Below are 230686 nucleotides of genomic sequence, written 5' to 3'. Positions count from 1 at the left end.
GGCGGATATACCATCAGGGCAATCAGGGATGGATTACCAGAGTCTGAAAGACTGGAATTCGATAGAATGGCGGGTCTTTATATCGATGAAGGGGTAGACTATTTCATACATGACTTTTCTACTCCTGAAGGCGCTATTTTGTGTCTTGAAGATGCATATGATGACCAGGATATTGACAAAGCTATTTCCTGTAAGAACTTTGAGGAAGAAGCACGTTTATTATTAAAGGGAATGCATCGCACTCTGGATAATGAAGATATTCTCCAGGCAACTGCAGAAGTGTTAAGACAGTCATTCATTAAAAATCTCACAGAAGAGGGCTTTCCCTTATTTAAAGATATTGATCGTGTATACCCGCTAAGGGAAAAGATTTCAAACAACCTCTATCTCATCACAGAGGTGTGCGTTTTCCCAGATGGTGGAAGAAGTGTACAAAAGATCTATACATTTAAAAATGAGGATGGTTGGAAAGTATTAGGTATTGAAGGATAACATATGAAGCAACTATTTTATTACAGCATATTATTACTATCTACTCTTACAGTAGTAGCACAGCAACCGTTAAGAGTAGGTGTAGCAGGGCTTAGCCACGATCATGTACACTTGTTGATGCATCAGTATAAAAAAGGACAGGTGATCATTACCGGCATTGCTGAAGCAGATGCGCAACTGGTAGCACGTTATAAGAAAAGTTATCAGCTACCGGATTCACTCTTTTACAAAGATCTTACTTCCATGCTGGCGAAAACACATCCGGATGCTGTACTTGGATATAATCCGGTGGCAGAACATATTGATGTGGTAGAAGCCTGTGCTCCTAAAGGAATTGCTGTAATGGTAGAAAAACCATTGGCTACAACAGTAGCGCAGGCAGAAAGGATGGCTGCATTAGCAAATAAATATCATATCCAGTTACTGACGAATTATGAAACTACCTGGTACGATAGTAACCAGCAACTATATACGCTTGTAAAGTCGCAAAATGCTGTAGGATCTGTGAGAAAAATGGTGGTGCATGATGGACATGAGGGACCAAAAGAAATAGGATGCAGTAAAGATTTCCTGAACTGGTTAACAGACCCTGTAAAAAACGGTGGAGGTGCCATTATGGATTTTGGTTGTTATGGTGCTAATCTGATGACCTGGCTCATGGATGGAAAAGCGCCGGTTGCAGTGACTGCAATAGCCCGCCATATTAAGCCCGATGTATATCCTAAAGTAGATGATGATGCTACTATTCTGCTTGAATATCCCGAAGCTACTGGTATTATTGAAGCATCATGGAACTGGCCTTTTAGTATTAAAGACTGGGAGGTATTTGGTAAATCAGGATACCTGCATGCGTTGAACAGTAATACCATGCAGCAACGCCAGAAAGATACTTATCAGCCGGTGAATGTACCTGCGGCTGTTTATCAGGATAATATCACTTATCTCACAGCAGTGTTAAATGGTACTATCCATCCGGAGAATGATCTCTCTTCGCTCAGCAATAATCTCATTGTTGTAAAGATCCTGGAAGCTGCCCGTAAATCAGCTAAGGAAGGGAAACGTATTGTGTTATAAATGATATTTTGGGGCTGACTAAAAAGGATCTCCTCTTTCGGACTCTAACGTCTTCATTTTACTTTTAGTCAGCCCAGAAAATATTGTTATTGCACTGACCTTTCAGATCAGCGCAATAATAGTATTATAAACAAAAACTATCTTCCTGCAATCACTAATCGCTTTGTTGTTTTTTTTGTACGGTTACTGATGCGTACAAAATATACACCAGCTGGCAATTGATCTACCTGCAATAATATCTGGTTCCCATCTACACTTACTGTTTGTCTGTTTACCCTGTATCCTCCTGCATTTAAGATCGTAATATCAGTGAGCCCTTTCCAATCGTTGCTGAATTTTATGGTTGCCATGTTATCAGCAGGTTGTGGAAAAATAGTCACTCCTTTTTCTTCATCAGTTCCGACATCAATCACACTGGCAATTGTTGGCGCCGACACCAGTGTTGTGTCATTGATGATGATATCATCAATGTATGTTTTGAAGTTGCCCGTTTCCTGTGTATGATCATATGCAATCACAATCCTGTCGATCGTTTTACCACTCACCCAGTTACCAATATAACTGGATGTTTGCTGCCATGTATTTACTGTACCCCGACCTGCGCCCGGATGCATAGATACACCATTGAGGTCGGTCGCAGCAGTGTTGCGTAAAGCCGTACCATCTGTAAATATTAAATCAACAGACACATATCTCGACAACGTATTGGTAGGATAGGTCCAGAAACTGAGTCTTGTATTTGTCGTAACAGGAATGTTTACATCAAAAGATCTGAAGTAGTAAAAAGAAGCGGTTGCAGCAGCATTATCCTGTCCGGCTACACGGATGGAGTAATTGCCGCTATGACTGGTTTCGCCGGATACTGTTCCACAAATGGGGGTGGCTGTACCGTTATATCCCAGTATGTTTTTAGGAACAGAAGTTGGTTCTGCACTGTCTGTCCAGGTGAGCGCCGCATCATATCCTGATTCGAGGCTTGTCTTCAGCCAGTTTGGTGCAGCAACATAAGGGATGGTCACATTGGCTGTTAATGGAGCTGTTCCTTTTAGTACTTTAGTGGCTTGTCCTGCCAGTCTTAAGTAGAAGTCAGGAGAGATGTAAGTACCATCAGCACTGGTGGTTAAGAAATACTGATTGCCGGGAATGGTAAGGTAACTGTCTGCCATTTTTGCAATAGCGGTGCCTTCGTCATATTCATCAAACATTGCTATATAAGCGGTGCTTATGCCCAGATTCTTAACGTTGTATAACTGGTGCCAGAAGAACTCTCCTTTGTTGCGTGGAATCTGGTTTTTTGTCCCGCCATTCCAGTTACTCCATGCAAAGCCGGGGAAAAGTACCGGCTGATAATCAATGCCATTGGCATTACAATAGGTAAGGTCAGGAACGAGGTGGCGTACCCTGAAAGTATCTGCACCGGCGGTATCTATGAAACGTCCTACAGACCAAGGTGAGATCATATTAAAGGCTTTGTACACATCGCTGTATCCACTGAAAGAATCATCAGTACCGTTGCGCCAGTTGGTTGGCACTCCACCTATCACATAATATCCTTTCCTTTTTAACCAGTTGATGATAGCCAGGCTTTGCACAGGAGCATTTGGCCGTCCGGTGAATCCGAAGCCCCACAAGCAGATCACTGGTTTACCATTCTGATGTGCATAATACGGAGAAGACAATACATTGAGGTCATTCTCAATGTGTGACCAGTCAGTCTTAAAGTAAGTAGTGTCATCTGCACTCAGGTCATACATAATGTAAAAGATGCGTTGGTATTTTTCTGCTGCACGTCGCATTCTTACTGCTACACTGTCTCTATGAGCTTTGAATACACCATCTTTTGTTTCCCCTAAAAAGCGTTGCAGACCTACGCCATCAATGCCATTCTGTTGCATCCATTTAAAATGCAGATCTAATGTTGCCAGTGGGTAAGAAGAGAACAATTTGGATGGACCTCCATCGCTTAAATTACCAAAGCCTGTCTGAAATAATTGTGCATATTCACTTACATCAGGGTAAGCTTCAAAACTGAGATGGCCGGGAGCAGGGTAACCGTTGTTGGATTGATATACACCGCCGGACCAGTGGCTCCATCTGGCAACCGGAGAGCCGTCTCCATAACAGGTAAACCATCCTTGATAACCGGCTATTACTTTTCCGGTAACTGACTGAGCTTCAAGGGCTACCTGCGCCCTAAGGGTTGCTGTTAATAACATGAACATAAGCAACAATGAAATGGGTCGTTTTGACATAGGAAAGTGGGTTTCTTTCAATTGTAAACGGTGATTTGCCAGGAATCTGATGCAGACAGGCAAATATATCAGAATCGGATTATTATTGATCATAAATACACTGCATCTGCCAGATAGTTTTTCAATTAAGCTCACCTGTTATTTACGTCAGACGAGGTGTATTTATCAATAACATTTGGCGCAGAGATTATCTGGTACGTTTGGTTGACGAGGCGGCGTAATCTCATTGTTGTAAAGATCCTGGAAGCTGCACGTAAATCAGCTAAAGAAGGGAAACGTATTGTAAATCTTTCTGACAGCATTTCAGATTTTCTTGTACTTTGTTTGTGAATGAATTAACCACGAATGAAGACATTGCCCTTATTCTTCCTGCTATTGATATTTCAACCCTGCGTAGCGCAGACTACTTCCGGATTTGCACATCCTGCTACAACATACGGTATCCGTTGCTGGTGGTGGTGGCTGAATGGGAATGTTACTAAACAATCCATCACGCGCGATCTGGAAGCTATGAAGGATAAAGGCTTTAGTGGTGCCTGCATCTTTGATGCCGGTGGTGCAGATCAGTGGGGGAATGCACAGGTTCCGGAAGGTCCTTTATTTGGTTCTCCTGCGTGGCGGGAATTATATCTGCATGCAGTGCATGAAGCGAAACGCTTAGGACTGGTATTAAGTCTGAATATCCAGAGTGGCTGGAACCTGGGTGCGCCCGATACTAAACCACAGGAAGCCTCCAAGCGGATCACCTGGTCAGAAACTATTGTGAATGGCACTGTAAAACAACAATTATCACTACCATCATCCCGGTTAAATTTTTACAGGGACATCGCTGTGCTGGCTTTTCCGCTGCACGATACAACTGGTATTACCCGCTTAAATAATTTGCAACAAAAAGCTGCTTTCAGTGAAGTGGGAGGATCAGCTACGGATACACGTTTTTTATTGTCTAATGCTCAGCATAGTAATACAGAAGGGTTATACAGCAATGCACCTGCTTATGTGATGGATGATGATGTTAATGGTAAAGCAGATGCACATATTGCAGAAGTAAAAGACATTTCCCGTTATATGGATAGCACCGGATTATTGCAATGGAAAGCTCCTGCGGGTAAATGGGTGATCATGCGTTTTGGTTATACCAATAATGGTGCACGTATTTCAACATCAAGTGGTAAGTGGCAGGGACTGGTGATAGATTATCTTAATCCGCAGCATTTTACCGGTTACTGGGATACACATGTAAAACCTTTACTGGAGAGTATTGGAACGGATGCTGGTACTACTTTACGTTACCTGCAAACAGACAGTTGGGAACTGGGAGGAGTTAACTGGACGGAGAACTTCCGGAAAGAATTTCTTACCCGCAGAGGATATGACTTGCTACCTTATTTGCCGGTAGTGGCAGGCAAGATCATTGATAATCCTGCAGTCAGCGACCGCTTCCTGAATGATTTTCGTAAAACAATCAGTGATTGTGTGGCTGATAATCATTATAAAATATTTCAGCAGAAAGCAGCTGCTTTTGGAATGGGTATACAGCCGGAATCTGCAGGCCCGCATGCTGGTCCGTTCGATGGATTGAAAAACTTTGGTCATAGTGAGATCATGATGGGAGAGTTCTGGTCACCCTCCGGCCACAGGCCGGTTCCCGGCAGCAGGTTCTTTGTGAAACAGGCTGCCAGTGCTGCACATATCTACAATAAAACACTGGTAGGTGCAGAGGCATTTACTTCTATCGGGCATCACTGGGATGATGTGATATGGGAACAGATGAAACCTGCTTTTGATCATGAAGTATGCGCAGGATTGAACCTCACATTGCTGCATACTTTCACTGCTTCTCCCAAAGAAATGGGATTACCCGGACAGGAGTATTTTGCGGGCACACACTTTAATCCCAATACCACCTGGTGGAAATATTCAGATGCTTTTTTTTCTTACATGGGCCGTGTGCAATACATGATGCAACAAGGGAATTTCGTAGCAGATGTACTATATTATTACGGAGATCATGTGCCTAATATTGCACGCCTTAAAGAAGATGATCCTGCAGGCGCATTGCCAGGATTTGATTATGATGTGATCAATGAAGACCGCCTGCTGGTACTGAGTGTAAAGGATGGTAGAATTACTTTGCCACATGGAATGCAATACCGTGTATTAGTATTGCCAAATCATAAAGTACTCTCGCTGGCTGCTCTAAAAAAAGTATCTCAGTTGGTGAATGATGGCGCAACTGTTATCGGGCTACGTACACATAGTACTGCAAGCCTGGTAGGAGGTGTGGCAGCAGAACAGCAGCTTACAAAATTAGCGCATACATTATGGGGAGATAAAGAAAGTGAGCAGGGGAGTCTTCGCATTGGTAAAGGCACAATTGCCTGGGGATATACTGCTGCTGAATGGCTTTTGAATCACAATATTCTGGCAGATTGCAGTGTGAAAACAGATAGTACTACATTTTCATTTCCATACATTCATCACAGGAAAGATACCCTGGATTATTATTTCATCAGCAATCAACAACCGTTATCTACCACAGCCGAATTTACCTTCCGTGTAAGTGGCCGTCTGCCGGAATTCTGGGATCCTGTTACCGGAAATACCAAACCAGCAACTGCATATACACAGCAAAACGGGACAACGACTGTCCCCGTACAATTCTCTCCTTATGGCTCCTGGTTCATTGTATTCAGAGAGCCAATTCCTGTTAACCAACAGGCTAATGTAACTGCTCCCCGCTTTATAACTCTGGACACTTTAAAAGGTGCATGGCAGGTACATTTTGATACTACCTGGGGAGGACCGGCTACTACTATTTTTCCTCAGCTTACAAGTTGGGCCGATAACCCGGATCCTGGTATCCGTTATTATTCCGGTAGTGCGGTGTATCAGAAATCATTTACCTGGAAAGGAGATAGCAGTCAATCCCTGCACATTGACCTGGGCATTTTAAAAGATCTTGGAATAGCTCATGTGAAATTGAATGGTAAAGACCTGGGGGTGGTTTGGGCTCCACCGTTTCAGGTAGCAGTGAATGGTGTTTTACATTCCGGAGAAAACATCCTGGAAGTGGAAGTGATAAACAGCTGGCATAACAGGTTGGTAGGAGACAGGGATCTGCCGGCAGAAAAGCGTTTTACCCGTACTAATGTGACTATCAGACCGGAATGGAAGGTGTTGCCTGCCGGGTTATTGGGACCGGTAACACTCGGCGTGTTGAAATAAGATAGTACTTAACTATTCCATAGAAAGGAAGTAAACAGGAATAAGCCGGTTTTGAGATTCGATCATCCTTCGTTCATCCTTCGTCTTTTAACGAAGGATGAACGAAGGATGATCGAATCTCAAAACCGTTTCTATACTTTTTGTACCCCGTCAGTGTAATATTCAGGGTATCTTTAAATACGCTTTTCCTTATTCACAAATTTACGATGAATAACACTTTGAACCGGAATCCCTTCAATTTTACTTTCCAGCCAGGAAATAATATCCAGGTACAGGAAAGACCTTCTTTCATAAGGATTTTGTGATAGTTGTACCAGTCTCTCTTTCAGATCGGCAAAAGCGGTGCGTAATGCTTTAGGATTTGCGTAAATATTTTTACGTAAGAATTTCAGGATCTCTTCCATCATCTGCCCTAAATCCTTATTCTTGGCAATGAAATGATAAACAGACTTGATCAGGTATTCTACCAGGCTGTAATTTTCCAGTTCGTAATGTGCTATCAGGTGAAGGATACGCGTAAAACATTGTATATCAGCACGTAAATTACCTATTCGTAGATGAATGATTTTGTTCAGGTAAACGATCGCCTTATTGTTATCGCCACTTCCAAAGTAGAGGCAGGCAATTTTGTAATAGAAAAGCAGTACACGGTGCTGGTCTATTTTCAGCTGGTGTTCTGCTATTTCCGCTTCCAGCTGGGGAACCAGGGATAATCCCTCACTGAAAGTGCCTTCCAGGAAATACTTGTTGATCCGCGCTGTGTACAGGTACACAAAAGCGGATATTTTGGTGTTTTCGTTAAAGGATTCCTGGTTTTCGGCATTGAAAGTCTCCAGCTGTTCCAGTACCCGCATGAACTTATCGTGGTTCATGGTGTAAAAATGGGCCGTCAGCAGGTTATGCATGGCTTTGATGTAGAGCTCTACATCGGTCCGTTGCAGGGAAGGGTATTCCTTGAAGAGGTCCACCCATTTTTGGGTGTACCGGTAGAACATTACAAAGTCCTGCAGAATATAGTAATACCAGCTATAGGCTTGGTACAGATGGATCTTTTCGTAAAAGCTCATGTCTGAATTGCAGTTGGGAGGCAATTCTTTTTCAAAGAATAGCTTTACCATTTCTGCGTCCCTTGCATCGCGGGCATGCCCCAGTTTCAGGTACAGACCATACATGCGCAAGGAGAGGGTGGACAACTGGCTTACATTGCTGAGCCGCAGTTCTATCTGTTTGGATTCTGCACTCAGTTCATCTGCCCGGTTCTCGAGACTGCGGGTGATGTGTCTGCTCTCTATCAGTTTTTCGAATTCTATTATTTCATAGCTTAGCATTACTTCTTCCTGTTCCATAGCCATTGATTTGGCACGGGAAAGGATCTTCAGGCTTTGGCTATATAACCCCTTACTGTACAATACACGCGCATAATCTAATTGCTCCCGCAGGTCTATTAGCGGGTCTTTCTGCTTGTAGAGCAGTCGCAATGTAGTGAGTAGTTGTTTGTATAGATGAGCTTTTACGTTGCTAAGCTGTTGCTTTTTAATTGCGGGAATCTTTTTGAGAATCAGTTCTTCGTCATATTCCTTCGATTTGTCCAGGGTGTTAAACAACTGAATGAATAAAACGTCCTCTTTAGTGTTGTTTTTATTGAAAGCGAGTTGGAAATTCCGTTTTTCGGCCTTTGTAAGCGTTTTTATTAGTATGAAGAGGGCATCCTGATGATTGTTGGACATCGTTAATAATGTGTTATAATTGACTGATAATCAAATAAGTGATGATCATCAGGTGTAGTTACATATCGTAATTAGGCCAAATTTAGCTATATAGTAATAACCATTGCCTATTAGCTTTGAAGATACAAACAAAGGAAGGAAGCATAAAACGCAATTTGCGTCATTTTCTAAAAAGTAATTACGGATGGGAAAAACATTATTTGATAAACTCTGGGATAGCCACGTGGTACTTAGCAAACCCGGTTTTCCGGATGCAGTATATATCAACACGCATTTTATTCACGAGGTAACCAGTCCGCAGGCATTCGATGGCTTGCGTAAAAGAGGTATCCCCGTGTTCCGTACCGCTAAAACAAGAGCAACGGCCGATCATAACGTACCTACAATTGATCAGCATCTGCCAATTAAAGAAGCATTGAGCCGTAAGCAGGTAGAAATGCTGACCACCAATACAAAAGAATTTGGAGTAGAACTATATGGTTTGGGCCATCCTTACCAGGGTATCGTTCACGTGATAGGGCCCGAGTTGGGAATAACCCTGCCGGGAATGACCATCGTTTGTGGCGACAGTCATACCAGCACACACGGTGCCTTTGGTGCCATCGCTTTTGGTATTGGTACTTCGGAGGTAGAACAGGTGCTGGCTACCCAGTGCATTCTGCAATACCGTCCAAAACGCATGAAGATTGAAGTGAACGGGCAGCTGAAAAAAGGAGTGTTATCCAAAGATATCATTCTGTATATCATCTCGAAGATCTCCGCATCCGGTGCTACAGGGTACTTTGTGGAATATGCCGGTGAGGCAATCCGCAGCCTGAGCATGGAAGCCCGTATGACCATCTGTAACATGAGTATAGAAATGGGGGCCCGCGGTGGACTGATAGCGCCCGACGAGATTACTTTCGAATATATTAAAGGCCGTGAATTTGCACCAAAGGGAGCAGATTGGGATAAAGCGCTGGCTTACTGGAAGACTTTATCTACCGATAAAGATGCAGAATTTGACGTAACGCTCACCTTTGACGCAGCAGATATCGAACCGATGATCACCTACGGTACCAATCCTGGTATGGGAATAGGAGTTACTCAGCATATTCCTTCTGTAGAGCAGATGGAGGAGAAAGAAAAAGCGTCTTTCAGAAAATCACTGGAATATATGGGCCTGGAACCTGGTAGCGGACTGCTGGGTAAAAAGGTGGATTATGTGTTTATAGGAAGTTGTACCAACTCCCGCATAGAAGATCTGCGACTGGTAGCAGAGTTTGTGAAAGGAAAACATAAAGCAGAAGGAGTTGTAGCATGGATAGTACCTGGTTCCAAACAGGTAGAGGCACAGGCTAAAAAGGAAGGAATAGATAAAATATTTGAAGCTGCAGGTTTTCAGCTGCGTCAACCCGGCTGCTCTGCCTGCCTGGGTATGAATGAAGACAAGATTCCGGCTGGTATGTATTGTATTTCTACTTCCAATCGTAACTTTGAAGGTCGTCAGGGTCCAAACGCCCGTACCTTCCTGGCCAGCCCACTGTCTGCCGCTGCTGCCGCAATTACCGGAAAAGTAACTGACGTAAGAGAATTAGTATAACTATGGCCTGGAACGCTGAATTGTATAAAGAAAAGCATGCTTTTGTATTCCAATATGGCAATAGCCTGGTGGAATGGCTAGAACCAAAGGAAGGGGAAAAGATCCTGGACCTGGGCTGTGGCACAGGAGAGCTCACCGCACAACTGGCTGCTGCCGGCGCACAGGTAATAGGTTTAGACAGTTCTGCTGCCATGATAGCCAGCGCAAAGAACCACTTCCCGGACGTTAAATTTGTAGTGGCAGATGCTACCTCTTTTACATTACCGGAAAAGTTTGATGCTGTTTTTTCCAGTGCCGTCCTCCACTGGATCCGTCAGAAAGAGAAAGTCCTGGACCGTATCTATCAGCACCTGGTGCCCGGCGGACGCCTGGTACTGGAAATGGGAGGAAAGGGAAATGTGGATGATATAATTGGGGCGCTGGACAAGGCAATGCAAAAGCATGGATACACTTATAAGCCGATCTGGTATTTCCCTTCAGTAGGAGAGTATACTTCCCTGCTGGAAGAATACGATTTCCGTGTAAACCAGGTACAGTACTTTGACCGCGAAACCGAACTGGCCGACCCTGAGAACGGAATCATTGAATGGATCCGTATGTTTGGCGACCACATCTTTGAAGAAGTGCCGGCAGCAGATCAGGAGATCATCCTTCAGGAAGCACAGGAATCACTTCGTGCTACCAATTTCCGCAACGGTAAATGGTATACAAAGTATGTAAGGCTGCGCATTAAAGCAGAGAGAATAGAACCAGCAGAAGAAAAAGATCTCTAAACATCAAAAAGTAAAGCCCTCTTCACCGAAGAGGCCAGATATAATGAGTAAGAACTTTCAACATTTAGTTTCCACTGCAGTACCTATTGCAATAGAAAATATTGATACTGACCAGATTATCCCGGCCCGTTTCCTGAAAGCTACTACCAGGGATGGATTTGGAGAAAATCTTTTCCGCGACTGGCGTTATGATTCCAACAATCAGCCCAAAGCAGATTTTGCGCTGAACAATCCTACCTACAAAGGGGAAGTGCTGGTAGCAGGTAAAAACTTTGGCTGTGGTTCTTCCCGTGAACATGCTGCCTGGGCTATCGGCGACGCTGGTTTTAAAGTTGTGGTGAGCAGTTTCTTTGCAGATATCTTTAAAAACAATGCGCTGAACAACTTCATCTTACCCGTACAGGTAACAGATGAATTCCTGGAAAAGATTTTCAGCGAAATAAATAAAGATGTCAATACTCAGCTGGAAATAGATATAGAAAAGCAATCCATCCGTATCTTGTCTACCGGCGATGAAGCAAAGTTTGATATCAATCCTTATAAGAAAGCATGTCTGATCAATGGTTATGATGATATTGACTACCTGTTGAGTCTGCGTAAGGAAATTGAAACTTACGAAGCAGGCAGGGAGTTTAATTTTTAACTTTTCACATTACTGGTTTCGCTGTACATTTCATATTAAAACATCATTTAAATTAACAGTCAACTAAATGGGCGTAGACAAAAAGATACTAGTTATTCCAGGTGACGGCATTGGTCAGGAAGTAACAGCCTGGGGCCAGAAAGTATTAGTAACAATTGCTGAAAACTTTAAGCACAATTTTGTTTTTGATGAAGGCATCATGGGGCATGTTGCAATAGAAGCTACCGGTACTCCGCTTCCTGATGAAACATTGGAGAAAGCCCGTAAAAGTGATGCCATCCTGTTTGGTGCTATCGGCCATGCTAAATACGATAATGATCCTACGCTGAAAGTAAGACCTGAGCAGGGCCTGCTGAAGATCCGTAAAGAGCTGGGTTTATATGCCAATCTGCGGCCTATCAAACTGTTTGATGAATTGCTGGAAGCATCCAGCATAAAATCGGAAATCCTGAGAGGGTCAGATATCCTGTTCTTCCGTGAGTTGACCGGTGATGTATACTTTGGTGAAAAGAAACGTACAGAAGACCGTAATACGGCATCTGATCTGATGATCTATCACCGTTATGAAGTAGAACGTATTGCCCGTAAAGCATATGAAGCAGCCCGCACACGCCGTCACAAACTATGTTCTGTGGATAAGGCAAATGTGCTGGAAGCAAGCCGTTTGTGGCGTGAAGTAGTGCAGGAAATTGCGAAAGAATATCCTGATGTGGAAACAGAACATATGTTCATAGACAACGCAGCGATGCAGCTGATCAAAGATCCTAAACGTTTCGATGTGGTAGTAACAGGTAATCTGTTTGGAGATATCTTAACAGATGAGGCTTCACAGATTGCGGGTTCTATGGGTATGCTGGCATCTGCTTCAATAGGCGACAGTACCGGGTTCTACGAGCCTATACATGGTTCTGCTCACGATATTGCAGGTAAAGGTATTGCTAATCCACTGGCATCCATATTGTCTGCTGCACTGATGCTGGATATTTCCTTCGGTTTGAAGAATGAATCACAGCGCGTGATCAAAGCCGTAGATGCTACCCTTAAGCAAGGTTACCGTACAATGGATATTGCCAACAAGCATACTGACAATCACCTGATAATGGGTACCGATGCAATGGGTGCAAAGGTTTTAGAAAATCTGAGTTAACTTAAATAAACCAACTAAAGATGAGCGATAAAAATCGTGTATACGTCTTCGATACTACTCTCCGCGATGGTGAACAGGTGCCTGGATGCCAATTAACTACTGTTGAGAAAATTACAGTAGCAAAAGAGCTGGAGGCCCTTGGTGTGGATGTTATTGAAGCCGGTTTCCCTATCTCAAGTCCAGGTGATTTCCAGAGCGTGGTTGAAATATCCAAAGCGGTAAGTTTACCGGTAATATGTGCATTAACACGTGCCAATACAAAAGATATTGATGCTGCTGCCGAAGCCCTGCGTTTTGCTAAACGCAAACGAATCCATACAGGTATTGGTGCTTCCGATATGCACATCAAATATAAATTCAACAGTACCCGTGAAGATATTCTTCAACGTGCAGTTGATGCTGTAAAATACGCCCGCAAATATGTAGATGATATCGAATTCTACGCAGAAGATGCTGGTCGTGCAGACAACGAGTATCTCGCAAAGATGATACAGGCGGTGATTGCAGCAGGTGCTACTGTGGTGAACATTCCTGATACCAATGGTTACTGTCTGCCGGAACAATATGGTGCCAAGATCAAATACCTGATGGATAATGTATCCAACATTGATAAGGCTATCATCTCTGTACATTGTCACAATGACCTCGGACTGGCAACTGCCAATACGATTGCAGGTGTGATGAACGGTGCACGTCAGGTAGAATGTACCATCAACGGTATCGGAGAACGCGCAGGTAATACTTCCCTGGAAGAAGTAGCTATGATCCTGCAAACGCATCATACTCTCGGATATCATACCGGTATCAATTCCAAAAAGATTTATGGTATCAGCAACCTGGTGGAAACCATGATGCGTATGCCGGTACAGGCTAATAAAGCGATCATCGGACGGAATGCCTTTGCACATAGTTCCGGTATTCACCAGGATGGTGTACTGAAACATCGTGAAAACTACGAGATTCTGAATCCGGAAGATGTTGGTATTCCTTCCAACTCTATCATCCTCACAGCTCGTAGTGGTCGTCATGCACTGAAGCATCATCTGGAGCGCCTGGGTTACAACATTGATAAAGTAAATCTGGATGAAGTATATCACCGCTTCCTGGTGGTTGCCGACCAGAAGAAAGAGATCAGTGATGCTGACCTGATGGAACTGATGGGTGATGGTGATGCTACCAACTATGATGATAAAGCTATTAAAGTTACCTTGTTACAGGTAGTATGCGGAGACCCGCTGCGCCCTATGGCAACGGTGAAACTGAAAATAAACGGAGAGGAAAAAGAAGCCAGCGCTGCAGGTAATGGTCCTGTAGATGCAGCTATCAATGCTATCCATGAGATCATTAAAGATGATATCCATATAGATGAGTTTAACATTCAGTCTATGCGCGGTGGTAGTAAAGATGTGAGTAAGGTAAACATGCGGGTGATATACAAAGGTCAGTCTTATTATGGCTACGGTTATTCTACTGATATTGTAAATGCATCTATCCATGCTTATGTAGATACACTCAATAAGATCTACTAGCATATATCATAATATTGAAATAAGAAGGCTGTCTCATACTTTTGAGGCAGCCTTTTAATTTTAGTTCAATTGCTTTCGAAACCTTATTATTTGTATCCAATAATTGCTTTTTAAGCTTATTCCAGTAAAAAAAAGTAAAATATGGTAAGAAACTACAAGCTACGGTTAAAAAAAGATAGATTTACCCTTGTTAAAAGGGCTATTTTAGAACCCTTAAATTTCGCATATTATGAACCTGTTCAGATTAGATGGTAAAGTGGCTGTAATTACGGGTGGTGGTAGTGGTATTGGGCAAGCCATTGCAAAGGTATTTGCCGCACAGGGTGCAGCTGTACACGTTATAGAATTGAATGAAGAAGGTGGCCGTCAGACGATAGCTGATATCACCGCAGCGGGCGGGAAAGCCACCGTACATGGTTGTAATGTGGCACAGCAGGCCACTGTTATCCAGACCATGGAAAACATTATTAAAGCTGCAGGGAGTATTGATATCCTGGTGAACTGTGCAGGAATTGCACATGTTGGTAAGCTGGAAACCACTACTGAAGAAGATCTGGACAGAGTATACAGTGTGAATGTAAAAGGAACCTATAACTGCATGTATGCCGCCATCAAACAAATGAAGGAGCAGAAAAGCGGAGTGATCCTTAATGTGGCATCTATTGCTTCCAGCGTAGGGATTCCGGACAGGTTTGCTTATTCCATGAGTAAAGGAGCTGTACTGACAATGACATTGTCTGTAGCTAAAGATTATATCAACGATGGTATCCGTTGCAACTGTATTTCACCTGCACGCGTGCATACACCATTTGTAGATGGGTTTATTAGCAAAAACTATCCCGGCAAAGAACAGGAGATGTTTGAAAAGTTGTCTAAAACGCAGCCGATAGGCCGCATGGCTAAACCGGATGAAGTAGGTACGCTTGCTTTATACCTTTGTTCTGCTGAAGCTGGTTTCATTACAGGAACTGATTACCCGTTAGATGGTGGATTTATAAGATTGAACAATTAAATTGCATCCATAAACCACTGTATTCTATGAAAAATTGGTCATTCTTACTGCTTATCACAATTTTCTTTGCCTGCAATGAATCTGGTAAAAAACCTGATGGATCCGCTGATGGAGCGGCAGGAGATAATTTTACACCGGCTACTCCCGGAGGGAAAGTAGCTGTATCATTTCCTACAGGTGATACTGGTCGGGTGACGATTGCTTTTGAGATGAATGGCCAGTCTAAGGAAAAGACTTTTGATCTGCCGCTGGCAGATGATGCAAAGGCCGCTGACCTGTATCGTACGGTATGGGATAAGCCTAACAGCTGTTACATTGGCGTACTGATGAAGAAACGTAACACCCGTTATTATCATGCCAGCGTAGATGGTTCTGACCTGAAAATTAACCAGGTAGGTACACCTCCGGCAGCAGTATGGCAATATGCGGAACAAAAAGAGGGGCTCGGAAAGTTGGATCTGACAACCACTGTTACAAAAAATTACAGGAGGAACATTACATCAGGTAATATCATTGCAGATTTCATTGTTAAAATTCAGCCTGCTATTACTACTACAGATTCTGTTTATGTGTATGCAGAATTTGGTGGTGCAAATAAAACACTGCGCCTGCCGGTTCCGGATGGATACAGCGGAGGAATTATCTCTGCAAAAGAACATCCCGAAAACTGCACCGTAATATTTGCGAAGGGATCTATAATTAAAAACATAGCGGATGTGAGCGTGAAAGACGGGCATCTGCAGATTACAAACATGTAAATAACAAAGAAATATATGAAACTGATACGATTTGGAGCACCGGGAGCAGAAAAGCCGGGCATTGCAACAGCTACCGGAAACTTTGACGTAAGTGCATTCGGAGAAGATTTTGGAGAAAAGTTTTTTGAAACAGATGGATTAAGCCGCCTGTCAAAATGGTGGGGAGAGCATGCGAAAAATTGTCCCGCAATAGCTGAAGGTACCCGTCTTGGATCACCTGTACAACGTCCTTCCAAGATCATCTGCATCGGGTTGAACTATGCGGATCATGCTAAGGAAACGAATGCACAGATCCCGAAAGAACCAATCGTATTCTTTAAAAGTACGTCTTCACTTGTAGGTCCTAATGATAATCTGATCATTCCACGTAACAGTCAGAAGACTGACTGGGAAGTGGAACTGGCAGTCGTGATCGGCAAAAAGGCAAGTTATGTTGAAGAGAAAGATGCACTGGATTATATAGCTGGTTATAGCCTGCATAACGATTACAGTGAACGTGAATTTCAGCTGGAACGTGGCGGACAATGGGTGAAAGGAAAAAGCTGTGATAGCTTTGCCCCACTTGGCCCATGGCTGGTTACTAAGGAAGAAATTAAGGATGTGGATAATCTGCGCTTATGGCTGACCCTTAATGGTAAAACAATGCAGGATGGTACTACCGCTAATCTCATCTTCAAAATACCTTTCCTCGTTTCTTACCTTAGTCAGTTTATGACATTACTTCCGGGTGATGTGATCTCTACAGGTACACCTGCAGGTGTTGGACTGGGTATGAATCCACCGTTATATATCAAAGCAGGAGATGTGATTGAACTGGGTATTGACGGAATGGGAACATCCAAACAGACAGCAGTTGCATATAAGTAGGCCGGTAGCCATTTGTCATATATAACATAGTGTGTCAATCGTAATTTATAACTTATGGAAAGATATTGCCTGGCTTTAGATTTGAAGAATGATCCTGTCCTGATTGCGGAATATGAGGCATATCACCGCGAAATATGGCCTGAGATAAGAAAGAGTATCGTTGATTATGGCATAGAGAATATGGAAATATACCGGATCATGAACAGATTGTTCATGATCATGGAAGTGAATGATACTTTTGACAGTGCAAAGAAGGATGCAGCGGATGCCGCTAATCCTAAAGTGCAGGAATGGGAAGCACTGATGTGGAAATATCAGCAGGCGTTGCCGGTTGCTAAGCCCGGAGAGAAATGGGTGAAGATGGATAAGATCTTTGCGCTATAGTACGATTTAACGTTATGAAATAATGATAATAGACGCGCACCAGCATTTTTGGAATTATAACCCGGTAAAGGATGCCTGGATCACAGATGATATGAAAGTGATTCAGGATGATTTTTTACCACATCATCTGCTGCCTGTATTAATGGAAAACAATGTAGATGGTTGTGTGGCAGTACAGGCAGATCAGTCTGAAGATGAAACAGCATTCCTGCTGGATCTGGCGGCAAAAAATGATTTTATAAAAGGAGTAGTAGGATGGATAGACCTGTGTGCAGATAATATCCACGAACGACTTACCTGGTACAATCAATTCAGTAAGTTAAAAGGATTCAGACACATTGTACAGGGAGAGCCTGATCCTGAATTTTTGTTACGGGAAGATTTTTGCCGCGGTATACATGCGTTGGCAAAGTATTATTTTACATACGATATACTGGTGTATCCTTTACAGTTACCTGCCGTTACTGCTTTCGTGAAGAAATTCCCGCAACTGCGTCTCGTAATAGACCATATGGCTAAACCGGATTTCAAATCCGGCGATATAAAGGAATGGGAAAAACATATGCGGGCCATTGCAAAAGAACCGCATGTATATTGCAAACTGAGCGGACTGGTTACAGAGGCCGACTGGCAACACTGGGAGCCTGCACATTTTGCTCCTTTCCTGGATGTGGCACTGGACGCTTTTGGACCCAACAGGTTGTTATTTGGTTCAGACTGGCCGGTGTGCAAGCTAGCTGGCTCTTATACGGAAGTAAAGCAATTGGTAACTGATTATATCAGTCGCCTTACTGCTACAGAACAGGCAAATATCATGGGCGGAAACGCAGTAAGGTTTTACAATCTTTAAAACAAATTAAACCATTCACATGGATCTGGGATTAAAAGACAAAGTATTTATAGTTACAGGTGGAGCTAAAGGAATCGGAGAAGCTATATCTAAACTGGTAGGGGCAGAAGGTGGTATCGCGGTTATTGCCGGAAGAAGTGCAGAAGATAACGATAAAACAGTAGCAGCAATTACAGCTGCAGGCGGGAAAGCTATTGGCGTTACCGCTGAATTGGGAGAAGTGGCAGATTGTAAAAAAGTAATCGACTTTACAATAAAACAATATGGCCGTATAGATGGTCTGGTGAATAATGCAGGTGTGAATGATGGGGTAGGTTTGGAAAGTGGCAGTCCTGAAAAATTCATGGCTTCCCTGCAAAAGAACCTGTCACACTATTACAACCTGGCGCATTATGCCCTGCCATACCTGAAAACTACCAAAGGGAATATTGTGAATATTGGTTCTAAAGTAGCAGATACCGGTCAGGGTAATACTTCCGGTTATGCAGCTTCCAAAGGAGGTATTAATGCACTGACCCGTGAGTGGGCTGTAGAACTGTTGCCTTATAGCATACGGGTAAATACAGTGATTCCGGCAGAAGTGTGGACACCACTGTATGAAACCTGGATCAGCTCCCTGCCTAATCCTAAGGAGAAGCTGGCATCTATTGTATCAAAGATTCCGCTGGAACAACGCATGACTACTTCCGCTGAAATAGCGAATATGACCGTGTTTTTATTGTCCGGTTTATCGGCGCATACAACCGGCCAGATCGTTTATGTTGATGGAGGATATACGCACCTGGACAGATCAATCAGTTAAATTATAAGAGCCGGCTAAAGAGTAAAATGAAGGCGCTAAGAATCGCGTAAAAGCGGTTTAGCTTCCTGGGCTTTAGCCGGCCCACTTAATATATTTCATCACAACAAACTACCTATCATGGCAGGAGCTGCAGTTCCAAATTCCACCGTTAAGGCAAACATTGATACAAATAAAAGTTATCTCATTCCGCTCATCCTCGTTACCAGCCTGTTCTTTTTATGGGGACTGGCATACGGATTACTGGACGTATTAAATAAGCATTTTCAGGAAGTATTAAATGTTACAAAATCACGCTCCACATTATTGCAGCTGTCTTATTTCGGTGCCTACTTCCTGATGGCATTACCGGCAGGACTATTCATGAATAAGTATGGTTACAAACGAGGAATTATTCTTGGATTACTGCTATATGCTATAGGCGCTTTCTTATTCTATCCTGCTGCAGGCAGTCTTAGCTTTAATGGTTTTCTGATAGCCCTGTTTATATTGGCCTGTGGTCTGGCTTGTCTGGAAACAGCGGCCAATCCATATGTGACAGTATTAGGCAGCCGCGAAACATCCGAACAGCGTTTGAACCTTTCACAATGCTTTAATGGACTGGGTTCTTTTCTCGGTCCAATAATAGGTGCCATGTTGTTTTTTGAAGATAAAGAAAGTGGTGGTGGTGTGAAAGATCTTTCTACTGTTCAGCTTACATATATTATCATTGGTGTAGTGGTATTGCTGATTGCTGTGTTCTTTTACCGTACTGCTTTGCCGGAGATAAAAGAGGAAGAACAAGCCGGGAATGAAAGCATTGCAAATACAAAACCATTATTTGAACATTCACATTTTGTATTGGGAGTGATCACACAATTCTTTTATGTGGCAGCACAGGTTGGGGTAGGTGCGTTGTTTATTAATTACGCCACGGAATATTGGAAAGGAACCAGTAGTAAAGAAGCATCCTATCTCTTATCCATAGGTATGATCTTATTCCTGGCTGGCCGTTTTATTGGTACCGCTATTATGAAAAAGGTGCAGGCCAATAAATTACTGATGCTGTACGCGTTGATCAATGTCGCACTTTGTGCTGTTGTGATGGCTGGACATGGTGCATTATCAGTATATGCCCTGATTGCTATTTTCTTCTTTATGTCTATAATGTTCCCTACCATATTTGCATTAGGGGTGAAGGATCTGGGAATCCATACCAAACAGGGTGCCTCTTTCCAGATCATGTCTATTGTAGGAGGTGCGATTGTACCTTTTGTAATGGGAACAGTAGCAGATAAACAATCTACTGCTTTAGCTTATGGTGTACCACTCATTTGTTTCCTGGTAGTATTCTTCTATGGCGGATGGGGGTATAAAAGGACGTTGAGATAAGTCAGGAGTTATCTGTTTTAGCAGGATGAATTGAATTAATGTTATTTGGGGCTGATTTCTATCTTGAAGAATAAGTCCCGGGATAAAAAAGTCAAAAAACGTTTAAGCTGGTCTTTTTAGACCAGCTTTTATTTTTCCTATAAAACAATAGATTCTAAGTAGATAAATGTCCTATCAAACACTTACCAATCTCCTATGAAAAGTGTTACTCACTAGCAACTCTCCTGGGAGATGCTCCGAAGACTTTCCGAACTTAATAGCACAACGTTTCCCCATTCCCCTTTTTGCCTTACTTTCACTCCATGAAATGGCGCCTGTTACTTTTTTGCCTGTTTGTCCTGAAAGGAGTAGAAGCACAAACCCTGCAGCTAAGGCTGAGCCATGCTGTAAAGGGTGTGCCTATGGTATTGGGTAATACAACTTATCTGAATGCTGCTGGAGATACTTTTAACATCACCCTATTCAAATATTATCTTAGTAATTTCTCTTTAACAGATACCACTGGTCGGATAGTAAGAACCGCATCAGGATGTTTTTTGGTGAGTGAGGATAGTGTAGCATCAAAGATGATTAGCTTAAAGCTTCCAGAAGGGCATTATAACAGCATTTCTTTCCAGATAGGTGTAGACAGCTTACTGAACTGCAGTGGGGCACAGAGCGGCGCATTAGACCCTTTATATGGCATGTTCTGGACCTGGAACAGTGGTTATATCATGGCGAAGCTGGAAGGGGCTTCTCCTTCTTCCCAACTACCCGGACACAGGATTGAGTTTCATATTGGTGGTTACAGGGCTCCGCATATCACTCAGCGTATGGTAACATTACCTCTTCCGCAAACATTGGTTATTTCTGGAAGTGGTGCATCGAATCTCAGCCTTGTGGGAGATGCTTACAGTTGGTTTCAGGGGATCAGCTTCCGGCAACTGGCAGGTTTTATGACACCCGGAACGCCGGCAGACCGTATAGCAGATAATTATCAGCATATGTTTTCAATACATCAAAAATGACTCGTAAAGCGGTATATCTACTCTCTGTTTTTTGCCTGTGGTTGCTGATCATAGACATGAACAGTCATGCCGGTGATCCCGGTCCGGAGTACTATACCCTGGTGTTACCCCCTGGGTTGCCCAAACCAGTGTACGACTTCTCACAGAATCCGCTTTCCAGACAAGGAGTTGCATTGGGCCGCTACCTGTTTTATGATGGAAAACTATCCCGCGATAGTTCAGTTTCCTGTGGGTTTTGTCACCAGCAGTTTGCTGCCTTCGGACACTTTGATCATTCATTGAGTCACGGGATCATGGGCCGGATGACAACGCGTACAGTACCCACGCTTTTTAACCTGATCTGGCAAAAAGACTTTATGTGGGATGGCGGAGTGAATCACCTGGAAGTGCAGCCTTTATCACCTATCATGAATGAGAATGAGATGGGTATGGATCTGAAAGAACTGATCACCCGTTTACAGGGGAATAAGACTTACCGCAGGATGTTTAAAGCAGCATTTGGTACAGAAGAAGTAACCAGTCAGCGGATGTTGAAAGCACTTGCTCAATTCATGGCAACTATGATCTCCTTCGAATCGAAATATGATAGTGTGATGAGAAAATCGCCGGGCGTATCTTTTACAGCAGAAGAGCAGGGCGGGTATAAAACCTTTCAGCAGAAATGTGCAGCCTGCCATAAAGAACCCTTTTTTACAGATTTCAGTGTGCGCAATAACGGGTTACCTTATCTGCCATCCATGAATGATATTGGCCGGATGCAGATCACTAATAATACGGCCGATTATCTGAAGTTTAAAGTCCCTTCCCTGCGTAATGTATTAGTGAGTGCCCCCTACATGCACGACGGACGATTCTTTGATATTTTCAAGGTATTTGCGATGTATGATCATGGACAGGAGAAGGGAAATACAATAGATCCACTGGTGAAAAACGGGATTCCTTTATCAGCAAAAGAACAAAGGCAGTTATATATGTTCCTCAATACGTTGACAGATAAGAATTTTCTCAATAATAAAGAGTTGAAAGAAGTAATGATAGTTGATTGATAGTTCATATGTTTCAAAATGGGTAACTCACCTTTAATATGGTTTTATTCTAAATGATGTTTATCTGGCCACAAAAGGGGTAGTAGAAAAACAAACTGCGATCTCCAAGCCGTTTGGTGCGCTGGTTCTCAGGGTATAGCAAGGCATTTGTCATGAATTTTAATTTATCTTTGTTAGCATGAGAAAGTACCCAATAGGTATACAGGATTTCGGGGAAATAAGAAATGGGGGTTTTTTATATATCGATAAAACCCAACTAATCTATAATCTGATAGAATCAGGGAAGTATTATTTTCTTAGTCGTCCCAGACGCTTTGGTAAATCCCTGTTGTTGTCCACTATTAAGGAGATTTTTAGTGGCAACAAAAAACTATTTGAGGGACTTTGGATCCATGATCAATGGAATTGGGAGCAGATACATCCCGTAATACACTTAAGGCTGAGCAAGCTTGATTATCAGAAATTAGGATTGTATGAGGCGCTCAGTCTGGAAATGGGTGTTGTGGCAAAAGAGTTGGGCATAGAACTGGAATCCAGTCATTTAAAAGGAAGGTTTGAAGAATTAATACGTAAAGCTTCAGCTAATGGCCGGGTGGTAATCCTGATTGATGAATATGATAAACCAATTACGGATTACCTGGAAGATTTAGAGAAAGTAGAAGAGAATCGTTCTGTTTTTAAGAGTTTCTATTCTGTACTAAAGGATGCTGATGAATATATTCGCTTGTTGCTTATTACCGGTGTAAGCAGGTTTACCAAAGTGAGTATTTTTTCTGATTTGAATAATCTGAATGATATTACTATATATCGTAAATATGCAACTATTACCGGTATTACCCAACAGGAACTGGAAAGTAATTTTGCAGAAGAGATTGCAGAGATACAGCCCCATCAACCGGATTTGTTAAGTAAACTGAAATTGTGGTATAACGGATATGCCTGGCATGAAGATGCTGAACGTGTATATAATCCATTTTCTGTATTGAAATATATGGATGGTCGTGATTTCCGGAATTACTGGTTTCAAACAGGTACGCCAACCTGGTTAGTGAACCTGATGAGAAACAATAGGGAGTTTAATCTGGAGAATGTGCATATTGGGGAAAATGCCCTGAGCAATTTTAGTGTGGAGCATATTTCAACTGTGCAGGTTTTGTTTCAAACCGGTTATCTGACAATTAAAGGATATAATTCTAATAAAAGATTGTATAATCTTGGATATCCGAATGCGGAAGTGGAGGAAAGCTTGACAGATGCGTTACTGAGTGCTTACAGGAATGTATTTCCAGGCAATGACTCAATGGTGGTTACAGATGATTTGAGTGAGGCATTGAAGAATAATGATATTCCTCAAATGATAAAAGCACTGGACGCACTTTTGTCTACCATTCCTTATGATCATTGGAAAGCGGAAAGCGAATCTATCTTTCATATTATTGTGCACCTTTCTTTTAAGCGTTTAGGACTTGATGTACGCAGCGAAGTACATAGTTCTACCGGCAGATGTGATATCCTGGTATTTACTGACCAATATATTTTTGCATTAGAGCTGAAGCTGAATGACACAGCACGGGCAGCTCTCGATCAGATCTTTGAGAAGGGCTATTTGCGTTCTTATCAATCAGATTCCAGAAAGAAAATAGCGATTGGTATTAATTTTTCTTCTGAAAAACGGTCTGTAGAAGAATTTCTGGTGAAGGAAGTAGAATAGAAATTCTGGGTAACCATATTCTTCATTCATAGAAGTACATGGAATTAAATCAGTCTGAATAATAATTTCACCTTTAGTATTTTCAGATACTTTTCCAACAAGCCGCAATATGATCATTCACCATTCCGGTAGCCTGCATATACGCATAACAAATCGTAGAGCCTACAAACTTAAACCCGCGTTTTAACAGATCCTTGCTCATAGCATCAGAGATCGCTGTTTTGGCAGGAACTTCTGTTATCTTTTTAAAATGATTTACGATAGGTTGGTGATTTACAAACTGCCAGATATACTGATCAAAACTGCCAAACTCTTTTTGTACTTCGAGGTATGCTTTGGCATTAGTAATTGTAGCCATTATCTTGAGACGGTTGCGGATAATACCGGGGTTATCCAGCAGGGCAGTTATTTTCTTATCGGTATAACGTGCTATTTTTTTCGCATCCCAGTTATCAAATGCTTTGCGGTAATTCTCTCTTTTAATAAGCACGGTATGCCAGCTTAAACCGGCCTGCGCACCTTCCAGGTTTAGCATCTCAAACAGGCGTACATCATCGTGGAGAGGTGTGCCCCATTCGTGATCATGATAATCTTTGTAAAGTTGGTCTTTGGTGGCCCAGCCACATCTGATAGGTTCCTCCATAACCGCAATTTACAACTCCCATTTCACTATAAGCTCATCCACTTTTTTCTTGTAGGCTGCAAGGTCTGAAATGGTTTGCTGGATGAAGCTGTTGTCTTCAAGTTTGCCGGTAACAGCAGCCATTTCTGCATCATTCTTATAAGTCATCTTACGGAAAGGATTTTTATAATCTTTTTCACGCGAACGGTAAATATTATCAGTGATCAGCTCCTGTGTATGAACGGATTGTTGCAGACATTCTTTCAGATAAGCCGGTGTAAAGTGTGCGGCAGATTTATCCTGTATAAACAGGAGGGAAGCGATAGCGTGTTGCAGTTTATCCGTTGCATATTGCTCGCCGATATGTTTGTAATTTTTGTGCAGTTCATCCCAACTGCTGATCTTTCCACTGCGGATCTGGTTCTTCAGATCATGTACGGTATCTGCCTTCATTAGTTGTCCGCCTACATTTTGCCAGGGGCCACGTGTTGCAGTTTTTACCAGTTCCTGTAAGGTTGCAAAGGATGACTGTGATTGCTGCTCTGTATAGTAGAAAATATTACGCACAGCATATAGTGTGATCAATGCACGGAACATTGGATAACTTCTATGTACTTTCAGTAGTTCAACCTTACGACTGCTGTTTTCTACATTTTCCGCCAGTATTTTGAGCTGGCTTACATTTTCAGGGTCATCTATCAGTAATCTGTATCCTTTCTCCTTAAAGTCTGAAGTACTTAGCGGAACTTCATCCAAACCATCGATTACTAATGCATACTTTTTCTGTTTATAATCACTGGTGATAGTTCCTTGTTGGGCATACCATGCTTTCCCTGTTGCAATTTCCATCAGTTCCATGGCATTAATCATTTCTTCCACGCTATCAGGTGCCAGGTAATCGTATTCTATCAGTTGTGTTTTGTCAATGCGTTTATCGCGGTCAAGATGTTTCCATGAGTTACGGGCCAGTGCATACATGTTATGCAGGAACCAGTAGCCTGTCATAATTTTCAGGCTATTATGCTGCTCATCATTTAACACCAGGCTGAAAGGAAAAGGAATATCCATTTCAGACATATAGTTGCCTTTGGCGATGAGAGTGAAGCTGGCAAACCTGGAATTATGTTTCAGGCTTACACACAGTCCGGGCCAGAAGCCACGTCCTGCAATGATCTCACCGTCTGCACCCCTTGAATTATGATTGGAGCCGATAGTAGCACCGGCTGCCATATTGCTTTGCCCCATAACCAGGGCGGCGCATAAGAATGAATTATTGTGATGTTGCTCGTGTGCCGGGAAGATCAGTGAATTCAATACTTCACAGCAGGAGATGGTAGAGTTATTTCCCAAATAAGAGTTGATCAGACGGGCACCATATTTCAGTTGGGAATGTGATGCCATTACAAAACGAACCGCCTTCACACCGTAGAATACGCGGCATCCGTAGCCCACTACGCCATTTACCAGTTCACAGCCTTCACCTATCTGCGTTGTCGCATCGGCGGAGCTGTTAATGGTTAAATTCTTGATTTTGTTGGCACCTTTGAGATAAGCATCGGTACCGATAGTTACATCTTTGATGATCTTAACATTCTTGATCACACAGCGGTCGCCCACCATCCCATAATAACCACGTTTTTTATCAAATTGTTTTTCTGTAAATGCTTTAAACTGTTGCTGAAGATTGTCATCATCACGGTTGCGGGTCCATAGCCAGGCATCGCCGGGCAGCATGCCTTCAAAAGGCATCACACTACGTCCGCCGTTTTCATTGCACAGTTCCAGCCAGATGCGCACGTTTTCAGGTTCTCCTTCTTTCACGATACCGTTCCCGAATTTCGCATGATCTGTGGTGGCCATCTCATTCACGTTACAGATCATGACTTCATTGCCTATGATATAATGAGAGAGGAAATGCACGTTGTGTACAACCACGTTATCGCCAAAGTCGCAGGAAGCGATCGTACTGTTATACAGTCCTACAGGCTGCCGGAGATTATGGAATTCCAGGTAATAAGGCTCCAGTTTACCTATACGTACCAGTCCGAAAAAGTGGCAATGTTTTACCTGCCACGGGCTGAAAGCATCTGCAACAAGGATATTATTCCAATTGTCTGAGGTATTATCATTCCGTACAAGAATTTCAATTTCGTGTGCAGACAACTGGCGATAAGTATTATACTTGCCCGATTGTTTATTACGTAGATAATATTCGTCTTGTCCTTCAGGCAGATAAGATGCCGCTACAAAATTATAGCCTAACTCTTTGAGTGGCTTTTTCTGTATCAGGTTCATGTAGAGTTAATTAAAAGATGCTAATCAAGAACTATTCTACTGTTACGGACTTCGCCAGGTTTCTTGGTTTATCCACATCAAAGCCTTTCAGTACGCCGATATGATAAGCCAGCAATTGCATCGGAATAACGGAGATGATGGGTGCTACCAATTCATCTGCCTCCGGTACTACTATGATATCATCCGCCATACCAGGAATCACCTGGTCGCCTTCTGTAATCACGGCAATCACTTTGCCTTTACGTGCCTTAATTTCCTGGATGTTCGATACTACCTTTTCATAATAGCTATCGCGGGTAGCCACAAATACTACCGGCAGATTTTCATCTACCAGTGCAATAGGGCCATGTTTCATTTCAGCAGCAGGGTAACCTTCTGCATGTATGTAGGAGATTTCTTTCAGTTTCAGAGCGCCTTCCAGTGCTACCGGGAAGTTATAGCCACGGCCCAGGTAAAGGAAGTCACGGGCGTCTTTATATTTTGCTGCTATCTCTTTGATTCTGTCGTTCAGTTTCAAAGTAGCCGCTACTTTTTCAGGAATGTTTTCCAGTTCATCCAGCAGATGCTGGAAACGTTGTTCTGTGATACTACCCTTCAGCATTGCCACTTTCAGGCCAACGAGGCAGAGTACTGCCAGTTGCGCGGTAAATGCTTTGGTGCTGGCCACGCCTATTTCCGGACCGGCATGTGTATAAACACCCGCATCAGAAAGACGAGCAATTGAAGAACCTACCACATTACAAACGCCCAGGATGATGGCGCCTTTTTGTTTAGCACTTTCTATAGCCACCAATGTATCGGCAGTTTCGCCGGATTGTGAAACAGCGATAATCACATCGCCCGGACCAACCACCGGATTGCGGTAGCGGAATTCAGAAGCGTATTCCACTTCTACGGGAATGCGGCAAAGTTCTTCTATCATATACTCTGCTACCAGACCGGCGTGCCAGGATGTGCCACATGCCACGATAATGATTCGTTTGGCTTTGCTAAGCATTTCCGCATGTTCACGGATGCCACCTATGGTGAGGATACCTTTTTTTGCATCCAGTCTTCCACGTAAGCTATCGAAGATGGTTTGCGGTTGTTCAAAGATCTCTTTGAGCATAAAATGGTCGTAACCACCTTTCTCTATTGCTGCCAGTTCAATATCCAGCTTCTGGATATAAGGAGTTTGTATTTCGTTCGAAATATTTTTCAGAATCAGTTCGTCGGCCTTAATGATCGCTATTTCGTAATCATTGACGTATACTACTTCCTTTGTGTATTCCACGATAGGAGAGGCATCTGATGCCAGGAAGTGCTCTCCCTTGCCAACGCCTATTACCAGCGGACTGCCTTTACGGGCAGCTATCAGTGTATCCGGATGATCTTCATCTACAATAACTATTACATAAGCACCCACTACTCTTTTTAATGCGATACGCAAAGCCTCTTCCAGGGAACAGTTGTTGTTCTGCTGAATTTCTTCTATAAAGTGGATCAATACTTCTGTATCAGTATCACTTTTAAAGGTGTGGCCTTTTGACAGCAGTTCCTGTTTCAGTTGTGCATAGTTTTCTATGATCCCGTTATGGATCATGGCCAGTTTACCGTTTCCGGAAACGTGTGGATGGGAGTTTCTGTCACTGGGTTCTCCGTGGGTAGCCCAGCGGGTATGACCAATGGCTATATGACTACGCATATCTTTACTGCTCACGTGGTCTTCCAGTTCGGCCACCTTGCCTTTTTTCTTGTATACCTGTAATCCGTTATTGATCAGGGCCACTCCGGCGCTGTCATAACCCCGGTATTCTAATCGTTTCAGTCCTTTAAGAACGATGGGGTAGGCTTCTTTCTGGCCAATATAAGCGACTATTCCGCACATATATGTTTTTCAGTTTTTACATGGATTCGCGTGCAATATGCCTAAATTATGTGAATTATGTACAATTAAAGGAGAAAATAGTGTCGGGATAACAAAATGATCTCCATAGAATTAACCGGGTAAACTGTCAAATTGTTTGCCTGATTAGAAAAATCGTAATTTGTCGCTGTAATTGAACAAGCGATCCTATGAGGTGCATTATAATCTTATTGTTATTATGTTGTCTGGCCTGTGAACAGCCGGTAGCAGTAAAAGAACCCATACCCCTGACAGAAGACAGTACCTTCCTGACAGGCACCTTTTTCCTGGTACGACACGCAGAACAAGTACCGGATTATGATTCCTGTTTAGCAGAAGAAGGATTCCAGCGTGCGGGAGACCTATACCATTATCTGAAAGATTCCGGCATCCAGAAAATATATATCACCTCTATTTTGAAAAGCACTGAAACGCTCGATTCCATGCGGGAGTATCTTCATTTAGATACCGCATCTTATAAGGCAGATTCTACGGGCGAAGGACTGATCTATGAAATTACCCGCCGTGATGACTGGGGCAAACGCCTGCTGATTATAGGACAGGGTAATAGCCTGATTCCTGTAATGAAATCGCTGAAAGCAAAGCCCCCGGCAGACTCTATTAGTTATTCAGATCTGTTTATGATAAGGAAATACAGAGACAGTGCAAAAGTTAAGAAATTCAATTACAGCAGTATCCCTTCCATCAAAGCAAAAGCAACTGAGAAATAAATAAGTAATCCTGTTACATCCACCAGTGTGGCTACAAAAGGTGCTGAAGATGTAGCCGGGTCGGCCCCTAAACGCTTCAGAATCAATGGTAACATAGAACCTGAAAGGGTACCCCATAATACAACTCCCACGAGTGAAAGTCCAACGGTAATGCCTATCAGTACGGAATGGATACCATATGTATGAAACAAAGAGTTCCAGAGGAGGATTCTTATAAAGCCGATTAATCCCAGCACACTACCAAGCATCAATCCTGAAAGTATCTCCCTGCGCATCACACGCCACCAGTCGGCAATCGTGATTTCACCCAGGGCCATTGCCTGTATGATAAGGGTAGATGCCTGTGAACCGCTGTTACCACCACTGGAAATGATCAACGGAACAAAAAGAGCCAGTACAACAGCTTTGGCAATTTCATCCTCAAAGAAGCCCATCGCAGTGGCAGTCAGCATTTCTCCTATAAAGAGAATTACCAGCCATCCAATACGTTTCTTTACCAGCTTCATAAGAGGAATATCAAGATAAGGTTCGTCCAGTGCTTCGGTACCACCTATCTTCTGGATATCTTCTGTATGTTCTTCATTGGCGATCCATAACATATCATCGATGGTAACGATACCCAGCAGGATCCCTTCATCATCTACTACCGGCAGGGCCACACGATTTTCCATACGGAATACCTGGATGGCTTCTTCCTGTTCATCGTTCACATGGAGGGCCACGAAACGGTCATCCATCAGGGTATGCACTACGGTATTGGTAGCTACCAGCAGAAATTCCCTGATCCGGAAGTCATCTATCAGTTTCCCTTTTTCGTCCACTACATAGATCACGTCGATGGTCTCACTATCCTTTCCGTATTCGCGGATATAATCCAGAACATGTTTTACAGTCCACTCTTCCCGAACAGCTATATAGTCCGGGTTCATGATACGGCCTACGCTGGTTTCATGGTATCCCAGCAGGCTAAGGGTGATCTTCCTTTCTTCCGGGTTCAGTAGCTTGATCAGCTCTTTTACCACATCACTGTGCAGCTCTCCGAGAAAAGCAGTACGGTCATCTGCAGGAAGTTCATTCAGCAGCTCGGCTACTTTTGCAGCCGGCAGTTCATGGATTACATCTTCCTGTGCATGGAATTCCAGGATTCTGAAAGCCGCCGCCGCACGACTTATAGAAAGGTGGTTGAAAATAATAGCAGCCTGCTCCGGTAGCTCATGAATGAGCTCGGCCACATCTGTAATGAGCTGATCGTCCAGATATACTTTTAATTCCTGGTAGTTCTGTTCATTGACAAGCGTCTCGAATTTTTCCAGTAAAGCTTCATTTTCCATATTCCAAAAGGCTGTCAGTGAGCGAAATTAAACAAAGTTGGCGTGCTACATTACAATATCTCTGCCACATGTTTGCGGATGTTGGCAGAAATAGTGTCTGTAGGCAGGTCATTGGCATCAAAACCGAAAGGATCCTCGATTTCTTCTGCAATCAGCTCAAGACTGGCCAATACATAAAAAACGAATACTACTACAGGAATGATCAGGTAACCGACCGTGAACACATACCCAATTGGCAGGGTCATCACATAAAAGAAAATAAATTTCTTAATGAAAACGCTGTACGAAAAGGGGATAGGGGTGTTCCTGATACGTTCACAGGCGCCGCAGATATTAGTAAAGGATTCTAATTCATGGTTGATGGAGAGCAACTGTTCTCCGGAAATTTGCTGTTGCCGGTACAGTTCGTGGGTATGTGCCAGTAGGTCTGCTGCAATCTGGTTAGGCACATGTTTGCTGTTATCGATCTTAAAGCCATCAACTGTTTCCAGTTCTCCACCTATAAAGTTCATCCTCAGATGATTCTTTAAACTGAAAGCATAATTGGGGATCATCAGTCTGAAATATTCCCTGGAAGCTTTATTAGACACCGGAAGCATAGCATGCAGTTTAATGGCAAGGTTCCGGCTGTTGTTCACCAGAGAGCCCCATTGCTTGCGACCTTCCCACCACCTGTCATATGCCGTATTGGTACGGAATACCAGCAGCATGGATATAACGAAACCCAATAGAGTATGAATTACTATGAGATTTTTCAGCTCACTGTCTTTTGAAAGATGCAGGAGTCCCAGTTCCAGATAGGCTATGGCAGCGGAATAGATCGAAAGACCCACGAACATGGGAGATAACTTACGCACGGTATCGCCCTTATGAAGGCGGAAGATGAAAGTAAACCAGACTTTTGGGTTATAATCGATCATATTTCGAAATACATTTCCGCAAACCTAAAATTTTTATGCATGATTTTGATAACTTCCTGCTTTACCTTTATTTTACGTTTTGTTTTATATAGTATTATGATCAAACCATACTTATACGTAGACAAGACGAAAGGCAAAGGCCGGGGGGTATTTACAAAAGAAAGTATTCCTGCTGGTACCAGGATAGAAACCTCTCCTGTACTTGTTTTGTCTTATGACGACACACAAACAGTGGATACAACCAAGCTGCACAACTACATCTTCCTCTGGGGTGCGCGTGAAACCCGCTCCTGTATTGCACTTGGATTTTGTTCCATTTACAACCATGCTTATGACCCCAATTGCGAGTATGAAATGGATTTTGATGAAGAAACCATGAGTATCATTACCCGTAAGGAGATTAAGAAGGGTGAAGAGCTTAGTATCAACTATAATGGTGAAGTCACTGATGCATCCCCGGTTTGGTTCGACGTCCGTAAAAAATAACCTTCAAAATTAAAGGAATTGGGAAATTCCTTATTATTGTATTAAATTGTATAAGCGCTTATATAATTTAATACTTTCTGTTATGAGCTTTTATTCCTCCCTGGGCTACCTGGTATTTGGCAGCCGTTTGCGGCGATTAAGTGAATACTTCCTGATGGAAGTTAATAAGGTGTATGAGCAGTCAGGGATTGCCTTTGATGCCAGTTGGTTCCCGGTATTTTATATTCTGTCAAAACAACAGAACATCCCGCTCACAGATATTGCTGAACAACTGGAAGTATCTCACTCGGCAGTAAGTCAGCTGGTGACCAGCCTCAAAAAGAAAGGACTGGTAATAACAGCCCCCTGTCCGGATGATGGTCGCCGTCAATTGGTAATGCTCAGCAAAAAAGGAGAAGACTTGCTACATGAGGTACAACCCATATGGAAAGCTATCACACTGGCTATGACAGATCTTACTGAAAAACAGCAACAACTGTTGGAAGCCATCACACAGATGGAAAAGGCTGTTCAACAGGAACCCCTGTCCACGCGCATTATTTCTTCCATGAAAAACTAGTTTAATAATGATACACCAATTCAATTACGGTATCGATCAGCTTACAGTAGTTAAGGCCCTCGACATTGCTGCCGGTCGTTTACAAGGCGTGATCATACCTGAAGTAGCGGCAAAGATTGCCGCCAGTCGTGCCTACGTGGATCAGATAGTGGCACAACACAGCACGGTATATGGCATCAACACCGGCTTTGGCCCATTGTGCGATACCAAAATCTCCGAAGAAGATACACGTACCCTACAATATAACATCCTGCAAAGTCATAGTGTAGGCGTGGGAAATCCTATCCCGGTAACGGTTGCCCGCGTAATGCTGATCACCAAAGTACATGCGCTGGCACAGGGATATTCCGGTGTGGCACCGGCTACACTGGATCGGATCATCTGGTTTATAGAACATGACATTACACCGGTAGTTCCGGAAAAAGGCTCTGTGGGCGCCTCCGGCGATCTGGCGCCGCTTTCCCATCTCTTCCTGCCATTAATCGGATTGGGGGAAGTGTGGTATAAGGGACAACGGGTATCTTCTGCTGCAATGATGAAAGCAGAAGGAATGCAGCCAATTGTGCTGGGACCTAAAGAAGGACTGGCACTCATCAATGGTACACAGTTCATTCTTTCATTTGCTGTTACTGCTTTGCAACGCTTTCATAACCTGCTGGAAGCAGCAGATATCATAGGGGCATTATCACTTGAAGGACTAATGGGTACTTCACGTCCTTTTGATCCGCGCCTGCACGATATCAGACCTTTTCGGGGCAATCAGCTGGTGGCACACCGGCTCAAAGCCATGCTGGATAATTCCGGGATCATGGCTGCACATGCTGACTGCGACCGGGTGCAGGATCCTTATTCGTTACGCTGTATGCCTCAGGTGCATGGTGCTTCGCGTACCGCCTGGCTGCACCTGCACGAACTGACTACCATAGAGCTGAACTCCGTTACAGATAATCCCATCATCTTTAGTGCAGATGATACAATCAGTGGTGGTAACTTCCACGGGCAACCATTGGCCATACCGCTGGATTATGCTACAGTGGCGGCGGCAGAACTGGGTAATATTTCAGATCGCCGCTGTTATATGATGATAGAAGGACGTTATGGATTGCCTAAACTATTGATAGAAAACGCAGGACTAAACTCCGGATTCATGATTCCGCAATACACTACCGCGGCACTGGTGACGGAGAATAAAACATTGTGCTGGCCTGCAAGTGCAGACAGTGTGCCTACTTCTCTCGGACAGGAAGATCATGTTTCCATGGGCTCTATCAGTGGCCGTAAACTACACCAGGTGATCGACAACCTGGAATATATCCTGGCAATAGAATTGCTCTATGCCGCACAGGCAGTGGATTTCCGCCGCCCTCTTAAATCAGGACCTGTACTGGAAGCCGTCCATCATTTTGTGCGTGAAACAGTTTCATTCGCATCAAAAGACAGGATCTTTGCTTACGATATACAACACTTACATACCCTCATCACCAATCAGTCTTTAGTCAATGTGGCCAATACTGCGGCTGCGGACAATTATTTATCACTAAACGGTATTTATAATGACCAGTTCGGACTTTATTAAAACATATGCGGCACACCCGCACTATAAAGCTCCACGTGGCCCGCAATTACATGCACGCTCGTGGCAAACAGAAGCTCCTTTACGCATGCTGCTGAATAACCTGGATGATGAGGTGGCCGAGAATCCGGACGAACTGGTAGTATACGGTGGGATCGGTCAGGCAGCCCGTAATAAGGAAGCATTGCAAAAGATCATTGAAATACTGCTGGAACTTGATGAAGATCATTCGTTGCTGGTACAGTCGGGCAAACCGGTTGGCGTGGTACGTACACATCCCCAGGCACCTCGTGTGATGCTGGCAAACAGTAACCTGGTACCTAAATGGGCTACCTGGGAACACTTCAATGAACTGAGAGCAAAAGGCCTCATGATGTATGGACAGATGACGGCGGGCAGCTGGATCTATATTGGTACACAGGGCATACTGCAAGGCACCTACGAAACTTTTGTGGAGTGCGGCAACCAGCACTTTGGAGGCAGCCTGAAAGGACGTTTATTGGTGACTGCCGGCATTGGTGGTATGGGTGGTGCTCAGCCACTGGCCGCTACTATGGCGGGTGCAGTATTCCTTGGTGCAGATGTGGATGAAACCCGCATTCAGAAAAGATTAGCTACCCGCTATATAGATCGCATGACGCATTCTTATGAAGAAGCGATTGCCTGGGCAATGGATGCCAAAGCAAAAGGGGAACCCCTCTCCATAGGACTGGTAAGTGATGCGGGCGATTTATTAGAGAGGCTTTTGAAAGACAACATCATCCCGGATATTCTCACAGACCAGACTTCTGCACATGATCCATTGAATGGATATATACCTAACGGACTATCCTTAAAAGATGCTGCTACATTACGTAAAACAGATGCTGCGGAGTATAAAAAGTTGTCATTAAAAAGCATGGCGCGCCATGTTGGTTTCATGCTACAATTGCAACGTAAAGGAGCTGTGACTTTTGACTATGGTAATAACCTGCGCGAGTTTGCGAAAGAAGGTGGAGAGGCCAATGCATTTGACTTTCCCGGCTTTACACCCGTTTATATCCGTCCACTATTCTGTGAAGGGAAAGGTCCATTCCGTTGGGTAGCTCTCTCCGGCGATCCGCAGGATATCTATACAACCGATCAGGCATTAATGGATGCCTTCCCGGACAACAAGCCACTGATCAACTGGTTACAGAAAGCGCAGCAACAGGTGGCCTTCCAGGGATTGCCGGCACGCATCTGCTGGTTAGGAATGGGAGAGCGGGAAAAAGCAGGACTGATCTTTAATGAACTGGTACGTACCGGTAAAGTAAAAGCGCCTATAGTGATTGGGCGTGATCATCTCGACTGTGGCTCCGTGGCTTCTCCCAACAGGGAAACAGAAGCTATGAAAGATGGTTCCGATGCAGTATCTGACTGGACCTTATTGAACCTGATGGCGAATACCGGTGGGGGTGCTACCTGGGTATCCTTTCACCACGGCGGTGGAGTAGGGATGGGGTATTCCCAGCATGCCGGTATGGTCGTACTGGCAGATGGTACGGATCGTGCCGCTGCCTGTCTGCGAAGAGTATTATATAATGACCCAGCACTGGGTATTTTCCGTCATGCGGATGCTGGATATGAAAAAGCACAGGAAGTCGCTAAGCAATTTAACTTATGAAACTAATAGGCCCATTTTCACAAATTTTACCGCTCTCCGGATTACCTTTAAAAGGTGCGCTGTGCGATGAACAATTGCAGGTGATAGAGAACGGTGGAATTATTGTTGATGAAGAGAGAATTGTTGCAGTAGATGATTTTGTGCGCTTGCGGCAGCAATATCCCCAATGTTCTCTGCTGAGGATAGAAACCCCTGCTGTATTACTTCCCGGCTTCATAGATTGCCATACACATATTTGTTTTGATGGTACCCGCAGTCGTGATTACGCTATGCGTATTGCTGGTAAAAGCTACCTTGAAATAGCACGTGCCGGTGGTGGTATATGGGACTCTGTTACAAAAACACGTATAGCCGGTATAGATACCCTCACCGCAAATACAGTATTAAGAGCTAACCGTCATTTACAGGAAGGTGTTACTACTATAGAAGTAAAAAGCGGCTATGGGCTGAACCTCATGGATGAGTTGAAAATGTTGCACGCTATCAGGCTGGCAGGCTTGCAAACAAAGGCTACGCTCATTCCTACCTGTTTGGCTGCACATATGCGTCCGAAAGATTTTGAAGGTTCGGATGAGACATATCTGCATTGGGTACTTAACATGTTATTGCCTGAGATCAGCGCCTCACAACTCGCCAAACGGGTAGATATTTTTATAGAAGAAACAGCATTCTCACCTTCAGTGGCACTCACTTTTTTGCAAGAGGCAAGAGCGCTGGGTTTTATCACTACTGTACATGCAGATCAGTTTACCTGTGGAGGTTCTGCAGTAGCAGTGGCAGCAGGTGCTGTATCTGCAGATCATCTCGAAGCGAGTGATGATGCAGCTATCGCACAATTGGCAGCGGCAGACATTGTCGCAGTAGTATTACCTGGTGCTTCGTTAGGATTGGGGATGCAATATGCACCTGCAAGGAAACTGCTGGATGCAGGAGCTTGTGTAGCGATTGCGAGCGACTGGAATCCGGGGTCTGCACCTATGGGAGATTTATTATTACAGGCAGCAGTGATGAGTGCTGCGCAGAAATTATCTGCTGCAGAAGTATTTTCGGGTCTCACTTTCCGTGCAGCGAAGGCATTGCAACTTCCTTCTGTGGGGCAGCTGGCAGCGGGCTTTGCGGCAGACATGCAGGCTTATCCATGCAGTGATTACAGGGATATATTATATTATCAGGGAAAGATGAAACCAGTAACCGTCTGGAAGAATGGAGTGAAGATTTGAGTTAACTTTGCAGCCTTGATAATTAAGTAAAAGCAGGAGTTGATTAAAAAGGTTTCCCCTTCCGGGGGATGGCGTTTGAAGATTATGTAAGCTATCTTCAGTGTATTCATTTTAATCGCCAGTATAATAAATAGATTATGAGCACGACGAATTTTTACCAGTCACCAGAAGCGTGGACTGGCAGGATAGATGGAACGGAAGCAGAAGCAATGCGCTGGCATCAGCATATTATACCAGTGAATGTTCTTGGTGGAGAAAAGTTCCCGGTTTTAAAACCCGGTCAGAAAGGTGTTGTGTTTCTTGGTTTTGCTTCTGATGAAGGTGTAAGACGCAACAAAGGACGTGTAGGTGCGGTGAATGGTCCTGTTGTATTGCGTGCGGCCTGTGCTAACTTTCCGGTGCACTTCGATCCTGAATTATTAGTACTTGTGGATGCTGGTGATGTAGTATGTTATGAGAATGCTCTCGAACCGGCACACGAATTATTGTGTGGTGTGGTGTTGTCAATAAAGAAGGCAGGATATCTCCCTATTCTGTTAGGCGGTGGGCATGAAATTACGTACGGGCATGCGCAGGCATTGTATGCGCATCTATATATGAACACTCCATCTGCAAAACTTGGTTTACTCAACTTTGATGCGCATTTCGACCTTCGTATTCCAGGTGAAGAGGGAAGTACTTCCGGCACAGGTTTCTATCAACTAGCAGAATATTGTAAAGAACTGGAACAGCCTTTTCATTATTTAGCGCTGGGTATTCAAACTAATAGTAATACACAGCAACTCTTCCGTATTGCAGGAGAACTGGATGCGCAATATGTAGATGCAGATGCATTTCATTTGCAGGACCGTACCTTATTACAGGCTGCTATTTCACAGTTCATAAAGGAAGTGGATCAGATATATCTCACCATTGATATGGATGTATTTGCTGCTGCTTTTGCACCTGGAGTAAGTGCAACTGCTTATAATGGTATTCGTCCTGATGGACTGTTCCTTGAATGCTATCGCACAATATTACAAAGTGGCAAACTGGCAGGGATAGATATTGCAGAAGTGAATCCGGAATTTGATGTAGATAGTCGTACAGCGAAGCTGGGTGCAGCGATGGTGTTTGAGGCAGTTTTATTATCAACTACCTGAGAAAACGTATTTATCTCTTTGATAACTAATGGCTAATGCTGCATTTGTTTATCTCTTATGCTAACTTTTCAGCTGATATTATACTTGATACCAAATGATGTACCATGGTGCATGGGTTACGTTCATGGCTTTTTTGGGTGTGGATAAAGGCAGCTTCAAGAATCTGAGCTCTTACAATAGCATCAGCCCGTCCTGCGGCTAATCTTGGCAGTACATGAAAATTGAAGTTCTTTTCTGTTTTAAAGAAAGTTTTATAATTGAATGTTGAGAGTTCAGTAAGTGCTGTTAACTCTGGGGATTTATCAGGAAGAGCTTTAAATATTGCTGTAAGGCGGTCGTATATATAGGTTCTGTGCTTCCATTCATTAGGAGTGACATCTTCAAAGTGAAGAAGTATCCATAACTCAAATACATCGTTACTCCAGGCCACATTTAGACCTGCACTTTCAGCAGATTGAATAGATAGATTAAATTCTATATTTTTTGCATGATTAATGTTATCGGGATTATTAGTTTCAACATCTCGATCGAAAACACACCATATGGGCGTTTTAACATCAGATCGTATTTTATACGCCTTATTATCAGTCTCTAAAAGCCCTTCTTTTTCACAATATTCTAATGTGTTCGCTATGTTTTTAAAAGAGCTTTTCTGATCAACAGCTTCACTGATTCTTACCTTATACTCTTTTGCAAATTCTTTGAAATAAGAAGGCTCACTTATTTTGTCCTCACAAAATAAGATGAAAGTTTTTAAGTTATCGGCAGTTCGTTTGGTTTCTTTTTCAGTAATCTGTTCCCAGCCATCAGTCATAAACTAATTTTATTACTATAAGTTATCGGTTGATAAACCTTTATATCTATTCAACATTGGTAAAGCACCATAGAATCCAGCCAGATACTGCCGGGCAAAATCAGCATTATTCCGGATTCCTTTTAGATCTGAAAGAGAATAAAGCCTGGTTTCTTCGTTTTCCGCTTTTTCGGTGAAGTAAATCTGATCTCGTCTTAAAACATTAGGTTGTAATAGATTGGTATCATGACTAGTAAAGAGCAGTTGTGCCCCTGCCTTGTTAATGGTTTTATCATTAAAAGACCGGATAAATTTTTGCAATAAGGAAGGGTGAAAATTATTATCTATTTCATCTGAAATTAATATCCCTCCTTCTGTAAACATCTGGTATAATAACCCGATATAATGGTAAAACTTTTTTGTGCCTGCGGATTCATTTAAGTCAAGATCCATTTTGTGTTTTCCGATAATTTTACCATTTGCATCATACATGCTTTTTTCAAGAAGTACTACGTTAAAATCTCCACTATGTTCCCGCAGAGCAATGTCTGAATAAAATAACCCTGCACTTTCCAGCCAATCCAGTACCAGTTGTGTTTTACCTTCTTTTATAAGTTGATTGGTAGAAGCATTCTGGTCATAGGCAAGTCGATTACCTTTTCTATTTGCAGATGTCCTGTTTTCTCTGTTTTCAAAGGAGATATTTTTAACAATGAAGTTTCTGATTGAATGAGAAGTGGGCCCATTATAGGCTGATACAAATGTCAGGAACAGTGTATTTTCCCGAAGACTTTCTATCGGTCCATTAGTACCTTCTTCAAACCATTGATTATTTAATTCGATCTTACCGAAACTTCTTTTAAAATACCAGGTTTCATTTTTATCCGCTGGTCCAAATAACCATTCCTGTTGAACAGTTCCAACGTGACCGAGCGTAAAGCCATACCGGTATTTTTTATCTTTAATAAGCAGTTGTATCTGGAAAAAACCAGCGTTATCCATTTCCTTGTTCGTTAAGGCGAATGGTTCTGCTGCAAAGTCCATAATAGCTTCTGATTCCAGTGAACTTTCTACTAACTGACGAAATAATTTGATTCCCTGCAAAAGGTTGGATTTACCACTGCCATTGGGGCCATAAATCCCTATGGTTTTTAATATTTTCTGCCCATCTCGCTCAACAATATTGTTCTGATCAATCTCTTTAACATCGGAGACGATTCCTGTAGACCTTAGATTCAAGGTTTGAATAGTAGAGAAAGATCGATAGTTACCTATAGAGAAGTCAAGAATCATTTGTTTGAAATTTGCAGTTTTTATGCAAATTATGAAAAAATGTTCAGAATAGGTTATTTGGTATTTAACAGTTGTTTAGTGAGGTTGTGGAATTGCACTTCAATCACACTTTACCCTCCTTCTCCAAACAATACGTAGTTCCCGCAAATTTTTGAACTTTCCCCAATATTTATTGTTTTCATAATGCATTGTATAGGTCTGGCACTTATATTTGTCAAATAAAACATATATTATGAGATTAATCCTAAGGTCAGCTGCCGCATTTGCAATCGCAGCGCTTACAACTGTCACTGTATCAGCACAAAAAGTAAAGTTAATCGAGGGCGACCTGTCAGCTCTCAAGGGACAAACAGAGATCAACGCAACATTTGATTATGAGCATTTAGGCGTAGGTAAATTTGCCGATGAAAAGGATTACCTCGAAAAAAAGAAAGCAGACTACGATAAGAAAGAACCAGGAAGAGGTGATAAATGGATAGCAGACTGGAAAGCAGATCGTAAAGAAAAGTTTGAGCCTCAGTTCAATGAGTTGTTCTCTGAGCATAGTGATATCAAGTCTGGCGATTTCCCTAATGCAAAATATACACTTGTGTTTAAAACTAAGTTCGTTGAGCCTGGTTATAACATTTATGTTTCCCGTAAATATGCTTCTATTGATGGTGAAGCGTGGATCATTGATTCAGCTACCAAAGCTGTAGTAGCTAAGTTGACTGTGGATGATTGTCCTGGTAGAACTTTCGGTGGTAATGATTATGATACCGGAACCCGTCTGAGAGAGTCTTACGCAGTTGCAGGTAAAGGTCTGGGTAAATTCATTAAGAAGGCTAACAAGTAGTAATCAGATATTTTTCAATAAGAAGAGCCTGTATCCTTAAGAGGGTACAGGCTCTTCTCATTTGAGTCTCTGATAAGCAATTCTCAGGCCCATCATTTATTTTTACATCCTACTTCTTATTTGAATCTTCAGATAGAGAGTGTAGGCTTTCTTTTAGAACACGATGGTCTTGTTACCATGAATAATCACTCTGTCTTCAATATGGGCAACTACAGCCCTTGTAAGTACCTGTCGTTCAATATCACGTCCTAACATCATGAGGTCGGATACCGCGTGTTTATGGCTTACCCTGGCCACATCCTGATCAATAATTGGTCCCTCATCCAGATCGTTGGTAACATAGTGTGCCGTAGCGCCTATCAGTTTTACACCACGTGTATACGCATTCTTATAAGGATTGGCTCCAGCAAAGGCCGGTAAGAAAGAGTGATGTATATTGATGATCCTGCCGGGGAAAACACTCACAAAAGCAGGAGATAGGATCTGCATATAACGGGCCAGTACAATGAAGTCTGCATTGGCTGCTTTTATCAGCCGGATAGCTTCCTGTTCCTGAGCCCCCTTATTATCCGGATTTACCGGTAAATAGTGAAAAGGTATCCCAAAATCCCTGGTTAGCTGTTCTAATTCTGTGTGGTTGGAGATGACCAGCGGAATATCCACCGGTAATTCTCCGCTGCGCCAGCGCAATAACAATTCCATGAGGCAGTGGTCATACCTGGATACCATGATGGCCATCTGTTTCCGTCGATCGGTATAATCGATATGCCAGTCCATTTTCAGTGGGCCGGCTACTTTCTCCTGGAAATCCTTTTCCAGTTGCTCTCTTGTTATGGCTGCCTTCTCCAGCTGGAATGCCATCCGCATAAAAAATAGTCCTTCCCGTGGGTCGGTACTATGCTGACTGGCATCCAGAATATTAGCTCCACAGGTATAAAGGAACTGGGATACACCAGCAACAATACCTGGCCGGTCGGGACAGCAAATCAATAATCTGCCGGTAATATCAGTTTGCATAAAATGGAAATATATTCGTTTGTAAAATACTAAATGTAAAATTCGATAACCAGCTATTGCTACTACTTTTTCTATTTATTATTTACATTTGACTACATTTCGCAATATGAAGAAGATAGGGTTGATGTCAGACACGCACAGTTATTTGCATCCGCAGGTGTTTAAGTATTTTGAAGGGGTAGATGAGATCTGGCATGCAGGGGACATTGGGAATACGGAGCTGGCAGATCAACTGGAAGCATTTAAACCTTTCAGGGCAGTATACGGTAATATTGACGGAGCAGATCTGAGAGTTCGTTATCCATTAAATCAGGAGTTTGAGTTAGAGGGAGTAAAGGTGTTGATTACACATATTGGGGGATATCCCGGTAAATATGCCGCCGGGATAAAAGAGCTTCTGTTGAAAAATACCCCCAAACTGTTTATTTGCGGGCATTCCCACATTCTGAAAGTGATGCCGGATCCCGCACTACAATTATTACACATGAATCCGGGGGCATGTGGCCAGCAAGGCTGGCATAAGGTGAAAACCCTGCTGCGTTTTGAACTGGCAGCAGGTAATATCAGCAATCTTGAGGTGGTAGAATTACCTAAATAGTTGCAGAACAGGAGCGCGCACATTTTTTGCTTATATACCATTTTACAACTGTCACAAATGAGAGAATGGCTCACTTTATTGTCGGGATGCCTGTGTATGTTCATTACCGTCTTGGGGCAGACCCAGAACACACCACTACCTGAGAATGCAACACCTGCTGTTAAAAAAGCAATGAATTGGTTGACGACAGACAATGATTCCAATTATATAGAGGATCATACAAAGGATATTACCTTTCGTTTTTTCGGTACCCGTAAATATAATTCTTATGATATAGTGGACCGGAAAAGGAATCTGGACGTATTATACCGTCCTAATACGCCTTTAAATATTGGCTTTGGTATGAACTATAAGTTTATAGGTATTAACCTTGCTTTTAACCTGCCCTTCATTAATAAGGAATATAAGTATGGAAGAACAAGAGGACTGGATTTGCAGACACACGTATATGCGCGTAAGATTGTAGTAGATTTTTATGGTCAGTTTTACAAGGGATATTACATCTCCAATTCAAAAGGATTATTAGATATTTTTACGCCGGAAGGTAAGTTGCCTATCAGGCCGGATATTCATAATCTTACCCTGGGCCTGGGAGTACAGTATGTTTTCAATGACGGGAGGTTCTCTTACCGGGCAGCTTATCTGCAAAATGATTATCAGAAAAAGAGTGCTGGTTCACTGATTATCGGGGCAGAAATATTTGGTGTGAGGATGAAAGGAGATTCGTCTATTATCCCCAGTAATCTCTCAAAAAATGACTTCTTTAATAATCAGCATTTTGATCGTACCGGTATCATGAGCGCAGCTGTGAATGCAGGATATGCCTATACGTTTGTCTATAATAAACATTTCTTTCTTACTTTTTCCCTTACCGGAAGTATAGGTTCTAATTATACCAGTTTAAGCTTAACGCCGTCGGATACCAAACTGAGTAAGGTAGGTCTTCAGTTGAATAATACAGAGCGCATTTCAATAGGATATAATTCCAGCCGTTACTTTGCGGGAATCCACTATGTTAATATCACTATGCGCAGCACGTCGCCGGTACCGGATACTTATCAGCGGATAGGTGCAGGGGATTTCCGGCTTAGTATAGCCCGGAGGTTCAAATTGAAAAAGAAACTATTCTAACAGGAGTAAATACCGGGCCGATTAAAAGAAAACGTAGAGAATAAATCTGAGAATTGTTTAATGACTACATATATTATCAGAGGAGGTCGTTATAGATTGGTAATGATCAATAATACCTTATCTGCCGTGATGATCAGGTGAAGTATAATAAAGATCTAATCTACAATCTTATCCCAAGTTAAATTAAGACACTAAACAGGCAGATGCAGGGTATTTATTGATCATTACCAATCGCACTTTATCAACACATCATCTTATAGGAAAAATAAAAGCTGGTCTAAAAAGACCAGCTTAAAAGTTTATGACTTTTTATTTCGGGCTTGCACTTCAATAAGAAGTCAGTCCCCTCAATATGAATTATGCTTTTTTCTTAGCTGCTTCAGCACGGATTACATTCAGTGCACCACCTGCCTGGAACCACTGGATCTGTTGTTCATTGTAAGTGTGATTTACCGGAATTTCGTCTTTGCTGCCATCTTTGTGATTTGCAACTACAGTTAATTGTTTACCTGGAGCGAAAGTGGTCAGACCTACGATATCCAATGTATCATCTTCCTGTATCTTATCGTAATCTTCCTTATTAGCGAAGGTAAGACCAAGCATACCTTGTTTTTTCAGGTTGGTTTCGTGGATACGTGCAAAAGACTTAACAAGGATAGCACGTACACCTAAGTGACGTGGTTCCATAGCTGCGTGTTCGCGGCTGGAGCCTTCACCATAGTTCTCATCACCGATTACAACAGAACCTACACCGGCAGCTTTGTAAGCACGGGCGGTAGCTGGTACAGCACCATATGCACCTGTGATTTCGTTCTTAACGGTATCAGTTTTATCATTGAACGCGTTGATAGCGCCAATCAGCATGTTGTTGGAGATGTTATCCAGGTGACCACGGTATTTTAACCAAGGACCGGCCATAGAGATATGGTCAGTAGTACATTTACCTTTTGCTTTGATCAGCAGTTTCAGACCTTTCAGATCTGTACCTTCCCATGGAGAGAATGGAGCAAGCAACTGTAAACGGTCACTGGTAGGAGATACAAGTACCTGAACACCTTTACCATCTGCTGCAGGAGCCTGATAGCCAGCATCTTCTACTGCAAAACCTTTAATAGGCAGTTCATAACCGGATGGTTCATCCAGCATAACTTCTACACCATCTTTGTTCTTCAGTTTGTCTGTCAGCGGATTGAAGGTCAGGTCACCAGCAATAGCCAGTGCCGTTACTATTTCCGGAGAAGCTACGAATGCGTGGGTAGCCGCCAGACCATCATTTCTCTTTGCAAAGTTACGGTTGAAAGAAGTGATGATAGAGTTCTTACGGTTAGGATCGTCTATATGACGAGCCCACTGACCGATACAGGGACCGCAGGCATTTGCCAGCACTACACCGCCGATCTTTTCAAATGTATTCAGGAATCCGTCTCTTTCAATAGTAAAACGAACCAGCTCGGAACCAGGAGTAATAGTATATTCTGCTTTTACAGGCAGGTTCTTGTCTACAGCTTGTTTTGCCAGTGAAGCAGCACGGGAAATATCTTCGTAGGAAGAGTTGGTGCATGAACCAATCAGGGCCACATCCAGCTTTTCTGGCCAGTTGTTTTCCTTTACAGCCTGTGCAAATTTAGAGATTGGCCATGCCAGATCCGGTGTGAATGGACCATTTACATGTGGTTCCAATTCATTCAGGTCAATTTCAATTACCTGGTCGTAGTATTTAGTAGGATCAGCATACACTTCAGCGTCTGGACGCAGGTGTTCTTTCACGCCATCTGCCAGAGAAGCGATTTCAGTACGCTCTGTAGCTTTCAGGTAATCAGCTATTTTACTATCGTAAGCGAATACAGAACAGGTAGCGCCTATTTCCGCACCCATGTTACAGATGGTTCCTTTACCGGTAGCGCTCAGGCTATCAGCACCTTCACCAAAATATTCAACAATAGCACCGGTACCACCTTTAACGGTCAGTACACCTGCTACTTTCAGGATTACATCTTTAGGAGATACCCAGCCACTCAGTTTACCAGTCAGCTTTACACCTATCAGTTTGGGCATTTTCAGTTCCCATGCTAATCCTGCCATTACATCTACCGCATCAGCACCACCTACACCTATTGCCAGCATACCTAAACCACCGGCATTTGGAGTGTGTGAGTCTGTACCAATCATCATACCGCCAGGGAAAGCATAGTTTTCCAATACTACCTGGTGAATGATACCAGCGCCGGGTTTCCAGAAACCGATGCCATATTTATTGGAAATGGATGCCAGGAAGTCATATACTTCTCTGTTGGTATCCACAGCAGTTGCCAGATCTGCATCAGCACCTGTCTTGGCTTGTATGAGGTGATCACAGTGTACGGTAGAAGGAACCGCTACCTTGTCGCGCCCACATGTCATGAACTGTAACAACGCCATCTGTGCCGTTGCATCCTGCATCGCTACGCGATCCGGTGCAAACTCTACATATGACTTTCCGCGCTCGTAGGCTGTAGTAGTTGCCGAAAATAAGTGAGCATATAAGATCTTTTCAGACAGTGTGAGCGGGCGACCCAGCATTTTACGGGTAGCTTCCACCTTACCCGGCAGTGCCGCATACACTTTTTTAATCATTTCAATATCAAACACCATGAAAAATAATTTAAGACCGGTTAGAAAATGCACCGCAAAATTAATTAAAAACAACAAGTTTTTAAAAGATATGTAGTCGATTGTCAATAAACACTAAGCCGGGAACTTCCCGCAAGCCCAATACCTTAAACAATTTAAACTTGTTTTTACCGTGGTATTGTGATAAATTTGATATATGAACAGACTTAAAGATTTCGTGGAATGGCAGGCCTTTGGTGTTTGTACCGCTATCGGTAACAAGCTGGGAGTAGCTACTTCCCGTATCCGCCTGTTCTTTATTTATACTTCTTTTCTTACAATGGGCTCGCCTATAATTGTTTATATGATTATGGCTTTTTGGGTAAACATGAAGAACTATATCCTGAACGCCCGCAGGAATCCACTCAGATACTTATAATCCATCAATAATAAGATAAAAAGCCATCAGCAATACTTCATCGCTGATGGCTTTTCTCATTAAAATGACTACTTCTCCTACTCCAGGTGAAAATTCGTCATCTCCTGATAATGATTTTGTAACTGGTTCACTGTGATGGACTCCTTGATTTCCCGGTGTTCATCTCGATAATCCAGCCGGGTAGCCGGTTGACCATCTCCCAATTCATACAGTTTCACTGTGAAAGGACCACGCACATACACATTTCCGTTACCAAGGGCGGAAATCGGGTCGTCTTTTTTGAATTTGAGTTTAAGGAGTTGTGCTTCATTCAGTGGAATGGGGTAAAGGTCACTCAGGTTATACCAGAATACCTGTTCTCCGGTTCGTACACAAACCTGCTTGTCTTCACGGTTCACTTCCAGTACCTGGCCTTCAAATGTATTGCCTTCATATTCCACCAGAACGGCGTCGCCTGCTTTTACATCATGTAAGTTGATCATAGAAAGTAATTTTGGGTGTTAGTATGAATTTACGAAAAATACTAACACCCAAAAATTAGTTCATTCCTCCGGAAAATGTTATTTACGTATAGCCTCACGTATCCTTACCAGGTCTTCCAGCAAACCTTCCAGCAGATCGAGATGTAACATATTGGCTCCGTCCGATTTAGCACAGGAAGGATCAGGATGTGTTTCAATGAACAGTCCGTCTGCACCGGTAGCAATTGCAGCTCTGGCTATGGTACCAATCATTTTTGGATTACCACCGGTAACACCGCTGGACTGGTTTGGCTGTTGCAGGGAATGTGTACAATCCATGATTACCGGAACCTTATGCTCCTGCATGATAGGAATATTGCGGTAATCTACTACCAGGTCCTGGTAACCGAATGTAGTACCACGCTCGGTCAGTAATATTTTGTCGTTGCCAGTTTGTTTTACTTTTTCAACTGCAAATTTCATTGCTTCACCACTCAGGAACTGTCCTTTCTTTACATTCACGAATTTGCCAGTTTCACCTGCTGCCAGTAACAAGTCTGTTTGCCTGCAAAGGAATGCGGGGATCTGTAATACATCCACATACGCAGCAGCCATTGCAGCTTCTGCAGCAGAGTGAATGTCCGACGTAACAGGAAGGTTGAAAGCCTGTCCTGTTTTCTGTAACAGATCAAGTCCTTCCACATCACCTACACCACTAAAAGAGTTTATACTTGTACGGTTGGCCTTACGGTAAGATGCTTTGAATATATAGGGGATATTTAAACGCTTGCAGATGGCGGATACTTTTTCTGCCACATGAAAAAGCAATGCTTCATCTTCTACTACGCACGGACCAGCTATCAGGAAAAAGTTCTCAGGATTGTATTGCTCTTTGAACAATGACTTCAAATGTGTTACTGCTGACATGATTTTTGTATTTGAGAATGCAAAGTTATACTATTCAAATTGTATTAGTGTGCTCAAGTATGCCTGCACCTTTTCTGTGCTTTTGTCATAATATTGTAATGTAAAAAGGCGCGGTGCTTGCTGGGCCACTGTTGGTAATATCGCATTACGCCGGATTGTTAGTGTATTGTCATCCGCTGGAAACGTTTGTTCGTATTGTGTAAGAAGCAGTTAATATTACGTTCTGAATTGAATCCATTAATTCTGAAAAAGCATGAAGAAAGATAAGATACTGGTTATTGGTGCCTGTGGGCAGATTGGTGTTGAGCTGACGCTGGCATTGAGAAAAATGTATGGAGATGCCAACGTACTTGCTTCCGACCTTAGAGAGGAGCATGATCTGCTAAAAGGTACCGGACCTTATGTTACTCTAGACGTAATGAATAAGGAACAACTGCACGTGCTGGTGATCCGTCATAACATTACCCAGATTTATCTGCTGGCTGCCATCCTCTCAGCTACTGGTGAAAAGAACCCGCTCCTGGCATGGCATATCAACATGCAAAGCTTGCTGAACGTACTGGATATTGCAAAGGAAGAAAGCATAGACAAGATCTACTGGCCCAGCTCCATTGCCGTATTCGGCCCCAATTCTCCTAAAGAAACTACTCCCCAGCACACTATCATCGAGCCTACCACTATTTATGGTATCAGCAAATATGCAGGTGAACGCTGGTGTGAATACTATAATCACCGCTATGGTCTGGACGTACGCAGCCTGCGCTACCCGGGCCTCATCAGTTATAAATCTGCTCCCGGCGGCGGTACTACAGATTATGCTATTGAAATCTTCCACGAAGCACTGGAAGAGCAGAAATACACCTGCTTCCTGAAAGAAAGTACGTATCTGCCTATGATGTACATGCCGGATGCCATCCGTGCTACCATAGAGCTGATGGAAGCAGATAAATCACGCATTTCTGTACGTTCGTCCTATAACCTGGGCGGTATGAGTTTTTCTCCTAAAGAGATCGCAGCTGAAATCAAGAAACACATTCCTGAATTTACTATCAGCTATAAACCAGATTACCGTCAGCAGATTGCCGACAGCTGGCCGCAGAGCATAGACGATCAGTTGGCACGTGATGACTGGGGTTGGAAACCAGAATACTATCTGGAAAAAATGACTGTGGATATGCTGAAAAACTTACCAGAAACATTGCAGAAATAACTGTCCTGAAAATTAACGTTCTGATCTAAACAAAAAACCCCGGTCATGCATGACCGGGGTTTATATATTTTATAAGGTTTACTATTCTACAAATCCTACTGCTACAGTTGCATTGCTGAATTCATCTACCAGGATGAACGCCCCGTTGGCAGGGTTCAGGTGGTAAGAATCTGCAAATATAGGTTGTGCTGTTTTCAGTGTAATCTTTCCAATGTCATTCAGTCCCATTTCCTTTTTATCTTCCAGTATTTTGTTAGATGTAACATCAATCACATGCTGGATCTGCTGCACTTTAGCCTTTACACGGTTAATACCATGCTGTAACAGATAAGCTTTTCCGGGAACCAGCTTTTGCTGATCCATCCAGCATACCTGTGCGGTAATTTCTTTCAGCAGGTTAGGAACGTTATCTGTTTTAGACAGCATGCTGCCACGACTTGTATCGATTTCATCTTCGAGTGTAATCACTACACTTTCACGTGCACTTGCAATGGACAGCTGTGTTTCAAACTGCTCAATGGTTTTAATCTTACTCTTTTGTTGCGATGGCAGTGAAATCACTTCATCTCCTATGTTAAAATGACCACTGGCCACTTTACCTGCAAACCCACGAAAATCATGGAATGCTTTCGTCATTGGGCGTATCACGGATTGTACCGGGAAACGGGCCGGGTGACTGCTATCAGCATGATCAAAAGTAATCTGCTCCAGGTATTCCAGTAAGGATTGATCCTTATACCAGTTGATCTTGCCAGATCTGCCGGCTACATTTTCGCCGTACAGGGAGGAGATAGGAATGAACTTGATAGAAGGAGCCTGGAAAGAAGCACTTTTTACCAGCTGCTGAAAATCTTCCACTATCTGATTAAAACGGGCTTCATCATATTCTACCAGGTCCATTTTGTTTACACACACCACCAGGTAGGGGATGCGCAACAGCGCAGCAATAAAGAAGTGTCTGTAAGTCTGTTCCACAATGCCTTTACGGGCATCTATCAGGATCAGGGATACCTGTGCAGTAGATGCACCGGTTACCATGTTACGCGTATATTCTATATGTCCGGGTGTATCTGCAATAATGTATTTACGGTTGGGGGTAGAGAAGTAGATATGTGCCACATCAATAGTGATACCCTGCTCGCGTTCTGCCACCAGTCCGTCTGTTAACAGGGACAAATCTGTAAAGTCAAGCCCTTTCCTTTTGCTGGCCGCATGTAATGCTTCCATTTTATCCTGTGGAATAGAATTAGTATCATAAAGCAGCCTGCCAATCAGGGTACTTTTACCATCATCTACACTGCCGGAAGTGGTTATATGTAAAACCTCCATATTCTATTTTTTGAGTTACAGTAATGTAACGTGTTGTTGAAAGTGAAATTAAAAATAACCAGCCTGTTTCCTTTTTTCCATTGCAGCCTCTGAACGTTTATCGTCAATACGGGCACCTCTTTCAGAGATTTTGGCTTCCATTATTTCAGAAATAATATCTTCCAGTTTATCTGCTTCGGAAATAACTGCCGCGGTACAGGTCATATCACCTACGGTGCGGAAGCGTACTTTCTGCATGAAAGGCTTTTCGTCTTCAGAAGTATTCAGGAAAGGAGAGGTAGGCCAGTACATACCATCTCTTTCAATGATTTCCCTTTCATGAGAGAAATAGATGGAGGGGATGCGAAGATTTTCTCTGCGGATGTAATTCCATACGTCCAGTTCTGTCCAGTTGGAAATAGGGAATACCCGCACATTCTCACCCAGATGGATTTTACCATTCAGCATATCGAACAGTTCCGGGCGTTGCATTTTAGCATTCCACTGACCAAATTCATCTCTTACAGAGAAGATCCTTTCTTTGGCACGAGCTTTTTCTTCGTCTCTGCGTGCACCACCAATACATGCATCATACTTCATTTCTTCAATACCATCCAGCAGGGTAACTGTTTGCAGTGCATTCCGGCTGGCATACTTGCCGGTTTCTTCCTGCACTTTTCCCTGGTTGATGCTATCCTGCACATTTCTTACAATAAGGTCCAGTCCCAGTTTGTTTACCAGCCAGTCGCGGTACTCAATTGTTTCCGGGAAGTTATGCCCGGTATCTATATGTAAAAGTGGAAAAGGTACTTTGCCTGGATAAAAAGCTTTTTGTGCAAGGCGTACAATGGTGATAGAGTCCTTACCACCTGAAAACAGGATAGCAGGTTTCTCAAATTGTGCCGCCGTTTCACGTAAAATATAGATGGCCTCGTCTTCCAATGCCTGCGGAAACTCCCACTGTATTTTATTGGTCATATATCTTAATTTAAATGGCCCTTGTTCACTGCCATCTTGAAAAATAATTAAATAATTTTAGCCGTGCAACCCACATTCTTTCTTGGATAACTCCCACCACCATCTGCCGGCGCGGGGATGTTCTCCCGGTTCAACTGCACGGGTACAGGGGGCACATCCTATGCTGATGAATCCTTTATCATGCAGTTTGTTGTAAGGCACATTCTGCGTTTTAAGGTAATCCATCATTTGTTCATATGACCAGTGTATCAGCGGATTATATTTATATAACTGCCTTGTTTCGTCCCATTCCAGTGCATCCAGTGCCTGGCGGTTTTCTGATTGTTCTGCACGGAGGCCTGTTATCCACACCTTTACGCCCTGCAGGGCACGGTTCAGCGGTACTACTTTCCGTATAAAACAGCATTCTTTCCTGTTTTCTACAGATTCGTAGAAGCTATTGGGTCCTTTTTCAAGCAGCAGTTTCTCAACTGAAGCTGTTTCGGGAAAATATACTTCAAAGGATTGTTTGTAACGGGCGCGGGTAAGATCCATCAGATCGTAGGTTTCCTGAAACAGACGTCCGGTATCCAGCGTAAATACCCTGATGGGCAGTTTTGCCCTCCATATCATGTCTGCTATCACCTGATCTTCCTGCCCAAAAGAGGTAGAGAATGCCACGGCACCCGGGAATTGCTCTGCCAGGTATCGCATGGCGGCCGGTGCGTCAAGGCCCTCCAATGCTTTTCTAATGTTTTCCATGTAAACTTCCTTAGCTATACAGTCATGACGCATTACCACTTATGCGTCTGCTGTGTGAGCAAAATTACATAAAACCTATAAAAAAGATAGACTGTTTTTTTAAATAATTATATAAGCATGGAAAAAGTTGCTAATTTCTGGTAGGTGACTGGCAGTTTTAACAGGTGGTAAACAGGTGGTAAACGGGAGGTAAACAGGTGTTTGTTCAGGAAATACCTGTTTATCTCCCGTTTACCACCTGTTTACCTCCCGTTTAAAGTGCAACTCATCCGGAACGCGTGAGCCATTAATAGCAAAAGGCCCATTTATAAATGGACCTTTTGCTATTTCTTAACTAAATAAAATAATGGTAGGAGAAAATACCTTAATCTCTTGTCAGAATATCCTTAAGTGTCTTGGTTTCCAGTATTTTAAGTGAGGCATCACGTACTTTGCCCATTACATCATTCAATCCGCAAACGGCCTCATCCCGGCAATTTTCGCAACGTTCGTAATAATTTAAACTGACGCAGGGTAATAGAGCTATAGCTCCGTCCAGTAAACGGATGATCTTAGCCAGTGGGATTTCCTTTGGCGGTTTCAGCAGGTAGTAACCACCTCCTTTACCCTTTTTACTACCTAATATGCCTGCATTTTTTAATTCCAGGAGAATATTTTCCAGAAATTTAATGGAGATACTTTTTTCCTGAGCAATTTCTGAAATCAGAATAGGTCCTTTATCCGCATTTTCGGCCAGGTGTATGAGCGCATGAAAAGCGTATTGTGTTTTTTTAGACAACATATCGAATGATTTGCATCCCTCCCAGAAGTTTTATAACAAGGTGAAGATTACGCAAAGATAACGGCTTTTTACATCATGCACTTACTTACTGTTTTCACAGGCTTAGTACATCCTTCATGCCGAAGATGCCTTTTTTATCTTTGAGCCACTCTGCAGCTATTACTGCACCGGAGGCAAAGCCTTCCCGGGAGTGTGCGGTATGGGTGATCGTAATATCGTCAATATCAGAAGTATACGTAATGATATGGGTGCCAGGAGCCGGATCTATCCTTTTAGAGAGGATTGGCAGTTCTGCCGATTTTATAGTTTCGGCGTTCACCCACTGTGTTTTACGATGCACTTTATCCATGATTTGTTCCGCCAGTGTGATAGCGGTACCGCTGGGGGCATCTTTTTTCTGTGTATGATGAATTTCTTCCATCATCACATCATATTGATTTTGTCCGGCCATCAGTTCTGCCAGGCGTTTATTGATCTCAAAGAAGATATTTACACCTACGCTAAAGTTGCTGGCATATAAAAATGCCTGGTGTTTTTCCAGGCATACTGCTTTTAAAGCCGGTAATTTCTCCAGCCAGCCTGTGCTACCGCATACTACGGGTACATTTGCTTCAAAACACTTTAATATATTAGTGTACGCAGTTTCCGGTCCGGTAAATTCAATAGCTACATCTGCCTCAGCTTCCTGCAGGTGTTTTTTTTCCAGCAGATTCTGACTGTTGACACGGAGTACAATTTCATGACCTTTGGCAATAGCTATTGTTTCTATAGCCTTCCCCATTTTCCCATAACCGATAAGCGCTATTTTCATAATATATTGAGTGTGTGAGTTATTTGTTACTATCAATTGCCAATGGCCAGGCTGTTGGAGAATTTCTTCTTTCCGCCAATACTTATACGTAAACTCAGCCCCAGGGCTCTGTTATCTATAACGGTAGGTACGATTTTCATACTCAGATCGTCCGACATGTCGAAGGTACGGAGGTGAGCGAATACGGTAGCATCTAAGATATTGAGTCCGTAGGCCAGTGTAAATACGAGTACGGAATAATCCACCCACTCCCGGTATTGGTCCCGTATTAATTTCAATGTGCTGGCGTTTTGGTACAGACCTGCGAATTCATCAACAGTATCAGCGTTGCCATCCATTCTTATACGGTAGGCATTGCGATACCTCCGGTATTCACTCATATTGTCGATGAAAGTATATGTAGTGATACCAAGCGCAGCATAAACAAGTGGGATTTTCCAGTATTGATGGTTGTATGCCTGTCCCAGACCAGGTAACACGGCAGAGAAAAGTGCAGCTTTACGTGGGCTGTGCACTGATTCCGGTACAGGGGCTACGGAATCTTTTTTAATGAAGAGCGTAGCACTGTCTTTCCGGTTGTCGGGCTGTTGTGTTCTCAGATATGCAGCTTTGGTGCTGTCCTGCGCCAGGAGGGTACCCGGAATCAGGCATGGCAAGAGCATAGCAAGGAAACAAATGCGTAGTAAGTTTAAAAGTATATTCCCGGACTTTTTAGCCACCGTATAAATCTATTTTTTCTAATATGCTATCAAGTTCTTCATCAGAATAGAACTCGATTGTAACACTGCCCTTACCAGTTTTGCCTCTGTCCAGTTTTACTTTGGTAGAGAAGTGGGTAGCCAGGTGATCTTCTATTTTCTGATATGCCGGTGGCAATGTCGGTTTTACAGGCTTTTTAACATTGCCTTTCTCTATGTAACTTGTTTTGCGCACCAGTTCTTCCGTTTGGCGAACGGAAAGACCATTTTGAACAATTTCATTAAAAATGTACAGCTGTTTCTCTATATTTTCCACTGCAATCAGTGCTCTGGCATGTCCCATGCTGATTTGCCCGTTCCTTACAGCCACCTGTACATCTGGTGGTAATTTTAAAAGACGTATATAGTTTGTAACGGTACTTCTTTCTTTTCCCATCCTGTCTGCCACTTGTTCCTGCGTAAATACGCATTCGTCCATCAGTCTTTTATAACTCAGACCAATTTCTATGGCATTCAGATTTTCACGTTGCAGGTTTTCCAGCAGGGCCAGTTCCAGGAGTTCCTGGTCATTTGCCTGGCGGATGTAAGCTGGAATGTCTTTCAAACCAGCCATCCTGCTCGCACGTAAGCGTCTTTCACCCGCTATGAGCTGATATTTTTTGGGTCCCACTCTGGACACGGTAATAGGTTGTATTACATCGTGCAGAGAGATGGAATTACTCAATTCCTGTAAAGCCTTCTCATCAAAGTCCCGGCGTGGCTGCTTTGGATTTACATCCACCTGATCCAGTGGAATACGTTCAATACCAGTAGCCTGAGCAACTACCTGTTCGCCAAGCGCACTGGTAGTTTGTTTCAGATCAGTATCAATATTTTGCAGCAGCGAGCGGATACCTTTCCCCAGCGCCTCTTTTTTATTAGGATTGCCCTTACTCGGATTGCTCATCGTTAATTGCTAATATTTTATCGTCCTGGTTAATACGGGTGAAGTTATTGTTTTGCAGTATTTCCTTTGCCAGGTTCAGGTAGTTAATAGCTCCTGTACTGGCAGCATCATACATTATCACAGACTTACCAAAGCTGGGAGCTTCACCCAGTTTGGTGTTACGGTGAATGATGGTGTTGAATACGCTTTCTTCAAAATGCTGTTTTACCTCGTCTACTACCTGGTTGCTCAGGCGTAAGCGGCCATCATACATAGTCATTAATATACCTTCTATTTCCAGGGAGGTATTTAAACGGCTTTGTACTATCTTAATGGTATTCAGTAACTTACCTAAACCTTCCAATGCGAAGAATTCACATTGTACGGGTATGATCACCGAATCAGATGCCACCAGGGCATTTACTGTGATCAGGCCCAGGGAAGGAGAGCAGTCAACTATAACAAAATCATAGTCATTTTTAATAGCGTCGATCACCTGCTTCATTACCTGTTCCCTGTTTGGGTGGTTAATGAGCTCCAGTTCTGCACCTACCAGGTCAATATGAGAAGGTAATACTTTCAAATTAGGGGTATCTGATTCAAGTACCACATCTTTTGCAAGCACATCATTCACCATACAATCATATAAGCTCTGCTGTATATGACGCAGATCAAAACCCAGACCGGTAGTGCTGTTTGCCTGTGGGTCGGCATCTACCAGTAACGTTTTATATTCCAGCACAGCCAGACTGCTTGCCAGGTTAATAGCACTGGTGGTTTTTCCTACCCCCCCTTTCTGATTAGCGATTGCGATTACTCTTGCCATTTGTGATTAGGTATTTCTTAGGTTTACTATAGGATAATAAAAAGATTATGGTACACCGACAACAGTCTGTTAACCATGTAATATATACTATTCTTACAAATCAATACTGCTTCCTATTGCCGGTAACAACAACTCTAAGCCTGCATTGGCAAATTGCCGTGTCACATCCTCTTTATCTATCTTAATATAACCAAATGTATCGTAATGAACTCCTATAATGCGTTTACATTTAATAAACTCTGCTGCCACGATGGCATCATCTGCTCCCATTGTAAAATTATCTCCTATTGGCAAAACCGCAAAGTCCAGTTTTGCAAAACGTGGAATTAACTGCATATCCAGGGTCAGCGCGGTATCTCCTGCAAAGTAGAAATTACCTTCGTCCGTAGTGAATACGAAACCTAAAGGATTTCCGCCATATGAACCATCAGCCAGACCGCCTGAGTGATGAGCAGTTACACATTTTACCGTACCAAAATCAAATGCCCACTTTCCACCTGTATTCATGGGATGCACTTTTTCAAGCCCCTGTTTACCCGCCCATACTGTAATTTCGTAAGCCCCTACAATAGTGGCATTTGTACGTCTGGCCAGGGTAACAAGATCCGCTATATGATCATCATGTCCATGTGAAATAAAGATATAATCAGCTTCTATCTTATTGATATCTATTGATTTAGCTAGTTCGTTATGGGTAATGAAAGGATCAAAAACAATCTTTTTCCCCTTAATCTCTACTGCAAAGCTGGAATGACCGTAAAAAGTGAATTTCATATATTCAGTATCTTTGCCAATATATTAATTATCAATAAACTAAGCTTCACCGCCTGCAAATCAGATACCACTTTTTTGACAACAGATTATATTAATTGCAATAACCCAAGTCCGACAAAAGTACAACGATTAGGTAAAAATAAGGTGTGGGGGTATATTTATTTATTCACAACAGAAGAAGTACGCAATTGTTAATTTGTTAATAATTAAATAGTTAGTGGTATTTCTCTATGTAAACGAAAAAATGTCGCACAAAGGTACAATATTGGTATCCATAAATCGTCATCACAATCATGCTGACTTTAGTAATAAAACATACAGCTCAAATATAAAACCATGCGCACGGGATTTAATACGATTATTCTGGTAATAATATTGCTTTTACTGGATATTTATGTTTTCATGGCCGTAAGGGCAATTGTCGGTACCTCCTCAGATCGTACACGTGCAATAGTGTTTGGAATCTACTGGAGCATCTCTGCCATGGTGCTGTCTACCATTCTGTTACTGCCTTATCTGCACTGGCAGGAGTGGCCCATTAATCTCCGTTCATTTGTACTTACTGTTATATTCGCACTGGTATTTGCCAAATTGCTGGTAGCTGTATTCATGCTTCTGGATGACATAAGGAGAGGAGTACAATGGATCATCAGTAAGTTCTCTTCCAATAGTCCTGCACAGGATATCAGTAACATTACCCGTTCTAAATTCCTTACCCAGGTAGCCCTTTTGATGGGAGGAGGTGTATTTGCTACCATATTATACGGCATTAGCAATCGTTACAAATATCAGGTACATAAGATTAAGCTGTCGTTCAGTAACCTGCCCCCGGCTTTCAAAGGATTAAGAATCGTTCAAATCTCTGATATCCATTCCGGAAGTTTAAGCAACATGAAAGGGGTTGCTAAAGGAATCGCCATGATTAAAGCCCAGAAGGCGGATCTGATATTGTTCACCGGCGATCTTGTAAATGACAGGGCCAAAGAAATGGAACCCCACATGGAACTTTTCAGCCAGATAAAAGCACCAATGGGGGTGTATTCCACCCTGGGTAATCACGACTATGGCGATTATTTTGCCTGGCCGGACAAAGATGCGAATGGTTATAGTGTGCAACGTGCAGAGAATCTTGAAAAAGTAAAGGCCGTACATGGAGAACTGGGCTGGCGTTTACTAATGAATGAACATATTACCCTGGAACGCGGCGGACAGCAAATAGGATTGCTGGGTATTGAAAACTGGAGTGCTATGAGCCGTTTTCCTAAATATGGCGATATGAAAAAAGCACATGAGGGAACCTCCCACCTGCCCTTTAAAATATTATTGTCGCATGACCCTACCCATTGGGATGCGCAGGTAAGAACAGAATATCCTGATATTGACCTTACCCTGGCGGGGCATACCCACGGTATGCAGTTTGGTGTGGAAATACCTGGTTTCAAATGGAGCCCTGCCCAGTATATCTATAAGGAATGGGCTGGTCTATATAAAGAAGGAAACCAGCGCCTATATGTAAACAGAGGGTTTGGCTTTCTCGGATATCCGGGCCGGGTGGGTATTTTGCCAGAAATTACTGTAATAGACCTGGTATAAGTAAACATCAAACTTTTCTCTTATCTTGCGGGCATAAAATTAAATGCTCCGTGCATGCGCCGCTGCTTTTGTTTTGTCTTATTTCTGTTGTGTAGTCAGGCTGTTATGAGCCAGTCCCTTGCCGAACTTGAAAAGCAACTGGATTCCCTGTTGAGAAAACAGGAGAAAAGTGAATTCATGGTTGGGCTGGGATATGGTAATAATCCTGCCTATAGCAGCAAAAAGGTTGCCGATTATGATAGAACTATTGAGATGAAAACATTCATTTCTCCAACAATAGGGTATTATCATAAAAGTGGGCTATATGCGAGTGCAAGTACCTATTACCTATTTGATGCCATTGGCACACCCTGGTTTGAATGGGACTTCAGCGCAGGATATGACTATACGAAAGACAGGCGTTTTCTTACCGGGATCTCTTACACGAAATATATCTTTCCGGATTCTTCAGATGTTCCTGCCACACCAATCAACAACGAATTATTTGCGTATTTCTATTACCGCGACTGGTGGGTTCAACCCGGTATCAGCATTGACCTTGGCTGGGGAAAAGTAGATGAAAAAATAGGTCCCGCTACCCATAGTATTTCCGGGAACGATTTTAATATCGTAGCTGCCGTTCGCCATCCATTTGTTTTTGCAGATGTATTAAAACGCGACGATGCAATACTCTTAACTCCCTCTTTCGGACTCACCATGGGTACCGCCAATTATTACAGTAACCTCAAGGCTTTTCAATATGTATCCCGTTCACCCAAACTAAAATGGGAAGACCGTGAGCGTCCACGGGAAAGGGGCGATTTGCTGGGCACCACCAGTAGTACTAATACCGGCTTTGAAGTCCGTGCACTGGACTTTACACTGAACCTTTCTTATGTAATGGGCAAATTTACCATCTCTCCTTCTTATACCGTTTTCAGACCTTTTCAGGGTGAAGACAAAAGTTTGATGGGATACTTTACCGCACGTGTAGGCTTCTCCCTAAAATAATTATCTCACAATTACGTTGGCATATATGTAAATAAACTTAGCATAGAATTTGATATAATACGTATCGTACAAAAAACGCTATATGAAAAAACTGTTTTTCGCAATCACAGTGCTCAGTGTAACTGCATTTTCTACTGTTAGTGCCCAAAGCAAATTTTTAAGGTTCGGTTTAAAAGGAGGTGCAAACCTGGGTAAATTAGATGGTAAAGGTTATAAAGATGGCTTTAACCTTGGATACCATCTGGGTGCTTTTGCACAGATTAATCTTACAAAAGGTTTTGGGGTACAGGGAGAATTGATCTTTTCATCTACCCAAACCAAAACAACAAGCGACTTTGGACAGATCTATAATCCGGATAATCTAAACAATCCTGAAAACGAAGACAAAAAGATCAAACTGAATTATCTCAGTATTCCCATCCTTGCCAATATATCCCTGGGTTCTCCACGTGTTAAATTACAGCTCGGACCTCAGTTCAGTGCATTGGTAAGTAATAGAAATGTATTCAAAGGAGCAGATGATGCATTCAATGGCGGAGATATTTCAGGTGTTGCTGGTTTATGGTTGCAATTGCCTATCGTGAACATCAGCGCCCGTTACATAGTTGGTTTTACTGACGTAAGAAGTGTACAAGACGTATCTAACACGGGGAACTGGAAAAACCAGGCGATCCAGTTGGGTGTAGGTGTAACATTATAGTATTTCTTTTATAATAACAGGAAGCGTCCCGGCATTTTGACCGGGACGCTTTTTTTTATAGACAGATAATTATTACGTATATACAAATGGCATTAAACTTGACAATATACCTATGCTTATAAATAAAAGGAAAATAAAGACCATAGGCTGACAAATTGGCCACTTTCCGAATTAAACTATGCAGATGAACAGATTTTATTTGAACAATTCTGAAGAAGAGATGGAATTCATGCCAATCATCCCTTTAAATGAAGACGGTGATGGGCAGGAAGATGATAAAATACCTGATGAACTGGCCCTTTTACCTCTGAGAAATACTGTACTTTTTCCCGGCGTGGTATTGCCAATAACCGTTGGTAGAGATAAATCAATAAAAGCGGTAAATGATGCCTACAGAAGTGATAAACTGATAGGTGTTGTGGCACAGAAAGACAGTACAATAGAGGATCCCAATATAGTAGACCTGGCAGATGTAGGTACGGTAGCCCGTATTGTGAAGCTGATCAAAATGCCGGACGGCGGCACTACTATTATTATACAGGGACGTAAAAGGTTTAAGATCAGTGAGATTGCTTCCGAAGATCCTTATTTCAAAGCCCGCATTGAAGTACTGAACGATGAAATAGTAACAGATGATCCGGAATTTGATGCGTATATCTCGTCTATCAAAGACCTGGCAGGGCAGATTATTCAGTTGTCGCCAAACCTCCCTTCTGAAGCCAGTATCATCCTCAAGAATATTGAAAACGCTTCTTTCCTGGTACATTTCGTTTCTTCCAACCTTAACTGCGATCTGAAGGAAAAACAACAATTGCTGGAAATCAATAATCTGCGCACACGTGCAGAACTGTTGTTGAAATTATTGCAGGTAGAATTACAGCTGGCAGAACTGAAGAACAAGATCACCAACAAAACGAAGGCAGACCTTGATAAACAACAGCGGGAATATTTTTTACAGCAACAGCTGAAATCCATTAAGGAAGAACTGGGTGGCGATTCTAACGACCGTGAGGTAAAAGAATTACAGCGTAAAGCTGAAAAGAAAGTGTGGACGGAAGCCGCTGCAGAACTGTTCAGAAAAGGAATTGAGAAGCTGGAACGGATGCATCCCAGCACTCCCGACTATTCTGTGGTATATAACCACCTGGATCTGATGCTGGACCTGCCCTGGCAGGATTACACGCAGGACAGCTATGATTTGAAAAAGGCCAAAAAGATCCTTGATAATGATCATTATGGCATGGATAAGATCAAGGAAAGGATCCTGGAATATCTGGCTGTACTAAAACTGAAAGGTGATATGAAATCGCCGATTCTTTGTTTTGTAGGCCCTCCGGGTATTGGTAAAACATCTCTCGGACGTTCCATTGCCAGTGCTATTGGTCGTAAATATGTACGTCTGAGCCTGGGTGGTTTACATGATGAAAGTGAAATCAGGGGACACCGCAAAACATATATCGGGGCAATGCCCGGCCGTGTGCTGCAATCCATCCGTAAGGTAAAAACGTCCAATCCGGTAATGATCCTGGATGAGATAGACAAAATAGGAAGTGATCAGCGGGGAGATCCTAGTTCTGCCATGCTGGAAGTTCTTGATCCTGAACAGAATGGTACCTTCTATGATAATTACCTTGAACTGGAATATGACCTGAGCAAGGTATTATTCATTGCTACCGCCAATAATATCAATGCCATCAACCCGGCTCTGCGCGACAGGCTGGAAATCATTGATCTGAGTGGCTACTCTATAGAAGAGAAAGCAGAAATCGCCAAGCGTCATCTTGTACCAAAGCAAAAGGATGCACATGGGCTGAAATCGCTGAAAATGAAGATCAGCAATAGTGTGATGGAAAGCATCATTCAGGACTATACCCGTGAAAGCGGTGTACGTGAGCTGGATCGTCAGCTGGCTTCTATTATGCGTTCTCTTGCAAAAGACGTGGCACTGGAAGAAGATGTACCGGATACCCTGACGGAAGAACATGTAGAGAAAATATTAGGCAAACCCCGTTATTCCAACGAAATATATAAAGTGGGTAATCCCGCAGGTGTAGCCGTAGGTTTGGCCTGGACATATGTAGGAGGGGATATCCTTTTTATAGAAAGTAGTCTCAGTGAAGGTAAGGGTGATCTGAAGCTGACTGGTAACCTGGGTAATGTAATGAAGGAATCTGCAACCACAGCTCTGAGTTACCTGCAGGCAAACGCAGCGGAATTCAATATTGACCCTAAATTGATGTACCAGCGTAATGTACATGTACACGTACCGGAAGGGGCAGTACCGAAAGATGGTCCGAGTGCAGGGATTACCATGCTCACAGCACTTACTTCCGTATTTACCGGCAGAAAGGTGAGATCCTATCTGGCAATGACAGGAGAAATAACCTTGCGCGGACAGGTGTTGCCGGTTGGCGGGATCAAGGAGAAGATTCTGGCTGCCAAAAGGGCGGGGATCAGAGAAATTATCCTTTGCTGGCAGAATGAAAAAGATATTAAGGAAATTAATCCGGAACATATTAAAGGATTAAAGTTCCATTTTGTAAAAGAAATGAACCAAGTGATCGATATAGCGTTATTAAAGAAGTAACTCTTCATGCAGGTTATTACAGTTGGCCTGCATTGAATGTTTATGTTGATTGTTTTAAGGGTTTTATAAAGCCATTCTGCTTTCAGGCAGAGTGGCTTTATTATTTACGACATTATTAATTAGTTTTATGTCTTCATGCGGAAGATAAAAAGCTTATTCCTGTGCCTGTTTTTATATTTCCAGCCTGCTACCGCCCAGGTACTGGGAGGAAAAAGTGTATTCTCTTTTCTTGATCTTCCTGTAGCCCCGCAACTGGCTGCACTGGGGAATATAAATGTTAGTCAGCAGAATAATGATATTGCGCTATCTGCTTTAAATCCTGCTTTGCTGAGAGAAAGTATGCATCAGCATCTGGAAATGAATTATACCAATTATTTTGCCGATGTACAATATGTACATTGCCTGTATGGTTATTATTCCAGCCGTTTACAAACAGTTTTTGCCGGCAGTGTGCAGTATGTTAATTATGGCACCGTAACACAAACGGATGCTGCCGGTAATATCCAGGGCACATTCAAACCCAGGGATATGTCTCTTCAACTGACCCTTTCCCGGCAATACCTGGAGAGGTGGCACTATGGAATCACGTTACAGTTTATACAATCAAATTATCAGCAATATCATTCCACGGGGTTGGGCGTAAATGTTGGCCTTACTTACCAGGATACCGCACATAAATGGCAGGCGGGATTTGTGGCCCGGAACATGGGAGCACAGTTAACAGCTTATGCAGGTACTAAGGAGCCGTTACCATTTGATTTGCAAATAGGGATTTCCAAAAAACTGGAACATATTCCGTTACAGTTATCCGCTACCCTGCATCATATTTACCAGTTTGATGTACGTTATTCAGATCCCGGTTTTGAAGAGGGGAGTATTATTACAAATGGGGACACAACTAATACAGGTAATAAAACTGCCGACAAGATTTTCCGGCATTTTGTGCTGGCAGCACAGTGGGAAATAGGTCGTTATGTAGAGATCACGGCAGGGTATAATCATTTACGGCGTCAGGAATTATCGACGCCACAGCAAAGAGGACTTAGCGGATTCTCTGCCGGTATTGGCATTGTTACACGCAAGTTGCAGCTGCGCTATACCCGTTCATGGTATCAGCGCAGCGCAGCTCTGAATCAGCTGGGAATAAATATACCACTGAAGGAGTGGGGAGTATTCTGATTAATGTACCAGTTCCCGTTTATATAACTGGATTGTATTTTCCAGCCCCAGGTAAATAGCATCACATACAAGCGCATGTCCAATGGATACTTCTTTCAACTGAGGAATAGCCAGTTTGAAAAAGCGCAGGTTTTCCAGGTTCAGATCATGTCCTGCATTCAGGTCAAGTCCTATAGCGGTGGCCGCTTCTGCAGTGTTTTTATAGTTATTGAACAGTGCCAGGTTTTGCAGCTGGGTGCGGGCTTTGGCATATTCTTCTGCATAAGGTCCGGTATATAATTCTATACGGTCTGCCCCGGCAGTTTTAGCACCTTCCACTTTATTAACTTCGGCATTCAGGAAAATGGATACTCTGATTCCTGCGGCTTTCAGTGTACTGATTACTTCTTTCAGAAAAGACTGATTTTTTATAGTATCCCAGCCGGTATTGGAAGTAATGGCATCTGGCGGGTCTGGCACGAGTGTGCACTGGTGTGGTTTTACATCCAGCACCAGGTCCATAAAATCGCGGGAAGGATATCCTTCTATATTAAATTCTGTAGTTACCAGCGGTTTAAGATCTCTTACGTCCTGGTAGCGGATATGACGTTCATCCGGGCGGGGATGTACGGTAATCCCGTCTGCACCAAAACGTTCACAATCCTGTGCTACTTTGAGTATATCTGGCATATTACCACCCCTTGCATTGCGAAGGGTAGCAAACTTGTTAATATTTACGCTAAGCTTGGTCATGCTGCAAAATTAAAGAAAAAAAGGGTGTTCTGTTTTTAGCAGAACACCCTTTTCCTTTCTATTTTTTTGTACGACTAGTACCTGTAGTAATCAGGTTTGTAAGGACCTACCACTGGGATATTCAGGTAAGCTGATTGAGCTGGAGTCAGCTCATCCAGTTCTACGCCTACTTTTTTCAGGTGCAGACGGGCTACTTTTTCATCCAGGTGTTTAGGCAGTACATATACTTTGTTTTCGTATTTGCTGGTATTGATCCACAGTTCCAGCTGAGCCATTACCTGGTTTGTAAATGAGTTACTCATTACAAATGAAGGATGACCATTGGCACAACCAAGGTTTACCAGGCGGCCTTCAGCCAGCAGGATGATATCTTTACCATCAATGGTATATTTATCTACCTGTGGTTTGATTTCCACTTTGGTATTACCGTAGTTTTTGTTCAACCAGGCAACATCTATTTCAATGTCAAAGTGACCGATGTTAGATACGATACATTTATCCTTCATTGATTTGAAATGATCACCGATGATGATATCGCGACAACCTGTGGTGGTAACGATAATATCGGCTTCTTTCACTGCATCAGCCATTTTCTTCACTTCATAGCCTTCCATAGCAGCCTGCAGCGCACAGATAGGATCTATTTCAGTAACGATTACACGGGCACCAGCACCTCTCAGAGATTCTGCAGAACCTTTACCAACATCACCAAAACCAGCAACAACTGCTACTTTACCGGCAATCATTACATCGGTAGCACGACGGATCGCATCTACACATGATTCACGGCAACCGTATTTGTTATCAAATTTAGATTTAGTAACAGAGTCGTTGATATTGATAGCAGGGATTGGTAAAGTACCATGCTGCATGCGCTCGTAAAGACGGTGTACACCGGTAGTGGTTTCTTCACTCAAGCCTTTAACGTGCTGGATCAGTTCAGGATATTTATCAAATACCATGTTGGTCAGGTCACCACCATCATCCAGGATCATGTTCAGCGGACGGTCAGCACCACCGAAGAACAGGGTTTGTTCAATACACCAGTCAAATTCCTTCTCGTTCAAACCTTTCCAGGCAAACACGGGAACACCTGCAGCAGCGATAGCAGCAGCAGCATGATCCTGGGTAGAGAAGATATTACAAGAGCTCCAGCGTACTTCTGCACCCAGATGTACCAGAGTTTCTATTAATACGGCAGTCTGGATGGTCATATGTAAGCAACCGGCAATGCGGGCACCCTGTAATGGCTTGGTAGCACCATATTCCTCTCTGAGGGACATCAAACCTGGCATTTCTGCTTCTGCCAGTTCTATTTCTTTACGTCCCCATTCTGCCAGAGACATGTCCTTTACCTTATATGCAAGGTTAAAGTCAATGTTAGAGTTAGCTATTGTCGACATTATTACTTGTTTTGTGCAAATCTACCTTTATTTTATGGCTTCTGACAATGCATTTGTTCTTTTTTTGGATGTTCAAACAGAACATTTAATTAATCCGACCTTTTTTTCTTCCTTCACCCTGGTTATATCTCAGTTTGCTAATTCTATGTTGCAACACTGTTTTAGCTAATAATTAACATTGTATGTGTAAAAAAAGGCAGCTCACAACCCATTGATAAATACCGGATAATAAAAGTTATCCCCATTCCGTGGATAGACATATTAACAAAATATATAAAATATTTTGACTAGGTGTGAAATATTCGATATGTTTGTATTTCAATATATAGGTGTTGTCTTTGGTGTTGGTGGCAATACAAAATTTGATGGATTGAGCAACTGCTTACGGTGATTGGTACATTTTGGACTAACCATCAAGGATCTGATTCTATGCCTTTTTTAGTATTGAATCAAATTGTTTTCGTAAAAGATTTCATAACCATATTCTCATTATTGGTTAATCAGAGTGAACTGAATCAGATGGATAATAGAAATTTACACGCTTTACTATGCTCAAGCTTCCCCAACCTATGACACGCAATCTCCGTATTGCATCCTATAAAGTATCCAGGGTACTTTACAGGATCGTGATTCCGGTGTTATTGCTACTTATGTGCGGCCAGGTAAACGCGCAGACTGTTAAAGCTGTTATTAATTCAGCCGGAGGTACAAATACTTCTGATGGTATTAAAATTGAAATCTACAGCGACGGAGGTATTAAAGTAACCCGTAACGGGCTGACTGAAAGTTATTCACATACCGACAGTACAATCGGCCTGAGGGCGATGTTCGACTTTAAAAACAACACACATTTTGATGGTGCTAATCTGAAAAGTCCTTCCATCTGTTATATCTCACCTGTATCTGGAACTGGTTCCAGTGCAGATCCTTACCGCGTACAAATCGTAGGCACTATACTGGATAAATACTATGGAGGTGCAGGGCAAACAGGTACAGTTACCTGTATTGTGTCTTATATCCAGAATAGCAATTACTTCTTCATGGATTTTGTTATGCATATGCCCAATATCAGCGGTGGGACATCTGCAATTTTCTATTTATCGGAACAGTCGTTAATGGGTGCTGCTTCAGCAGCAGATCCGGATGAAGTTAGTAAGTGCGGGTATGGTTTTGTGAGTGCAGATGGTAAAACTGTAGGTATATTAAGAGATGTGCCTTGTGCTGGTGCAACTGAAGCTCCCCGGTCTCATGTATACAGAACATATAATCAATTTGATTCCTGGGAAGCGTCTATCCCGGAAAACCGTTTTTATGTAGATGATGATGGTTACTTCCCTGGTAATGTAGTGGCGACTGGAGTGGATGGAAGGGGAAGGTCTCTTGCAGTAATGCACCAGCTTGGGGCACTGTACAGAGATGCATTTAGCCCTGATCCTGTAAATGTCAAAACTTTCCGCGTTTTATCAGGGTATGGTACTACGGCTACAGAGTTTGATGGTATTACTGCTGTTAAAGATTCATTCCCTGTATCCGGATTTTCATATAACAATGGAACAGGACTTTATTCACCGGTAAAAGTACAGTTCACCAGTGCTGCTTTATCTGGAAATGAAGGGAATACAGCAGATGGAGAACAGGTGGCACAGGGACTCACATTAAATGTATCCGGTGGTAAATTAGGAGCACCTACATATGTGCTGGTACAGTATGATGCCAGTGCTTCCTTTGCACATCCTGCAGTATTGAATACCGACTTTAAACTTGTACAGGAAGAAGTACTGATTCCTGCAGGCGATTATACAACTGCTAAAAATATTGCTATTTCCAACCTGCATGTGATCGGAAATGATCAGTTACAGTATAGCCGCTCGCTGCACCTTAAGCTGGCAGGTACCTGTGCTTCATTACTGACTATCAACGGTACATCGGAATGCGATTATACCATTATAGATGATGAACCCCGTTCAATGGTATTGAATATGGATAGCACCCAGATCCTTGAGGGTAATTCAACAAAAGCAAGGATCAAACTGCCTTCAGGGGTAACTTTCCCGGAAGATATTACTGTCACTTTTTCAACATTGGCTAGTTCAACAGTTGGTGATTCTGATTATGTAGTACCTACTTCTATTATTATTCCTGCCAATGCTCCCAGCAGTCCTGATTTTATCATTCAGGGTAAATCAGATAAATGCCTGGAGAATACAGAAAAACTGACACTTAAGTTTCAGGGTACTATATTGGGTATTACCGTAACCGGGCAGTCAGACCTCCTGATCCTGGACAGTACTTACTATAATCCAAACTATTCAAAAATACTGGCCGACTGCGTATCTCCTGATACTGCCCGGCCAGTGCCGGAAGGGTACAGCGGAAAATTAAGTTTCCATCTGCCTCCCGGTGTTACAACTGAGGTGCCTATCAACATCAAAAGTATTGTTGTAGACAACGCGTCTACAGCAGAGGAAGGACTGGACTGGAATCTGGACCTTTATTCCGGCAAAGTATACACCATTCTCGCAGGAACTACTTCTACTGAAGTGACTTTTGATGTAGTTGCAGATAAACTACTGGAAGGGCCTACTCCTGAAGTAATAAAACTGGTGGTAGTTGCACTTGATAACGTAGGGGCTAAACGTTCTTATACTTATGCCGGACCTGATATTCCGATCAGGGATGTGGACTATAATCCTAACATGAAACTGGTGGTAGCACCTGCTACGTTGAAAGAAGGAAAGAGTGGATCACTTACATTAACATTACCCGGCGGTATCTCTGCCGGATATGCTATTCCTGTGAATGTTTCCAGGGGATTGAGTTCAAAAGCTACCACTGCTGATGTAAGCGGATTAACATCTGCTGCTAATGTAACCTTTACAACTACCGGTACTGCTAAAAAAACTGTAACAGTTACAACGCTGACAGCAATACTGGACAATGTTCTGGAGAATGATGAAAATCTGTGGATTGTATTCAAACCAACAGGGTTTGCTACAGATTCGGGTACTGTTATCATCCAGGATTCTACAGGTCTGGTTCCGGGTAACAAGGATATGAATGTTTCACTTGTAACGCCAACACTGAGTGAAGGTAATAATACAGGAATCAAAATCAACTTTGTAAACTCAGCTATCAGTGCAGAAGATCCTATTGCGATTACATTAACACACAATGCTGCATCAATAGCTGCCACCACAGATTATAATCTTGCTTCTTCTACAATAACTTTACCTTCCTTAACAAACAGTTATACCGTTAACAGTGCATTATCTGCTGTTACAGATGGTATCCTGGAAGCGGATGAGGCATTCACATTACAGGCTAGCTCTACAAGTATTCCAGGTCTTAACATTCCATCGTTTGGTGGTACCATCCAGGATGCTACAGGTACGAATCCGGCTAATAAGATTATCACAGTTACTCCGAGTACCACAATAATGAATGAAGGTGGTACCAGCTACAGCTTTACTTACAGTCTGCCTGCAGGTATTACCACAGAAGTGCCGATTGTTATAACGCCATCGCTGATAGCTGCTTCTACAGCATCTGCCGGAGATTATACACTGGATTCTACAACGCTGACATTAGATAAAACAAATAACCACAGTAATACTACCGCTGTAACAATTATAGATGATGGTGTAACAGAAGGTGATGAATCCCTTATCCTGGGTGGTACTGCTGCGTCACCTGCAATTACGGGTGTAGTGGTAAATCAGGGAGCAACTGTTACAATAAAAGATAAGGTAGTATCTACCAGTTTAATTATTACCAGCGATCTTTCAACTATAGTAGAAGGAGGGGCTGGAGCATCCGTTACTATTAAATTGTCCGGAGGCGCCACTACTTCAGTGCCTTTATCAATCACTGCTTCCAGAGGACTTAGTTCAGGTGCTACCAGTGGTTATTCCGGATTACCACAAACAGTTTCGCTGGTAGGTAATTCAATCACTCTTGCGCAAATTTCTGCCAGTGTTGATAATATAGTTGGAGATGATGAAACACTTGTAGTATATATAGATGCTGCAGGATATCCTAAAGATTCCATTACACTGCAAATCAAAGATGCTACTGCTATCTCTAACCGTAAGATCACCTTTACACCGCAGCCCACAACACAGGGCAGCCATGTGCTGGAAGGTAATACATATACTGTAAGAGCTAGTTTCCCTGCAGGTATCTTACCGGCAACTCCGGTGCAGTTATCCGTTACAAGCAGCGTACTTTCTGCTGCAGCCAGCAGCGATTATACGGGTATTCCTGTAGTGGTTACAATCGATCCTTCAATAGGTTACCAGGACTTTACCTTTACTGCGAACACAGATAATTTCCTGGAAAGCGCAGAATTGTTAAGGATTACAGGTACGGTAACAAATATGACGAGTGTCACTACAGATAGTCTGAATGTATTTATTGATGATGCTACAATTCTGGATCCTGCAAAAGCAAAACTTAAGATCACTATTGACTCTACGTCTATTCATAAGGGTAGTTTCTCCAAAGTGACAATAGGTTATGCAGATGCGACAGTTATTTCTACACAGGATTTATCGATCAATGTAGCTCCGGATCCATCTTCTACAGCAGATATCACTAATTATAACGGGATACCAACTGTAGTAACATTACCGAAAGACAGCAACTTTGTTACGTTCTTCCTTAATATACCGGACAACTTCAAAATAGAAGGAACCACCATCTTACAATTTGCAGCAAGTGCTACCGGATATACTGTAGCTCCTATTGCGCCAATCAATATACTAGACAAACCAGGTGCTGCAATAAAGTTGTCTAAACTTACTGATCCGGCAGAACCTGCAACAGATGGTGCATTTGTAGTGAAGTTGCCAATTACTTCTGCAACAGATGTAACGGTTACATTACAGGTAACTTATGCAGGCACCAACATTCAGGCGGTTGCGACAACAGTAGTAATACCAGCCGGACAAGACAGCGTTATTGTTCCAGTTCTTATCCAGGACGATCAGATCATCCAGGGTAACCTCCCATTAACGGTTAAGCTGGTGAAAGCAATTTCGGGCGGAACAAATATGATTGTTGATGCTGCTACAATTACGCTGACAGTAACAGATGATGAATCAGCATCCACAGGACCTAAAGCAATTGCCCGTCAGATCCTGGTAGAGAAAGTAGTTGATGCTACACAGCCTACTATAGAAGGTGCCTTTATGGTACGTTTCAATGATACTACTGTGATAGCAGCACAACCAATATCTGTGAATTATAATATAGGTGGTACTGCCACTGCAGGAACAGATTATGTAGGTCTATCGGGTAATGTGGTTATCCCTGCGGGATCATATGGAACACTTGTTAAAATCATTCCATCCGGAATTACCTATGCAGGTCCAAGTCAGACAGTACAGTTACAACTGAGTTCTGCCAGTTCCACTACACCTGGTGTAGTATGGAGTTTTGTAGCAGTTCCCCAGGCAACACTTACCATCTATAATAACAATATTGATACACCGGCTATAAACCTCTTTACTTCGACCAGTGTTGTTACGGAAGGAGATGAAGTATCGTTTATCGTTAGAGCTACCAAAGCTGCTAAAGCAGATATGCCTATAACCATCGTTGCTACATGCGATGCTTTCAGAACACTTACGCTTGGCGGAGGTGTTGTAAAAGGAGACACGCTCATTGTTACAATGTTGGCAGGACAGAAAGAAAGAACCATCACAGTTAAAATAAATGATAATGATGTAAGTGATGATGATGGATTTATTCAGGTAAGTACTAAAGCTTATGTGAATGGTAGCGGCACACCGGCATATACATTAGGACTGGCCGCTGAAGTGAAGAATGCGGTAATAGATAATGATTCAATGAAGATCTCTTTTGCATCCAGCCGCTATATTGCAAAAGTAGACTTTGACACCGTTGGGCAACCATTACCATTCTTACTCAGGTTGAATCGTCCAAGTTCCCGGATCGTTACATTGTATTATGAATTCTTTACACCGGCAGCAGGAGAATTACCAGCAGGTACATTAGCCGCAGTAGGAGGGAAGGATTATGATAATGCAGTTACACCACTATTAATATTGCCAGGTCAGTCTACTTCAGAAGTACCTGTATTTGTGAACGGGGTTGAGAGGAATAAGATGTTTGGTATGAGACTACTCAGAGCAACAGTCCCTTCAGACCAGCATGTACCTGTAATTGACTCTGTTATTTCAGCCAGTGGTATCATTGAAATATGTATGGATTGTGATGCGGATGGAGATGGTGTACCAGACTATATAGAACGGTTTATTACAGATGGCAGATGGGAGGATAATAATAAGGGTGAGATAAGAGTACATCCGGCTATTTCTCCAAACAATGATGGCCTGGGTAATGATGCATTATACATTGAAAACATTGATAAATTTCCAGATAACGATATCATAATATTTAACCGTTGGGGTGGTACGATATTCACAACGAAAGGATACAATAACGTGACCAACAACTTCAAGGGCAGAGCCAATGCAGGAGGAGGAAAGAATAAGGATGTATTGGATGGTTCTTATTTCTATATCATCCATTATACTGATGGCAGTGGTAATAAAAAACGTTACACCGGATACCTGGTAATAAAAAGATGATGATGACTGGTAAGAAGATATTTTTCATAAAACTGCTTATCGCAATTGCATTTTGTTTGCCTGCACGGGCACAGCAAGAGCCAATTTATTCCCAGTATATGTTTAACGGACTGGTAATAAATCCTGCCTATGCAAGTGTGGATGAATCTGCCAGTCTGACTGTGGTAGGACGTAATCAGTGGGTGGGAATAGATGGTGCGCCAAAAACGGCATCACTATCTTTTTATACACCTATCAAAGAGTCTAAAACCAGTGTTGGGTTTTCGGCCATGAAAGAAACGATCACTATAGATTCAAGAACAGATTTTAATCTTCTTGTTGCACAGAAGGTATCGTTGAATGAAGAATGGACAATGTCTCTGGGATTACAGGCTGGTATGTCCCAATACAAAGAAAACAACAGTCAGCTTTCTACAACAGATCCTGCTTTTGCTGCCAATCAGAGTTACTGGAAAACGAATGTGGGATTTGGCTTTACTTTTTTTACTGAAAGCTTTTACCTGGGATTGTCAGCCCCGGTTTTTAAAAGCTTTGATCTCGGAGGAAAAGTGAATAAAATAGTAACCAAGCCACATTATTATGTGGAGGCCGGTTATGCATTCAGAATAAATGATGATGTACTTTTTAAACCTGTAGTGTTATTAAGAGATGTGAAGGGAAATGGTTTTCAGTATGATGTAAATGCCAGTGTACTGCTGAGAGATATTTTATGGCTGGGAGCTTCCTGGCGTTCAGAAAAAACAGTAACCGGACTGGTGCAGGTAAGGATTACCGGACAGTTTGAACTAGGTTATTCTTATGATACACCTACCTCTTCCAATCTGAAAGGTGCTCAGTCTGTTTCACATGAATTGATGCTGAACTATCGTTTTGGTTGGAGTAGCGATCATGAAGTGAATCCCAGAATTTTCTAATTATAATACCGGATACACATGCTTAAAAAAATCCCGCATTACTTTATGCGGGATTTTTAATTTCTATAAAACCGCGTTTAAACATTTATCGTAAGTTATATTATAGAAGGTGAAAAATGATACGATTTGATCGAAAGATTATCCGATTACACCTTTGAATATAATTTAGAAAAGTTGTGTCTTTTAATGGTTAACTTGGGAAACAGCCTGGTATTTCTACCAGGCTGGACTTTTTTATAGTTCTTTCCTCATGACATAATCATTCATCCAGAAACCATTTCCAATATCAAAATCTTTCTCCAGGTACACCACAAAACCCTGTTTTTCATAAAACAGTAATGCCTTATTATTATACTTATTCACGTTCAGTTCCAGGATCATTCCCTTAGCAGCCTTTACAGCGTCTATTACGGAATTTAAAAATAATTTACCAACTCCTTTGCCCTGGTAAGCCTGGTGTACGTATATTTTTTGCAGTTTGTAAATGCCTGCTGTATCTGTGTTACTATAAGATGCATAACCAATAGGAGTAGCATCGTCATAGAGAAGCAGAAAACGATGGCCCTGATCAGCTAACTGTTTAGTGAGCTCCTCTTTACTGTACATGAGTTTGACCATATAATCAATCTGTACTGGTGTAAGAATAGGCTCATAAGTTGGTCGCCATATTTGTTCCACCAATAACTCTATTACAGGTATATCTTCTGTAGTGGCTGCTTTTATATTAAACATTCTTTTCTTTAATTTCAGTTATTGCTTCCAGTATGCGTTCTAATGGAGTGTATCCGCGGGCTATCAGGTAAAGCTGTTCTCCATTATCAAGTATAGCTGCCGGAAAACCTGTAATGCCCCATTGTTGTATCATATTAAATTCTTCATGTGTGGCATAACGGTTCTCCTCTTCTTTCATTTTGTTCAGGAACTCTTGTTCAGGCAACTGGTATTTTTGGACCAGTTCAATATAGGTTTGATCGTCGTTCAGGCTTTTTCCATCGTAATTAAGTGCTACCTGCATATCATGGGCAAAACTGATAGCATTTTCCGGCTGGTATTGTTTAAATACGGTTAATGCTATACTGGGTTTTTCCGAATCCATGATGTCATCCGTATGCAGGTATTCATTCAGGAAAGCAGGGCCGAAAGCGATACCGGTTGTTTCTTCCACCCGTTTATGAGCATCCTGAATATAAGTATACATAGCAGATGCCGGTCTGCGGTTCGCGTTGAGCATCATTCCTCCGGAAAGTATTTCAAATGTTATTTCCTTACTGAATTGCTGCTGTAACTGTTGGATGACAGGTGTGAAACCATAACACCAGCCGCAGATGGGATCATATATGTAGATCAGTTTCATTTCCTTTTATTTTTGAGATAAATCTCCAGTTCTGCAGCTCCAAAGCTACTCAGGTTTTGTGCCGCGGTGAGTCCTCCTTTACGTGCAGCCAAAGTACCATAATAGATATCCTTATAGCCTGCTGTGCTGTGTGAATCCGGGTCTACGGATATCAGCACATTTTTCTCTGTAGCATAGGGAATCCATTGCCAGTCGATATCAAGCCTGCGGGGATGGGCATTCAGTTCGATCACTACGTTATTGGCAGCACAGGCATCAATAATCTGCTGGTGATTAACGGGATAACCATTTCGGCTAAGCAACAATCTGCCGGTCATATGACCAAGTATTGTGGTATAAGGATTTTCAATGGCTTTCAACAAGCGGGCCATTGCTTTTTCCTCACTCATTTTAAGGTTGGAGTGTACAGATGCAATGACCATGTCAAAAGTCGCCAGGACCTCATCCGGATAATCCAGGCTGCCATCATTCAGTATATCAGATTCTACACTTTTAAAGATGCGGAAAGGTGCGAGTTGTTTATTCAGTTCTTCTATTTGTGCATGTTGTGCCTGGATCCTTTCAATAGAGAGGCCGTTAGCATAGAATGCAGAACGGGAGTGATCACTGATCACCAGGTATTCAAATCCCTGTTCTTTTGCTGCCAGCGCCATTTCTTCCAGTGTATGTAATCCATCACTCCAGGTGCTGTGGGCATGTATGATCCCTTTAATATCTGAAGGTTTGATCAGATCAGGAAGTTGTTGATTACGTGCCAGGTCAATTACCTTGCTGTTATTTCGGAGGCATGGATCTATATAGTCTAATCCTGCATGCTGGAAGATACCGGTCTCAGAAATGCCAGCAGGCAGTGTTGTAAGAACGTCGTTTTCACTGAAATATCCCAGGAAGTTACTATCGGCAGTTGTCGCAAAAAGTGTCTTTCCAAAGTCATCTGCAGTAGCAGGATAAATTTTTATTTTAACCTTTTTTTCGTGCTGCCATAGTAGGGAAGTTGGTGTTTCTTCCACAAATGTGAGGAAGGGCAGAGTAGCCAGTTTTTGTTGGATCTCAGTAGCAGTAGCGGCAGCTACCAGTTCTATTTCATCTATGATTACTTCATTCCTTCTTAGATGTCCTGTAAGGGATAATTCTGCTGGTGCAAATAACTGCTGGAGTTCTTTTTCAAGGTTTGTCGCTAATGTTTCTACTTCGGCATACAGGAAGCGATCTCTGTTACTGAAATAGAATTCTATGCTTTGCTTAACGGAATCCTGTGTTTTCTGGCCAAAGCCTTTCAACAGCATCAGGCGATTTTCATTACAGGCATAGAGGAGTTCCCCCAGGGATTCTACTTCCAGCTCTTTCCAGATGGTAGCTATTTTTTTAGGCCCCAGTCCTTTGATCTGTAACATTTCCAGGATACCCGGAGGTGTTTTTTGTATATAGGTTTCCAGTAGGATAAATTGGCCGGTCTGCAGCATTTCCTGGATACCTTTACCTGTAGAGTCTCCGATACCTTTGATGCGGGAGATTTCTTCAGCAGGTGTATCCTGTAGCTGAGCAGGTAGTTTTTCTACTGTAAAAGCTGCGGTAGCAAAAGATTTAGCTTTGAAGCTGTTTTCTCCATGTATGTCCATTAGTTTAGACAGCAGGGAGAAATTATCGGCTATAGTATAGTTATCAAGCATGTGCGTAGCGATCAATTGAATTGCGAATTTCGTTCATTTGCTACAAACGGGGAAGTTCAGATTGAGTTTTGTTGATGCATTTTCATTTAACCGGATCTGGGGATTTAAAAAAGAGCTGATTGAAAGGTCCTTTGCTCGGGTGAAGATGATGTGATAGAGAAACAACTGTTTTAAGCAATTCTCAACATCTTTATTTTATTCTTTTATTGGTCTCGTTACGAGTTAGCAAATGGGTTATACAAAATAAAAGGTCCCGGCGATAGCCGGGACCCTTATGTTACAGTGTGTAAATTCTGGACTACATTTCTGTTGGCTGAGAATCACTAGGAGTTACCGGAGCAACAACTGGTTTCTTCTTAGCAGCTTTCTTTTTAGGAGCAGCTTTCTTAGTAGCAGCCTTTTTAGGAGCAGCTTTCTTAGCAGCGGCCTTTTTAGGAGCAGCTTTCTTAGCAGCAGCCTTTTTAGGAGCAGCTTTCTTAGCAGCTACTTTCTTTTTAGGAGCAGCTTTCTTAGCAGCAGCTTTTTTAGGAGCAGCTTTCTTAGCAGCGGCTTTTTTAGGAGCAGCTTTCTTAGCAGCAGCCTTTTTAGGTGCTACTTTCTTAGCAGCAGCTTTCTTCTTAGGAGCAGCTTTCTTAGCAGCGGCTTTTTTAGGAGCAGCCTTCTTTGCAGCAGCTTTCTTTGGTGCAGCTTTCTTAGCAGCGGCCTTTTTAGGCGCAGCTTTTTTTGCAGCTTTTTTAATTGTTGCCATTGTTTTTTGAATTTTTGGGTTAGTAATTAAAATTGGGTATTAAAAAAAAAACTTTATGGCAAACACCACTCAAGCTTACGCCTGAGCAGTGGTGTCAAATGATTTTACGGAAACGATGGTTCTGTTTTCACGTCCTTTTCTGAACTCAACCACACCGTCAGCAACTGCAAAAATTGTAAAATCTTTACCGATGCCTACATTCTGTCCCGGATGATAAACTGTACCACGTTGGCGAATGATGATATTGCCGGAAGCAGCAGCCTGACCACCAAATATTTTTACTCCAAGCCTTTTGCTCTGAGAGTCACGGCCGTTCTTTACGCTACCTTCACCTTTTTTATGTGCCATTTCTTAATGTAAGGTTTAAACTTTATCTAATAATAATTAAGCAATCTCATTGATTCTGATCAATGTAAAGTGTGTACGGTGACCGATTTTCTTTCTGAAACCCTTACGGCGTTTCATTTTGAAAGCTATCACTTTATCACCTTGAACGTGACGCAGAATCTCTGCTTTAACCACTGATTTTACATCAGTACCGACGGTCAGCTGGCCGCCATTATCTGTTAACAATACGTCAGAGAACTGCACTTTATCTCCAATATTTCCCTGTAATTGTTGTACAAAGATTTCCTGGTCTTTTTGTACTTTGAATTGCTGACCCGTGATTTTTACAACTGCAAACATAGTTATCCAAAAATAATTTCCTGCAAAAGTAGGATTTGTTTTCAAATTGACAAAGTTTTCTCTTTTTTAAATAACTGTACTTATACAGGTATTTTATGAGAGAAAACACTTAACCTTTTCAAAGATACGTACTTTATTTGAATATAGTTTGTTACAATATATTGAATTCCTTATCTGGCACAAGCTGCCAGCAAGCAGGCATTATCGTTGTAAGCCTTGTAATCTGGGCTTTTATAACAATTTTTATTTTATACATTTGTCCCTTCACATATTCTAAAATAATGGGCATGAAGCTTAAATCACTGCTTGCCAAGCCATTTGCTTCCATAGTAGCTAACAAAATAAGGAAGGAAATGCAACGGGCGGTAGAAGACCAGGAAGCTATCCTGGAGGAGTTGATAAAAACGGGCCGGAAGACGGAATTCGGGAAAGACCATCATTTTGATAATATCCATTCTTATAATGACTTTAAACAGGCTGTTCCTATCCGCGATTACGAACAGTTCAAGCCGTATATAAATAAGATCAAGGAGGGTAAGCAGAATGTGCTCTGGAAGGGACTACCAATTTATCTGGCCAAAACATCGGGAACTACAAGTGGTGTAAAGTATATTCCTATCACTAAAGATTCTATTTCCAATCATATGGATACAGCCCGTAATGCGCTGCTGAACTATATGTCGGAAACAGGGCACACGGACTTTGCAAATGGTAAACTGATATTTTTGTCGGGTTCTCCTGTGCTGGAACGTGTGGGAGGAATCCCCTACGGCCGTCTCAGTGGAATTGTAAATCACCATATCCCCCGTTATCTGCGTACCAACCAGCTTCCTAGTTACGAAACCAATTGTATTGAGGACTGGGAAACCAAGCTGGATAAGATAGTGGATGAAACAATCGATCAGGATATGACTCTCATCAGTGGTATACCACCATGGATGCAGATGTATTTTGACAGGTTGATAGAAAGAAGTGATAAACCGGTGGGCGAACTGTTTAAAAACCTGAATGTACTGGTATATGGAGGTGTGAATTTTGAACCTTACAGGGCTAAATTACTGGCTTCCATAGGCCGGCCTATCAATACAGTAGAGACTTTCCCTGCATCTGAAGGCTTTTTTGCATTCCAGGATACACAAGAGCACAAAGGATTATTACTGAATACCAATTCGGGCATATTTTATGAATTCATTCCGGCTCAGGAAATCTTTGACGAGAATCCTACACGTTTATCACTCCGGGATGTAGAGGTAGGGGTGAACTATGCCCTGGTAGTGAGCACAAATGCAGGATTATGGAGTTATAATATAGGGGATACAGTAAAATTTGTATCCGTTAATCCATACCGTCTGGTGGTAACAGGGCGTATCAAACATTTTATTTCCGCATTTGGGGAGCATGTGATAGGAGAGGAAGTAGAATACAGCCTGATGAAAACCGCCAGGGAAGAAGGTTTGCAGATCACTGAATTTACTGTGGCACCAATGGTGAATGCACCAGGTGAACTTCCTTTCCACGAATGGTTCGTGGAATTTGAGAATCCTCCGGCCGATCTGGACGCCTTCGCGAAGAAGGTAGACGAGAATCTGCAGCAAAAGAATATTTATTACAACGACTTATTAAGTGGAAATATACTGCAACCCCTTAAGATCAGACAAGTTCGCAAACATGGATTTATTGATTACATGAAATCAGTAGGTAAATTGGGCGGACAGAATAAAGTTCCCCGTTTAAGTAATGATAGGGCACTGGCTGATGAGCTGGCGAATTATCTGTTATAGAAAGGGTTCTCACGATCAAATAATGAGTTAAGCATGTGTGCATATTCAATAAAGCACTCATACTTAACACTTATTTCGCATTTGTAATTCTCACTTTTCCCTTATTATTGCAACAATGAGTAAGAAGAATATAGCCATATTTGGCTCAACAGGATCTATTGGAATACAGGCGCTGGAGGTTATCGCAGCGCATGCTGACAAGTTCAGCGTGGAAGTTCTTACTGCCGGACAGAATGCCGATCTGCTCATTGAGCAGGCGTTGCTTTTCCGTCCCAATGCGGTAGTAATAGCAGATGAAGCACAATACGAAAAGGTAAAAGAGGTATTATTTGATAAGGGTATCAAAGTTTTTGCAGGTGCAAAGGCGATGGTTGAAGTAGCTGCGTGGGATACGATCGATATGGTGTTGGCTGCTGTAATGGGTTTTGCCGGTCTGGCACCTACACTTTCTGCCATCGAGGCGGGTACTCCAATAGCACTGGCTAATAAGGAGACGCTGGTGGTAGCCGGAGATATCGTAATGGCTGCTGCATATAGAAAGAATGTACCTGTAATACCAGTGGATTCGGAGCATTCTGCTATTTTCCAGTGTTTGATGGGAGAGTCTTTCAGCAAGGTGGAAAAGGTGATCCTTACTGCTTCTGGTGGACCATTCCTTGGCAAAAAGCCTAATTTTCTGATTAATGTAAAGAAAGATCATGCTCTTCAGCATCCTAACTGGCGGATGGGAGCTAAAATAACGATCGATTGTGCTACCCTGATGAACAAGGGACTGGAAATGATTGAGGCCCGCTGGTTATTTAACCTGGCGCCCGAAAAGATTGAGGTAGTAGTCCATCCTCAGTCCATCATTCATTCTATGGTGCAGTTTGTAGATGGCTCAATGAAAGCGCAGATGGGCGTACCTGATATGAAACTGCCTATCCAGTTTGCATTAGGATACCCCGAACGCCTGTCAAACGACTTTACCCGGTTTTCTTTCAGGAATAACCCCAGTCTTACCTTTGAACAGCCGGATACAAAAACCTTCCGTAACCTGGCAATTGCCATTGAGGCGATGCACAAAGGGGGGAATGCCGCTTGTATAATGAATGCTGCCAATGAGGAGGTTGTTAATGCTTTCCTGAAAAACAGGATCGGGTTCCTTCAGATGACGGAAGTAATAGAAGAAATTATGGTGAAGGTTCCCTTCATTGAAAAACCTACCTTGCACAACTATTATGAAAGTGATCAGGCAGCGAGAGAATATGCCAACGCTATGATCAATGCAATTGTAATTTAGGGTTCATAGATGCCGTGTCGCAGTTGTAGCAGCTATATTTGCGAAGTCATTTTTAGACAAATAACAATATATATTTACTGTCAGATCAATCGTACATGACAACACAAGAAATATTGGTAAAGGCCGGGCAGTTGGTACTGTCACTATCTATACTGGTAGTATTACATGAGCTTGGGCACTTTATCCCTGCCAAGCTGTTTGGGGCCAGGGTTGAAAAGTTTTATCTTTTCTTTGATCCATGGTTCTCCCTGTTTAAGAAGAAAAAGGGAGATACTGAATATGGCATTGGTTGGCTTCCATTGGGCGGATATGTAAAAATTTCCGGCATGGTAGACGAAAGTATGGACCGCGAACAACTGTCCAAACCTCCAGAACCCCATGAATTCCGGTCTAAACCAGCCTGGCAGCGTTTGATCATTATGATAGGAGGTGTGACTGTAAACATCATATTAGGTTTCCTGATCTATGCAATGATGTTGTGGCACTGGGGTGAAAGTTACCTGCCTACTCAGAATGTAAAATATGGTGTAGCCGTAGATTCACTGGCCGGAAGTATTGGTCTGAAAGACGGGGACATGGTCCTTTCTGTTAATAACAAACCTGTTGAGAATTTCAGGGCCATTCCTGCTGAGATACTGCTTCGTGAAGCTACCAGCATTCAGGTGAGCCGTAATGGTCAGCATCTGGATATTCCTATCCCTGATGGTTTCAAACGTCAAATGATCAAGGAAAAGGGAACCCTGCTGGGTATAAGAATCCCATTTGCAATTGACTCTGTAGTAAAAGGTTCTGAGGCTGAGAAAGCGGGATTCAGAAAGGGAGACCAGGTGTTAACTCTGAATAGCCAGCCAGCCTATTTCCTGCATGAATTCAGAAAAGCAATTGTTCTTAGCAAGAATAAGCAGGCAGCTATAGAAGTATTAAGGGATGGAGATACATTAAGACTGATAGCTAATGTGCCGGAATCGGCTACATTAGGTATTTATGGATCAACTCCGGATAAAGTCTTCACATTCGTTACCAAGGAGTATGGCTTCTTTGAAGCATTACCTGCCGGGTTCTCAAAATGTATCAATACGCTCGTGAAATATGTGCAGCAGTTGCGCCTCATCTTCGTATCCAAAGAAGTAAAGGCCAGTGAATCGCTGGGAGGCTTCCTGAGTATAGGTAATCTGTTCCCGGGTCAGTGGGATTGGATGTCTTTCTGGGAGATGACCGCACTGTTATCTATTATCCTTGCATTCATGAATATTCTGCCTATTCCGGCACTTGATGGTGGTCACGTACTGTTCTTATTGTATGAGATCATTACCGGCCGTAAACCAAGCGAGAAGTTCCTTGAATACGCACAGATTGGAGGTATGGTACTCTTATTCGGATTATTGCTGTATGCAAACGGTCTGGATATCTGGAGAAATATCTTCCATAAGTAGCACTTATCATTCTAAGTTATAGCAGGAAGGAGTCTTACAAAGGCTTCTTCCTTTTTTTATGTTAAATAATACGCTATCTTTGCAGACTGCTGTGAAGCAATTGGGGCCGCCCGGTTTTGACAGCATAGATCTTTGAGAGTGTAAGCATGTCGTGCGTTGTATAATTAGCACGTAAATCTGAATATACAAACTTCAAAAGGCGAGTCTAACTACGCTATGGCTGCTTAATCATAGATTAAGCCCCATTATGGCCGCTGGAGCTGCTGTCTGCTGTGTCTCCTTCCGCTGAATCAAACCAATAGCAGAATAGGTACTCATGGTTTCTGTGAGTGGGTACTGAAATAACTACAGATAAGGACCAGGTTGGTTAGTTACGCCCCTTGCCAGGTCTCGAAAACACAATGAGTAAATAAACATGTAGAAAGCTTTCGGCGGATATGTTTGGACGAGGGTTCGACTCCCTCCGGCTCCACCTTAACTAGAAAGGCTTTGAAGGTAAAACTTCAAAGCCTTTTTCTTTTGAGTACATATCATCACTCACCCATTGAGCGAAATATTTTCATAATTTCCATTTATAAATAACCAACCCTCTAATGCACATTATCTGTCTTGAAGAAGCATCAATTGATACAGTCATATCTAAATTTATAAGAGGCTTCAATAATGGCTATCTCCTGGTCCAGCATGAATCCGATTTATTCCCTATTTTTTGCTACCAGAAAAAACATTAAAGCCGTTCCTTTCCCGAATAATATTAATCATTGCATCCGCTGATTTGACAGCAGTGAATATAATCAAGTCTTCGATTTCAATTTTAAATATATACGTCACGCTATGCTCTTTTTCTATTCATTACCAGTCCCTTATGACTGTCTACTAAAAAATGCCTATACTTGCTGTTAGTTACCATTTGAACTTCTTTATTAAAATAAGGTATCCTATTATAATGAATCAATCTGTTCATAACAAACTTGTTTCTTTTATCTGGAGTGTAGCGGACGATTGCCTCCGTGATGTCTATAACCGCGGCAAATACCGGGATGTGATCTTGCCGATGGTAGTATTACGACGTTTAGATGCCCTGTTAGAGCCTACTAAACAGGAAGTGTGGGATGAAATGTCTTTTCAACGCGATGAAGCCGGCTTTACAGAATGGGATGAAGCAGGGTTGAGAGAGGCCTCTGGGTATGTATTCTACAATACAAGTGAATGGACGTTACAGCGATTAAAAGATACGGCCACCAATAGCCAGCAATTATTAATTGGCAATTTTGAAGACTACCTCAATGGCTTTAGCCAGAATGTAAAGGAGATTATTGATAACTTTAAGTTGCGTGCGCAGATCCGTCATATGGCCACTAAGGATGTGTTGCTGGATGTACTGGAAAAATTCACCTCTCCCTACATTAATCTTACACCATTTGAGAAACAGGACCCTGATGGCCGGAAGTTACCGGCTCTTTCCAACCTGGGTATGGGATACGTCTTTGAAGAGTTGATTCGTAAATTCAATGAAGAAAATAATGAAGAAGCCGGAGAACACTTTACGCCAAGGGAAGTAATCGACCTGATGACACACCTTGTTTTTGAACCCATCAAAGATAAATTGCCTCCAGTAATGACCATCTACGACCCTGCCTGCGGTAGTGGTGGTATGCTTACTGAATCACAGAACTTTATTAAAGATGAGGAAGGAATAATCAGGGCCAGTGGTGATGTACACTTATATGGCAAGGAAATCAACGATGAAACCTACGCCATCTGCAAAAGTGACATGATGATTAAAGGTAACGACCCGCAGAACATACGCCTGGGTAGTACCTTAAGCACCGATGAATTTGCAGGTATTCATTTCAATTTCATGCTCAGTAACCCACCTTACGGTAAAAGCTGGGCCAGCGAACAGAAATATATTAAGGACGGAAAAGAGGTGATAGATGGACGGTTCAAGATAAAGCTTACCGACTACTGGGGTGAAGTAGAAGAAGCAGATGCCACTCCCCGCTCGTCTGATGGGCAGCTACTATTTCTTATGGAAATGGTCAGCAAAATGAAGTCGCTGAAACAGAGTCCCATTGGAAGCCGTATAGCCAGTGTCCACAATGGGAGTAGCCTGTTTACTGGTGATGCAGGTGGTGGGGAGAGCAACATTCGCAGATATATTATTGAAAATGACTGGCTCGAAGCCATTATTCAACTACCTAATAACCTCTTCTATAACACAGGCATCACCACTTATATATGGTTGTTAAGTAATAACAAGCCTGCTCCGCATAAAGGGAAAGTACAGTTGATAGATGCCAGCCAACGTTTTCGCAAACTGCGCAAAAACCTGGGTAATAAAAACTGCGAGTTTGCTCCTGAGCATATACGGGAGATAGTAGATGTGTACGAGCAAATGCTTAGTGTGGAGCGCAAGGAGGAAGATGATATTGCCAGCCAGGTATTTGACAATGCGGATCTTGGTTATTATAAGGTAACTATTGAAAGGCCTAAAAGACTGAAAGCACAATTTACTACCGATAACATTGCTACATTGCGTTTCGATAAGAGCTTAAGGGAACCAATGGAGTGGGCTTATGAGCAGTTTGGTGAGGAAGTATATACCAACCTGACCAAGCATGAAAAAGCAATTATTGACTGGTGCGAAAAACAGGAACTGAACCTGAGCGCTAAATTACAAAAAGCCTTAGTCAGCCCTCCACTTTGGCAAAAAGGCCTGGACCTGATAGCAACAGCTACCCGGTTAATGACCTTAATTGGCAATGATGAATACAATGATTTTAATGCCTTTACTGCTTGTGTAGAACAGGTGTTAAAAGCGGAACAGCTTAAACTATCAGCAACTGAAAAGAACGCCATTTTAAATGCAGTAAGCTGGTACCATGCTGAAGCGGAGAAGGTGGTAAAAAGCACTCAAAAGCTAAATGCAGAAAACCTAAAGCAACTGCTCAACCGGTTGGGTTGCCGGAAAGAAGATCTGCCGCATTATGGCTGGTATCCGTCCGGTAAATCAGGGGAATATATACAATATGAAACAGAAGGCGATTTGAGAGATACAGAGAACGTGCCTTTAAAGGATAACATTTACAGTTATTTTCAAAAGGAGGTCCTGCCACATGTGCCTGAAGCCTGGATAAATCTGGAGGCTATCAAAATAGGCTACGAGATCAGCTTTAATAAATATTTTTATCGTCACAAGCCTTTGCGTAGTCTGGAAGAGATCACTGCGGATATATTGGCGTTGGAAAAAGAAAGCGATGGCCTGATACAGGAAATTCTTAATTTCTCTCATTTACACGATGGAAATACAAAACAGTCTATTTAAAAATATCGCCCAAATCATCAGCGATGCCAGGCAAACCGCTTATCGTAGCGGTAATAGTATTATGCTACGCATGTACTGGGAAATTGGCAGGCTGATAGTGGAAGATGAGCAGCAGGGCAGTTATAAGGCGCAATACGGAAAGGCCTCTCTTAAAAATCTTGCCGGGCAATTAGGTCTTGAATTTGGAAAAGGGTTTGATGAAAGAAACCTAAACAATATGCGGGCCTATTACCGTTCTTTTCCAATTTGGAACGCAGTGCGTACCGAATTGAGTTGGACCCATTACCGGCTGATCAGCCGGGTAGAAGAAGAACAACAGCGCCTGCAATATATGCTTCTGAGTATTGACAATCAGTGGGATACACGTACCCTACAGAGAAATATCCAAACTCAATACCTGAACCGTACCCTGGTGCCAACGACAGCGCATCCTACGCCTCCCCAGTTTATAAAAGACCCATATATTTTTGAGTTCCTGAATTTACCATCTGATACCCGTCAGACAGAAAATTCAATAGAATCGGCGCTCATTAATCACCTCCGGGAGTTTTTAATGGAAATGGGCAAAGGGTTTGCTTTTGTTGCCCGGCAGCAACATATTATAACAGATACAGCAGACTTTTATATAGACCTCGTTTTTTATAACTTCTACCTGAAATGCTTTGTGCTTGTGGATTTAAAAACAGGAAAACTAGGCCATGCAGATATCGGGCAGATGGATATGTACGTACGGATGTACAATGATCTGAAAAAACAAGCAGATGATAACCCAACTATCGGCATCATCCTTTGCACTGAGAAAGATGAAACGATTGTAAAGTATTCGGTATTATCAGAAAATGAATATCTCTTTGCCAGTAAGTACAGATTATACCTGCCCAAAGAGGAAGAATTGGTACAATTAATAGAACAGGACCGTATAAAGTTTGAATTGGATCATGAAAAAGAATGAATTGAAAAAGTATGATGCTTATAAGCCGAGTGGGGTGGAATGGTTAGGGGATATTCCGGCGCATTGGGAGGTTTTTCGATTTAAAACTATTGTTCATTTTTGTAACAGAGGAACTACTCCTGACTATGTTGAGAATTCTAACTATAAGATAATAAACCAAGCTACGTTTAGTAAGGGATATTTTGATTTTGAAACCACAAAATATACTAGTGAACGTTCTATAAACAAAAATTTTACTAAAGCCAAAGTCAAAAAAAATGATGTCTTATTAGCGTCAACAGGAGGAGGAGTGCTAGGAAAGGTTTACCACTTTCATCTAAATGCAGATAATTATTATGCTGACAGCCATGTAACCATTATAAGATTTACGGACTACGGGCTTTCTAGATTTATTTATTATTTCCTTTCTATCAATTATGCGCTTATTAACGGAATTTTGGCGCAAGGGTCAACCAATCAAACGGAATTACAGAAAAGTTGGTTAGATAATCTTCTGATCTCACTACCGCCTCTTTCCGAACAAACTGTTATTGTTAAGTTTTTAGACAAACAAATAGTATTAATAAATAAAGCCATTACGCTAAAAGAAGAACAGATAGCTTTGTTGAAGGAACGCCGTCAGGCAATCATCCAACAGACAGTTACTAAAGGGTTGAATCCTGATGTGCCAGTGAAAGATAGTGGTATAGATTGGATTGGGTACATTCCGGAACATTGGGAAATTATTAAGAATAAAACTTTATTTCAGGAACGAAAAGAAAGGGGCAATGAAACGCTTCCTCTGTTATCGGTTTCAATTCACAACGCCGTATCTGATGAAGAACTTAATGAGGATGAAAATATTAGAGGAAAGATCAGAATTGAAGATAAATCACAGTATAAGCTAGTCAAACCCGGCGATATTGTATTTAATATGATGAGGGCCTGGCAAGGAGGAATTGGTGCTGTTAGTCGAATGGGTATGGTAAGTCCAGCTTATATAGTAGCTAAACCACTAAAGGCATTTAATTCAATTTTTTGGGAATGCCAGCATAGAACTGACAAGTTTATTCAACAAATGGACCGCTCTTCAAAAGGGATCACTGATTTCAGAAAACGCCTGTATTGGGATGAATTTAAACAACTATTTACAGCCTTACCCCCTGAATCAGAACAGATTGAAATAGTACGATACCTATCATCGTTAAACGAAAAGATCAATATATTGGTAGAGAAAAAATTAGATGAAATCCAAAAACTAAAAGAATACAAAGCAAGCCTGATTAATAATGCAGTAACCGGCAAAATTAAAGTAGCTTGAGCAAATTGAAATAAACACACAACCCACCCCTAATCTATATCACATGCCCAGCCCAACTAATGAACAAGCCCTGGAAGAAGCCATTGAGAAACGCTTAACTGGCAGCATTTCAAGAAAAAGTAACGCAAATGAAGTGGCTGAGGATGCCGTTCCTTACCGCAGTGGTCATGGTTTTTACATCGGCTATCCTCATGAATTTGATGCCCGGTACGCGGTAGACAAGGCCAGGCTGTGGCATTTCCTGGAAAACACCCAGCATGAAGAACTGGCCAAACTGCAAAAACAGAGTAACTGGCAATTAAAGATATTAGAGCGGATAGACCGGTTGATTAAGAAATACGGCGTTCTGCGTTTGTTACGTAAAGGATTAGATGTAGATGATGCGCATTTCACCCTTTTTTATGTGGCTCCCTTAGCCAGTAGCAGCCAAAGCCTGAAAGATAATTTTGAACATAATGAGTTCAGTGTTACGCGGCAATTACGTTACTCTATCAACAACCCGGCAGAGGAAATAGATATGGTGCTGTTTGTAAACGGCCTGCCCTTGATGACGATGGAGCTGAAAAACCAGTGGACAGGCCAAACAGCGAAATCGCATGGGCAATATCAATACCGTTATAAGCGGGATAATACACAATCCTTATTACAATTCGGGCGTTGCATTGTGCATTTTACAGCAGATACTGATGAAGTATACATGGCAACCCGGCTGGCCGGGGCGGATACATTTTTTCTGCCTTTTAACAAAGGCCATAATTATGGTAAGGGCAATCCAACAAATCCTTTCGGACACCGTACAGCTTATTTATGGGAAGAAGTGCTTTCCCGCTACAGCCTGGCAAATATAATACAGCATTTTGTACGCATAGATGGTAAAGACAGCGATCCGCTTGCTAAAAAGAACCTGTACTTCCCACGTTATCACCAACTGGATGTAGTGCGTAAGCTCGTAAACGACGCTTCGGTAAAGGGTGTAGGACAAACATACCTGATACAACATTCAGCCGGTTCCGGTAAGAGTAATTCTATCACCTGGGCTGCTTACCAGTTAATAGAAACCTATCCTGCCGATCAGCATACTCCAGGTGGCAAAGGCATCAGCCTGCCATTGTTCGACTCTGTGATTGTAGTAACCGATCGCCGTCTGCTCGACAAGCAATTAAGAGAAAATATCCGTGAGTTTTCGGAAGTAAAGAATATTGTAGCCCCGGCGTATTCATCCAAAGAACTGAAGGAAAACCTGGAAAGTGGTAAACGTATTATTATTACCACTATTCAAAAATTTCCTTTCATTATTGATGGTATAGCCGATTTAAGTAACCGGAACTTTGCTGTTATTATTGACGAAGCACATAGTTCACAAAGTGGCCTGGCTGCCGATAACATGAACAGGGTGATGGGCAATGCAGATAATGAAGAGGAAGACCAGGAGGATTCACAGGACAAAGTATTAAAAGCAATGAATAGCCGCAAAATGAGAGGTAATGCCTCTTACTTTGCCTTTACAGCTACACCTAAAAATGCTACCCTGGAAAAATTTGGCAGCTTACAGGAAGACGGTAAGTTCAAGCCCTTTCACCTTTATTCTATGAAACAGGCTATTGAAGAAGGTTTTATTCTGGATGTGCTGGCCAATTATACCACTTACAGAAGTTATTACGAGATAGAAAAATCTATAGAAGAGAATCCACTTTTTGAAACAGCCAAAGCGCAAAAAAAGCTAAAAGCGTTTGTGGAGCGTAACCCTCAAACAATAGCCACTAAGGCCGAAATTATGCTGGATCACTTTATTAACCAAGTGGTTACGCCCAAAAAATTAAAAGGAAAGGCAAAAGCAATGGTGGCAACACAAAGCATTGAAAGCGCCATCCGGTATTATTTCGCGCTACAAAAATTATTAGAACAGAAAGGCAACCCTTTTCGTATCGCCATTGCTTTTTCAGGTAAGAAAACGCTGGCTGGCATTGAGTATACCGAATACAGTATCAACCATTTCCCTGCGCACCTGGACACCGCAAAGCCTACAGATCCTGGTTATATTAGTGACACCATAGCCCGTTATTTAAATATGGATGAATATCGCATATTGGTAGTGGCTAACAAATATCTCACAGGTTTTGATCAGCCTAAGTTAAGCACCATGTATGTGGACAAAAAATTGCAGGATGTGCTGACCGTGCAGGCGCTATCCAGGTTAAACCGCTCAGCAGATAAATTGGGGAAAAAAACTGAAGATTTGTTTGTCCTGGATTTTTTCAATTCTACAGAAGAGATTAAGGCATCCTTTGACCCTTTTTATACCGCCACCTCATTAAGCAAGGCTACAGACGTCAATGTATTACACGAGCTGAAAGCGCACCTGGATGAGGTAGGTGTGTATGAATGGAGTGAGGTAGAAGATTTTACTACCCGGTATTTTGATAAAGAAGATGCTGATACGGTATTAAGTCCTATTATTCAATTGGGAGAAGAACGGTTTAATCATCAACTGGGTCTAGAAGAAAGCGCCAAAGCAGATTTTAAAATCAAGGCTAAACAATTTGTAAAAATCTATAGCCAGATGGCTGCCATTATTCCATTTGAAATACGCAAATGGGAATTGTTATTCTGGTACCTGAAATTTTTGATACCCAAATTGATCATCGTGGATAGAGACGCTGATGCATTAGATGAATTATTAAATGCAGTGGATTTGTCCACCTACGGGCTGGAACGGGTAAAATTAAATGTATCAATCGGTCTGGATCAAAGTGAAACCGAACTGGACCCGCAAAATTCAAATCCCAGAGGTGCACACAATGCAGGTGGAGAAGAAGATCCTTTAGATGTAATTATTCGCAGCTTTAACGAGCGGCATTTTCAGGGATGGGAAGCTACTCCCGAAGAGCAACGGGTAAAATTTGTAACCCTTGCTCAAAAGCTGCAGGCCCATCCAGATTTTCAGACCAAGGTGGTGAATAACCCGGATATGCAAACGCAGGAACTGGCTTTCAGAAAGCTTTTAGAGGAGGTAATTGCAGGGCAGCGAAAGAAAGAATTGGATTTATACCGCTTGTATTCAAAAGATGAAGCTTTTAAGCAGGCATTCATAGATACTATGCGGCGTTTATCTATGAATAACGGTGGCAACTGGCTTCGGCAGTAATTCAACTCTCCTAAGTCCGACCGTTGAAGATCGCTTTTGTTATGGTAATGAAGAACTAATAAGGTTTATTTTAAAAGAGATACTATGAGCAGAGGTATTACTATCACTAATTACCTGGTAAACGGGAATCCGGAAGGTATTAGCATGTCGTATGTTTCTAATTGGACGGGGCAAGCAATTAAAATTCCCCGTAATGCCTTCCTGGATACAAAAAACTTTCCGGAGCTTAACAGGCCCGGAATATATTATCTTATCGGCTCTAAGGATGAGAATCCTGATGAAAAACTGATTTATGTAGGAGAAGCAAACCATCTGTTTGAAAGGATTACAACACATATGCGTGATGAGGCAAAATCATTCTTTGAGCTCATTATTGTGTTTAGCTCCAAGGATGATAATATGACGGTATCGCATACTAAATACCTGGAAGCAAAGATCCTTTCTGAGATATTCGAAAAATCTGGTTTTACCCTTATTAACCGGAAAGATGGCAATAGGGTGAGCCTGCCTCCAATGGTGAGGGACGAGATGGATACCTATCTGGATAATATGAAAATATTATTACCAACTATGGGGTTTGATTTTTTTAAGCCGGTATTGAAAGAAGAGAAACTGTCATTCATGCCTAAGGATGAGAACCTGATATTAGAAGTAGGGGATATAAAGGCACAAGCTAAACTTATACCCAATGGTATGCTGGTGCTTCAGGGGAGCACAATGAAACCTATTGCTACTCCTGCATTAGCGCCTACTTATTTGAAAATAAGAAATGACCTGATTGAAAAAGGATACGTTAAACAAACAGATAAGGGAATGTTGTTTTTGCAGGACTATGAATTTACTAGTCCTTCGCAAGCAGGGGCTGTTGTTCTGGGATATTCAGTAAATGGCAGGGTATTCTGGAAAAATAGTATTGGAAAAACCTTAAAAGACCTGGAAGAGGAGAAAATAAGCTTAAGCATAGGGAAAGGACTAAATTAGTTTAAATCATAATCAGTTGCTATACTCTATAGTGCTGATAAAAATCTATTAAAATATCGGTGTAATACGCTGCTAATGTATCCTGAGTAGAAATACAGGGCCGGCAAGGAAAAAAGGACTCCCCGGTACCTGCACTTAGCTGACACAATGAGGTCATTTTAATCTGTTTAACCAAATGCCTGAAATCCTCCAAAAAGTTCGACATTTCCCCGCCCCTTTCCACTTTTTTAAAACTGGTAGTACCAGGAAGTACCAAAAAAATTAAAGGCAGTTCGTTATGAGCTGCCTTTTTTAGTTTTCACATTTCGCAATGAGAACCAATCAACTGCCTGCATTTAGTCTCATGCTCTGAATTTCGTAAACACCAACAGCCTCTAAAGAACCTGCAATAGGAAATGTTTCCCCTTTTGTTTTTTCGATATAAACCAGGAAATACTGCGAAAAAATAGCTTTGGAAATGGTCATATTACGCACCTATAACTTTACTAATCAGTTCCATACTTCTTTAAGTTTTTTAACCCCCATATAGCAAGAGACGACTCTACTATAAATCCAATTAAAAAATAAATGCCAGGAACTCCGTCTATAGCCAGGCTTACTATCCTGCCGAGCGCCAACCCTCCCATAAAAGCAATATTAGTAATAGTTGCGGTGATCCAGAATTTGGATTTAATAATGCCCATAATCCAAATCAGAGACATGCCCAGATATAAACCCATCATGGCCCTGAAAATATTTACCAGGTTGATAGCGTCCACATTAAAATCAAACAGCAAAGGCAGGATCATTTGCGGGTATAAACCATAGGCCAGTGCAATGGGGATGATAATAAGTATGGATACCGTCAAATGCAGATTCCTGGAAGATGGGCGTATCAATGATTGTTCCTTTTGATGGTTAAAATAACTTATGATAAACGAATTTAAAGATAATATACTGGCGATTAACAGACTAGTTTTCAGGTTATTGATAGGTTTTGGATAAATCTGAGCAAGGCGATATCAATGAGAACGGGCCATTTGGGCGAACTGGAGGGTGTCAAAAAAGTGCATAAGAGGCAGGAGATGTTCGATTAGGCTCCCCTCGACTCCACGAAGAAAAAGCCTCATTCCTTTACTAGTAAAAGGTTTGAGGCTTTTTATTTTTGATTGTTTTCGGTTTCGTTGTCATCCTTTCGTAACTTTCTCAAATTATCTCCAAATATTTTTAATGTTTCACTCTCGTCTATTGTAATCATTTGCACGGCATATTGGTTTCATGCAAAACATCTAATTTCATAATCACTAGTTTCCTGACCGGTTTCGGAAGACCGTGCAGAATATAAATCAAGAGAGTAGATTAAATGTAAAAATGTCGTATTTTTTCTTTATTAGATTGCTGATTATCAATGAATAAGTTTAAATCCTTGGAGAGTAAGATTAGTGGGCGGATTTCCCGCAAGAAGTCTAACGTATTATTACGTGAGGACTTCATTGATCTTGGTGGTTATGACCAGGTAGGTAGGGTTTTACAATCATTGATAAAAAAAGGAAAACTTATTAAAATAGGGTATGGCCTTTATGCCAAAGCGAGAGTATCTTCCTTAACAGGAACTACTGTACCAGCAGAGCCCTTACCTTCTTTAGCGAAACAAGCTTTAAGCCGGCTTGGAATTCGTACAAACCCTACGAGGGCAGAAGTTGAATATCAGGAAGGGCGTTCCACTCAAATACCTACCGGCAGGTTGATTGGTGTTGGAAGGCGCGTGAGCCGTAAAATAGGCTTTAAAGGAGCCAATATTAATTATGAATACACCAAACAAAAACCTATTAGAAGAAGTAGCCCTCATTAAAGATTAAAGGGATCAGTGAAGCATTTGTCTCATAGTAGTTTTAAGGCCTTGGCTATAGAAATTATTAACCGGGATGATCTACGATCTTCTAAAATTGCAGGTCTCCCTATTGATAAAAAATTTGAGACTGTTCTGGGTATATTAAGCAATGAACAGGAGTACTTAGGTGAATACGACCGTTTTGTAAAGGGCATGTCTTATGCACCGGATAGTGTAGTTCCTACTTTCAAGCAGGCACTTGAAAAACTTCGTTTAGTTATAAATCATATTCTTTAGTAATGATAGTTAGTGCTGATACAGACATAGTCAAACATTTATGCTCTGTAATCCTCATTGGTATTTCCCGGTAGAACTTTCTTTGCAGTTCATCTCTCAGATACATAAACGCCTGGATATTTTTTTGCTCAATTGTCTACGCACTGGGTGAAAAGATTGAGTTTGTAAGGATTTAATGGTTCATGTATGGATCCTGGTCTCCTGATTTTGTCAGAACCGCAGATTTTCAGTAATTTAAGATTACTCAAAATTTTATTTTATGGCCAGACAGGAAAGCCTGCTCAAATTCACCGGTAAATTAGGAAATGTGATCGGTTACCGGAACAAAAAAGTCTATTTACTACGAAGTGCTTCCACTGTGGTGAGACAGACTTCTGCTACCAAAAGAGCAGCCAGGGATTTTGGAACCGCCAGTAAAGCCGGTAAGCTTATCCGTCATGCACTAAGCGAATACCTGCAGCATTGTTATGATAGCTCATTGACTAACCGTCTTAATAAAATACTGGGTGAAGTAGTTCGCGCCGATGACAGTCACAAAGCAGGCCTACGCGTGCCGGTAGCCGTTAATATGCATTTTTTACGTGGGTTTCGGTTTAATAGTCATGCAGGTATTGAGCATCTTTTGGCGAGCAATCCTGTTATTAATAATAGTAATGATGAAGATATCAGCATCTCATTCCCAGAAACGGCCATCAACAATAATAAAGCAACCCATATTATAATAAAAGCAATAGCACTATCTGTCAATTTTACACAGCAAACAACCCGGCAGCTGACAAGTGAAACGGTAGTGATCAAATGCGGTGAAAAACAGGTTGTACCTACCCTTACACTAAATCCTGATAGAAAATATCTTACCCTCATTATGCTGGAAATACAATCCTGTTATGAGGTGAACGGTCAGTTGCATTTATGCCAGAACAAAAAAGGATCTGCACTGGATATTATTGGCGTACTCCCACCAATGGAATTGCCCGTAGCAATAAAAAGCAAATACCTGAACAAAGCTCCCAAACTCAGGATCATTCCATCATATGTCCAACCTGCCAGACGTGCCGGAATTGTTCTGCCAGTTGCCTTCAATTCCCTGCCGGAAGGGTAGTATAAGGCCGGTTTCCCACAATTAAAAAATAGGATTCCCATACTGCGGAAACAGCTTCCGTTAGCATTGCTATGCCATATAACAGCATTTGCCTGTATTTTATAGCGGGTTGCTGTATGCAATCAGTATTTACTTCCCGAAAAAATGAGTTTAGGAAGCTTAATTATTGCAAATAACGTTTTTCCTGCCTCAATCCGGTAAAAGTCCACCTTATCTCCACCCATACAAGTACCATCATAGCATTCTGACTGCTGAATTATTAAGATGTAACCCTTATCTATGGTTCCAGGATTTCTACGCACATAACTCAGATCTTCTGTACAGGTAGATACTAAATGATTATTCTGGAAGGTTACTGAAGTGTTCAAGTCTTTATTTCTAATTGGTAGTGACTGGTGAGGTTACTGTTGCCAGACAATTAGCCCGAACGGATATGTATATACCGTTTAACGCATTGCCGCAACAGAAAGTAAGAGGAATTGATATACCTCTGCCTAATCCGGCGGCAGGTGAATATCAACATACGACATTGGGAAGCAGGACTGGATCAAAGGATGGTTTGACATATCGTCAATCGGCAACATTTACCGGTGGTTCATGGCCTTTAGCTAATGAACAAGCAGTACCTTGGAGTAGGGTGGACTGGCATGATCATGGTCGCCCCGATAAGCACTTTGCGGTTCATCAGCATCTGTTTCAATTTAATTTTAACAGAGATAGCAACAGATGGTTTTTTGAAAAAAATGGTGGAAGTTCGTTTCCATATTGACAATAACAATACTTTTTATGGATCTGATATTTGAAATACTCATTCCTTCAGGCACAGACGTTCCCGGCATCGCATTCAGCGAGCCTTTCTTTGAATGGCAGGGGGAAAAACATCTTCAGGGACCACCGGAAGCGAGGTTTGGTTCAAATTTTAAACTCGTTTACGGGCAAATACCTGACTTTGTAAAAAATAAAATTCCTGTTGCATATGCCTCTATTGACTGGAAGAGCATTGGTGTGAATGGCTCAGGACTGGATTTGTACGAAAATAAGCTATGGATGAAGGTTCCTGAAGATGAAGAACCCAAGGATCCTGAAGAGGAACATTTTACCTTAAAGGATCTGCTGCATACAATGTGTGCACATCACAAATGGATTATTGTCATTGATAATGATGAAGCATTTGAAGCAGTGCCATCAGGAAGCCTTTCAGATGTAATAACCACTCTGAATGGTGTTATAAAAGGAAATATAGAAGGAAAAGGATTCCTGATCTGTGGAGAAGGCAGTGACCTTCTCTGAAAGGGGCTGATCAAAAAGGTCAGGTTCGAAGAAATTAGGGCTGATCTCAAAAAGGTCTGCCCTTTTCAAAGGAGGCACCTCATTATCTAAAGCATATCAATGCATCCAAAGGCACAGCTCTTACTTCCCGAAATTGCGAGAATAATAAGGAAAGCAAAAGAAATTCACGAAAGTCAATTATATAAGCGCGGGTATACGTTCAGCTCAATTTTTCCGATTTGTTATAACCTACCAATTTGGTTAATGAAATTAGCCCGGCACTTGCGATAATAGCTCCTCCTACAAAAGGAAAACCAGCTCCAATTAAATCTTCTATTTTGGCTGAAAAAAGATAAGGCAAACAAAACATCATACCGAATATTCCTAATGCTATTGCTGCATATGCGCCGAATGTTGCGATGGATTTCATATTAATACTTGTTGTTGGTACAGTGTTTCATAAAGCATAAATATAACATTTTTCGGTTGCTTTAATTAGTGATTTAGAACTTCTCCTGGTTTACAAACCACCTTCATAGTAAATATGCATTACACAAACATTATGTAGAGTAGACTGGACTCGAACCAGCATGCCCTTCCTTCCAAAGGAAGACGGAATCACCATTTCCCGACACTACTCTAAGTAAGGGTGATAAGCGGGAATCGAACCCTGATCTCCTGATCCACATTCAGGTGTTTTACCATTAAACTACTATCACCATTTATAACAAGTGGTACAGAGTGGTTACGATCCACTTCCTGCAGTTTTTCAGACTGCCGCTTCTACCAAGTTAGCTTCTGCACCATGCTATGTTTGCATTACACAAACATTATGTAGAGTAGACTGGACTCGAACCAGCATGCCCTTCCTTCCAAAGGAAGACGGAGTCACCATTTCCCGACACTACTCTAAGTAAGGGTGATAAGCGGGAATCGAACCCTGATCTCCTGATCCACATTCAGGTGTTTTGCCATTAAACTACTATCACCATAAAAAATATAAAGTGGTACAGAGTGGTTACGATCCACTTCCTGCAGTTTTTCAGACTGCCGCTTCTACCAAGTTAGCTTCTGCACCATGCTTTGTTTGCATTACACAAACATTATGTAGAGTAGACTGGACTCGAACCAGCATACCCTTCCCTCCAAAGGAAGACGGAATCACCATTTCCCGACACTACTCTAAATAAAAAGCCCCAGACGGATGGTCCAGGGCTTTTTAATTGCGTTATCTATTATAGATTATGTACACAACAAACCCTTACCAGTGGTAAACGGTAAAAACGGTATATGTCGAAATTGTTTCATGAAAATCTGATTAAAAAAAGTAAAAAAAAAAGCCCCGGATAACCGGGGCTCAATATTGTGTTATTTGTATTTTAATTACATACACAACGATCCCCTGCCAATGGCAAACGGAAAAATATGCGGTATATGTATATATGCTTTCATGAAGCAAATGTGATATTAATATTTGAAATAAAAAAATCTTTCAGATAATCATTTTTCTGATTATTAAAACCATTATTAACTAATTCATACACTGGTAGCCTATCTAATGGCATGAAATTATGTGTGCATAAACTATTTTGGAAAAGGTAATCCTCTTACGAAATATTATATTTCGTAAGAGGATTATAAAAATTATATTTGTTTAGCTATATTTTTTGATAATACCTCAATCAGCGAGCCTATCTGAAGTGTAGTATACTCTATCGTTAATCTCCTCTAAAAAATCCCATATGATTCTCATAATACTAGGCTTATTTTTATTGATTGCTGCCGGAGCTATTACCAGAAGTGATGAAAGATTAAGACGCTTCAAGGTTCCGATTCGTGGAATAGGAATGTTGATCCTGCTGATAGGCATAATGGTATCCGGTATCCAGCAGATTGATGCCGGAGAAGTCGGCGTTAAAAAATTATTCGGAAAGGTACAGAAAGACGTGCTGGGAAGTGGACTGCACTTTATCAATCCTTTACTTCAGATAGAAAAACTCGATGTCAAAACCCAGAATTATACAATGAGTGGTGTGCATGATGAAGGAACAAAATCCGGAGATGATGCTATCAGGGTATTGACGGCTGATGGGTTGGAGGTAACGATCGACCTTTCTGTTTTATATCGCCTGATTATCAAGGATGCGCCCATGTTATTGCAGGAAACAGGCGCTGATTATGAAGATAAGATTGTTCGCCCGATCACCAGAACAAGAATACGCGACAATGCCGTATACTATGATGCGGTGGCATTGTATTCCACCAAGCGCGATGAATTCCAGCAACGAATATTTAAAAGTATAGAAGCAGATTTTAAGAAACGCGGACTTTTGCTGGAGAATCTCCTGGTGCGTAATATTACACTACCACAATCCGTACGTACCACCATTGAGCAAAAGATTAATGCAGAACAGGACGCACAGAAAATGCAGTTTGTTTTACAGAAAGAAAGACAGGAAGCGGAACGAAAACGGGTGGAAGCACAGGGTATCGCAGACTATCAGCGCATCATCAGCGAAAGCTTAACAGACAGGCAACTGCAATATGAAAGTATCAAGGCTCAGTTGGAAATAGCGAAATCCACCAATGCGAAAGTAATCATCATGGGCAAAGGTAACACACCAGTGATACTGGACAGTAAGACGCAATAGGGTCTTTTGGATGAGGAAAATATGCTTGCCTTATTCCAATCTTTCGGAAACATTTTCTCTTCATCAACCACTTCGACATTCCCCCGCTCTTTTCCATAACTTAAAAGCCCTGCAATTCAATGATTTGTAGGGCTTTTAAATGCCATTAATTGGTTTTTGCATAATCCTGATATCTGTTCAATAAAAAGGTTTTTAACTCTACCAGTTTATTAGTATTAATTAAGTCAACACCACAACTTAATAATTCTTTCCAAACTACTGTATTTTCAGGGGATGCCCACAGCCGTACTATTTTGCCATTTTGATGTGCCATTTGTACATATCTGCAAAGATTTCGTTTTTCTTCTTTTGATAATGTCTCTTCACTATTCTGGCTCACTAAGCGACCATATCGGCAACTGGCTATCGGGAACAGATTTGCCGGATTCTTTTCTTTAGCCATCTGTATTAAGTCTTCATCAATAAAAACATATCGGCAATCCAGGCTTTTTATAGTTCGAACAGGTTTGTTCCCGGTTATTACAACAGTAACAGCGCGTTTATACAACGTTCCATTTTCATAATAGGATAATAGTGATTCGTAGCGGTGTAACAGGCACGCTAATGCCCGGTAGGTTTTTTCAGGTTCACTTTTTATGTCTATCATTAAAGTAATCGGCGGATTAGTTATCCCCATACTATCATTTTTAAAATGATGAAACAAAGGATTAAGATATAATTTATCAAGTGTCCTGGAAGGCTGTAACACAGGCAACATGTGTGCTACTACAAGATTTCCTTTCCTCAGATATACATCTGCCTCTACATAAGTAAAACCATTGTCGAGCGCATCAAACAACGGTCGCTTATGCCAGTAGTCATTATGAGCATAAGCGTTTGGGAGAAATGTGATGTTTTGTGATAGTGAGGTATGTGCAAATAACACCAGTATCCAAATCGACAATAAGACGAATGGACTCCTGTTCACTTTGAAGGTGGTCATTGTAGGTTGTAGGTTTAATTACAGCAAACATAACCTTCAAATCGATATAGATAATTTATAACGCATGAAATAATAGTTATCAAAATCTTATCTTAATGTTAGCACCTTCGTGAGTAATCTGAGTTTAGTTAAATGGAGTGCCGTAATAAAATTAATTATCGACATCTCCCTGCTCTTTTTCACGAACTTTAATTAGCCTTGCAAATAAATGATTTGCAAGGCTAATTTTATGCAGCTGTGTGAGAAATAGTGTGTGTTTCAGAAATTCATATTCCATACTTAAAATGTATGGTGTGTACCTTTTTTTGTTGATAATACGAAGGCCTTTGTTATATCGTAATGGGAATATTATATTGTGTTTGGGGTATATACTTTCAAAACACCATCATCCTCACTGCTTACAATCAACAGACTCTTTCCTGTAGGGCTGTCTTTAGCTGCTACAAACAATACTCCTTCCGGGGCATCGCCTGATTTCAGTATCTGAAGGAAGACTGGTGCATCCGGTTTGGAAACATCATATACAGCTATGGCATCTGCTCTTTCCATGCCAATGAAAGCAATGTTCTTATTGCCTATTTGTCCCAGCGTGATACCTTCCGGTTCTACACCTTTGTCATCGCTGCGGGCATCATCATAATAACCGGCTGCATTGGCCTTTACTTCCAGTTCATTTTTGCTGTCATATACCAGGGATCCATTAACACCATTCCAAACGCTGAAGGAACGTGCGCCAAAAGAGTAAAGCGTTTCGTAGAGACCATCACCATTGGCATCGCCCAAAGTGGTGGTGATGTTCAAACGACCCAGTTGTGCATCTTTTTGCAAATCTGCAGCGTTCGGGAAAGCGGTGAGGTCTAGAGAAATATTCTTGATACGTTTAGCTTCCACAAAGCCAGTATATTCACGTACATCGCCTTCGTTTGCTGTAAACAAATATGGGATTCCGCCAGTCTGTAATACGGCAATTGCGTCGGGTTGATACATGCCTTTTACTGGCCATTCGCTAAAGCTGATGGCATTATCCTTGTCGGAAGGATCGATGGCATTTGCATCCTGGTTATAATCTTTAAAGCCAAGGGGGAAAATATCGGTGGCAGTTTTTGTGGTCAGGTCAATTTTTGCAATAGCATTGTTTTCCTGTAGGGTTACCCAGGCTGTTTTAGAGTCTGGTGAAACGGTTACATATTCCGGTTCCATGTCCTGTGCAAAGCTGGCATTAGGCCCAAACACGCGTAGCCCTTTTTGTTGCAGTGCTGACTGCTGGGAAGCGAAACTGCTGAAATCAATATTTACAACACTATAGTTGTCGCTTACACTGATTAAAGATACTGAACCGGCAGGATCGTTGGTATAATCCGCATTTGGCTCGCCCTCATTGGCAGTAAGAATATATTTGCCATCCGGGCTGAAAGTTACCATGTCTGGTAATGCACCGGTGGCAATAGATTTGATTTCCGTATAGCTGCTGGTATTATACACTGTTACTTTACCCGGCTGCTGTTTGTCCACCGCCTCTATGGCTGCAGCCAGTTTGCCATCTTTCACAGATACGCTGTTTACTGTGCCGCTGTTGGTGGGGATGGAGTGGATCACCGTCATTTTGGTAGGGTCGGCCATATCTATAACATCAATCTTATTCACAGTTCCGTTGTTTACTACAAACAGCCTTTTAGTGGAGGGATCATAAGCGCTGATCTCTGCTGCGCCTGTCTCGCCAATGTCCAGTGTGCCGATTTCTGCGAAGGTTGCAGGGTCTTCATTAACAATTGGATCATTGGGATTGTTGTCCTTGGAACAGGCGGTCAACATAGCCAGGATGGCAAGAGGGAACAAGTGTTTTAATTTCATATCTATACTATGTGGGTTTAAAGTCAGCAAGAGTACAGAAGCAACATGAATATATTATTAAGGAATTGTTTCGAAATTGTTAACATCTCTGTTCTATCGACAATTATTCTCATGGAGGGGATTTTTCCTGTTTTCAGATAAGGCATTGTCCATCTGGTGGATAGCTGGATGTGCATTGCACAAACCGGAATTTTTTTATAGTTTTATCTCACGCTTATAAAATCGAAATGTAATACCCCTCCATTTTACAACCGTATGGACCAGGACACCTTTGAACAACTTTACCGGAAATACTACCAGTCGCTTTGCTTCTTCGCGAGGAGGTTGCTGAACGATACGGATGTAGCCAAAGAACTGGTACAGGATGTCTTTCTGAAAAGCTGGCAGAAAAAGGAGGGGTTGGAGAACGATCCTGACAGAGTACGGGCTTTCCTTTACCAGTCCGTAAAAAATGCATCTCTCAACTACCTGCGCGATACTACCCGCCGTAACTCCCTGGAAACTCAATGGGCCAGCACACAGGAAGAAATAGACCCGGATATAAGCAATGCAATAATAGAAGCAGAAGTTTATCGCGATGTTCTGCACGCCGTGAGCCGGCTACCGGATGAATGCCGGAAAGTAATAGAGCTGAGTATGAACGGGAGTAAGACCTCCGAAGAAATTGCAGAGCTACTGGGTATAAGCGCCAGTACTGTACGAAATCAGAAGAGGAGGGGGCTGCAACTCATGCGTCAACTCCTTAATTTTCAATCCTTCCTCGTTTTTCTTTCTATGTTTAAACAACATCCTTAAAAAAATAATTTGCCTTTGTTTAGACAAAAGCAAAACGACGGTGTATTATTTATAAGAGCGAGGCCGAAAAAGCTGTTAATGATGAACGACGAACACTTTCCTTTTCATATTGGAAACCTTATCAGCAAGGAGCTGGCCGGTGAAATCACCGAAGCTGAACAAGCAGAACTGCAGTCCTGGATCGCTGAGCGTACAGCCAATGCGGAATTGTTTGACAGGGTTAAAACCATACTTGAAGAACCGGAAAATCATCCTTTCGGGGAGTTTGATCCGGAAGAAGGATGGCAAGACCTTATGAAAAGGAGCAGGCAACGTTCAAAACTCAGAACCATCATAGTACGGGTGGCTGTGGCGGCATCGCTGCTGGGTGCCGTAGTATGGCTGGCAACACTTCAGAACGGGAACAAACTACCGCAACAGGTCATTGCAAACAAGAAAAGAGGGATCGTTCTTACCGGCCCGCAGGGAGAAGAAGTCGTAATCAATAACAACGCAGATACCACATTCAGAATCGGCAATGGTCATGTGAATGTTCAACCAGGTTTACTCAGCTTTGGAGATAACACTAAAGATGCCGCTATTGAACAATTTACCCTGCGTGTTCCTGTGGAAAACCGCTATCAGCTACGCCTTCCGGATGGTTCGCAGCTCTGGCTCAATGCCGGCTCTACGGTCCGTTTCCCTAACCGATTTGCAGCAAATGAACGAAGGATATCCATTCAGGGAGAGGCCTACCTTGAAGTAGCTCAGGAATCCGCTCATCCTTTTGTAGTTGAAACGGCAGGTATGAATGTAACTGTTTTGGGTACTGCATTTAATATCCGTGTCTATGAGGATGTTAATACTAAAAAGGTATCCCTGCTATCCGGAAGTGTAAAAGTTTCTACAGATGCAAAACAGGTAATGCTTAAACCGGGGCAGGAAGTTGTATCCGCTGGTAATACACTTCAGGTTGCTGTCGCGGATATGGAGGCAACCCTTGCCTGGAAAGATGGCCTGTTCATTTTCAGGAGTGAAAGTCTGCCATCTATTATGGAAGACATCGCTCACTGGTATGGTGTGAATGTTCTTTATCAAGGCCAGTTGCCTGCCGATAACAGGCTCAGTGTAAAAACAGAAAGGAATATCCCTTTAAATCAACTGTTATCTATGCTATCAGCCACAGGCAGCGCAAGTTTTAAAGTAGAGGGGGATAAGGTAATTGTTCTGCCCTATAATGGGAAGATCAGCCAATAGTTTAATTAATCAACCAATTATCGCTTAATGATGAAAAATGTTTTAGACTCCTGCCTAAGGAGCAGGGGGAGGTTATGTCTATTATTTGTATTGTTTGCGTTAATTTTAATGGGACAGAATCTTCCGGCCAGTGCAAGGCAGGGAGGAATAACACTTGATTTGCGTAACACCGCAATTACAAAAGTCTTTTCAGCAATCGAAAAGCAATCCGGCTACGGATTTATTTACAATGAAGGAGCGGTACGTGCTATTACTGTTGATATACGGGTAAAAAACGCACCACTCACTACGGTGATGGAAACCATATTAAACAATCAACCATTCAGCTATTACATTTCGGGTAAAAATATTGTAATAACACCTCGCAATAACAACAGTAACGCACCGCAAACAGATAGTCTCATAGATATCAGCGGTATAGTAATGTCTGCAGATGGGGGAACTCTGGCTGGCGCTTCCATCAAAGTGAAAAACAGTACGCTGGCTACAAATACTAACTCAAAAGGTAGTTTCAAATTATCCGGAGTGCCATACAACGCTGTGCTGGTAGTAACTTTCCTCGGTTTTGCAGAACAACAGCGTAAAGTGGCTGATAAAATGATCATCATGTTACAGCCGGTAACCTCAGAGTTAAAAGGCGTAACTATCAATAAAGGATATTATACTGAGCAGCGCCAGTTATCTACCGGTGCAGTATCATCTATCTCAGCCAAAGAAATCGAGAAACAACCGGTAGGGAATATAATGCAGGCTCTCGAAGGCCGTATTCCGGGAATGGTGGTAAGCCAGACTTCCGGTGTTCCCGGTGCGCGTCTGAATATCCAGGTTCGTGGCCGTACTAACTTCGATCGTGATATTACTTCAGATCAGGCACTTGTTATTGTTGACGGTGTGCCTATGGTGGGTGCTAATGATCGTATGAATAATATCACCGGCCCATTTGGTACAACAACCGGAGAAGGGCTTACCGCATTGGCAGGAATAAATACTGCCGACATCGAAAGTATAGACGTATTAAAAGATGCGGATGCTACTGCTATCTATGGTTCCCGTGGTGCAAACGGTGTGGTGCTGATTACAACAAAAAAAGGAAAGGCAGGGCCGATGAAGATAGATGCTAACGTGTACTCAGGTGTAAGCCGTGTTACCCGTATGGCAACCATGCTGAATACTGAACAGTATCTGGCCATGAGAAATGAGGCATTTGCGAACGATAACGTCACTAAAACAAACGCGAACGCTGCTGACTTACTGCTATTTGATCAGACCCGGTATACCGATTTTGGTAAGTTGTTCGCGGGTAATTCTGCTTCTGCATTAGATGCACAGGTAAATGTTTCCGGTAGTAATATGAACACGCAATATCGCATGGGTGCTGGATATCATAAAGAAGGTACTGTATGGCCGGGTGATTTTTCCAGCGACCGCCTGTCTCTCAACTTCAATACCTATACAACATCTGCCAACAAGAAATTTTCAGCTGGATTGTCAGGTATGTATTCCATAAGCAAGAGCGATCTTTTAGCAGGAGATTTAGCCAGCGCTATTCTTCTTCCTCCAAATTTCCAAATTTACGATACGACAGGAAATCTTGCCTGGAACGAAGGCGGCTACAATACCGGACGAGACAATCCAATGTCACAGCTGAAACAAAAATACCTTGCCAACATGAACAATCTCAACGTGAACCTCATGTTGAATTATAATATTCTGAATGGTTTGGTTCTACGTAGCAGCATTGGATATAACTATACGGCAACAGACGATAAACGTATGACACCGATGGCTGCGCAAAACCCTGCAAAGACTAACCTGGCAGGTTTTGCTACTTTTGGCTCCGGCAATTTCAAAACCTGGATCATAGAACCACAGGCAGAATATACCAGACCGATATGGAAAGGTAAGTTGACAGCTTTGGTTGGAGCTACTTTCAACAAGACAGATAAAAACAGGCTAACGGTTACGGGTAATGGTTATTCAAATGATGATCTTATTAATTCTCTGACCGGAGCTGCGACCTTTAGCGGTACCAATGCTTTTGAGCAATATAACTATCAGGCCTTTTTCGGACGTCTTAACTATAACGTAGCTAATAAATATATCGTCAACTTTACCGGACGTCGTGATGGCTCCAGTCGTTTTGGACCTGAATACCGGTTCTCAAACTTTGGTGCAATAGGTGCCGCATGGTTATTCAGTAATGAAAAATGGGCCGGGAATATATCTTTCCTCAGTTATGGTAAATTACGTGGTAGCTATGGTGTAACAGGTAATGACCAGATTGGCGAATATATGTATCTCGACACCTGGGGAGCAGGTACATCGTACGGAGATTCTACCACCCTGCTGCCTACTAAACTTTTTAATCCGGACCTGCACTGGGAAAAAAGTAAGAAAACCGAAATCGCACTGGAACTGGGTTTCTTCAAAGACAGGCTGATGCTTACTACTTCATTTTATCATAACCTGTCTTCCGAGCCACTCGTAAAGTATCCTTTAACTGGTTCTACCGGTTTTTCCAGCATTTTATCCAACCTCGCAGGAGTGGAAGTTGTGAACAGAGGATGGGAAATAACCCTCACATCGCGCAACATAGACGGGAAACTCAAATGGACAACAGATTTTAATATCACTATTCCAACTAATTATTTAAAGAAATACCCAAACCTGGCAACCTCCAGTTACGCTACCAAATATTCTATTGGCCATTCTCTGAACCAGGTAATGGCAATGCAATTCCTTGGTGTGGATCCAACTACTGGCCTGTATGCTGCTAAAGACCAGAATAATGACGGAGTTGGGGGTACACTTGACTTTGTTCCGGGAAGGAACACCGATCCCCGTTATTATGGAGGGATCAACAATACCTTCAGCTACAAAGGATTTGATCTTAGTTTTTTCTTCCAGTTTACCAAACAACTGGGAACCAGTTGGAAGGGAAATAACCTCTATAATCCACCAGGTATGGCTTACAACGTACCGGTAATGGCATTGGACAGATGGAAGGAGCCGGGACAGAGAACTGATGTACAGAAATTTACAACTTCAGCTGGTCAGGCTAACGGTTTACAGGGTTTCTATGCTTTTCGCTTTTCGGATGGTGTACTTACAGACGCATCATTCCTGCGTTTGAAAAATGTGAATCTTTCCTACAGTCTGCCAGCTTCATGGCTTAGCGCAGTTCATGTACGTTCCTGTCGCCTGTATATGTCGGCGCAGAACCTGTTCGTAATTACTCCGTATAAAGGGGGAGATCCTGAGATCCAGAACTATACAAGAATGGCGCCGCTGCGCACAATCACAGGTGGTTTACAAATTTCACTCTAATTGCTCAACTATGTTTAATAATCGATATAAAAAAATATTGCTGATCACATGCCTTCTGGCAAGTGGTTGTACCAAATTTGTAGAGGTAGATAAACCGATTGATACCATTACTGCGGAAGCAGCTTTTGCTACCGAAACTAAAGCAGCTTCTGTAGTACGTGGATTATATAACAATATGGTGAAGACCTCCAACTTCGCTTTTGGTGCTGCGGTGTCGGCTGGTCTGGGTGCCAGTGCAGATGAACTGATAGTATCATCTACTACCTCTGCTTATGCCGAACTTTACAACAATAATATCAATACATCCAATACTGCGATTACGAATTATTACTGGGGAGCTTTTTATAACCTGATTTATGTAGCTAACCAGGTGATTGAAAACGTGCCAAAATCAACCGGTATTTCAGAAGGAGCTAAAATACAATTTCTGGCAGAAGCACGTTTTGTAAGGGCAGTGAATTACTTCTACCTTATAAATCTGTATGGAGATGTGCCTTTGATTTTAGGGACTGATTATGTGACCAATACTAAAATGCTCCGTACTCCTATGGTACAGGTGTATAAGCAGATGGAGGAAGACCTTCAATATGCACGTACTAACCTGGGAGAAAGTTATATGGGTACACAACGTATCCGTGCAAACAGGTTTGCCGCTTCTGCTTTTCTTGCAAGAGTATATCTCTATCAAAAAAACTGGAAAGATGCTGAGTTGATGGCTACAGAAGTTATTGAAGCCAAAGAGGGTGGTACACCGTTATATCGCCTGGAAACCACTCTGAACAATGTTTTCCTGCTCACCAGTAAAGAGGTTATACTACAGCTGATGAACCCCGGAACAACTATATCTACATGGGATGGAGCTGCTTTTGTTCCCGGATCAGCTACTTCAGTTCCCAATTATCAGATCACTCCCGGGTTGTACAACGCTTTCCCGGCTGGAGATCTGCGGCTTAGTAACTGGATCAGAAGTGTGAATATCACTACCGCAGGTGTAATTACAACGTACAGGCATCCTTATAAATATAAAGTGATCAGCGGTACTGCTACTGTTAAAACAGAAGCGCTGGTTTTCCTGCGCCTTGCTGAAATGTATCTCATTCGTGCGGAAGCAAGGACTGAAAATAGTGATTTAAGCAACGCTATCAGCGATCTTGATGTTATCAGAAGTCGTGCAGGATTGTTAACACCTACAGATCCGGCGATTACACAATCAGATCTGCTGGACGCTATTGCCCGGGAAAGAAGGCTGGAAATGTTTGCAGAACTCGGCCATCGTTGGCTGGACCTGAAACGTACAGACAAGGCCAACATCATACTAAAAGACAAACCAAACTGGACTACCGAGGACCAGTTATACCCAATTCCATTTGCTGACATACAGGCGAATCCATTGATTAAACAGAATCTTGGATACGGCCTCTAAAACTTGATAATTATGAAACGCTACTTATTATTAGCTGGAAATATGCTTGCTATGGCGCTGTACACTAACGCCCAGGACAGTACGGCCTTTACCATTCATGGAAAAATGAATCCTTCCTGTAACAACTCAGGCGTTATAATGGTAGCAGGGAGTTATAAACCAGTAAGAACAACGGTGAAAGATGGAGAGTTCTCTGTTTCCGGATCATTAAAAGGCCCCGGGTTTGCTATGATCCGGGTGGGTGATGGAATACCTGCAGATTATATCCAGGTATATATTGCCGGTGGAAAAACAGTGGAGCTTATTGCTGGCGATTCCATCAAATACTCAAAAGTTAAAGGCAATGAAAAAGCTGTAGAATACCATGACCTATATTCTAAACTGATACCTTTGCAGAACGAAGAAGTTAGTCTGAGAAACCGCTGGACGGCCATTCCAGAGGCTTCCCGCAGGGATGAGGAAGCTCGTAAAATTTCTGTAAGACGCAGGGAACTGACTCAGAAACAGAAGGACCTGACCTATACCTTCATCGATAAACATCCTAAGTCCACACTCTCCTTTTATCTGTTGAAAATGACTGCGGGTATGTTCATCAATTACGGCGAAGTGATGCCGCATTTCCAGAAACTTGATGTAACACTGAGAACATCTGCCGATGGAATAGATTTCGAAAAGAAGATTAATGGGTCAAGAAATATGCAGGCTGGTACTCCGGCGAAAAATTTTGAATCCACCACTCCGGAAGGAACGAAACTGTCTCTCCAGGAAGTAATGGATAAAGGTAATTATACTCTGATTGACTTCTGGGCCAGCTGGTGTACACCTTGCCGCGCAGAAAACCCTACTGTTGTAAAAGCATACGAGCAATTTCACCCAAAAGGGCTGAACATTATAAGTGTATCACTGGATGATAAAGCTGAGAAATGGAAAGCAGCGATTCAAAAAGACGGTATGCCATGGTATCATGTGTCATCACTAATTGCAGGATTTAAAGATCCAATAGCGCAGATGTATGGTATCAATGCAATTCCTCAGAATGCACTGGTGAACTCCAAAGGAGTGATTGTAGCTGTGAACTTACGTGGAGATGCACTGCTGGATAAACTGGAACAACTATTTGCCCAATAACCATAACCTATATAACAGACACCAACCATCGCAGATAGGCTGGAATAGATGCCTATTTAAACAAAAGTCTCCTGGTTTAAACCAGGGGGCTTTTTTATTTATATTGATGTTATTTTCTTCTGCAAGAAATTCTGCCCCTGAAAGAACTATTATGAGTAATTGATAATCAGTGTAATGTATGATTTTGTAGACGTATTGTAGACCCTCTTTTTTAGACCGGTAGATGTTTTGTCGTATACTGAAACTTGCAGGTCATTGCACTGAGTCACAAATTTGTGATAGCAATAATGCTTAATTAAAAAATTACGAAAATGAACAACAAGACATTATCTATGGTATCCTACATTACATTGATTGGATGGCTGATTGCTTATTTTATGGGAAAAGAAAAAGCGGATGATCTGCTCAAATATCATTTGAGACAGTCTCTGGGTTTGGCAGTTGTGAGCATCCTTTTAAACGTTTTAACAAGTATTATCGCACATATTATACCGAGCCTGGCCTTTCTGGGTATGGTGGGATGGGTAATTGTTATTTTATGGGTAATGGGAATCATTAATGCGGCTAACAGTGCTAAAAAGCCGGTTCCTTTAATTGGTAAAATGTTCGAGGATAAATTTGCATTCATTTCTTAAAAGAAGAAATATGGAACAATTCAAATACTTTACCAGGGAAGGAAATGTATATATCAAAACCCCTCAACGTGCATTGTATTGCATTGTTGCCCTGTTTTTGCTGGCTGTTGGGGTGCTTACTTTTGTCTATAGCGAAAAGACCAATGGCAATAAAGTTCTGAGTGCCTTAGCAGGCATATTCGGACTGATTCTGCTGCTTCGTGCTAGTGCCAGCACACGGTTTGATGTAGACAGCCGTACTATCATTGCACAATCATTCTTCTTTTTACCACCAAGGGTATTTCAATTTGATGATTTTCATAATTTTCTAATCTCCAAACAAACATTCCTTATCACCATTAATGCAACGGCTAGCTTGATTGTTGCACCAAACGGGAAGCAACGCAATCTGTTGCTGCACCAAACCATGTTTGTGACTAAGCCTTTGCAAAACGTTATAGACGAAGCCGCCCGGATTATGGGCATAACAAATGCTCACAACGCATAATTTAAAACGGTTGATAATGGCATTCTGGACCTTCAGCATTACCAGTGAAAGGTTAAGCCTGCAGCCTAACAAACGGTACAAATACAAAATCATTATTTGTCTGTTGCTGGCCGCAATAGCATTTTCGCTTCCATATTTCGTGGTTATAGGTCGCGATCTTTATATGTTGATATTGAGCATTGGCATTTTTTGTGCGACTTATGCTATATACGATTTCTTGTTTAAGCTTAATGTTACCTATGTTTTTGATTTGACAAAAAGACAGCTGTTCCACAAAGTGCCCGGTTTGTATACCAGAAAGCTGATGGATTTTGACGAAGTGTATATCCTTTTAGAAACCGACAATTGTGAACCGCATTATGTACTATCAAATAAGAAAGACAGGTATGGGAAAAGCTACGCTATCAGTGATTATTTCTCAGGTACACGTAAAGGAGCATTAGAACAGGAACGTTACGAAACAGAAGTGCTGGAAGTAGTTACACAGTATTTATCAAAAGAATAAAACATGATTATGAGGATGAAAAAATTACTTAGCCTGTTGTTTTTATTAATGACGTTAACCACTGTACTTAAAGCCCAGTCCACACCTGTTTTGCTGCTGGCTTACGATGATTTCACTGGTAACGGAACAGGGCTCACTTACTGGAAAAACGGGGAAAAAATACCGCTGACGGATGGGAAAACAACAGCTGCGGCGTGTGCTATCACCGTGTCGGGCAATGATGAATATGTGGCCGGTTATGAATACAACCTCGCAGGAGAACCTGTTGCCACTTATTGGAAAAACGGGAAAGCGATCAGACTTGCAGATGGAAAAACATATTCAAAAGCCATCGGCATTAGTGTGTCTGGATCCGACGTACATGTAATTGGGAATAACGGTTCGCAGGCTATTTACTGGAAAAATGGAGTAGCCACCTCTATGGAAGAAGATACTAAACTATACGCTATTACATTGGCCGGCAATGATGTTTATATGGCTGGCTCCCAGGTAAATGAGGCAGGGGAGTATGTTGCTACCTACTGGAAAAATGGGAAAGCAGTATCTCTCACAGAAGGGAAAAAGAGTGCAGAAGCAAAGGCTATTGCTGTATCAGGTAACGATGTGTATGTATCCGGTTTTGCAATAAATGATGCCGGAAAAGAAGTAGCCATATACTGGAAAAATAACATGCCGGTAATAATCCCTGACGGCTGCGGAGCAAACGCTATTGCTATATCCGGTAACGATGTATATGTAGCCGGTTTTGACAGAAATGCAGAAGGTACAAATATCGCCGTTTGCTGGAAGAACGGGAAAGCTAACCTGCTGACCGACGGGAAAGAGGCTGCCGGTGTAAATGTCATAACTGTGGTTGGAGCTGACGTTTATGTAGGTGGCTATCTGAATGGTATAGCCACCTACTGGAAAAATGGAAACGCTTTGGGGTTAGATAATATGCCGGGTAAGATAACAGGTCTGGTGGTAAAGTAATTAATCATCGACATCTCCCTGCTCTTTTTCACTAACTTTAATTAGCGTTGCGAATCAATGATTTGCAGGGCTAATTAAAGTTCATGAAATTTATTCAACCTTACTATACTGTTTGAATAACTTATGATCAAACGGGATATTAAGTGAAATGTCTTTTGCATCCCACATATCATTTTCTGATGACTGGTAGAAGTCATAAGCTGGTTTAATCAGTATTCTTGCCTCGCTAACAGATTCGTCTTTTAATTTTCGATCGTAAATAAATACCATACAACTCACGCAATTAAATTTTCCATCGGTATTGGGATTCTCATAGCATTTGCCAACCTTTATGTTCACATTTGCATCCATTATTAACTCCGTGAGTCTACCTCGGGTTAGATGTATAAGGGCTCTCTGAGCTTCCTCATCATTAGGCGCTTTTTTTGCTTTTTTTAAATTTTCATAATGGTAAGATTTTATTTTTTCTATTTCCTCTGTACTTAAAGCCATTCCGGTTGTATCAAAAGGATAATCGATCGAAGCTGGTGTACTTACTTCAGATATGGCATCTGTTGCCACGTCTTGCGCTAATTCAGGAGCTTTCTCTTCAGAACTTCCTGAAGAAAACAATCGTTCTTTTGCATGCCTGAAGTGATCAGGTATATGATTAAAACCAACAATATATTTTAAGAATAGAAAGGTTAATAGTAAAAGTGTGGCTAAAATTGTCAGCAGTTTTTTATTCCTCATTTTTGTATTTTATTTGATCGGTATTATAATTACGGTTACCACAATGCAAATATTTTCCTCAATAAGAGCATGCTATGTTATTAGAAAATTGCGTTTTCCCAAACAAGGATGAGTCTTTGAGGATAATAGTAATTACCTGTTTTTATTAATGTTTTTAATGTTGTCGTATCAATTGTAATTTCAGGGAATTGCAGTTTTGCTTTTGCAATGAATCTATTCTTATTTTCGGTATCTCCGAGAAAATATGCTGCAAGTATACGCCCTATATGCGTGTCTATATTTTTGTTATCAATATAGATGGATTTTTCGAACATCATCTGCGCATCATTGTACTCTTCTTTACCTAGTAAAAGGTATCCATAGTTACCTATTTCTATGGCATCATCAGGGTTTTTGCTGAGGTATTCTTTATAAGCGGATTCAGCTTTTTTATAGTCATGAAGTTGCTGATATATCTGCGCAAGGTTTGTCAGTAAAATACTTTGTGCAGTATCCAGTTTCAGTGCTGTTTCAAAGTCGCTGATGGCTTCTGAAAAATCCCCTTTTTGTTGATAAAGCCTTCCTCGTTGAGCATAATAGCCATAAACATCAGGAGAGATAACGATCAATCTATCGTAAATGTCAAAGGCAGTTTTCCAGTCTTTTATTTGTTCATAGGCTTGTCCGGCATAAAAAACCAGGTCGCCGGAAAATCTTTCAGTATCGCCTGAATAACCAGTCTCGTGATCTGTACGGTATTGATAAAGTTTGTAAACTTCTATTGCTCTTTGTGGACTGGGTATTTCAATTAAGCATCTTATATAATTATGATAAACTCTGGGAAGATTTTCCCTTTCATATTCAATTGCTTGTTCGTAGCACTTAATTGCATTTTCGTTGTCTTTCAAAAAATAGAAATTGTTTGCCATGATCTCGTATAATTCGGAATTGGCCCCGTCCATTTCAAGTGCGAACTTTATTTCATCTGTGGATTGTTTGTATTGTTTTAAATAGGACAAACAATATGCTTTAAATTTATGGTAATCAGGGTTTTGTGTATTTATTACTATTACCTTGTTAATGGTAACAATTGCATCTTCATATTGCTTTTTGTGAAAAAGCTCAAGTGCCTCATCATAAAGACTGTCCATCTCTTTATCTGACACAACCGCTGATACAACAACGCCATAGTGTGGTTGGAGATATTCATGTTTTTCTTCCTCAGGTTTACTCAAAACCCTGAAGAATTTTATATTATTGGTTTCTTCTTCAACTCCTATCTCCAATAATTTTCCACTCTGAAAATAGCCCTTATGTTTATACTGTTTTAGTAATGCTAAATACTTAGGGAAATTTGGATTGTTCTTCCTCCGGAGAAAACATAATTGTGGGTTATTGCCCAACTCCACTATGAGTGAGTCTGACTCTTCCCGGAAACTGCGTACATAATTAATTTTCTTTTTAATTTTATCTTGCCCTAAACTGGTTAAGGATATAAGTGTAAACAGGGCAAGAAGTAAATGTTTCATAATTAACTATTTGTAGTTTTTGATATAATTGGTAGTTGCACCTACCACCTGATATTGCAATTAAGGGTTCAGTTTTTCTCAACCTTTCCATCTTTGTAAACGGTATATTCTTCTCCATCGGCTTTTTGCAAGACTACCTTTCCGTTTTCAAATTTACGATGATGGGTAAATTCAGGTTTTATAACCATTTCGTTCTTGTGATTGATGTATCCCCATCTATGAGGCTCAATCATTACTGCCACCAATCCTTCATTTGCTGCTTCCAGCCCCTTATATACTATAGGAATCACAATTTCACCTTTCGCGTTAATCATACCGTAAAGATCATTCTTGCCCACACGAAAGAGACCATCTTCAGCTCCCTCATTTATGTATTTATAGGTAGGTGCTACAATTTCTTTTCCTTCAAGATTTACCAGCCCTTTTTTGTCACCTTTGTACACCTGGCAAACACTATCAGTAAATCCTACTGTCAATCCATCGTAAATGATGGGAACGATTATTGTACCTTGTCGGTCAATGAGCCCCATACCAAGAGGATTTCCTTCCGCATCCAGTTTCATTGCGGAGGCATACTCCGTGAGGCTGTCGCCGAACGATTCGGCTGTATACGTCGAGTCTTCACATATCCAGGTGTTGCTATTTTTATCCATGTATCCCTTTAACTTTTCGCGTACAACAGGAGCTTTTTGTGAGCTATCCTTAATTTTTTGAGTGCAGGAAATGACAGAAATGCACAACAGCAGAAAGATGTATTTCATGTTTGTATTCATCATCAGTAATTGAAGTTTTCAAAATTCACCAGTGATTTTATCTTTATAGGATATGATTTTGTTACTGAAGGCATATCATCTTTGGTTATAAAGTTTAATCGCTGGATACAAATCTTAAAAAAAATCCCTGGTGAATTTATGTAGATATAAATTCGCCAGGGATTACCTGATATTCGTGTTGATCTCTTTTAAATCCGCATTAATGCCCCAGGTTTTTCACTGGAAGTGTAAGCAAAACGCTCGTACCCCGGTCACTAGAGGTAATTTCTATGTTAGCCTTCATTTTATTCTCTTTCGCTAATATCTCCAAACGCTCTTTGGCTATTGTTCCCGACAAGGACTGATGGTTAACTTTCGCATTAGATGTATTACCATAACCCTTTCCATTGTCGGTGATTTTTACTAACAATTGATTCTCCTGCGGGAAAATTTCTAATGATATCAACCCTTTATCAGAATGATTACCTATGCCATGGATAATGGCATTTTCAACGAAAGGTTGAATCAGCATAGGCGGAATTAATAATGCTGATGTATCCGTATCCGGTGCTGCTATTTCGTATCCGAACGTATATTCGAAACGCATTTGTTGCAGGCTCAGATAGTTTTCTATGGCATCTAATTCTTCGTCGAGCGGAACATAGTTTTTCCGGCTTAGTTCTAAGCTGCTTCGGAGCAATTTGCTGAATTGGTTTAGATATTTTATCGACTTTTCCTTTTCATCAAACCGGATAAAACTTTGCAGTGCCGATAAAGTATTAAAGATAAAATGTGGTTCCATTTGCGTTCGTAGCAATTGTTGCTGAAGTAGAATCTTCTCTTTTTCCTGTTTTTGTCTTTTTTGCCGTTGGATAAAATAAAGCAAAATGGCCCAGGAAATTGCAAGTAGTGCCAGTAATCCGATAATAAACAGCAGGAGCTTATTGTTTTCAAGACGCTGTGTTGTATAATCAATTGTTCGGTTAAGACTATGGATAGACCTGTCCTTCGATTGTAACTGGTAAATAGTGGCCATCTCTTCGGTTGCCTGAATGCCTGAATTTCTGAGAATGTTATCTTTTAGTTCTGATAGCTCGTCTGCTTCTTTTTGGGCGCTGATATTATCACCAATAGCAAAATAATAGTGCATTTTAGCCTGTTTGTTCAGGCATTTTTCATAAGAAGAAAGTACATGTAAATGTTGGTCTTCTATTTTATCGGCATCCTTAATTGAGCGTGCTGCTTCGGAGAATTGCCGTGCTTGAACATATAAACCAGTAAGATTTGCTAAGGTGATGTAGGTATTTCTTACTGCATTTTGTTTTTCGGGATTGGCCAATAAATTTTCTGTATCGTACTCTTTTACCAGATTGTAATAACGTATTGCAGCATCATGCTGATTGGTCAATGAGTAATATGTTGCTGTATTTTCATTGGTAAATCTGATTTGCATTAAGTCTTTTGTTTTCTCCGAAGTGTTCCTTAGTTCTTTCAGATAAACAAGTAGTGAATCTTTGTTGTAAATGCCGCCTTCTGCACAAGATGTAAATAATTGTGAATATGCCCGGAAATAGTAGTTGTAGTGGTTGTTTGGCAGCTTTTTCAAAAGCTTTAACGCGAGCTGGTTTTGTTGAACGGCCTTTTGGTACTGATTTAGTTTTTTATTATCCTGAGCTGCGTTGAGTAGGCAGATTACCTTGGATAAAGGTTTACTTTGAAGCGAATCATCGTTCATTATTATAGCAGCAGATTTATTGAAATAATATACTGCCTGATAGAACTTATCTTCAAGTTCTGAAATTAACCCGGCTCCATTGTAAATAGTAAATTTCAGCTCATTAAATTCCTTTTCCCTTTCTATCAGATCTAAAGCAATATTGATATGGTATTTCGCACTATCGGTATTGACTTTTGCCAGATTTTTGGCAATTTGATAATGAATAAAAGCTAAACTTGGACTGCTTTCAGCGAAATCTTTTTGTTTGAGTTTACTTGCCCAGAAAACGAGTTTGTCGACCTGTTTATTTTGGTCGAGGCTATCGTTTATTACCTCTAACCTTTTCAATAATTCTTCCGGAGGGATTGATGCACTTTCTGGTTTCGACTGACAGGAAATTACCAGAAGCGTTAAGAAAAATAGAACTACTCTGTTCATTATTTAAAGGGACTTAAGTGATCTAAAATGAACTCTTTTCTACGCGTAGCAACAGGGATTTCAGAAAGGTCTTTCATTATCATCACGCCTGTCTTCATGTATTTGTCAATAAAGTTTTTGTTCACGATATAGGATTGATGTGTTCTTATAAAAAAATCGCCGGGTAGGAGGTCTTCGTAATATTTTAAAGGTTTGGAAGCAATTACTTTTTTATTGTTTTCAAGGTGAATCTGAGTGTAAGAACCCTCTCCGGAAAGATATATTATTTCATTCAGCCGTATCATTTGCAAACAATCTAATGATGTGATGCAGATGCTAGCGTTCATCTCAACAGGTTTTGCCGAACCATGTTCTTTTAAAATATTAATCTGACCCTGATAATCAGCAGGTTTAATTTTTCTAAGCTTTTGTATCGCTATGGAGAACTCTTCATTATCTATTGGTTTCAGAAGATAATCCAATGCTCCGTACTTAATAGCTTTTATGGCAAAATGATTATAAGCGGTGATGAAAATAATGTGAAAAGCAGGTTCTTCCAACTGATTCAGGATATCGAAAGCTGTACCATCGGTCAACTGAATATCCATCAATACTAAATCAGGTTTTGTGCTTTTTATGATTTGTAAGGCCCCCCCAACTGTATCCGCTGTGGCTTCCAACTTTAGATTTTCTTCTTGCGAAACCAACCATTCCAGCTCTTTTTTTATCGCAGGCTCGTCTTCGATAATTAATGTTCTTATTTGGTACATGCAGGGATTTATTAATCGCTAAAAGTAAGCTTTAATCATGGTTGTTTATTGATTTTAATTATCTATAAAGCAACAAAAGAACAGCATGACCCAGTGGCCGGTATGCTCCCGCACGGCAGGAATAAATTGTTAAACCAGCCGGATTATCTTATTTTTAAGATGCAGACGCTTTATTAACACCAAATTGGTTTCTGCCATTGTTCAACCGTTTTATTAGCAGGGTAAGTCTGCGTGTTTACAGCCCAAATGTTTTCCGGTGAGTATCGGGGCTGTTATTTTCCAGGACCATTCTTCTATTTCAGATGTTTCATTTTCCGCGGTTTTCTCTAGAACGCATTAATCATAACTACTTTTAAAAGCATAAATAATATCTTATTATGGCAGATCTAAAAAGTAAATACCAGCAAACGGCGTTGGGAGATGTTGGAGCAAGGCAACTTGCCATTGCTACCCGTACTGTACCACAAATGGTTACCATTAGCCCTCGATGGCTCACCCGCCTGCTCAGCTGGGTACCTGTGGAATCAGGGGTATATCGCTTAAATAAAGTGAAAGATGCAAGTGCTATTGAAGTGGACTGCTCGGCCCGGGATGAACATACATTGCCGCAAACATTTGTGGATTATATTGAAAATCCGCGTGAATACAACCTGGCAGCAGTACAAACAATTGTAGATGTGCATACCAGGGTATCTGATTTGTACAGCAAGCCCTATAATCAGATTAGCGAACAGCTGCGTTTAGCTATAGAAACTATTAAAGAACGGCAGGAAAGCGAGTTAATCAATAACAAGGAATATGGCCTGTTACACAGTATAGTGCCATCACAAAGAATTAAAACCCGTAAAGGATCTCCTACACCTGACGACCTGGATGACCTGATTGCATTGGTATGGAAAGAGCCAGGTTTCTTTTTATTACATCCGCAAGCGATAGCTGCTTTTGGACGTGAATGTACCAGAAGAGGTGTACCGCCACCCACAGTATCTCTTTTCGGTTCACAATTCCTTACCTGGCGCGGTATACCGTTAATACCTTCTAACAAACTGCCTGTAGAAAAAGGTAAAACAAAGATCATTTTGTTGCGTACCGGTGAAAGCCGACAGGGAATAGTAGGCCTTTTCCAGCCCGGCTTACAGGGTGAACAATCACCGGGCTTATCTGTGCGTTTTATGGGTATTAACGATAGAGCCATTGCCTCTTATTTAGTGTCATTGTATTGTTCGCTGGCAGTACTGGTAGATGATGCCATTGCTGTACTGGACGATGTAGAAATAGGTAATTACCATGAGTACAAATATTAATAACCTGGAATTACCTGATGAGGCAGCGTTGGAACAACTGGCCAACCAGCTTTTTCGCCAGTCAGATACAGGTAATGGTATACAAGGGCTGGAGGTATTACCACAACAGCTTGCGGACAACAATTCTTTAGTAAATAGTACAGATATTGTACTGCCCAATGCCCAGGCTGCCGCCCCCGGGTTTACTGAAAGCAATATACCTGCTTCTGTTGCCGGTAGCGGGCAATCGCCTTCCGGCATTGTACATGGTAATAACATAAATATTGAAAATCCGCAAACGGGTTTCCCGGATGAAAATCTTAAAGGGGCCAGTGCTTCCTCTGTATCAGGTAATAACTTGTTTGCCCCCGGGCTCGGGTTAAAAGAGTATCTGCCTTTTGAGGCCGACCCTGCGCATCTGTTTAACCTGCAAGCCATATTATCGCTTATTCCTGCTGATAATAACCTACCTGTTGTAGAACGTGTGTGGGGGGATGTGCCTGCCTATTATTTTCTTGAGGGAAAAACAACTACAGCTACATCATGGGGTTTTGATGTAAATACAATCAAAAAGGATTTTCCTATTTTATCAGAAAAGGTGAATGGCAAACCTTTGGTGTGGCTGGATAATGCAGCCACTACACAAAAGCCTAAACAGGTAATTGACCGGATCAGTTATTTTTATCAGCACGAAAATTCCAATGTTCATCGTGCTGCACATGAGTTGGCTGCCCGTGCTACTGATGCGTTTGAAGATGCCCGTAAAAAGGTGCAGACTTTTATTAATGCAGGCTCGCCCAATGAAATTGTTTTTGTACGAGGCACTACAGAGGGCATTAACCTGGTAGCTAAAAGCTGGGGAGAACAATATCTGCAGGCAGGTGATGAAATTATTGTTACACATCTTGAACACCATGCCAACATTGTGCCCTGGCAACAGCTGGCTGCTAAAAAAGGACTGAAACTACGTGTGGTACCGGTAGATAACGACGGGCAGGTATTGCTGGATGAATATGCAAAATTGCTGAACAGTAAAACCAGGCTCGTTGCGTTTACACAGGTATCTAACGCACTTGGTACTATTACTCCGGCGCATGCTATTATAGAAATGGCTCACCAGGCAGGTGCAAAGGTATTGCTTGACGGAGCACAGTCTGTTTCACATATGCGTACTGATGTGCGGGCTTTAAATGCGGACTGGTTTGTATTCTCTGGCCACAAAGTATTTGGTCCTACTGGTATAGGTGTATTATATGGTAAGGAAGATCTGTTGAATCAGACGGAACCCTGGCAGGGTGGTGGTAATATGATTAAAGATGTAACGTTTGAATATACCCAATATCATCAGGCGCCTGGCCGTTTTGAAGCCGGAACAGGTAATATTGCCGATGCGGTGGGGTTGGGTGCTGCCATTGATTATGTAAGCAAACTGGGTATTGACAATATTGCTTTGTACGAGCATTATTTACTGGAATATGCCACCCCTTTACTGAAACAGGTGCCCGGACTTCAATTAATTGGTACTGCCAGAGAAAAGGCTAGTGTGCTTTCTTTTATCCTGCAGGGCTATTCCAACGACCAGGTAGGGCAGGCATTGAATAAAGAGGGTATTGCAGTAAGAACCGGCCATCATTGCGCTCAGCCAATCCTGCGACGGTTTGGAGTGGAAAGCACAGTAAGGCCATCACTGGCATTTTACAATACCTGTGCGGATGTTGATCTTTTAGTTACCACTTTATTGCAACTAAAAGCAGCAAAAAGGTAACACCAAATTTATAGCGGTTTGCCCGGCAAGCCGATGATATTTAAGTATTTATCTGTATTTGGCCCTATTAAGCGTACCTTTTGTTGTTGCCGGTTATACTATCGGTAGGTAAATTAATATTATGTCAAATATCACACAGGTTGTTAACACAGATAAAAACCTGAAAACGCTAAAAAAAGGTATACACTCTTCAGACCTGGACCAGTTACTAAGCAGCACAGGTCCTTTCACTTTTTTTGCACCTTTTGATCTTGCTTTTGAAAAACTGGAAAAAGGGCTCATGAATAACCTTCTGGAACCACAAAATAAACTGAAGCTTACCGATCTGATGAATAATCATATAGTGAGCGGAATTGTCACTTTCAAGGATTTGAAAGATGGCGACAGATTGAAAACAATAAACGGTAATGAGTTAATAGTGGAAGTGAAAAATGGTACAGTAAATATTGGTAGTGCTGCTATTCATGGACGTGATGCTAAAATATCAAATGGAGTAATTCATTCTACAGATACTGTTTTTATAAAATGATAGCAAAAATTCACTCTCTTCTTAGATAGTAATTGAATATACTTGTTTCAGGCTACAGATAGTAACCAGTCAGGAATTGAAAAGGCTCATCCTACGTTCATCCTACGTTAAAAACGTAGGATGAACGTAGGATGAGCCTTTTCAATTCCTGATTAATTCCTGATCGATCCCCGTTTACATACTATTTTAACAGTATTCACCTACTAGAGGACTTTTATCAGCTTTTCAGCAACCAGTTGTGCTGAAGCCGGATTCTGGCCGGTTATCAGCAAACCATCCTGTACCGCAAAGGCCGACCAGTCAGCTCCTTTTTCATATTTAGCTCCTCTTTCCTTCAGCATATCTTCGAGAAGGAAGGGAACTATTCCAACTGTTTGTGCTGCCTGTTCTTCGCTATTGGTGAACCCGGCTACAGTCTTTCCTTTAATCAGGTATTCCCCTTTCTTATCCTTTACGTTTTTCAGTGCTGCCGGGGCATGACATACCAGCGCCACCGGTTTCCCTGCTTCATAAAAGGATTGTATTAATTTAATGGAGTATGCATTTTGTGGAAGATCCCACATAGGTCCATGTCCGCCGGGATAAAATATGGCATCGTAGTCCTTTGCATTGACAGTACTCAATGCCACTGTATTATTTAGTCTTTCCTGAGCAGCAGCATCACCAAGGAATTTCTTTGCTGAAGGAGTAAGGAAATTATCGGAAGTACTTCTTGGATCTATGGGTGCTTTCCCGCCTTTAGGAGAAGCGATGGTTAACTGAACACCTTTTTCCGTCAGCAGGTAATAAGGAGTGGTAAATTCTTCCAGCCAGAGACCTGTTTTGCCGCCATCTTTCAGATCACTGAAAGAAGTAACAACAATAAGCACCTTTTTGGGCGACTGACTAAAAGCCTGATGCGTTATCAACGCTAATAATGCCATCACGTATGCAACTTTCATTTTCATATATTTTTTTCACAAAGCTAAGCCGGATACAGGGCTGTATACAATGACCTACCTCACTCTTTTGATGTGATGTATATCACAAAATTTCCTTATAACTCTTCGGGAAGGATTATTTTTGTATCAAATGACAGATATGTACCCTGCTTTAAGGAAGCATTTTGAGAATTTGGTTCAACTGACAGATGCAGAATTCGAATATATATCATCGTTCTTTCAGGTAAAGCAGTTTAAAAAACACTCCATCATTCTTCAGCCAGGAGATATCGTCCATTATGAATATTTTGTTTTGAAAGGGCTTATCAAAACATTCATGATAGATAATTCTGGGAAAGAGCATATTTGGCAATTCGCCATGGAAGAATGGTGGGTATCTGATTATTACGCATTCCAGACAGGTGGAACATCATCTTTCACTGTCCAGTGTCTGGAAGATGTGGAACTATTATGTATATCATTTGCTGACAGAGATAAGTTGTGTCTGGAGATACACAGTTTTGAACGTTTTTGCAGACTAAAGATCACAGCGGGATTTTTCAGTCAGCAGAAAAGAATAATGGCATTGTTGCAAAATGATGCGCAGTCCCGGTATCAGCAATTACTTGAACAATACCCTTCGCTTTTTCAACGTGTACCCAAGGCGCTTATTGCCGGATATCTGGGCGTTTCAAGGGAAACATTAAGCAGATTGAGAATAGAATAAATAGCTACACTTATATAATGGTTCTTAAACAGATTCCCTGAAACCTCAGCTTCTGGGATCGACGGAGGTATCCGTTATGAGGTCTATCGTAAGTCCACCTGCCGCTCATAACATCCTGCTTTCAATACCGCTTATCTTTTTATAAATTTAGTTTAAACTATCTGTAGCCGTATGCGAAAACTGTCTTCCCTTGCCTGTACTCTGTTATGTTCTGTTGTTACTTCATATGCCCGGCAACAGCCTGTCATTGATTTTGAGAAATATGATCCTCCTTCCTCCCTGGTAGTGCCGGAACATAAACTGACAAGGGCAAAATTTCCTTTCATTGATGTTCATAACCATCAGAATGGCCTGGCATCCGGCAACCTCCGGGATTTGTTGCAGGATATGGATGCATTGAACATGAAAGTAATGGTGAACCTTAGCGGAGGGAATGGTAGCCGCCTGAAATCTCAGGTGGATAATACAAAAAGCAAGGCAACCGGACGGTTTATCATATTCGCAAATATTGATTTCGATGGTATAGGGGAGGAGGGCTGGACGGAAAAAGCTGTGCTGCAGTTGACAGAAGATGTGAAGAACGGTGCCAATGGACTGAAAGTGTTTAAAAATTTAGGACTTAGTGTAAATGATAATACCGGCAAACGGGTGGCTATTGACGATCCCCGGCTGGATGCTATCTGGGCGCAATGTGGTAAGTTGAAAATCCCGGTGCTTATTCATGCAGCTGACCCCAGGCAATTCTGGCAACCTGCAGATTATAATAACGAACGCTGGTTAGAGTTGATCACCCATCCGGGTCGTAAGCGCAGTAATACTAATCCGGCACCCTGGGAACAGATCATAGAAGAACAACATCGTATGTTCAGAAAACATCCCGGCACAACTTTTATTAATGCCCACTTTGGCTGGTATGCAAGCAATCTGTCGCAATTATCACAGTTGATGGACCAGATACCTAATATGTATGTCGAATTTGGAGCGGTGATAGCAGAGTTGGGCCGCCAACCCAGGATGGCACGACAATTCTTTGAAAAGTATCAGGACAGAATCCTTTTCGGTAAAGATTCCTGGCAGCCGGATGAATATGCTACTTATTTCCGTGTACTGGAAACAGCAGACGAATACTTTCCCTATCATAAGAAATACCACGCTTTCTGGCGAATGTATGGCATGCAACTACCTGATGAAATATTGAAGAAAGTGTACTACAGGAATGCCATGAAAATTATTCCAGGGATCGATAAAAGTCAATTTGAATAGCTGCTCTTTTCTATTCTACTGCTCTGTCGTTAACATACAATGCCTCAGATAGTTTTGTCTGAACGCTTTTGGCGTACTGCCTTTTCTCTCTCTGAAAATACGATTGAAGTTGGGCATATTATTGAATCCGCAACGATCTGCAATTTCACTCACAGAAAGGGTGGTATCAATCAGCATTCGGGATACATGTCCAAGACGGATCTCCATCAGATTTTCAGTAAAGGAATAGCCGGTATGCTTTTTTATAAACCGGCTGAATGCTCCTTCAGACATGTTAGCGATCCTGGATGCGTCTGATAGTTTTATTTTGCGACCAAAATCCCTGTGAAGAAATTCGAGTACCCGTTCAATTCGCCGGCTACCAAAAGAATAGTTATCTCTTGTAAAAGTTATGTCGGATAATTTTCTTCTTCTACGGGAGATAGACAAATCATGAAGGATCGACAAAAATTCAATTACAGCATCAAATCCGGATCTCCTGTTTAATCTAAGCATCCTGGGAACCATCTTTTCGGCAGTTTCGGCAGAGAATAGTACTCCCCGTTTTGCGTCTTCAAACAGCATGCGGATATGGACCATCTGATTTTTTTGAAGCAGGGCAGAAGGAAATAACTCTTTGCTGAACTGGAGTGTGATTGCATGAATGTCATTGGTTTTGCAATTGTCAGTAGACCACCCGTGAGGAAGGCCAGGACCTAACAATACCAGTTCGATATTGCCTGTCTTGTCCATATGGTCTCCGATTATACGTTTTGCACCGGCAGCGTTCAGGATCAGGTTTAATTCCAGTTCTTCGTGAGAATGTATACCGGCAGGGGATACTTCCTTTTGTCGTGAAAAGAGGGTAAAACAGTCATTTTGAGCAAGGGGAGAAATTTCCCATACAATTTCTTTAAACACGGAAAATTATTCTTTATGGTTATACAGCAATATTAGAAATCTGCGAAACATTGTTCTTTCCCTTGAGTACTAAGAAATTGAATTATAATCCCATCTATTGTCAGGCAAGCTTTTTTTAAATTATAGTACCGGATTCTTGTACTATAGTACTATTGTAGCCTGTTCATGCTGCTATAAGAATGATTGTTTTACATTAGTGATATTGTTCAATTACCATATCTTATGATCAAGAAATATTTGTTGATGGCCTGTTTGGTGATCCCTCTTGTACTTGTAGCCCAGGATAGTAAGCATAATTTCAATAAGTACACGACTGTAAATGGACTGCCCACCAATTCGATTCAATATGTTTATGCTGATTCTTATGGGTTTTTATGGCTGGCGTCTTTCGATGGGTTGTTGCGTTGGGATGGTTATTCGTTCAAAACTTACAGTCATGATGAGAATGATCCCCGAACGCCGGACAACAATATCATCAACAGTATTTATGAAGACAGCCAGAGACGTCTTTGGGTTGCAACAATCGACGGACTTTGTCTGTATGACCGTTCAATGGAAACATTTGTGCGATGCCGCATACGGCCGGATAAAGGAAAAGTATCGGTGAACGCGATCCTGGAAGATACGGCACACCAGTTATGGCTGGGAACTTCTATGGGCCTGTGCCATTACGATCATAACACCCGCAAAGCAGAGTGGGTTACAACTCCTGATGGTCCGGATGTTATTTTTTGTATGGCACGGGATTCTGGTAACCATCTATGGCTAGGTACTTTTAATAGGGGATTTCAGAAATTTTCACCGCTTACCCACCAGTTTCAATCCTTCAAACATAAGTCAGGTGACCCGACTACGATAAGAAGTATCCTTGTTGATAGTGGCAATAGAGTATGGGTTGGGACCGAGGATAAAGGTGTGGCTGTTTTTAATGGAAATGGTCAGCTGATAAAGAAAATAGAGGGCCTGCCCGGTAAGAAGTGCATTATTAATTGCATTTATGAAGATAAAAACCGCTCCATATGGATAGGTATCCGGAGGGAGCGGGCATATTGTATCAGAAGTGGAGAGATGATCCCATCGGCTCTTGAAAATACAAGTGTGAATAATAATTATGAAAAGATATCCTCCGTCACCTCCATCCATGAGGACCTGTTTGGCAATACCTGGTTTGCTTCAGCCAACGATGGGCTGTACTATACTAACGGGAACAAAAATACCTTCAGTAATTATCTGCATGGGCCATCATCAATGGCGGTAAGCTGTTTTTATGAAGATAAACAGGGCGCTGTATGGGTGGGCACTAACGGGAATGGAGTATTCAGGCTGGGTCCGGAAAAGAGATCTGTAACTAGTCCCGTTATACCTTCTTTGCCGTCGAATGTTATTTATGATATAAAAGGAGATAACGAAGAAAATCTTTGGATGGCAAGCTGGGGAGGAGGTCTGATTACCTGTAATTCGTCCGGTAGTAATGTGAAACAATATCTTCATGATCCGTCAGATATTAATTCCATCATCCTTAATGATATAAAATCTGTTCTACCGGATGATAGCCTGATTTGGATAGGAACACATGGAGAAGGGCTCGCCGTATTTGATAAAAAAAAGGACCGGTTTATTCATTATAAGAACAATAAAACATTCCCCTTTTCTATGCATGCTCCTGCATGGATTAACCATCTTTTTAAAGATTCCAGAAAACGTTTGTGGATCAGTGCTTATAATGGACTGTTCGTATTTGATGGCAAAAAGCTAACCCACTTTGTGCATTCTTATGATTCAACAAGCATCAGCAGTAATTCAGTTAATATGGTTGCTGAAGATGGCGACGGAAATATATGGTTAGTGAGTGAATCTGGTCTTGATCAATATGATGAGGTAACTGGCAAATTCAGACGATGCATTCTGACCGGGCCTATGAAGTCAATCGTAGCAAATAATAAAACATTATGGATAGGTTCTACAAAGGGGATTATTGCATTTAATCCGGTTGCGCAAACTGTAAACAGATATGATCTTAATGATGGATTACTGGACAATGCATTTTTTCAGAAGGCCGCCATGCGCTCAGTTACAGGAAATATGTATTTTGGTTGTCCACGTGGTTTCAGTATGTTTTCGCCAGCTTCCTTAAAGAAGCTGGATATACCATCGTATTTTTATTTTACAGATCTCTACGTTAACAACGAACAACAATATCCCGGAAAGAAAGGATCACCACTACAAAAGTCGCTTTCTTTTTCTGATACAGTTATACTGAAGCCTGAGCATACTTTCTTCTCCATCGGATTTGAAGTGATCAACCTGTATGCTCCTGATCGGATAAAATATAGTTATAAATTAGAAGGCCTGCATGATAAATGGATGACGACAAATGGCGATCCCAGAATATTTTTCATGAATCTGCAACCAGGAGACTATACTCTGAAAATCAGGTATACTGATATGAACGGACAATGGCAGTCCGCTTCAAAAACGCTCCTGTTAAAAATATTACCTGCATGGAGGCAAACATGGTGGTTCAGATCAATGATGTTTATCTGTTGTGTTGCATTAATGACAGCACTCTTTTATATAAGACTCTTTGCTGTAAAAAAGAGAAATCATATCCTGGAAGAGGAAGTACAACGTAGAACAATCGAGTTGATAGAACAGAATGATGAAATAAGGACGCAAAAAGAGAACCTGACACTATCTAATGAAGAGATCAATCGTCAGACTGATAAGATACTTCTGCAACAACAATATATTATCAACCAGAATAAGGAACTTGAAAGTTCGGTAAAAAAATTAAAGGAGTTGAATCAGACTAAAGATCACTTTTTTTCTATCCTTGCACATGATCTCAAAAATCCGGTTTCAGCCCTTACTGGTATGGTAGATTTTGTCAGGGTAAATTTTCAGAGAATCGATAAAAAAAAGCTGCAGGAATATATTGAAGGGATCCATCAATCTGCCACATCAGTATATGACCTGCTTGTGAATTTATTGAATTGGTCGCGAACGCAGGTAAATAAAATAGCGCCTGACCCTGGGAATTGGGCCGTTGCGGAAATGATAGAAGAAAACAGGCTATTGCTCGCTCCGCAATTGAATAAGAAAAATATACAGTTGGAATCCCATGTTAACCCAGCGCACCATGTATTTGCAGATTATAATATGATAAATGTGGTGATCAGGAATATCTTCAGTAACAGTATTAAATTTACTGACTATAATGGTAGCATAGGAATTTATTCTGCGGAGAAAGACAATACAATTATACTTCGGATAACTGATTCTGGTATAGGTATGAGTACATGGCAACTGGACAGTTTATTTAAAATAGACGAAATGCGGACAGCGATAGGTACAGCAGGGGAAAAAGGAACAGGACTGGGACTGATAGTTAGTAAGGAGTTTATCGAAGCTAATCAGGGAAGCATATGGGTAGAAAGCGCTGCCGGCAAAGGAAGTTCTTTTTATGTTCAACTGCCTGTTGCTCGTTCACGGGTCAGATATCCCGGCAAGCCTTTTCATTCGGGATTAAAACTGGATCTATGGGAAACTATTCCGGTAGAAAAGCTGCTGAAGATTAAAGGAAAGAAAATACTGATTGTGGATGATAGTCTTGAAATGAGAAATTATTTAAAGCTGATCATTTCCGACACGTTTGAGATATTCGAGGCTCCAAATGGGGAAGAAGCGCTGAAACTAGCCATTGATAATATGCCGGCTATTATCATCACAGATCTGTTAATGCCGGACATGAACGGACTGGAATTCTGTAAGGCGATAAAAAACCAGATGGCAACCAGTCATATCCCGGTTGTGTTTTTGACCAGTCAGTGGGATGAATCTATACAAGTAACGGGGTACGAGGCTGGAGCGGATATTTATCTGACAAAACCTGTTAAAAAAGAATTACTGATACAAGTTGTTTTAAATCTTTTGCAAAATCAGGAGAGGATACATAAAAATATTCTGGAGCAATTGGTGAGCAATAGCTCTCTTCAATCAGTTACAACAAATATTAATAAACAGGATGAAACTTTTTTAAATAAACTGATTAGCGCAGTAGAAGCAAATATTTCTGATTCAAATCTTGATGCCAGGTTTCTTTGCAGAGAAATGGCTACCAGTCGTACGGTATTGTATACCAAGATCAGGACATTAACCGGGCAGACTGTTCACGAATTTATAAAATCCATTCGTTTACGGAAAAGTGTGCGACTATTACTGGAAGGAGAGTTGTCTGTCAGCCAGATAGCGTTTGACGTTGGGTTTAATAGTCATTCATATTTTGACAGATGTTTTATTAAACAATACAGGATGGGGCCCAGAGAATATGTTAATATGCGGAAAGGGAGTGATAAAAATGAAGCGGCCACTCAATCTGAGTAGCCGCTTCATTATTATTATTCTTTGATGATCTTACGGGTAATCTGTCCGTTATTATTGAATATTTTCAGCAAATACAAACCTGCCGGCAAGGATGTAAGTTGCAGTGTTTCTTTCCGGCCAGTAATTGTTCTGTTAATAATATAATACCCCTGGTTGTTTATCAGAGATATACGGCCACCTTTTTGCAAGGCAGATGGTACTTGTATTGTTACCTGGTCATGGGCAGGATTAGGGAAGATACTGATGCCTGCGGCGTTGTCTTTTTCATCAGGAAATGGTTTTGATATGCTGGCAATGGTTTGCGTTGTAATTGCAGGTGTACCATAGATTTCAAATTCAAACAGGGAGAAACCATAAGATGTTGCTCTGTTAATACAATATACTTTTACATAACGGGCCACTCCGGTCAGCCCGGTCTGATCGTCAGCAGCCGATGATGCCTTGCCCCAGAATTCCCTTATTGTTGTCCATGTAACATTATCAGTGGAGAACTGGATCTGGTAGTCGCGTGCATAAGCAGCTTCCCATGCCAGCCGCACACGGCTCACGTTGTAATTAGTTCCCAGATCCACAATGATGGACTGGTTATTTGCATAACTGCTTGACCAGCGTGTATTGCCATTGGCGTCCACTGCTTTATCTCCGGTATTGGTAGCGTCTTCATTAGAGGTGGTAAAAACTGGCCGGTTATAAGCAAGGTTGGAAGAAGAGATTTCTACTTTTATAGATGTCACAATATCATTAAAATTATCATCTACAAGACAGTTATCATCTGCAGTTTTAATAACAGATGTACCGGTAAAATTATTATCAGCAAATAGTGTGATTTTGTAACCGGCTTTGACCTGTACAGAAGATATATCATCGTTTACAACACCCAGTCCCTGCAACTGGGATAACGTATAATTACCAACAGGTAGGGAAACCGCTTTCCCGCTATAGTTACAGTCAGCGTACACTGCTGCTGTTCCGGATTGAGTAGAGTCTGTAGTAACTGTTATCGCATTACTACCGGCAGAGAAATTTCCGGCAGCGTCATAAGCTTTTACCAAAAGCGTATAGGAGGTATTGGGACTCAGGTTTTGCAAAGTTGTACTGGTAGTAGTAGAAGAGCCTGCAAGTACATTGCTGGTATTAAATATCTGGTAACCGGACACGCCTATATTATCTGTTGAAGCATCCCATGCAAGTGAAATACTGGTAGACGTTTTTGTTGTTGACCTGAAATTGGCCGGAACACCCGGTACCTCAGTATCAATAACAGTTTCCAGCGTACCATAAAAAGTATTAAAACTATTTGCCTGTAACGTAATTGTAAAATCTGTACCGTTCGGTGAATAAGTGCCTACCGTTTTATAACGGTCACCTGCCTCACTGGTGCGTATCAACGTTAGTGGTTTATTGGCAGGGATACCGTGGAAGGTAACTGTATGTGCAGAAGAATCCTGGTTCACTGCCTGGATGACAAATTTCTTATTGGCCACGTGTTTGTATGCAACAGTCATTACATCTGAGTTAGGTTGACTTGTCTCAACGACCTGGCCTCCCGGTTCAAAATGATTCATGTATGCAGTATGCACATTGTTGGAGGGCCATTCAGGATGCCAGAACCAGCCAGCAGATGTTGACATACGTGCAACATAATAGTTTCTGTAGTACATAACCGCCATTTCTTCAACTCCCTGCCATGTTAGTCTGTCAGGATTTTCCCAGTAAAAGGCATCATAATCTGTTTCCGTTCCCCAGAGATTACGGTCAAGTGTTTGTTGCCATGCACCCCATCCTTCCCAATAGGATATTGGTTCACGGCCGCTAGTACTTCCTCCCCTATAGCTATGCCAGGTTGGATTGCCTGCAACGCTGAGGTTTTTTACTGCATTGTAGATGTCTTTGCAATATTGAATATCCCAGAGTAAAACACTACCAAGGCTCATCTTGGTTTGTATACCATTGGCAGCAAAAAGGGTTTCACATTTCTGGATCAGTGTGATATATTCCTGGGCCGTGAGGGAGATATTAATGCCAGATGTTTTGGTTTCATTGATATCAATATAATCGACCGTCAATCCATAATTGTTTTTTCCATGTACAAGAAAGGAAGTGATGAAATAGGCAAAATCATCAAAATTATTAATCTTCCGGTTGGAACCTGCAGATGGATTGCTGACCATCCAGTTGGGGACGTCCCAGATACCCAGTATGGTTTTTATCCCTTTGTTCTGCATTGTTTTCAGACGTTGAAAACTGTTCACCACACGTGCATCGCTGTAGTTAAATGTTCCTTTGGAAGGTTCCCACACTTTGTTAGGAAACATATCTCTGAACAATGACATGTGGTTATCGAGCATCTGTTGGATGCTTGTATTGATAACATAATAATCACCATTCTGCCGGTCGCCCTCATGACAGAAACCTGCACCATCAATTCCCTGTCTTGGTTGGTTCAGGTTAATGTAAATGTCCTGTGCAAAAAGCTGATAACTGAGAAATGATAGGAGAGTAAAGATGTAGAGTGTAAGTCGCGTTTTCATGGATAGTGATTTTTAGAGAACTAAAGGTAGCATCAGGGGTATTGGGTTTTAGATGCTTTCATCACTATTTATAGTCTTTTGCGTACACGTATACAAAATGTGCTTTCTGGCGAATGTATAGCATGGAACTGCCTGAACTTGCCAGGCAGACATTAACGGTAGTTGTCCTTGTTATTTTCCAACTCTGTCAATAGGCCTGAAACGTAAAGCACTCCAGGTGTCGTCTATGGAAATTGCTGTTACTGTCGTAATGCCAAATTCTTCTCCTGTTACACGAATAGTGTCCCTATTGATGTCTGTTTTAATCTTTGAGGTTCCTTTGGGATAAGCAAACCATAATACGCTGTCAGATTCAATATTTTTCAAATTCTCTTTAAGAAAGCTTAAATACTCCTTGTTGTTATTGATAAAAACCAGAGTGTTTGTGCTTTTAATATTTTTGTTCAAGCTTATTTTGAAGCCAAGTTTTACAAACTGTTCTTCAATTGTTGCAGGTGCGTTAAGAACAACTCCAACGTCTTTGAACTTAAATTTTTTAATAGTGTCTTGCATCTCTGTGGGTATTTTTATTATAAAATAATCCAATTTCCGTAAAATATCTGTACTATGTCGTCTTACCCGGATATCAGACCTTTTCCCTCTAAATAAATCTCGTATTTACTAAATTAGCATTTTAAAATAAATGATTTGCAATGGTTTTTTTAAGGATTCAGGTGTGAAATAATTAATATAAAATAAACTGTATTTTCAAAATATAGCATAATCCGGATGAGGAAATCTGTAGCAAGTCCCCCTTTTTGTTAATGTACCCGGTATTCGAAAAACAGGTACTATTTATGTGTATATTCAATCTTAGTTATAACACAGAAACATGACGGAATTATCTAAAGAAGAAGAAAATATACTCAAACGCATAAATGAAAAATCGAAGAGCGATTATAAAGCATTCGAGAAATTCAGAACGGAAGAGTACCCAAAGAAATCACTTGAAGAAAGAATTGATTACTGGACAGATCTGATTTATAAGAATATGAAATGGCAGGGAGAGGTTACTGGTGATGAGTATGATGGAATGTTTACAAAAGAGTGGTTTGATGATAATGTCAGATTCGATCCTGAGTTTAACAAAATATTCTCTGTAGTAGCCGAGAACCTGAAGCTTGATATGAAAAAATTAGAAACTCTGAAGTAATTTGTGGCCATGAAACAAGGAATGTTATACAATAGTTCGTTTAGTTCCTTCCGAAATGGGAGAGACCAGGCTATTGTATAATGCTCTTTGAAACGAATTTTATGCCCGCTTGGTATAACCAAGCGGGTTTTTGTTTTTGTGCCTGTAGCAAAAATGGTTTATGCGCCCGTTTGAAAAACCGGGGATGTGGGATTGTTACTTAACTGACACACATGGAAGTCGGTAACACTGGTGGAGCAGCCCAGCCAATGACTCAGAGTGCCTTACAGCTTCTGCAGACAGCTGCGAGCCATTATAATAAGGGAATGCATAACATGTCGCCTCTTAATGGGTTCCGGGAATTAAGCAGTGTTGTATTACCTACTAAAGGTGTAATAATTATGAGACCATAATTTAAAAATTAATAAATTACAGTATGATGAAATTCTTGGTAATAATAGCATTACTTTCTGTTTTCCAGCCTGATGTAGAGGGTGTTTATACACGGCATAAACAATTATGCTCTGTCATTGATGCGTTTGATAAGAAATGGGAATTGACATTAAGACATGATTCCAGTTTTATTTATATCATTCATGAACTTTATACAAGGAATAGTCTGGATTCTACTTATAATGCCAGGGGGACATGGGCTATCGCTCATGATACGCTGACATTGAAAACATCCACTTCTTCGTATCTCTTTCAGTTTGTTGTTAAAGACAAAATGTTGATTCCAATCAGAGAGAAGGAGGTAAATAGAGGCGGGTTTGTTATGAAGCTAGACTGTCTGACGAGGATGTAACTTGTCTTACAAATGAATGGATTTCAGATAAATTACGTGCAAACAGGTTCGAACTTCGTCTCCGGTAGCCCGCAGAAATTAAAAAGCCTTTAGATGTGATCTGAAGGCTTTTTAATTTCGTTTTTATCGTAAGTCCATTTCCTAAAAAAGGAGTATACCTATTTTTTAATCAACCAATTTTCTACCGCTCTGGAAAAATCCGCTACGTCAATGGGATGTCTGCTGGTAATCAAATTGCCATCACTAACTACCGATTGTTCCAGCACAGTGGCGCCGGCATTTTTCAGGTCACTTTGTATATTCCAGTAGCCAGTGAGTTTTTTCCCTTTGATGATATCTGCAGAAGCCAACACCACAGGTGCATGACAAATTGCTGCTATTAGTTTCCCGGATCTGTTAAATTCCTGAACAAATCTGATTACATCTTTATCAGCCCGAAGGTTATCCGGATTCCAGGCGCCACCGGGAATGAATACAGCATCATAGTCAGTGACTTTAATTTGGTCTGCCGTACGATCAAATTTTATCCAACCTACCGGCTGCAGGTATTGTATAGCCATGATGTGGGTTTTAGACATTTCCGGATAAGCAAGCCCATATCGTTCGGGAGCCGGGTTGTACTTAGGCGCCACTATATCAACGGTTGCTCCCAACTGTCTGAAATACCATACCGGACCTGTTAATTCAATTTCCTCGAAACCGTCTGCCACAAGCACTGCTATCTTCCTGCCACTTAATGCCGAGCTGTTTTTTACCGGGGTAAAGAAGAATGCTTTTAATGCTTCGTTGCCCGGTGCGTTTAATAATTTTGATACAGGCATGTTTACAACAGCCGACTCTGTTGATAATTGATTGACGATTTCCAGTTCGTTTGCGTTTTCTATTGTATTCATATGTTCAGTTTTTACTTTTACCTGCGCATCTGCAGTTATTGCGAGTATGGTCAGTACACCTGCTACAATGACATGATTAAATGGTTTCATTTTTTTCAATTTAATAGTTAATGATTTCCTTTGAAGGTTCTTAATGCTATTGACGAATAAGGGGTGAAAATTCAATAAGGTTATGAAGCCCAGTCTGAAACGGTTGCTTTTTGATACTTGAATTGAGGTAATCGATCACCGGTTGAATGGGCGGAAAATTGAGATGATATTGAAAAGCTGCATTACTTCTAAACTTTTCATACGTTACAAACTGTGTATCGTCTTCTTCCAGTTGTGATAGTTGATAAGTAATGACGCCGGGTTCACTTCTGAATTGTGGCATTGCTATGTGGTAAACATCTTTAAAGCGCTGCTGTGTTCCTGCCCTTGCATCTACAAACAGCATAATGGTAAGCTGACTGTCTGCTGCATTGGCTGTTTTACGCCATTGTTGTTTTGAAAGGGGGTCCAGGTCTTTTACAGGGACGCTTTTTATCGGCTTCTGTAAAGCCATTTCTGCTAAACGACTTACTGCCTGCGATTGGGTGTTACTTTTTACTTTCATCCATTCTTCAATACTTCCCCACCGTTCTATTATCCAAAGTATGGAAGGGTTTTCCCTTTCATAGTAGGCTTCCGCCATAATATTGCTTTCAATACCGATAGCATACAATACGTAATCCGTAATTGCTTTTTTGAATTGGTCCAGGTATTCGGGTTTTACTTCATAACGGGTAAGCCTGGCTACAGCCTGTTGCTGTTGTAATGCTGATAGTACTGCTTCTCCAACAGCCTTTGCCGATTGTGCCTTTGTATATGAGGTGCATATCAGAAAAGCTGTTATCAATACAAGTACAATGTTGGTATTAGATAGCCATGCATTTGTCCTCATTTCATTTTGTTTTAACGTGCATGAATAAATTGTCAATTCAAAATTAGCTGAGTATATATTCCTAAGGAAGTGAGCGGATCACTAATAAAGTGTGATTTGAATCACGGCCAATGATGTAAACCATTGGCCGTTACCGTTATAATTTTGCTATGCTGAGCAATAGCTTTGACACTTCATGCGGTTGAGACAGAAATGGCGAATGACTTGTATTTACTGTAAGAACGGTGGTAATGTGTGCCGCAGCAATCATGTTGTCCTGCAGGGCTGGTGAAATAACAATATCCTGCAGTGTTTTGATATATACTTTTTTAACAGATCCAAAGGCGACATCGGTTAACGTAACCTTATTGGAAAACGGAATTGCTGGCTCTGCACGATAATTATCAATTACCTGTTGTTTAACAGCGGGCGTACCATCATTGATAAAAAGCCAGGTAAGGCTATCGGCTTTTACATCGAGCGTCAACTGGTCGGAAGAGGAAATTAATGAGGCTCTCAGTTTAGAATCAGGATCAGTGGAGGCCAGATCAGCCAGCGCCTGTCCCGATGCTGGTAGAAAAGCGCCAATGTAAACCAGTTGGCTGATTTTGGAAGGGATCTTCTCTGCCACCGCGGTGATCACCATGCCACCCATGCTGTGCCCAACCAGAATAACTTTTTCATTTACTGTAGCAACAGCTTCTGTCACTTTATCCCGGTAAACATCCAGACTCAGGGTCTGCGGTGGCGTTTTGTCGCTGCCATGCCCCGGAAGTTCTACAACAATTACTTTGTGCCCCTTATTTAGCAGATCAGTACGTACGGCATCCCAAACGTATGGCGCCTGCCATGCACCATGTACCAGTACATAGGTCCTGGGGGTACCGATAGCATTGTCTTCGTTTTTTTTGCAATACGCAAATGCAGACATAGCGAATGCTGCTGCCATCAGCAGGAAAATTGTTTTTGTCATTGTTAATAGTTTTTTGTTTCTATCTCTTATTTAATTGGATAATATTGCGGGTTAACCAAAGTCGTCCATTTTTATTTTGTCAATGGGAACCTCTTCCCGGATCAATAACTGCTTCATAGAATCCAGAAAGGGAGACGTTCCTACTAAGTAATAATCGTATTGCAGCAGGTCATTCAAATGGTATTTTAGCAGATCAATATCGATCCTCTTGCTCATTGAAGTGATGACTGGCAGATAGGTGTAATTTTCTATTTTTCTATTTTCCAGTTCCCGTTGATATGCTGTAGATGCTATTGTTCTATTGGAATTGAAAAGATAGATCCTGCTTTTGAATTGTTTTTTTTCCAGTTCCTTTAGCATGGGTAGAACGGGTGTGATGCCGATGCCACAAATAAGGAATACGATGTGCCCCATGCCTGGTTTCAACAGAAAATTACCGCAAGGCCCAAAGATGGTGGCCTCATCTCCTGTCTCCATTTGTAAACAGGAGTATTTAAAGCTGCTATCGCTCACTCTCATGGCAAAACGAAGGATTGGCTCGTCGGGATGAGAGACAATGGAAAGTGAACGAAAGGGTAGGTCCAGTTCAATTTTCTTTGGTTTATTCAGGCGAAGAATGGCGTACTGTCCTGGCTTATGGTAAAATCCTGGTGGTTTCTCAAAGGTCAGCTCTATGGTGTTTTCCGCGATTACCTGGGTTGTCAGTAGTTTGACGATCCTGCCATCTTCCAGTAATTGTTTGTTATAGGTTTGCCATTTGATCGTTTTATTCATAGACATGGCAGCCCAATAGCCACCGGAGATCGACCCGGTAAATCCACCGCCGGGAAAAGACCATGCCGAGGCGAAATACATATTTCTAAGAGGAGATCTTGCCGGAATTCTTTTCACACCCGATTGTGAGGGGCTCTGTGCATAGCCATAAGGCGTGCCTTTGGGGTTAAGTGTATACCGTTGAATAGTTTTAGCAGTCCCGACTTCATAAAAAATGATATGCTGAAGAATGCCGGGGTAATGCGTTTCCAGTCTTTTTAAAAAGAGCTGCGCAATCTGTTCCTTTTTGTTTTTATAGGCCGGTTCATCCAATCCCTCCCACTCCGATAAATAATCGGCTGCGCAGATCACGCCAAAGCTTTTCCCAGCAGGTGTAATTCCGGAGTCGAGCTGGCTGTAATCCACAAATACAAAAGATTTATTACCCCAGTCTCCAATGTTGTTTGCTTTGATGTCTTTCAGCTGGTTGATACCTTTGCCCTGAATGAAGGTGGAATAATGTTGTACGCCAAATTGCTTCAGGTCAATATCGAAACCTATGTAAATTGAAATCAGCGAACAGGATGTTTCCAGGTTTTTCGTTTTGTCTTTCAACGATTGTCTGTAAGGTTCGGGTAGCATCTTTATAGCATGTGGTATGGCCGCGTTCAATACAATGGCATCTGCATAAATGGTTACAGGTTCAAGTGAATCATTGAAAGCATCGCGGTACTGCACACCAGTAGCCCTGTTATTTTCAACCAGAATATTTTCTGCTTTCTTACCTGCCATTACCTGTCCGCCATTTTTTTCAATAAAGGAAGTAAGGTAATCGGAAAGCTTTTGTGAGCCGCCTTTTATATAATAGCCGCCACCGGTTATATATCCAGCTTGTGCAATAGCAAAATGCAGCAACGATAAATTGTACGGATCATCACCATAATACAAAACGTTGGTAGTAAGCACCAGTTTAAGCTGTTCATCGGTGATGTGTTTATCGAGCCAGTCGCCGCAGCTTAGCTTTAGTGACTTAAAAATATTTGAGTACAAAACAGGTATGAAGGGATAGATCAGTGTCATCTTCCACTTTTCTTTTGGCATCCGGTAAATTTCATCCAGGACATTGTTCATTAGGCTGAAAAAAGCCTGAATGCCTTTTGCTTCGTGCGGAAATTTTTCGATCAGTGCCTGTTGTGCACGTGCTGTGCCGTGTGGAAAGGTGAATGTGGTGGCTGCAGAGGTTACATGAAAGAGCTCAGGTGCCTGAACGAATTGTATAAACTTATTTACGTCAAGCAGCTCGAACACTTCAGCTTTGATATCTCTGTCATGAAAGCCATTCATTTCGTGTAACCCTACTTCCATGATAAAATCCTTGCGCTTGAAGTTGGTGGCGCATCCCCCAGGTATATAGTGCTGCTCAAGGACCAGCACCTTCTTTCCCAATCTGGCTAGTGTGGCACCGGCTGTTAGGCCACCCAGCCCGCTTCCTATAATTACCGCATTGAATTTATTGATTGCAGTCATATTTTGGCTATTGTTATAGTGGGAGCATTCTTTATTTTATCCATTATTTTCAGGCGCAGGCATATCAAATCCATTTAATACGGTTGCAATGAGGCAATAGCCGCTGATGAGAAAGATGAGCTCTCCGGTTTTATTTTGCCCAAGCACATTGACAGCCTGATGATAGGTTGAAGCTGGAACAACATGGCCTTTAACCAATACCGATGCTACGTCATGAGCGATCGCCTCCTGCTCGTTTAGACCTTCCGGGCGGCCACCAGCTGCCAATGATGCGATAATACCGGCTGAAAGCCCAAAGGCCGCCGCCATGATCTCATGCGCATATAGCTCAAAGCGGGAACCAAAGGCACCGCCTACTGTAAGGATGGCCACTTCACGCACTGTTTTCGGAAGTGATGCATGGTTATCTAACGACTTCAAAAATGTTAGCGCAGGTATACCAAATTGTGGAAAATGTAACATGGCCGGAAACGGCCCTAATAGCGCCCCTTCGGCATTCATCATCACTACCGGGCCCTGGCTGCTGGTTATTACGTTAGCGATTTCATCGTGTACATAGCGAAGTTCGGGACTAAGGGTATGGGGAGGCAACGGTTGTAAGCGCATGATGTTGTTTTTATGTTTTAAAGAAGTTCATTGGTGAATTCACCATCGATAAGGATAAAAGCCATACGGCAGGGTTTCCCCGACCGGTTTGCCCAGGCATGGCTGGTGCCACGTTGAACGATAATGTCGCCGGCTTTGATCGTTACTTCGCCTTGATCAACTATCAATGTTAGTTCTCCCTCCAGCACAATACCGTAATCAATCGTCGCCGTGCGGTGCATTAAAGGATGTGGTGCATCCTGGCCTGCTTTCGAAGCTGCTTCTCCGCCCATAGCTTTAAAGTGCGTAGCCGCTTCTTCTTTGGTAAGATTTCTGATCTCCTCCCGTTCTGGCGGAAAATCAATCACCCTGATACGTGTGCCATTTTTAGGAGGCCCCAGTACCAGGCTGGTTTCTTCCAACTCGCCGGAAACAGGATCAATCAGCGCTGGCGACTGCCGTGTATTCCATACTTCATGAAATCTGGCCCCGTTTGGCCCGCCAATCATATACGTCTGGCCGGGTGAAGCGTCTGACACGATAATTGCTTTTCCATCTGCGTTATGACCTGTTACGATACGTCTTACTGTTTTTTGTTGCTGATCCATGATATTAGTTTTTAGATGTTTTTTGATTTTTAAAAACAAAAACGCCCAGGTAGTGAAACAGGACGCCTATTGCCCATGCTGGTGTTGACCATAACGGCCATGGATAAGTTCTGTCGGTCAGATACCACAAGATCCAGATGGCCGGCGTGGTCAAAAAGAAAACGATCAGATGGATCCTGAAACCTTTTTGGGGAGATGTTAGATGTGACATACACTTTGAATTTTTCTGATGTGATGGTATAGGATGGTTACGTATTGTTTGTTTAACAACCGTTGTGAGACAAAATTACTATCATAACAGGGAGCCATAAAGACGTCTACTCACTTTTTGGGAGTGATCAGACTCACTATTGCAGCGTGATTCCAGTCACTCATTGGCAGGGATACAGTAGGAGTTGATTGAAACAAAAGAGGGTATATCAGCATTGATACACCCTCCTAATATTATAGTCGATCCTAACGCCCTTATTTTTGATTAGTATATAACCGGCTTAATGTTTCGCGACGCAAGCCGAGAAACTCTGCGATCATTTTTTTAGGTATTTGTTGTATTAAGACGGGATATAATTTTGCAAATTCTTCATATCGTTTTTGTGGTGCATTGCAAAGTAACATTTTGATCCTTAGCTGTAGGGCAATAAACCCTCTGGTCATTTTCATCCTGAAAAAATGTTCCATTTTGTGTAGTTCTGCAGCCAGTTTTTCCCTGCCATAAAGACTGAGGCATAATACTTCACCAGGCACTAAACATTCCAGGTACATGCTTGCCGGCTTCTGGTTAAAATAGGAATTATAGTCAGACATCCACCAGTTCTCCTGAGCAAACATGCAAACATATTCCTTTCCCAGATCGTCGGAATAAAATACTCTATATATGCCAGAGAGTACCAGGTACTCGTATTTAACATCTTCTCCTTCCTGTATCAGGTATTGATTCTTGCGTACTTTTTTTAATGTAAAGAACGATTTGATGAATTCAAATTCTTCATCGTTAACTGGCGTTATGTTTTCAATGTGTAACCTCAATCTGTTCATGTTATCAGGTCTATAGAATTACGTTTAATTTTTTAAATCAACAACCAATCTCAGGTGACACCATTTGTATGCCATATAATATAGATAGTAAGAATAGGATTGTCCTTCTTTATAATGCAATGAAAATGAGTTTTTAGTACTCTTATAATGAGGGGTACCTACAATCATGACAATCAGCCAACTCCAATTTTTTTGGAGTTGGCTGATTAAAGTCTAAAAATATTGGAGTAGATGTTTACTGGTTTCCTGTGGTTTGGATAAAATCCTGTCTCTTAATGTTCAGCTTAGCCATTTTTGCTTCCAGCGTGGTTGGTTTCACATTCAACATTTTCGCAGCGCCATTTGTTCCGCGTATGCGGCCATTCGTTCTTTTTAAGACCGAAATAAGATAAGCTCTTTCTGTTTCCTGCTGAACGTGTTTTACATCCTGCAGTGTTTCGATATTTATTTCACCGGTTAATGCAGGAGCCGCCATGGTCAGGCGTCGCCTTAATTCCAGTTTTGATTTTCCATCGTTAAGGATAACTGACTGCTCCATAATATTCTCCAACTCCCGAATATTCCCCGGCCAGTTGTAGGCACGCATTTCTTCTATCATGGAAGGTGCAATACCCTGGAATGGCTTATTGAATTCCTGGCAAAACCTGTTTGCAAAAAAAAGTGCCAGCGTTTCAATATCTGTTTTCCGTTCCCGTAAAGACGGCAATGTTATGGGAAATACATTGAGCCGATAATAGAGATCAAGCCGGAAATTTCCTTCTGCTACTTCTTTTTCCAGGTTTCGGTTAGTAGCGGACACAATTCTAACATTCACTTTTACAGAGGAACTGCCGCCTACAGACGAAATTTCTTTTTCCTGTAAAACACGGAGTAATTTAACCTGCATATCCAGCGGCAATTCTCCAATTTCATCTAAAAAAATAGTGCCTCCATCGGCTTGTTCAAATCTTCCTTTTCTTTTTTCTATGGCGCCGGTAAATGCTCCCTTCTCATGGCCAAATAGCTCCGATTCTATCAATGTGGTTGGAATGGCAGCACAGTTTACTTTTACGAATGGTCCCTTTGCTCTTTGTGACAGCGCGTGAATATAATGGGCTACTTTTTCTTTTCCGGTTCCGCTTTCACCAAGTATCAGGACCGACGTATTATAGGGCGCGATCTGCGTGGTAAGATCCAATGCAGCGAGTAAAAGCGGGTGGTTGCCAATAATACCCTGAAATTCGGGACGATTCGCAGCTTCACTGTGGTCTTTGTTAGTAGAAACGGGTTGATCGGTTGCACGCACTGCATGCGTCATTTTCTCTGCCAGTTCTGTCAAATACGTTTTTAAACGATCCAGTAAAGCAATGTGCTTCTCCGTGTAAATAGCGCGCTGGCGACTGTAAAAGAAGTAGTGAACCGCCGAACCGTTCTTTAAATCCACCGGAAAAACCAGGAAAGCCTGACAATTAAGGAAATCACACCATGTTTTTTGTAGCGAAGGATCATTCAATTCCTGTTTTGTTATTTCATCACTGTAAATGATTGCGTCTGCATCTGTATGGCTGTTCTTAATGATGTTGGAAAGCTCGTCTTTAGTTAAACCGGTAATGGTTGTTAATTCTTTTTCACGAATAAACTGGTATTCATCAAACCCTATTCGTAAATAGGCTGTATCATTGAATTGCGCAGCATCAAAAGGTCTGGGTCCTACAGATATAAGATCAAAAGGGATATATGATTGTAACAAACGGGCAATCTTCAGTAACTGTTGTTCAGCCGTTGCAGTTTCATTGCTTATTGCGGCTAACTGCTTTTGCAAAAAATCTTCTTGCCTGAGTTGGGCTTCCAGGCTATGGCGATGACGATATAGGGCTATTTCCAATGCTACCAGCAGGTCATTTTCCCTGAATGGCTTTACAAGAAATCCATAAGGCTCGGTTGTCTTTGCTTCTTCCAGTATTTTCTGGCTTGAATGTGCAGACAAATAAATGAAAGGAATATTTTCAGTCCTCAGTTTCCTGGCCAGGTCTATACCTGAACTTTCTCCTTCTAATCGAATGTCGAGCAGTATAAGGTCCGGCTGTTGGTTCCGCATATTTTCTTCAGCCTCTTCAACCGAAGCCACCATACCTGTTACACGATAACCAGCTGTCTCCACTGCTAAACGGAGCGCATTTCCCACAATAAATTCATCTTCTACAATCAATATTTTGATATTCATATTTATATTGTTGCTGATTTAATTAAGATTGGAAACCTCACCGTTATGTGTACGCCTTTATTGCTTTCAATATAAAAGCTGCCCTTTAGTTGTTTGGTAAGCCCCTGCATCAGACCCAGTCCGAGTGAATGGTTTTTACCGGTGTCAAGTCCTGCAGGTAAACCAATACCATTGTCCGATATTTTCAACAATAGTTGATCGGTGCCCTCATATTGTAAATGAATGCTTACGCCCCCTTTCTGCTCCGTCAGGAAGGCATATTTGATAGCATTGACAATGCTTTCCGTAATGATCAATCCCAATGGGATTGCCTGCGAAATATCAAGATCTACCGACTCGATCGTTTGTTCAAAAGTTATCTGATTGTTAGCATCAAAACTTTCATGCAGGTAACGCACCAGGTCTTTGATATAAACGGGCATCGAAATGGTTGATATATTTTCATCCTTGTAAAGCTTCTGGTGAATCATTGACATTGCCTCTATCCGCCGCAGACTGTCATTCACAGCAAGCCGGGCTGTATTATCCTCAAGATACCTGGATTGCGCATATAGTAAGCCGGTTACCATCTGAAGGTTGTTCTTAACCCGGTGATGTACCTCTTTGATTAACCATTCTTTTTCTTTGAGTAATTTATCCTGCTCTGTAATCAGTTTTTCTAAGGATAAATTTTTCTGATCCAGTTCCTTCTGATTAGCACTGAGCTTGCGATTGTTTCTTTGTTTTATCAGATAGCGGTTAAATAGCAGGCCCACAATGACCAGCAGTAGTACTACATAGGCCAGGATTATGTTCTTTGTTTTATTAGTCTGCTCAATACTGATACGCTGCAGTTGGTTTTGGTTGTTAAGCAGTTTAATATCCTTTTCCTTTTTAGCGGTTTCAAATTGAATCTGTAATTCTTCTATTTGCCAGTGCTTGGTTTCATTGAAAAGGGAGTCGCTCAATTGCTTGTGCCTGAGTAAATGTTGTATTGCGGAAGTGTAATTTTCTACGCCGGAATCACCTTTGAAGAGCATCAGCTGAATGTCTTTCATCATTGCAAGTGAATTCCTGATTTTCGCAGCGCCAAGTGCCTTTTGCAAATATGTAATCGCGTTCCTGTATTGCTGCTTATTGATAAAATACCGCCCTATCTCGTAATAGACATCAGTGGTTATTTCATTGTCTTCCTGCAGCTGCCCTGCCAGTTTTATTAATTCAAGATAATACTTTTCGGCCTGTTGATCCTGCTTCACAGCCTGGTAACAGTATGCCAATGAACCTAACAGACATATTTTTGCGTCAACTCCGATAGGTTTGTTTTTGGCGTTGATGTCAAGAATATAGGCGAGTGCTTCCTTCTCCCTTTTTATTTTTATTAGTTCCCTTGCAAAGAAGCTTGCATCCCTGAATTTATAAAAATTGTCGCTATCATTAAATACCCGATTATTGAGTGTTTTCGAATACCATTCCACACTTTTGTCTGGTTGCCCTATTTCCCTGTACATATTGGCAAGGCGACTGTAAAAAGTAAGGGCTGAAGTGGAATCATTTGTGGCTTCGATACTTTCTATTGCCTTTAACCCATAAAAAATACACTTATTGAAATCGCCTTTATGGCGATAGGTAAAAGCCAGCAGATCATAAATATAATGCAGATCCCGATAACCGATCGCTTTGTAAAGATCCAGTGAATTCAATAACGCAGTTTCTGCCAGATTTAACCTGCCATTCACCAAATGTATATCAGCAATCGTCTTTAAAACAAATGCTTCTCTTTCCTGATTACCACTTTTTTTATAAAGCGAGCGCATTTGCTCAAAACAATGCAACCTGGTTATTCCAGTATTCTCACGCAACGGAATCAGCATTGCCAGCTCGTACCACAAAAGGGCTTCCCGTTCTTCATTACCAGGCATGCTTATTTGAGCTATCGTTTCCTGATATAGCTTTTTAGTTGGCTGCAGGCCTTCGGTAATAAAGCTAACCATTGCCTTGATATGCGTGCGTTCAGGTTGCCATTTTGCAGACAAAGGAACCGGTGCTATTTTACTTGCCTGCTCTAAGAAAATCATTGAGCTGTCTAAATTCTGTTTGAATCCGGATTTATGAAACAGATAATGGCGGCCTAATATGATCAATAGACGAAAACGGGTTGAATCGTGTAGTGGGCCTAACAGGTCAAGCGCAGATTTTATTTCATTTTTTCTAATAAAGGCATCTCCTTTTAATAAAATAGCTTCATTTTTTCCATTTTCATATTTTAATGACTCACTAAGATGAAGAGCCTGGGCTGCAAACAAGGAAGCGCTATCAAGCTGTGTCCATGGATTTCCAATTCTGTACACATAATATTCCCTCAGCAAATAATATTGGCCCAGTTTTAGCAAAATATGCACCCGGCCTGTATCTGCTTTGCTTTTCCTGAGTTGTAAAAACAATTCCGATTGATGATCCCATATCCTTTGAGCAGAAGAAAATGGTGGGGTAACCAGCAAGATCACAATAGTGGAAATAAGGAAAATGAGTCTTTTATTATAATGTTTCATGTATGAAAAGAAAGTATTATATAATTAGACTGGGCAGGTCTAAAGTGCCTTAAAATTATGACAATAATTATCAAATTGGAACTAAGAGTCTCGTCACTTAATTAGAAAAAGGGCCGAAACCCTCATTCTAATTAAAATTTCTTAAACTTAAATTCTGGTCTATTTTGGCAATATCTGGTAATAAACTTTACAATTTTGTCCAAATCGGATACAAAACTGGTCGAAAGTTGTCCCCTTCTCTCCGCAAGCTTTAAAGCCTTCAAATCGAAAGATTGAAGGCTTTTTAAATTTTAAGAAGTATCTAATTTTACATTTTTAGCTTCCTATTATGTTATCCTCTACTATTTTCTCATCACTCACTAACATCACAACATCATTTAAATTTATAAATTTGGGTTCGTCCGGATGAACCTTCATTCTATAATTCTCACTTGCAAAAAATATATTAAAGTCTTCCACAGAAGAAAAATAGATGTCTGTAATACTATCATATTGAGGCGCAGGGAATCCATTTATCTCCACAGGATGTGAAACAACGTATTTTTTGACGTACTTTTTAGTTTCGGGAATAGACATAAATAAAGGAGCATGGTTATTCCTATGATAATTAACGAACTCTTCTTTGGTCATCTCTTCTACCTTCCGAATTAAAAATGTGAATTTCAACATAAAAATTATTTTGAATGCAAAGCTATTTTCATTGTGAAAACTTTGCAATACCGGATAATTTTATGCGGATATTTGCAATTCAGATTTTCATTAATTCCTTTATAGGTTATGTATAAAAAGAAGACGCCCACTCAGATATTTTGTGGACTCCATTTGTTCAAGGAGTTGCTCAACGGTAAATGGAAGCTAATGCTTATTTATTATGTTTATAAGGAATACAGACGTCCCAGTCAGCTTCAAAAGATAATACCTAATAGTGATCGTCGGGTTTTAGATAAGCAGCTCAATGAGTTGGTCTTACATGGGTTTATGAGAAAACAAGTGTTTAACACAAAAGTTCCTAAGGTGGAATACGAATTAACAGATCTTGGAAAAAGTTTAATACCCGTAATTTTAAATCTGGAAAAATGGGGCGAAGAACACAGACCGGATCTTGAAATTGTATTAAAAGCTGACCCCAAATTTATAGATATAGTTTAATCGAATAGCACATTAACTCAGACGTTTTATTAAAAGAAGACGTCCTCTTTATAGTTAAGGGAAAACAAGGTAGCGGGATATATGATTGTCAATAGTAAGTTTAGCAATGAATTTCACTGACGAATACATAAATTTTAGATAAATCCTCTACAAGCCGGTTCGAACTTCGTTCCCGATAACCCGCAGATATTAAATGGGGATAATTAAGTATAATTGCTTGATTATTCCCATTTTTGATTTATATAAATCGGGGTTCGAGATGGACTTTGTTTTTTTAATTGCCTGAGCTATTTACACTTGTATTATAAAGGATGATTCCCCAAAAGAAGTTATCAGGTGGTGGCGAATCCCAGTTGTTATAAGCATGTCCCGCATCTGATTTATACCGTAAAAAATAGTTGCCGGCAGGTAAGGTGATTTCCTGGTCTATCTTCTGGTTTTTAAGCGCTCCGCCAGCATGTTTTGCCGGTTGTCCCTGCATCTGCCAGATCGTTTTGCCCAAGGTATCTTCAATCCAGCCATAGTCACACCATGAACTAAAATCTCCCGAACAATTTTCACCCACGCCATATACTCTTAGTCGCATAGGTTTTGAAAGTGTAAACTTTTTTGTAAGGTCCTGATTAATATCTGCATTCTGAATAGCAGCAATTATCTCTCCTGCAGGTAATGTGTCCGTGTGATTAAAATTAAGACTCGCATAAATTTCATAAAATTGCTTTGCCTTTATAGTATCACCATTTATGAGAGCCATGGTAGCCTGTGTTACCAGCTCCTTACTATAAAAATCTTTGTAGGAAGAATTGGCTGTTGTTAGACTTTTCCGGATAGTCTGTACAGGAAGATGATAGTCAAGCCGGATAAAATCACTGTCTTTATTAATGCAGTATTTGTAGAACAATTGTCCTACCGGTGACAAAAAGAGATCTCCATCAGCCAGTGGAAAAGGCTGACTGAGTTTATCTATATTAGTAAGTACCACCATTGTCATTTTCAGGGAAGGTACTTTTATAAATAATCCTGATTCACCTTGCGTTTGTCCGTAATGCCAGTAAAAGTCAATTCCTCTGTAAGTTTGTGTAAACCATCCAAGACCATAAGGGGAAAGCGCTCCATTTTTGAGCTTGTTGGCAGTAAAAATCTCCTTTTGGGTGTCTGCTGTTACAAACTGGTTTCTATCTATAGCTGCAGAGTATTTCAGCAGATCTTTTATTGTTGTAATCAATCCGCCAAAAGCGCCAAATTCATCAAAGTATTGTGATGCAACGATTTCTCCTTTTTCATTAAGAGCATAAGGTTTTGCCAGTTGTTTAATGGCTGTTTCAAAATAAGGGATCATGCTTTTATCCTGCCGGGTGAAAGTGAAATAAGAGTAAAGGGAGATTCCCGGAGCTGTTGACGACATTTTGAGAGGAGTTACTATATTCTCCATTAACAGCTGATAAAAAGGAATTCCGGAAGCCTTTTCAATAATAGGTGTTAATTTCCCAAATCGATAACCATTGTATTGATAATGTGCGCCTGGTTCTCCTTCAGAGGTATGGGTCAATAAGTTTTTTACGGTAATATGAGTGCTGGCGAGATTTATACCATAAGCCGATATGGGTGTTTCCAAACTTAAATTCTTCCGTTCTACCTGTTGCATAACAAGTGTAGAAGTAAATGTTTTAGTAATGGATGCTACCCGGAAAGAGGTATTTGCGGTTGTTTTGATGTGGTTTTCAAGATCTGCATATCCGAAGCCTTCTTCAAAAAGTATAGAGTCTCCTTTCATAAAGGCCGCAGCCATACCTGGTATTTTCAGTTCAACACGGATTGAGTCTAATCCTGCAATGATGGTCTGCATAGGTGTTTTTGCCTGTGAATGCCCTTCTGTTATAATACCGAAAAAAAAGGTTAGTAGTTCCCCCAAGATCAGCCTATACTTCATGAAGTTAGTTTTGAATACTCATTTTGTTCATCATCAATCAGATCAGGTCTAATATAATACCCTGAGATAGCCTAATAAAGTAAAGACGTTGAATAAATGTAAAGTTGCTTCTTATAAAGTATTCATTTTGAAATTAGCATCGTAGTTTGGTATTAGTAAGTAGGGTCATTCAAATTCTATTTAGGAATGAGTTTGCCTAATAGATAGCTGTATTATTTGATAATACTATATTTATATTTTATATATTAATTATCAATTAAAAGATGCATCTTAAATATGGGAGAAAAAATTTAGTCTTTAGTAAAAAAATCGTTACATTTGTAATGTTCTTTACCCTTGGTTTGGAACCTACAAAGGTCTCAAACGCTGAACCCACTAATCAGCGTTTTTTTTATGTCCAGTCGGGACCGTCAAGAAACTTTTGCAAATTAGCATCATCATCAATTTGGTATGCGGTCACGAATTGAGCCTTTTTTGCAGAAAAAAGACGGATAATAACAACGTAGTTACCTTTTACAAATGCCACCCTTCTACTGTTATCATAGCTTTTATTCTTAGAATCCCATCCTTTCTTTAGTACTGCTGTATTATCTTCAAGTGTTTCCTTTATCCATAACATCTTTTCACAACGGTTCAATGACAACACAGATTTATCTTTTGCCTGTCTATTGTCACTTTCATAAAAAGCATGATCAAACATTGATGAAAAGAATTGTACCGTAATGTCATCAAAAGTGACAATTGGTTTGGCAGAATTGCAATAAGTCTCTGACCATAGCTGGCGTAGCTCAGCTTCGGTCATTTGTTGAGGCTTTATTTTCTTATATGCCATTACCAACCTCCCTCCATGTTGATTTGAAAAACATTAAATTTTTCTTCATGTTTTGATGTAGGTTTGATTTCATGACCGATAAATGCCTCTACTACTTGAATCAATTCTTTTTTCGCGGGGCTTTCAATTTTATTATTGAACTTGGCGGAAGTAATTCCGGTTAGCACGTCCGCCAGTTGAATACCTAGCGATTGTTCTGAAGGTAATCCCTGAACTTGGGCGATTGTAGAAGTCCTATTGGCCTCTTCCAACAACCTCTTCAATTCATTTAACCTTCCTTTATTACGATTCACTTTCAAGTCTATAAAAATATTATAGTTGTTATTGTCGAATAGCCAATGATGAAGCAAGTGATAGTAAAATTTATAAAAACCAAGTTCTACATCACCGTTATGAAAGCTGAGCGCATCCGCTTTCTCAGCCTCGATCATGATTACACGGAAACGAATATAGTCAGCCTCAAAAAAATAGTTTAGTACGTCACGGTAAAGTGTAACGTATGCAGGCGAAACTTTATTCCATTTGAGTTCTCCTTTTACGTTATAGCGAGCCTTGATATCGTTCAGATCTTGTTTAAGTTTTTCCCTACTTTCGGCGGGCAACCAAATGCTACCAATCGCAGTAAATTGGTGTTCATTTTTATTTGTCAAGGCTTCTAGGCCGCTTTCGTCACAATAAACTTCAAATTCCATATAAACGCGATATTACTATAAAGAAAAAAATACCAGTGCAAAAATAACTATATTTTTTAGGAGGGAAGATACTATTAGGGCAGATGAGAGATGTGCTGAATAATAAGTGTATCTAAAAGATTGGATAATCCAAACTTCATTTCCTTTTTCTGAGTGATTATGAGAAATGATTTTCTTTAAACCTTAGGATTTCTTTAACCTACAATAGGGGCGAATTGATTTTTCACCCTCGTTCATTGAACATGGGTAATTTTCACCTCCGTTTAGAATTTAGTAAGTAACACAACAAACGAATAAAATACAGTCGCTCTTAGCAATTATATTTCGTCATAACTAGTCAAAAACAATCACTTGTGGCAGAATATAAAAATTTATATTTCGCCATAACTACTGGAAAATAATGCCTTATGGCAGAATATAGTAATTTTTAATAGGACGAATTGTCTGATTTTCTGTTCGTGAGCCTTAAAATTGTTCTTTCCTCTGTGAAGGAATAGTATTTCTTGTAAACTCCAAATTAGATATTTAAACTTATGCTAAGCCAATTATAAATGAGCCTGCCTAATAAATGAGTAAATGTCAGATAAATTATCTGCGAACTGGTTCAAAACTTGTCCCCTCCAGCCTGCAAGCTTTAAAGCCTTCAAGTCGAAAGATTTGAAGGCTTTTACTGTTTGATCAAAACCATGTAGGATGTTTGTAACTCGTCGAATTTTATAATTTTTTCCCTGAATTCTATAATGGTCCAGGTTAATTGATGATTTAGATTTGTACAAATCTAAATTTCAATTTAAATGACAGAATTGCGCTATGAAGGTAGTGATGGTTGTCCATTATATGCCTTTTCTCTTACTGATTCTATTGATAAAACGAAACCAGTATTAATCATGTTGCATGGAGGTGGCCCGGACCATTACAGTCTTATCCCGTTGGCTCGTAATATCGACTATCCACAAATAGTGTTGCCCGATATAAGGGGCTATGGACGTTCTATTTGTTATGACGAAACCCGGTATAAGTGGGAACAATATGCTGCTGATATTATTTCCTTACTGAATTATTTAGACTGTCCTAAAGCTATATTATGTGGAGCTGGTATAGGGACAACCATTAGTTTACGTACTACTATATCTGCTCCCGATAGGATAGACTCCTTAATACTTATAAGTATTGAAGATATCGAAGATGATGAGGCCAAAATGGCTGAGATCAAATTTCTTGACGAATTTGCCACCAATGTAAGAGCTTATGGACTAGAGGTGGCCTGGGCGCCTATTTTAAAAAATCTGTCTCCAGTTATAGGAGATATGGTACGTGATGCTATTCCACGGTCAGATGCTGATAGCATAGCGGCTGCTGCAGCAATTGGTTATGATCGGGCATTTAATAATATAAATGAATTAAGCGTTATTTCAGCACCAGTATTAATAATTCCTGGTGCCGATGAAAGACATCCCACAGAATTAGCGGAAGACATCGGGAAATTACTTCCCAATGGATACATTTCACCCTTGTCTATGTCAGGGAATATTCAATCAGTTGAAGATTTTTCACAGTATTTTGCACCCATAATCAATACTTTTTTAAGAACAATACACAACCTTTGGTAAGCATTACAAGTATATCGACTGAGTAGTAATATAGTAAGTGGGAGAACATATAAAAGAAACAGTACTTTTCTTTATTAAGAATTACCGTAGAGTATTCCATAACAGATTACAGCAAGGCATTTTCCCATCAGAAATAAGGTAAGTCCGGAACAATTAAATCAAATCTCCAATCAAATAGATAAAAATGAGAATCACCCACATTAAAGATATTCTATTGATATTTTCTTTACTCTTGTGCGTATTAAAATCAACTGGGCAACAAAATATCTGCTGTAGTAATAAAATTGTGCCCTCAATTGACAGTTCAGGAGGCTTTTCTCTTTTTAAACCTATTCTGATTTTTTTAACTATTTTGGCTACTCGAACAATTCAACTTGATTTCTGATATTGTAATTAGCGAATTTCTTACCTAATTTAAATTGAACATGAAAATACCTGGAATACTCCTTTTCATAATATTTCTTTTGTGTGCTTTGAATACTTGTTTTGCGCAATCAGAGGACGACTTTATTGTGAATGGCCCGGTCAGGACAATAGCTATAAATAAGCAAAGTCTAAAGAGTGCTTCAGAAAGCCAAACAGAGACACGTAATTATGATAAAATAGGAAGGATGATCAGTAAAATTAGTACTGGTAATACCATCAAAGAGTATTATTATAAGGGAGCCAAAGAACCAGTACTTACTTGCAGTTACGACATCAAGCACCCTATGCAAAAGTCTTATGAGGTTAAACAGTATGATACCTATGGGAAATTAATATTAATGGCGGGGATTGATGGAGGAGAAATTTCTAACCTGGATATTTATAGTGATCAGGAGAATCAGATAAATCACAATGTCTTTGTAAGAGGCAATGAAATTTATACCAATAGCAAAACTAAAAAGATTGATCTTTCGAATATGAGTTTTTCTAAGGAACTGGTTCCGTTTATCTGGGATAAGGAATTGTCTGAAGGTACTGATCAGGCATATATTTCCTACAGTAATCCGGCAGAAACGGACAATATAGCGCATACTATTACCTATAAGATTTTTGAGAAAGGAAATCCAGGTAACCGGATAGAAATTGTGAATGCGCCAGGCGAAAATGAAAAAGGATATTGGTATCGTTATTTGAACAACAAAATTTATCAGGAACGATATATCGCGAACAAAACTGATCTTTCGGATTTTGGACATCTTTATGACTATGATAAACAAGGACGATTGCTCAGTAATACTTACGGATACTTTGAGAAAATAACAGGGGGAGTTTATATGCAACGTAGGGAAATCTCTTATGACAATTATGGGAATATGGTTAAAGTTAGAGATTTAGCAGAGCATGAGACTTCATTTGATATCAACTATAGTTATGAGTATGATCAGCACAAAAATTGGACTGTCAGGGTTGAAAAATATAAAGATGGATCTGGAAGCAGCGTAACCCGGAAGCTGGAGTATTATACCTCCAATGAAAGCCCGGTTACAAATAATCTTTCAGATGCTGATTATGTAGTTTTATTAGCGAAGGCTTCTGAGCAGGCTAAGATAGCTGAGCAGAAATATAAAGAGTACCTTTCTGCAAAGGGTAAACCTGCAAATGCTTCTATGGCTCCTGTTGCAGGAACGACTGGTTGGAGAGTGTTTTTACCAGCGGGACAGGTGCTGGATACATTAAGTTATGGAGATCTTAATAAGGACGGTCTGGAAGATGTAGTGATTGTTTTTCAGCCTAAAAAGGCCTTACAGCATCAGCGGAATACAACGCGGGAGCTGCGTATATTATTTAAACAACAAGATGGGAATTACCTATTAGCAGCCACAAGTAGCCATGCAGCGATGCCTGAAGGTGATGGTAACATTTTCTTTTCCGGCACTGAGATTAAGAACGGGATATTGATTGTGGAACATGAATTCCTTCGGGGAGGTTGTACCTATAAGTATAGGTACCAGAATGGAGGATTCTATTTGATTGGTGCCAGCAGTATAACTGGTGATCCTACCTACAGTAAGACTTTTGACTATAACTTGAGCACGGGGCGGTATGTATCCGAATATACGAATGATGATGATGATACTAAATCTGTGAAAAAGGAAGGGGTTCACAAATTGAATACATTGCCTAAGATTGAGAACTTTGAATTGTTCAGTATTGAGGTAGAAGGAGAGCGGATTTAGGTTTGTGTTTTGCAGCTAAACATGTACTTATTCGATGAAAATATAAATTTTAGAAATCTCAATGGCAAAATATGTGTAATAATATAAAATAAAGGCAGTATAAGTTCAATGTTCGATATGTTTTTTATTTTCCCGAGGTTAAAAGCTGGTTTATTTTTGTTGTTTTTTCGGTGCTCATAGTACCATTATATTGAATTATTTAAACTAATACAACCATAAGGTTTATTATAAAACGAATAAGTATTTTAAGTCAATGGATTTTGGTTATTCAACAGCTTTATCTGAACCCGATATTTCACAGGCAAAAGCGTGTCTCTCAACCAGCTTTGCAGTTTAATTATTCTGCTCAGTTTATACATATAAAGTACCGGTAACAATAGACTCGTATTACCCAGGGAAAGTAATTTTTTAACCACTTTCGGGACTAGTAATGCCTGTACTTGCTTTAACAGATAGTATCGCATTACTCCCAGATGCTCACAGTATTTTTTGAACAGATCATTTGTGAAATCACTAAGCTGTAAATCCTGCTTTAAGTGTTCCTCGCGCATAATCTCCCATGCGTGGTAGTTCGTTGGCAGGCCTTCAAGCTGCATGCGTGCACCAACCTTATAAAAAGTGTTAAAAACTTCTTCCTTTTCTGCGGATGTCAGTTTGCGCTCCAGTAATTCATATGCACGGATTGAATAATCAATCAACATAAATAGCACATCCCTGTATGCCCAATCGGGTATCTGAGCATTGCGGGATGTTTCTACATGCTTATGAATAGCTGTAATCTGATCTATTGCGGCATACGCCGCATCATTTGTTGAAAAGACAATCTGCCGGGCATAAGTAATCGTAGAAAACAACCGCCCCAATGGATCGGCAGGTAACTTACCTGTAAAGTAAAGCCAATCTACTGCTTTGTTCAATGCAAATTCGGCAGCAGCACCTGCAAAAATAAATAAGATAGTGTCAGCCTTGCCCCAAATTTCCCGTACAACAGAATCTTCCTTCACAAAATGTTTCATCATTTGTTATTGAGGTTTATTCAATACTTTAATTTCTATCAGCCAAACCAGTAGTATACCTAACGTATACATCAGTATATCTGTCCATGCGAAATTAGTTCCAATGATAATGCAAGCTATTTTCGAATGCCGTAACCCCAGTATGTTTACGATATGGAAATACTGCAAAGCTTCTGTCAGGTAGGAGAAGAGTAGCACGACTATCACAGCAGTGGTTACTGTTGTATTTACAAAACTTTTAGCCAGGCAATAAATAAGAATAACGACTAAAAAGTCACCGCCATATGGACGAATGATAGCATCATGTACATAAAGGGCAATAATGATTTCTATAGTGAATAATAACACTGCGGAAATGAAATAGGTACTATTGAATTTTAACATGGTATAATTTAAAGTGATTAAGCCCTGGTATATTTTAACAGTTGAATTTTTTTATAGCAAATAATGAGTGGGATAATGCCAATCACACCAAAAGAACAATCGAAGATTCGCCAGAAAACGGGGATATGACGGATACTGCCTGCAATAAAAGCCAATGGAATAACGAGTAGACAGGCTATCATACCAAACTCAATCACCCAAACATTTTTAACGGGGTCTTTAAGCGTTCCAATAAAGAGCAGAGCCAGCATAAGGTGCGCAAAGGCAAGCCAATCAGTACCATAGCTTAAATATGGATAGCTTTGATTAGTGTTCGATATAGCAAGGTGTATAGTATGTAGCCATCTGTTCATTCCCTCAGGATAATATGAGTCATGGCTAACCAACCATCCGAGTTCTGTTTGGAGAGGGAAAGCAGTAAGCCCACTTACTGCCAATCCGAATATCATAATCCAGATACATATTTTAATGTACCGCATTGGCTTATTTTCAGCTTGTTTTTTCATGGTTGTAAGAATGAGTTATTTAAGATAAGAGACGTTGGCAAACTAATTATTTATCTGCAGCTTAATGCTGCAGAACTACTTATTATTTCAAATAATTGAATTGCTAAAAGCACTTTGAAGTACAAAGTAAAGGGAAAAAATTTAATAATTAACGGATTATTTTCGGCTGATGAATCTGAAAAGGTAGATTCTTGTTTAAACTTTAATATTATTAATCGTAGTGGGGTGGGTATTGCGTCTTAAAAAATTTCATCCCTGTTTCGCATTCTTCCTATACTCAACCGGGCTTATCCCACTATGTTTCCTGAACTGCCTGCTCAAATGACTTTCGTCTGTAAAGCCGAGCTCTCCTGCTATCTGGCTTACTGTAAGTGTACTGTATGCAAGGCGTTGCTGTACCAGCTGTATCTTATAATGGGTAATATAATGTTGTAAACTTTCTCCTGTAAATTTCCTGAAATACTCTCCCACATAATTCGCAGACAGGTTAAAATGAGATGCCAGGTAATTGACCCGGAGTATTTCCGGATAACTGATATGCTGGCGGATGTGCAGCAGCATTCTGTTGATCAACGGTTCGGTTTCTTGTCCACTGGCCGAAGTTCCGATATTGGCAGAAACATTTCGCGCAAGAATGTTCAGAATCAGGGTTACAAAATGTTGAAGGTTTTCTTCCTGATAGGACTGCCTGTGTTCATATTCTTCTATCATATTACTTACCAGTGAAGCGATCATGCGGCAATCCCCGGGCTGTTTGATTAACATTTCCTGGAAGCGGTTATGATTAAAGAAGATATATTCCAGTTGCTTCAACCATTGCATTATTCTTTCGCGTTCCTGGGCAGACTTGCATTGTCCGAGAAAAACCTCTGAGAAGCGGATAGAGCAGAAACGTGTAGGAGTTGTTATCTCAAATCCACGACAATCCAACGGAGTGAAGAGAAATATGCTTCCTTTATGGTAAGGGAACTGATTCCTGTTCACAATACGGCTGCCACTGCCCTCCAGCACCTGTACGATCTCGAAGAAATGATAGATCAGCGGTCGCTCATTCCAGCATGCGATATCTGATACGTACAATTCAAACGGCCGGTGTAACTCTTTCTGCCCCATAATCTTAAAATTACAAAACAAACCTCGCTTTATCACTGTTTCGCTGTAGTGGTTGCTGGTAATCAATGCTTTGGCATCACTGCCCCAACTTTTTTTTAACGGGTATATAATATATTCCGGCTTTAACCTAATTTCATCTCTTTATAAAACCTCATATATGGGCATTTTTGATAAACTCCGAAACGAATTTATAGACATTATTGATTGGGTGGATGCATCCGACGAAATCATTGTCTGGAAATTTCCCCGCTACCAGAATGAAATTAAAATGAATGCTCAGCTTACTGTGCGTGAATCACAGTTAGCTGTGTTCATGAACGAAGGTGTAATAGCTGATATTTTCAAACCAGGCATGTATACGCTGTCTACACAAAACATGCCCATCCTCACAACGCTGAAAGGCTGGAAATATGGTTTCAACAGCCCTTATAAGGCAGATATATTTTTTGTAAGCACACGCCAGTTTGTTAACCAGAAATGGGGTACCCGTAATCCTGTAATGTTTCGCGATGCAGAATTCGGCCCTGTGCGTCTTCGTGCTTTCGGTAGCTTTGCATTTCGGGTACAGGATGCAGGGAAATTTATAAAAGAAGTAGCCGCTACTAACCCTGAATTTACAGTAGAAGGTGTTAATGAGCAATTACGCAATGTTGCCATTACCCGTGGTATGGATGCTATAGCCCAGGCTAAAATTCCTGTGCTTGATCTGGCCGCTAATTATGATGAGGTATCTGCACTTATTACTCAAAAAATACAACCCGAATTTAATGAGCTTGGTCTGGAACTTACCAAGTTTCTGATTGAAAATATATCCCTGCCACCTGAAGTAGAAGCTGCAATGGATAAACGCAGCAGTATGGGCATTGTTGGCAACCTGGGTGCTTATGCACAGTTTCAGGCGGCCAATGCAATGGAACAGGCTGCAAATAATCCTAATGGAGGTGGTCTTGCAGGTGCTGGCCTGGGTGCCGGTATGGGTATGGCTATAGGTGGCCAGTTAGGCAATGTATTTCAGCCTAATACAGTACAAGGCAACGATGGCCCGCCGCCATTACCCGCTGCGGTACAGTTTTTTGCTGCGATAAATGGTCAGCAGGCTGGCCCTTATACAATAGACCAGCTGTCACAACTGGTGGCTGCAGGTACTATTAATCAGCAAAGTCAGGTATGGAAAAAAGGAATGGCCGCCTGGGCTGTTGCCAATACGGTTCCTGAACTGGCAGCTTTATTTAACAATGTACCACCACCCTTACCCAGCGTATAAAATTCATGGGAACAATACCTCAGGCTGAGCAAACTGCCATCCTTAATACAACACTTCAATGCAGTAATTGCGGGGCCACCTTACACTTTGTACCGGGAGCCCTTCAACTGCAATGCACATATTGCGGCACAGCGAATGAAATTACTAATACGGATAACAGTCCTATTGTTTCTTTCGATTATCAAACCTTTATTGAAAACAATAATAGTAATGTGGCCCAGCAGACGGAAAAAGTGGTTTCCTGCAAAAACTGCGGGGCCTCAACCACTTTGCCGCCAGAGGTTAACTCTGATAATTGTGTTTTTTGTACCAGTCCGCTGGTATTAAGTGAAGCAGAAAACAAACAACTGGTTAGGCCACATTATATACTGCCGTTTTTAGTGCCACAGCAACAGGCATTCACAAGCTTCCGCACCTGGCTTAACAAATTATGGTTTGCCCCTTCGGACCTTTCTAAAATGGTTACCAGTAATGCACGCCAGTTTAAAGGAGTATATATTCCCCACTGGAGTTACGATGCAAATACTACTACCGATTATGAAGGTCGTCGTGGTGATTATTATTACCAAACAGAAACCTATACGGAAACTGTTGATGGCAAAGAGGTAACCCGTACCAGGCAGGTACGTCATACCTCCTGGAGTTATGCCAGTGGAACGGTAATGAATGTGTTCAATGATGTTCTTATTTCCGCCAGCAAATCGTTGCCTCAGAAAGTAGCTAATCGCCTTGAACCATGGCGTATGGAAGCACTCGCTCATTATAACGAACAATATGTAAGCGGCTTTCGCTCCGAGCTTTATCAGATTAATGCTGAAGAAGGACTGGAAGAGGCGAAAAACCGTATGGATCCTACAATCCGGGATACCATATGTAACGATATAGGAGGTGATGAGCAAACTATTAGTAATTATGACATAGCTTATCATGACCTTGCTCTCAAGTACCTGCTTTTACCAGCCTGGATTAGCGCCTACAAATACAACAATAAACTGTATCACTTCACCATTAATGCCTGTACAGGCGAAGTAGTTGGCGAACGTCCATACAGTGCCGCTAAAATTGCTCTGACTGTAATTGCAGTACTGGCTCTTATCATCTTTATCATTTATTACTTTAACCAACAATAGATTTGTAAAAATATTTCTGTGGGGTGCATCAAAAGTATGATGCACCCTTTTTTTTAATACAAAAAGTAACGACCTCCTCCTGTTCTTCATTTAGAAAAAATGCTAAAAAAGAAATTGTTACGCTGATACACTGCGTACCGCCTTAATACCTTTACTTTGGTTTAAATTTCGAGTACTTATTAACCCTGTCATTGTTAACCGTTTAAATTTAAAAACATGAAATTTGTTTGTTTACGTCTATGTTTTGTTTACCTGATGTTTATCTTCGGTTTTCTCGCCTGTAAAAAGGAAGATATCGTTACTCATGATCATGGCCCTGAAATTAATGAAATAGCCACACTGGTTGTTGGTCCGGGGAATGATGCTGCAGTTGCTGTTTCCTGGTACCAGCTGCAATTAAAACTCATAAAGGAAACCAGTGGATTTACTCCACCGGTGGCTGCAAGAGCTATTGCTTATACTGGTATTACCTTGCATGAAGCAGCGGTATGGGGGGCACGTGGAGCATCCTCGTTAAAGGGGCAGTTGAATGGACTCAGTTATGTTCCGGCTCCCGAAAGAGGGAAAAAATATAACTGGGCTATTGCGGCCAACAGTGCTATGGCGGCCATTATTAAGAACCTGTTTCCTAATGCTAATGCAGCAAATCTTGCATTGATCACTCAACTTGAGATTGATAATCTGGAAGCATATTCTGATAGCTGCGCGCAGGAGGAAATAATCCGCTCTGTTAATTTTGGCCGGCAGGTAGCAGGAAGTATCTATCAGTGGTCAACTTCAGATGGTGGAAAAGATGGTTATGCAAACACTTTCCCTCCGGAGTATGTACCGCCGGTGGGTCCTGGATTATGGGTGTCTACGCCGCCTGCTTTTCAACCAGCCATGTTACCTTACTGGGGAAATAACCGTCCTATTATCAGGGCCAATACATCAGACAGTGCGGGTATTCGTCCACCGGTATATTCAACAGATACGACATCCGTATTTTACAATGAGGCATTCCTGGTATATCATACAGGTGTGACGCTGACCCCTGAGCAAAACCTTATTGCCAGGTATTGGGCTGACGGTGGAGGTACCTTTACCCCTCCTGGGCACCTGATCGCTATTACGGCACAATTGATAAGTGAGCAGCATTTGAGCCTTTCTGCAGCTGCAAAACTTTTTGCACAGGTTGGAATAGGATTGAATGATGCAGGTATCCTTTGCTGGAAATATAAATACAAGTACAATCTGCTGCGTCCCATTACGTACATTCGGGCAAACATTAATAGCACCTGGTTACCATTGATTGGCACGCCTCCTTTCCCTTCTTATACCTCTGGTCATGCTACATTTACCAGCGCAGCCGGTCATATACTGGCAGCTTATTTTGGTACTGGCTTCTCATTTACTGATAATCAGAAAGTCCCCGAAGGATTTACACCACGCTTTTTCAACGGGTTTGTGAATATGATAGATGAAGCAGCTATTTCAAGAGTATATGGAGGTATCCATTATGAGTTCGATAGTGAGGTTGGAAAACAAACCGGAGGAGATATTGCAGAAAGGGTGCTGTCGTTGAGATATTAAAATTGACATCAAGAATAAATAAGTAACCTGAATAAAAAGGTGTGTATCGTACCTCAGATACACACCTTTTTTATTCAGGTAATTTATTACTGAAATATCAAATACATCTAAAGATTATTTTGTTGTCCGGCAGTTGATTTTCAGCATATTCGTTGGGTTGATTGTAATGGCCTTATTGGGAGTTTTACTACCTTTAAAGAAAAAATGGAAAATAAAGGGCTACTTTTTATCCCGGATATAAGTGGCTTTACACGTTTCGTTAACGAAATTGAGCTTGAACATAGCCAGCATATCATTCAGCAGTTACTGGAGGTATTGATTAATGCGAACCAGACAGGACTAGAAGTATCTGAAATAGAAGGGGATGCTATCCTGTTCTATAAATTCGGAGAACCCCTGCAGCTGAAAGCATTGTACAAACAGGTGGAAAGAATGTTCTGCGAATTTCATCGTCACCTGAATGCTTACGATAGCCGCAAAATCTGTCAATGCCGTGCCTGTGTAGCGGCTGTTGACCTTACCCTGAAGGTGATCACCCATTACGGAGAGTTTACTACCTACCAGGTAAAGAATTTCAGCAAACTGATCGGCAAAGATGTGATCGTGGCACACCAGCTGCTGAAAAATGATATAGAACAACATGAATACTGGCTGGTTACAGACAACCTTTTCAAGGATATGCAACCGGTAGATCTGGCAGAATGGATGAAATGGAATGCCAGTGCCAAACAAACAGAAACCGGTAACGTATTATTCCACTATACCCAGTTAGGCGAGCTGAAAAAACGGATTCCCCCAGAACCAGATCCGCAAATAGAACTTTCAGATAAGGTAAAGATGATATCCGTGTCAAAGGAATATGACGTTGATATCAAAACACTGTGCTTTACAGTGGTGCATTTTGAATTCCGCCATCAGTGGCAGGTAGGACTAAAAGCTGTGGATGAAGTGGAACATTTCCTGCCAGGTGTGGGCAGCCGTCACCGCCATGTATTGGAAAACGGAAAGGAGGTGCTGATGTATACCAGTAGCTTTTCATATAATCCCGAAGAGAAAATCCAGTTCAGTGAAACCGATGAGAAGCGAAAATGTGCTACCTACTATACCATTGAAAAAACCGGCGATCATAAGAGCAGGTTAACAATGGATTTTTATCTGCATAAAAACCTTTTAGGGCAAATACTCTTTAACCTAAAGGAGAAAAAGAAGATGGAATTGGATTTACTTCAGTCATTGGAAAACCTGGAACCAATAGTAATGCAAATGATTTTACCACTGGAATTCTGATAATCCTTAACGAGTTACTTATCAAATGGAGCAACTGTCAATAGGAAGCGGCTCCATTTGGTAGTGAAAAAGAGATGGCCGCAACCATCTAATAAGAGTTACTGGATAAACGTAGTTTCCATTGTAATGTTTGCTTTCACCAGTTTGGATACAGCACAACCTGTTTTTGCTTTTTCAGCATATTCTTTAAAACTAATTTCATCTATTCCTGGTATTTTCCCGGTAACATCAAGATGTATTGTTGTAATTTCAAATCCAACACCAACAGATTCAATAGTAACAGTTGCACGTGTCTCAATTTTTTCTGATTGTATCCCATCGTTTGCAAGGATAAAAGAAAGCGCCATTGAGTAACATCCGGCATGAGCTGCAGCTATCAGCTCTTCGGAGTTCGTTCCTTCGCCCGACTCAAACCTCGATGGAAAGGAATATCCCGCATTATTCAGTGTTTTGCTTTCAGTGGTAACAGCTCCTTCGCCATTTTTCCCAGAACCAAGCCACGATGCCAATGAATTTCTTTTTATTATCATAAAATATAATTTTGTTTGAAATAATGAATACAAATAACCGGAGGTGGAACCTAACTAACTTTAATAATCACTTTACCAGTATGCTTACCCTCTGCGAAATAACGGTAGGCATCTTTGGCCTCCTCAAATGAAAATGCGCGATCAATTTCAGGATGTATGTGATGCTGACTTAGTGCTCTGTTCATGTTTTCAAAGCTGATACGATTGCCAACAAACAGTGGTTTTATTGTTATTAGCCTTGAAAATAAGGGAGCTAGTATTTTATTCAATCCCATTTCTGCATTTCTATTTATCTTTCCCTGATAGCTGAGCAACGCAATTTCTCCTCCAATCGCCGTTGCTTTTATTGATTGCTCTAGTGTATCTGGTCCGCCAGTTTCAATGACGCGATCAACTCCCTGTCCGTTTGTCAGTTTCAACACATCCGCGCTCCAATCAGGATTTGAATAATAATTCACGACATTGTCTGCGCCAACGGATTTCAATTGCCCCGTGTTTTCGTCTCTTGAGGTTAACGCAATTACTTTTGCCCCAAATAGTTTGGCAAATTGAATTGCAAATAATGATACTCCTCCGCTGCCTATAGTAAGAATAGTATTGCCAGGGGAAATTGGGGGACTTGTAAGTGCAGACCATGCTGTAAGGGCTGCACAGGGTAATGTGGCGGCTTCTTCAAATGAAAGATAATCAGGAATCAATACTAACCAGTCTTCTTGCAAAAGCACAAATTCAGAAAGCATGCCGTCCAATGTACACCCTGGCTGATCACCTATATCCAGTCCGATCCGTCCATCACGCCATCGCGGGAAATAGGTACCTGCTACCCGGTCTCCTTTTTTGAATTTGGTTACATTGTTTCCGGTACTAACAACTTCTCCCGTGCCATCACTTATCGGAACCACACCTTGTTTAGAAGGTAGCGGATACGTTTGCTGAAGGATGAGAATATCCCGACGGTTCAAGGAGGTTGCTTTAATACTAACCAACACTTCATTAGGTCCGGGTGTAGGTGTAGGATGTTCTCTGACAATAAGGCCATTTACATTTCCAAATGTTTCAATGTGATACGATTTCATGTTTTATATTTATACAAGTATTATTCTGTTCAGATGGAAGCAAAGCTATATTTGTAGAATAAGACTGAATTGATAAATTGCGACAAAATGAAAATACTTGCTATTCATATTAATCATTTTATAGAATTTGCACGTGTAAGAAATGTGCCTGTAAAGGAGATACTTAAACTGATAGGAAAGGAGCCATCTGATTTCCGTGAGCCTGCAACAGTTATAGAGGACACGGATTTCTATAAGGTTGTAACATTGATTGCGGAATCACTAAATGATGATCAACTCGGACTTCGTGTAGGCAATTTTGTGAACTTAATTCATTTGGGAGTTATCTATCAGCTAACATTAAAAGCTAATACCGTTGAGGAAGTCCTCTTTTATTGCCATACGTATCTGAGAAAAACATTTCCTATAGCAGAGGTGAATATGTCTACTGCCGGAATGCTGACGACTATTAAATTAAGTATTAATCATACGCACGATTTAGTGAGCCGTATAATACTTGAAAATATGTTAACGCTGATTGCACGGGAAATAAAAGCAATTACCGGCGACAATAATGATATCATAGTATATTCCCCCTTTCATGAACATGATTATCCTGCATTCTGGAGGAAAGGGACGCAATACTCAGTTGTCTTTTCAAAAGCCCTTCTTAAAGATGCAATAAAAGACAACAGGCATTGGCAGTTTGATGTTCTATTACCGGAATATCTTAAAATGATGGAAAACCTTAATCCGGATGATTCATTCTCCGGTAAAGTAAAACTATCCGCATTAAATCTGGCCGACCCCGTCTTACCCGATTTAAAAATAGTGGCTAATACTTTTAATATAACTTCCAGAACACTGCAAAGACGATTGTCCGTAGAAGGTACAACGTTCAGGAAAATCAGTGAAGAATTGAAACGAAATATCTGTGATTTGTTAATCCGGCACGACTGTTATTCTATCCAGGATATTTCCAATATTTTAGGATATTCGGAAGCCGCTGCGTTTATACATTCGTTCAAGAAGTGGCATGGAAAACCACCCACAAAGATGAAAGTGGAAATTATAGATTTATAATCAAGCAACAATAGAAAAAATTACGCTAATAGTAGTGCCTTTGCCAGGTTCGGAAGTTACCATTAATTTGATGGCATGATAATCAGCAATGCTTTTCACGATAGCCAATCCCAGTCCATAACCTTCTCCTTCTATTGAATTTTTTTTCCTGAAGCGATTAAATATTGTGTCAATATCCGCGGGGTCAATGCCTATTCCTGTGTCTCTTATAAAAACAGCATATAATCCGCCCGGAGTTATTGCATCACTAATGTTAATGCTCCCGTTCTCTTTGTTATATCTGATAGCATTATTGATGAGGTTATAGAATAACTGAAATAGCAGATCATGGTTCAATTTATGAAGTGTAATATGGGGTTGTAATGAAACGGAGATTTGAATATTCCTGTCTTCGAGCCGGTGTTGCAGTTCTTCTATGATTTCTTCTACCATTTCCTTAGGCTGGATACTGTTCTGCCTTGCATATTGATCATTCTCAATTCTTGATATCAATAAAAGAGAATGAACGATTTTCTTTAACCGGTTGAGGGTTTTCATCATTTCCATGATCTTTTCCTGAACAGGCTCATCAAGATCATTTAGTAACATCAGGTTTTCCATTTTGGTTTGCAGGATGCCAATAGGTGTCATCAGCTCATGAGAGGCATTGGAAGTAAATTCTCTTTCCCTGTCAAAATCTTCTTTTATCCTGTTCATCAAAGTGATCAAAGATTTATCCAGGTATTTAAAATCAACTGTAGTTGTCCGGATAGGAAGGGGTGGTTCTTTGAACGGAAATACAGGATTTATCAATTTAGTCTGGATGATTGTTTGCAATGGTCGTAACAGTATACGGGTAAAAGAAAGTTCAATCAGGAGTGTTAGTATAATTAGTATTCCCAATACATATAAAGCAATTTTTTGCAGGGGACTATTATATTGACTAATAGAGGCAATTGTTCTGCCAATTTCCAGTTCATACAGTTGATTATTGTATTCAAATGCCTGGTTCAGGATACGATACATTACTGTATCGCCTTCAATAATCCGTTGTGCTGTCTGGATAGTATCTGCAGAATAAATATTTCGGGCTCTCTCCAGGGAAATATATTCTTCTTTAAGCAGGGTGTAACTTCCATAAGTAGAATCTCCCTGTAGATAATAATCAATCCCATTATTCCGGATATTATCCATTACCTTCTTTGCCTGTTGCTTCAACAGACCATTTGTACTCTGGAAAGCAACTCTGTCAATAAGAAAAGGCAGCAATACAATGAAAAGAATCACCGTTGCAATCTTGGAAAACGTAGATGTAAGTGTAAGTTTAGTAAGCAGCTTCACGATTACAGTTTAATTTTGTATCCTACCCCTCTGATGGTTTGCAGCCAGTCTACCGGTCCGTATTCCGTCATTTTTTTCCGGATGTTTTTTATATGCACGTCAATATAATTGGAATCATAGTCATCGTCTGAAAAGCTGCCCCAGATATGCTCACTTAGCTGCATGCGTGTAAGGGGGCGGTTTTTATTCAGCAGCATATAACTTAGCAGATCAAATTCCTTTTTCGATAACCCGATATCTGTATCTTCAAACAAGGCCATTCTGTTGTTTAAGTTAATAGTGAACTCTCCCAATGATACCAGGTTATCTTTTAATCCTGATTTTCTCCTGCTGATCGCTTGCATACGGGATTGTAATTCGAGTAATGAAAAGGGTTTAGGGAGATAATCATCCGCTCCCAGATCCAATCCTTTTATCCGATCTTCCAATTTTCCGCGGGCTGTTAAAATAATATAAGATGCCTCCTGACAGATTTTCTTTGCCTCCTCCAATACCAATAGTCCATCCTTATCAGGTAATCCGAGGTCAAGTAATATAAAATCATAGGGGCCCTCTTCCATGAATTGTCTTGCCTGCTTTGCCGTAAAGGCAAGATCACAAAGGTATCCTGCTTTTATAAGGAAATCCTCCATTTCGAGGGCCATTCCCCTTTCATCTTCAATAACTAATACTTTCATATCTTTTAAAACTGGTAATAAAAGCTTGCAGTAAAAAATGAATTGAGTTTTCCGGGATCCGATTGAGCTTTTTGCCCCAGGAGTGAAAGCTGGGTGGCAAATTCTACCATATAGCTTGCGCGGTTGTAAGCCAAAGGTAATTTTAGATTGTACGATAAAAGATCAAAGCTGGTAACGCTTTGGGCAGTTGTAGAACTGCTTCCGGACGTGCCCCCTCCGAGAACTGGCGGAATAAGAATTCCAAGTATGCTGTCCCTGAGATTTTTTTCTGTGATATAGTATTTATAAAACCGTTGTGTACCGCCTGTCACATCTATTAAAGGAGTGAGCGTTACTACATCTTTTGCACTCAAACTAAAAAGGTTGATTTGTTTGCTGATTCCAAGCGTAGTAAAAAAGTCATCTGTTTTCCCAAAAGCATAATCTACTCCCAGGCTGGTTGTAAGCCAGCTGTTATGGCTTAGGCTTATGCTGGCCATATGCGGGTTTGCGGCCTGCAGAAAGGGAGATAACTTAGGATAAAAAGTATAATTGTAGCTGAGGTCAACCGATAACCGTTTGCTAAGTTTAAAGGAATAACCTGCTCCCAATGTGTAGGCTGAAACAAAATGGGCGCTGTCATTAAGTAACCGGTAGGCCATTCCGTTCAGAGAGAAACCGGAGCGGTGCTGGTAGGAAGCTACTGTCGCTGCATATGCCATTTTTTCCTCCGATTTCATTCCATAATAATTGGCATTATTCGCGTAACTAAGTCCAACTGTAAAGGTGGATTTTTTGCTGGTGACACTGTCTTTCTGTAATGTACTATCCGTCTGGGCCTGGCAAACAACACTGAAAAATAATATTGATAACAATGAGAATATCTGTTTCATGGTCTTTGATTTAAGTGCTGTTAAGGAATACGGACACCTATTTTCTTGATCACTATTTTTGGTTTTATAATTGGTGCTTTTACAGGAAGCACTTTTGTGGGGACCGCTATAGGTTTCAACTGTTTTTTGGATCTGGGAACTTCTTTAATCACGGGGTCTGTCACTTCCTTCAAAGGCTGCTCCTGCTTTTGCTCCACCTCCTCAGGCTTTTTGCCTGGTATTGTATCATTGAGCATTGCATACGAAGAAATAGCTTTGTAAGAAAGTTGAGGTAGTGGAACACTACCCCAACTTTTAAAAGAAATGATTAACAGAAAAGTGATTATACCTGCGGCCCCTTTGTTCATTTTAATAACAGTATTTAAATCAAAATTACTTAATCCCCACCTTTACATTTGTTTTCAGATTTGAAGCAACTTTTACGGGATGAGGTTTGATATTAGTCTTCACAGCACTATTAGCTTTAATAGATGGCGAAGCTTTTGTTGTGGTCTGTTTTATTTCATTGCCGGTAGCCGTTGTAGTACTATGTACACCTTTAACAGTAGCGCTGGTTGTACTGCTTACATCACTCTTTACAGCCTCAGCTTTCCGGGTTGAGATAGTTGTTTTACTTTCTGAAGACGCCCCCGCATTATTTTTATCAGCGATTGTAGTTGAAACAGCAGATGAAGAGCTTGTACTTACAGAAGTTTTGCCGGAATGATCAGCAGCTTGTTTTGCTCCTTTCACTTCAGAGGTAACTTCCCCATTGGCTTTTTGATATTGTGCAGTTCCTTCGGCTTTGGCCTTACCCGCAGCTTCGACAGATTTTTCTTTTGCATTTTTTACATTGCCGGATTTAACATCGGCTTGCACAGATGTAGAACTATTCACAGACTTGCTTCCTGTAGTAGCAGATTGTTTAGCTTTTACTGTAGTCTCCTGTGCTGATACAATACCAGAAAATAAAGAAGCGGCAATAATAAAAAGTGTTGTTTTCATACATTTTCATTTTATAAGGTAATAATAATTGCTTGTCGATACAAACCTAAATTCCCAACATGAAGAAAAAATGAAAATGCAGCCGTTCTTTTAAGAACGGGTATGTGATGCGTGTCTTTATAGCTGATTATCAATTAATTATAAGGTATTTGCACAGGGCCTGGTATAGGGACTGGAATATTCTTTTGGGGAAATGGGGTATTTGCTTTGACTTTTGTCTTATCGATAACACAGTCCGGATTTAAGCATAAAGTCCTTTCTTAAATCTTTTTGCGAGCAAACCTGTAGCCATGGCAGGATCAATATCTGCTACAATGACTCCTGTTTTTCCGTAAATTTCATGCGCAATACAAGTCCCATCCGGGCCTATTAATGAGCTTGCGGAGTCTGGATAATGAAAAGAGTAATTTGAGCTTGCAAAGTATATTGTATTTTCCATTGCTCTCATCATCATAGCTTTTTCATAATAAGGGTTGTCTCTGCTACCCCATTCTGTAAGTAAAACCCCGCTGGTATTGGTTCCTGTGCAATGTGGATGAAATACTATTTTAGCATCACGCATGGCAGCCCATCTTACTGATTCAGGATACCGGAATCCTTCATGACATATTGTGATTCCAAACTTTACACCATTCACTTCAAAAATACTGCGTTCGGTACCGGGAATCCATATGTTATCCTCTGAAGGGTCTAACTGGTTTTTGGTTTGATATCCTAATACCTTGCCTGTGCTTGAAATAACATGAGCTACATTTAAAAGCCCGTCAGGAGAATGCCAGTCCATAGGAATTATAACCGCTATGGAATTTTCGGCTGCCATCTCGCATACCTTATCCAGTGCTTCCCGTAATTTTTCGGGCGAACGATCTTTTGCTTCAGCTTCAATAGCCGGATAACCAGGAATATATGACTCAGGAAAACAGATAATTTCAGCCTTTTCTTTCGCTGCATCTTTTATCAGTTTTTCTACCCAGTGTAAACTTTCTTTGATGGATTTTGGAGATGGAGGAGAAGCTAATGCTACTTTCATAAATTATATTAATCTTGATGGTTATACCGTTGATTAAATATAAAATAATCTTTTATAGCCAGCGGATTTATTTACTTCCCATAGCATAGCAAAACATCCTCCTCCAATCTAAAACAGGAATACCAGGCGGGCAGTATGCATGTGTTAGCTCCAATTAACGAATCTTATAGAAGTATAAGTTAGAAATGGCCAATATTACCAGGAAGGCAAGCGGCTCTATTGCGTTTGCAAAAGGATCGCCACTATTAAAATGTGCTACTGAAGCAGAAATAAGAACGATACCAAAACCGGCATATGCCCATTCTTTTATTTTTAGAGGGATTTGAGGTACTAGTAAAACTACTAATCCCACTATCTTTAATATAAGAAGTTCAATCCTGAAATAGTCTGGGAAGCCAAGATGGTTGTACGATGGTGTAAACATTTTGTACATGCTGAACAGCATTACCATACTAATAATCCCTGTTGTTGTCCAGTAAATTATTTTATTCTTTTCCATGCCTAATTGAATTTAAAAACACTTAGAATAAAAATGATCACGAATAATACCAGTTGCGAAAGATGAAAGAGAGTAAGGTTGTTTTTAATTTTAAGTAGTTTCGCTTCAGTAAGTGTTGCTTCCAATAAAAGTTTGGCAAGTTTCAGCCCCTGTCTTCTCCCAACAGCTAATCCATTGATGATAATAAGGAGGACTAAACCAAATTTTATCCGGAACCAGAGCTGTTCTCCGAACACACCCTTTGTAATTTGCATCATAGTTACACCCGAAATGATCAGGAGCATAATTCCAATGCCTATCAGCAACGGTATTTTCGACAAGCCTTCGTGGATGACAAGCGCTTTGGGTTTGCTATCCGGCAGGTATTTCCAGCATTGTTTATAGATCACATAGTCTACTAATGTGGCTCCTGCCATCATGGTAATACCCATAATATGGGCTGTTAAGGCAATATAATAAATATTCATACCTGATACATTTAATACGTTATCGTAGTTTATTTTACAAATATACAACGATATCATTATAAATATCAAATTACGTAGTATATTTTTTATATTTACAACGAAAACGAAGTAAGTGATGAATAAAACAGTAGAACTGGTTAATCAATGGGGGGCATTTGAAGAAAATCATCCGGATGGTAATATTGAAGACTTTTGTCGGCATTACCTTGCCAGTCGCGAGAAACAAAAGGAAAAGGGGCCACTGGTAGGTGGTGTTGTTCCTGGTCTTATTGACGGCCTCTTATTAAAAATAATCGGCAGGATCCATAAATTGAATGCATCTTATGCTAATATGGCGCTTAAAGAAACGGACTTAAATCAGATCGAGGAATTTGGGGTGTTGCTTACTATACAACAGGAAAAGAATCCCAAAAAAACAGAGGTGATCTATGCTAACCTGTTTGAACTCTCTAGTGGCACAGATATGCTCAACCGGTTAAAAAACCGGGGATTGATTGAGGAATACGATGATATAGAAGATAAACGCTCAAAACGAATAGAACTAACGGCGAAAGGAGTGAAAGCCATTGAAGGGTCTTATCTCAGAATTAAGAAAATGGCTACAATGATGTTGCATGATTTAACGAATGATGATAAAGAACTCTGCATCCAGTTACTGAAAAACGTGGAGATAAAATTTTCTGCATTATGGCAAAAGCACAGAGGAAAGGAATTTGATGATGTTTATAAAGAGATAATAGGATAAGAACTATGCAAATCAATCGATCTGCATAGTTCATGATAATTATTCTACCGGGTAAGGCCCTTCAACGAATGCTTCCGTATGATATCCCTTTGAGCCTACAAGTTTTGCCAGAGAGCTCCGCAGGTCGTCACCTGCTTTTAAGCGTTCGAGTGCATACCTGAAATCATATCGTGGCTCCCAGCCAAGGTCCTTGCGGGCACGTTCATTTACATACACTCTGTCGATGCCGGGATGCATACGCCAGTTGTGATGTTTATAGATCGCTTCATAATCCGGAATAAGCCGTTGTAATACTAATGGAGCATTAGTCCGCAGGTCCGCCATATCCCCGGGCAGGAAAGGGGTAGTTGCACTGATGATGTATTTACCGAACCCGATTTTTGGTGCGCGTGTTGCGGCAAGTATATGAGCGCTTACAGCATCTTCCAGTTCCACACGACGGCACAGGTATTCGTTTGTTTTCAGGTTATCATCTGTGAAAGCATCCCGCATTCCTTTGTGATCATCTTCTTCAGGAAAAAAACGGGATGTTCTGAGAATAATACAGGCAAGACCGTGATTCCGGTGGTACAACTGGCATAGATCTTCTGCGGCTGCTTTAGTTACGCCATAAATGTTTTTGGGTACGGGTGTAACGTCTTCCGTTATCCATGCAGCGGGAGCTCCGGCCGGTGGTATCAGTGCATCACCGAAAACGCTGGTGGTGCTTGTAAATACGAAACTTTCTATGCCTGCTGCCACAGCTTCCTGCAACAGATTTAGTGTGCCGGTGATGTTAGTGTCTACAAAGTCCTGCGGAGAATGTGTGGCAACATGTGGTTTGTGTAAGGTGGCAGTATGAAAAACAGATTTTACGCCTTTCATACACTGCTTTACAAAATCCCGGTCAGAGATTGTGCCCTGATGAGTAGTAAATGGAGAAGCCAGCACATCGAGACTAACCACCTCATAGTGCAAACTTTTCAAGATGCGGACAAGCGCTTCGCCAAGATGTCCGGTGCTTCCTGTAACGAGAACTTTATTATTTTGCATATGGATCAAAATTAACCGGGTTTGATAAATTTCCCGGGACATTTGTCCCACTTAAAGATATGATTAGAAAAAATCTGGAATTACTGCATTTAATGGAAGCCTTGTCAGAAAAGGAAGGATCTAAAAATGCTATTATGGTTAGGGAACTCTATGCCGGGCAAAAGCTGATATACCAGGATCAGCAAAGCCTGAGTATCTGCGTTATCAAGTCTGGTATTGCAAAGTGTTTTATTACAGAGGATAATGGGAAAGATTATATCCTTGAATTTCTGGGCGAAGGAGAAATTGTGGGTGAAATTGAAGCCATCCGGAATCAGCGTGCTATTTGCTCAGTGGAGGCATTAACACCGGTGAGTATTTACACTATGAGTAATGTGCAGTTCATGCATTTTGTGAAAACAATGCCCGATTTCAGCGCTGTTATTGTTGAACTATTGGCCACACGGGTATCAAATTCTTCAATAAAAGGAGCCAGGCAACAATTATATACCCTGTCTCAGATCCTGCCTCAGCTGTTGTCCGCTCTGAATGCACAGCAAATCACCTTTACGAAACAAGACCTATCCGAATACATGGGGATTTCTGTGAGAAGTTTGAACCGGTTATTAAAGGAGGCTACTTCTTCTTCTCAAGGATAGGGCGGGGATCAAACACTACTTTCAATGATTTTACTCTGCCATCTTCCACATGATACCATCCGCAACTAAATATGGTCACTCCTGAAATGTCAAGATTATATAAAAGACAAACGTCATTGCCATCTGCAAAAATCCTTTTAATATCATATTTTAATTTCATTTTTTCCATATCCAGAAAATAGGCCTCCGCACCATAGTGGGCCCCAAGTACCCCTTGAAATTGCATATCAGTACTTGCATACGCCCTGGCACCCTGGAAATCTTCATGATTGATGGCATTTATCAGAGCCAGCACTACCTCCTTTGCAGTACCTACAGAATAAACACTATGATTTTCCATATCGCATTATTTTTATGATAAATTAAAAAGCCTCCGAATTTATCGGAGGCCTTTTATTGCTGATAAGGGTACATTCCCGATTCTCTTAACAACTACCCTTTTCAGACATTATCAACAATGAAAATAAATTAAAAACCATGCCAGAGGAATACCTCCCATTATATAGCGAATTCCCTTCGAAGAGCCTGCTGTAACTGGGGTAATACTTTCCACACTTGTTGTGGCAGATATAACTCATCCAAAGCAGATGATTTATACAACAGAAACCATCATTTGTATGGTTTAATAATAGTTAAATTTGTCTAAATTAAATGCAAGGATGTGAAGATCTGCGAATAGTACCAGATCTTTATGTACGAATTACCATTAAATTTAATTAGCTCAGCAATTATGAAACAAGTAAAAAAGTACCCCGCAGCTATTACCATCTTCGGGGCTAAAGGAGATCTGACGAAACGAAAGCTGATTCCTGCATTATATAATCTGTTTACAGATCATCATCTTCCATCGGTATTTACTATCTATTGTGTTGATTTTCTTGAAGTTGATCAGGAAGAGTTCCGAAAAGACATGCTTGCAGGGATCAATGAATTCAGCCGGAGTGGGGTTGCGGATGTGGTAAAATGGAATGAATTTGCTGAAAGGCTTTTTTATATACAGGGCGATTTCCTGAAAAAGGGTACTTATGAGAACCTGGACGAAAAGTTAAAAGCCTTCGAAAAACAGAACGAACAAAACAGTACCCGGATCTTTTACTTTGCAATAGCTCCCCGTTTTATTGAAATCATTGCTGAGGCCTTATACAAACATAATCTATGCAACCGCGATTCCCTGGATCGGATCGTGATAGAAAAACCTTTTGGTACCGATTTGGATACAGCTAAGAAACTAAACCGTTTTTTAGCTAAACGATTCACAGAAAAGCAGATCTATAGGATAGATCATTATCTGGGTAAAGAAGCCGTACAGAATATTATGGCTTTCCGTTTTGCAAACTTTGTGTTTGAGCCTCTGTGGAACAGAAAATATATAGATCATATCCAGATCAGTGTTACAGAACAGGTAGGTGTGGGTAAACGGGGTGGATATTACGATAGCAGTGGTGCCTTACGTGATATGATCCAGAACCACCTTTTGCAGTTATTGTGTATTGTGGGTATGGAATGTCCCAAAGCATATAAATCTGAGGTGATCCGGGATGCTAAAACGAAGGTGATGAAAAGTGTAAAGCCTTACACCACCGCACAGGTATTTAAGAATGTGATCCGTGGTCAATATACCGGAGGTACCATTAATGACCAGCCCAGAGAAGCTTATCGTAAAGAAGAGCAGGTACAATCAACTTCCAAAACAGAAACTTTTGTTGCAGCTAAACTCTATATTGATAATGAACGCTGGAAAGGTGTTCCGTTTTTCATGCGCACAGGTAAATCTTTACCCGCACAGTCGTCGGTCATAGTGGTGCAGTTTAAAGATACTCCGCATAAGATTTTTAAGGATGATATTGTTCCTAACCGTCTTATCATCAGCATTCAGCCGGAACTGGAAATCAGTTTGCTGTTTGAAAGTAAAGTACCAGGACTGCAAATGAAACTGAAACCGGTAGAAATGGACTTTACATATAAGGAATCTTATACAGAAACCATTCCCGAAGCATATGAGGCCCTGTTACTGGATGTGCTGAATGGAGATGCTACGCTTTTCATGCGTGCAGACCAGATAGAAGCTGCCTGGAAGGTAGTAATGCCTATCCTGGAGGCCTGGGAGAAATTCCCCGCTAAAGACCTGCATATGTACAAAGCAGGTACTTGCGGACCTACCGCTGCCAGCACTTTGTTAAAGCCTTATGCAAAAGAATGGTATGAACTACCGTTTAACAAAACGGAAAAGGCCATTCCTAACCTGAAAAGTGCACAATAAAACATACTGATTTAATAAGTAAAAGCCGGTTGTTCCCCTGGAATAACCGGCTTTTTATTTGCGATTGATTGTTTATTAATCTTACTTTTATGTAGGTACTTGCCATTTAGTGGGGGCACACCTCATGGTAAGACTTGTTCAAAATCAAGATGTCATGATGCACCCCCGCAATAACACCTGGAGCCATTCGTTCGGAGAGTGATTAAACAATACTATTATTGCACAGCATGCATACAATAAATGATGTTCACCAGCAGTTTGCTGAATATTTCAATATACCAGTGCTGAAGCCTTACGCTTATCTTCTCTCTAAAAAGATCAGCGAAGGACACATCTGCCTGCATTTAGATAAACTGACGGAATTGCCGGACTATTGCACCAATATGATCACCGGTAGTGAACCGTTACAGGCAGTACCTCTTGTTGCTTTGAACGGAAGTGATAAAGAACCCTTTGTTTTATATCAGGATCGTTTATACCTGCAACGTTTTTTTCGTTACGAAACAACATTTTTAAAACGTATTCACCTGTTCCTGGAAACAGAAAAAGCACTGCTGGCCAACAGACTGGCTATTTTAAATAAACACAAAGAATTAATCCTTAGCCTGTTTGATTCAAATGATGTGGTGGATGATAATGCACCAGCCGACTGGCAACTGGCGGCTGCTATCACAGGAGTATTGAATAATTTTACCATCATTACCGGAGGCCCGGGTACGGGTAAAACTACTACCGTGGCCAAAATACTGGCTATCCTTTACAATATAGCTCCTTCGTTGAAGGTGGCATTGGCGGCTCCCACAGGGAAGGCCGCTGCCAGGATGGCTGAAAGTCTGCGTAATACCCGTTTACCGGTAGCAGATGAACTCTCGGAGAAATTGCAGAATCTTAGTCCCAGTACTATCCACCGCTTGCTGAAATCTAAAAAAGATAGTCCCTATTTCCATCACAATGCAGAGAATCCGCTGAATGCTGATGTGGTAATCGTGGATGAATCTTCTATGATAGACATTGCCCTGTTTGCAAAACTGCTGGATGCTATTGGTCCGGATACCCGGCTTATTTTATTGGGCGATAAAGACCAGCTGGCATCTGTAGAAGCAGGCAGTTTATTCGGTGATCTTTGCCAGGCACAGGACACATTGAATCTTTTTTCGGCCGACAGGCTTGCGCTGATCAACTCATTTATCACAGATCAACGGCGCCATATTCCGGATAGCCAGATCAGTACTGATACAACTCATCCTTTATTCCAGCATCTGGTAGAGTTGCGTCGTAGCCATCGCTTTACCGGCCATAAAGGAATCGGAAAGTTTAGTAAGGCCATCATCAGAAATGATATACCGGTGCTGGAAGAATTTCTGCACACCGGTAATGATGAGCAGGTAGTAATAGACCCGGATTATTCCAAAGAATTGTTTGAACAATTTGTATCAGGCTACGAAGACTTTATCAAAGAAAAAGATATCCGGGAAGCATTACATAAAATGAATGGACTGCGCGTGCTTTGTGCAGTGAGAGAAGGAGAGCAGGGATTATACGCCATCAACAGAACCATTGAAAAATATTTGCATGATAAAAGACTGATTAAGATCAATGCAGAATTTTATGAGAACAGACCCATTATCCTCACCCGTAATTATTACGAGCATAATTTGTTTAATGGAGATACTGGTATTATCCGGATGGATGAGAACAATGTATTAATGGCCTGGTTTGAAGATGGTACCGGTGAATTAAAGGCAGTGTTACCGGGCTATTTAACAGAAGCAGAAACAGTGTTTGCTATGACCATCCACAAGAGCCAGGGCTCTGAATTCAATAAGGTATTAGTGGTATTGCCCGCAGTTACCAACGTGGCCATTTTGACCCGTGAGTTGCTTTATACGGCCGTTACCAGGGCAAGGACTATGGTATATGTACAATCATCCGAAGCCGTAATGTTACAGGCCGCAGCGCATTCTGTAGAAAGGGCATCGGGTATTGCAAACCGTTTTGTTGAAGATTGATAAATCAGATATGGCATTATATTTAAAGGTTTCTAATTCACTGGAAAGTTTGTCGCAGGGCTTGTCACTCGGTCTGCACGAAGCGCAGAACAGTGTCTTTGAGCCACACCTGATTGTTACGCAAACAGAAGGGATGAACAACTGGCTGAAACTGCAGATAGCTTCGCATCTGGGTATCGCAGCCAATTGCCGCTTTCTGAAACCGAACGATCTGATTCACCAGCTGTATTACCTGCTGGGTGGCAGGTATACGGAAATCCTCTCTGCACAAAACCTTACCTGGCTGTTATTTAAACTGCTGGGTGAAAGCGATTTTACAAATAAATATCCTACCGTAGCTGCCTATTATCTGAACAGTGGTACAGATCAGGATCTGAAGCGGATGGGATTAGCGAAAAAGGCGGCGGATTTATTCGACCAGTACCAGATCTATCGTCCGGAAATGATCCGGGAGTGGAATGGGAAATCATTAAAAGAAGTAGGGGAGGACGACTGGCAGGAATACCTCTGGATCAAAGCCAGAATTGTTTCTGATAATAGCCTGCCGGATAAAACCATCATCGGACAACATATCCTGGAGGCATTGAGAAATCCTGATGAGAGAGAAGCCTTATCCAACAGAATGAGAGCCATTCATCTCTTTGGTTTGTCTATCATCACCGCCTATCACGTCAAGATCCTGTATGATCTTTCTGAATATATTGATGTGTATTTTCACATCATCAATCCCTCACCGGCCGTTTACTGGTTTGACGACAGAAGCGAAAAACAACTGGCCCGCTGGCGGCATAAAGGCAAGAAAGATGTAGATACCGAAAACGCCGGAAATCCACTGGTGTCAGGATGGGGAAGAGTAGTGCAGGATACCTTCGGACTGTTCTTTAAACATGATGAATTTGTGAATGCCTACGATGACAGTGAGCTGGTACCTCCCGAACCGGATAGCCTGCTACACAAAATTCAGGACGATATTTTTAACAGCGCCACTACCAACAGAAACAGGCTCTCACCGGCAGATCTGAATGACGGCTCCATTACTATGAATGCCTGCTACACCGTAGCACGTGAAGTAGAAGTGTTGTACAATTACCTGGTATACCTGGTAGATAAAAAGAAGGAACATCTTTCTCCCCGGGATATAGTCGTAATGGTGAGTGATATTGATGCGTATGCGCCTTACATCAAGGCGGTATTTAATAACGCACCCTATAAATTCCGTTATACAATAGCAGATGAAAGCTATGCAGACAGTGATAATCTTTTCAATGCTCTGCATGCCATTCTGCATATGAATGAAGATAATTTCAAAGCTGAAGAAGTATTACAACTGCTTGATTTTTCATACATCAGAAAACGCTTTGCTATCAATGATGTTCCATTGATACGTCAGGTAGTAGATGCCGCTAATATCCGCTTTGGAATGGAAGGCGCAAAGGAAGATGAAACCTACCTGGTGAGCTGGAAGTACGGCATTAAAAGGATTATGTACGGTATCTGTATGAGCGGAGGAGAAGAGTATGGCGAAGGTGCCGACAGCTTTTTTCCATTAGATATATTAGAAGGTAGTGCCGGACAGGAGGTGATCCGGTTCTGCCATTTTGTGGAAATCCTGATGCAGGTAATTCAGGAACAAAAGCAGGACCGCTCTATTACATCGTGGGTAGCTTATATAGAAAGTGTGTTGCATAACATGGTCTATGAACCGGAAGAAGATACGGATGAAGACTATAACACACTCATGCAGCAACTATCTGATTATAACTTGCTCAACGAATATATGAGCGATACAGTTGGCTTCGATGTGTTTGGACATAGTTTTCTGGAAACACTCACAGCTACCACGCGTTCCGGTTTATTTGTGAATGGTGGTATCACCTTCTGCTCACTTATTCCCATGCGTAGTATTCCATTTAAGGTAGTTGCTATGCTGGGATTGAACTATGATAAATTCCCCCGCCGGGAGCATAGCTCAGGCTTCAACCTGATGGAAAGAGACAAACAACGCGGCGATAGAAATGTAAAGGAGAATGATAAACACCTCTTTCTTGAAACCCTTCTTTCTGCACGGGAATATCTTTATATCAGTTATGTTGGTCAGAGTGCGAAAGACAATACAGGGATCCCTCCATCCGCATTGGTGGACGAACTGATAGACTATATAGAATCTGGTATGGAAGAACCTGAAGGCGTGCGGAAGAAGCTGGTCACACTTCATCCCCTGCAGGGATTCAGTGCGAAATACAGTACAAAGGGCAGTCTTTTGTATAACTACTTAAATACTGCTGTAACAGAAAAGAAAGCGGTTACAAATAAAGACAAGGTAATAGAACCATTTGGTTTTGAAGAAATAATGCTGGAAGATCTGGTGCGTTTCTTCAGAAATCCCATTAGAACATACTACAATAAAGTACTGGGTATTTACTATAATGATACCCCGGTATTGCTGCGCGATAAGGAAATGTTTGACCTGAATAATTTGCAGGAGTGGTCGTTGAAAAGTCGTTTACTGCCGCTAAATGCCGTGCAGATGAAGGAACTGAAAAAGAAGCTGGTTAAAACAGGGAAATTACCCCTGAAGAATATGGCAGACGTTTCATTGAAGTTGGTAGAAGAGATGATAGACCCTATCCGTGGTCTTTATGAAATCACTACCAGTGGAGCAGAAGAACAGATCGTTCCGGTTGAACTAACTATTGATAAAAGTGTTATCAAAGGAGTATTGCATGGTGTTTTTAATAATAAACTGGTGGAGTTATCCTGGTCACAGGCAGAATCGAAATACCTGGTAGATGCTTATATCCGTTACCTGGCCGGTACAGCCGCCGGTGTATTAAAAGGCTTGTTTTTTATTTCGGCCGGGAAAAAGGAAAATGTATTTGAAGCGGTGGAATTAAAACAAGAAGAAGCAATGGAACGGCTCACCAGGATCGTTAAAATATATAAAGCCGGCATGGAAAAAATAGCGCCGTTTTATCCGGATCTTGAAATAGTACCGGAAAAGATTGCGGAACTGGATTTTGAGAAATTCACAAAAACAGTAGCAGATAAGCTGGCCGTCAAGTCAGACCCTTATATCATACTGGAATATAGGAATGGATTCTTTTCGGATGAATCCGTTCTTGACGCATATAAAGCTATTTGTGAAGAAGTGCTTATACCATTGGAAGAACTGCTTCCTGGTTATTATGCTTAAAAGATCAGTAAACTAATGACGGAAAAGAACAGATACCGCGAGTTTAATGCTGCAACAGTGGAACTGGAAAACAGTAACCTGATTGAGGCGAGCGCGGGTACAGGTAAAACATATTCCATCGCCATCCTCTTACTGCGGCTGATCCTGGAAAAACAATTATCTGTAAAGGAGATTTTGATGGTGACCTTCACCAAAGCTGCTGTGGCGGAATTACAGGAGCGTATCCGCCTTTTTATTCGTACTGCTTACAAAGTAAGTCTGGGTAAAGAAATCAAGGATGATAATATCAAAGCACTGGTACAGCAGGCTATTGCTGCCAGGGATATAACAACGGTAAGGCAGCAACTGAAAGATGCTGTGCTGCTGCTGGACGAAACAGCTGTGCTGACTATTCATAGTTTTTGTCAGCAAACATTGAATGAGTTTGCCTTTGAAACCGACCAGCTTTTTGGTGCAGAAATGATCCAGGATGTGAAACCGCTGGTGGAAGAGGAGATGCGGAAATTCTGGCGTAAGAATGTAACTACTATCAGCGTAAAGCTGTTGGAAAAGTTGTGGAAGGATGGCCTGCGGATGGATGGATTAAATGATGCACTGGATGAACACCTGAGTGGTAAAAGATACCTTGGGTATGATGAGGAATCCGCATATGCCATTACACCGGAAGAGCAAATAAAATGGGAGCAGCAACTGGATGCACTGCAACTGAAAGAAGCAGACATGAAGGCTGACCTGGTAACGTACATTACCGACCATGCGGAAGAGATTACAGCATATAGCCAGAAGAATAAATACGCGCAGACAAATGCAGTACCCCTTATTGCATCTCCGCAGAAATTCATCGCATTTTTAACAGAGAAAAAAGGACTGGAGAATATTAAAAAGGTTTACGGAGATGACCTTTTGAAAAGAATAGAGGCTTGTGAAATGGTAGCGGAGGAAGGGCGTCAGATTACAGAAACAGTAAGCCGCCGTTTACATTGCCTGGCTATCAGGGAAGTATCTGCGGGGGTAGCTGAGTTCAAGAAAAAGAACAACCTGCTGAGTTACGATGATATGATTGTGAATCTGCACAATGCGCTCGTAAAAAGAGAAAACCCTGCATTGGAAGAGGCGTTGCGCAACAAATATAAAGCAGTATTCGTAGATGAGTTCCAGGATACAGACCGTTTGCAATACGAGATCTTTGAAAAAGCCTTTAGTACAAATACGGTCCTGTTTTATATCGGCGACCCCAAACAAAGTATTTATGCCTGGCGTAAGGCAGACATTTTTACTTATTTCAAGGCAAGGGAAAAAGTAGAGCATATGTATAGTATGAATAAGAACTATCGTTCTTCTTCAACGTTCATCGGTGCTATGAATAAGTTCTTCCTGCCGGGAGAAGGGTTTGATACCTTTCATTTCAGCGGAGAACAGCATGCAATTAATTATATCCATGTAGATAGTCCGGAGAACAATAATAAAGGATATCTTTTCAAAAACGGGGAAGTAGATGTGCCTATTTCCATTTTTCAGTTTCCTAATAACAAAGGGTTGGGTAAAGCTATAGCTGCCCAGGTAGCGATCCTCCTGGAGGACGAAACTTATACCATTGGTGAAAAAGGAGATGAAAGAAGAATCACTCCTTCTGATATTGGTATCCTTGTCCGTACAGGACAACAGGGTAGGGAGGTGAAAGAGCAGTTGTCAATACTGGGTATTCCCGCTGTGACTATCGACGATTCAAAAGTATTGCAATCGGAACAGGCAAAACAATTGCTGTATCTGATGGAAGCGATGGCTGAGCCAAACAGATCTTCTATCAACCGGGCCATGTTATCTCCTTTAACCGGGCTGAATATGACATCTATTCTTAAACTGGATGATGAAGCCACCTTAAGTCTTTTTACCAAATACAAGGATCGCTGGCAGCAGGATGGCATCTATACCGCACTGATGGATTTTGTGGCAGACTTTGGCATCAGGAGTGCATTATCACAATCGCACGGTGAAAGCAGTGAGCGGATCATTGCTAACTTTTTCCAACTCATAGAACTGGTGCACCAGGTACAGAGCCGGAAGAATTTTTCCATGCCGGAACTAATTTCCTGGGTGAAGCGTGGTATTGACGGGATGGCAACAGAAGGAGATGAATATGAACAGCGTGTGGAAAGCGATGAAGAATCTGTTAAGATCGTTACTATTCATAAAAGTAAAGGGCTGGAATACAAAATTGTAATGGCACCCTATCTTGATTTTGTAGAAAATAAAAAAATTGAATTTATCAGTTTCCGTGATCCCGATACCGGCGATTACCTGGGAGCAGAAAGAAGCCGGATGTCTGAAGAACAGCTTGCCATTCAGCAGCAACAGGCAGAGCAGGAGAACCGGCGTTTATTGTATGTAGCCATTACGCGGGCTGTTTACAAATGTTACATCTTTAAGAATAACGCAACCAATAATAAATTATCAACACTGTCTACTTTCTTAAAAGCGTTAAATGCAACAGAACCAGGGTTGATCCAGTTTGAAGATGTGGAGCCGGTTACACCGAAAGGTGGTTATAAGAAAAAATCCCTCCCTGCAGCATCTAAGCCGGCACCGGTACATTTTACCTTGCAACAGGCCAACTGGCGGAAGATGAGTTATACTATGCTGGCAGCAAAGATTGAAAAGAGCCCCATAGGTCGCTCGCAGGAGCAGGATGATATATACGACACCTTCATCTTCCATACGTTGAAACGCGGGGCTAAAACGGGCAATCTGCTGCACTTCATTTTCGAGACTATCAGCTTCTCTGATGATACGCGTTGGGATAAACTACTAAATGAGGCGGTCCGTCGTTTTCTGCCTGGTCAGCAGGAGCAGTATGTACCGATGTTGCACCAGCTCATGAACCATGTTTTTAATACGGATATACAGGTAAATGGACATGGATTTCCATTGTCTGCCGTTGCCTGGTATAAATGTATTGCAGAGTTTGAGTTCGACTTTCCCGTGGGATTATTTTCGCCGGATATATTGAATGCGTTATCTGATCCGGATATGAATATTGCAGCTAAACGGTTCAGCGAATATAATAGTCAGGAACTGGAAGGCATCATGAATGGGAAAATGGACCTGTTCTTTGAGCATCAGGGTAAGTATTATATTCTCGACTGGAAATCCAATTATCTGGGTAATACATTGGAAGAATATGCGCCGGAAGTATTAACAGATGCAATGAATGAAAGCAATTATCATCTGCAGTATCTTATCTATACTGTTGCCGCTAAAAAATACCTGCAAACCCGTCTTTCAAATTTCAACTACGAAAAACAGTTTGGAGGAGTGATTTATCTTTTTGTAAGAGGAATGCGGAATGATACTGATACGGGAATTTTTACATGCAAACCTCCGTTACATAAAATATTGCAGCTGGAAGATATTTTATCTGATCTGGATTGATAACTTATCTCTTCTCTTTTTGTCATTGGACAAATCCAACCTGTTCAATATGTACTAGCTTGTTATTATCGAAGCAGCGCGCAATACAAAAGAAAAAGGATAGTTAATTGACTATCCCTTTTCTTAGCTATAATAGCTATACCTGCACAAATCAAGACGCTTATAGCGAAAGGCTCTTTACCCGCTTAAACCTCAGCAATCTCTCTTCACTTTCGCCATCGGCTACAAAGCCGTTCTTTAGCAATGTTGCCTGCGACGCTAAATTATCTGAAGGCGTCTGGCCAATGATGATCTTAACTTCGTCTTGCTGAAAGGCCCATTCTACAATGGTTTGTAAGGCCTCTGTGGCATAACCATTGCGTTGCTGCAGCTCATCGATCATATAACCAACCTGTGTTTCACCATCCTCGTTGGGGTAACCGGCAAAGCCGATACCGCCAATAGAGACGTTGGTGCTTTTCAATACGATCTCCCAACTGGTATACCAATAATATTTATCGGGATGTTCCAGTGTTTTGGGAAGCCAGAAATTGAGCATGGCATCATCAATCTCTGCCTGATAGTCTGGCGCTACCTGCATGGTAGAGATGTTTAATCCTATGCATTGTTCCATAGCAGCGCGGTTAGTATAACAAAGTTGTAATAACTCGTGTGTTAACGGTATTAATTTTAACCGTTCAGATTCAATAAAAAACATTTGATATTGGAATTATGTAAAACAATAAAATTCTAGATCACTTTAAAAAGTGATCTGAAACTGCCTTTTGGGTTAAAGGCTATTGTTATACAATTCCAGGCAAAGTGATCTGCCTGATTAATGTTGTAGTAAACAGAGGCGTTTATTTATACTGCAAAGATATAAATCTCGGGTTATTAAAAATACCTTTTTATGTGACTTGCGCCTCAGAAACTCCGGAGGTAGTGTTGGATGATATCACTGAGTGCTGTATATTGTCGGCATTGTTGACAAATTAATAAAACTATGAACAATCAGCCAACCAGTAATAAATCCATTCTTTATGGGGTAATAAGCCTTGTCGCGGGCATTGGTTTTATCTATTTCTTTATTTGGCGTATCCTGGAGGCCATGGCAAAGAAGCAGGATAACCTAACCTATTCTTTGAAAGGCGTAGGCATTGGCCCCTTTTTAGTAGTGTTTGGCCTTTACCTGCTGATATTGCGCCCGCCCAGCTTAAAGCCCGACCAGATGTTACCCCGGCAGCGTGTAGTTTATTGGGTAATGGTTAGCCTGTCTCTGGTATTAAGCGTACTTACGTTCTTGTGGTTTAAGAATCAGGCTACACAGCTGGGGTATAATCTTTAAGCTGTTTAAACCCTCTCCGGTATCACTATTCTTTTGCCAGTTTATTGCGTCTGGTTATTTCTGCTTCGCTTACCTTATCTGGTACGAATGAACCGGTTTTTACGTTGCCAGCGGGTACATAGCTTGCTATAATAACACCTGTTGTTGATATAGTAGCATCTGTCAGTTGCCATCCTTGCGCTTGCGTGCTTTCTTCAAAAAGTTTTTTCCCGTTACCAAGTGTCACGGGGAATATCCAGGTATGTAATACATCGATTAGGTGATGTTCGAGCAATGTTTGAAGCTTTCTGGTGTAAGCTATGAATATGATACTGAGAGCAATTGGAGAAGGAGGGTACATGTGATGCTAAGGATAAGATTACAGAGGTGGTGATAAGGAATATCAAGTATTCTAGTCCTGTAAGTAAATTGTAATCAAGCTTGTATCCCGGAGGTAACCCAAACTTATTCATTTTCCCAGCGTAAAAATGTTTTATTTTCCATATTTGTAGAAAGTCGGAAATAGCCCTGTTGTGGAGGGTACGATTAAGCCCTCAATAGTTTATATGTTTGGGTTGCGACACTCAAACATACATCACGATTGGATGTAAATAGGAAAAAGAGGAATTCAAGTCAATGCCAGTCATGAAAGCAGAAGCGGCATTGACTGGCATTTGGGGATCTGGTAATTTTATTACACGCAGGGCAAAGATTTAATGATAATTCATGCTGATGTTCGTTCCAGATCCGTTTCACTATCCTGCTTTTTAGCGCATCACGACCATCCGCTATCATATCCAGTATTACCGGATCGTCACTTATCCATCCTTTTCTCCGCATCATCGAAAGCATTGTTTCGGACTGAGTTTTAAGGTTGTAAAGAACCGTCTTTCCCGCCATTAACTCATCTTTGGTTTGAAATTTCTGACAATACTGATAAATATAATCTTCAAGTTCGGGGTATAAATCATTCATATTTTGTGCGCTGCTATTTAGACAAATATAAATAAATGGCTTATTATTTTGTTGAGTCAATTTTGGATGAATTAAGGAGTTTTTGGAAAATATCGAACCCAGTTCTAATTTGATAATTAAATAGGAAAGGGAATAATAGAATGAAAAATGGAATTAAAAATGCCTTCAAATCAAAAATTTTACTAGTTATTGAAAAATGTATTGTCATTGCTACTGGAAAGGAAGGAAGTATTGGCATCAGTAGTTGCATAATAAAATAGCGCAAAAAAAAATGCCCATCGTGAATTATACGATGGGCAGTAGTAGTATAACTGTTTAAACCAACATTAATTCTCCATTACTTCTATCAAGACTGCTGTTGGCGCATCGGCTCCAGGTGAAGTAGTCCAATTTAGTGAGGTATATTGTGCCCCCGACATAGGTGTCGTAAAATAACCGCTTTGATTAGGAGGTAAGGTTTTCGACTCAGAGGTTGCCCATCTTAGGTATAGACCTCCTGCATTAGATATCCAGACACCTACCCTTACATATAAGGAACGGGTAGTCGTAGCCGTGTTTTTTACAGTTAGGCTACCGGTAGTGAAAATACCTAACTGGTAGGTTGTACTTGGTGCTACCCAGTAATAGACTGGAGTAATTAACCCTGTATACCCAGTAGTGCTTAATACTGGGTATACGAGAGTTTTATTATCGCCAGTAGCTGGATTTCTCTGCTGAGATAGTACATAAAGAGTAGAAGATTCTATAGTTACATTGGGAGTTACTTCAAAGGGAGACCTTTGCACATAGCACTTAATGGTCTGTGCATGGGCGCCAAAACAAACGAATGCACTAACTGCGAGTGCTAACAACATTTTTTTCATGTGATATATATTATTTTGTGAAGAAATCCGGAAAATAATTATCGTTCCTGGCTTCAGGAAAAGGATTGTTGGTACATGAGGGTTTCATGCAAAAAATGAAATTGTTATAATGCCTTGTAGCGTTATGAAATATGGCAGTACAAATTCACAACAAGAGAATAAAGCAGGGAAGTATTATTCTTTAATGATGAATAGGTATTAGGTTCCCTTACAGAAATTATAGTCTTCTATAGAGGAGTAAATTATATATAATTTTGGTAATTATTTATGAAGTTCTTAATAATGGTTGTTTATGCATAATAGTAAGAGTTTCAATTATCATTTACTTTTAACGTAGATGATGGGTTTCCGGATTGGTATTTTTATATTGGTTTCGTGCAACTAAATTACAAAAACTATGTAGCATATGCAAAAGTTTATTTCATTCATTGTAACTGAACTTTTGTTTCTTCTGCCGGCAGAAAAGGATAATCAGAACCTGTATTCTCCATATGAAAAATCTCAGTATTATACGATCTTTAGTAAAATCATAAATTTTATTTAACATCATTTCTTAGTACCGAACTTTCTAAAATTCCAGGTGAAAGTACCTATTATATAACGTCCCCTGGTCTGTGTCCATGAGTCAGATACCATTGATGAAGAAATCGTTTTGGACACACCAGACTGTTGATTAAATAAGTCCATTACTGATACCCTGATCTGTCCTTCTTTATGATTTAGTATACGAAAAGCAATGCTGGGAACTGTAATAGGGTACCTGGGCTGATAGCTAGATGGCAAGCTGGTATTATAGCTATAATCAGCCGCTATCGAAGTCTCCCAGTTTCCCTTGAAATAAACAGCCTTGGTACCCAGGGATGTAGTAAAATAATTTTGGTTTGTCCCCAATTTACTTTGCATCGCATTGTAACCTTGCGAGATGCGAACAGTGAGATTAAAGCCTTCTGCTTGTTGATAATCGTAAGTAATATTCGTCATGGCAGCGATGATGCGACTATCATTCCTAACTCCATTACTTACTACCGGGCTTTTATTGTATGAGGCATTGGCTGAAATGTTGAGAATAGATTTTTTTTTAATGGCATTTAATCCATAATTCAGTACAAGGTTAATGACATGTGCTCCCTCCAGGTTCACCGGTTTAGTAAGTTGTGCACCATTATTCAGCATGGTATTGTATTGCTGGATAGAATTTTGTGTAATGGTGCCCATTAGAGTGGCAGAAAAGAAACTATTTTTACTGATATTAATAGCATTATAAATCAGGTTCATCGTATGTGCATAAGGTTGTTTAAGGTTAGGGTTACCTTCTGATATATATAAAGAGTCGGACGTCATAGAGACGGGTTGCAATTGTTCCACAGATACCATTGTTGGCCTCCCGTTATAAGAGACTTGTAAGTTCTTCATATTATTAAGATTTACGGTAAGCATGGCCGATGGTAGTGCATTGAAGAAATGGCTATTTATACTGGTATGATTGCTTTCATTGTCTCCTTCAAGCCAGTCAGATTGTATGCCGGTACCGGCGGTAAATGACGTCCTTTTCCATTGCCTGCTGAAAGAGAATTGCATCGCTGCAGTTTTATAGTCCGTCTTATAATTATTGCTTTGCGTGGTGTCCTGTATATCATATTGATGACTATTGTCATTAAAGCGATATACCTGATATCTCATAGTACTCTTGTTGTCAGTATAGTTACCCGCTACGTTCAATACGTTCTTTTCACCTATAGGTGTTGTAAAGTTTACGTAAGGCGCAAGGGTATAGGTGCCATTTTTTGAAGTAGAATGTCGGTTTAGGGTTGTGGTACCGACAGTCGAAATGGTTGTTGTGTTGCTGGTTCCGTTATTAATACCATTATTGCCGGATATATTCATGGCAATTGTGAGCTTTTCGCCGGGTTTTTTCCAGTTATGGGAATACTGTATCAGTGAAGAAAGCATGGTCGTGTTTCCATGAGTAGCTGTATTACCACTGGATCTGTAAATAGTATCACCTGAGCTTTCATAGCGTTGCAAACTTTGTTGCCTGCTATTGTTATTTGAATGCTGTACCGTTACTCTTGGTTGGAAGAGGAAAACATCCTTATTATTGAATTTTTGTTCCAGATTCAGGTTGATTTGTTGAAAATCAACGTGAGCTTCGGATTGTGTTTGTTGATCCTGTATTGTGGATAAATCATCCGGGAATATGTTCAGTAAATGAGAGCGTTGTGTATTTTTGGTATAAACATTATTAGCAAGTACGCTACCTGTGATACTGTTTTTTTCGCTGCGACTATCCCGGTAATTAATGCCTCCATTAATATTACGGGTAATTCCATTGGTCACGTAGCCGACGTTTCCTCCTTTATCCTTTTCCACATTGCCAGCATTACCTATCAGGGAAAATTGCTGGGCACCATTCATGTGGTTCAGGTCTCCATTGCTGGTATATGCTCCTCCGGAACCTGCTCCTGCCATTAATTTACCGAAGCTACCTTTTCTTCTATCAGCCTTCAATATAATATTCAGTGTTTTAGGACCAGGAAATCCTGGTGGTGGTGGAATGCCGGTAGTAGATGCTGTGCTACTGGCATATACCTGTATTTTTTTTACAATATCAGCCGGTAAATGTGAAAGGGCCATTGCCGGGGTGCCATCAAAAAATGGTTTGCCATCTACCATCAGCTGGTCCACAACCTGTCCATTAATAGTAATGGATCCATCATAATTCAATTGTATGCCTGGCAATAGTTTTAGCAGATCTTCTAAGGCAGCATAATCACGGGTTTTGAACCTGCTGGCATTATATTCCAGGGTGTCCTTATTCAGGACGATAGGAGGTTCCAGGATAACAATCGTGTCTAATACCATTGTCTTAGATGACATATAAATGGTACCCAGGTCTATTTGTGACTGTGCTTTGTCCAGGGTAACAGGGATTTTGAGCGTTTCATACCCTGTATAAGAAATGCGTAGGTAATACGCTCCCCAATGTATCTCACCAGTGCTGAAAACCCCGTTTTCACCAGAAAAGAAGGAACGTTGCATACTACTGTCACTTGTACGGTGCAATGAAATGTAAGCATTCTTTAATTGTAAATGGTTGGTTGTGTCGGATAACGTACCATTCACGGCCCCCGTTTGCTGGCCGGCAGCTAACAGGGTAGTTAGCAACAGAATAAGCAGGGAGGGTATGGTTTTTAATAATTTCATTTTAATGTGTGTCACTGGGTACTTGTCAACCATTTGCAAGTAAAGAGTACCTGCTGTTAACATGTAAAGGTGGGATTAACTATTATTATTAATTCAGTTAATCAAGATGTTCCGGATTATTTAGTGTATACATAGAGGTTTCAGTTATCACCTTCAGTTTAAATATGATGATGGGTTCATAATGGTATAAAGGTTTCTGTATTGCTTTTGTGATACCAAATTACAAAAGTATATATCACTTCCAAAATTTTATTTCAATGGTTTTTAATGCAAGAAGAGCTTTTTTAAGTTATCCTGATGATAAAATTTTTTACGAGGTGTATCAAAAATTAATGAGCGTCTTAAGAATTGCTTAAATGCCTGTTGGTCTCCATCAGGTACTCGAAGAAAAAGAGACAGCATCATATTTATTGTTCCCTGCGGACAGAACCCTCTTCGTATCTGTTATGGATGCTTTTATAGACAAAGCAAAACTTCAGTCAATTATGGAATAAAAAAAATAAGCCATTTATTTCAATTCAGCCCTGATCCTGCTCAAACTAACCTGCGTCATGCCGAGGTAAGAAGCGATATGACCAAGTTGTACCCGTTGAAGTAATTCGGGATCGGTTGCCATTAGTTCTTTGTAGCGTTCCATAGCTGTTCTGCATTGCCTGAAAATAAGCCGTTCTTCAAGCTTTATCAGTTCCTGCTCGGCAAATTTTCGGCCCCAATTGGCGACATGAATATCTTCATTGAATAGCTTATGTAGATGCTCCGTATTTAGCTCGTACAGATCACATGGTTCCAGCAATTCTATGGTTTCATATCCTTTTTTGTTTTCAACATAGTTCTTCATGGAAATGACTGCGTCACCTTCTTTCCCAAACCAGAAAGTTATTTCTTCATCATCCGGATTGGCATATGCCCGCACTATACCTTTCTTTATGAAATACACTTTTGATTCTATCCTGTTCACTTTAAATAAAACATGTGCTTTGGGATAGGTTATTTCGTAAATGTTTTCTTTCAGTAACGTTTTCGATTTTTCCGGTAGCGGATATATATTGTCTACTATGTAGTCTATATCCATAAGTCATTCAAATTGAAAAGCGAATATACATATTGTGGCTGCGAAGTAAAAATCTCAAGGGGGGCTGTTAATCATGGCTTTTGAATAGAAGACGCATGAAGGGAAAACCAGTTTGTAATTATAGAATAATATCACTTATTATAATTACATTACAAGACAAGAGTACATCAATGTAAATATTATTATCCAAATGCAGTATGAAATCCATTTTCCTTATTGTCACAATAATATTACTCATGGGCTGTTACCATCCCTCAATATCAACAGACAGCTTCATCCCCCCGGCTAATGTAAGGAAAGTGGTTGTAACACTGATAGATAGTTTGGGAGCATTTACCATGTATATTCCAGAGCGCTATGATACTTCCTTCGCATGGATACATTATTCTGATACTAAGAGTTGTGATAAAATCAAGTGCCGCTTTCAACCTAAAATATTGCCAATAAATATGGAAAATGGTTGGTTCTGGAGAGTACCTTTGGACTCAGTAGATTGTCTCACTATCATCTATTCACCACATTTTATGGTACAGACAGTTGATACTACCTGGGTATCTTCCGTCGGGAAGAGCTTTCAGGAAAAAATGAAGGTACGCGGAACAGAAACGGATATTATTCTTGATACGTTATATAAGATATATGACCGGCCATTTGCCGTAAGTGCCACAAGTAGATACATTCCACAGTTGCACAGGCAATGCTATAAACTAACAGCGGTGACATCAGTAAGAATGATGGATATAACATTTGAATTTGAATTGATAACAGAAAAAAAGGATACTATCGGAACAGATTTTATGAAAAAAGAAATGGATCTATTGCAAACGATAAAATTTACTAAAGAGCCTTGGTAGGTAATATGTTCAGGGATTTAAACAATTCTATTTGATTAAACAGTCAGACAAATGAGGCAACCTGCTACTAAAAACATTCAATGGAAATCTGAAATCAATTTAAATCGGTTCACAAGAGCACAAGGACACGATTAATCATTTCCTTGTTCTCTTGTGAACCTGGTGATAAAAAACCGAATCATTTTTAGATGATTTAAGGCTTTTAGGTGGAGAGTTAGCTTAGCATTCCTGTCTGTAAGACCTAATCCAGCAGTCGCTGTGGCGGACGAACAGCCCTACCGGTAGTGGCCAACCTCAATGCCTGTTTCTGCAGAAATGGTCAGCAATCGTTCCTGCCAGCGCAACAGTTCTCCTTCCCGTTCTTCCTGGCTTTGTCTTGCTGGCCCATACACTACATGAGGGTCAAGCACGGAGAATCCGGTAAATTCAAGGATACCCCGTTGTATCGGGCGCAGAATGCCGCCCAGATCGCCATTCAAACCATCCTTAAGGTAATGATCTGGCATACCGCCGGTGGTAAGTGAAAGCAGCGCTTTTTTTCCCCTGAAAACACCGGTTTCGTAAATCCTTCCCTGACCATAAACACGACCCATCGCAAATACACGATCCACCCAGCCTTTCAGTATTCCGGGCACACTGAACCACCAGAGCGGAAACTGCCAGATCATCAGGTCGCACCATTCCAGCTTTTCCTGTTCAGTGGAAATGTGCGATGCGAAAGCCCCTTTGGAAGTTGCATGCAGTTCTTCCAATTGCTGTTTGAAAAAATGAGGGTTTTCAAGAGTGGTAAAGTTATTCTTTCCCGAAACCGGGTCGAATTTCATGGCGTAAAGGTCAGAGATACGCAGTTCATGTCCGGCCTGTAAAAGGGTCTCCTGGGCTTTACCGAACATCGCGCCGTTAAAACTCTCCTGCTCAGGATGTGCATAAATCAGAAATACTTTCATCTATAAAATTGATTTTCTATGAAACTGATTGCACAAAATTAGGTTCGCCTTCGTTATTTTTGTAAAGTGCAACCCATTGTACGCAACGAACAAAAATGTATGTCACGGAGAAAAGAAAATTCGACAAACAGTCTTAACCGGCAACTGCTCAACGACTTCTGCGGAGTTGTTTATGCCCTTGATCTGATCGGCGGGCGCTGGAAAATGTTGATTCTTTATAAATTGGGAATGGGAAGGAAGCGCTTCAGCGAATTACGGAAGGAACTCCCCAATGTTACTGAACGTATGCTTACTTTGCAGCTGAAGGAGCTGGAAAAAAACCATCTTATTGTTCGTACAGTTTACCCTGAAGTGCCGGTGCGCGTGGAATATGAACTGACGGAATCAGCAAAAGTGCTGAGCCCGATCTGGCATGCAATGGAAAGTTGGGGTGAGACCCATCGCGAGAATTTTGGCGACCACACCGGTCTGAAGGCAACAGGTTACATTGAAAGAACATAAAAATTATAAAATTATTGGCAAATCCCCGCGTTACAGATGACAGACCACAAACAGGAGGCGGCGAAAGCTGCTGCGGCGATGATCAGCGCCGGACTGACAATTGGATTAGGAGGTGGCAAAACAATTGCCTATCTGGCAGAGCAGCTTTCTGATGATCCACAACTGATGCAATCACTCACTGTTACCTCTTCATCATTCGAGACCACCGCTCTATTACACGCTAAAGGATTCAAACTGGTAGCACCTTCGCTTATCAGCAAGCTTGATATCTACTTCGATGGTTGCGATGTATTTGACAGGCAACTGAATGCATTGAAGAGCGGTGGAGGCATTCACGTCATGGAAAAGCTGCTGGCAGGGGCTGCAGACAAATTTATATTACTGGGAGATGCCGGTAAATTTCAGGAAACATTGAATCCAATGTATCCATTAGCAATAGAATTTTTGCCACAAGCGTTGGGAATTGTAAGTAGGAAGATACCATTGTTGTTTCCGGGAACGCGATTTATTCAGCGTATGAGCACTGAAAAGAACGGCGCGCTGATATCGGACAATGGTAATATGCTGGCTGACATACATTTTGACTTTTTCCCTGATCTGGAGCAACTGGATATCCAGGTAAAAATGATTCCAGGGGTTGTCGGGCATTCAATGTTCTACAAGATGGCGCATCAGGCAGTAATATCCGGAGACAATGGCATAAAGCACATCTATCCTCTTTAGCGAATGGAATTTATTTTTAGAACTATAACCTTGCGAAACAAATGACGATAGAGAAAATTAGCCTCACGGATGTGACTGAACTTACTGATTTAATTAACAGCGCGTACCGTGGGGAGGATTCAAGAAAAGGATGGACATCCGAAGGCCATCTTCTTGAAGGAACCAGGATTAACGAACAAATGTTAATAGAGTATCTGGATAAAAAAGATGTAACAATTCTTAAATTAACAGATGAGTCAAATAGAATAATTGGTACTGTATACCTTGAACTTAAAGGTTCCAAACTGTATCTGGGCATGCTAAGTGTATTGCCCAATGTTCAAAATAAGAGGGTAGGCAGAGTTTTATTAGAAGAGGCTGAAAATTTTGCGAAACAACACCATTGTACTGTGATCACTATTACGGTAATTAGTGCAAGGGTTGAACTTATTAACTGGTATGAACGTCGTGGGTTTATTAAGTCGGGTCAATTGCAGCCGTTTCCGGTTAATGCTGACATCGGCACTCCTAAGGAGCCATTGGAATTGGTAGAAATGGAGAAAGTTGTTAAATAAAAAAGATTTCGAACTAAATAAAACAGGGTGTCCAATTACTATTGAACACCCTGTTTTATTTTCCGGTATACTAACCTATTTCTGAAATGCCGGTTCACCAAGTATTATCTGTTGTTCTGGTACAGCGTCACCTACCATAGGCCCATCCGCAGCAAGCTCGCTACCTTCTTTCTTCGATTTAAAGATCGGCCACAGAAACTGCGCATACCACTCTTCCTGTTTATAATGTTTGATCCCATATCCGCTGGGATACTGACGGGTAATAATCCCCGTCTTGAAAATGATATCCCACAAGAAGAACATATTGCCAAAGTTACCTTTGTAGTTTCCGATACCATCATCTGTTGTATCTGCATGATGTGCATGATGAGTAGCAGGAGTGGAGATCAGTCTTTCCATTACCCAGCCAATCGGTTTCAACCATTTTATGGTATAGAATGGTTTATCCCATTTAATGCTGGAATGAGCGCCTGTAGTGATCAGTGCCTTTACGCCTGTAACAAACAACGCCGGATAACCCAGCCCAAGATATACCAGTGTAGTTGTTAAATAGATCTGTGAAAAGAAGATGGTGTAAATAAAATTCTGTCTGCTGGCCATCGCCATACCCATGTAAGGCGCAGAGTGATGGGTACGATGGAACCGCCATAGCCACGGTAGTTGATGATGTAACCGGTGATACCAGTATTGTGTGAGGTCATCAGCTACAGCTATGATAGCAAATCCCCACCAGAAAGGTACCCAGGAAAAGATATTCTTAGCATCAGGTAACAGCCTGGGCAATAATAATAAGCTAACGTAAGCAATAAATGGCTTTACTATAATCTTTGGAAAGATAAAACAAACGATGTCCAGTATCCGTTCATTTTTTGTCCAGTGATTTTCGTATAAACCATAGGCAAATTCTACAATGCCTATGATCAGCATGATCAGTGGTAATCCCCAGCCATTGAGGTTTCTGAAGATCTGTTCAATGTATTGTATCATAAAAAACTATTTGTTTTTGTTTACGATAGTATTGTTAGCGTTTTTCCAGGGCCGCTGACCTGTTATCTTAAAAGATAGCAGCATTAATATTACAGGCAGCGCATATAATAATAAGCTGATCAGGACATCCCTGAAAATCTTTTGTTGTGTGAGCTTATCTGTTTTCATATTCAATGCATTTTATTTAAGAAAGAAATTTTGAATCAACCATAACGCACCACCTATAATGAAAAGAGGAATGAGAAAAATGATGATGCCGATAATGATTTTTCTGATCAGTAATAGAATATCCTGTATTACCATGCTCAAAATTATTTAGACCTTAGGAGAAATGATTTCCGGGAATTGATGGTTCGTCCTTTAAATAAATCTTCCCAATCTATAAAAGGATAGATGTTATATTTCTTCGCATCCTCCTCAAATAATTGTTTTAATTCCGCCAGTTTTTCCGGGTATTTCTTCGCCAGGTTTACACGTTCGTTAAAGTCCTCATTCAGGTTGTATAATTCCCATTCGTCTTTATCGTAATCTCTTGTAACAGCTGGTCTTGTTGAATCTGCGTAATCATTCAGATCGAAATAATCCGGATGATGGGCAGCGCCTGCTTTCCAGCCATCTTTATAAATGGCTCTTGAGCCAAAGATGTAGTAGTATTGTTGTGTATGACGGGAAGGCGCATTGGCATTATCAAAGGCATATACCAGTGAAGTACCCTGTAAACTATCCTGTTTAATCCCTTTGATAGTTTCCGGAAAAGGAATACCAATAAATTCCAGTGTAGTAGGCAGAAGATCAATAACATGTCCATATTGATTACGGATACCACCTTTATCTTTAATCCCTTTAGGATAAAAAACGATTAAAGGATTGTGGGTACCACCTTCCGAATTAGCATCCTGTTTCCAGTATTTGAAAGGAGTGTTAGCCGCCTGTGCCCAACCTATTGGGTAGTTAGCATCAGAAGCCGGTGTACCTATTTCTTCCAGGTGTTCCTCATTGTATTTTTCTGCCTGAGCGCGTGTGAGTGTTTTATTCCTTCTTGGAGAATATTTATATTCTATTACACCTTCCTGGGTTCCTTCTTTGCTGGCGCCATTATCACCAATCACAACAAAGATCAGTGTATTATCCAGCTGATTGATTTCTTTCAGATGATTCACCACTCTGCTCACCTGGTAATCGGTGTAAGTCAGGTAAGCTGCATATACCTCAAAGAAACGGGCGTATAACTTCTGCTGGCCAGGAGTAAGTGTATTCCACGCTGCTATTTTAGGATTACGTTCAGGTAGTTTTGCATAGGCAGGAATGATGCCCAGCTTTTTCTGATTGGCAAATACTTTCTCTCTGAAGGCATCCCAGCCATAATCGAATTGTCCTTTGTAGCGGTCTCTCCATTCATCAGGTACCTGGTGAGGAGCATGTGTAGCGCCGGGTGCATAATAGAGGAAGAAAGGTTTATCAGGAGCCGCCTTTTTCTGTCTGTCTATATAACTGATGGCTTTATCTGTGATTTGTTCACTCAGGTGTCTGCCGTCAGGTTTAACATGTGCGTTATCTTCAACAAGAGCAGGTCTGTACTGATCTGTTTCAGAACCCAGGAACCCGAAGAAATGTTCGAATCCTTTACCTGAAGGCCAACGGTCGAACGGACCAGCATCAGTGCTGTCTTCATCCGGAGTAATACCAAATTTACCTACAGCAAAGGTATTGTAGCCATCTTCTTTCAGGACCTCTGCAATGGTGCCTTTACTGGAAGGTATACGTCCATCATATCCGGGAAAACCGGCAGATGAGAAGTCGTGTGCAAAACCACCCATATGCACGGAGTGCTGATTTCTTCCGGTTAACAATGCTGCACGGGTAGGCGCGCAGATAGCCGTCGTGTGGAAATTGGTGAAGCGAAGACCGTTGTTTGCCAGGCTGTCGAATGTTGGCGTAGGAATGATACCACCAAAGGTACTGGTGGCGCCAAAGCCTACATCATCTATTAAAATCCAGATGACGTTAGGTGCGTTTTTAGGCGGTGTAGGAGGTGCCGGCCACCATTCTTTAGATTCGGCAAAAGTCCTGCCTACTTTGCCCTGGTAAGGCTCTTGTGCATATGTGGCAATGCTGCCCGCTAATAGAATGGATATAAAAATCGAACGTTTCATTAGAGTGTTTTATATAAATGATTGAGAATTATTACCAGCCTGGATTTTGTGTGAGCTCGCTATTAATATCCCTTTCTGATTGCGGGATAGGAAATAAAGTGTCTTTGGGTGCAGCACCTGTTTTATCAGGAAACTTTTTCAGCGCATCGTAGAGGTAGTTACCACCTCTTCTTGAAAGATCAAACCAGCGCATACCTTCCTGGATAAATTCCTTTCTTCTTTCCAGGAATACAGAATCGCGGAAATCTGCCTGGTTAAGTCCCGGAGTAAGATCAGGTATGTTGGCACGGCTTCTTACCCTGTTAATGGCAGCATAAGCATCTGAAATAGGACCATTGACTTCATTTAGAACCTCAGCATCAAGCAACAGAATATCGGCAAACCTGATTACCGGGAAATTGACTCCGCTCTGTGCCTGATTGGTAAGCGGTGAAATAGAATAGTCAATGAATTTAGCGAACCTGGCAGGTGTGAAGGTTACATATTTACCCGTAGCAGAATTATACAGGCTTGTAAAGAATGTCACAGCCCTGCGGGTATCCGTGGCAGCGAACAACTGGTAAAGTGTGGAGTCTGCAGGCAGATCGCCGGGATATACAGCTGTATTGAACGACGAAAAATCACCACTACTTAAATACTGCTGACTATTCTTGGCTCCCAGGTTTGTTCCAAACTGCACAGAAAAGATATGCTCCTTTCCATTCTTTGTAGCCTGTTGAAAAACATCAAGATAGTTACTGAACAAATCATAGCCATAACCGCCGTTTATGACAGTGTTGATCTCTGTGAGTGCATTCGCCCAATCCCTTCTTGTTGCATATACTTTTGCCAGGAGGGCATGCGCAGCTCCGCTGGTAGCCCGTCCTATATTAGCGCCGGAATAAGTTGCAGGTAACCTGGTGGCATCTGTAAGATCTGAGATAATTTGCGCATATACGCTGTCTTTTGGTGCTCTTTTTACTTTTTGGGCATCTACATCGATACTGGTAGGATCGTGCAAAATAAGTGGTGCATCTCCCCAAAAACGTACAATATTGAAATATAGTAATGCCCTTACGAATTTTGCTTCACGAACCAGACGGGTACGCACGGTAGTGTCGAAGTTGATATTAGGAATATTGTCAATGGCCACATTCGCCCGACTAATACCAAAGTAATGCTGTTGCCAGTTTTTCTTTATCCTGTCGTTTGCCGGTACATAAGTGGCTGTACCCAGCGCTCTTACATCTGTATTTGTATTCGAAGGACTGAATATCTGATCGTCACTACCATTGCCGGTAAGCAGGTTCATGTTTCTTCCATACATGGGAAAGTCGCCGGCTGCATCTGTATTAAGAGCGCTGTATACGGCTGATACAGCAGAAATTGCGTCTGATTGTGTTTTATAGAACTGGGATACCGTGATGACGGAATCAGGGTTCTCGTCTAATTTATTGCAGGATACAACTGCCAATAGAAAGAGTATAGATAATTTTTTCATTGTGCTGAATATTGATGTACTAGAAAGTGATATTTAAGCCTGCCAGTAAGGTTTTAGTACTTGGATAAGCACCATAGTCTATACCCTGTTTGGTATTATCACTATCAAAGAAATTCACTTCAGGATCTAATCCTGTGTATTTTGTCCATGTAAGGATGTTCTGTGCCGTTACGTATAAGCGTAATTGTTTGGCATGGATCTTTTCAAGAAAACCCCTGGAAAAAGTATAACCCAGAGAGAGGTTCTTCAGCTTTACATAAGAGCCATTTTCTATGTACCGGTCTGTTACCTGTGCAACCGGGGCATTGGTAGCTTTGGCTACTTTCCCATTAGGATTAGTAGCACTATACCTGTCTAAGAGTGTGGTAGAAGCATTGAGTGATAGTGTGGGTATCTCCAGTTTCTGTTGCAGGAAATTGAAGATCTTATTCCCATATGACCCCTGGAATAAAAAGGAGAGATCAAAGCCTTTATAGTTGATAGAGTTGGAAAGTCCGAAAGTAAATTTAGGTTGTGCGCTACCCAGGTTATGCTTATCTGCCGTAGTGATGGATCCGTCTCCGTTGGTATCTATATATTTTGTATCTCCCACCTGTTGAGATACGCCGGTAAGTGTAGGTATTCCTTTCGAAAGATCTGATGCTGTTATGAGTCCTGCAGTATTATATCCCCAGAATGTTCCAACAGGTGCACCTACTTTCACAATCACGGGAGATACATATCCGGTAGGGGCCAGCGGGAAATAGTAATCTATTCCCGTTCCCAGGTTTAAGATCTTGTTCTTGTTGGCTGCAAATGTCAGTGTAGTTTTCCAGGTCAGTTCTTTGTTTTTAATATTATCAGATGTGATGCTGAATTCTATCCCTTTGTTCTCTACACTACCCACATTCTGAAGTACACTGGAATATCCTGTATACAATGGGAATGGAACATTCAGCAAAAGGTCTGTAGTCTTTTTATAATAGGCATCGAACGTCACATTGATCCGGCTGTCCAATAATCCGAAATCCACACCTGCATTATATTGAGAAGTTGTTTCCCATTTCAGGTCAGGATTGGCAATCTGTGTGGGAGCAATACCTGTTACGAGCGCGTTGTTGAAATAATAGTTGGAAGGAGATAAGGCCGCAAGAGAGCTGTAAGGTGGTACTTCCGAGTTACCTGTTCTCCCAGCAGATAATCTCACTTTCAGATCTGTAAGCACGGTTCCCCATTGTTTGGCGAATTCTTCTTTGCCTGCATTCCATGACACGCCAAGGGAAGGGAAATAACCCCACCTGTTGTTGGCTCCTAACTTTGAAGAACCATCAGCACGCACGGATAATGTGACATTATACTTGTGCAGGTAGGAATAATTGGCCCTTGCCAGGTATGAGTTGAGTGACGACTGATGCCCATCTGAAACGGATAACACAGCAGTGCTTGCATAATTAAGGTTATTGAAAGACGTAAGGTCGTTAGGGAACTTCTGTGCACTGGCTACTGCAGATTCATCTTTCTGATGCTGCATGGTATAACCTGCCACTACGTTTAAAAAATGTTTATTCCCGAATGCATGATCATAGGTGATAGTATTTTCATTAATCCATGTTGTAGCTGTAAGATTGCCCACAGATGCATATCCACCGGAAGAATAACCAGTACCGCTACCACCGGGAGAACCCGCATAACTGGGCGAATAATAATTCTGTTTTGTATTAATTAAATCAGCTCCGCCTGTTACTTTTAATGTCAGATCTTTGAACAGTTTATACTCTAATGAAGCATTGCCCAGAATGCGCCTTAAATAAGTACGGTTGATTGTAGAAACGATATCCTGTATAGGATTGGTAGGATTGGCAGAATAAGGACTTGTGGTATTATAGCTGCCATCTGCATTATTAATTTTAGCAACAGGAGACACCTGTAAAAGATTGGCAAATGCTGTGTTTTGGAAGTTGATGCTGTTGTAAGTATTGCCATACAGCTTATCTTCGATTGACTGGCTACCGAAAACATTTGTGGCTATTTTAAGCCGCTCAGAAACGCTTCTTTCATAATTTACCCTGGCAGAATATCTTTTAAAACCTGTATTTAAAACAATACCATCCTGATTAAAATAGTTGGCAGAAACCAGGTATCTTGATTTTTCATCTCCACCTGAAAAAGATAACTCATGATTTTGCACACTGGCTTTTCTGATAGCAGCATTTTGCCAGTCGGAACCCTGTCCTAATGCAGCAAGGGCAGAATCGCTATATGTTTTAGCAGTTCCTGTACTTGTATTAACATCATTGATCAGCGAACCCCATTGCGAAGCATTTAATAATTTAAGTGTTTTGCTCACCTGCTGACTACCGGCGTAAACATTATAACTCACTTCGTCATGACCTCTTCTTCCTCTTTTTGTGGTGATGATGATGACGCCATTAGCCCCGCGAGATCCATAGATCGCTGTAGCAGAAGCATCTTTCAGTACTTCGATGGATTCTATATCACTTGGATTGATGGTAGAGAGTGCATTTACACCACCCCCATTGGACGCACCTGTGTTTGCATAATCATTATTGTTATAAATGATAAAGCCGTCAATTACATACAAGGGAGCATTACCAAAGCTGATAGAGTTACCACCACGTACCCTGATAGTAGCTGTGCTACCAGGTTGTCCGGAGCTTTGTGTAACGGCAATACCAGGAACGGTACCTTGCAGCAGGTTATCAAAAGAAGCCGCCGGTTGTGCAAGTAATGCTTTGGAGATGCTGGCTACTGAACCGGTAATATCACTTTTGCGTTGTGTGCCGTAGCCTACCACTACTACTTCATTCAGCTGACTTTCATTCTCCTGTAATGATATGAGGAGGGGAGATGCTTCCGCTTTTATTTCCTGTTTTTTATATCCTATATAAGCAGCTTCGAGGATGTAAGGTAATTTCTGACCGGTTTTAAAATTGAATTTTCCTTTTGTGTCGGTAAGTACCTGGTTGGTTGTCCCTTTAATTCTCACCAATACCCCAATCAATGGGGTTTGGGTTTTGCTGTCAATAACGGTACCGGTAAGTGTAGAATTGATGACTGGATCTGAAACGGATTGTGCCCATAACGTTGCAGGTGCTATCCCTGATAACCAGGAGATGAGCAAGAGAACTTTTTTCATTAAATTTGTAGTTAGTGATTAGACAATAAGATGCCGTTCGGCGATAATCTCGCTGAATAGTATTACCAAGCTTGTTTTAATCCGGCCGGATGCTGTTCCCGCAGCACCGGCCATCTTTTTTTATACCCTTTTAAGTGCAGGTGCACCACGATTATTCACATTTGTTCCCTTTAATGACATATGTATATTTTAACGATAGTGTGTTCACTTGTTTCAGCGAAATATAAATTCTCAATAAATATCTGTGGATGGAAATCGAACGGATAGCCCGGGAAAAGTATTAGTATTAACCGCAACAACAACTGTCTGCTGTAAGGTTACAGCTGTTTTGTTCCTGATGAATGGTCGATACTTTATTAATCATTGATTTTGATTACAGGAGATGATATGTTGACTCTAATCAGGGTCAAAAATAAAAACTATTTATTAGTCCACCAAATTAATGTACTAATAAATAGTAAAAAAATGATACGCACTGTTTTACAGTGTAGCTGAACAACGCTTTAGCTTAGAGGAACAATGTATAAGCTACAAGTATAGCTGCCATGAATGAAGCAACAGCTGCAATGTATGGCAGTTTAAAAGAATTTGGTTCAATTGCCCGTTTGTGCTCTGAGGGTTTGGGACTAATCATGTTATTAAATTTGATACAGCAACATTACATAATCAAAATCTTACATCAGTTAATGAATCGTTAATAGAAATTAAATTACTACGTTTGTGGTATAAGAATAGGGCCTATAGTGTTTGTTTTGCGTCATAGTCTGTCAATTTTTGCGTATATTCACAGCATGTCAAAGTATAAAGATGTAGTTGTTACCCTGTCTAAAAAACACCCCGAAACCAGTGAACCGGTTCAGGCTGGACACACTTATGTAATTGGTGCATTAGGAAGTAAAAAAAAGTGGTACGAAATAGACACCGCACAACTCAACAATTTCAAAGACGAAGATCTGCAAAAAGAACTGTACAAATTACTTCATCCTCAGACGCATCACTGATTGAAGTAAATACATAATGCATCATCTTCACCCAAGGAGGAATCGAAAGATTGTTCCTTTTTTTATGAAAGTGAATTCCCGATAGTTGTAAATCAGCAGAGTTGTGAAATAACTTGCACAATGGTTTTCTGCCTGGATATTATGGCTTTTCTCTTCGTTCTTCTTCACAAAGTGAATAGCGATTCAATACTTGTACAAGTTGCCAGTGTCTTCGGGGAGACTTCTGGGTTTAACCGGGGTTGGGGCGTAGGTCAAGCGCAGGTCAAGCGCAGGTTGAGCGTAGGTTGACCGGGGGATAGAGCAGCTCTATTACCGTTCAACCTGCGCTTCACCTACGCCCCAACCCCGGTCCAACCCGGAAGTCTCCCCGAACACTCCTAAACTACTATAGGTTAAATGGAAGGATTCCTGACTGTTGTTTACGATGTTTTCTTTCGAAAAGGTATTCAAAATAATTGTAAATCAGTGGATTTGAAACCTTGTCCAATGCAATGATTTCTGCCTGAAATTAAAGACCTTCATACAAGTTTGTGAACCCTGTTCACGCAGGTTAAACAATACCGCCGGCGGACCAGTTATTCAACTCTCATTTGAAATTGATACAACAGGCCTGCTGGCGGTCTTAAAAAGCTTTGAAAACGATCCTGAAGTAAAAGGATCACCCTGGAATAAATAAAGGCTTATTTAGCCCCTGATTTCGGAATAAGGATATTGCTGTCCGTCATCCAGTTGGTCAGTAACTGAGGCCATGCCTTGATCGATTGCAGATCTGAGCGGTAACCCATATTAAAAGCATGGTTGCCATTTGCAAAGATGTGGGTCTCCACCGGAACTTTCGCCTGTCTGTAAGCCTCCAGCAGTGTCACAATTGGTGCGGAGCAGCATGCGTCGTCATTAGCGGCAATCAGGAATGCTTTAGGTGCATCTGCAGAAACAGTGGTGGGGATACCAAGCGGCCCAGGATATACCAGGATCTGGAAATCAGGTTTGCCATTTAGCCTGTCAACCGGGTCCTTTGCCTTTGGATCTCCATAACCGGGTGCATATGCTACCTGCGATACTACTTCACCTCCTGCAGAAAATCCCCACATACCTACACGGTTTGTATCAATATTCCATGCTGCGGCATGACTGCGTACAGTACGGATAGCTCTGTAAGCATCTTGCCGTACTTCTTTTTCCAGACTGTAAATAGTATCTTCTCTGAACAGACGATACTTCAATATAATAGCGGCAACGCCTATACTATTCAGGAAACGTGCAGGCGCTACACCTTCAGAATTATATACAAGTAAGTTGAAACCTCCACCAGGACAAATAATTACGGCTGCTCCGGTCGCTTTCTCCTTTGGAGGAAGATATACAACGATAGATGGATTATGAATATTTTTTACGTAATAGTCTTTTGCTATTTCAGGCTCATCCTTAAGTTTTTCGTATCCGGGAGCACCATTAGACCATAAGTGAAGAACCATAGAATCCTGTGCCATCACTGGGAAAAATGGTATTAAAAGAAGAATTGCGAGAAGATATTTAAGTTTCATTAACAGTTTATTTAGGATTCATTTAATATTCATTAAAGATTGCAAGAACAATGTAAAAATATCTATCGGTATAAAGTATAAAGCGTATTCTAATGTAGTAATTGTAATTGGGAATTTCTATTACGAAGTATTGATAAATAATTAATTATACAATTAAGTATTCGCCTGTATCAGCAATAATTGTGTTATAACTCTTATCATTTTTATTAAGGTTGAAAAAAATCAGATCGATTTTCTAAGCAATTATCATACATTCGATCTTTATTAAATTGTCCCCCCCAAATTAACCATTAACAGACCTTGCTTTTATAGGCGAGGTCTTATTTTTTTCTTTAAAATCTCCGGCATTTATATTTGAATAATCGTAATGAGGAAAAAGCTCAGCATCAGAAAGAAGTGAGTTATTATTTAAAACCTGGGAAAGAATGTATGTGCTGAATTCAGGAGAGGGGTCTTGTATATAGCTGTAACAGACAGAAAAGGAACAAAAGATGCGGTGACACTAACAGTTTATCAGTGCCACCACAGTAGTATTTAATTTTTATTCAGGATCTCGCCTATATAACCCAGGCTTAGTTCATTTGGATTATACCTCTGAAATTCCTTAGAAAGATTCCTTATATTTTTGGAGTAAATGTTATTCTCCATTACCTCTGCAACGGCAGTACGTAATTGTTCCGATGAGGGCGTTTCCGTATTCAGGTTAATGCCATATTTAAAGAAGCCGGCTCTTGCACAGATCTCATTTTTCCCTTCATGCGCACCTGCAGCCACAATAGGCAGTCCATGTCTTATACTCAGTAATACACCTCCAAACCTACCATTGGTCACATACGCATTGGCAAAAGGCAATGTCCACAAGGGCGTCGCAACTAACTCCGCCGTTTATCCAAAATCATCTCCTTTGAAGCAGGTGTTAAATTATATTTACATCCTTAACCATTCATCAAGCTGCATATGATTAAACAAATCTTGTTTTCCCTGGCTTTTTTTGGTAGTATCAGTACACAACTATCTGCACAATCAAAAGAGCCTTTCAAAAACGATCAGCCAATCTCTAAGAGCCGTATTCTGGCCCTGGATTCTGCTATTACAACTACGCACGAGGTAACGATCAAAGGACAACGTATTCCATATACAGCTACTGCTGGCAGCATTCCTATCTGGGATGAAGACGGAAAACCATTGGCCGGCGTATTTTACACGTACTACGAAAGAGCAGATATAAAGGATAAATCCGGCAGACCTCTGGTGATATCCTTCAATGGAGGGCCTGGCACTCCCTCCGTATGGATGGAAATCGGTTATACCGGCCCAAGATTGCTCAACATCGATGATGAAGGTTATCCGGTACAGCCTTTTGGTATGAGGGATAATCCTAATTCTATTCTCGATGTGGCAGACATTGTATATGTAGATCCTGTAAGTACCGGTTACTCCCGTATGGTAAGCAAGGAAATTCCCGGATCGAAGTTTTTTGGCGTGAATGCCGATATTAAATACCTGGCTGAATGGATCAATACCTTTGTGACCCGTAAAGGCCGTTGGGCGTCTCCCAAATTCCTGATTGGAGAGAGCTATGGTACCACACGCGTATCCGGACTAGCACTGGAATTACAGGATGCGCAATGGATGTACTTAAATGGCGTGATCCTGGTATCTCCCACTGAACTGGGGATCCTGCGGAACGGCCCTCTGGATGCTGCTTTGAAATTACCCTATTTTACAGCTACAGCATGGTATCATAAAAAACTACCGGCAGACTTGCAACAGAAAGATCTCAAAGACGTTTTACCTGAAGTAGAGAATTTCACTATAAACGAATTGATTCCGGCTCTTTCCCGTGGCGGTGCACTGGATGATGCTCAGCGTAAAAACATTGCAGTAAAAATAGCCCGCTATAGCGGCCTCTCAGAACAGGTAGTACAGGAGAACAACCTGGACGTATCATATAATCTTTTCTGGAAACAACTCCTGCGCGATCAGGGTTTCACCGTTGGCCGTCTGGATTCCCGGTACAAAGGAATCGACAAGAAAATTGGTGGAGACAGCCCGGACTACAATGCTGAATTAACTGCCTGGTTACAGGCATTCACACCCGCAATCAATATTTATCTCAGAGAAGAACTGAACTATAAAACAGATCTTAAATACAACATGTTCGGCCAGGTATGGCCCTGGGATAAAAATAATGACCAGACCGGTGAAAATCTCCGTCAGGCCATCGCCCAGAACCCCTTCTTACACCTGCTTGTACAGTCCGGCTATTATGATGGTGCCTGCGATTATTTCAATGCGAAGTACAGTATGTGGCAAATGGATCCTGGTGGTAAACTAAAGGACCGTCTGAAATGGGAAGGTTACAAAAGCGGTCATATGATGTACCTGAGAAAAGATGATCTCGCTGCTGCAACAGAGAACCTGAGGATCTTCATCCGGGAGTCTATTCCAGGAAAAGGTCAGCCGGCGAAATATTGATTGTTATGCGCGATTGCTTTAATGATCAATAAATACACATTAGCTGCCGTGATGTTTAGGTGAAGTGCAATAAAGATCTGATCTGAAATCTTGTTCAAAAGCTAAATTAAGAAACTAAACAGGCAGGTACCGTGTATTTATTGATCATTTGCAATCTATATTCATATAACTAAAGAATATTAATTTCCGGATTTTTCACTTCCTTTGTTTAAGATGCAAGCCCTCTTAAATCATATACAGAAATTTGTTTCACTAAGCGAAGAAGAGCAGGAAATTCTTCAATCTTACATTGTCTGCCAGGAAGTGAACAAGAAAGATTATCTGCTGCGGCAGGGGCAGGTTTGCATGGCCAATTATTTTATCCTGAAAGGCTGTTTCCGCTTGTATTACATGAATGATAACGGTATTGAACAGATCCTGCATTTTGGAATTGATAACTGGTGGATTTCTGATTATGATAGTCTTGAAAAAGAAACTCCTTCCGAATTTTTTTTGCAGGCAGTAGAACATGCAAGAATAGCTGTATTAAAAAAGTCTGTGCAGGAAGAACTGTTCACCAAAATTCCCAAAATGGAACGTTACTTCAGATTAGTGTTCCAGAAAGCCTACACCGCTTCCCAGCAAAGAATTAAGTATATCTACACTTTCAGTGGAGAAGAAAGATATCATCACTTTAATAAATCTTTCCCAGGGTTTGTACAGCGGATTCCTCAATATATGCTGGCCTCTTACCTTGGATTTACACCGGAGTTTTTGAGTAAGGTCCGTGCAAAGAAGGAAAAATAATTATAGACACCATACCTGAAATTTAAAAGATGAAAACTACACTTATCCTTGAAGAACTGGCACTCTTTATCCTTGCCATTATCGCTTTCCATTTTCAATCTCCATATGCATGGTGGCTATTTCCTGTATGCATTCTCCTTCCGGATCTCAGTATGACAGGTTATCTGGGAGGTAATAAAACGGGTGCATTTGTTTATAACTTTGTTCATCACAAAGCTATTGCTATCCTCGTTTATTTAGCTGGTTTTTACTATCATCAGGATGTGATTTTATTCACCGGTATAATCCTGTTTGCGCACTCATCAATGGACAGAATGTTTGGGTATGGATTGAAGTATGTAACTGGTTTTAAAGACACTCATTTAGGTCCTATAGGGCGTAATTAGATGATCAGTGTAGTTCAATCAGCTGTCGGATTTCTGTTCTATGTAAGTGCCGCGCCCATTCAAGTGGGGTGGAATTATAGTAATAGTCCCTGATCTGAAGATCAGGATTCGCGGACAGTGCGAGTTGAGCAAGCGGGATATCATTTCTGTCTACGGCTATATGCAGTAGGGTAGTAGCCGGTTCTCCATATTGCTGATTCACTTGTGCGGGATCTTTTTTCAGTAATGTAGTAGCCCGGTCTATCCAGCCCAGATCCCAGGCATCAAGTACAGTATAAGGAATCATATGGGATGCCAGCCAGTCGGCAGAAGCTGGCTGGTGGCAATGCACCGCCAGTTGCATAAGGGTCATGCCATTAGTCATGAGAAATGAATAATCCGCATTATCATCAAGAGAAGACAAATTCCCTGTTCCAATTGCCTCTGCAATGGCTATCTGTGCAGGTGTTGGTGGGTGTGCAACAAGATTGGCGGTTTTTAGCCACCATGTCCATCCATTGCCCATCCAATTGAATCCCGCTTTCTCATACATCCGTCGGCCGGTAGCGTTCAGTACAGCATAGTGATAACCTCTTTCTTTTGCAAATTGGCAGGTAGCCAGTACTATGGCTTTACCAATACCCTGGTTTCTTTCAGATGGCACTACACCTACATTATAAATGCCTGCAACACCTCCTGAAAATAATACGTTGCTCTGTGCAATAATCTGTCCATCCATGAGCGCAATAAATCTTTGTGTACGTTCTGGAAATGCATTGAGTATGGCCTGGTTTACGCCACTATCAGAAAGACTGGCATAGGGAAGTTGTTTTATCATGTGGATGGGTGCATTACTATCAGCTCTGATTTCCAGGCGCCCGGGAAGGAGAGGGTTAATGTTTATCTTATCAAGATCTCTTGACATCCATTGCGGACGCCATCCCGGCTGAAAGCCGCGTGCCAGTAGTTTTACACCAAGGTCTGATGGCTGCGTAGGGTCCAGTGACCAGCAGCCTACTCCCTGGGGAGGATGGTGAAGATAGTATGCCATCACCTTATCAAGTTCTTTGTCTGCATTATCTGCAGAAAGTACCGGAAAAGCGATCATAGATTCATTATCCGAACCAGCATGTGTCCATTTGAAACCATCAGCCGTATGGATCTCTCCATTCACCACCATTGCATTCATACAAAATAGTTCCTGGTGGTTAAATGCAGTAGCCTGCATTAGTTGCTGGGGTGTTGCATTTTGCAGAGAACTTTGTTCAGAAGGGGGAATCGTACTCATAAAGGTGTAAAGTAAATGCAGGATAAAGATAGGAAATACATCCCATCACATTTACGTTACATTGGCTTTTGTTGTTGTATGATATTTCTGATCACAAATTCTGTGAGTGCATTTCGCCCGGCTACACCTAGTTTTCCGGCTATCCTGTAACGATGATTTTCAATGGTTCGGATACTCACATTTAGTTCATCAGCCATTTGTTTAGTGCTTTTACCTTCTGCGATCATTTTAATGATCCGGTTTTCAGCTTTACCCAATCGGTGATATAATGCCTGTTGTGCAGAAGTAGGATCGGACAATGATACGGAGCTGACAGCATCAGGAGGGCGTACATGATTAAATTTAGCAAAACGGCCAAGGCGTGAGCGGATACTCAATAGGAGATCCCGCTTCCTGAAAGGCCTTGCCAGGTAATCATCAGCACCAAGGTTCATAGCCATTCTCATTTCCTGTTTATTATCTTTTATTGTGATAAATATCAGCGGAATATGATCAAAGCTGGGTTCATTTCTAAGTGCCATAATAAAATGATGACCACCTGTTCCTCTGAGGTGGGCACCACATATGATCAAATCTGGTTGTTGTTGCTGGCAGATGATCATCCCCTCTTCTTCTGAGGCCGCAGTGTAGGTTTCATATGTTTGTGAAACCAGTAATTGTCTGGTTTGTCTTACAAATACCTGGTCCTCATCTACAAGCAATATTTTATAGACTACAGTATTCATCAAGAATGTATTTGCACGTTGAGATACAGGATGAAAAAATTAGCGGCACGTGGAATAAATAGATTCTGATACCTCATGTTTTACAGTAGATCTTGCAGTGGCAAGCATTTGGAGATCATGGCAAATGTTGCCAGCAGGAAAAAAAATAGTTCTGTGCATTTTTAACTGGTTAATATTAAGTTACTTACTGTAGGCTTCAGATGCATGAGCAGACATGAACCTGCATCCAGCTCCCATTAGCTGTTGTTATCAGGTTCCTCAATTTAGATATGGAATAGTTTTCTTGTTGCGTAAATATGTATGAAATAACGGGTGTGACTGCATCTTAACCCATTGCCATTATATAAAATAAGCGTTAGTACTCAAAAACAGGTGTGCATATACTCATTTTAGTAATGGCCGATACGAAAAGGCTAGTCCTATCCAGTCAGTTTTGCCAACTTGCATATTCAAAGCAAAGACATCTGTTGCGAATAATCAATTCGCGGAACCTGGAGATGTTTGTTGGTATGCCAGGGAAAGGCATAACGTATTCTTCTTCATGGTTTGTTTTCATTGTGTTTTGATTTCATGTGAGTAAATCCTGCTACATAAAAATTCAACTAATTGTAAATCAGTACAAAATAGGTCAGTGGGCTATATGCGACTATAGGTTCTGAAGCAAGTTATATTAGTAAAAATAGTTATTTATTTAATCCGACAAAGAATTTTCCTATACCGTTAACAAAACAATTTCTAAATGCAGAAAACTCTACTCACCAGAGGATATAAGCCGATTATATCCCTTATCCTGCTATTATTAGCCTTTAAACCTCCTGCCATGGCCACTCCGGAGTGTCCAATCATTACAGGAACTTTCCCCTTTGTAAATGGTACTACAATAAGTACTGCCGCCGATGGCTGGTACCTGGATGCTACCAAGGTTGTCAGTTCCGGGTACTTCGCCGTGAAGTCGAACAGGATCATGGCAGAAAACCTCGGTGGAGAGGGTATCTGGTACTCTAATGTATTTTCCGTTGCAGGTTATTCAGATTTCCAGGCCGCAGTGAAGATCACTGCAGAAGGAAACCAGAACAGCTCCGAATATGTGAAAATATATTACAGGATCAACGGAGGTGCTGAAACCCTGCTGGATCAACGGACAGGTAACTTCGGTACCATTGATTTTACATCTCCTGTATTAACAGGTAGTACAATCCAATTAATAGTAAAACTCTACAATTATAACAATGGAAGTACACAAACATCCAAGTACTATATAGAAGAATACAGGGTTTTTAAGGAAAATGGGCCCTGCGCAAGTGCCATACCAGTTACTGCTGTAGCCGGTAATAATGGCACCCTTACCTGTGCAAATTCATCCCTGACATTGTCCGCCAGTTCCTCAGCATCTAATGTTACTTATCGCTGGACAGGTCCAAACAGTTTCACTTCTACTGCACAGAATCCTGTTGTTTCAACAGCTGGTACTTATACCGTTGTAGGTACAAATTCGACCGGTTCCGGCTCTGATATAGTAGTTGTGACAGAGAATAAGGTAGTTCCCGATATTTCGGCAACAGGAGGCTCTCTGGCATGTTTTACCAGTGTAACGCTCAATGCAAATACGTCAGTAGCAAATGCGACCTATAGCTGGACAGGTCCAAACAGTTTTACCAGTGCGGCTAAAAACCCTACCGTTAGTACGGCAGGTACTTATGTCGTGACGGTGAAAAATCCTGTAAACGGATGTACTGCCTCACAATCAGTAACCGTAACGTCAGGTACAGCTGCACAAAATGCTTTCTGGACAGAAGATTTCACCTTATCCGATGGTGTTACTTCTGATAATGGAACAACCAGCTTTACTTCAACGAAACCTTTTACTGCCACACTTTTTTCTGTATTAAGCAATGCATTCAGAGCCAGTAATACTGGCCTGGCTGATGCAGTATGGACTTCAGGTGTTGTTAATATCGCAGGTAAAACAAATGTGAAAGTATCTGCCGACTGCCGGAGTTCTGTATTAAACAGTAGTGTGGTGATGAATGATTCAGGTGAACTTGTTGACTATCTCCGTTTCTATTATAAATTGAACGGTGGTGCAGAAGTATTGTTTGGAGAAAAGTTAGGTAGTATTAATAGTCACAGCACTACTTATTCCAATGTCTCGTTAAGCGGACTGAGTGGCAATACCATACAGATTGTGGTAAGGGCCCGTGCTACCGGTAATGATGAATTTTATTATTTCGATAATGTGAAAATGGCAGGTGTTGATCCTGCAGTAACATTAACTACTGCTGTTAGCAGAACAGTAACATGTGCTAATTCTGCACAGATTACTGTCACTCCAAGCAGTACAGTATCATCTTACTCATGGACTGGTCCTAATGGATTTACTTCTACACTGCAGAACCCTACTGTTACAGCAGGTGGACAATATATTGTAACGGCTACTTTACCAAGTGGCTGTACCGTTTCTGCTCCTGTAACTGTGGCCGAAGATAAAGCAGCGCCCGATCTTTCAGCGAGTGGAGGTTCTTTAGGATGTCAAACCAGCATTGTGATCAATGCAAGTACTTCTGTTGCGAGTCCACAGTATAGCTGGAGCGGCCCTAATGGCTTTACCAGTACATTGAAGAGTCCAACAGTCAATACAGCCGGTACCTATACAGTTACCGTAACAAATCCGGCTAATGGTTGTACTGCTACACAATCTGTACAGGTATCATCCGGTGCAGCTACACCATCTGCTTTCTGGTGGGAAGATTTTACATTAGCAAATGGAACCACTGTTGATAATGGTGCTACCAGCTGGACTGTCGCCAATACCGGATCAGGTACTTATTCCGTACAGAATAATGAGTTTAAAGTAAGCTACAGCTCTGCTGCAGAAGGAGTATGGTCATCCGGTGTTGTAGATATTTCGAGTAAAAAGAACATTGTTATATCAGTGGATCTCAGAAGTGAAACAGCTTCTTCCAATGATGCGTTTGAATCGGACGACTACATACGTGTGTACTATAAACTGAATGGTGGTGCTGAAACACTTGCGTATGAAGATTTCGCAGGAATAGGTGCCACCAACACAACAGGCACAGCATCTTTCTCCTTCAGTTCTGCAGCCCTGAATGGCAGCACTTTACAAGTCATTGTAAAAACGCGCAATTCTGATGTTACTGAAAGGTATTTCTTTGATAACGTAAAACTGACAGGTACTGATGTAGTGAACGTAGATGCTACTGCTGCTGTAAGCGGACCGCTTACCTGTAGCACTACAACCGTTACACTTACAGGTAGTTCTACTATACCGGGTGCCACCTATAGCTGGACCGGTCCAAATAGCTTTACGTCTGCGTTACAGAATCCTACCGTAACTGTTCCAGGTGCATATACATTAATAGTTACAGCACCAGGTTCCGGTTGTACCGCCAATGCTACTGCTACGGTTTTACAGAATATCACAGTACCTGTGCTTACTGTAACGAAACCGGATACCTTAAGTTGTACCAAAACTGCTGTTAATCTGATTGCAGCTTCCACTACTGCAAGTGCAGTTATTTCCTGGACGGGCTTTACTACTGGTCAGAAAACAGTAAGTGTAAGTGCTCCAGGTAAATACTATGTAACAGCAAAAGATACCATCAATGGTTGTACTACAAAAGATAGTGTAACAGTTATACAGAGTATTACTGTTCCTAATCTTACAGTAACGGCACCAGGTATTATCAACTGTACAACACCTGCGGTTAACTTAACAGCTGCGAGTACCACAACAGGTGCCGTGATCAGCTGGACAGGTTTCACTGCCGGTCAGAACCCGGTAAGTGTAAGTGCTCCAGGTAAGTATTATGTTACTGCAAGTAGCACTAACGGTTGTACAAAACGGGATAGTGTAACAGTAACAAGAGATACAACAAAACCTACACTTACTGTAACTGCACCTGCTGCTTTAAATTGTAGCACTACTACAGTTAGCTTAACGGCAGCGAGTACCACCACTGGTGCTGTTATCAGCTGGACAGGCTTTACTGCCGGTCAGAACCCCGTAAGTGTAAGTGCTCCCGGTAAGTATTATGTTACTGTAAAGGGCACTAATGGTTGTACCAAACAGGATAGCGTTACGGTAACACAGGATGTTTCTAAACCTTCTCTCACTGTAACTACACCTGGTATTATCACTTGTACTACACCAACTGTTAATCTGACTGCGACTTCTGCTACTTCCGGTGTTACAATCACCTGGACAGGATTTACTGCAGGGCAGGGTACAGTTAGTGTGAGTGCAGCCGGTAAGTATTATGTGACCGCGAAAACAACCAATAACTGTAGCAGCACAGATAGCGTGACAGTAACACAGGACATTTCAATACCTGTACTGACTGTAACCGCTCCTGGCGTTCTCAGTTGTGCTACGCCGGTTGTTAATCTGACCGCCGCATCAACTACCACTGGCGCAGTGATTAGCTGGACTGGCTTTACTGCCGGACAGAATCCGGTAAGTGTAAGTGCACCAGGTAAATATTATGTTACTGCGAAGACAGCTAACGGTTGTACAAAACTGGATAGCGTTACGGTAACACAGAATAGTACCATACCTAATCTTACAGTAACAGCACCGGGTAATTTAAACTGTACTACCACCACTGTTAATCTGACGGCTGCATCTACTACTACAGGCGTTACGATTACCTGGACAGGTTTTACTGCCGGTCAGAATCCTGTTAGTGTAAGTGCTCCGGGTAAATACTATGTTACTGCAAAAAGTTCAAATGGTTGTACTAAGATAGATAGCGTTACAGTAGTACAGGATGTTGTTAAACCATCTCTTACTGTAACAACTTCCGGAACGCTTAATTGTACAACATCTTCAATAACCCTGAGTGCAACCTCAGCTACATCAGGTGCTACAATAACCTGGACAGGCTTCACTACCGGCCAGAATGTTATTAATGTAAGTACACCTGGAAAATATTATGTAACAGCAGTTGCATCTTCAGGTTGTAGTACAAAGGATAGCGTAACAGTTACACAGGACATTGCTAAACCAAACCTGTCTGTTGCTACACCGGGTATTTTCTCTTGTAGTACAGTATCTGTATCATTATCTGCCAGTTCTACTACAACGGGAACTACAATTACCTGGTTGGGCTTTGCTGCCGGACAGAATCCGGTAACAGTATATGCGCCAGGTAAATATTATGTAACGGCGAAGAATACGCTAACGGGTTGTATTACCTCTGATAGTGTTACCGTAACACAGGAAAACAATAAACCGGATCTTACAATATCTCCGGTGGGTAAGTTGAACTGTAATACACCTTTCCTTTATTTAACGGCCAGTTCTTCTACATCAGGAGCTACAATCACCTGGTCAGGTTTCTCTCCGGGGCAGAACCAGATTATGGTCTTTGATCCCGGTACCTATTATGTAACTGTAAGAACTTCCAGTGGATGTTTCAATACTGATAGTGTGAAGGTGGTTCAGGATCTCGGAAGAGGTAATATGAAAATACAAACTCCTGGTATTATCAGTTGCGTTTCTCCTTTTGCCAGTCTGAATGTTACTGGTACGGATCCAGGTGCAGTTATTACATGGGCAGGCTTCCAGTCTGGTCAGAATAATATCAGTGTGAACGATCCCGGAACCTATTATGTAACAGTAAGAGGTGCTAATGGATGTTTAACAATGGATAGTGTGAAAGTGATTCAGGATGTAAGTAAACCACTTGTTACAATTACACAGGCTGGTACGCTAAGCTGTTCCAGTATCTCAGTTAATTTAACAGCAGCTTCTGTTGCTGATGCCGCAACCATCACATGGGCTGGTAATGCTGCCGGTCAGAATACTATTACAGTATATGATCCAGGTACTTACTATGTTACTGTAAGAGGTGGTAATGGTTGTATTAACAGAGATAGCGTGAAAGTTATTCCTGATACAATTAAACCTGTATTGACTATTACAAAGCCAGATACACTGAGTTGTGCTGTATTTACCGTTAATCTTACAGCAGCTACAACTACTCCCGGAGCAACTATTACCTGGGGTGGTTTCGCAGCAGGTCAGAATCCGGTAACTGTAAGTACACCTGGTACTTATTATGTAACAGTAAGAGGAACGAACGGCTGTCAGAAAACAGAGAGTGTAGTCGTTGCTCAGAAACTGCTGGGACCTGGCTTATCTGTAACACAGCCAGAAATATTAACCTGTGCGAAAACTTCAGTAAGCTTAACTGCCACTTCTACCGCTACTGGTTTAACAATCAGCTGGACGGGTTTCCCTGCCGGTCAGAACCCGGTTAGTGTAAGTGCTCCAGGTAAGTATTATGTTACTGCAAGAACAAGTACTGGTTGTACAACAATAGATAGTGTAATTGTTACTCAGGATATTACTAAACCAAACCTGACAACTACTGCACCTGCTACTTTAACATGTGCAACAACTACAGTTAGTTTGGCTGCTGCATCTACTACTACCGGCACTGTTATCAGCTGGACTGGTTTCCCCGGTTTCCCTGCTGGTCAGAATCCGGTTAATGTAAGTGCCCCTGGTAAATACTATGTAACAGCCCGTAGTACTACAGGTTGTACAACGATAGATAGCGTAATTGTTAATCAGGATGTTACTAAACCTGATCTGAGTGTAACTGAACCTGCTATTTTAACATGTGGAACAACTACAGTTAATTTAACAGCTGAATCAACTACAGCCGGTGCTATTATCAGCTGGACAGGTTTCCCTGCCGGCCAGAATCCGGTTAGCGTAAGTGCTCCAGGTAAATACTATGTAACCGCCCGCAGCACAACAGGTTGTACAAGGATAGATAGTGTAACTGTTAATCAGGATATCACTAAACCTAATCTGAGTGTAACTGCACCTGCTACTTTAACATGTGCAAGAACAACCGTTAGTTTAACTGCAACATCTGCCACACCAGATGCTATCATCAGCTGGACAGGCTTTGTAACTGGTGAAAATCCGGTTAATGTAAGCGCTCCGGGTAAATACTATGTAACTGCCCGCAGCATTACAGGTTGTACCACAATAGATAGCGTAACAGTGATACAGGATTTCTCTAAACCGAACCTGACAACAACTGCTCCTGCTACCTTAACATGTGCTACTACCACTGTAAGTTTAACTGCTGCATCAACTACAACTGGTGCTACAATTACCTGGACAGGCTTCACTGTTGGTCAAAACCCTGTAAGTGTAAGCGCTCCTGGTAAATATTATGTAACAGCCCGCAGTACTACAGGTTGTACTACAATAGATAGCGTAACAGTAACTCAGGATATCACTAAACCGAACCTGACAACAACTGCTCCTGCTACCTTAACATGTGCTACCACAACTGTAAGCTTAACTGCTGCATCAACTACTACCGGTGCCATTATTAGCTGGACAGGCTTCCCTGCTGGTCAGAATCCTGTAAGCGTAAGCGCTCCTGGTAAATATTATGTAACAGCGCGTAATACTACAGGTTGTACAAGGATAGATAGTGTAACTGTTAATCAGGATATCACTAAACCTAATCTGAGTATAACTGCACCTGCTACATTAACATGTGGAACAGCTACAGTTAGTTTAACCGCCGCGTCTACTACTACTGGCGCTATTATCAGCTGGACAGGTTTCCCTGCTGGTCAAAACCCTGTAAGTGTAAGCGCTCCTGGTAAATATTATGTAACCGCCCGCAGCACTACAGGTTGTACTACGATAGATAGTGTAACTGTTAATCAGGATATCACTAAACCTAATCTGAGTGTAACCGCACCCGCTACATTAACATGTGCAACAACAACAGTTAGTTTAACCGCTGCTTCTACTACAACAGGTGTTACGATTACATGGACAGGTTTCCCTGCTGGTCAAAACCCTGTAAGCATAAGCGCACCTGGTAAATATTATGTAACAGCCCGCAGTACTACAGGTTGTACAACGATAGACAGTGTAACTGTTAATCAGGATATCACTAAACCAAATCTGAGTGTAACTGCACCAGCTTCATTAACATGTGCAGCAACAACAGTTAGCTTAACTGCCGCTTCTACTACCACAGGTACAACTATCAGCTGGACAGGTTTCCCTTCTGGTCAGAATCCTGTAAGTGTAAGTGCTCCTGGTAAATATTATGTAACAGCACGCAGTACTACAGGTTGTACCACAATAGACAGTGTAACAGTAACTCAGGATATCACTAAACCGAACCTGACTACCACCGCACCTGCTATCTTAACATGTGCAACAACTACTGTAAGCTTAACTGCCGCTTCTACCACAACAGGTGCAACAATCAGCTGGACAGGTTTCCCTGCTGGTCAAAACCCTGTAAGTGTAAGTGCTCCTGGTAAATACTATGTCACTGCACGCAGTACTACAGGTTGTACCACAATAGACAGTGTAACAGTAACTCAGGATATCACTAAACCGAACCTGACTACCACCGCACCTGCTACATTAACATGTGGAACAACAACAGTTAGTTTAACCGCTGCATCCACTACAACAGGTACAACTATCAGTTGGACCGGCTTCCCTGCTGGTCAGAACCCTGTAAGTGTAAGTGCTCCAGGTAAATATTATGTAACTGTCCGCAGTGCAACAGGTTGTGCCACAATAGACAGTGTAACAGTAACTCAGGATATCACTAAACCGAACCTGACAACTACTGCTCCTGCTATTTTAACATGTGGAACAACTACTGTTAATTTAACCGCTGCATCTACTACAACAGGTACAACTATCAGTTGGACCGGCTTCCCTGCTGGTCAGAACCCTGTAAGTGTAAGTGCTCCAGGTAAATACTATGTCACTGCCCGCAGCACAACAGGTTGTACCACGATAGACAGTGTAACAGTAACTCAGGATATCACTAAACCGAACCTGAGCACCACTACACCTGCTATCTTAACATGTGCCACAACTACAGTTAGCTTAAATGCCGCTTCTACTACAACTGGTGCAATTATCAGTTGGACCGGCTTCCCTGCAGGTCAGAACCCTGTAAGCATCAGTGCTCCAGGTAAATACTATGTCACTGCCCGCAGCACAACAGGTTGTACTACGATAGACAGTGTAACGGTTACTCAGGATATCACTAAACCGAACCTGACAATAACTGCACCTGCTATCTTAACATGTGCTACTACCAGCATCAGCCTTACTGCAGCATCTACTACAACAGGTACAACTATCAGTTGGACCGGCTTCCCTGCTGGTCAGAATCCTGTAAGTGTAAGTGCTCCTGGTAAATATTACGTAACAGCACGTAGTTTGACAGGTTGTGTTAATATTGATAGCGTAACAGTTTTGCAGGATATCACTAAACCGAACCTGACAACAACGACTCCTGCTACCTTAACATGCTCAGCAACTACGATTAACTTAACGGCCGCCTCTACCACTACAGGTGCAACTATCAGCTGGACAGGCTTCCCTGCCAGTCAGAACCCTGTAGGTGTTAGTGCTCCCGGTAAATATTACGTAACTGCCCGCAGCACGTCAGGTTGTACTACAATCGATAGTGTAATAGTCAAACAAGACATTACTAAACCGAATCTTACAACCACCACACCAGCTACATTAACATGTGCAGAAACTACAATTAGTTTAATAGCTGCATCTTCAACAACGGGTACAAGTATCACCTGGACCGGCTTCCCTGTTGGTCAGAATCCAGTTAGTGTTAGTGCTCCTGGTAAATTCTATGTTACTGCCCGCAGTGCGAACGATTGTATCACCATCGATAGTGTAATGGTGTTGCAGGATGTTACCAAACCAACCCTGACAACCACTGCACCAGCTACCTTAACATGTGCAACTACTAGTGTAAGCCTTTCAGCAACATCGACAGGTGCTACTATTAGTTGGTCCGGCTTCCCTGCTGGTCAGAATCCTGTAAGTGTAAGCGCACCTGGTAAATATTACGTTTCCGCCCGCAGTACTACAGGTTGTATCACAGTAGACAGTGTAACAGTTAATCAGGATATCACTAAACCGGTCCTGACAGTAACTACACCATCAATCCTGACATGTGGAACTACTAGCGTAAGCCTTTCAGCAACATCAACAGGCGCTACTATCAGTTGGTCCGGCTTTACTGCTGGTCAGAATCCTGTAAGTGTAAGCGCACCTGGTAAATATTACGTTACTGCCCGCAGTGCGACAGGCTGTATCACTGTAGATAGTGTAACGGTTACGCAGGATATTACTAAGCCAAATCTTAGTGTAACTGCACCTGCTACATTAACATGTGCAACAACCACGGTTAGCTTAAACGCAGCATCCACTACAACCGGTGCAATTATCAGTTGGACAGGCTTCGCCGCAGGTCAGAACCCTGTTAGTGTAAGCGCTCCTGGTAAATACTATGTTACTGCCCGCAGTGCATCAGGTTGTACCACAATAGACAGTGTAACGGTCACTCAGAATATCGCTAAACCGACTCTGCTGATCTCAACACCAGCTATTTTGACTTGTGCAACTACAAGCATCAGTCTTCAGGCAACATCAACCACCGGCGTTACTATCACCTGGACCGGCTTCCCTGCAGGTCAGAATCCGGTAACTATAAGTGCTCCCGGTAAATATTACGTAACTGCCCGTAATACTATAGGTTGTACTTCGATAGACAGTGTAGAGATCATTCAGGATATCGCTAAACCGATCCTGACAGTCAATACACCTGCTACGTTAACTTGCGCTACTACAAGCGTTAACCTTCAGGCAACATCAGCTGATGCTACTATCAGCTGGACAGGTTTCCCTGCTGGTCAGAATCCTGTAATTGTAAGTGCTCCCGGTAAATACTATGTAACTGCCCGCAGTGAAACAGGATGTACCTCAATTGATAGTGTAACAGTAACACAGGATATCACTAAGCCAAATCTTAGTGTAACTGCACCTGCTACATTAACATGTGCCACAACTACAGTTAGCTTAAATGCTGCTTCTACCACCACAGGTGCAACAATCAGCTGGACAGGTTTCCCTGCTGGTCAAAACCCTGTAAGCATCAGTGCTCCCGGTAAATACTATGTAACAGCACGTAGTACTACAGGATGTACCACAATAGATAGTGTAACTGTTAATCAGGATATCACTAAACCTAATCTGAGTATAACTGCACCTGCTACATTAACATGTGCAACAACTACAGTTAGTTTAAATGCTGCATCTACCACCACAGGTGCAACAATCAGATGGACTGGTTTCTCTGCTGGTGAAAATCCTGTAAGCATCAGTGCTCCTGGTAAGTACTATGTCACTGCACGCAGTACAACAGGATGTACCACAATAGACAGTGTAACTGTTAATCAGGATATCACTAAACCTAATCTGAGTATAACTGCACCTGCTACATTAACATGTGCAACAACTACGGTTAGTTTAAATGCTGCATCTACCACAACAGGTGCAACAATCAGATGGACTGGTTTCTCTGCTGGTGAAAATCCTGTAAGCATCAGTGCTCCTGGTAAGTACTATGTCACTGCCCGCAGCACAACAGGTTGTACCACGATAGACAGTGTGACTGTAACACAGGATATCACTAAACCTAATCTGAGTATAACTGCACCTGCTACATTAACATGTGCAACAACTACGGTTAGTTTAAATGCTTTATCTACTACAACAGGTGCAACAATCAGATGGACTGGTTTCTCTGCTGGTGAAAACCCTGTAAGCATCAGTGCTCCTGGTAAGTACTATGTCACAGCACGCAGCACAACAGGTTGTACAACGATAGATAGTGTAACTGTTAATCAGGATATCACTAAACCTAATCTGAGTGTAACTCCGCCAGTAACGTTAACTTGTGCGACACCTTCAATCAACTTAACAGCAGCATCTGCCACAACAGGTGCAACAATCAGCTGGACCGGATTCACTACTGGTGTAAACCCTGTAAGCATCAGTGCTCCTGGTAAGTACTATGTTACAGCACGCAGTACAACAGGTTGTACCACGATAGACAGTGTAACTGTTATACAGAATATCACTAAACCGAGTGTAACCGTTACCAAACCTGCTACATTAACCTGTATTGTTACAAGCGTAAACCTTGAGGCAACATCGCCTGGTAATACAATCACCTGGACAGGTTTCACTGCTGGTCAGAATCCGGTGAGTGTTGGTGCTCCTGGTAAATATTATGTAACAGTAAAGAGTAGTGCAAATGGTTGTTTACAAGTAGACTCCGTAACTGTTGTGCGTGATAAGACTGCTCCTGAGGGCGTAACTGCCGGAAATACCGGTAATATTACGTGTAATAAACCGAGCACTAACATCACAGCTAACAGTACTACTACAGGAGTAACTTACGCCTGGTCAGGTCCTAACAACTTTACAAGTAACAATGCCTCTGCCGCAGTAACAGTGGGAGGTGTTTATAACCTGTTAGTTGTAAATACGGCCACCGGATGTTCTGTAAGTGCAAATACTACTGTAACGAAGAATACCACATTGCCGGTAACGATTATCAATCCGCCGACGGCAGCGCTTTCACCATTATCATTTGACGTATTAACTGCACGTAGTGTAACTGGCGCCAGCTATAAATGGACATTGACATCTGATGATCCAAACTGGACCATGGCAGCAGGAGCAGCCAGCGCTATATTAACTTATATGTCAGGAGAAGAAGGTTCATCCGGAACCTTTAAGTTGAAAGTGACGGATAATGCGAACGGCTGTAGTGATTCAGCACAATTGGTATTAACGGTGCCGATCAGTACCGTAACGGAAACAATTGAAGCCGAAACCTCAGCATTTGTAGCAGCACCCGCAGCCGTTGAGCCGGTTATTGAATATAATGCCTATCCTAATCCGTTTACAGAAAGAGCTTATATCACATTTAAGTCGCCGGTTACAACAAAGGTGACAGTGGAGATATTTGGCTATAGCGGAGCATCGGAAAGAATATTATATAATGATCTGGCAAGAGGAGGAGAATCCTATAAGCTGGTCTTTAACCCGGCTAACCTGCCTTCAGGTATGCATTATTGTGTGATCAGGACAAATGGTAAAGTATATGCTACCCGTTTGTTACTGGTGAGATAATAAAGTAATAAATGTAAAAGGGTCAATTGCGGGATTTCTCCCGTAATTGACCCTTTTCTCATTATTATGTATTCTTTAGATAAAATTGTTAAAATAATATTAGAAGGGGAGAAGGTATCAAGACCCTCTGGTTCACCTCAATAAAAAAGTTATTAACACTCGGAAGGGTTCTGTAGGAGAGAAATTGTGGATAAAGTCAACAGCCTGATGCTTATATAAGTAAGGAAATTACTTGAAGGGAACGTACAGATTGTGAGAAAATTGTATGAGAAGAAAGAATATTGTCATTAACCCCAATCCTTTAACTGAATTGGAAATCAGGCATTCTTACAAGCAATAAATATCATATATAAGAAGGGTTAAAATGAGCAGAAAATGGTAAAATTATTACCGGTTTTTTTTAGTATGTAGAGATGATGAATTTGTAATAGTTTGATTTATAGGAGACAAGTAAAAAGAAAACTTCTCCATTAATTTTTCAAAAAATATTGTTTTATCAATAAATATGGATATTTTTATATTCGAATTTACTATATACTTGAAAATCGGGTATTTATAAATCAAATCTCTTAACCAATGAATAATGCTGCCTTACAGGATATGTGGACCGCTATATTGGCGTTACTGCGTATACCAGATTATCGACACCGGGAATTCCGGCAATATATATATAATTACCAGTTGGTAATTCCGGTATATTATTTAAGATAAATAAGGGGCAATATATTTTGGTAGAAAGCATTCAAACTTACCTCCGTTACAGTAATCCTATGCCTATGCGCACAATTAGTTACAATTCCATCCGTTTAACCCTGCTAGATTTTAAGCAGCGGCGGGTGGCTCTGGTACATGGCACTAAAATGTTGATATTGCTGCTTCTGACAGGTTTTTCCTGGCAGCCAGCTGCAGCAGGTTCCGCCAAAAGTACCCGTGATGGTATTTCACCAGCACACATAGTGAAGTCCAGAGCTTTTACTTCCACACAATGGATAGACGCTTTGCAGATAACTCCTTCTGGTGCTAATGGTGCTTCGGCTGCCGGCGATTTGATCAGGTACACAATACATGTGCGCAATGACGATGCCGCACCTCTCACTACGATAACTGTCAAGGACAGTCTTCCGGCCAACACCACGTGGACATCTGGTGGTTCATATGATATTACTAATAAAATAATAACATTTACGAATTCTGCTCCATTGGCAGCTGGTGTCACTACCACATTCTCATTCCTTGTACAGGTTAATGGACCAGTGCCTCCAACCGTGGGCTACATCAGGCATACTGGTTATGTTGATATTGGAGATGGTATCTGGCAGCCTACTGCCTCCAGCAGTACCGCACCAGCAGACCCAAGCGTGTATGCTACAAATGTCCCTGTAGATAATGGACTGAACTCCGTGTCCTGGAAAGAGCAACGATATAAACCAAGTGGTAGCAACGGTTATATCCAGTCTTCCGACATTATTACTTATGTCATTCACGTAAGAAATAATGGTACTCTACCCTTGACAAACATAAGAGTTACTGACTATATACCTTCTTATACAAACTGGGAGTCTGAGCCGAATAACGTAAAACCTGATGTTAATGGCATGATGTCATGGATAATACCATCACTGACTGTCGGTCAGGAAGATAGTGTAAAATTTAATGTAAGGGTTGCGGCTGATCTTACAGGTGCAAATACAATTGAGAATACGGCTTATGTGAATAATATGAATGGTAAGGATTCCATTCCTACATTCCCCGCAGATGCTACAGGTAAGAATCCTAATACCACACCAACAACCGGACCTTCTACCAGCATTCCAATTAAAGCAGTAAAATCCTTTGAAACCTGGAAAGTGGTGATGAATGCGACTGATAACAATGCAACAACAGTAGGCCCTGGCGAGGATCTCTTTTACACAATATTTGTTCGTAATACAGGTAACGTTGGTATTACAAAAATTACTATCGATGACGCGATTCCCGATGGTACAACATTTAAAAGTTTAGGAGTAGGAGAAGGGGGACAATGGACTCCGTTTCCAAGCTCAATACACTGGGAGATCAATAATATTGCAGCTACAGCTACAGCTACTGTACATTATACTGTAACTGTCAATGAACACCTGGAAGGATTCAAAAATATTAAAGGCACTGCGAATGTCTCTAACGGGGATACTATTATTCACACTTTGGGTTGTGACCCTACTGTAGCCGGTTGCGATGCTAGTAAATATGAAACTAGCATACCTATAGCTGGTACAAGAGCAGACCTCTTCATCAGTAATGTAGTAACTCCCAATGGAGATGGTAAGAATGATGCCTTCGTTGTAAGACTTATAGAGAATTATCCGGGTAGTGCATTATACATCTACAACAGATGGGGTAATGAAGTGTATCAGAACAAGAATTATCAAAACAATTGGTCTGCAGCCGGTTTGAGTGAAGGAACCTACTATTACCGTTTCGAACTGAAAGACGCAGCAGGAAAGATAAAGTTATATAAAGGATGGGTAATGATAATAAGATAATGATGAACTGTGATCCTAAAAGTGCAACTATGTACACAAAAAAGAAATGGCTTACTGTAGCATTATTATTCTGCCTTGTAGCAGGCGCCCACGCACAACAAAGCGTACAGTTCAGTCAGTATATTTTCAATGGGATTAGCGTAAATCCCGCATATGCAGGTTACAAAGATGTAATGAACCTGAGTGCCATGTATCGTCAGCAATGGAGCGGCTTCCCGGGAGCACCTACCACAGGTGGTGTATCTCTCGATGGTCCGGTAAGAAGACCTAACAAGGAAACCAATGTGGGTCTTGGTATACAGGCTATGATGGACAATCTCGGACCGCAAAAGGCAATATCAATCTACGGATCTTATTCCTATCGTATAAGACTGGATGCAGAAGATACCCGCCGCTTATGTCTGGGTATCGGAATCGGAGCTACTCAATACGGTCTGGATGGTAATCAACTGGAATATCTTGATCAGGGAGACCGTATCATTCCGGATGGTACTGCAAAAGCAACCACTCCAGATGCCCGGTTCGGGATCTACTATTACACACCTAAATTTTATTTTGGACTCTCTGTATTAGATCTTTTTTCCAAATATAGCAGCACAGGTTATAAATGGAGAGGATATACTTACGAAAGCATCCGTAGAAAACAACATCTGTATGTTACTGCCGGATACATGTTCAAGATATCTGACGATGTTTCCATCAAGCCTTCCTTTTTGCTGAAAAGTGATTTTAACGGACCTACAGGTGTAGACCTTACCATGATGCTTCACATCGACCAGTTACTCTGGGTAGGGGGATCATACAGAACAAGTGTGCCATTATTTAAAAGTAAAGCGTTACCAACTACACTGGACAAAGCAAATGCTGCAAGCGCGATATTAGAATATTATATTACTCCTAAATATCGTGTGGGCTATTCATATGATATAAACATGAGTAAAATACCAGGGGGCGCTCATGAAATATCAATAGGTATCCTATTCAATTCCAAGCAATATACTACTTCCAATCCCAGATATTTTTAATTTTAAAAGAGTATGCTACGTTGTTACGCGATAATATTATGCACCACGATGTTGTTTCCGGTGTTGCTGTTTGGCCAGGAGCAGAAAAGTGTTCGGGTGATGGCTGATGAGGCTTTTGAAAGACAGGAATATGCTGCTGCCGGAGCCTTGTATACCAAAGTGGCGCAAAAGGCTAAAGGTAAACATGCTGCTGAGATACTCATGAAAGTGGCAGCATGTTATAGCAAGATCGGACAATATGATGATGCAGGAAACTGGTATCAACGTCTGCAGGCAAGACCAGATTGCCCTTCCTCAGTACACCTGTTATATGGTGAAGTTCTGAAGAGCACTGGTAAATATGTTGAAGCAAAAGAACAAATCAACAAATTTAAAAGTGGTAAGGCTGATAGCATGCGCCTTAAAAATATTATGCTGGCAGGTTGTGATAGTGCTATAGCATGGAAATCTGAAAGGATTGATATGGCTATGGAGAATATCAAGGAACTAAGTTCCTCCGGTGCAGACTGGGTGAGTGGTGTAACAAGACAAGGCCTTCTGCTCGTATCTAACGGATATCGCAAAATGTCCATGAACTCCACTCCGGAACGTAACCCGGCAATCGATGCACGTACCAATCAACCATACTTCAAAGCATATTTGTTTAAACAATACGCACAGGGTGTAGCTAATACTTATGTAGAAGAAATATTACCCGAAGTGTTAGGTAAAGTACCATATCACGTTGGTCCCATCTGCTTCAATCCCAGAGAAGACACCTTATATGTTACACTTAATTCATGGCAGAAAGATATCGCTAACCGCAGAAAACGTGGTCCTGTAAATGGTGAGCGTATAATGATGATCTTCTGGTCTGTAAAA

185 protein-coding genes, 7 tRNA genes and 1 other RNA gene (2 of these 193 running past the window's edge) are annotated in these 230686 nt (G+C 41.3%); 97 read left to right on the top strand and 96 right to left on the bottom strand.

Annotation, left to right across the window (positions count from 1 at the left end; all coding sequences use genetic code 11):
- A protein-coding gene (locus tag BM176_RS19045; protein WP_090105882.1) for a YegJ family protein crosses the window boundary here: on the top strand, positions 1 to 492 show its 3' portion. The gene continues 384 nt to the left of window position 1, outside the view; only the last 492 of its 876 coding nucleotides appear in the window; its start codon lies off the left edge, out of view; the stop codon is at positions 490 to 492.
- Between the two features lie 3 nt (positions 493 to 495).
- Positions 496 to 1566 (top strand): Gfo/Idh/MocA family protein, encoded by a 1071-nt coding sequence (locus tag BM176_RS19040; RefSeq protein WP_090105881.1) that lies wholly within the window; start codon positions 496 to 498, stop codon positions 1564 to 1566.
- 137 nt (positions 1567 to 1703) lie between these two features.
- Here the strand turns inward: BM176_RS19040 and BM176_RS19035 are convergent, their stop codons facing one another.
- On the bottom strand, positions 1704 to 3818 hold the full coding sequence (locus BM176_RS19035) for a T9SS type A sorting domain-containing protein (RefSeq protein WP_090106136.1): 2115 nt from the start codon (positions 3816 to 3818) through the stop codon (positions 1704 to 1706).
- 345 nt (positions 3819 to 4163) lie between these two features.
- On the opposite strand from BM176_RS19035, the gene BM176_RS19030 reads away from it, so the two are divergent.
- Complete coding sequence (locus tag BM176_RS19030; protein ID WP_090105880.1) at positions 4164 to 7046, top strand: glycosyl hydrolase; 2883 nt, start codon at positions 4164 to 4166, stop codon at positions 7044 to 7046.
- 173 nt (positions 7047 to 7219) lie between these two features.
- On the opposite strand, the gene BM176_RS19025 is transcribed toward BM176_RS19030, so the two are convergent.
- Positions 7220 to 8773: a hypothetical protein gene (locus tag BM176_RS19025; RefSeq protein ID WP_090105879.1), complete on the bottom strand. Its 1554-nt coding sequence runs from the start codon at positions 8771 to 8773 to the stop codon at positions 7220 to 7222.
- Between the two features lie 184 nt (positions 8774 to 8957).
- Between BM176_RS19025 and leuC the strand changes: the two genes are divergently transcribed.
- From leuC to BM176_RS18950, 15 genes are all read left to right on the top strand, one after another.
- Positions 8958 to 10355: a 3-isopropylmalate dehydratase large subunit gene (gene leuC / locus BM176_RS19020; RefSeq protein ID WP_090105878.1), complete on the top strand. Its 1398-nt coding sequence runs from the start codon at positions 8958 to 8960 to the stop codon at positions 10353 to 10355.
- Between the two features lie 2 nt (positions 10356 to 10357).
- Positions 10358 to 11128, top strand: coding sequence for a methyltransferase domain-containing protein (locus BM176_RS19015; protein WP_090105877.1), 771 nt, complete (start codon positions 10358 to 10360; stop codon positions 11126 to 11128).
- Between the two features lie 43 nt (positions 11129 to 11171).
- The gene (leuD, locus tag BM176_RS19010) at positions 11172 to 11771 is read left to right on the top strand and encodes a 3-isopropylmalate dehydratase small subunit (protein ID WP_090105876.1); all 600 of its coding nucleotides are present in this window, start codon (positions 11172 to 11174) and stop codon (positions 11769 to 11771) included.
- Positions 11772 to 11838: 67 nt separating this feature from the next.
- Positions 11839 to 12918: a 3-isopropylmalate dehydrogenase gene (gene leuB / locus BM176_RS19005; protein ID WP_090105875.1), complete on the top strand. Its 1080-nt coding sequence runs from the start codon at positions 11839 to 11841 to the stop codon at positions 12916 to 12918.
- Between the two features lie 20 nt (positions 12919 to 12938).
- Positions 12939 to 14447, top strand: coding sequence for a 2-isopropylmalate synthase (locus tag BM176_RS19000; RefSeq protein WP_090105874.1), 1509 nt, complete (start codon positions 12939 to 12941; stop codon positions 14445 to 14447).
- A 229-nt stretch (positions 14448 to 14676) separates the two neighbouring features.
- Positions 14677 to 15459, top strand: coding sequence for an SDR family NAD(P)-dependent oxidoreductase (locus tag BM176_RS18995; protein WP_218162236.1), 783 nt, complete (start codon positions 14677 to 14679; stop codon positions 15457 to 15459).
- 26 nt (positions 15460 to 15485) lie between these two features.
- Positions 15486 to 16217 (top strand): hypothetical protein, encoded by a 732-nt coding sequence (locus BM176_RS18990; RefSeq protein ID WP_090105873.1) that lies wholly within the window; start codon positions 15486 to 15488, stop codon positions 16215 to 16217.
- Between the two features lie 15 nt (positions 16218 to 16232).
- Entirely contained in the window at positions 16233 to 17084 is an 852-nt protein-coding gene (locus BM176_RS18985) for a fumarylacetoacetate hydrolase family protein (RefSeq protein WP_090105872.1), read from the top strand.
- A 54-nt stretch (positions 17085 to 17138) separates the two neighbouring features.
- Complete coding sequence (locus BM176_RS18980) at positions 17139 to 17468, top strand: L-rhamnose mutarotase (RefSeq protein WP_090105871.1); 330 nt, start codon at positions 17139 to 17141, stop codon at positions 17466 to 17468.
- 22 nt (positions 17469 to 17490) lie between these two features.
- The gene (locus tag BM176_RS18975) at positions 17491 to 18318 is read left to right on the top strand and encodes an amidohydrolase family protein (RefSeq protein WP_090105870.1); all 828 of its coding nucleotides are present in this window, start codon (positions 17491 to 17493) and stop codon (positions 18316 to 18318) included.
- A 19-nt stretch (positions 18319 to 18337) separates the two neighbouring features.
- Positions 18338 to 19120 carry an L-fucose dehydrogenase gene (locus tag BM176_RS18970; RefSeq protein ID WP_090105869.1) on the top strand — a complete coding sequence of 261 codons (783 nt, stop codon included), beginning with the start codon at positions 18338 to 18340 and terminating at the stop codon, positions 19118 to 19120.
- 117 nt (positions 19121 to 19237) lie between these two features.
- Complete coding sequence (gene fucP / locus BM176_RS18965) at positions 19238 to 20488, top strand: L-fucose:H+ symporter permease (RefSeq protein WP_090105868.1); 1251 nt, start codon at positions 19238 to 19240, stop codon at positions 20486 to 20488.
- A 302-nt stretch (positions 20489 to 20790) separates the two neighbouring features.
- Entirely contained in the window at positions 20791 to 21495 is a 705-nt protein-coding gene (locus BM176_RS18960) for an MbnP family protein (RefSeq protein ID WP_090105867.1), read from the top strand.
- Entirely contained in the window at positions 21492 to 22541 is a 1050-nt protein-coding gene (locus BM176_RS18955) for a cytochrome-c peroxidase (protein ID WP_090105866.1), read from the top strand. Before BM176_RS18960 ends, BM176_RS18955 begins: the two co-directional genes overlap by 4 nt.
- 178 nt (positions 22542 to 22719) lie before the next feature.
- On the top strand, positions 22720 to 24252 hold the full coding sequence (locus tag BM176_RS18950) for an ATP-binding protein (protein WP_090105865.1): 1533 nt from the start codon (positions 22720 to 22722) through the stop codon (positions 24250 to 24252).
- 82 nt (positions 24253 to 24334) lie between these two features.
- On the opposite strand, the gene BM176_RS18945 is transcribed toward BM176_RS18950, so the two are convergent.
- The 3 genes from BM176_RS18945 to glmS are packed head-to-tail and all read right to left on the bottom strand — an operon-like array spanning position 24335 to position 29036.
- Positions 24335 to 24895, bottom strand: coding sequence for a DNA-3-methyladenine glycosylase I (locus tag BM176_RS18945; protein ID WP_090105864.1), 561 nt, complete (start codon positions 24893 to 24895; stop codon positions 24335 to 24337).
- Between the two features lie 9 nt (positions 24896 to 24904).
- Entirely contained in the window at positions 24905 to 27169 is a 2265-nt protein-coding gene (locus BM176_RS18940; RefSeq protein ID WP_090105863.1) for a DUF4954 family protein, read from the bottom strand.
- A gap of 31 nt (positions 27170 to 27200) precedes the next feature.
- On the bottom strand, positions 27201 to 29036 hold the full coding sequence (glmS, locus tag BM176_RS18935; RefSeq protein ID WP_090105862.1) for a glutamine--fructose-6-phosphate transaminase (isomerizing): 1836 nt from the start codon (positions 29034 to 29036) through the stop codon (positions 27201 to 27203).
- A 188-nt stretch (positions 29037 to 29224) separates the two neighbouring features.
- Here glmS and BM176_RS18930 point away from each other — a divergent pair, with 188 nt between their 5' ends.
- Positions 29225 to 29785 carry a histidine phosphatase family protein gene (locus tag BM176_RS18930; RefSeq protein WP_090105861.1) on the top strand — a complete coding sequence of 187 codons (561 nt, stop codon included), beginning with the start codon at positions 29225 to 29227 and terminating at the stop codon, positions 29783 to 29785.
- On the opposite strand, the gene mgtE is transcribed toward BM176_RS18930, so the two are convergent.
- Positions 29740 to 31116: a magnesium transporter gene (gene mgtE, locus BM176_RS18925; protein WP_090105860.1), complete on the bottom strand. Its 1377-nt coding sequence runs from the start codon at positions 31114 to 31116 to the stop codon at positions 29740 to 29742. The two genes, BM176_RS18930 and mgtE, sit on opposite strands and share 46 nt — an antisense overlap.
- A 50-nt stretch (positions 31117 to 31166) precedes the next feature.
- Complete coding sequence (locus tag BM176_RS18920; protein ID WP_090105859.1) at positions 31167 to 32036, bottom strand: bestrophin family protein; 870 nt, start codon at positions 32034 to 32036, stop codon at positions 31167 to 31169.
- Between the two features lie 96 nt (positions 32037 to 32132).
- On the opposite strand from BM176_RS18920, the gene BM176_RS18915 reads away from it, so the two are divergent.
- The 6 genes from BM176_RS18915 (at position 32133) to hutG (ending at position 38661) form a co-directional block, all read left to right on the top strand.
- Positions 32133 to 32522 carry an SET domain-containing protein gene (locus BM176_RS18915; protein ID WP_090105858.1) on the top strand — a complete coding sequence of 130 codons (390 nt, stop codon included), beginning with the start codon at positions 32133 to 32135 and terminating at the stop codon, positions 32520 to 32522.
- Between the two features lie 82 nt (positions 32523 to 32604).
- A complete protein-coding gene (locus tag BM176_RS18910; RefSeq protein WP_090105857.1) occupies positions 32605 to 33081 on the top strand; it encodes a MarR family winged helix-turn-helix transcriptional regulator in 477 nt (158 codons plus the stop codon).
- Positions 33082 to 33088: 7 nt separating this feature from the next.
- On the top strand, positions 33089 to 34657 hold the full coding sequence (hutH, locus tag BM176_RS18905; RefSeq protein ID WP_090105856.1) for a histidine ammonia-lyase: 1569 nt from the start codon (positions 33089 to 33091) through the stop codon (positions 34655 to 34657).
- Positions 34635 to 36299: a urocanate hydratase gene (gene hutU, locus BM176_RS18900; RefSeq protein ID WP_090105855.1), complete on the top strand. Its 1665-nt coding sequence runs from the start codon at positions 34635 to 34637 to the stop codon at positions 36297 to 36299. Before hutH ends, hutU begins: the two co-directional genes overlap by 23 nt.
- Positions 36296 to 37519 carry an imidazolonepropionase gene (hutI, locus tag BM176_RS18895; RefSeq protein WP_090105854.1) on the top strand — a complete coding sequence of 408 codons (1224 nt, stop codon included), beginning with the start codon at positions 36296 to 36298 and terminating at the stop codon, positions 37517 to 37519. The genes hutU and hutI overlap by 4 nt, the downstream gene beginning before the upstream one ends.
- A 137-nt stretch (positions 37520 to 37656) precedes the next feature.
- Positions 37657 to 38661, top strand: coding sequence for a formimidoylglutamase (gene hutG, locus BM176_RS18890; RefSeq protein ID WP_090105853.1), 1005 nt, complete (start codon positions 37657 to 37659; stop codon positions 38659 to 38661).
- Between the two features lie 55 nt (positions 38662 to 38716).
- Here hutG and BM176_RS18885 read toward each other — a convergent pair whose 3' ends face one another.
- The gene (locus tag BM176_RS18885) at positions 38717 to 39475 is read right to left on the bottom strand and encodes an RloB family protein (protein WP_090105852.1); all 759 of its coding nucleotides are present in this window, start codon (positions 39473 to 39475) and stop codon (positions 38717 to 38719) included.
- 15 nt (positions 39476 to 39490) lie between these two features.
- Entirely contained in the window at positions 39491 to 40747 is a 1257-nt protein-coding gene (locus tag BM176_RS18880; protein WP_090105851.1) for an AAA family ATPase, read from the bottom strand.
- Positions 40748 to 40979: 232 nt separating this feature from the next.
- Here BM176_RS18880 and BM176_RS18875 point away from each other — a divergent pair, with 232 nt between their 5' ends.
- Complete coding sequence (locus tag BM176_RS18875; protein WP_090105850.1) at positions 40980 to 41582, top strand: hypothetical protein; 603 nt, start codon at positions 40980 to 40982, stop codon at positions 41580 to 41582.
- 153 nt (positions 41583 to 41735) lie between these two features.
- On the opposite strand, the gene purU is transcribed toward BM176_RS18875, so the two are convergent.
- Complete coding sequence (purU, locus tag BM176_RS18870) at positions 41736 to 42599, bottom strand: formyltetrahydrofolate deformylase (protein WP_090105849.1); 864 nt, start codon at positions 42597 to 42599, stop codon at positions 41736 to 41738.
- Between the two features lie 106 nt (positions 42600 to 42705).
- Here purU and BM176_RS18865 point away from each other — a divergent pair, with 106 nt between their 5' ends.
- Together BM176_RS18865 and BM176_RS18860 are read left to right on the top strand one after the other, a co-directional pair.
- Positions 42706 to 43197 (top strand): metallophosphoesterase family protein, encoded by a 492-nt coding sequence (locus tag BM176_RS18865; protein WP_090105848.1) that lies wholly within the window; start codon positions 42706 to 42708, stop codon positions 43195 to 43197.
- Positions 43198 to 43254: 57 nt separating this feature from the next.
- Entirely contained in the window at positions 43255 to 44328 is a 1074-nt protein-coding gene (locus tag BM176_RS18860; RefSeq protein ID WP_090105847.1) for a DUF4421 domain-containing protein, read from the top strand.
- Between the two features lie 357 nt (positions 44329 to 44685).
- On the opposite strand, the gene BM176_RS18855 is transcribed toward BM176_RS18860, so the two are convergent.
- Positions 44686 to 46959 carry an aconitate hydratase gene (locus tag BM176_RS18855; protein WP_090105846.1) on the bottom strand — a complete coding sequence of 758 codons (2274 nt, stop codon included), beginning with the start codon at positions 46957 to 46959 and terminating at the stop codon, positions 44686 to 44688.
- A 175-nt stretch (positions 46960 to 47134) separates the two neighbouring features.
- Here BM176_RS18855 and BM176_RS18850 point away from each other — a divergent pair, with 175 nt between their 5' ends.
- A complete protein-coding gene (locus BM176_RS18850) occupies positions 47135 to 47356 on the top strand; it encodes a PspC domain-containing protein (protein ID WP_089782970.1) in 222 nt (73 codons plus the stop codon).
- Positions 47357 to 47433: 77 nt separating this feature from the next.
- On the opposite strand, the gene BM176_RS18845 is transcribed toward BM176_RS18850, so the two are convergent.
- Together BM176_RS18845 and kdsA are read right to left on the bottom strand one after the other, a co-directional pair.
- Complete coding sequence (locus BM176_RS18845) at positions 47434 to 47838, bottom strand: hypothetical protein (RefSeq protein ID WP_090105845.1); 405 nt, start codon at positions 47836 to 47838, stop codon at positions 47434 to 47436.
- Positions 47839 to 47916: 78 nt separating this feature from the next.
- On the bottom strand, positions 47917 to 48744 hold the full coding sequence (gene kdsA, locus BM176_RS18840) for a 3-deoxy-8-phosphooctulonate synthase (RefSeq protein WP_090105844.1): 828 nt from the start codon (positions 48742 to 48744) through the stop codon (positions 47917 to 47919).
- Positions 48745 to 48997: 253 nt separating this feature from the next.
- Here kdsA and BM176_RS18835 point away from each other — a divergent pair, with 253 nt between their 5' ends.
- Positions 48998 to 49954 carry an NAD-dependent epimerase/dehydratase family protein gene (locus BM176_RS18835; RefSeq protein WP_090105843.1) on the top strand — a complete coding sequence of 319 codons (957 nt, stop codon included), beginning with the start codon at positions 48998 to 49000 and terminating at the stop codon, positions 49952 to 49954.
- Positions 49955 to 50035: 81 nt separating this feature from the next.
- Here the strand turns inward: BM176_RS18835 and BM176_RS18830 are convergent, their stop codons facing one another.
- The 9 genes from BM176_RS18830 to BM176_RS18790 form a co-directional block, all read right to left on the bottom strand.
- Positions 50036 to 51283: a sulfate adenylyltransferase subunit 1 gene (locus BM176_RS18830; protein ID WP_090105842.1), complete on the bottom strand. Its 1248-nt coding sequence runs from the start codon at positions 51281 to 51283 to the stop codon at positions 50036 to 50038.
- Positions 51284 to 51331: 48 nt separating this feature from the next.
- The gene (gene cysD, locus BM176_RS18825; RefSeq protein WP_090105841.1) at positions 51332 to 52240 is read right to left on the bottom strand and encodes a sulfate adenylyltransferase subunit CysD; all 909 of its coding nucleotides are present in this window, start codon (positions 52238 to 52240) and stop codon (positions 51332 to 51334) included.
- Between the two features lie 57 nt (positions 52241 to 52297).
- Positions 52298 to 52981 carry a phosphoadenylyl-sulfate reductase gene (locus BM176_RS18820; RefSeq protein WP_090106134.1) on the bottom strand — a complete coding sequence of 228 codons (684 nt, stop codon included), beginning with the start codon at positions 52979 to 52981 and terminating at the stop codon, positions 52298 to 52300.
- 364 nt (positions 52982 to 53345) lie between these two features.
- The gene (locus tag BM176_RS18815) at positions 53346 to 53762 is read right to left on the bottom strand and encodes an RrF2 family transcriptional regulator (protein WP_090105840.1); all 417 of its coding nucleotides are present in this window, start codon (positions 53760 to 53762) and stop codon (positions 53346 to 53348) included.
- 94 nt (positions 53763 to 53856) lie between these two features.
- Positions 53857 to 54573, bottom strand: a complete 717-nt coding sequence (dapB, locus tag BM176_RS18810; protein WP_090105839.1) for a 4-hydroxy-tetrahydrodipicolinate reductase — start codon at positions 54571 to 54573, stop codon at positions 53857 to 53859.
- Between the two features lie 32 nt (positions 54574 to 54605).
- The gene (locus BM176_RS18805; protein WP_090105838.1) at positions 54606 to 55235 is read right to left on the bottom strand and encodes a DUF5683 domain-containing protein; all 630 of its coding nucleotides are present in this window, start codon (positions 55233 to 55235) and stop codon (positions 54606 to 54608) included.
- Positions 55236 to 55284: 49 nt separating this feature from the next.
- On the bottom strand, positions 55285 to 56217 hold the full coding sequence (locus BM176_RS18800; protein ID WP_090105837.1) for a ParB/RepB/Spo0J family partition protein: 933 nt from the start codon (positions 56215 to 56217) through the stop codon (positions 55285 to 55287).
- Entirely contained in the window at positions 56201 to 57022 is an 822-nt protein-coding gene (locus tag BM176_RS18795) for a ParA family protein (RefSeq protein WP_090105836.1), read from the bottom strand. Before BM176_RS18795 ends, BM176_RS18800 begins: the two co-directional genes overlap by 17 nt.
- A gap of 93 nt (positions 57023 to 57115) precedes the next feature.
- On the bottom strand, positions 57116 to 57796 hold the full coding sequence (locus tag BM176_RS18790; protein ID WP_090105835.1) for a metal-dependent hydrolase: 681 nt from the start codon (positions 57794 to 57796) through the stop codon (positions 57116 to 57118).
- A gap of 336 nt (positions 57797 to 58132) precedes the next feature.
- Here BM176_RS18790 and BM176_RS18780 point away from each other — a divergent pair, with 336 nt between their 5' ends.
- From BM176_RS18780 to porQ, 5 genes are all read left to right on the top strand, one after another.
- On the top strand, positions 58133 to 59389 hold the full coding sequence (locus BM176_RS18780) for a metallophosphoesterase (RefSeq protein ID WP_090105833.1): 1257 nt from the start codon (positions 58133 to 58135) through the stop codon (positions 59387 to 59389).
- Positions 59390 to 59494: 105 nt separating this feature from the next.
- Positions 59495 to 60379, top strand: a complete 885-nt coding sequence (locus BM176_RS18775) for a hypothetical protein (protein ID WP_090105832.1) — start codon at positions 59495 to 59497, stop codon at positions 60377 to 60379.
- 82 nt (positions 60380 to 60461) lie between these two features.
- On the top strand, positions 60462 to 61079 hold the full coding sequence (locus BM176_RS18770; RefSeq protein ID WP_090105831.1) for a porin family protein: 618 nt from the start codon (positions 60462 to 60464) through the stop codon (positions 61077 to 61079).
- Positions 61080 to 61263: 184 nt separating this feature from the next.
- Complete coding sequence (gene lon / locus BM176_RS18765) at positions 61264 to 63666, top strand: endopeptidase La (RefSeq protein WP_090106133.1); 2403 nt, start codon at positions 61264 to 61266, stop codon at positions 63664 to 63666.
- A gap of 135 nt (positions 63667 to 63801) precedes the next feature.
- A complete protein-coding gene (porQ, locus tag BM176_RS18760; protein WP_090105830.1) occupies positions 63802 to 64845 on the top strand; it encodes a type IX secretion system protein PorQ in 1044 nt (347 codons plus the stop codon).
- On the opposite strand, the gene BM176_RS18755 is transcribed toward porQ, so the two are convergent.
- Both BM176_RS18755 and ahcY read right to left on the bottom strand, forming a co-directional pair.
- Positions 64846 to 65577: a pyridoxine 5'-phosphate synthase gene (locus BM176_RS18755; RefSeq protein ID WP_090105829.1), complete on the bottom strand. Its 732-nt coding sequence runs from the start codon at positions 65575 to 65577 to the stop codon at positions 64846 to 64848.
- Between the two features lie 74 nt (positions 65578 to 65651).
- Positions 65652 to 66980 carry an adenosylhomocysteinase gene (gene ahcY, locus BM176_RS18750; protein ID WP_090105828.1) on the bottom strand — a complete coding sequence of 443 codons (1329 nt, stop codon included), beginning with the start codon at positions 66978 to 66980 and terminating at the stop codon, positions 65652 to 65654.
- Positions 66981 to 67549: 569 nt separating this feature from the next.
- Between ahcY and BM176_RS18745 the strand changes: the two genes are divergently transcribed.
- Positions 67550 to 73594: a gliding motility-associated C-terminal domain-containing protein gene (locus BM176_RS18745; protein ID WP_177230455.1), complete on the top strand. Its 6045-nt coding sequence runs from the start codon at positions 67550 to 67552 to the stop codon at positions 73592 to 73594.
- Entirely contained in the window at positions 73591 to 74508 is a 918-nt protein-coding gene (locus BM176_RS18740; RefSeq protein ID WP_090105826.1) for a PorP/SprF family type IX secretion system membrane protein, read from the top strand. The genes BM176_RS18745 and BM176_RS18740 overlap by 4 nt, the downstream gene beginning before the upstream one ends.
- A 234-nt stretch (positions 74509 to 74742) precedes the next feature.
- Here BM176_RS18740 and BM176_RS18735 read toward each other — a convergent pair whose 3' ends face one another.
- The 6 genes from BM176_RS18735 to rplU all read right to left on the bottom strand — a co-directional run bounded on the left by BM176_RS18735 (position 74743) and on the right by rplU (position 78967).
- Positions 74743 to 75240, bottom strand: coding sequence for a GNAT family N-acetyltransferase (locus BM176_RS18735; RefSeq protein ID WP_090105825.1), 498 nt, complete (start codon positions 75238 to 75240; stop codon positions 74743 to 74745).
- Positions 75233 to 75862 (bottom strand): DsbA family protein, encoded by a 630-nt coding sequence (locus BM176_RS18730; RefSeq protein WP_090105824.1) that lies wholly within the window; start codon positions 75860 to 75862, stop codon positions 75233 to 75235. The genes BM176_RS18735 and BM176_RS18730 overlap by 8 nt, the downstream gene beginning before the upstream one ends.
- Positions 75859 to 77532 (bottom strand): DNA polymerase/3'-5' exonuclease PolX, encoded by a 1674-nt coding sequence (locus tag BM176_RS18725; RefSeq protein ID WP_090105823.1) that lies wholly within the window; start codon positions 77530 to 77532, stop codon positions 75859 to 75861. Before BM176_RS18725 ends, BM176_RS18730 begins: the two co-directional genes overlap by 4 nt.
- 298 nt (positions 77533 to 77830) lie before the next feature.
- On the bottom strand, positions 77831 to 78280 hold the full coding sequence (locus BM176_RS18720) for a histone H1-like repetitive region-containing protein (protein WP_090105822.1): 450 nt from the start codon (positions 78278 to 78280) through the stop codon (positions 77831 to 77833).
- A 75-nt stretch (positions 78281 to 78355) separates the two neighbouring features.
- Positions 78356 to 78628: a 50S ribosomal protein L27 gene (gene rpmA / locus BM176_RS18715; RefSeq protein WP_089782994.1), complete on the bottom strand. Its 273-nt coding sequence runs from the start codon at positions 78626 to 78628 to the stop codon at positions 78356 to 78358.
- A 36-nt stretch (positions 78629 to 78664) separates the two neighbouring features.
- The gene (rplU, locus tag BM176_RS18710; RefSeq protein ID WP_090106132.1) at positions 78665 to 78967 is read right to left on the bottom strand and encodes a 50S ribosomal protein L21; all 303 of its coding nucleotides are present in this window, start codon (positions 78965 to 78967) and stop codon (positions 78665 to 78667) included.
- 287 nt (positions 78968 to 79254) lie between these two features.
- Between rplU and BM176_RS18705 the strand changes: the two genes are divergently transcribed.
- The 9 genes from BM176_RS18705 to BM176_RS18665 all read left to right on the top strand — a co-directional run bounded on the left by BM176_RS18705 (position 79255) and on the right by BM176_RS18665 (position 93169).
- A complete protein-coding gene (locus BM176_RS18705; protein ID WP_090105821.1) occupies positions 79255 to 80748 on the top strand; it encodes a GH3 auxin-responsive promoter family protein in 1494 nt (497 codons plus the stop codon).
- A gap of 115 nt (positions 80749 to 80863) precedes the next feature.
- Positions 80864 to 82030, top strand: coding sequence for a 1-deoxy-D-xylulose-5-phosphate reductoisomerase (locus BM176_RS18700; RefSeq protein WP_090105820.1), 1167 nt, complete (start codon positions 80864 to 80866; stop codon positions 82028 to 82030).
- Positions 82031 to 82125: 95 nt separating this feature from the next.
- Positions 82126 to 83463: an RIP metalloprotease RseP gene (gene rseP / locus BM176_RS18695; protein ID WP_090105819.1), complete on the top strand. Its 1338-nt coding sequence runs from the start codon at positions 82126 to 82128 to the stop codon at positions 83461 to 83463.
- Between the two features lie 102 nt (positions 83464 to 83565).
- Positions 83566 to 83938, top strand: a transfer-messenger RNA (tmRNA) gene (ssrA, locus tag BM176_RS18690).
- A gap of 471 nt (positions 83939 to 84409) precedes the next feature.
- The gene (locus BM176_RS18685) at positions 84410 to 86791 is read left to right on the top strand and encodes a type I restriction-modification system subunit M (protein ID WP_090105818.1); all 2382 of its coding nucleotides are present in this window, start codon (positions 84410 to 84412) and stop codon (positions 86789 to 86791) included.
- Positions 86766 to 87743: a PDDEXK nuclease domain-containing protein gene (locus BM176_RS18680; RefSeq protein WP_090105817.1), complete on the top strand. Its 978-nt coding sequence runs from the start codon at positions 86766 to 86768 to the stop codon at positions 87741 to 87743. Before BM176_RS18685 ends, BM176_RS18680 begins: the two co-directional genes overlap by 26 nt.
- Positions 87730 to 89043 (top strand): restriction endonuclease subunit S, encoded by a 1314-nt coding sequence (locus tag BM176_RS18675; RefSeq protein WP_090105816.1) that lies wholly within the window; start codon positions 87730 to 87732, stop codon positions 89041 to 89043. The genes BM176_RS18680 and BM176_RS18675 overlap by 14 nt, the downstream gene beginning before the upstream one ends.
- A gap of 43 nt (positions 89044 to 89086) precedes the next feature.
- Positions 89087 to 92188: a type I restriction endonuclease subunit R gene (locus tag BM176_RS18670; protein WP_090105815.1), complete on the top strand. Its 3102-nt coding sequence runs from the start codon at positions 89087 to 89089 to the stop codon at positions 92186 to 92188.
- 84 nt (positions 92189 to 92272) lie between these two features.
- Positions 92273 to 93169: a GIY-YIG nuclease family protein gene (locus BM176_RS18665; RefSeq protein WP_090105814.1), complete on the top strand. Its 897-nt coding sequence runs from the start codon at positions 92273 to 92275 to the stop codon at positions 93167 to 93169.
- A 485-nt stretch (positions 93170 to 93654) separates the two neighbouring features.
- Here BM176_RS18665 and BM176_RS18660 read toward each other — a convergent pair whose 3' ends face one another.
- Positions 93655 to 94047 carry a DUF4345 domain-containing protein gene (locus tag BM176_RS18660; RefSeq protein WP_177230453.1) on the bottom strand — a complete coding sequence of 131 codons (393 nt, stop codon included), beginning with the start codon at positions 94045 to 94047 and terminating at the stop codon, positions 93655 to 93657.
- A 527-nt stretch (positions 94048 to 94574) separates the two neighbouring features.
- On the opposite strand from BM176_RS18660, the gene BM176_RS18655 reads away from it, so the two are divergent.
- From BM176_RS18655 to BM176_RS18630, 5 genes are all read left to right on the top strand, one after another.
- Complete coding sequence (locus BM176_RS18655; RefSeq protein WP_218162235.1) at positions 94575 to 95000, top strand: DUF6088 family protein; 426 nt, start codon at positions 94575 to 94577, stop codon at positions 94998 to 95000.
- A 15-nt stretch (positions 95001 to 95015) separates the two neighbouring features.
- On the top strand, positions 95016 to 95276 hold the full coding sequence (locus BM176_RS18650; protein ID WP_143097858.1) for a hypothetical protein: 261 nt from the start codon (positions 95016 to 95018) through the stop codon (positions 95274 to 95276).
- A 259-nt stretch (positions 95277 to 95535) separates the two neighbouring features.
- Positions 95536 to 96378, top strand: a complete 843-nt coding sequence (locus tag BM176_RS18645; RefSeq protein WP_090105810.1) for a hypothetical protein — start codon at positions 95536 to 95538, stop codon at positions 96376 to 96378.
- Positions 96379 to 96811: 433 nt separating this feature from the next.
- Positions 96812 to 97147, top strand: coding sequence for a hypothetical protein (locus BM176_RS18635; RefSeq protein WP_090105808.1), 336 nt, complete (start codon positions 96812 to 96814; stop codon positions 97145 to 97147).
- A gap of 17 nt (positions 97148 to 97164) precedes the next feature.
- On the top strand, positions 97165 to 97668 hold the full coding sequence (locus tag BM176_RS18630) for a hypothetical protein (protein WP_090105807.1): 504 nt from the start codon (positions 97165 to 97167) through the stop codon (positions 97666 to 97668).
- Between the two features lie 199 nt (positions 97669 to 97867).
- Here the strand turns inward: BM176_RS18630 and BM176_RS18625 are convergent, their stop codons facing one another.
- The 8 genes from BM176_RS18625 to BM176_RS32525 all read right to left on the bottom strand — a co-directional run bounded on the left by BM176_RS18625 (position 97868) and on the right by BM176_RS32525 (position 98831).
- Complete coding sequence (locus BM176_RS18625) at positions 97868 to 98077, bottom strand: hypothetical protein (protein WP_090105806.1); 210 nt, start codon at positions 98075 to 98077, stop codon at positions 97868 to 97870.
- A 135-nt stretch (positions 98078 to 98212) separates the two neighbouring features.
- A tRNA-Pro gene (locus tag BM176_RS32545) sits at positions 98213 to 98288 on the bottom strand.
- A gap of 6 nt (positions 98289 to 98294) precedes the next feature.
- A tRNA-His gene (locus BM176_RS18620) sits at positions 98295 to 98367 on the bottom strand.
- Between the two features lie 12 nt (positions 98368 to 98379).
- A tRNA-Phe gene (locus tag BM176_RS32540) sits at positions 98380 to 98452 on the bottom strand.
- 30 nt (positions 98453 to 98482) lie between these two features.
- A tRNA-Pro gene (locus BM176_RS32535) sits at positions 98483 to 98558 on the bottom strand.
- Between the two features lie 6 nt (positions 98559 to 98564).
- Positions 98565 to 98637 (bottom strand) — tRNA-His (locus tag BM176_RS18615).
- 15 nt (positions 98638 to 98652) lie between these two features.
- Positions 98653 to 98725, bottom strand: a tRNA-Phe gene (locus BM176_RS32530).
- A 30-nt stretch (positions 98726 to 98755) separates the two neighbouring features.
- Positions 98756 to 98831: transfer RNA gene (locus tag BM176_RS32525), tRNA-Pro, on the bottom strand.
- A 558-nt stretch (positions 98832 to 99389) separates the two neighbouring features.
- On the opposite strand from BM176_RS32525, the gene BM176_RS18610 reads away from it, so the two are divergent.
- On the top strand, positions 99390 to 100298 hold the full coding sequence (locus BM176_RS18610; RefSeq protein WP_090105805.1) for a prohibitin family protein: 909 nt from the start codon (positions 99390 to 99392) through the stop codon (positions 100296 to 100298).
- Between the two features lie 145 nt (positions 100299 to 100443).
- Here BM176_RS18610 and BM176_RS18605 read toward each other — a convergent pair whose 3' ends face one another.
- Together BM176_RS18605 and BM176_RS18600 are read right to left on the bottom strand one after the other, a co-directional pair.
- The gene (locus tag BM176_RS18605; RefSeq protein ID WP_090105804.1) at positions 100444 to 101280 is read right to left on the bottom strand and encodes a phosphatidylinositol-specific phospholipase C/glycerophosphodiester phosphodiesterase family protein; all 837 of its coding nucleotides are present in this window, start codon (positions 101278 to 101280) and stop codon (positions 100444 to 100446) included.
- Between the two features lie 348 nt (positions 101281 to 101628).
- A complete protein-coding gene (locus tag BM176_RS18600; protein WP_090105803.1) occupies positions 101629 to 103131 on the bottom strand; it encodes a choice-of-anchor I family protein in 1503 nt (500 codons plus the stop codon).
- 255 nt (positions 103132 to 103386) lie between these two features.
- Here BM176_RS18600 and BM176_RS18595 point away from each other — a divergent pair, with 255 nt between their 5' ends.
- From BM176_RS18595 to BM176_RS18555, 9 genes are all read left to right on the top strand, one after another.
- Positions 103387 to 103926: an RNA polymerase sigma factor gene (locus BM176_RS18595; RefSeq protein WP_090105802.1), complete on the top strand. Its 540-nt coding sequence runs from the start codon at positions 103387 to 103389 to the stop codon at positions 103924 to 103926.
- Positions 103927 to 104004: 78 nt separating this feature from the next.
- Positions 104005 to 105162: a FecR family protein gene (locus BM176_RS18590; protein WP_090105800.1), complete on the top strand. Its 1158-nt coding sequence runs from the start codon at positions 104005 to 104007 to the stop codon at positions 105160 to 105162.
- Positions 105163 to 105270: 108 nt separating this feature from the next.
- A complete protein-coding gene (locus BM176_RS18585; RefSeq protein ID WP_177230452.1) occupies positions 105271 to 108489 on the top strand; it encodes a SusC/RagA family TonB-linked outer membrane protein in 3219 nt (1072 codons plus the stop codon).
- Positions 108490 to 108499: 10 nt separating this feature from the next.
- Positions 108500 to 109912: a RagB/SusD family nutrient uptake outer membrane protein gene (locus BM176_RS18580; RefSeq protein ID WP_090105797.1), complete on the top strand. Its 1413-nt coding sequence runs from the start codon at positions 108500 to 108502 to the stop codon at positions 109910 to 109912.
- 12 nt (positions 109913 to 109924) lie between these two features.
- Positions 109925 to 111040 carry a TlpA disulfide reductase family protein gene (locus BM176_RS18575; protein ID WP_143097857.1) on the top strand — a complete coding sequence of 372 codons (1116 nt, stop codon included), beginning with the start codon at positions 109925 to 109927 and terminating at the stop codon, positions 111038 to 111040.
- Between the two features lie 311 nt (positions 111041 to 111351).
- Positions 111352 to 111675 (top strand): magnetosome magnetite crystal formation protein family, encoded by a 324-nt coding sequence (locus BM176_RS18570; protein ID WP_090105794.1) that lies wholly within the window; start codon positions 111352 to 111354, stop codon positions 111673 to 111675.
- A gap of 10 nt (positions 111676 to 111685) precedes the next feature.
- Entirely contained in the window at positions 111686 to 112162 is a 477-nt protein-coding gene (locus BM176_RS18565) for a hypothetical protein (protein ID WP_090105792.1), read from the top strand.
- 16 nt (positions 112163 to 112178) lie between these two features.
- Positions 112179 to 112667, top strand: a complete 489-nt coding sequence (locus BM176_RS18560; RefSeq protein ID WP_090105790.1) for a hypothetical protein — start codon at positions 112179 to 112181, stop codon at positions 112665 to 112667.
- A 15-nt stretch (positions 112668 to 112682) separates the two neighbouring features.
- On the top strand, positions 112683 to 113639 hold the full coding sequence (locus BM176_RS18555; protein ID WP_090105788.1) for a hypothetical protein: 957 nt from the start codon (positions 112683 to 112685) through the stop codon (positions 113637 to 113639).
- 90 nt (positions 113640 to 113729) lie between these two features.
- Here the strand turns inward: BM176_RS18555 and BM176_RS18550 are convergent, their stop codons facing one another.
- The 5 genes from BM176_RS18550 to BM176_RS18530 all read right to left on the bottom strand — a co-directional run bounded on the left by BM176_RS18550 (position 113730) and on the right by BM176_RS18530 (position 119535).
- Complete coding sequence (locus tag BM176_RS18550; protein ID WP_090105786.1) at positions 113730 to 114371, bottom strand: hypothetical protein; 642 nt, start codon at positions 114369 to 114371, stop codon at positions 113730 to 113732.
- Between the two features lie 80 nt (positions 114372 to 114451).
- Positions 114452 to 115879: a tetratricopeptide repeat protein gene (locus BM176_RS18545; RefSeq protein WP_090105784.1), complete on the bottom strand. Its 1428-nt coding sequence runs from the start codon at positions 115877 to 115879 to the stop codon at positions 114452 to 114454.
- 68 nt (positions 115880 to 115947) lie between these two features.
- Entirely contained in the window at positions 115948 to 116640 is a 693-nt protein-coding gene (locus BM176_RS18540; RefSeq protein WP_177230451.1) for a WG repeat-containing protein, read from the bottom strand.
- A 211-nt stretch (positions 116641 to 116851) separates the two neighbouring features.
- On the bottom strand, positions 116852 to 118786 hold the full coding sequence (locus tag BM176_RS18535) for a sensor histidine kinase (RefSeq protein ID WP_090105780.1): 1935 nt from the start codon (positions 118784 to 118786) through the stop codon (positions 116852 to 116854).
- Positions 118786 to 119535 (bottom strand): LytR/AlgR family response regulator transcription factor, encoded by a 750-nt coding sequence (locus tag BM176_RS18530; protein WP_090105778.1) that lies wholly within the window; start codon positions 119533 to 119535, stop codon positions 118786 to 118788. The genes BM176_RS18535 and BM176_RS18530 overlap by 1 nt, the downstream gene beginning before the upstream one ends.
- A gap of 377 nt (positions 119536 to 119912) precedes the next feature.
- Between BM176_RS18530 and BM176_RS18525 the strand changes: the two genes are divergently transcribed.
- The 3 genes from BM176_RS18525 (at position 119913) to BM176_RS18515 (ending at position 123112) form a co-directional block, all read left to right on the top strand.
- Positions 119913 to 120839: a family 2A encapsulin nanocompartment shell protein gene (locus tag BM176_RS18525; protein ID WP_090105776.1), complete on the top strand. Its 927-nt coding sequence runs from the start codon at positions 119913 to 119915 to the stop codon at positions 120837 to 120839.
- Positions 120823 to 122583, top strand: a complete 1761-nt coding sequence (locus tag BM176_RS18520; RefSeq protein ID WP_090105774.1) for a family 2A encapsulin nanocompartment cargo protein cysteine desulfurase — start codon at positions 120823 to 120825, stop codon at positions 122581 to 122583. The genes BM176_RS18525 and BM176_RS18520 overlap by 17 nt, the downstream gene beginning before the upstream one ends.
- A gap of 121 nt (positions 122584 to 122704) precedes the next feature.
- Positions 122705 to 123112 carry a fasciclin domain-containing protein gene (locus BM176_RS18515; protein ID WP_090105772.1) on the top strand — a complete coding sequence of 136 codons (408 nt, stop codon included), beginning with the start codon at positions 122705 to 122707 and terminating at the stop codon, positions 123110 to 123112.
- Positions 123113 to 123315: 203 nt separating this feature from the next.
- On the opposite strand, the gene BM176_RS18510 is transcribed toward BM176_RS18515, so the two are convergent.
- Complete coding sequence (locus tag BM176_RS18510; RefSeq protein WP_255373542.1) at positions 123316 to 124053, bottom strand: type 1 glutamine amidotransferase domain-containing protein; 738 nt, start codon at positions 124051 to 124053, stop codon at positions 123316 to 123318.
- A gap of 139 nt (positions 124054 to 124192) precedes the next feature.
- Between BM176_RS18510 and BM176_RS18505 the strand changes: the two genes are divergently transcribed.
- The gene (locus BM176_RS18505) at positions 124193 to 124759 is read left to right on the top strand and encodes a Crp/Fnr family transcriptional regulator (protein ID WP_090106131.1); all 567 of its coding nucleotides are present in this window, start codon (positions 124193 to 124195) and stop codon (positions 124757 to 124759) included.
- A gap of 171 nt (positions 124760 to 124930) precedes the next feature.
- On the top strand, positions 124931 to 126022 hold the full coding sequence (locus BM176_RS18500) for an amidohydrolase family protein (protein WP_090105768.1): 1092 nt from the start codon (positions 124931 to 124933) through the stop codon (positions 126020 to 126022).
- 15 nt (positions 126023 to 126037) lie between these two features.
- On the opposite strand, the gene BM176_RS18495 is transcribed toward BM176_RS18500, so the two are convergent.
- The gene (locus BM176_RS18495; RefSeq protein ID WP_090105766.1) at positions 126038 to 126922 is read right to left on the bottom strand and encodes an AraC family transcriptional regulator; all 885 of its coding nucleotides are present in this window, start codon (positions 126920 to 126922) and stop codon (positions 126038 to 126040) included.
- A 222-nt stretch (positions 126923 to 127144) separates the two neighbouring features.
- Between BM176_RS18495 and BM176_RS18490 the strand changes: the two genes are divergently transcribed.
- Positions 127145 to 131305: a hybrid sensor histidine kinase/response regulator transcription factor gene (locus BM176_RS18490; RefSeq protein WP_090105764.1), complete on the top strand. Its 4161-nt coding sequence runs from the start codon at positions 127145 to 127147 to the stop codon at positions 131303 to 131305.
- 14 nt (positions 131306 to 131319) lie between these two features.
- Here BM176_RS18490 and BM176_RS18485 read toward each other — a convergent pair whose 3' ends face one another.
- Positions 131320 to 133836 carry a discoidin domain-containing protein gene (locus tag BM176_RS18485; protein ID WP_090105753.1) on the bottom strand — a complete coding sequence of 839 codons (2517 nt, stop codon included), beginning with the start codon at positions 133834 to 133836 and terminating at the stop codon, positions 131320 to 131322.
- 171 nt (positions 133837 to 134007) lie between these two features.
- Positions 134008 to 134388 (bottom strand): hypothetical protein, encoded by a 381-nt coding sequence (locus tag BM176_RS18480; RefSeq protein ID WP_090105750.1) that lies wholly within the window; start codon positions 134386 to 134388, stop codon positions 134008 to 134010.
- 319 nt (positions 134389 to 134707) lie between these two features.
- On the opposite strand from BM176_RS18480, the gene BM176_RS18475 reads away from it, so the two are divergent.
- The 3 genes from BM176_RS18475 to BM176_RS18465 all read left to right on the top strand — a co-directional run bounded on the left by BM176_RS18475 (position 134708) and on the right by BM176_RS18465 (position 135812).
- Positions 134708 to 135028 carry a hypothetical protein gene (locus BM176_RS18475; protein WP_090105748.1) on the top strand — a complete coding sequence of 107 codons (321 nt, stop codon included), beginning with the start codon at positions 134708 to 134710 and terminating at the stop codon, positions 135026 to 135028.
- Positions 135029 to 135240: 212 nt separating this feature from the next.
- Positions 135241 to 135420 (top strand): hypothetical protein, encoded by a 180-nt coding sequence (locus tag BM176_RS18470; protein WP_090105746.1) that lies wholly within the window; start codon positions 135241 to 135243, stop codon positions 135418 to 135420.
- A gap of 23 nt (positions 135421 to 135443) precedes the next feature.
- Positions 135444 to 135812, top strand: coding sequence for a hypothetical protein (locus BM176_RS18465; RefSeq protein ID WP_090105744.1), 369 nt, complete (start codon positions 135444 to 135446; stop codon positions 135810 to 135812).
- A gap of 158 nt (positions 135813 to 135970) precedes the next feature.
- Here the strand turns inward: BM176_RS18465 and BM176_RS18460 are convergent, their stop codons facing one another.
- From BM176_RS18460 to BM176_RS18410, 11 genes are all read right to left on the bottom strand, one after another.
- A complete protein-coding gene (locus BM176_RS18460; RefSeq protein ID WP_090105742.1) occupies positions 135971 to 136795 on the bottom strand; it encodes a DJ-1/PfpI/YhbO family deglycase/protease in 825 nt (274 codons plus the stop codon).
- Positions 136796 to 136841: 46 nt separating this feature from the next.
- Complete coding sequence (locus BM176_RS18455; protein ID WP_090105740.1) at positions 136842 to 137627, bottom strand: putative quinol monooxygenase; 786 nt, start codon at positions 137625 to 137627, stop codon at positions 136842 to 136844.
- Between the two features lie 136 nt (positions 137628 to 137763).
- Positions 137764 to 138579, bottom strand: a complete 816-nt coding sequence (locus tag BM176_RS18450; RefSeq protein ID WP_090105739.1) for an alpha/beta fold hydrolase — start codon at positions 138577 to 138579, stop codon at positions 137764 to 137766.
- Between the two features lie 51 nt (positions 138580 to 138630).
- Positions 138631 to 140859 carry an FAD-dependent oxidoreductase gene (locus BM176_RS18445; protein ID WP_177230450.1) on the bottom strand — a complete coding sequence of 743 codons (2229 nt, stop codon included), beginning with the start codon at positions 140857 to 140859 and terminating at the stop codon, positions 138631 to 138633.
- Between the two features lie 36 nt (positions 140860 to 140895).
- Complete coding sequence (locus tag BM176_RS18440) at positions 140896 to 141465, bottom strand: carboxymuconolactone decarboxylase family protein (protein ID WP_218162234.1); 570 nt, start codon at positions 141463 to 141465, stop codon at positions 140896 to 140898.
- Between the two features lie 17 nt (positions 141466 to 141482).
- Positions 141483 to 142052 (bottom strand): cupin domain-containing protein, encoded by a 570-nt coding sequence (locus tag BM176_RS18435; protein ID WP_090105737.1) that lies wholly within the window; start codon positions 142050 to 142052, stop codon positions 141483 to 141485.
- 4 nt (positions 142053 to 142056) lie between these two features.
- The gene (locus BM176_RS18430; RefSeq protein ID WP_090105735.1) at positions 142057 to 142263 is read right to left on the bottom strand and encodes a 2TM domain-containing protein; all 207 of its coding nucleotides are present in this window, start codon (positions 142261 to 142263) and stop codon (positions 142057 to 142059) included.
- 254 nt (positions 142264 to 142517) lie between these two features.
- Positions 142518 to 143087, bottom strand: a complete 570-nt coding sequence (locus BM176_RS18425; RefSeq protein WP_090105734.1) for a Crp/Fnr family transcriptional regulator — start codon at positions 143085 to 143087, stop codon at positions 142518 to 142520.
- Positions 143088 to 143322: 235 nt separating this feature from the next.
- Positions 143323 to 145290: a sigma 54-interacting response regulator gene (locus BM176_RS18420; protein WP_090105732.1), complete on the bottom strand. Its 1968-nt coding sequence runs from the start codon at positions 145288 to 145290 to the stop codon at positions 143323 to 143325.
- Between the two features lie 2 nt (positions 145291 to 145292).
- Positions 145293 to 147821, bottom strand: a complete 2529-nt coding sequence (locus BM176_RS18415; protein WP_090105730.1) for a tetratricopeptide repeat-containing sensor histidine kinase — start codon at positions 147819 to 147821, stop codon at positions 145293 to 145295.
- A 315-nt stretch (positions 147822 to 148136) separates the two neighbouring features.
- On the bottom strand, positions 148137 to 148490 hold the full coding sequence (locus BM176_RS18410) for an EthD domain-containing protein (protein ID WP_090105728.1): 354 nt from the start codon (positions 148488 to 148490) through the stop codon (positions 148137 to 148139).
- 108 nt (positions 148491 to 148598) lie between these two features.
- Here BM176_RS18410 and BM176_RS18405 point away from each other — a divergent pair, with 108 nt between their 5' ends.
- A complete protein-coding gene (locus BM176_RS18405) occupies positions 148599 to 148970 on the top strand; it encodes a winged helix-turn-helix transcriptional regulator (RefSeq protein ID WP_090105726.1) in 372 nt (123 codons plus the stop codon).
- Between the two features lie 274 nt (positions 148971 to 149244).
- On the opposite strand, the gene BM176_RS18400 is transcribed toward BM176_RS18405, so the two are convergent.
- The 3 genes from BM176_RS18400 to BM176_RS18390 all read right to left on the bottom strand — a co-directional run bounded on the left by BM176_RS18400 (position 149245) and on the right by BM176_RS18390 (position 152424).
- Positions 149245 to 150900 (bottom strand): serine hydrolase domain-containing protein, encoded by a 1656-nt coding sequence (locus BM176_RS18400; RefSeq protein WP_090105724.1) that lies wholly within the window; start codon positions 150898 to 150900, stop codon positions 149245 to 149247.
- Positions 150901 to 151291: 391 nt separating this feature from the next.
- Positions 151292 to 151702, bottom strand: coding sequence for a hypothetical protein (locus BM176_RS18395; RefSeq protein ID WP_143097856.1), 411 nt, complete (start codon positions 151700 to 151702; stop codon positions 151292 to 151294).
- Positions 151703 to 151731: 29 nt separating this feature from the next.
- Complete coding sequence (locus BM176_RS18390) at positions 151732 to 152424, bottom strand: DUF3800 domain-containing protein (protein ID WP_090105720.1); 693 nt, start codon at positions 152422 to 152424, stop codon at positions 151732 to 151734.
- Positions 152425 to 153218: 794 nt separating this feature from the next.
- On the opposite strand from BM176_RS18390, the gene BM176_RS18385 reads away from it, so the two are divergent.
- Together BM176_RS18385 and BM176_RS18380 are read left to right on the top strand one after the other, a co-directional pair.
- Positions 153219 to 154034, top strand: a complete 816-nt coding sequence (locus BM176_RS18385) for an alpha/beta fold hydrolase (protein ID WP_090105718.1) — start codon at positions 153219 to 153221, stop codon at positions 154032 to 154034.
- A gap of 611 nt (positions 154035 to 154645) precedes the next feature.
- Positions 154646 to 156196: a hypothetical protein gene (locus tag BM176_RS18380; RefSeq protein ID WP_090105716.1), complete on the top strand. Its 1551-nt coding sequence runs from the start codon at positions 154646 to 154648 to the stop codon at positions 156194 to 156196.
- Between the two features lie 245 nt (positions 156197 to 156441).
- Here BM176_RS18380 and BM176_RS18375 read toward each other — a convergent pair whose 3' ends face one another.
- The 4 genes from BM176_RS18375 to BM176_RS18360 form a co-directional block, all read right to left on the bottom strand.
- Positions 156442 to 157215 (bottom strand): oxygenase MpaB family protein, encoded by a 774-nt coding sequence (locus BM176_RS18375; RefSeq protein ID WP_255373541.1) that lies wholly within the window; start codon positions 157213 to 157215, stop codon positions 156442 to 156444.
- Between the two features lie 3 nt (positions 157216 to 157218).
- Complete coding sequence (locus tag BM176_RS18370; protein WP_090105712.1) at positions 157219 to 157596, bottom strand: ribosomal maturation YjgA family protein; 378 nt, start codon at positions 157594 to 157596, stop codon at positions 157219 to 157221.
- A 17-nt stretch (positions 157597 to 157613) separates the two neighbouring features.
- Positions 157614 to 158102: a hypothetical protein gene (locus tag BM176_RS18365; RefSeq protein WP_255373540.1), complete on the bottom strand. Its 489-nt coding sequence runs from the start codon at positions 158100 to 158102 to the stop codon at positions 157614 to 157616.
- Between the two features lie 249 nt (positions 158103 to 158351).
- Positions 158352 to 159215 (bottom strand): helix-turn-helix domain-containing protein, encoded by an 864-nt coding sequence (locus BM176_RS18360; protein WP_090105710.1) that lies wholly within the window; start codon positions 159213 to 159215, stop codon positions 158352 to 158354.
- Between the two features lie 157 nt (positions 159216 to 159372).
- On the opposite strand from BM176_RS18360, the gene BM176_RS18355 reads away from it, so the two are divergent.
- The 4 genes from BM176_RS18355 (at position 159373) to BM176_RS18340 (ending at position 164468) form a co-directional block, all read left to right on the top strand.
- The gene (locus BM176_RS18355; protein ID WP_090105708.1) at positions 159373 to 160479 is read left to right on the top strand and encodes an SPFH domain-containing protein; all 1107 of its coding nucleotides are present in this window, start codon (positions 159373 to 159375) and stop codon (positions 160477 to 160479) included.
- Between the two features lie 5 nt (positions 160480 to 160484).
- Positions 160485 to 161609 (top strand): TFIIB-type zinc ribbon-containing protein, encoded by a 1125-nt coding sequence (locus BM176_RS18350; RefSeq protein ID WP_090105706.1) that lies wholly within the window; start codon positions 160485 to 160487, stop codon positions 161607 to 161609.
- A 216-nt stretch (positions 161610 to 161825) separates the two neighbouring features.
- Positions 161826 to 163181 carry a vanadium-dependent haloperoxidase gene (locus tag BM176_RS18345; protein WP_090105704.1) on the top strand — a complete coding sequence of 452 codons (1356 nt, stop codon included), beginning with the start codon at positions 161826 to 161828 and terminating at the stop codon, positions 163179 to 163181.
- Between the two features lie 204 nt (positions 163182 to 163385).
- Positions 163386 to 164468 carry a DUF2652 domain-containing protein gene (locus tag BM176_RS18340; protein ID WP_090105702.1) on the top strand — a complete coding sequence of 361 codons (1083 nt, stop codon included), beginning with the start codon at positions 163386 to 163388 and terminating at the stop codon, positions 164466 to 164468.
- 98 nt (positions 164469 to 164566) lie between these two features.
- On the opposite strand, the gene BM176_RS18335 is transcribed toward BM176_RS18340, so the two are convergent.
- Both BM176_RS18335 and BM176_RS18330 read right to left on the bottom strand, forming a co-directional pair.
- Positions 164567 to 164998: an OsmC family protein gene (locus BM176_RS18335; RefSeq protein ID WP_090105700.1), complete on the bottom strand. Its 432-nt coding sequence runs from the start codon at positions 164996 to 164998 to the stop codon at positions 164567 to 164569.
- 50 nt (positions 164999 to 165048) lie between these two features.
- A complete protein-coding gene (locus BM176_RS18330) occupies positions 165049 to 166074 on the bottom strand; it encodes a zinc-dependent alcohol dehydrogenase family protein (protein ID WP_090105698.1) in 1026 nt (341 codons plus the stop codon).
- 87 nt (positions 166075 to 166161) lie between these two features.
- Here BM176_RS18330 and BM176_RS18325 point away from each other — a divergent pair, with 87 nt between their 5' ends.
- The gene (locus BM176_RS18325; RefSeq protein ID WP_090105689.1) at positions 166162 to 167136 is read left to right on the top strand and encodes a helix-turn-helix transcriptional regulator; all 975 of its coding nucleotides are present in this window, start codon (positions 166162 to 166164) and stop codon (positions 167134 to 167136) included.
- Here the strand turns inward: BM176_RS18325 and BM176_RS18320 are convergent, their stop codons facing one another.
- From BM176_RS18320 to BM176_RS18285, 8 genes are all read right to left on the bottom strand, one after another.
- Positions 167137 to 168456, bottom strand: coding sequence for a sensor histidine kinase (locus BM176_RS18320; protein ID WP_090105687.1), 1320 nt, complete (start codon positions 168454 to 168456; stop codon positions 167137 to 167139).
- A gap of 2 nt (positions 168457 to 168458) precedes the next feature.
- A complete protein-coding gene (locus BM176_RS18315; protein WP_090105685.1) occupies positions 168459 to 169133 on the bottom strand; it encodes a response regulator transcription factor in 675 nt (224 codons plus the stop codon).
- Between the two features lie 5 nt (positions 169134 to 169138).
- Positions 169139 to 170005 (bottom strand): outer membrane protein, encoded by an 867-nt coding sequence (locus BM176_RS18310; protein WP_090105683.1) that lies wholly within the window; start codon positions 170003 to 170005, stop codon positions 169139 to 169141.
- A gap of 20 nt (positions 170006 to 170025) precedes the next feature.
- Entirely contained in the window at positions 170026 to 170352 is a 327-nt protein-coding gene (locus tag BM176_RS18305; protein ID WP_090105682.1) for a hypothetical protein, read from the bottom strand.
- 25 nt (positions 170353 to 170377) lie between these two features.
- Positions 170378 to 170989, bottom strand: a complete 612-nt coding sequence (locus BM176_RS18300; protein ID WP_090105679.1) for a hypothetical protein — start codon at positions 170987 to 170989, stop codon at positions 170378 to 170380.
- 241 nt (positions 170990 to 171230) lie between these two features.
- Entirely contained in the window at positions 171231 to 172019 is a 789-nt protein-coding gene (locus tag BM176_RS18295; protein ID WP_090105677.1) for a carbon-nitrogen hydrolase family protein, read from the bottom strand.
- Between the two features lie 154 nt (positions 172020 to 172173).
- A complete protein-coding gene (locus BM176_RS18290) occupies positions 172174 to 172518 on the bottom strand; it encodes a DoxX family protein (protein ID WP_090105675.1) in 345 nt (114 codons plus the stop codon).
- A gap of 2 nt (positions 172519 to 172520) precedes the next feature.
- Positions 172521 to 172985 (bottom strand): hypothetical protein, encoded by a 465-nt coding sequence (locus BM176_RS18285; protein WP_143097855.1) that lies wholly within the window; start codon positions 172983 to 172985, stop codon positions 172521 to 172523.
- A gap of 115 nt (positions 172986 to 173100) precedes the next feature.
- On the opposite strand from BM176_RS18285, the gene BM176_RS18280 reads away from it, so the two are divergent.
- Positions 173101 to 173730, top strand: a complete 630-nt coding sequence (locus BM176_RS18280) for a MarR family winged helix-turn-helix transcriptional regulator (RefSeq protein ID WP_090105672.1) — start codon at positions 173101 to 173103, stop codon at positions 173728 to 173730.
- Positions 173731 to 173769: 39 nt separating this feature from the next.
- Here the strand turns inward: BM176_RS18280 and BM176_RS18275 are convergent, their stop codons facing one another.
- The gene (locus BM176_RS18275; protein ID WP_090106127.1) at positions 173770 to 174762 is read right to left on the bottom strand and encodes an NAD-dependent epimerase/dehydratase family protein; all 993 of its coding nucleotides are present in this window, start codon (positions 174760 to 174762) and stop codon (positions 173770 to 173772) included.
- Between the two features lie 59 nt (positions 174763 to 174821).
- On the opposite strand from BM176_RS18275, the gene BM176_RS18270 reads away from it, so the two are divergent.
- Complete coding sequence (locus tag BM176_RS18270) at positions 174822 to 175400, top strand: Crp/Fnr family transcriptional regulator (protein WP_090105670.1); 579 nt, start codon at positions 174822 to 174824, stop codon at positions 175398 to 175400.
- Here BM176_RS18270 and BM176_RS18265 read toward each other — a convergent pair.
- Complete coding sequence (locus tag BM176_RS18265) at positions 175378 to 175740, bottom strand: nuclear transport factor 2 family protein (protein WP_090105668.1); 363 nt, start codon at positions 175738 to 175740, stop codon at positions 175378 to 175380. The two genes, BM176_RS18270 and BM176_RS18265, sit on opposite strands and share 23 nt — an antisense overlap.
- A 390-nt stretch (positions 175741 to 176130) precedes the next feature.
- Between BM176_RS18265 and zwf the strand changes: the two genes are divergently transcribed.
- From zwf to recB, 4 genes are all read left to right on the top strand, one after another.
- Positions 176131 to 177660, top strand: coding sequence for a glucose-6-phosphate dehydrogenase (gene zwf / locus BM176_RS18260; RefSeq protein WP_218162233.1), 1530 nt, complete (start codon positions 176131 to 176133; stop codon positions 177658 to 177660).
- A gap of 227 nt (positions 177661 to 177887) precedes the next feature.
- Positions 177888 to 179669 (top strand): exodeoxyribonuclease V subunit alpha, encoded by a 1782-nt coding sequence (recD, locus tag BM176_RS18255; RefSeq protein WP_090105666.1) that lies wholly within the window; start codon positions 177888 to 177890, stop codon positions 179667 to 179669.
- 10 nt (positions 179670 to 179679) lie between these two features.
- Positions 179680 to 182862, top strand: a complete 3183-nt coding sequence (gene recC, locus BM176_RS18250) for an exodeoxyribonuclease V subunit gamma (protein ID WP_090106125.1) — start codon at positions 179680 to 179682, stop codon at positions 182860 to 182862.
- A 15-nt stretch (positions 182863 to 182877) separates the two neighbouring features.
- Positions 182878 to 186291, top strand: a complete 3414-nt coding sequence (gene recB, locus BM176_RS18245) for an exodeoxyribonuclease V subunit beta (protein ID WP_090105664.1) — start codon at positions 182878 to 182880, stop codon at positions 186289 to 186291.
- A gap of 160 nt (positions 186292 to 186451) precedes the next feature.
- On the opposite strand, the gene BM176_RS18240 is transcribed toward recB, so the two are convergent.
- Positions 186452 to 186904 carry a GNAT family N-acetyltransferase gene (locus BM176_RS18240; protein ID WP_369823743.1) on the bottom strand — a complete coding sequence of 151 codons (453 nt, stop codon included), beginning with the start codon at positions 186902 to 186904 and terminating at the stop codon, positions 186452 to 186454.
- A 369-nt stretch (positions 186905 to 187273) separates the two neighbouring features.
- Here BM176_RS18240 and BM176_RS18235 point away from each other — a divergent pair, with 369 nt between their 5' ends.
- On the top strand, positions 187274 to 187615 hold the full coding sequence (locus BM176_RS18235; protein ID WP_090105660.1) for a hypothetical protein: 342 nt from the start codon (positions 187274 to 187276) through the stop codon (positions 187613 to 187615).
- Between the two features lie 25 nt (positions 187616 to 187640).
- Here BM176_RS18235 and BM176_RS18230 read toward each other — a convergent pair whose 3' ends face one another.
- The 5 genes from BM176_RS18230 to BM176_RS18205 all read right to left on the bottom strand — a co-directional run bounded on the left by BM176_RS18230 (position 187641) and on the right by BM176_RS18205 (position 193708).
- Complete coding sequence (locus tag BM176_RS18230) at positions 187641 to 187955, bottom strand: hypothetical protein (protein WP_090105658.1); 315 nt, start codon at positions 187953 to 187955, stop codon at positions 187641 to 187643.
- A gap of 272 nt (positions 187956 to 188227) precedes the next feature.
- Positions 188228 to 188569 carry a hypothetical protein gene (locus BM176_RS18225; RefSeq protein ID WP_090105657.1) on the bottom strand — a complete coding sequence of 114 codons (342 nt, stop codon included), beginning with the start codon at positions 188567 to 188569 and terminating at the stop codon, positions 188228 to 188230.
- 326 nt (positions 188570 to 188895) lie between these two features.
- Positions 188896 to 189423, bottom strand: coding sequence for a hypothetical protein (locus BM176_RS18215; protein ID WP_143097854.1), 528 nt, complete (start codon positions 189421 to 189423; stop codon positions 188896 to 188898).
- A 555-nt stretch (positions 189424 to 189978) separates the two neighbouring features.
- On the bottom strand, positions 189979 to 192636 hold the full coding sequence (locus tag BM176_RS18210; protein WP_177230449.1) for an outer membrane beta-barrel protein: 2658 nt from the start codon (positions 192634 to 192636) through the stop codon (positions 189979 to 189981).
- 508 nt (positions 192637 to 193144) lie between these two features.
- Positions 193145 to 193708 (bottom strand): Crp/Fnr family transcriptional regulator, encoded by a 564-nt coding sequence (locus BM176_RS18205; RefSeq protein ID WP_090105650.1) that lies wholly within the window; start codon positions 193706 to 193708, stop codon positions 193145 to 193147.
- Between the two features lie 197 nt (positions 193709 to 193905).
- Here BM176_RS18205 and BM176_RS18200 point away from each other — a divergent pair, with 197 nt between their 5' ends.
- Positions 193906 to 194562: a hypothetical protein gene (locus BM176_RS18200; protein ID WP_143097853.1), complete on the top strand. Its 657-nt coding sequence runs from the start codon at positions 193906 to 193908 to the stop codon at positions 194560 to 194562.
- Between the two features lie 275 nt (positions 194563 to 194837).
- Here BM176_RS18200 and BM176_RS18195 read toward each other — a convergent pair whose 3' ends face one another.
- Complete coding sequence (locus BM176_RS18195; protein WP_090105646.1) at positions 194838 to 195509, bottom strand: NAD(P)H-dependent oxidoreductase; 672 nt, start codon at positions 195507 to 195509, stop codon at positions 194838 to 194840.
- 99 nt (positions 195510 to 195608) lie between these two features.
- Between BM176_RS18195 and BM176_RS18190 the strand changes: the two genes are divergently transcribed.
- From BM176_RS18190 to BM176_RS18180, 3 genes are read left to right on the top strand one after another with little or no spacing between them, the layout of a single operon-like run.
- Entirely contained in the window at positions 195609 to 196010 is a 402-nt protein-coding gene (locus BM176_RS18190; RefSeq protein ID WP_090105644.1) for a winged helix-turn-helix transcriptional regulator, read from the top strand.
- Between the two features lie 36 nt (positions 196011 to 196046).
- Positions 196047 to 196733, top strand: a complete 687-nt coding sequence (rpiA, locus tag BM176_RS18185; protein ID WP_090105642.1) for a ribose 5-phosphate isomerase A — start codon at positions 196047 to 196049, stop codon at positions 196731 to 196733.
- Positions 196734 to 196774: 41 nt separating this feature from the next.
- Positions 196775 to 197287 (top strand): GNAT family N-acetyltransferase, encoded by a 513-nt coding sequence (locus BM176_RS18180; protein ID WP_090105640.1) that lies wholly within the window; start codon positions 196775 to 196777, stop codon positions 197285 to 197287.
- Between the two features lie 75 nt (positions 197288 to 197362).
- Here the strand turns inward: BM176_RS18180 and BM176_RS18175 are convergent, their stop codons facing one another.
- From BM176_RS18175 to BM176_RS18160, 5 genes are all read right to left on the bottom strand, one after another.
- Entirely contained in the window at positions 197363 to 198274 is a 912-nt protein-coding gene (locus BM176_RS18175) for a sterol desaturase family protein (RefSeq protein ID WP_090105639.1), read from the bottom strand.
- A gap of 6 nt (positions 198275 to 198280) precedes the next feature.
- Positions 198281 to 198442, bottom strand: a complete 162-nt coding sequence (locus BM176_RS32520) for a hypothetical protein (RefSeq protein WP_177230448.1) — start codon at positions 198440 to 198442, stop codon at positions 198281 to 198283.
- A gap of 143 nt (positions 198443 to 198585) precedes the next feature.
- A complete protein-coding gene (locus BM176_RS18170; RefSeq protein WP_090105637.1) occupies positions 198586 to 200427 on the bottom strand; it encodes a sulfatase-like hydrolase/transferase in 1842 nt (613 codons plus the stop codon).
- A gap of 31 nt (positions 200428 to 200458) precedes the next feature.
- Positions 200459 to 201907 (bottom strand): RagB/SusD family nutrient uptake outer membrane protein, encoded by a 1449-nt coding sequence (locus tag BM176_RS18165; protein ID WP_090105635.1) that lies wholly within the window; start codon positions 201905 to 201907, stop codon positions 200459 to 200461.
- A 19-nt stretch (positions 201908 to 201926) separates the two neighbouring features.
- Positions 201927 to 205043: a SusC/RagA family TonB-linked outer membrane protein gene (locus BM176_RS18160; RefSeq protein ID WP_090105634.1), complete on the bottom strand. Its 3117-nt coding sequence runs from the start codon at positions 205041 to 205043 to the stop codon at positions 201927 to 201929.
- Positions 205044 to 205834: 791 nt separating this feature from the next.
- Here BM176_RS18160 and BM176_RS18155 point away from each other — a divergent pair.
- Positions 205835 to 206044, top strand: coding sequence for a hypothetical protein (locus tag BM176_RS18155; RefSeq protein WP_090105632.1), 210 nt, complete (start codon positions 205835 to 205837; stop codon positions 206042 to 206044).
- Positions 206045 to 206724: 680 nt separating this feature from the next.
- Here the strand turns inward: BM176_RS18155 and BM176_RS18150 are convergent.
- Together BM176_RS18150 and BM176_RS18145 are read right to left on the bottom strand one after the other, a co-directional pair.
- Positions 206725 to 207588 (bottom strand): alpha/beta hydrolase, encoded by an 864-nt coding sequence (locus BM176_RS18150; protein ID WP_090105630.1) that lies wholly within the window; start codon positions 207586 to 207588, stop codon positions 206725 to 206727.
- A gap of 534 nt (positions 207589 to 208122) precedes the next feature.
- Positions 208123 to 208449, bottom strand: coding sequence for a glycosyltransferase (locus tag BM176_RS18145; RefSeq protein ID WP_143097852.1), 327 nt, complete (start codon positions 208447 to 208449; stop codon positions 208123 to 208125).
- A gap of 96 nt (positions 208450 to 208545) precedes the next feature.
- Here BM176_RS18145 and BM176_RS18140 point away from each other — a divergent pair, with 96 nt between their 5' ends.
- The 3 genes from BM176_RS18140 (at position 208546) to BM176_RS18130 (ending at position 211238) form a co-directional block, all read left to right on the top strand.
- Positions 208546 to 210066 carry a S10 family peptidase gene (locus BM176_RS18140; RefSeq protein WP_090105626.1) on the top strand — a complete coding sequence of 507 codons (1521 nt, stop codon included), beginning with the start codon at positions 208546 to 208548 and terminating at the stop codon, positions 210064 to 210066.
- 213 nt (positions 210067 to 210279) lie between these two features.
- Complete coding sequence (locus BM176_RS18135) at positions 210280 to 210852, top strand: Crp/Fnr family transcriptional regulator (protein WP_090105624.1); 573 nt, start codon at positions 210280 to 210282, stop codon at positions 210850 to 210852.
- Between the two features lie 29 nt (positions 210853 to 210881).
- Positions 210882 to 211238: a DUF4260 domain-containing protein gene (locus tag BM176_RS18130; RefSeq protein ID WP_090105622.1), complete on the top strand. Its 357-nt coding sequence runs from the start codon at positions 210882 to 210884 to the stop codon at positions 211236 to 211238.
- A gap of 4 nt (positions 211239 to 211242) precedes the next feature.
- Here BM176_RS18130 and BM176_RS18125 read toward each other — a convergent pair whose 3' ends face one another.
- The gene (locus BM176_RS18125) at positions 211243 to 212505 is read right to left on the bottom strand and encodes a GNAT family N-acetyltransferase (RefSeq protein WP_090105621.1); all 1263 of its coding nucleotides are present in this window, start codon (positions 212503 to 212505) and stop codon (positions 211243 to 211245) included.
- A 56-nt stretch (positions 212506 to 212561) separates the two neighbouring features.
- On the bottom strand, positions 212562 to 213230 hold the full coding sequence (locus tag BM176_RS18120) for a response regulator transcription factor (protein WP_090105619.1): 669 nt from the start codon (positions 213228 to 213230) through the stop codon (positions 212562 to 212564).
- 739 nt (positions 213231 to 213969) lie between these two features.
- On the opposite strand from BM176_RS18120, the gene BM176_RS18115 reads away from it, so the two are divergent.
- From BM176_RS18115 to BM176_RS18100, 4 genes are all read left to right on the top strand, one after another.
- Complete coding sequence (locus BM176_RS18115; protein WP_090105617.1) at positions 213970 to 226278, top strand: hypothetical protein; 12309 nt, start codon at positions 213970 to 213972, stop codon at positions 226276 to 226278.
- Between the two features lie 776 nt (positions 226279 to 227054).
- Entirely contained in the window at positions 227055 to 228800 is a 1746-nt protein-coding gene (locus BM176_RS18110; RefSeq protein ID WP_177230447.1) for a T9SS type B sorting domain-containing protein, read from the top strand.
- A gap of 29 nt (positions 228801 to 228829) precedes the next feature.
- The gene (locus BM176_RS18105) at positions 228830 to 229825 is read left to right on the top strand and encodes a PorP/SprF family type IX secretion system membrane protein (protein WP_177230446.1); all 996 of its coding nucleotides are present in this window, start codon (positions 228830 to 228832) and stop codon (positions 229823 to 229825) included.
- Between the two features lie 12 nt (positions 229826 to 229837).
- Positions 229838 to 230686: the 5' end (the start) of an OmpA family protein gene (locus tag BM176_RS18100; RefSeq protein ID WP_090105611.1), read on the top strand. Its footprint extends 1392 nt past the window's final position; 849 of the gene's 2241 nt are visible here — the first part of the coding sequence; it begins with the start codon at positions 229838 to 229840; its stop codon lies off the right edge, out of view.

This window comes from Chitinophaga sp. CF118, assembly GCF_900112615.1.
GTDB lineage: Bacteria > Bacteroidota > Bacteroidia > Chitinophagales > Chitinophagaceae > Chitinophaga.
The sequence above is the reverse complement of the archived record's forward strand: the minus strand, read 5'-3'. Positions and strand labels throughout refer to the sequence as shown.

Coding starts and splice junctions, on each gene's coding strand:
- BM176_RS19040 (WP_090105881.1), top strand. CDS start 496: ATGAAGCAACTATTTTATTACAGCATATTATTACTATCTACTCTTACA.
- BM176_RS19035 (WP_090106136.1), bottom strand. CDS start 3,818: ATGTCAAAACGACCCATTTCATTGTTGCTTATGTTCATGTTATTAACA.
- BM176_RS19030 (WP_090105880.1), top strand. CDS start 4,164: ATGAAGACATTGCCCTTATTCTTCCTGCTATTGATATTTCAACCCTGC.
- BM176_RS19025 (WP_090105879.1), bottom strand. CDS start 8,773: ATGTCCAACAATCATCAGGATGCCCTCTTCATACTAATAAAAACGCTT.
- leuC (WP_090105878.1), top strand. CDS start 8,958: ATGGGAAAAACATTATTTGATAAACTCTGGGATAGCCACGTGGTACTT.
- BM176_RS19015 (WP_090105877.1), top strand. CDS start 10,358: ATGGCCTGGAACGCTGAATTGTATAAAGAAAAGCATGCTTTTGTATTC.
- leuD (WP_090105876.1), top strand. CDS start 11,172: ATGAGTAAGAACTTTCAACATTTAGTTTCCACTGCAGTACCTATTGCA.
- leuB (WP_090105875.1), top strand. CDS start 11,839: ATGGGCGTAGACAAAAAGATACTAGTTATTCCAGGTGACGGCATTGGT.
- BM176_RS19000 (WP_090105874.1), top strand. CDS start 12,939: ATGAGCGATAAAAATCGTGTATACGTCTTCGATACTACTCTCCGCGAT.
- BM176_RS18995 (WP_218162236.1), top strand. CDS start 14,677: ATGAACCTGTTCAGATTAGATGGTAAAGTGGCTGTAATTACGGGTGGT.
- BM176_RS18990 (WP_090105873.1), top strand. CDS start 15,486: ATGAAAAATTGGTCATTCTTACTGCTTATCACAATTTTCTTTGCCTGC.
- BM176_RS18985 (WP_090105872.1), top strand. CDS start 16,233: ATGAAACTGATACGATTTGGAGCACCGGGAGCAGAAAAGCCGGGCATT.
- BM176_RS18980 (WP_090105871.1), top strand. CDS start 17,139: ATGGAAAGATATTGCCTGGCTTTAGATTTGAAGAATGATCCTGTCCTG.
- BM176_RS18975 (WP_090105870.1), top strand. CDS start 17,491: ATGATAATAGACGCGCACCAGCATTTTTGGAATTATAACCCGGTAAAG.
- BM176_RS18970 (WP_090105869.1), top strand. CDS start 18,338: ATGGATCTGGGATTAAAAGACAAAGTATTTATAGTTACAGGTGGAGCT.
- fucP (WP_090105868.1), top strand. CDS start 19,238: ATGGCAGGAGCTGCAGTTCCAAATTCCACCGTTAAGGCAAACATTGAT.
- BM176_RS18960 (WP_090105867.1), top strand. CDS start 20,791: ATGAAATGGCGCCTGTTACTTTTTTGCCTGTTTGTCCTGAAAGGAGTA.
- BM176_RS18955 (WP_090105866.1), top strand. CDS start 21,492: ATGACTCGTAAAGCGGTATATCTACTCTCTGTTTTTTGCCTGTGGTTG.
- BM176_RS18950 (WP_090105865.1), top strand. CDS start 22,720: ATGAGAAAGTACCCAATAGGTATACAGGATTTCGGGGAAATAAGAAAT.
- BM176_RS18945 (WP_090105864.1), bottom strand. CDS start 24,895: ATGGAGGAACCTATCAGATGTGGCTGGGCCACCAAAGACCAACTTTAC.
- BM176_RS18940 (WP_090105863.1), bottom strand. CDS start 27,169: ATGAACCTGATACAGAAAAAGCCACTCAAAGAGTTAGGCTATAATTTT.
- glmS (WP_090105862.1), bottom strand. CDS start 29,036: ATGTGCGGAATAGTCGCTTATATTGGCCAGAAAGAAGCCTACCCCATC.
- BM176_RS18930 (WP_090105861.1), top strand. CDS start 29,225: ATGAGGTGCATTATAATCTTATTGTTATTATGTTGTCTGGCCTGTGAA.
- mgtE (WP_090105860.1), bottom strand. CDS start 31,116: ATGGAAAATGAAGCTTTACTGGAAAAATTCGAGACGCTTGTCAATGAA.
- BM176_RS18920 (WP_090105859.1), bottom strand. CDS start 32,036: ATGATCGATTATAACCCAAAAGTCTGGTTTACTTTCATCTTCCGCCTT.
- BM176_RS18915 (WP_090105858.1), top strand. CDS start 32,133: ATGATCAAACCATACTTATACGTAGACAAGACGAAAGGCAAAGGCCGG.
- BM176_RS18910 (WP_090105857.1), top strand. CDS start 32,605: ATGAGCTTTTATTCCTCCCTGGGCTACCTGGTATTTGGCAGCCGTTTG.
- hutH (WP_090105856.1), top strand. CDS start 33,089: ATGATACACCAATTCAATTACGGTATCGATCAGCTTACAGTAGTTAAG.
- hutU (WP_090105855.1), top strand. CDS start 34,635: ATGACCAGTTCGGACTTTATTAAAACATATGCGGCACACCCGCACTAT.
- hutI (WP_090105854.1), top strand. CDS start 36,296: ATGAAACTAATAGGCCCATTTTCACAAATTTTACCGCTCTCCGGATTA.
- hutG (WP_090105853.1), top strand. CDS start 37,657: ATGAGCACGACGAATTTTTACCAGTCACCAGAAGCGTGGACTGGCAGG.
- BM176_RS18885 (WP_090105852.1), bottom strand. CDS start 39,475: ATGACTGATGGCTGGGAACAGATTACTGAAAAAGAAACCAAACGAACT.
- BM176_RS18880 (WP_090105851.1), bottom strand. CDS start 40,747: ATGATTCTTGACTTCTCTATAGGTAACTATCGATCTTTCTCTACTATT.
- BM176_RS18875 (WP_090105850.1), top strand. CDS start 40,980: ATGAGATTAATCCTAAGGTCAGCTGCCGCATTTGCAATCGCAGCGCTT.
- purU (WP_090105849.1), bottom strand. CDS start 42,599: ATGCAAACTGATATTACCGGCAGATTATTGATTTGCTGTCCCGACCGG.
- BM176_RS18865 (WP_090105848.1), top strand. CDS start 42,706: ATGAAGAAGATAGGGTTGATGTCAGACACGCACAGTTATTTGCATCCG.
- BM176_RS18860 (WP_090105847.1), top strand. CDS start 43,255: ATGAGAGAATGGCTCACTTTATTGTCGGGATGCCTGTGTATGTTCATT.
- BM176_RS18855 (WP_090105846.1), bottom strand. CDS start 46,959: ATGGTGTTTGATATTGAAATGATTAAAAAAGTGTATGCGGCACTGCCG.
- BM176_RS18850 (WP_089782970.1), top strand. CDS start 47,135: ATGAACAGACTTAAAGATTTCGTGGAATGGCAGGCCTTTGGTGTTTGT.
- BM176_RS18845 (WP_090105845.1), bottom strand. CDS start 47,838: ATGATCAACTTACATGATGTAAAAGCAGGCGACGCCGTTCTGGTGGAA.
- kdsA (WP_090105844.1), bottom strand. CDS start 48,744: ATGTCAGCAGTAACACATTTGAAGTCATTGTTCAAAGAGCAATACAAT.
- BM176_RS18835 (WP_090105843.1), top strand. CDS start 48,998: ATGAAGAAAGATAAGATACTGGTTATTGGTGCCTGTGGGCAGATTGGT.
- BM176_RS18830 (WP_090105842.1), bottom strand. CDS start 51,283: ATGGAGGTTTTACATATAACCACTTCCGGCAGTGTAGATGATGGTAAA.
- cysD (WP_090105841.1), bottom strand. CDS start 52,240: ATGACCAATAAAATACAGTGGGAGTTTCCGCAGGCATTGGAAGACGAG.
- BM176_RS18820 (WP_090106134.1), bottom strand. CDS start 52,981: ATGGAAAACATTAGAAAAGCATTGGAGGGCCTTGACGCACCGGCCGCC.
- BM176_RS18815 (WP_090105840.1), bottom strand. CDS start 53,762: ATGTTGTCTAAAAAAACACAATACGCTTTTCATGCGCTCATACACCTG.
- dapB (WP_090105839.1), bottom strand. CDS start 54,573: ATGAAAATAGCGCTTATCGGTTATGGGAAAATGGGGAAGGCTATAGAA.
- BM176_RS18805 (WP_090105838.1), bottom strand. CDS start 55,235: ATGCTCTTGCCATGCCTGATTCCGGGTACCCTCCTGGCGCAGGACAGC.
- BM176_RS18800 (WP_090105837.1), bottom strand. CDS start 56,217: ATGAGCAATCCGAGTAAGGGCAATCCTAATAAAAAAGAGGCGCTGGGG.
- BM176_RS18795 (WP_090105836.1), bottom strand. CDS start 57,022: ATGGCAAGAGTAATCGCAATCGCTAATCAGAAAGGGGGGGTAGGAAAA.
- BM176_RS18790 (WP_090105835.1), bottom strand. CDS start 57,796: ATGAAATTCACTTTTTACGGTCATTCCAGCTTTGCAGTAGAGATTAAG.
- BM176_RS18780 (WP_090105833.1), top strand. CDS start 58,133: ATGCGCACGGGATTTAATACGATTATTCTGGTAATAATATTGCTTTTA.
- BM176_RS18775 (WP_090105832.1), top strand. CDS start 59,495: ATGAGCCAGTCCCTTGCCGAACTTGAAAAGCAACTGGATTCCCTGTTG.
- BM176_RS18770 (WP_090105831.1), top strand. CDS start 60,462: ATGAAAAAACTGTTTTTCGCAATCACAGTGCTCAGTGTAACTGCATTT.
- lon (WP_090106133.1), top strand. CDS start 61,264: ATGAACAGATTTTATTTGAACAATTCTGAAGAAGAGATGGAATTCATG.
- porQ (WP_090105830.1), top strand. CDS start 63,802: ATGCGGAAGATAAAAAGCTTATTCCTGTGCCTGTTTTTATATTTCCAG.
- BM176_RS18755 (WP_090105829.1), bottom strand. CDS start 65,577: ATGACCAAGCTTAGCGTAAATATTAACAAGTTTGCTACCCTTCGCAAT.
- ahcY (WP_090105828.1), bottom strand. CDS start 66,980: ATGTCGACAATAGCTAACTCTAACATTGACTTTAACCTTGCATATAAG.
- BM176_RS18745 (WP_177230455.1), top strand. CDS start 67,550: ATGACACGCAATCTCCGTATTGCATCCTATAAAGTATCCAGGGTACTT.
- BM176_RS18740 (WP_090105826.1), top strand. CDS start 73,591: ATGATGATGACTGGTAAGAAGATATTTTTCATAAAACTGCTTATCGCA.
- BM176_RS18735 (WP_090105825.1), bottom strand. CDS start 75,240: ATGTTTAATATAAAAGCAGCCACTACAGAAGATATACCTGTAATAGAG.
- BM176_RS18730 (WP_090105824.1), bottom strand. CDS start 75,862: ATGAAACTGATCTACATATATGATCCCATCTGCGGCTGGTGTTATGGT.
- BM176_RS18725 (WP_090105823.1), bottom strand. CDS start 77,532: ATGCTTGATAACTATACTATAGCCGATAATTTCTCCCTGCTGTCTAAA.
- BM176_RS18720 (WP_090105822.1), bottom strand. CDS start 78,280: ATGGCAACAATTAAAAAAGCTGCAAAAAAAGCTGCGCCTAAAAAGGCC.
- rpmA (WP_089782994.1), bottom strand. CDS start 78,628: ATGGCACATAAAAAAGGTGAAGGTAGCGTAAAGAACGGCCGTGACTCT.
- rplU (WP_090106132.1), bottom strand. CDS start 78,967: ATGTTTGCAGTTGTAAAAATCACGGGTCAGCAATTCAAAGTACAAAAA.
- BM176_RS18705 (WP_090105821.1), top strand. CDS start 79,255: ATGAAGCTTAAATCACTGCTTGCCAAGCCATTTGCTTCCATAGTAGCT.
- BM176_RS18700 (WP_090105820.1), top strand. CDS start 80,864: ATGAGTAAGAAGAATATAGCCATATTTGGCTCAACAGGATCTATTGGA.
- rseP (WP_090105819.1), top strand. CDS start 82,126: ATGACAACACAAGAAATATTGGTAAAGGCCGGGCAGTTGGTACTGTCA.
- BM176_RS18685 (WP_090105818.1), top strand. CDS start 84,410: ATGAATCAATCTGTTCATAACAAACTTGTTTCTTTTATCTGGAGTGTA.
- BM176_RS18680 (WP_090105817.1), top strand. CDS start 86,766: ATGGAAATACAAAACAGTCTATTTAAAAATATCGCCCAAATCATCAGC.
- BM176_RS18675 (WP_090105816.1), top strand. CDS start 87,730: ATGAAAAAGAATGAATTGAAAAAGTATGATGCTTATAAGCCGAGTGGG.
- BM176_RS18670 (WP_090105815.1), top strand. CDS start 89,087: ATGCCCAGCCCAACTAATGAACAAGCCCTGGAAGAAGCCATTGAGAAA.
- BM176_RS18665 (WP_090105814.1), top strand. CDS start 92,273: ATGAGCAGAGGTATTACTATCACTAATTACCTGGTAAACGGGAATCCG.
- BM176_RS18645 (WP_090105810.1), top strand. CDS start 95,536: ATGGCCAGACAGGAAAGCCTGCTCAAATTCACCGGTAAATTAGGAAAT.
- BM176_RS18635 (WP_090105808.1), top strand. CDS start 96,812: ATGTATATACCGTTTAACGCATTGCCGCAACAGAAAGTAAGAGGAATT.
- BM176_RS18630 (WP_090105807.1), top strand. CDS start 97,165: ATGGATCTGATATTTGAAATACTCATTCCTTCAGGCACAGACGTTCCC.
- BM176_RS18625 (WP_090105806.1), bottom strand. CDS start 98,077: ATGAAATCCATCGCAACATTCGGCGCATATGCAGCAATAGCATTAGGA.
- BM176_RS18610 (WP_090105805.1), top strand. CDS start 99,390: ATGATTCTCATAATACTAGGCTTATTTTTATTGATTGCTGCCGGAGCT.
- BM176_RS18605 (WP_090105804.1), bottom strand. CDS start 101,280: ATGACCACCTTCAAAGTGAACAGGAGTCCATTCGTCTTATTGTCGATT.
- BM176_RS18600 (WP_090105803.1), bottom strand. CDS start 103,131: ATGAAATTAAAACACTTGTTCCCTCTTGCCATCCTGGCTATGTTGACC.
- BM176_RS18595 (WP_090105802.1), top strand. CDS start 103,387: ATGGACCAGGACACCTTTGAACAACTTTACCGGAAATACTACCAGTCG.
- BM176_RS18590 (WP_090105800.1), top strand. CDS start 104,005: ATGATGAACGACGAACACTTTCCTTTTCATATTGGAAACCTTATCAGC.
- BM176_RS18585 (WP_177230452.1), top strand. CDS start 105,271: ATGGGACAGAATCTTCCGGCCAGTGCAAGGCAGGGAGGAATAACACTT.
- BM176_RS18580 (WP_090105797.1), top strand. CDS start 108,500: ATGTTTAATAATCGATATAAAAAAATATTGCTGATCACATGCCTTCTG.
- BM176_RS18575 (WP_143097857.1), top strand. CDS start 109,925: ATGAAACGCTACTTATTATTAGCTGGAAATATGCTTGCTATGGCGCTG.
- BM176_RS18570 (WP_090105794.1), top strand. CDS start 111,352: ATGAACAACAAGACATTATCTATGGTATCCTACATTACATTGATTGGA.
- BM176_RS18565 (WP_090105792.1), top strand. CDS start 111,686: ATGGAACAATTCAAATACTTTACCAGGGAAGGAAATGTATATATCAAA.
- BM176_RS18560 (WP_090105790.1), top strand. CDS start 112,179: ATGGCATTCTGGACCTTCAGCATTACCAGTGAAAGGTTAAGCCTGCAG.
- BM176_RS18555 (WP_090105788.1), top strand. CDS start 112,683: ATGAAAAAATTACTTAGCCTGTTGTTTTTATTAATGACGTTAACCACT.
- BM176_RS18550 (WP_090105786.1), bottom strand. CDS start 114,371: ATGAGGAATAAAAAACTGCTGACAATTTTAGCCACACTTTTACTATTA.
- BM176_RS18545 (WP_090105784.1), bottom strand. CDS start 115,879: ATGAAACATTTACTTCTTGCCCTGTTTACACTTATATCCTTAACCAGT.
- BM176_RS18540 (WP_177230451.1), bottom strand. CDS start 116,640: ATGAAATACATCTTTCTGCTGTTGTGCATTTCTGTCATTTCCTGCACT.
- BM176_RS18535 (WP_090105780.1), bottom strand. CDS start 118,786: ATGAACAGAGTAGTTCTATTTTTCTTAACGCTTCTGGTAATTTCCTGT.
- BM176_RS18530 (WP_090105778.1), bottom strand. CDS start 119,535: ATGTACCAAATAAGAACATTAATTATCGAAGACGAGCCTGCGATAAAA.
- BM176_RS18525 (WP_090105776.1), top strand. CDS start 119,913: ATGGCAGATCTAAAAAGTAAATACCAGCAAACGGCGTTGGGAGATGTT.
- BM176_RS18520 (WP_090105774.1), top strand. CDS start 120,823: ATGAGTACAAATATTAATAACCTGGAATTACCTGATGAGGCAGCGTTG.
- BM176_RS18515 (WP_090105772.1), top strand. CDS start 122,705: ATGTCAAATATCACACAGGTTGTTAACACAGATAAAAACCTGAAAACG.
- BM176_RS18510 (WP_255373542.1), bottom strand. CDS start 124,053: ATGAAAGTTGCATACGTGATGGCATTATTAGCGTTGATAACGCATCAG.
- BM176_RS18505 (WP_090106131.1), top strand. CDS start 124,193: ATGTACCCTGCTTTAAGGAAGCATTTTGAGAATTTGGTTCAACTGACA.
- BM176_RS18500 (WP_090105768.1), top strand. CDS start 124,931: ATGCGAAAACTGTCTTCCCTTGCCTGTACTCTGTTATGTTCTGTTGTT.
- BM176_RS18490 (WP_090105764.1), top strand. CDS start 127,145: ATGATCAAGAAATATTTGTTGATGGCCTGTTTGGTGATCCCTCTTGTA.
- BM176_RS18485 (WP_090105753.1), bottom strand. CDS start 133,836: ATGAAAACGCGACTTACACTCTACATCTTTACTCTCCTATCATTTCTC.
- BM176_RS18480 (WP_090105750.1), bottom strand. CDS start 134,388: ATGCAAGACACTATTAAAAAATTTAAGTTCAAAGACGTTGGAGTTGTT.
- BM176_RS18475 (WP_090105748.1), top strand. CDS start 134,708: ATGACGGAATTATCTAAAGAAGAAGAAAATATACTCAAACGCATAAAT.
- BM176_RS18470 (WP_090105746.1), top strand. CDS start 135,241: ATGGAAGTCGGTAACACTGGTGGAGCAGCCCAGCCAATGACTCAGAGT.
- BM176_RS18465 (WP_090105744.1), top strand. CDS start 135,444: ATGATGAAATTCTTGGTAATAATAGCATTACTTTCTGTTTTCCAGCCT.
- BM176_RS18460 (WP_090105742.1), bottom strand. CDS start 136,795: ATGAAACCATTTAATCATGTCATTGTAGCAGGTGTACTGACCATACTC.
- BM176_RS18455 (WP_090105740.1), bottom strand. CDS start 137,627: ATGAGGACAAATGCATGGCTATCTAATACCAACATTGTACTTGTATTG.
- BM176_RS18450 (WP_090105739.1), bottom strand. CDS start 138,579: ATGACAAAAACAATTTTCCTGCTGATGGCAGCAGCATTCGCTATGTCT.
- BM176_RS18445 (WP_177230450.1), bottom strand. CDS start 140,859: ATGACTGCAATCAATAAATTCAATGCGGTAATTATAGGAAGCGGGCTG.
- BM176_RS18440 (WP_218162234.1), bottom strand. CDS start 141,465: ATGCGCTTACAACCGTTGCCTCCCCATACCCTTAGTCCCGAACTTCGC.
- BM176_RS18435 (WP_090105737.1), bottom strand. CDS start 142,052: ATGGATCAGCAACAAAAAACAGTAAGACGTATCGTAACAGGTCATAAC.
- BM176_RS18430 (WP_090105735.1), bottom strand. CDS start 142,263: ATGTCACATCTAACATCTCCCCAAAAAGGTTTCAGGATCCATCTGATC.
- BM176_RS18425 (WP_090105734.1), bottom strand. CDS start 143,087: ATGAACAGATTGAGGTTACACATTGAAAACATAACGCCAGTTAACGAT.
- BM176_RS18420 (WP_090105732.1), bottom strand. CDS start 145,290: ATGAATATCAAAATATTGATTGTAGAAGATGAATTTATTGTGGGAAAT.
- BM176_RS18415 (WP_090105730.1), bottom strand. CDS start 147,821: ATGAAACATTATAATAAAAGACTCATTTTCCTTATTTCCACTATTGTG.
- BM176_RS18410 (WP_090105728.1), bottom strand. CDS start 148,490: ATGTTGAAATTCACATTTTTAATTCGGAAGGTAGAAGAGATGACCAAA.
- BM176_RS18405 (WP_090105726.1), top strand. CDS start 148,599: ATGTATAAAAAGAAGACGCCCACTCAGATATTTTGTGGACTCCATTTG.
- BM176_RS18400 (WP_090105724.1), bottom strand. CDS start 150,900: ATGAAGTATAGGCTGATCTTGGGGGAACTACTAACCTTTTTTTTCGGT.
- BM176_RS18395 (WP_143097856.1), bottom strand. CDS start 151,702: ATGACCGAAGCTGAGCTACGCCAGCTATGGTCAGAGACTTATTGCAAT.
- BM176_RS18390 (WP_090105720.1), bottom strand. CDS start 152,424: ATGGAATTTGAAGTTTATTGTGACGAAAGCGGCCTAGAAGCCTTGACA.
- BM176_RS18385 (WP_090105718.1), top strand. CDS start 153,219: ATGACAGAATTGCGCTATGAAGGTAGTGATGGTTGTCCATTATATGCC.
- BM176_RS18380 (WP_090105716.1), top strand. CDS start 154,646: ATGATCAGTAAAATTAGTACTGGTAATACCATCAAAGAGTATTATTAT.
- BM176_RS18375 (WP_255373541.1), bottom strand. CDS start 157,215: ATGATGAAACATTTTGTGAAGGAAGATTCTGTTGTACGGGAAATTTGG.
- BM176_RS18370 (WP_090105712.1), bottom strand. CDS start 157,596: ATGTTAAAATTCAATAGTACCTATTTCATTTCCGCAGTGTTATTATTC.
- BM176_RS18365 (WP_255373540.1), bottom strand. CDS start 158,102: ATGAAAAAACAAGCTGAAAATAAGCCAATGCGGTACATTAAAATATGT.
- BM176_RS18360 (WP_090105710.1), bottom strand. CDS start 159,215: ATGGGGCAGAAAGAGTTACACCGGCCGTTTGAATTGTACGTATCAGAT.
- BM176_RS18355 (WP_090105708.1), top strand. CDS start 159,373: ATGGGCATTTTTGATAAACTCCGAAACGAATTTATAGACATTATTGAT.
- BM176_RS18350 (WP_090105706.1), top strand. CDS start 160,485: ATGGGAACAATACCTCAGGCTGAGCAAACTGCCATCCTTAATACAACA.
- BM176_RS18345 (WP_090105704.1), top strand. CDS start 161,826: ATGAAATTTGTTTGTTTACGTCTATGTTTTGTTTACCTGATGTTTATC.
- BM176_RS18340 (WP_090105702.1), top strand. CDS start 163,386: ATGGAAAATAAAGGGCTACTTTTTATCCCGGATATAAGTGGCTTTACA.
- BM176_RS18335 (WP_090105700.1), bottom strand. CDS start 164,998: ATGATAATAAAAAGAAATTCATTGGCATCGTGGCTTGGTTCTGGGAAA.
- BM176_RS18330 (WP_090105698.1), bottom strand. CDS start 166,074: ATGAAATCGTATCACATTGAAACATTTGGAAATGTAAATGGCCTTATT.
- BM176_RS18325 (WP_090105689.1), top strand. CDS start 166,162: ATGAAAATACTTGCTATTCATATTAATCATTTTATAGAATTTGCACGT.
- BM176_RS18315 (WP_090105685.1), bottom strand. CDS start 169,133: ATGAAAGTATTAGTTATTGAAGATGAAAGGGGAATGGCCCTCGAAATG.
- BM176_RS18310 (WP_090105683.1), bottom strand. CDS start 170,005: ATGAAACAGATATTCTCATTGTTATCAATATTATTTTTCAGTGTTGTT.
- BM176_RS18305 (WP_090105682.1), bottom strand. CDS start 170,352: ATGAACAAAGGGGCCGCAGGTATAATCACTTTTCTGTTAATCATTTCT.
- BM176_RS18300 (WP_090105679.1), bottom strand. CDS start 170,989: ATGAAAACAACACTTTTTATTATTGCCGCTTCTTTATTTTCTGGTATT.
- BM176_RS18295 (WP_090105677.1), bottom strand. CDS start 172,019: ATGAAAGTAGCATTAGCTTCTCCTCCATCTCCAAAATCCATCAAAGAA.
- BM176_RS18290 (WP_090105675.1), bottom strand. CDS start 172,518: ATGGAAAAGAATAAAATAATTTACTGGACAACAACAGGGATTATTAGT.
- BM176_RS18285 (WP_143097855.1), bottom strand. CDS start 172,985: ATGAATATTTATTATATTGCCTTAACAGCCCATATTATGGGTATTACC.
- BM176_RS18280 (WP_090105672.1), top strand. CDS start 173,101: ATGAATAAAACAGTAGAACTGGTTAATCAATGGGGGGCATTTGAAGAA.
- BM176_RS18275 (WP_090106127.1), bottom strand. CDS start 174,762: ATGCAAAATAATAAAGTTCTCGTTACAGGAAGCACCGGACATCTTGGC.
- BM176_RS18270 (WP_090105670.1), top strand. CDS start 174,822: ATGATTAGAAAAAATCTGGAATTACTGCATTTAATGGAAGCCTTGTCA.
- BM176_RS18265 (WP_090105668.1), bottom strand. CDS start 175,740: ATGGAAAATCATAGTGTTTATTCTGTAGGTACTGCAAAGGAGGTAGTG.
- zwf (WP_218162233.1), top strand. CDS start 176,131: ATGAAACAAGTAAAAAAGTACCCCGCAGCTATTACCATCTTCGGGGCT.
- recD (WP_090105666.1), top strand. CDS start 177,888: ATGCATACAATAAATGATGTTCACCAGCAGTTTGCTGAATATTTCAAT.
- recC (WP_090106125.1), top strand. CDS start 179,680: ATGGCATTATATTTAAAGGTTTCTAATTCACTGGAAAGTTTGTCGCAG.
- recB (WP_090105664.1), top strand. CDS start 182,878: ATGACGGAAAAGAACAGATACCGCGAGTTTAATGCTGCAACAGTGGAA.
- BM176_RS18240 (WP_369823743.1), bottom strand. CDS start 186,904: ATGGAACAATGCATAGGATTAAACATCTCTACCATGCAGGTAGCGCCA.
- BM176_RS18235 (WP_090105660.1), top strand. CDS start 187,274: ATGAACAATCAGCCAACCAGTAATAAATCCATTCTTTATGGGGTAATA.
- BM176_RS18230 (WP_090105658.1), bottom strand. CDS start 187,955: ATGTACCCTCCTTCTCCAATTGCTCTCAGTATCATATTCATAGCTTAC.
- BM176_RS18225 (WP_090105657.1), bottom strand. CDS start 188,569: ATGAATGATTTATACCCCGAACTTGAAGATTATATTTATCAGTATTGT.
- BM176_RS18215 (WP_143097854.1), bottom strand. CDS start 189,423: ATGTTGTTAGCACTCGCAGTTAGTGCATTCGTTTGTTTTGGCGCCCAT.
- BM176_RS18210 (WP_177230449.1), bottom strand. CDS start 192,636: ATGAAATTATTAAAAACCATACCCTCCCTGCTTATTCTGTTGCTAACT.
- BM176_RS18205 (WP_090105650.1), bottom strand. CDS start 193,708: ATGGATATAGACTACATAGTAGACAATATATATCCGCTACCGGAAAAA.
- BM176_RS18200 (WP_143097853.1), top strand. CDS start 193,906: ATGAAATCCATTTTCCTTATTGTCACAATAATATTACTCATGGGCTGT.
- BM176_RS18195 (WP_090105646.1), bottom strand. CDS start 195,509: ATGAAAGTATTTCTGATTTATGCACATCCTGAGCAGGAGAGTTTTAAC.
- BM176_RS18190 (WP_090105644.1), top strand. CDS start 195,609: ATGTCACGGAGAAAAGAAAATTCGACAAACAGTCTTAACCGGCAACTG.
- rpiA (WP_090105642.1), top strand. CDS start 196,047: ATGACAGACCACAAACAGGAGGCGGCGAAAGCTGCTGCGGCGATGATC.
- BM176_RS18180 (WP_090105640.1), top strand. CDS start 196,775: ATGACGATAGAGAAAATTAGCCTCACGGATGTGACTGAACTTACTGAT.
- BM176_RS18175 (WP_090105639.1), bottom strand. CDS start 198,274: ATGATACAATACATTGAACAGATCTTCAGAAACCTCAATGGCTGGGGA.
- BM176_RS32520 (WP_177230448.1), bottom strand. CDS start 198,442: ATGAAAACAGATAAGCTCACACAACAAAAGATTTTCAGGGATGTCCTG.
- BM176_RS18170 (WP_090105637.1), bottom strand. CDS start 200,427: ATGAAACGTTCGATTTTTATATCCATTCTATTAGCGGGCAGCATTGCC.
- BM176_RS18165 (WP_090105635.1), bottom strand. CDS start 201,907: ATGAAAAAATTATCTATACTCTTTCTATTGGCAGTTGTATCCTGCAAT.
- BM176_RS18160 (WP_090105634.1), bottom strand. CDS start 205,043: ATGAAAAAAGTTCTCTTGCTCATCTCCTGGTTATCAGGGATAGCACCT.
- BM176_RS18155 (WP_090105632.1), top strand. CDS start 205,835: ATGTCAAAGTATAAAGATGTAGTTGTTACCCTGTCTAAAAAACACCCC.
- BM176_RS18150 (WP_090105630.1), bottom strand. CDS start 207,588: ATGAAACTTAAATATCTTCTCGCAATTCTTCTTTTAATACCATTTTTC.
- BM176_RS18140 (WP_090105626.1), top strand. CDS start 208,546: ATGATTAAACAAATCTTGTTTTCCCTGGCTTTTTTTGGTAGTATCAGT.
- BM176_RS18135 (WP_090105624.1), top strand. CDS start 210,280: ATGCAAGCCCTCTTAAATCATATACAGAAATTTGTTTCACTAAGCGAA.
- BM176_RS18130 (WP_090105622.1), top strand. CDS start 210,882: ATGAAAACTACACTTATCCTTGAAGAACTGGCACTCTTTATCCTTGCC.
- BM176_RS18125 (WP_090105621.1), bottom strand. CDS start 212,505: ATGAGTACGATTCCCCCTTCTGAACAAAGTTCTCTGCAAAATGCAACA.
- BM176_RS18120 (WP_090105619.1), bottom strand. CDS start 213,230: ATGAATACTGTAGTCTATAAAATATTGCTTGTAGATGAGGACCAGGTA.
- BM176_RS18115 (WP_090105617.1), top strand. CDS start 213,970: ATGCAGAAAACTCTACTCACCAGAGGATATAAGCCGATTATATCCCTT.
- BM176_RS18110 (WP_177230447.1), top strand. CDS start 227,055: ATGCGCACAATTAGTTACAATTCCATCCGTTTAACCCTGCTAGATTTT.
- BM176_RS18105 (WP_177230446.1), top strand. CDS start 228,830: ATGTACACAAAAAAGAAATGGCTTACTGTAGCATTATTATTCTGCCTT.